This is a genomic window from Mesorhizobium loti CJ3sym, from assembly GCF_000472785.1.
GTDB classification, from domain to species: domain Bacteria; phylum Pseudomonadota; class Alphaproteobacteria; order Rhizobiales; family Rhizobiaceae; genus Mesorhizobium; species Mesorhizobium loti_E.
Map to the genome: position 1 here is coordinate 167,972 of NZ_AXAL01000003.1, position 179,393 is coordinate 347,364.

165 protein-coding genes, 1 pseudogene and 1 riboswitch (1 of these 167 cut by a window edge) are annotated in these 179,393 nt (G+C 63.3%); of the genes and pseudogenes, 91 read left to right on the plus strand and 75 right to left on the minus strand.

Translation table 11 applies throughout. From position 1 onward, the window contains the following. On the plus strand, window positions 1-634 hold the 3' portion of the coding sequence (locus tag A3A9_RS0107795) for an ATP-binding cassette domain-containing protein (protein ID WP_027058277.1). 158 nt of this gene lie to the left of the window's left edge; 634 of the gene's 792 nt are visible here — the last part of the coding sequence; its start codon lies off the left edge, out of view; its stop codon occupies window positions 632-634. 148 nt (window positions 635-782) lie between these two features. Continuing rightward, complete coding sequence (locus tag A3A9_RS0107800) at window positions 783-1,805, plus strand: LacI family DNA-binding transcriptional regulator (RefSeq protein ID WP_027058278.1); 1,023 nt, start codon at window positions 783-785, stop codon at window positions 1,803-1,805. 341 nt (window positions 1,806-2,146) lie between these two features. On the opposite strand, the gene A3A9_RS0107805 is transcribed toward A3A9_RS0107800, so the two are convergent. After that, window positions 2,147-2,737, minus strand: coding sequence for a TetR/AcrR family transcriptional regulator (locus A3A9_RS0107805; protein ID WP_027058279.1), 591 nt, complete (start codon window positions 2,735-2,737; stop codon window positions 2,147-2,149). Between the two features lie 244 nt (window positions 2,738-2,981). On the opposite strand from A3A9_RS0107805, the gene A3A9_RS0107815 reads away from it, so the two are divergent. The 3 genes from A3A9_RS0107815 to A3A9_RS0107825 are packed head-to-tail and all read left to right on the plus strand — an operon-like array spanning window position 2,982 to window position 7,576. Further along, entirely contained in the window at window positions 2,982-3,236 is a 255-nt protein-coding gene (locus A3A9_RS0107815; RefSeq protein WP_027058280.1) for a hypothetical protein, read from the plus strand. Beyond that, entirely contained in the window at window positions 3,221-6,406 is a 3,186-nt protein-coding gene (locus A3A9_RS0107820) for an efflux RND transporter permease subunit (protein ID WP_202596358.1), read from the plus strand. Before A3A9_RS0107815 ends, A3A9_RS0107820 begins: the two co-directional genes overlap by 16 nt. Before the next feature lie 15 nt (window positions 6,407-6,421). Then, the gene (locus A3A9_RS0107825; protein ID WP_027058282.1) at window positions 6,422-7,576 is read left to right on the plus strand and encodes an efflux RND transporter periplasmic adaptor subunit; all 1,155 of its coding nucleotides are present in this window, start codon (window positions 6,422-6,424) and stop codon (window positions 7,574-7,576) included. Window positions 7,577-7,619: 43 nt separating this feature from the next. On the opposite strand, the gene A3A9_RS0107830 is transcribed toward A3A9_RS0107825, so the two are convergent. Further along, window positions 7,620-8,528, minus strand: coding sequence for a LysR substrate-binding domain-containing protein (locus tag A3A9_RS0107830; protein WP_033838428.1), 909 nt, complete (start codon window positions 8,526-8,528; stop codon window positions 7,620-7,622). Between the two features lie 101 nt (window positions 8,529-8,629). Here A3A9_RS0107830 and A3A9_RS0107835 point away from each other — a divergent pair, with 101 nt between their 5' ends. From A3A9_RS0107835 to A3A9_RS0107870, 8 genes are all read left to right on the plus strand, one after another. Then, on the plus strand, window positions 8,630-9,418 hold the full coding sequence (locus tag A3A9_RS0107835; RefSeq protein ID WP_027058284.1) for a HalD/BesD family halogenase: 789 nt from the start codon (window positions 8,630-8,632) through the stop codon (window positions 9,416-9,418). 118 nt (window positions 9,419-9,536) lie between these two features. Next, complete coding sequence (locus tag A3A9_RS0107840) at window positions 9,537-10,229, plus strand: GntR family transcriptional regulator (protein ID WP_027058285.1); 693 nt, start codon at window positions 9,537-9,539, stop codon at window positions 10,227-10,229. Window positions 10,230-10,260: 31 nt separating this feature from the next. Further along, entirely contained in the window at window positions 10,261-11,367 is a 1,107-nt protein-coding gene (locus tag A3A9_RS0107845; RefSeq protein WP_027058286.1) for a mandelate racemase/muconate lactonizing enzyme family protein, read from the plus strand. Between the two features lies 1 nt (window position 11,368). Then, complete coding sequence (locus tag A3A9_RS0107850; protein ID WP_027058287.1) at window positions 11,369-12,553, plus strand: mandelate racemase/muconate lactonizing enzyme family protein; 1,185 nt, start codon at window positions 11,369-11,371, stop codon at window positions 12,551-12,553. Window positions 12,554-12,781: 228 nt separating this feature from the next. After that, complete coding sequence (locus A3A9_RS0107855; RefSeq protein ID WP_027058288.1) at window positions 12,782-14,446, plus strand: ABC transporter substrate-binding protein; 1,665 nt, start codon at window positions 12,782-12,784, stop codon at window positions 14,444-14,446. Window positions 14,447-14,517: 71 nt separating this feature from the next. Continuing rightward, window positions 14,518-15,468: an ABC transporter permease gene (locus tag A3A9_RS0107860; RefSeq protein WP_082221946.1), complete on the plus strand. Its 951-nt coding sequence runs from the start codon at window positions 14,518-14,520 to the stop codon at window positions 15,466-15,468. Beyond that, window positions 15,468-16,346, plus strand: a complete 879-nt coding sequence (locus tag A3A9_RS0107865; RefSeq protein ID WP_027058290.1) for an ABC transporter permease — start codon at window positions 15,468-15,470, stop codon at window positions 16,344-16,346. Before A3A9_RS0107860 ends, A3A9_RS0107865 begins: the two co-directional genes overlap by 1 nt. Beyond that, window positions 16,339-18,381 (plus strand): ABC transporter ATP-binding protein, encoded by a 2,043-nt coding sequence (locus tag A3A9_RS0107870; protein WP_027058291.1) that lies wholly within the window; start codon window positions 16,339-16,341, stop codon window positions 18,379-18,381. Before A3A9_RS0107865 ends, A3A9_RS0107870 begins: the two co-directional genes overlap by 8 nt. A gap of 18 nt (window positions 18,382-18,399) precedes the next feature. Here A3A9_RS0107870 and A3A9_RS0107875 read toward each other — a convergent pair whose 3' ends face one another. Continuing rightward, window positions 18,400-19,302, minus strand: a complete 903-nt coding sequence (locus tag A3A9_RS0107875; protein WP_027058292.1) for a LysR family transcriptional regulator — start codon at window positions 19,300-19,302, stop codon at window positions 18,400-18,402. Between the two features lie 115 nt (window positions 19,303-19,417). Between A3A9_RS0107875 and A3A9_RS0107880 the strand changes: the two genes are divergently transcribed. From A3A9_RS0107880 to A3A9_RS41730, 8 genes are all read left to right on the plus strand, one after another. Beyond that, window positions 19,418-21,073: an ABC transporter substrate-binding protein gene (locus tag A3A9_RS0107880; protein ID WP_027058293.1), complete on the plus strand. Its 1,656-nt coding sequence runs from the start codon at window positions 19,418-19,420 to the stop codon at window positions 21,071-21,073. A gap of 92 nt (window positions 21,074-21,165) precedes the next feature. Next, on the plus strand, window positions 21,166-21,963 hold the full coding sequence (locus A3A9_RS0107885; RefSeq protein ID WP_245278992.1) for a DUF427 domain-containing protein: 798 nt from the start codon (window positions 21,166-21,168) through the stop codon (window positions 21,961-21,963). Between the two features lie 96 nt (window positions 21,964-22,059). After that, window positions 22,060-22,647 carry a hypothetical protein gene (locus tag A3A9_RS0107890; RefSeq protein WP_027058295.1) on the plus strand — a complete coding sequence of 196 codons (588 nt, stop codon included), beginning with the start codon at window positions 22,060-22,062 and terminating at the stop codon, window positions 22,645-22,647. A gap of 56 nt (window positions 22,648-22,703) precedes the next feature. Next, a complete protein-coding gene (locus A3A9_RS0107895) occupies window positions 22,704-23,468 on the plus strand; it encodes an SDR family oxidoreductase (protein WP_027058296.1) in 765 nt (254 codons plus the stop codon). Window positions 23,469-23,889: 421 nt separating this feature from the next. Continuing rightward, window positions 23,890-24,864 carry an ABC transporter substrate-binding protein gene (locus tag A3A9_RS0107905; protein WP_027058297.1) on the plus strand — a complete coding sequence of 325 codons (975 nt, stop codon included), beginning with the start codon at window positions 23,890-23,892 and terminating at the stop codon, window positions 24,862-24,864. Window positions 24,865-24,941: 77 nt separating this feature from the next. After that, window positions 24,942-26,015: a quaternary amine ABC transporter ATP-binding protein gene (locus A3A9_RS0107910; RefSeq protein WP_027058298.1), complete on the plus strand. Its 1,074-nt coding sequence runs from the start codon at window positions 24,942-24,944 to the stop codon at window positions 26,013-26,015. After that, window positions 26,012-27,991 carry an ABC transporter permease gene (locus A3A9_RS0107915; RefSeq protein ID WP_027058299.1) on the plus strand — a complete coding sequence of 660 codons (1,980 nt, stop codon included), beginning with the start codon at window positions 26,012-26,014 and terminating at the stop codon, window positions 27,989-27,991. Before A3A9_RS0107910 ends, A3A9_RS0107915 begins: the two co-directional genes overlap by 4 nt. A gap of 13 nt (window positions 27,992-28,004) precedes the next feature. Beyond that, complete coding sequence (locus A3A9_RS41730; protein ID WP_051370806.1) at window positions 28,005-28,805, plus strand: hypothetical protein; 801 nt, start codon at window positions 28,005-28,007, stop codon at window positions 28,803-28,805. 108 nt (window positions 28,806-28,913) lie between these two features. Here the strand turns inward: A3A9_RS41730 and A3A9_RS0107925 are convergent, their stop codons facing one another. Then, a complete protein-coding gene (locus A3A9_RS0107925) occupies window positions 28,914-30,272 on the minus strand; it encodes an NAD(P)-binding domain-containing protein (protein WP_027058300.1) in 1,359 nt (452 codons plus the stop codon). Between the two features lie 261 nt (window positions 30,273-30,533). Here A3A9_RS0107925 and A3A9_RS0107930 point away from each other — a divergent pair, with 261 nt between their 5' ends. After that, window positions 30,534-31,241, plus strand: coding sequence for a helix-turn-helix domain-containing protein (locus tag A3A9_RS0107930; protein ID WP_027058301.1), 708 nt, complete (start codon window positions 30,534-30,536; stop codon window positions 31,239-31,241). Between the two features lie 51 nt (window positions 31,242-31,292). On the opposite strand, the gene A3A9_RS0107935 is transcribed toward A3A9_RS0107930, so the two are convergent. Genes A3A9_RS0107935 through A3A9_RS0107950 form a run of 4 tightly spaced genes read right to left on the minus strand, consistent with a single transcriptional unit; the run spans window position 31,293 to window position 35,077 of the window. Beyond that, on the minus strand, window positions 31,293-32,333 hold the full coding sequence (locus tag A3A9_RS0107935) for a heme-dependent oxidative N-demethylase family protein (protein ID WP_027058302.1): 1,041 nt from the start codon (window positions 32,331-32,333) through the stop codon (window positions 31,293-31,295). Window positions 32,334-32,342: 9 nt separating this feature from the next. Continuing rightward, the gene (locus tag A3A9_RS0107940; RefSeq protein WP_027058303.1) at window positions 32,343-33,308 is read right to left on the minus strand and encodes a PDR/VanB family oxidoreductase; all 966 of its coding nucleotides are present in this window, start codon (window positions 33,306-33,308) and stop codon (window positions 32,343-32,345) included. Next, window positions 33,305-33,901, minus strand: a complete 597-nt coding sequence (locus tag A3A9_RS0107945; RefSeq protein ID WP_027058304.1) for a dimethylamine monooxygenase subunit DmmA family protein — start codon at window positions 33,899-33,901, stop codon at window positions 33,305-33,307. The genes A3A9_RS0107940 and A3A9_RS0107945 overlap by 4 nt, the downstream gene beginning before the upstream one ends. A 42-nt stretch (window positions 33,902-33,943) precedes the next feature. Further along, window positions 33,944-35,077 carry an aminomethyltransferase family protein gene (locus A3A9_RS0107950; RefSeq protein ID WP_027058305.1) on the minus strand — a complete coding sequence of 378 codons (1,134 nt, stop codon included), beginning with the start codon at window positions 35,075-35,077 and terminating at the stop codon, window positions 33,944-33,946. Between the two features lie 286 nt (window positions 35,078-35,363). On the opposite strand from A3A9_RS0107950, the gene A3A9_RS0107955 reads away from it, so the two are divergent. The 16 genes from A3A9_RS0107955 to A3A9_RS0108030 all read left to right on the plus strand — a co-directional run bounded on the left by A3A9_RS0107955 (window position 35,364) and on the right by A3A9_RS0108030 (window position 52,766). Continuing rightward, window positions 35,364-35,651, plus strand: coding sequence for a hypothetical protein (locus A3A9_RS0107955; RefSeq protein ID WP_027058306.1), 288 nt, complete (start codon window positions 35,364-35,366; stop codon window positions 35,649-35,651). A gap of 12 nt (window positions 35,652-35,663) precedes the next feature. Next, window positions 35,664-36,041 (plus strand): hypothetical protein, encoded by a 378-nt coding sequence (locus A3A9_RS0107960; RefSeq protein WP_027058307.1) that lies wholly within the window; start codon window positions 35,664-35,666, stop codon window positions 36,039-36,041. 34 nt (window positions 36,042-36,075) lie between these two features. Further along, window positions 36,076-36,237 (plus strand): hypothetical protein, encoded by a 162-nt coding sequence (locus tag A3A9_RS45125; protein WP_027034108.1) that lies wholly within the window; start codon window positions 36,076-36,078, stop codon window positions 36,235-36,237. Between the two features lie 14 nt (window positions 36,238-36,251). Beyond that, window positions 36,252-37,646, plus strand: coding sequence for an APC family permease (locus tag A3A9_RS0107970; RefSeq protein ID WP_027058308.1), 1,395 nt, complete (start codon window positions 36,252-36,254; stop codon window positions 37,644-37,646). 45 nt (window positions 37,647-37,691) lie between these two features. Next, window positions 37,692-38,381 carry a hypothetical protein gene (locus A3A9_RS0107975; protein WP_027058309.1) on the plus strand — a complete coding sequence of 230 codons (690 nt, stop codon included), beginning with the start codon at window positions 37,692-37,694 and terminating at the stop codon, window positions 38,379-38,381. Next, entirely contained in the window at window positions 38,378-38,707 is a 330-nt protein-coding gene (locus A3A9_RS0107980) for a hypothetical protein (protein ID WP_027058310.1), read from the plus strand. Before A3A9_RS0107975 ends, A3A9_RS0107980 begins: the two co-directional genes overlap by 4 nt. Before the next feature lie 85 nt (window positions 38,708-38,792). Beyond that, window positions 38,793-39,689, plus strand: coding sequence for a class II glutamine amidotransferase (locus A3A9_RS0107985; RefSeq protein WP_027058311.1), 897 nt, complete (start codon window positions 38,793-38,795; stop codon window positions 39,687-39,689). Between the two features lie 4 nt (window positions 39,690-39,693). After that, window positions 39,694-40,422 (plus strand): GXGXG domain-containing protein, encoded by a 729-nt coding sequence (locus A3A9_RS0107990; protein ID WP_027058312.1) that lies wholly within the window; start codon window positions 39,694-39,696, stop codon window positions 40,420-40,422. A gap of 6 nt (window positions 40,423-40,428) precedes the next feature. Continuing rightward, window positions 40,429-41,757 carry an FMN-binding glutamate synthase family protein gene (locus A3A9_RS0107995; RefSeq protein ID WP_027058313.1) on the plus strand — a complete coding sequence of 443 codons (1,329 nt, stop codon included), beginning with the start codon at window positions 40,429-40,431 and terminating at the stop codon, window positions 41,755-41,757. 34 nt (window positions 41,758-41,791) lie between these two features. Further along, window positions 41,792-43,099 (plus strand): type III glutamate--ammonia ligase, encoded by a 1,308-nt coding sequence (gene glnT, locus A3A9_RS0108000; protein WP_027058314.1) that lies wholly within the window; start codon window positions 41,792-41,794, stop codon window positions 43,097-43,099. A gap of 35 nt (window positions 43,100-43,134) precedes the next feature. Next, entirely contained in the window at window positions 43,135-44,388 is a 1,254-nt protein-coding gene (locus A3A9_RS0108005) for a sarcosine oxidase subunit beta family protein (protein WP_027058315.1), read from the plus strand. Between the two features lie 16 nt (window positions 44,389-44,404). Then, a complete protein-coding gene (locus tag A3A9_RS0108010; protein WP_027058316.1) occupies window positions 44,405-44,680 on the plus strand; it encodes a sarcosine oxidase subunit delta in 276 nt (91 codons plus the stop codon). Further along, window positions 44,680-47,661 carry a sarcosine oxidase subunit alpha gene (locus A3A9_RS0108015; protein ID WP_027058317.1) on the plus strand — a complete coding sequence of 994 codons (2,982 nt, stop codon included), beginning with the start codon at window positions 44,680-44,682 and terminating at the stop codon, window positions 47,659-47,661. The genes A3A9_RS0108010 and A3A9_RS0108015 overlap by 1 nt, the downstream gene beginning before the upstream one ends. Next, window positions 47,654-48,277 carry a sarcosine oxidase subunit gamma gene (locus A3A9_RS0108020; protein ID WP_027058318.1) on the plus strand — a complete coding sequence of 208 codons (624 nt, stop codon included), beginning with the start codon at window positions 47,654-47,656 and terminating at the stop codon, window positions 48,275-48,277. The genes A3A9_RS0108015 and A3A9_RS0108020 overlap by 8 nt, the downstream gene beginning before the upstream one ends. A 154-nt stretch (window positions 48,278-48,431) precedes the next feature. Beyond that, window positions 48,432-50,801, plus strand: a complete 2,370-nt coding sequence (locus A3A9_RS0108025) for a DUF1989 domain-containing protein (RefSeq protein WP_027058319.1) — start codon at window positions 48,432-48,434, stop codon at window positions 50,799-50,801. Window positions 50,802-51,056: 255 nt separating this feature from the next. Beyond that, entirely contained in the window at window positions 51,057-52,766 is a 1,710-nt protein-coding gene (locus A3A9_RS0108030) for an APC family permease (RefSeq protein ID WP_027058320.1), read from the plus strand. Window positions 52,767-52,828: 62 nt separating this feature from the next. On the opposite strand, the gene A3A9_RS0108035 is transcribed toward A3A9_RS0108030, so the two are convergent. From A3A9_RS0108035 to A3A9_RS0108060, 5 genes are all read right to left on the minus strand, one after another. Beyond that, window positions 52,829-54,184, minus strand: a complete 1,356-nt coding sequence (locus A3A9_RS0108035) for an LLM class flavin-dependent oxidoreductase (protein ID WP_027058321.1) — start codon at window positions 54,182-54,184, stop codon at window positions 52,829-52,831. Window positions 54,185-54,371: 187 nt separating this feature from the next. Then, the gene (locus tag A3A9_RS0108040; RefSeq protein ID WP_027058322.1) at window positions 54,372-57,512 is read right to left on the minus strand and encodes an efflux RND transporter permease subunit; all 3,141 of its coding nucleotides are present in this window, start codon (window positions 57,510-57,512) and stop codon (window positions 54,372-54,374) included. Window positions 57,513-57,755: 243 nt separating this feature from the next. Further along, complete coding sequence (locus tag A3A9_RS0108050) at window positions 57,756-58,898, minus strand: efflux RND transporter periplasmic adaptor subunit (protein WP_027058323.1); 1,143 nt, start codon at window positions 58,896-58,898, stop codon at window positions 57,756-57,758. A gap of 48 nt (window positions 58,899-58,946) precedes the next feature. Then, window positions 58,947-59,552 (minus strand): TetR family transcriptional regulator, encoded by a 606-nt coding sequence (locus A3A9_RS0108055; RefSeq protein WP_027058324.1) that lies wholly within the window; start codon window positions 59,550-59,552, stop codon window positions 58,947-58,949. A 222-nt stretch (window positions 59,553-59,774) separates the two neighbouring features. After that, a complete protein-coding gene (locus A3A9_RS0108060) occupies window positions 59,775-61,415 on the minus strand; it encodes an acyl-CoA synthetase (RefSeq protein WP_027058325.1) in 1,641 nt (546 codons plus the stop codon). A gap of 195 nt (window positions 61,416-61,610) precedes the next feature. On the opposite strand from A3A9_RS0108060, the gene A3A9_RS0108065 reads away from it, so the two are divergent. The 4 genes from A3A9_RS0108065 to A3A9_RS0108080 all read left to right on the plus strand — a co-directional run bounded on the left by A3A9_RS0108065 (window position 61,611) and on the right by A3A9_RS0108080 (window position 65,381). After that, complete coding sequence (locus tag A3A9_RS0108065; RefSeq protein ID WP_027058326.1) at window positions 61,611-62,576, plus strand: sugar-binding transcriptional regulator; 966 nt, start codon at window positions 61,611-61,613, stop codon at window positions 62,574-62,576. Between the two features lie 86 nt (window positions 62,577-62,662). Continuing rightward, window positions 62,663-64,717 (plus strand): bifunctional aldolase/short-chain dehydrogenase, encoded by a 2,055-nt coding sequence (locus A3A9_RS0108070; protein ID WP_027058327.1) that lies wholly within the window; start codon window positions 62,663-62,665, stop codon window positions 64,715-64,717. 123 nt (window positions 64,718-64,840) lie between these two features. Beyond that, window positions 64,841-65,101, plus strand: a complete 261-nt coding sequence (locus A3A9_RS0108075; RefSeq protein WP_430515878.1) for a ribbon-helix-helix domain-containing protein — start codon at window positions 64,841-64,843, stop codon at window positions 65,099-65,101. Further along, window positions 65,094-65,381, plus strand: coding sequence for a type II toxin-antitoxin system RelE/ParE family toxin (locus A3A9_RS0108080; protein WP_027058329.1), 288 nt, complete (start codon window positions 65,094-65,096; stop codon window positions 65,379-65,381). Before A3A9_RS0108075 ends, A3A9_RS0108080 begins: the two co-directional genes overlap by 8 nt. A gap of 68 nt (window positions 65,382-65,449) precedes the next feature. Here the strand turns inward: A3A9_RS0108080 and A3A9_RS0108085 are convergent, their stop codons facing one another. The 3 genes from A3A9_RS0108085 to A3A9_RS0108095 form a co-directional block, all read right to left on the minus strand. Beyond that, complete coding sequence (locus A3A9_RS0108085; RefSeq protein WP_027058330.1) at window positions 65,450-66,502, minus strand: substrate-binding domain-containing protein; 1,053 nt, start codon at window positions 66,500-66,502, stop codon at window positions 65,450-65,452. Window positions 66,503-66,550: 48 nt separating this feature from the next. Further along, window positions 66,551-67,546, minus strand: coding sequence for an ABC transporter permease (locus A3A9_RS0108090; RefSeq protein ID WP_027058331.1), 996 nt, complete (start codon window positions 67,544-67,546; stop codon window positions 66,551-66,553). 81 nt (window positions 67,547-67,627) lie between these two features. Beyond that, entirely contained in the window at window positions 67,628-69,139 is a 1,512-nt protein-coding gene (locus A3A9_RS0108095; protein WP_027058332.1) for a sugar ABC transporter ATP-binding protein, read from the minus strand. Window positions 69,140-69,275: 136 nt separating this feature from the next. Between A3A9_RS0108095 and mtnK the strand changes: the two genes are divergently transcribed. Further along, window positions 69,276-70,550 carry an S-methyl-5-thioribose kinase gene (gene mtnK / locus A3A9_RS0108100; protein WP_027058333.1) on the plus strand — a complete coding sequence of 425 codons (1,275 nt, stop codon included), beginning with the start codon at window positions 69,276-69,278 and terminating at the stop codon, window positions 70,548-70,550. Then, entirely contained in the window at window positions 70,547-71,641 is a 1,095-nt protein-coding gene (gene mtnA, locus A3A9_RS0108105) for an S-methyl-5-thioribose-1-phosphate isomerase (RefSeq protein ID WP_027058334.1), read from the plus strand. Before mtnK ends, mtnA begins: the two co-directional genes overlap by 4 nt. Window positions 71,642-71,676: 35 nt before the next feature. Here the strand turns inward: mtnA and A3A9_RS0108110 are convergent, their stop codons facing one another. Next, complete coding sequence (locus A3A9_RS0108110; RefSeq protein ID WP_027058335.1) at window positions 71,677-72,216, minus strand: Lrp/AsnC family transcriptional regulator; 540 nt, start codon at window positions 72,214-72,216, stop codon at window positions 71,677-71,679. 48 nt (window positions 72,217-72,264) lie between these two features. On the opposite strand from A3A9_RS0108110, the gene A3A9_RS0108115 reads away from it, so the two are divergent. The 4 genes from A3A9_RS0108115 to dhaL all read left to right on the plus strand — a co-directional run bounded on the left by A3A9_RS0108115 (window position 72,265) and on the right by dhaL (window position 75,967). Then, complete coding sequence (locus A3A9_RS0108115) at window positions 72,265-73,440, plus strand: MFS transporter (protein ID WP_027058336.1); 1,176 nt, start codon at window positions 72,265-72,267, stop codon at window positions 73,438-73,440. 102 nt (window positions 73,441-73,542) lie between these two features. Then, window positions 73,543-73,689: riboswitch (FMN riboswitch) on the plus strand. Between the two features lie 77 nt (window positions 73,690-73,766). Next, window positions 73,767-74,240 carry a 6,7-dimethyl-8-ribityllumazine synthase gene (locus tag A3A9_RS0108120; protein ID WP_027058337.1) on the plus strand — a complete coding sequence of 158 codons (474 nt, stop codon included), beginning with the start codon at window positions 73,767-73,769 and terminating at the stop codon, window positions 74,238-74,240. Window positions 74,241-74,308: 68 nt separating this feature from the next. Further along, window positions 74,309-75,316, plus strand: coding sequence for a dihydroxyacetone kinase subunit DhaK (locus A3A9_RS0108125; RefSeq protein WP_027058338.1), 1,008 nt, complete (start codon window positions 74,309-74,311; stop codon window positions 75,314-75,316). Window positions 75,317-75,331: 15 nt separating this feature from the next. After that, window positions 75,332-75,967, plus strand: coding sequence for a dihydroxyacetone kinase subunit DhaL (gene dhaL / locus A3A9_RS0108130; RefSeq protein ID WP_027058339.1), 636 nt, complete (start codon window positions 75,332-75,334; stop codon window positions 75,965-75,967). On the opposite strand, the gene A3A9_RS0108135 is transcribed toward dhaL, so the two are convergent. Genes A3A9_RS0108135 through A3A9_RS0108145 form a run of 3 tightly spaced genes read right to left on the minus strand, consistent with a single transcriptional unit; the run spans window position 75,964 to window position 77,981 of the window. Beyond that, window positions 75,964-76,404 (minus strand): RpiB/LacA/LacB family sugar-phosphate isomerase, encoded by a 441-nt coding sequence (locus tag A3A9_RS0108135; RefSeq protein WP_027034077.1) that lies wholly within the window; start codon window positions 76,402-76,404, stop codon window positions 75,964-75,966. The two genes, dhaL and A3A9_RS0108135, sit on opposite strands and share 4 nt — an antisense overlap. A gap of 28 nt (window positions 76,405-76,432) precedes the next feature. After that, window positions 76,433-77,191 (minus strand): triose-phosphate isomerase, encoded by a 759-nt coding sequence (locus tag A3A9_RS0108140; RefSeq protein ID WP_027058340.1) that lies wholly within the window; start codon window positions 77,189-77,191, stop codon window positions 76,433-76,435. A gap of 25 nt (window positions 77,192-77,216) precedes the next feature. Beyond that, complete coding sequence (locus tag A3A9_RS0108145) at window positions 77,217-77,981, minus strand: DeoR/GlpR family DNA-binding transcription regulator (RefSeq protein WP_027058341.1); 765 nt, start codon at window positions 77,979-77,981, stop codon at window positions 77,217-77,219. A gap of 271 nt (window positions 77,982-78,252) precedes the next feature. Between A3A9_RS0108145 and fba the strand changes: the two genes are divergently transcribed. Further along, complete coding sequence (fba, locus tag A3A9_RS0108150) at window positions 78,253-79,317, plus strand: class II fructose-bisphosphate aldolase (RefSeq protein WP_027058342.1); 1,065 nt, start codon at window positions 78,253-78,255, stop codon at window positions 79,315-79,317. 65 nt (window positions 79,318-79,382) lie between these two features. On the opposite strand, the gene A3A9_RS0108155 is transcribed toward fba, so the two are convergent. The 18 genes from A3A9_RS0108155 to A3A9_RS0108240 all read right to left on the minus strand — a co-directional run bounded on the left by A3A9_RS0108155 (window position 79,383) and on the right by A3A9_RS0108240 (window position 102,249). Then, window positions 79,383-80,324 (minus strand): sugar phosphate isomerase/epimerase family protein, encoded by a 942-nt coding sequence (locus A3A9_RS0108155; protein ID WP_027058343.1) that lies wholly within the window; start codon window positions 80,322-80,324, stop codon window positions 79,383-79,385. A gap of 42 nt (window positions 80,325-80,366) precedes the next feature. After that, window positions 80,367-81,425 carry a class II aldolase gene (locus A3A9_RS0108160; RefSeq protein WP_033838431.1) on the minus strand — a complete coding sequence of 353 codons (1,059 nt, stop codon included), beginning with the start codon at window positions 81,423-81,425 and terminating at the stop codon, window positions 80,367-80,369. After that, window positions 81,425-82,942 (minus strand): glycerol-3-phosphate dehydrogenase, encoded by a 1,518-nt coding sequence (locus A3A9_RS0108165; RefSeq protein ID WP_027058345.1) that lies wholly within the window; start codon window positions 82,940-82,942, stop codon window positions 81,425-81,427. The genes A3A9_RS0108160 and A3A9_RS0108165 overlap by 1 nt, the downstream gene beginning before the upstream one ends. A gap of 45 nt (window positions 82,943-82,987) precedes the next feature. Next, complete coding sequence (locus tag A3A9_RS0108170; protein ID WP_027058346.1) at window positions 82,988-84,028, minus strand: 2-hydroxyacid dehydrogenase; 1,041 nt, start codon at window positions 84,026-84,028, stop codon at window positions 82,988-82,990. Window positions 84,029-84,038: 10 nt separating this feature from the next. Beyond that, window positions 84,039-85,592 (minus strand): FGGY-family carbohydrate kinase, encoded by a 1,554-nt coding sequence (locus A3A9_RS0108175; protein ID WP_027058347.1) that lies wholly within the window; start codon window positions 85,590-85,592, stop codon window positions 84,039-84,041. After that, on the minus strand, window positions 85,592-86,716 hold the full coding sequence (locus A3A9_RS0108180) for an ABC transporter ATP-binding protein (protein WP_027058348.1): 1,125 nt from the start codon (window positions 86,714-86,716) through the stop codon (window positions 85,592-85,594). The genes A3A9_RS0108175 and A3A9_RS0108180 overlap by 1 nt, the downstream gene beginning before the upstream one ends. Continuing rightward, window positions 86,713-87,831 (minus strand): ABC transporter ATP-binding protein, encoded by a 1,119-nt coding sequence (locus tag A3A9_RS0108185; RefSeq protein ID WP_027058349.1) that lies wholly within the window; start codon window positions 87,829-87,831, stop codon window positions 86,713-86,715. Before A3A9_RS0108185 ends, A3A9_RS0108180 begins: the two co-directional genes overlap by 4 nt. A 2-nt stretch (window positions 87,832-87,833) precedes the next feature. After that, entirely contained in the window at window positions 87,834-88,691 is an 858-nt protein-coding gene (locus A3A9_RS0108190; RefSeq protein WP_027058350.1) for a carbohydrate ABC transporter permease, read from the minus strand. A gap of 9 nt (window positions 88,692-88,700) precedes the next feature. Then, window positions 88,701-89,624: a carbohydrate ABC transporter permease gene (locus A3A9_RS0108195; protein WP_023777019.1), complete on the minus strand. Its 924-nt coding sequence runs from the start codon at window positions 89,622-89,624 to the stop codon at window positions 88,701-88,703. A 159-nt stretch (window positions 89,625-89,783) separates the two neighbouring features. Continuing rightward, window positions 89,784-91,229: an ABC transporter substrate-binding protein gene (locus A3A9_RS0108200; protein ID WP_027058351.1), complete on the minus strand. Its 1,446-nt coding sequence runs from the start codon at window positions 91,227-91,229 to the stop codon at window positions 89,784-89,786. 45 nt (window positions 91,230-91,274) lie between these two features. Further along, entirely contained in the window at window positions 91,275-92,249 is a 975-nt protein-coding gene (locus A3A9_RS0108205; RefSeq protein WP_027058352.1) for a sugar-binding transcriptional regulator, read from the minus strand. Window positions 92,250-92,494: 245 nt separating this feature from the next. After that, a complete protein-coding gene (locus A3A9_RS0108210; RefSeq protein WP_027058353.1) occupies window positions 92,495-93,730 on the minus strand; it encodes a VWA domain-containing protein in 1,236 nt (411 codons plus the stop codon). Beyond that, the gene (locus tag A3A9_RS0108215; RefSeq protein WP_027058354.1) at window positions 93,723-95,972 is read right to left on the minus strand and encodes a DUF5682 family protein; all 2,250 of its coding nucleotides are present in this window, start codon (window positions 95,970-95,972) and stop codon (window positions 93,723-93,725) included. The genes A3A9_RS0108210 and A3A9_RS0108215 overlap by 8 nt, the downstream gene beginning before the upstream one ends. A gap of 4 nt (window positions 95,973-95,976) precedes the next feature. Next, window positions 95,977-97,056, minus strand: a complete 1,080-nt coding sequence (locus tag A3A9_RS0108220; protein ID WP_027058355.1) for an ATP-binding protein — start codon at window positions 97,054-97,056, stop codon at window positions 95,977-95,979. Between the two features lie 31 nt (window positions 97,057-97,087). Then, entirely contained in the window at window positions 97,088-98,515 is a 1,428-nt protein-coding gene (locus A3A9_RS0108225) for a DUF5691 domain-containing protein (RefSeq protein WP_027058356.1), read from the minus strand. Then, a complete protein-coding gene (locus A3A9_RS0108230; RefSeq protein WP_245278993.1) occupies window positions 98,512-99,897 on the minus strand; it encodes an SWIM zinc finger family protein in 1,386 nt (461 codons plus the stop codon). Before A3A9_RS0108230 ends, A3A9_RS0108225 begins: the two co-directional genes overlap by 4 nt. 141 nt (window positions 99,898-100,038) lie before the next feature. After that, window positions 100,039-101,076 carry a cell division protein FtsZ gene (gene ftsZ / locus A3A9_RS0108235; RefSeq protein WP_027058358.1) on the minus strand — a complete coding sequence of 346 codons (1,038 nt, stop codon included), beginning with the start codon at window positions 101,074-101,076 and terminating at the stop codon, window positions 100,039-100,041. Window positions 101,077-101,316: 240 nt separating this feature from the next. Beyond that, on the minus strand, window positions 101,317-102,249 hold the full coding sequence (locus A3A9_RS0108240) for a GntR family transcriptional regulator (RefSeq protein WP_051370808.1): 933 nt from the start codon (window positions 102,247-102,249) through the stop codon (window positions 101,317-101,319). A gap of 137 nt (window positions 102,250-102,386) precedes the next feature. On the opposite strand from A3A9_RS0108240, the gene A3A9_RS0108245 reads away from it, so the two are divergent. The 5 genes from A3A9_RS0108245 (at window position 102,387) to A3A9_RS0108265 (ending at window position 107,482) form a co-directional block, all read left to right on the plus strand. Continuing rightward, the gene (locus A3A9_RS0108245; RefSeq protein ID WP_027058360.1) at window positions 102,387-103,526 is read left to right on the plus strand and encodes a C45 family autoproteolytic acyltransferase/hydolase; all 1,140 of its coding nucleotides are present in this window, start codon (window positions 102,387-102,389) and stop codon (window positions 103,524-103,526) included. A gap of 100 nt (window positions 103,527-103,626) precedes the next feature. Further along, window positions 103,627-104,325, plus strand: coding sequence for a GntR family transcriptional regulator (locus A3A9_RS0108250; protein ID WP_027058361.1), 699 nt, complete (start codon window positions 103,627-103,629; stop codon window positions 104,323-104,325). 220 nt (window positions 104,326-104,545) lie between these two features. Beyond that, window positions 104,546-105,901, plus strand: a complete 1,356-nt coding sequence (locus A3A9_RS0108255) for a glutamine synthetase family protein (RefSeq protein WP_027058362.1) — start codon at window positions 104,546-104,548, stop codon at window positions 105,899-105,901. Next, the gene (locus A3A9_RS0108260; protein ID WP_275451162.1) at window positions 105,858-106,181 is read left to right on the plus strand and encodes an iron chelate uptake ABC transporter family permease subunit; all 324 of its coding nucleotides are present in this window, start codon (window positions 105,858-105,860) and stop codon (window positions 106,179-106,181) included. Before A3A9_RS0108255 ends, A3A9_RS0108260 begins: the two co-directional genes overlap by 44 nt. A 185-nt stretch (window positions 106,182-106,366) precedes the next feature. Beyond that, window positions 106,367-107,482: an anhydro-N-acetylmuramic acid kinase gene (locus A3A9_RS0108265; RefSeq protein ID WP_027058364.1), complete on the plus strand. Its 1,116-nt coding sequence runs from the start codon at window positions 106,367-106,369 to the stop codon at window positions 107,480-107,482. Here A3A9_RS0108265 and A3A9_RS0108270 read toward each other — a convergent pair. The 3 genes from A3A9_RS0108270 to A3A9_RS0108280 are packed head-to-tail and all read right to left on the minus strand — an operon-like array spanning window position 107,479 to window position 111,169. Then, on the minus strand, window positions 107,479-107,907 hold the full coding sequence (locus tag A3A9_RS0108270) for a GNAT family N-acetyltransferase (RefSeq protein WP_027058365.1): 429 nt from the start codon (window positions 107,905-107,907) through the stop codon (window positions 107,479-107,481). The genes A3A9_RS0108265 and A3A9_RS0108270 overlap by 4 nt on opposite strands. A gap of 59 nt (window positions 107,908-107,966) precedes the next feature. After that, window positions 107,967-109,352, minus strand: a complete 1,386-nt coding sequence (locus A3A9_RS0108275) for a sigma-54-dependent transcriptional regulator (RefSeq protein WP_027058366.1) — start codon at window positions 109,350-109,352, stop codon at window positions 107,967-107,969. Continuing rightward, entirely contained in the window at window positions 109,349-111,169 is a 1,821-nt protein-coding gene (locus A3A9_RS0108280) for a sensor histidine kinase (protein WP_027058367.1), read from the minus strand. Before A3A9_RS0108280 ends, A3A9_RS0108275 begins: the two co-directional genes overlap by 4 nt. Before the next feature lie 335 nt (window positions 111,170-111,504). Here A3A9_RS0108280 and A3A9_RS0108285 point away from each other — a divergent pair, with 335 nt between their 5' ends. Further along, window positions 111,505-112,833 carry a dicarboxylate/amino acid:cation symporter gene (locus A3A9_RS0108285; RefSeq protein WP_051370810.1) on the plus strand — a complete coding sequence of 443 codons (1,329 nt, stop codon included), beginning with the start codon at window positions 111,505-111,507 and terminating at the stop codon, window positions 112,831-112,833. Between the two features lie 71 nt (window positions 112,834-112,904). Here the strand turns inward: A3A9_RS0108285 and A3A9_RS0108290 are convergent, their stop codons facing one another. The 12 genes from A3A9_RS0108290 to A3A9_RS0108345 all read right to left on the minus strand — a co-directional run bounded on the left by A3A9_RS0108290 (window position 112,905) and on the right by A3A9_RS0108345 (window position 124,504). Then, entirely contained in the window at window positions 112,905-113,924 is a 1,020-nt protein-coding gene (locus A3A9_RS0108290; RefSeq protein WP_027058369.1) for an ROK family protein, read from the minus strand. Next, window positions 113,921-114,643 carry a ribulose-phosphate 3-epimerase gene (locus A3A9_RS0108295; protein ID WP_027058370.1) on the minus strand — a complete coding sequence of 241 codons (723 nt, stop codon included), beginning with the start codon at window positions 114,641-114,643 and terminating at the stop codon, window positions 113,921-113,923. Before A3A9_RS0108295 ends, A3A9_RS0108290 begins: the two co-directional genes overlap by 4 nt. Beyond that, the gene (locus A3A9_RS0108300; RefSeq protein ID WP_027058371.1) at window positions 114,640-115,473 is read right to left on the minus strand and encodes an alpha/beta fold hydrolase; all 834 of its coding nucleotides are present in this window, start codon (window positions 115,471-115,473) and stop codon (window positions 114,640-114,642) included. The genes A3A9_RS0108295 and A3A9_RS0108300 overlap by 4 nt, the downstream gene beginning before the upstream one ends. Beyond that, window positions 115,473-116,291 (minus strand): sugar phosphate isomerase/epimerase family protein, encoded by an 819-nt coding sequence (locus tag A3A9_RS0108305; RefSeq protein ID WP_027058372.1) that lies wholly within the window; start codon window positions 116,289-116,291, stop codon window positions 115,473-115,475. Before A3A9_RS0108305 ends, A3A9_RS0108300 begins: the two co-directional genes overlap by 1 nt. Then, window positions 116,291-117,367: a Gfo/Idh/MocA family protein gene (locus A3A9_RS0108310; protein ID WP_027058373.1), complete on the minus strand. Its 1,077-nt coding sequence runs from the start codon at window positions 117,365-117,367 to the stop codon at window positions 116,291-116,293. Before A3A9_RS0108310 ends, A3A9_RS0108305 begins: the two co-directional genes overlap by 1 nt. 11 nt (window positions 117,368-117,378) lie before the next feature. Then, window positions 117,379-118,200, minus strand: a complete 822-nt coding sequence (locus A3A9_RS0108315; RefSeq protein WP_027058374.1) for a sugar phosphate isomerase/epimerase family protein — start codon at window positions 118,198-118,200, stop codon at window positions 117,379-117,381. 63 nt (window positions 118,201-118,263) lie between these two features. After that, window positions 118,264-119,106, minus strand: a complete 843-nt coding sequence (locus A3A9_RS0108320; protein ID WP_027058375.1) for a carbohydrate ABC transporter permease — start codon at window positions 119,104-119,106, stop codon at window positions 118,264-118,266. Between the two features lie 5 nt (window positions 119,107-119,111). Beyond that, window positions 119,112-120,008, minus strand: coding sequence for a carbohydrate ABC transporter permease (locus tag A3A9_RS0108325; protein WP_027058376.1), 897 nt, complete (start codon window positions 120,006-120,008; stop codon window positions 119,112-119,114). Window positions 120,009-120,142: 134 nt separating this feature from the next. Beyond that, the gene (locus tag A3A9_RS0108330) at window positions 120,143-121,390 is read right to left on the minus strand and encodes an ABC transporter substrate-binding protein (protein WP_027058377.1); all 1,248 of its coding nucleotides are present in this window, start codon (window positions 121,388-121,390) and stop codon (window positions 120,143-120,145) included. 124 nt (window positions 121,391-121,514) lie between these two features. Continuing rightward, the gene (locus A3A9_RS0108335) at window positions 121,515-122,660 is read right to left on the minus strand and encodes an ABC transporter ATP-binding protein (protein ID WP_027058378.1); all 1,146 of its coding nucleotides are present in this window, start codon (window positions 122,658-122,660) and stop codon (window positions 121,515-121,517) included. A gap of 89 nt (window positions 122,661-122,749) precedes the next feature. Continuing rightward, window positions 122,750-123,700, minus strand: a complete 951-nt coding sequence (locus A3A9_RS0108340) for a PfkB family carbohydrate kinase (protein ID WP_027058379.1) — start codon at window positions 123,698-123,700, stop codon at window positions 122,750-122,752. A 3-nt stretch (window positions 123,701-123,703) separates the two neighbouring features. Then, on the minus strand, window positions 123,704-124,504 hold the full coding sequence (locus A3A9_RS0108345; RefSeq protein ID WP_027034037.1) for a class I fructose-bisphosphate aldolase: 801 nt from the start codon (window positions 124,502-124,504) through the stop codon (window positions 123,704-123,706). Between the two features lie 162 nt (window positions 124,505-124,666). Here A3A9_RS0108345 and A3A9_RS0108350 point away from each other — a divergent pair, with 162 nt between their 5' ends. The 3 genes from A3A9_RS0108350 (at window position 124,667) to A3A9_RS0108360 (ending at window position 127,807) form a co-directional block, all read left to right on the plus strand. Beyond that, window positions 124,667-125,428, plus strand: a complete 762-nt coding sequence (locus A3A9_RS0108350; protein WP_027058380.1) for a DeoR/GlpR family DNA-binding transcription regulator — start codon at window positions 124,667-124,669, stop codon at window positions 125,426-125,428. Window positions 125,429-125,697: 269 nt separating this feature from the next. Beyond that, on the plus strand, window positions 125,698-126,846 hold the full coding sequence (locus tag A3A9_RS0108355) for a Gfo/Idh/MocA family protein (protein WP_027058381.1): 1,149 nt from the start codon (window positions 125,698-125,700) through the stop codon (window positions 126,844-126,846). 10 nt (window positions 126,847-126,856) lie between these two features. Beyond that, complete coding sequence (locus tag A3A9_RS0108360; RefSeq protein ID WP_027058382.1) at window positions 126,857-127,807, plus strand: alpha/beta hydrolase; 951 nt, start codon at window positions 126,857-126,859, stop codon at window positions 127,805-127,807. On the opposite strand, the gene A3A9_RS0108365 is transcribed toward A3A9_RS0108360, so the two are convergent. Next, entirely contained in the window at window positions 127,795-128,829 is a 1,035-nt protein-coding gene (locus tag A3A9_RS0108365) for a LacI family DNA-binding transcriptional regulator (protein ID WP_027058383.1), read from the minus strand. The two genes, A3A9_RS0108360 and A3A9_RS0108365, sit on opposite strands and share 13 nt — an antisense overlap. Before the next feature lie 180 nt (window positions 128,830-129,009). Between A3A9_RS0108365 and A3A9_RS46390 the strand changes: the two are divergent. After that, window positions 129,010-129,117 (plus strand): annotated as a pseudogene (locus A3A9_RS46390) (FadR/GntR family transcriptional regulator); the annotation flags it as partial. A 22-nt stretch (window positions 129,118-129,139) separates the two neighbouring features. On the opposite strand, the gene pobA reads toward A3A9_RS46390, so the two are convergent. The 6 genes from pobA to pcaD are packed head-to-tail and all read right to left on the minus strand — an operon-like array spanning window position 129,140 to window position 133,945. Beyond that, the gene (pobA, locus tag A3A9_RS0108370) at window positions 129,140-130,312 is read right to left on the minus strand and encodes a 4-hydroxybenzoate 3-monooxygenase (protein ID WP_027058384.1); all 1,173 of its coding nucleotides are present in this window, start codon (window positions 130,310-130,312) and stop codon (window positions 129,140-129,142) included. After that, a complete protein-coding gene (locus A3A9_RS0108375) occupies window positions 130,312-131,364 on the minus strand; it encodes a 3-carboxy-cis,cis-muconate cycloisomerase (RefSeq protein ID WP_027058385.1) in 1,053 nt (350 codons plus the stop codon). The genes pobA and A3A9_RS0108375 overlap by 1 nt, the downstream gene beginning before the upstream one ends. Before the next feature lie 12 nt (window positions 131,365-131,376). Further along, complete coding sequence (pcaG, locus tag A3A9_RS0108380) at window positions 131,377-131,991, minus strand: protocatechuate 3,4-dioxygenase subunit alpha (protein WP_027058386.1); 615 nt, start codon at window positions 131,989-131,991, stop codon at window positions 131,377-131,379. Continuing rightward, window positions 131,991-132,746 (minus strand): protocatechuate 3,4-dioxygenase subunit beta, encoded by a 756-nt coding sequence (gene pcaH, locus A3A9_RS0108385; protein WP_027058387.1) that lies wholly within the window; start codon window positions 132,744-132,746, stop codon window positions 131,991-131,993. The genes pcaG and pcaH overlap by 1 nt, the downstream gene beginning before the upstream one ends. Next, complete coding sequence (pcaC, locus tag A3A9_RS0108390; RefSeq protein WP_027058388.1) at window positions 132,736-133,143, minus strand: 4-carboxymuconolactone decarboxylase; 408 nt, start codon at window positions 133,141-133,143, stop codon at window positions 132,736-132,738. Before pcaC ends, pcaH begins: the two co-directional genes overlap by 11 nt. Beyond that, window positions 133,136-133,945, minus strand: a complete 810-nt coding sequence (gene pcaD, locus A3A9_RS0108395) for a 3-oxoadipate enol-lactonase (protein WP_027058389.1) — start codon at window positions 133,943-133,945, stop codon at window positions 133,136-133,138. Before pcaD ends, pcaC begins: the two co-directional genes overlap by 8 nt. A 93-nt stretch (window positions 133,946-134,038) precedes the next feature. Here pcaD and pcaQ point away from each other — a divergent pair, with 93 nt between their 5' ends. The 8 genes from pcaQ to A3A9_RS0108435 all read left to right on the plus strand — a co-directional run bounded on the left by pcaQ (window position 134,039) and on the right by A3A9_RS0108435 (window position 142,131). Beyond that, entirely contained in the window at window positions 134,039-134,956 is a 918-nt protein-coding gene (pcaQ, locus tag A3A9_RS0108400; RefSeq protein ID WP_027058390.1) for a pca operon transcription factor PcaQ, read from the plus strand. A gap of 141 nt (window positions 134,957-135,097) precedes the next feature. Beyond that, window positions 135,098-136,414, plus strand: a complete 1,317-nt coding sequence (locus tag A3A9_RS0108405; protein ID WP_027058391.1) for an ABC transporter substrate-binding protein — start codon at window positions 135,098-135,100, stop codon at window positions 136,412-136,414. A gap of 21 nt (window positions 136,415-136,435) precedes the next feature. Next, window positions 136,436-137,179: an ABC transporter ATP-binding protein gene (locus A3A9_RS0108410; RefSeq protein WP_027058392.1), complete on the plus strand. Its 744-nt coding sequence runs from the start codon at window positions 136,436-136,438 to the stop codon at window positions 137,177-137,179. Next, window positions 137,176-137,904, plus strand: a complete 729-nt coding sequence (locus A3A9_RS0108415; protein WP_027058393.1) for an ABC transporter ATP-binding protein — start codon at window positions 137,176-137,178, stop codon at window positions 137,902-137,904. The genes A3A9_RS0108410 and A3A9_RS0108415 overlap by 4 nt, the downstream gene beginning before the upstream one ends. Continuing rightward, window positions 137,901-138,797, plus strand: coding sequence for a branched-chain amino acid ABC transporter permease (locus A3A9_RS0108420; protein WP_027058394.1), 897 nt, complete (start codon window positions 137,901-137,903; stop codon window positions 138,795-138,797). Before A3A9_RS0108415 ends, A3A9_RS0108420 begins: the two co-directional genes overlap by 4 nt. Then, on the plus strand, window positions 138,794-139,858 hold the full coding sequence (locus A3A9_RS0108425; RefSeq protein ID WP_027058395.1) for a branched-chain amino acid ABC transporter permease: 1,065 nt from the start codon (window positions 138,794-138,796) through the stop codon (window positions 139,856-139,858). The genes A3A9_RS0108420 and A3A9_RS0108425 overlap by 4 nt, the downstream gene beginning before the upstream one ends. Window positions 139,859-139,860: 2 nt before the next feature. Next, the gene (locus A3A9_RS0108430) at window positions 139,861-140,646 is read left to right on the plus strand and encodes a coniferyl-alcohol dehydrogenase (RefSeq protein ID WP_027058396.1); all 786 of its coding nucleotides are present in this window, start codon (window positions 139,861-139,863) and stop codon (window positions 140,644-140,646) included. Window positions 140,647-140,685: 39 nt separating this feature from the next. After that, entirely contained in the window at window positions 140,686-142,131 is a 1,446-nt protein-coding gene (locus A3A9_RS0108435) for an aldehyde dehydrogenase (protein ID WP_027058397.1), read from the plus strand. Window positions 142,132-142,164: 33 nt separating this feature from the next. Here A3A9_RS0108435 and A3A9_RS0108440 read toward each other — a convergent pair whose 3' ends face one another. Continuing rightward, window positions 142,165-143,094: an aldose 1-epimerase gene (locus tag A3A9_RS0108440; RefSeq protein WP_027058398.1), complete on the minus strand. Its 930-nt coding sequence runs from the start codon at window positions 143,092-143,094 to the stop codon at window positions 142,165-142,167. A gap of 61 nt (window positions 143,095-143,155) precedes the next feature. Between A3A9_RS0108440 and A3A9_RS0108445 the strand changes: the two genes are divergently transcribed. The 8 genes from A3A9_RS0108445 to A3A9_RS0108480 all read left to right on the plus strand — a co-directional run bounded on the left by A3A9_RS0108445 (window position 143,156) and on the right by A3A9_RS0108480 (window position 151,412). Next, window positions 143,156-143,947 (plus strand): FadR/GntR family transcriptional regulator, encoded by a 792-nt coding sequence (locus tag A3A9_RS0108445; protein ID WP_027058399.1) that lies wholly within the window; start codon window positions 143,156-143,158, stop codon window positions 143,945-143,947. Next, window positions 143,944-145,671, plus strand: coding sequence for an IlvD/Edd family dehydratase (locus A3A9_RS0108450; protein WP_027058400.1), 1,728 nt, complete (start codon window positions 143,944-143,946; stop codon window positions 145,669-145,671). Before A3A9_RS0108445 ends, A3A9_RS0108450 begins: the two co-directional genes overlap by 4 nt. An 11-nt stretch (window positions 145,672-145,682) precedes the next feature. Then, the gene (locus A3A9_RS0108455; protein ID WP_027058401.1) at window positions 145,683-146,462 is read left to right on the plus strand and encodes an SDR family NAD(P)-dependent oxidoreductase; all 780 of its coding nucleotides are present in this window, start codon (window positions 145,683-145,685) and stop codon (window positions 146,460-146,462) included. Window positions 146,463-146,493: 31 nt separating this feature from the next. Continuing rightward, complete coding sequence (araD1, locus tag A3A9_RS0108460) at window positions 146,494-147,492, plus strand: AraD1 family protein (RefSeq protein ID WP_027058402.1); 999 nt, start codon at window positions 146,494-146,496, stop codon at window positions 147,490-147,492. Between the two features lie 52 nt (window positions 147,493-147,544). Continuing rightward, window positions 147,545-148,570 (plus strand): ABC transporter substrate-binding protein, encoded by a 1,026-nt coding sequence (locus tag A3A9_RS0108465; RefSeq protein ID WP_027058403.1) that lies wholly within the window; start codon window positions 147,545-147,547, stop codon window positions 148,568-148,570. A 75-nt stretch (window positions 148,571-148,645) separates the two neighbouring features. Further along, entirely contained in the window at window positions 148,646-149,746 is a 1,101-nt protein-coding gene (locus A3A9_RS0108470) for an ABC transporter ATP-binding protein (RefSeq protein ID WP_027058404.1), read from the plus strand. Then, window positions 149,743-150,615, plus strand: coding sequence for an ABC transporter permease (locus tag A3A9_RS0108475; protein ID WP_027058405.1), 873 nt, complete (start codon window positions 149,743-149,745; stop codon window positions 150,613-150,615). The genes A3A9_RS0108470 and A3A9_RS0108475 overlap by 4 nt, the downstream gene beginning before the upstream one ends. Then, a complete protein-coding gene (locus A3A9_RS0108480) occupies window positions 150,612-151,412 on the plus strand; it encodes an ABC transporter permease (protein ID WP_027058406.1) in 801 nt (266 codons plus the stop codon). The genes A3A9_RS0108475 and A3A9_RS0108480 overlap by 4 nt, the downstream gene beginning before the upstream one ends. A 15-nt stretch (window positions 151,413-151,427) precedes the next feature. Here the strand turns inward: A3A9_RS0108480 and A3A9_RS0108485 are convergent, their stop codons facing one another. The 7 genes from A3A9_RS0108485 to A3A9_RS0108515 all read right to left on the minus strand — a co-directional run bounded on the left by A3A9_RS0108485 (window position 151,428) and on the right by A3A9_RS0108515 (window position 157,388). Next, the gene (locus A3A9_RS0108485; RefSeq protein ID WP_027058407.1) at window positions 151,428-152,831 is read right to left on the minus strand and encodes an FAD-binding oxidoreductase; all 1,404 of its coding nucleotides are present in this window, start codon (window positions 152,829-152,831) and stop codon (window positions 151,428-151,430) included. A 205-nt stretch (window positions 152,832-153,036) separates the two neighbouring features. After that, a complete protein-coding gene (locus tag A3A9_RS0108490) occupies window positions 153,037-154,296 on the minus strand; it encodes an ABC transporter substrate-binding protein (RefSeq protein ID WP_027058408.1) in 1,260 nt (419 codons plus the stop codon). A gap of 49 nt (window positions 154,297-154,345) precedes the next feature. Continuing rightward, window positions 154,346-154,768 (minus strand): hypothetical protein, encoded by a 423-nt coding sequence (locus A3A9_RS0108495; protein WP_027058409.1) that lies wholly within the window; start codon window positions 154,766-154,768, stop codon window positions 154,346-154,348. Beyond that, entirely contained in the window at window positions 154,765-155,820 is a 1,056-nt protein-coding gene (locus A3A9_RS0108500) for an aldo/keto reductase (RefSeq protein WP_027058410.1), read from the minus strand. Before A3A9_RS0108500 ends, A3A9_RS0108495 begins: the two co-directional genes overlap by 4 nt. Next, complete coding sequence (locus A3A9_RS0108505) at window positions 155,817-156,170, minus strand: TIGR04076 family protein (protein ID WP_027034005.1); 354 nt, start codon at window positions 156,168-156,170, stop codon at window positions 155,817-155,819. Before A3A9_RS0108505 ends, A3A9_RS0108500 begins: the two co-directional genes overlap by 4 nt. Beyond that, the gene (locus A3A9_RS0108510; protein ID WP_027058411.1) at window positions 156,163-156,660 is read right to left on the minus strand and encodes a DUF3830 family protein; all 498 of its coding nucleotides are present in this window, start codon (window positions 156,658-156,660) and stop codon (window positions 156,163-156,165) included. Before A3A9_RS0108510 ends, A3A9_RS0108505 begins: the two co-directional genes overlap by 8 nt. After that, entirely contained in the window at window positions 156,657-157,388 is a 732-nt protein-coding gene (locus A3A9_RS0108515; protein ID WP_027058412.1) for a GntR family transcriptional regulator, read from the minus strand. The genes A3A9_RS0108510 and A3A9_RS0108515 overlap by 4 nt, the downstream gene beginning before the upstream one ends. A 124-nt stretch (window positions 157,389-157,512) precedes the next feature. Here A3A9_RS0108515 and A3A9_RS0108520 point away from each other — a divergent pair, with 124 nt between their 5' ends. The 5 genes from A3A9_RS0108520 to A3A9_RS0108540 are packed head-to-tail and all read left to right on the plus strand — an operon-like array spanning window position 157,513 to window position 162,245. Next, complete coding sequence (locus A3A9_RS0108520) at window positions 157,513-158,313, plus strand: ABC transporter ATP-binding protein (RefSeq protein ID WP_027058413.1); 801 nt, start codon at window positions 157,513-157,515, stop codon at window positions 158,311-158,313. Continuing rightward, window positions 158,310-159,059 carry an ABC transporter ATP-binding protein gene (locus tag A3A9_RS0108525; protein ID WP_027058414.1) on the plus strand — a complete coding sequence of 250 codons (750 nt, stop codon included), beginning with the start codon at window positions 158,310-158,312 and terminating at the stop codon, window positions 159,057-159,059. The genes A3A9_RS0108520 and A3A9_RS0108525 overlap by 4 nt, the downstream gene beginning before the upstream one ends. After that, entirely contained in the window at window positions 159,056-159,964 is a 909-nt protein-coding gene (locus A3A9_RS0108530; protein ID WP_027058415.1) for a branched-chain amino acid ABC transporter permease, read from the plus strand. The genes A3A9_RS0108525 and A3A9_RS0108530 overlap by 4 nt, the downstream gene beginning before the upstream one ends. Beyond that, a complete protein-coding gene (locus A3A9_RS0108535; protein ID WP_027058416.1) occupies window positions 159,961-160,944 on the plus strand; it encodes a branched-chain amino acid ABC transporter permease in 984 nt (327 codons plus the stop codon). The genes A3A9_RS0108530 and A3A9_RS0108535 overlap by 4 nt, the downstream gene beginning before the upstream one ends. Then, window positions 160,941-162,245, plus strand: coding sequence for an NAD(P)/FAD-dependent oxidoreductase (locus A3A9_RS0108540; protein ID WP_027058417.1), 1,305 nt, complete (start codon window positions 160,941-160,943; stop codon window positions 162,243-162,245). Before A3A9_RS0108535 ends, A3A9_RS0108540 begins: the two co-directional genes overlap by 4 nt. A gap of 24 nt (window positions 162,246-162,269) precedes the next feature. On the opposite strand, the gene A3A9_RS0108545 is transcribed toward A3A9_RS0108540, so the two are convergent. Genes A3A9_RS0108545 through A3A9_RS0108560 form a run of 4 tightly spaced genes read right to left on the minus strand, consistent with a single transcriptional unit; the run spans window position 162,270 to window position 166,606 of the window. After that, the gene (locus tag A3A9_RS0108545) at window positions 162,270-162,926 is read right to left on the minus strand and encodes a GntR family transcriptional regulator (protein ID WP_027058418.1); all 657 of its coding nucleotides are present in this window, start codon (window positions 162,924-162,926) and stop codon (window positions 162,270-162,272) included. A 12-nt stretch (window positions 162,927-162,938) separates the two neighbouring features. Then, window positions 162,939-164,249 carry an aspartate aminotransferase family protein gene (locus tag A3A9_RS0108550; protein WP_033838418.1) on the minus strand — a complete coding sequence of 437 codons (1,311 nt, stop codon included), beginning with the start codon at window positions 164,247-164,249 and terminating at the stop codon, window positions 162,939-162,941. After that, entirely contained in the window at window positions 164,250-165,308 is a 1,059-nt protein-coding gene (locus A3A9_RS0108555; RefSeq protein WP_027058420.1) for a phosphotransferase, read from the minus strand. Beyond that, window positions 165,305-166,606, minus strand: a complete 1,302-nt coding sequence (locus A3A9_RS0108560; RefSeq protein ID WP_027058421.1) for an ArgE/DapE family deacylase — start codon at window positions 166,604-166,606, stop codon at window positions 165,305-165,307. The genes A3A9_RS0108555 and A3A9_RS0108560 overlap by 4 nt, the downstream gene beginning before the upstream one ends. Before the next feature lie 175 nt (window positions 166,607-166,781). Here A3A9_RS0108560 and A3A9_RS0108565 point away from each other — a divergent pair, with 175 nt between their 5' ends. The 8 genes from A3A9_RS0108565 (at window position 166,782) to A3A9_RS0108600 (ending at window position 175,843) form a co-directional block, all read left to right on the plus strand. Next, entirely contained in the window at window positions 166,782-167,429 is a 648-nt protein-coding gene (locus A3A9_RS0108565; RefSeq protein ID WP_027058422.1) for a GNAT family N-acetyltransferase, read from the plus strand. Continuing rightward, window positions 167,426-170,143 carry a LuxR C-terminal-related transcriptional regulator gene (locus tag A3A9_RS0108570; protein WP_027058423.1) on the plus strand — a complete coding sequence of 906 codons (2,718 nt, stop codon included), beginning with the start codon at window positions 167,426-167,428 and terminating at the stop codon, window positions 170,141-170,143. Before A3A9_RS0108565 ends, A3A9_RS0108570 begins: the two co-directional genes overlap by 4 nt. Before the next feature lie 79 nt (window positions 170,144-170,222). After that, window positions 170,223-171,344, plus strand: a complete 1,122-nt coding sequence (locus tag A3A9_RS0108575; protein ID WP_027058424.1) for a class II histone deacetylase — start codon at window positions 170,223-170,225, stop codon at window positions 171,342-171,344. 4 nt (window positions 171,345-171,348) lie between these two features. After that, window positions 171,349-172,206: an urea ABC transporter permease subunit UrtB gene (gene urtB / locus A3A9_RS0108580; RefSeq protein WP_027058425.1), complete on the plus strand. Its 858-nt coding sequence runs from the start codon at window positions 171,349-171,351 to the stop codon at window positions 172,204-172,206. Continuing rightward, complete coding sequence (locus A3A9_RS0108585) at window positions 172,203-173,189, plus strand: branched-chain amino acid ABC transporter permease (protein WP_027058426.1); 987 nt, start codon at window positions 172,203-172,205, stop codon at window positions 173,187-173,189. The genes urtB and A3A9_RS0108585 overlap by 4 nt, the downstream gene beginning before the upstream one ends. After that, on the plus strand, window positions 173,186-173,890 hold the full coding sequence (locus tag A3A9_RS0108590; protein ID WP_027058427.1) for an ATP-binding cassette domain-containing protein: 705 nt from the start codon (window positions 173,186-173,188) through the stop codon (window positions 173,888-173,890). The genes A3A9_RS0108585 and A3A9_RS0108590 overlap by 4 nt, the downstream gene beginning before the upstream one ends. A 2-nt stretch (window positions 173,891-173,892) precedes the next feature. Further along, window positions 173,893-174,594, plus strand: a complete 702-nt coding sequence (locus tag A3A9_RS0108595) for an ABC transporter ATP-binding protein (RefSeq protein WP_027058428.1) — start codon at window positions 173,893-173,895, stop codon at window positions 174,592-174,594. 79 nt (window positions 174,595-174,673) lie between these two features. Continuing rightward, a complete protein-coding gene (locus A3A9_RS0108600) occupies window positions 174,674-175,843 on the plus strand; it encodes a substrate-binding protein (RefSeq protein ID WP_027058429.1) in 1,170 nt (389 codons plus the stop codon). Between the two features lie 44 nt (window positions 175,844-175,887). Here the strand turns inward: A3A9_RS0108600 and A3A9_RS0108605 are convergent, their stop codons facing one another. Then, the gene (locus tag A3A9_RS0108605; RefSeq protein WP_027058430.1) at window positions 175,888-177,534 is read right to left on the minus strand and encodes an acetolactate synthase large subunit; all 1,647 of its coding nucleotides are present in this window, start codon (window positions 177,532-177,534) and stop codon (window positions 175,888-175,890) included. Between A3A9_RS0108605 and A3A9_RS0108610 the strand changes: the two genes are divergently transcribed. From A3A9_RS0108610 to A3A9_RS43895, 3 genes are all read left to right on the plus strand, one after another. Then, window positions 177,527-177,811, plus strand: a complete 285-nt coding sequence (locus A3A9_RS0108610; RefSeq protein ID WP_027058431.1) for a hypothetical protein — start codon at window positions 177,527-177,529, stop codon at window positions 177,809-177,811. The genes A3A9_RS0108605 and A3A9_RS0108610 overlap by 8 nt on opposite strands. A 141-nt stretch (window positions 177,812-177,952) precedes the next feature. Next, the gene (locus tag A3A9_RS0108615) at window positions 177,953-178,225 is read left to right on the plus strand and encodes a hypothetical protein (RefSeq protein ID WP_027058432.1); all 273 of its coding nucleotides are present in this window, start codon (window positions 177,953-177,955) and stop codon (window positions 178,223-178,225) included. Between the two features lie 260 nt (window positions 178,226-178,485). Beyond that, a complete protein-coding gene (locus A3A9_RS43895; RefSeq protein ID WP_152536089.1) occupies window positions 178,486-178,578 on the plus strand; it encodes a putative RiPP precursor in 93 nt (30 codons plus the stop codon). A 59-nt stretch (window positions 178,579-178,637) separates the two neighbouring features. Here the strand turns inward: A3A9_RS43895 and A3A9_RS45130 are convergent, their stop codons facing one another. Together A3A9_RS45130 and A3A9_RS0108640 are read right to left on the minus strand one after the other, a co-directional pair. After that, window positions 178,638-178,877 (minus strand): hypothetical protein, encoded by a 240-nt coding sequence (locus A3A9_RS45130; protein ID WP_051370812.1) that lies wholly within the window; start codon window positions 178,875-178,877, stop codon window positions 178,638-178,640. Between the two features lie 321 nt (window positions 178,878-179,198). Then, window positions 179,199-179,393, minus strand: a 195-nt coding sequence (locus A3A9_RS0108640) for a transposase (RefSeq protein ID WP_027058433.1), incomplete at its 5' end; no start/stop codon positions are given.

Here is a 179,393-nt window from a genome sequence, read left to right on the forward strand (position 1 = left end):
CGCCGTGCCGCTGACCAGCGGCGACATCTTCATCCGCGGCAAGAAGGTGAGCCTGCGCAGCACCAGCGACGCCATCGCCCACGGCATCGAGACCATCTACCAGGACTCGGCGCTGGTCACGCAACTGTCGATCGCCCGCAACCTGTTTCTGGGACGCGAGCCGATCAAGCCGCCGCGCTTTCTCAACCGCATGGACCAGGAGGCGATGAACACTGTTGCCCGCGATCTGCTCAAACAGGTCGGCATCTCGAAAAACATTCCGCCGACGACGCCGATCGGCTCGCTGTCCGGCGGCGAGCGCCAGGCTGTGGCAATCGCTCGCGCCATGCATTTCGACAGCGATCTCATCATCCTCGACGAGCCGACCAACAATCTCGGCGTCGCCGAAACGCAAGGCGTGCTGAGCTTCGTGCGCAGCGCGCGCGATTCCGGCCATTCCTGCATCTTCATCGCGCATAACATCCATCACGTCTTCCAGGTGGTCGACCGCATCGTCGTCATGCGCCGGGGCAAGGTGGTCGCCGACGACATCGACCCGAAGAAGACAAATGTGACGGAAGTCGAACGGATCATCACTGGCATGTCGGACAAGGAAATCCGCGACGCCGTCGCCGACGGCACGCCGTCGCACTGACGACGGGCGGATCCATCTTGTCGCAGCAGCCGAATGCGCATCGCGGTGATGGGCGTCGATCAGCCATCCCTCAGACTACATCGTCTGCCCTATCGCTTGTCACATCACCTGTCTGGCGCGCCACAGCATCGGCGCATAGGGTTGCGGCATGAAGGCCACCGTCTCCGATATCGCCAGGAATTGCGGGCTGTCGACCGCGACGGTCGACAGGGTGCTCAACAACAGGCCTGGTGCCAGCGCTGCCAACCGGCAGCGCGTCATGGAGGCCGCCAAGCAGCTAGGCTATCTGCCGGTCGCCGATCAGGTGACGCTGCCATCGAGGCCCGCAAACCTCGAATTCTTCCTGCCGATCGGCCGCAACGCCTTCATGCAGGATCTGGCAAAGCACATCGAAGACTATGCATCGCGCCTGCCGCTGGTGGCGTCCTGCCGGATACACAACCTCGCCGGCATCTCGCCGAATGCGCTGCAGAGCGCCATCGAAAACCTGTCGCTGAAGGCTAACGGCGTCGGCGTCATCGCCGTCGATCATCCACGAACCCGCAACATCCTGCGTGACGTTGTCGAGGCCGGCATCCGCCTGGTGACGCTGGTGTCCGATATTCCAGCCGCTCCCCGCTCGGCCTATGTCGGCATCGACAACCGGGTGGCGGGACGGACGGCTGCACTTTTGATGGGACGTTTCCTCAGCGGCCGCACGGGCCATCTGGCAATGGTCGTCGGCTCACGCTCCTATCGCGGCCATGAGGAACGCGAAATGGGCTTTCGCTCGGTGCTCGGCGAGGAATTTCCCAACCTCACCGTGACCAGCGCCGTCGAGATCAATGACGAGCCGGATGCCAGCTATGCCGAGACCATGAAGGTGCTGCGCAACGAGCCGGAACTGCTCGGCATCTATTGCGTCGGCGCCGGACGCTCCGGCGTGGCAAAGGCCCTCCGGGAAGCGAGGCCCAATCGCAAGCCGGTGTTCATATGCCACGACCTGACAAGGGAAACGCGCGGCTATCTCGTCGACGACCTCGCCGACGTCGTCATCGACCAGAACGCACGGCTGATCGCCGAACAGTCGGTCATCCGCCTGCTCGGCTCCATTGCCTCATCGGCGCCTTATCTGACGCGCAAATTCATCGAGCCGCGTCTGATCTTCAGGGAAAACGTGCCGGTGCAGTGAGGCCGATCGGCCTAGGCAAAGCCGATTACCCGGATTTGTATGATAATTGGATACGGCAAATCTGCACAGCTGCTATGCACAATTCATTGTTGCCGAATCATTGGGCAAATCGTAGCTTCTGGTTGTCGGCCATCTACTCCTCCCAGATGCGATGCCGACGCTGAGTGGGGTGCACCTCCTCCCGCGCCACACTCGAAATCGAGCCCGCTGCCACCTCCTCCCGGCAGCGGGCTTTTTTCATTCAGCCTTCAGGAATAGCGGTATCGCCGGCGCCAAAGCGCCCTAGGCATCGCATTCAATCACACGATAGAATGGCGCGTCATTGACAGCGGCGGATCACTTCAACCGGCGGCAGTGCCCCGGAAGGAAACGATCAACCCTTCGGCCATGCGCACGAACTGCGTGCTGGGCCCTTCGGTGCCTTCGGTCTGCACGCTGACGCGCGCGCCCTCGAACAGCAGCGACAGCGTGTCGGCAAGCAGTTCGGCCTGACCGATGCCGGCATCCCGGCATAACGTCACAAGGCGGTGGCGCTGGGCTTCCTTGAGCTCCTTGATCACAAGCCTCGCCGGATGGTCCGGCTCGGTCAGCTCGGCAGCGGCATTGGCCATGTCGCAGCCGCGGCCGTCAGCGTTAAGCATGGCAGCCGCCTTGCGAACCCAGGCATGCAATTGCGCGAGCTTGTCGCCGGGAAATTCGACTTCGAAAGCCTCCCACATCGCGCCGGCCTTGGCCGCGTTGGCCCGCAGGCATTCGACGATCAGTTCGTCCTTGGATTCGAAGTGACGATAGAGCGTCATCTTGTTCGTGCCGGCAGCTTCGGTGATGGCATCGACACCAACGCCCTTGATGCCATGCTTGTGGAACATGTCACGCGCCGTCTCCAGGATTCGATCCCGGGGACGTGAGCGCTCCACGACGCCGTCTGTCATCATGATCTCCTTTCGTTTCCTAAAAACCACGGCCACCTCTTGACTAGGGTGTTACCGGTCTGTAACTATACAGAATGTTACTTACTGGTAACACCTATGTCGCCCTCCGTCAATAACAAGGCCGTGAACTGGTCCTGCCAGATCGGAAGAGCGAAAAACTGCAGTTCATGCGGCTCCGGCCGGTGAAAAGATGAAAAACGGTTCGCGAGCATGGGCTGCGAATCGACAGACAAGGAGCCGGCCAATGCCACAGCGCCGCGATCTTACCATAGATGAAGCCGTCCGGGATCCGATGATCCGGCTGGTCATGAAGGCAGATGGGGTCGACCCCCGCGCTTTCGAGAAAATGCTCCGCTCGCTTGCCGACGAGCGGCGTCGCGAGGTGCCGTTGCTGCGTTCGCTGGAACAGTCCGGTGACGGGCGCGGCCAAAGGCTGTCCAGGGTCGCCAGCGCCTTCGGGCGGGCGAGAGCAGCCGGAGAGGCATGCGTGTCGTGGTAAATTTTTTCATCCACCGTCCGATCTTCGCCTCGGCGATCGCCATCATCATGGTGCTCGCCGGGACGATTTGTTATTTCCTGCTGCCGGTCTCGCAGTTTCCCGACATCACGCCGCCCCAGGTCGTGGTCAGCGCCCATTATCCGGGCGCCAGCGCGCAAGTCGTGGCCGATACGGTGACGACGCCGCTGGAGCAACAGATCAACGGCGTCGAAGGCATGACCTACATGTCGTCGACGAGCTCCAATGACGGCTCCTCGACCATCACGATCACCTTCGATGTCGGCTATTCCCTGAGCACAGCCGCTGTCGATGTCCAGAACCGCGTCTCGCAAGCCGCCTCGTCGCTGCCGGCGATCGTCAATCAGGGCGGAGTGACGATCAAGAAGCAGAATCCGAACTTCGTCCTCATCGTCAATCTGACCTCGCCCGACAAATCGGTCGACCCGGTGGCACTGAGCAACCTTGCCTATCTGCAGGTCGTCGATCCGCTGAAGCGCCTGCCCGGCGTCGGCGACGTCCAGATCTTCGGCGAGCGGCGTTATTCGATGCGCGTCTGGCTCGACCCGGACAAGCTCGCCAATCTCGGCATCACCGCGGTCGACGTGCAGAATGCCATCTCGGAACAGAACGTCCAGGTCGCGGCCGGCAAGATCGGCCAGTCGCCGGCGCCTGCCGGCACGGCTTTCGAGATGCAGGTCAACGCCGTCGGCCGCCTGAGCGACCCGAAGGAGTTTGGCGACATCGTGGTGCGCGCCAACACCGACACCGGCTCGCTGGTCCGGCTGCGCGACGTCGCCCGCATCGAGCTTGGCGCTTTGCAGTATTCGTCGTCGGCCTTCTTCGGCAAGGACCCTACCGTGGTGCTCGCCGTCTACCAGATGCCCGGTTCCAACGCGCTCGACCTTCAGCAGCGCGTCAAGGACAAGATGCAGGAGCTGTCCGGCCGTTTTCCGAAGGGCGTCTCCTACGCGATGCACTACGACACCACCCGCTTCGTCTCGGCGTCGATGCATGATGTGCTGATCACGCTCGGCGAGGCCCTGGTGCTCGTCGTTGCCGTGGTGTTCGTCTTCCTGCAGAGCTGGCGCACGACGATCATTCCGACCATCGCCATTCCGGTGTCGCTGGTGGCGACGATGGTTGTCATGGAGATGATGGGCTTCTCGCTCAACATGCTCTCGCTGCTTGGCATGGTGCTGGCCATCGGCCTCGTCGTCGACGACGCCATCGTGGTGGTCGAGAATGTCGAACGACAACTTGAGGCCGGGCTGAAACCGCTGGCGGCGACCAGGGCCGCGATGGCCGAAGTCACAGGACCGATCATCGCCACCACCGCGGTGCTGATGGCCGTCTTCGTGCCCGTCGCCTTCATTCCCGGCGTCTCCGGCAAGCTCTACAATCAGTTCGCGCTGACAGTGGCGATCTCCGTCGGCATCTCCGCCTTCAACTCGCTGACGCTCAGCCCGGCGCTGAGCGCTGCGTTCCTGCGCCATCGCGGCGAGACGCAGTTTGCCCCGTTCCGCTGGTTCAACACCGGCTTCGACAAGCTGTCGCATCTCTACGCTCATGGCGTGCGCATCCTCATACGGCTGCGTTGGGTCATGCTTGGCCTGTTCGCGGCCGGACTGGTCGCCACCTACTTCGTCTGGCAGAAGCTGCCCTCGACCTTCCTTCCGGTCGAGGACCAGGGCTACTTCTTCGTCGTCATCCAGCTGCCTGACGGCGCATCGCTGGAACGCACGGATGCGGTGGCGCAGAAGGCGCGCGACATATTGCAGGCGACGCCTGGCGTCGACATTGTCGGTTCGATCAGCGGCCTGAACTTCCTGACCAGTGCCGCACAGTCGAACTCGGCGGTCGAGTTCGCCATCCTGAAGCCCTGGGAAGAACGTGGCCCCGACCAGAACGCATCCAAGCTCGTCGCCGATGTCCGCGGCAAGCTGTTGCAGATGCCTGAAGCCTTCGCGCTGAGCTTCGATCCGCCCTCGATACCTGGCATCGGCACCACGGGCGGCTTCGAATTCGTCGTCGAGGATCTCACTGGTCGCGGCAGCACGGCTCTCAACGACGCGACGCAAGCCGTGATCGCCGAGGCGCGCAAACAGCCTGAGATCAACCCGCAGCAGCTGTTTTCGCCGTTCTCGACCTCGACGCCGCAGTTCAACTACGACCTCGATCGCAGCAAGGCCAAACTGCTCGGCCTCAACCTGCCCGACGTCTTCAACACGCTGCAGATCTATCTCGGCTCGCTCTACGTGAACGACTTCAACCTGTTTGGCCGCACCTTCCGGGTGACCATCCAGGCCGACAAGGATGCACGTGCGGGTGCAGCCGACATTTCCCGGCTCTACGTGCGCAATGCCACGGGCGGCATGGTGCCGCTCTCGACGCTGGGCAAACTGGTGCCGTTCGTCGGCCCGGAAACCGTGCCGCACTACAACAACAATGCCTCGGCCACGATCAATGGCGGCGCTGCTCCCGGCTTCTCGTCGGGCCAGGCGGTGGCCGCAATGGAACGGGCCGCGGCCACCGCGCTGCCCAGGGATTTCGGCTTCGAATGGACCGGCATCACCTTCCAGGAGCTCAAGGCGGGATCGATCGCGTCGGTCGTCTTCGGCCTCGCCATCGTCTTCGTCTTCCTGATCCTGGCGATGCAGTATGAGAGCTGGGCGATGCCGTTCATGGTGCTGCTGGCAGTGCCACTGGCCTTGTTCGGCGCCTTCGTGGCGCTCTGGGTGCGAGGCATGCAGATCGACGTCTATTCGCAGATCGGCTTTGTCATGCTGATCGGCCTGGCGGCGAAGAACGCCATCCTGATCGTCGAGTTCGCAAGGCGGCGGCGCGAGGAAGGCTTGAGCATCGTCGAGGCGGCGATGGAAGCCGCGCGGCTGAGACTGCGGCCGATCCTGATGACGGCCTTCGCCTTCATCCTCGGCGTGCTGCCGCTGATGTTTGCGACAGGCGCTGGTGCTGCAAGCCGGCAGTCGATCGGCACCACCGTGTTTGGCGGCATGGTCGCCGCGACAATCCTGTCGCTGGTGTTCGTGCCGGTCTTCTACGCGGTCATCGAGCAATTGCGGGAGCGCCGTGAAAGCGGCGAACCCACCTCCAAACACACTGAACCAACTGCCGAACCCGCCTTCCCTCCCCTGGCGGAAGCGGCTGAATAAGATTGGAGAATAATCATGCGTAAATGGAAAATCGCTTTGGGAACCGCTGTCGCGCTCGGCGCGATCTCGGTGGCCAGCGTCCACCTGCTCGACATGGGCAACCTGAGGCTGAGCAGCGGCACGGCCGGAGCGGCGACGCCGGCTCCGGCGGCGTTCGTCATGCCGGTGCCGGTGGCGAACGTCGTCAAGAAGACGATCCCGATCTATCTCGACTATGCCGCCCGCATCGAGCCGATCCGCAGCGTCACGCTGCAAGCGCGTGTGCCTGGCTACTTGCAGGAACAGACGGCGCAAGACGGCGCCGATATCAGGCAGGGCGACCTCCTCTACAAGATCTCGCCTGACGACTTCCAGGCAGCGCTCGACCAGGCGAGAGCCCAGGTCCAGCGCGATACGGCAACACTCGATTATGCGCGCTCCAATCTCGGCCGCGGCACCGAGCTGGCCAAGAGCGGCTATCTGGACAAGGACAGCTTCGACCAGCGCACCAGCACCTTGCGCGAAGCGCAGGCGTCGCTGGCACTCAACCAGGCGGCCGTGCGCACGGCCGAACTCAATCTGAGCTACGCTGAAATCCATGCACCCTTCACCGGGCGCCTGGGCCGCAACCAAGCCTCGGTCGGAACGCTGGTCAGCGTGGCCGGCACAGTGCTCAACACGCTGGTGCAGCTCGACCCGATCTATGTCACTTTCAATCCGAGCGAGACGGATCTGGTCGAGATCGAGCAGGCCCGCGCGGCCGGCCCGATCGAGGTCGAGGTCCTGCTTCCGGGTGAGACCGAGACCAGCCAGAAGGGCGAGCTCACCTTCATCGACAACACGGTCGACCATTCGACGGGAACCATCACCGCCCGCGCCACTATCGGCAATGCTAAGTTCACGCTGATGCCTGGCCAGTACGTTCGCGTGCGGCTGCATGTCAGGCAGCAGCCCGATGCGCTGATGGTGCCGCAGACGGCGCTGGGCTCAAGCCAACTCGGCAAATATGTCTACGTCGTCGGCAAGGGCAACACGGTCGACCAGCGGCTGGTCTCGCTCGGCCCGACCAGCGGCGATCTGGTGGCTATCCTGAGCGGCGTTGCCGAAGGCGACCAGGTGATCACAGGCAATCTGCAGAAGATCGGCCCCGGAATGCCGATCTCGCCACTGCCACAGAAACCGGCTACCTGAATCCCCCGCAGGCCCGGTTTCCGCGCGGCGCCCCGACCTTTTCTCAGGTCGCGGGCGCCGTTTTCATGAGCAGACCAGCAAGAGCGGCCACATCGGCGCGGTCGGCCTTGGCCGGCGGCATGAAGGCGCAATAAGGGTGGCCGAGGCGCACTGAAACGGGCGAGAGCGCGATCAGGCGGCCGGCCTCCAGATCGGCCTGCGCCATCACCCGCTGGCCGAGCGCAATTCCCAGACCCAGCCTCGCTGAAGCAATCGCCAGACTGGACAGGCCGACGCGCCGCCCATGCGACAGGTCTGGCGAGCGGCTGCCGCCGCAGGCCGCGAACCAGTCCGCCCAACTCGGGTGCGAAGCATAGTTCGGCCCCCAATTGGTGTGGATGAATTGGCTTTCGTGTAGATCTGTCAGGCTTGCGTCGTCCTTGCCGTGCCGGTGCCAGAATTCCGGCGCGCAGACCGGCAGCACATCGTCATGGACAAGGCGGATCATGCGCAGGGCCGGATAGTGATAGTCGCCATAGGAGATACGCAGATCGATGTTCCAGCGTATCAAGTCGACCGGGTCGTCCTCGACCCGCACGTCGATCGCCATCTGTGGAAAGGTTTCGAGCAGCACAGCCAGTTTCGGCGCCAGCCACAGCTCGGCCAGCGAGAACGGCACGCTGACGACAAGGCGCGTCCGCAAGCCGCCTTCCAGCATGCGCTGGCCAATGGCGGCAATGTCGCCCAGGGCGCGCGCGGTCTGCGGATAGATCGCATGGCCGGCGTCGGTCAGCGTGATGCGGTTGCCCGTGCGCACGAACAGCTGCTTGCCGAACCAGGTTTCGAGATTGCGGATCTGCTGGCTGACCGCCGCCGAGGACACGCCAAGCTCGGTGGCGGCCAGCGTGAAGCTGCCGGCGCGGGCGGCGACCTCGAAGGCCTTGATCGCATTCAGCGGCGGCAGCCGTTCCATGGCGGACTCCATAAGTTTTTCTTAGTCAATCCTAATAATTTTCCGCGTTGAGAGAAAGAATTTTTGCCGTCTTCTGTGTTCAACCTTATGGAGCCTGCGCCATGAAAGACATTCTCGATCTCGACCGCTATCCGCTGGACCGCGAAGGCAGTGCCGAATGGAAGCGTCTCGTCGAACAATCCATTGCCGCGCTCGAAGCCGATGGCATGTTCAATCTCGAGGGCTTTCTGCGGCCCGGCATCGCCGAAAAAGCGGTGCGGGAAATCAAGCCGGCCATGGACGCGCGGTCACACGTCCACAAGCGGATGCACAACATCTACTTCAAGCCCAGCATTCCCGAACTGGCCCCTGACCACCCGGCCCTGCGCAAGGTCGAAACGATCAGCCACACGGTCTGCGCCGACCAGATTCCGCAAAGCACCGTGCTTGCCATCTACGAATACGAACCGCTCGTGCGTTTCCTCGCGGCGACGATGGGCAAGGCAAAACTGCATGTCATGCAGGATCCCCTCGCCCGTACCAATGTCATGGCCTATCGCGCCGGCGAAGCGTTGAACTGGCATTTCGACCGCTCGGAATTCACCACGACGCTGCTGCTGCAGCAGTCGCAACGTGGTGGCGACCTCGAATATCGCACCGATCTCAGGTCGGATGACGATCCGAACTATGAAGGCGTCGCCAGGCTGCTCGAAGGGCATGATCCCGACGCAAAGATCATGCGCATGAAGCCGGGCACGCTGAATGTCTTTCGCGGCAAGAACACAGCCCACCGTGTCACCACGGTCGAAGGCGAGCGCGAACGTATGATCGCGGTGTTCTCCTACTATGAAAAGCCAGGTGTGACGTTCAGTGCCGAGGAACGGCTCGGCTTCTACGGCCGGGCGGCCTGAGCACCCAAACCGCATCCGGATCAAGTTGTCGGGCGACGGTGAAAAAACGAAAATGACATCTTGTTAGATTGTCGACAATCTGATTGTCTTGCCTTCTGTTCTCGCTGGAGTGGGCCGGATGGTGAAGACGGATTTCAGCCCGATTGCCGATACGACGCGCCGCGCCGAAATCGTGGCGTTGCTGCGGCGCGCGATCCTGACCGGCCAGCTCGAACCCGGCCAGAAGCTCAACGAGCTCAGGATCTCCGAACAGATGCGGGTCAGCCGCGCGCCATTGCGCGAGGCGATGCGCGAGCTGGTGCAGGAAGGCATCCTCACCAGCATTCCCTATGCCGGCACCTTCGTCATCGATGTCACCGCCAAGGACATCGATGATGCCTATTCGCTCAACAAGGTGCTGGACGAGTTCGCCATCGAGCGCACCTGGCCACAGCGCGACCTGCGTTTCTTCGATGAACTCGACCGGCGCCATGAAGCGGTGAAACAGGCGACGCGCGACCTCGACACCACGCGCCAGATCGAAACGGCCCTGCAACTGCACGGCCTGATCTACGAATGGGCCGACAATTCGGTGCTGCTCGAAACCTGGCAGCGGCTGACCAGCCGGCTGCAGATGTATTTCGCCTTGCACCAGCAGGCGCGCAAGGAAGCGGTGCCGGCCGAAGACGTCCACGAGACTTATGTGCGGCTACTCAAGGGCACCGACTGCCAAGCCGCCCAGCGCCATGCCCGTGAGCATATCGACCTCGATTTCGAAGAGCTTCTTGCCTACGCGCGCAGCCTCGAACAGCGTCCCTCGAAGGGCGCTTGATCATTTCCTCACCAGTGCAGCGGACAACAACGTGAAGATCAAATCCATCAAGGCCTACCATGTCGTGCAGCCCTTCGTGGACGGTCCCTACCGCATGTCCAAGGGGCGGGTCGCCGACTGCTTCGACGCGGTCATCGTCGCCATCACTTCCGATAGCGGCGTGACCGGCTGGGGTGAGATGGCGCCGCTCGGCAATTTCTATTCGGCGGCGTTTCCGGCGGGAACGCGCGCGGGCGTGCCGGAAATCGCGCCGCATCTTATCGGCCAGGATCCGCGCGGACTCTCCAGCATCGGCCGGCTGATGGACACGGTGTTCAAGGGCCATCCCTACATCAAGTCGGCGCTCGACATGGCCTGTTGGGACTTGGCCGCACGCGCCGCCGACGTGCCGCTGGTGACCATGCTTGGCGGCCGAGAAAGCGACATGGCGGAGATCTACCGGGTCGTCACCCACGGCACGCTCGACCAGATGGCGGCGATGGCAAAAAGGATCATCGCCGAGGGCTGCCGCCGTGTGCAGGTCAAGGTGGGCGGCAATGTGCACGATGACATCGAGCGGGTGACGGCAATGGCCTCGGCCGTGCCGAAAGGTACGGTGATTTTCTGCGACGCCAATGCCGGCTGGACATCCTATCAGGCACGGCAGTTCGCCGATGCCACGCGCGCGATCGACTACACGTTCGAGCAACCCTGCACGACCATCGATGAGAACATGTCGGTGCGCCGCATGCTCGACAAGCCGATGGTGCTCGACGAATCCGTGACGTCGCTGGAAGAGATGCTGGAGATTCATCGCCTGGGCGCCGCCGACGGCCTGACGCTGAAGATCTCGCGGCTGGGGGGAGTAACGAAGACACGCTTGATCCGCGACGTCGCTGTCGACCTTGGTTTCATGATCACTGTCGAGGATACAGGCGGCGCCGAGATCGACACAGCGGCGATGGCACATCTGTCGCTGTCCACGCCGCAAGAGCGGCGATTGCATGCCATTGCCTTCCATGAATGGGTGACGGTGCGCACGGCCTTCAACGCCCCACCGGTCACTGGCAGCCATATGGGCATTCCAGACGGACCCGGCCTCGGCATCGACGTGGACCCAAGCCTGCTCGGCACGCCGTTCTTCGAGATTGGCGGCTGAGATGAAAATCCGCAGCATCAAGGCCACGCCGATCAATCTTCGCCTCGAAGCGCCCTATGGCTGGGTGTTCGGCGAGTTGGACGGGTTTTCGCAGACCATTGTCGAGGTCGAGACCGAGGATGGACTGACCGGCCTCGGCGAGGCGCCGACACCGGCGGCAGCCGCGATCATCAATGGCGTCTTGGCCGAGCGCCTGGTCGGCCGCGATGCCTTCGACATCGCCGGTGCCGAGCATGTCAGCCTGCCCTACTGGACCGGCGTGCAGTCGATCAACGACCGCACCCGCATCATGGCCTTCGGCGCCATCGAGATGGCGTTGTGGGATCTGCGCGGCAAGGCGTGGAACCAGCCGCTCTACCAGCTGCTCGGCGGCGCCGTGCGCAAGGACATCCCGTTCACCGACTATTTTTCGCTGCGCGGCGATGGGCCAAAGGTGAAGGGCGAGACGACGCCGGAAGAAGTCGCCGACTATTGCGTCGAACTGCACGAGACGCATGGAACGACCTTCTTCGAAGGCAAATTCTCGACCGAAGACCCGAAAGTCTCGCTGAAAATGGTCGAGCTGATCCGCGAGAAGCTTGGCGATGAGGCGATGATCCGCATCGATTCCAACCAGGCCTATTCGTTGGCGACGGCCAGGCGATTGGCGCGGCCACTGGAGGATCTCGGCGTGCGCAACTGGGAGGATCCGGTGGCGACGATCGAGGAGATGCGCCAGTTGCGGCAGCATTGCTCGATCCCGTTCTCGACCCACAACATCGACATCGCGCGCGCCATGGACCTCAAGGTTCCGGACGCCTTCGTCGGCAATCCGACGGCGCATGGCGGCATTGGCCGCATGCTGCGTTTCGTCGGCGCCTGCGAGCATGCCGGCATCGACTTCTGGTGCTACAGCGGCGACAGCGGCATCGGCAGTGCCGCCTATCTGCATCTGTGCGCTGCACTTGGCTGGATTCGGGAGCCGAACCAGTCGCTGTTTCGCATGCAGCCCATGGATATCACCGAGGAAGGGCCGTTTTCGCCGAGGAATAATGTCGTGCGCGTGCCGGAAGGTCCCGGTCTCGGCGTCACGTTGTCGCGAAAAAACCTCGACGCCTGTCACCGAGACTTTACCGAGAAAGGACCCTGCAACAAGTATCATGATCCGGCGGAGCCCGGGACCTATCGCCGTTTGCCGCTGAACTAGAGGCGGCCAAGACAGGAGAAGCCAACCACCGCGACTTCGGTCGGGAAGGTCGGACACCGACACGTAAAAGCAGCGTAGTCGAAATCCGACACATCCAGGCCAAGGACTGATGGACCGGACAAAACTGCATGCTAGAGTTCGGTCGACAAAATCCAATTGGCGACCGGGGTACGGAGAACATCCAGGAATTCGTCAACCACAAGAACACAAGGGGAAAGGGTTAAACCCATGAGCAAGAACTACCGCATTCTCGATCTGATCCGGCGCAATCGCTCGCCGCTCGAAAATCACCTCATCGACGGTCTCGTCGACGGCCGCGTCAGCCGCCGCGACTTCATTCGCCACGGCAGCCTGCTCGGCCTGTCGCTGCCGCTTCTGGGCGGCATCACCACGGCCGCCGGCTTCGGCGGCATGCCGTCGCTCGCCCGCGCCGCAGGCGCGGCCGGCGCCACCATCCGCGTCGCCAGCAGCGTGCCGGCGGCAGCCATCGACCCGGTCACCATCGCGGACGCCGGCGGCCTGCTGGTCATGCAGCAGGTTGCAGAGTTCCTCTGCGTCGACGGCCCCGACCTCGTGCTGCAGCCGGCACTGGCCGAGAGCTGGAAGCCGAACGAAAAAGGTACGGTGTGGACCTTCAAGCTGCGCAAGGGCGTGAAATTCCACTCAGGCGGCGAGATGAAGGCCGACGACGTGGTGGCCAGCATCGATCGCCTTGCCGACCCGGCAAACTCCTCCAATGCGCTGTCGGTGTTCACCGGCATCCTGCAGAAGGGCGCCTCGAAGAAGGTTGACGACTATACGGTCGAGTTCCACCTCGATGCGCCGAACGGCAACTTCCCCTACATGCTGTCGTCCGACAACTACAACGCGGTCATCATTCCGGCGAGCTACAAGGGCGATTACGAGAAGAGCTTCGACGGCACGGGGCCGTTCAAGATCGAGAAGTACACGGCTAAGGTCGGCGCCTCCTTCGTCCGCAACGACGATTATTGGGGTCCCAAGGCGCTGCCGGATCGCACCGAGTTCACCTTCTTCACCGATGTGCAGCCGATGATCCTGGCACTGCAAGGCGGCCAGGTTGACATCATCAACCAGATGCCGGTGCTGTCGGGCGTGGCCCTGCTCAACGATCCGAGCGTCGACATCATCAGCCTGAAGTCTTCAGCGCATCAGCAGTTGCACATGCGCTGCGACGATGGCCCGTTGAAGGATGCGCGCGTGCGCCGCGCCATCGCGCTCTGCCTCGATCGCGACAAGCTGGCCGCCGGCCTGATGAAGGGACGCTCGGCGCTCGGCAACGACAGCCCGTTCGCCGCTGTCTACCCGTCGACCGACACCAGCATACCGCAGCGCAAGCAGGACATCGCGCAGGCCAAGCAACTGATGGAAGCAGCCGGTGTCGGCTCGGGCTTCAAGGTGACGCTGACCACAGAGCGCTATCTGGAAATCCCCGAATACGCGCAGCTGATCCAGAACTGGGTCAAGGAGATCGGCGTTGAGCTCGAACTCAACATCCTCGACCAGGGTGGCTACTACGGCGATGCGGTGTTCGGCAAGTCGAACTGGCTGGATTCAGTGATGGGCATCACAGATTACGGTCACCGTGGCGTGCCGAATGTCTATCTCGCCGCACCTCTGAAGAGCGACGGCACCTGGAACGCGGCGCACTTCAAGAACAAGGGCTACGACACTCTGGCCGCCAGCTATATCGGCGCGCTCGACCTCGAGTCTCAGAAGGCCGACGCCGGCAAGATCCAGAAGCTGCTGCTCGAGGAAACGCCGGTCATTTTCGGCTATTTCTACGACTATCTGACGGCAACGGCGAAGGGCGTGGCCGGCGTACAGCCGACCGCCATGTCGCAGCTGTTCCTCGAAAAGGCATCGAAGGCCTAAACGAAAGGGGAAAGCCAATCCTCTAACAGCCAGTTCCCGCATGGGGGCTGGCTCCACAAGGAGTCTCAGCCATTCTCTCCTTCTTTGCACGGCGTGTGTCGCTGTCGCTGGTTACGTTGTTCCTGCTCAGCATCATGGTGTTTCTGGGCGGCCAGGTGCTGCCCGGCAATGTCGGGCGCGCCATCCTTGGGCCGTTCGCCGACCAGCGCGCCGTCGAGGCGCTCAACCACACGCTCGGCGTCGATCGCCCGCTGCTCACCCAGTACGCGACCTGGATCTGGAACTTTGTCCAGGGCGACATGGGCACGTCCTACATTTTCCGCTCGCCGGTGGCACCGTTCGTCATTGGTGCGCTGGGCAATTCGATGAAGCTGGCGGCGGTCGCCTTCGTGCTGGTGGTGCCGATCGGTATCCTCGGCGGCGTCATCGCCGCGCTCAACCTCAACCGGCCGCTCGACCGCATCATCAGCCTTGGGGGCCTGTCGGTGACGGTGCTGCCGGAGTTCGTCACCGGCATCATCCTGATCCTGATCTTCGGCGTCTGGCTGCGCTGGCTGCCGATCTCGGCCGCATGGCCGAAGGACGCCGGCTTCTTCACCCAGCTCTATTACCTGATCCTGCCCTCGCTGCCGCTGTTCCTGGTGCTGTTCGGCTATATCGCCCGCATGGCACGCTCCGGCATGATCGAGGCGCTCGATTCCGACTATACGCGAACGGCGGTGCTCAAAGGCCTGCCCTGGCGCACGGTGATCTGGCGCCATGTGCTGCGCAATGCGCTGCTGCCGACCATCACCGTCATTGCCACCCAGACCGGCTATCTCATCGGCGGCCTGGTGGTGATCGAGACGCTGTTTCGCTACCAGGGCATCGGCTCGCTGATCTTCACCGCCGCGCGCGGCAAGGACTTTCCGATGCTTGAATCGGGCATTCTCACCATCGGCATCGTCTATGCCGTGGCGACATTGATCGCCGATTTCCTCTATTCCGTGCTCAATCCACGCATCCGGCTGGGGTCAGACTAATGAGCGCCGTCCAGACCACCTCTCCGCCACCAGACGACACCCGCCGGCGTAGCCCCATGGCAGAAGTCGTTTTCTCGCTGCTGCGCTCCAAAACGTTTCTTGTCGGTTTTGCCATCGTGCTGTTCTGGGTTGCCTGCGCGCTTTTCGGCGAACATTTCGCGCCGTACGATCCGCTTGCCGACGACATCATCAACGCGCTGGCGCCACCCTCGCGCGAACATTGGTTCGGCACCGACCAGATCGGCCGCGACGTCTTCTCGCGCGTCATCGTCGGCTCGCGCGACATCCTCACCGTCGCACCGTTGGCGACCTTGCTGGCGACGGTCGCCGGCACCGCACTTGGCCTGCTCACCGGCTATTTCCGCGGCATCGTCGACGATGTCGTCAGCCGCATCCTCGAAGCCTTCATGGCAATCCCGGTGGTCATCGTCGCGCTGCTCGCCATCGTCGCGCTCGGCACCTCCAAGACCACCGTCATCGTCGTCATTGGCCTGAGCTTCGCGCCGATCATCGCTCGCACCGTGCGCTCGGCGGTGCTGGCCGAGCGCGAACTCGACTATGTCGCGGCAGCACAGCTCAGACATGAAAGCGCTGTGCATACAATGTTCGTCGAGATCCTGCCCAACGTCATCCCGCCGATCCTGGTCGAGACCACTGTGCGGCTGGGTTATGCCATCTTCGCGGTCGCGACGCTGTCCTTCATGGGTTTTGGGATCCAGCCGCCATCACCCGACTGGGGGCTGTCGATCTCCAGCAATTACGGCATGATCGGCGGCGGCTTCTGGTGGACGGTGCTGTTCGACGCGCTTGCTATCGCCTCGCTGGTGATCGGTGTCAACCTGGCGGCCGACGGCGTTCATGGAGCGCTCAATGACTAACTCCGCAAAAGCCGAAAACGCCCTTGAACTGCACGATCTGTCGGTCGCCTATCGCGTCGCCGGCCGCAACCGCGCTGTGCTGCGCAACCTCAGTCTCAACATCAGGCAAGGCGAGGCCTATGGGCTGGTCGGCGAGTCCGGCTGCGGCAAATCCACGGTGGCGCTGACCGTCGTGCGCTATCTGCCAAGGAACGGTTCGATATCAGGCGGCGCCATCTCGCTCGACGGCCAGGACGTCATGAAGCTCGATGCCGAGGCCCTCAGGCGCGCTCGGGCCGAAAGCGTCTCGATGGTCTATCAGGATCCGGGCAAGGCGCTAAACCCGTCGATCCGTATCGGCCGCCAGTTGACAGAGATCTTCGAGCTTGGCGGCATTACGGGCCAGGCAGCCACCGATCGCGCCATCGCCATGCTGAACCGGGTGCGCATCTCCGATCCCCCAAGCGTCATGCAGCGCTATCCGCACCAACTCTCCGGCGGCATGCAGCAGCGCGTCGCGATCGCCATGGCGCTGGCCAACGATCCCTCGATGCTGATCCTCGACGAGCCGACCACCGGCCTCGATGCGACGGTCGAGGCCGAGGTGCTCGACCTCATCGCGCAGCTGCGGCAGGAACTCTCGGCCTCGATCCTGTTCATCAGCCACAACCTCGCCGTCGTCTCCAACATGTGCGACCGGGTCGGTGTGCTTTATGCCGGCATGCTGGTGGAGGAAGGACCGACGGATGTCGTGTTCAACGATCCGCGCCATCCCTACACGGTTGCCCTGCTGCGCTGCCTGCCGCGTGGCGGCCAGCGCAAGGACCAGGGCCGTCTCGACACCATCCCCGGCTTCCTGCCGGGCATTGGCGCTGACATCAAGGGCTGTGCCTTCGCAGACCGCTGTGCGCTCGCCGACGACCGCTGCCGCAGCGAATTGCCGCCGCTCTATGATCTGAGCGACGAGCGCGGAAAACGTCTGTCGCGCTGCTTCCATCACGATAAGGCGCAAGCCCTGCCGCGCGCCACACCGAGCGATGTTGCGACAGCGCCCAAGCCGACAACCGCACCGGTGCTGCGGGTCGCCGGGCTGAACAAGACCTATGCCAGCCACGGCCATCCCTTGCGCGCCGTCAAGGACGTCTCGCTCGATCTCGGCCCCGGCGAGACGCTGGGGCTGGTCGGCGAATCCGGCTCGGGCAAGACCACCTTCGCCAGGCTGCTGCTCGGCCTTGTCCCGCCCGATGACGGCGGCACCATCGAGCTCGAGGGCAAGGCGCTGGCGCCGAAACTGGAGAACCGTGGCGACGATCAGGTCAAGGCGATGCAGATCGTCTTCCAGAACCCGGACTCGGCACTCAACCGCTCACATTCGATCCGCCACATCCTCGGCCGCGCGTTGAAACGGCTGGCCGGCCTCTCCGGCAAGGCGCAGGAGGCGCGCCTCGACGACCTCGTCCGTTCGGTGCGCCTCACCGACCGGCACCTGGCCGTCAAGCCGCGCCAGCTCTCAGGCGGGCTGAAGCAGCGCGTTGCCATTGCGCGCGCCTTCGCCGGCGATCCGCGCATCGTCGTCTGCGACGAGCCGACCTCGGCGCTCGACGTCTCCGTCCAGGCGGCGATCCTCAACCTGCTCGCCGACCTGCAATCCAAGGAAGACGTCAGCTACATCTTCATCTCGCACGACCTTGGCGTGGTGCGTTACCTCTCCGACAAGATCGCCGTGCTCTATCTCGGCCGCATCATGGAGATCGGGCCATCGGAGGAAGTCTTCTCCGGGCCACATCATCCCTATACCGAAGCGCTGCTGTCGGCCGTGCCCAAGCTCGACCAGACCGAGACGGCGCGCATTCGGCTCGACGGCGAAATCCCTAGCGCCACCAACCCGCCGACGGGCTGCGTCTTCCACACGCGCTGCCCGCGCAAGATCGGCCCAATGTGCGAGCAGCAGGAGCCGCCGCTGGCCGAGGCGCAGCCCGGACATTCCATCCGATGCCATATTCCCTACCCGGAACTTGCCAGGCTGCAGAAGGTCGGCGTGATCGAGGCGGCATAGCAAGGCAGCGCTGGCCGGTTACCCCCTGCCGGCCATGCTGAGGGAACGGTCACCTTCCGAAAACCCCTGACCTTTCGCCCAGTCCCTTGCCAAGGTGCGCAGGCCGGTCAGCGCGACGTCCAGCACATCAGACGAAACCGGGTTGGACGGATAGGCAAGGTAGATCGGCCGCTGGAACACCGGCGCATTGTCGATGCGTCGCATCTCACCGCGCTCGATGTGGCCGCTGACGGCGCTGAGCGGCAGGTAGGCCGAAGCTTGCTGCGACAGCACATGCTGCAGCCCGATGAAGACCAACCCCGCTGAAATGGCCGGCTTGACCATGCCGGCAAAGGCGCGGTCATGCTCGATGCGGAATTCGAGCCCCCAATCCATCAGGATGTAGTTTTCGGTCCACGGCTTCGTCTGCGCGGCGTGCTGGACGAGCACGACCTGATCGACAGCCAGCGTCTCATAGACGATGCCGGGATGCGGTCGCGGCAAATAGAGAATGCAGATGTCGAGCAGGCCTTCCGCCAGCTGGTCGATCGCCAGATCCGGAAAACTGCCTTCGAGCCTTAGCGCCACATTCGGCCGCTCAGTGCGCATCCACTCGACCCATGGCGAGGTGATCAAGTCCCAGAGATAGGCGGGAGCGGTCAGCCGCAGCAGCGTTTCATAGCCATCGGGAACGGCAATATCCTGTCTTGATTGCTCCCAGGTGCGGGTGATGGAAGAGGCGTGCGGCAGGAACTGCCGGCCGGCCGGGGTGAGCGTGACGCCGTCGCGGTCGCGCACGAAAAGCCGGCGCCCCAATTGCTCTTCCAGCCCCCTGATCCGTGCACTGACGGTGGATTGGGCGAGATTGAGGCGGCTGGCAGCGACGGTGAAGCTGCCATGTTCGGCAACCTCCAGGAAGCTGCGCAGGTTTTCTGTATCCATGCTCACCCCTCGCATCGAAAATTTCGATGACCCCTATCAAAAAATATCGCTTTCCGGTGGCCGTCAACAATGACCTAAATGGCCAATCTCCCCAGGGCAAGCGAGGAATGCAGCCATGCCAAGGCATTTCATGACGATTGACAGTGCTCGCAAAAACCTCCCTGCAATCGAAAATTCCGCTGTCGACGAATTGCTGGCCGGTCGGCTAGACCGCCGCGATTTCCTGCGCCATGGCAGCGTTCTTGGCCTCTCCCTGCCGTTCCTGGGCGGCCTTGTCGCGGCTGCCGGCCTTGGTACGCAAAAGGCCCGCGCCGAGGGCAAGCCGGGCGGCACGGTGCGCGCTGGCGTGGCGACGCCGGGCGGCGCCATCGATCCCGTCACCTACTATGACAGCGGCAGCTACCAGCTGGTTTTCCAGACTGCCGAGTTCCTCTGCATCACCCAGCCTGACCTCACCTTGAAGCCGGTGCTGGCGGAAAGCTGGTCGCCGAACGCGGACGGCAGCGTCTGGACCTTCAAGCTGCGCAAGGGCGTGAAATTCCACAATGGCGAGGATTTCAAGGCCGACGACGTGGTGGCGACCTTCGACCGGCTGGCCGACCCCAATGGCGCCTCGAACGCCCTTTCCGTTTTCAAGGGTCTGTTGTCGAAAGGCGGCACGCAGAAGGTGGACGACCACACGGTCGCCTTCCATCTCGATGCGCCGAACGGCAGCTTCCCCTATTCGGTGTCGATCGACAATTACAACGCCGTCATCCTGCCGGCGAGCTACAAGGGTGACTACGAAAAGACCTTTGAAGGTACCGGTCCGTTCCGGCTGGAGAGCTACACGCCGAAGGTCGGCGCGACCTTCGTGCGCAACCCCGACTATTGGGGCGAAAAGGCGCTGCCCGACCGGCTCGAGTTCAAATTTTACGGCGACGTGCAGCCGCGCATCCTGGCGCTGCAGGCCGGCGAGGTCGATATCCTCGACGCGGTACCGCTCGATGTCAGCCATGTGGTGCTGAACAGCCCCGACATCACGGTGTTGCGTGTCGCCTCGACAGCGCACCGCCAGCTGCATATGCGCTGCGACACCGGTCCGTTCACCGACAAGCGCGTGCGCCAGGCGCTGGCGCTCAGCATCGACCGCTCCAAGCTGGTCGATGGGCTGTGCCGCGGCATGGCGGCGACCGGCAATGACAGCCCGTTCGCGCCGGCCTTCCCTTCAACCGACAAGTCTGTGCCGCAGCGTGTCCAGGACATCGCCAAGGCCAAGCAACTGCTCGAGGCGGCGGGCCTGGGCAGCGGTTTCGATATCACGCTGACGACGCTGCGCTATTCCGATATTCCCGGCTATGCGCAGCTGTTCCAGAATTTCGCCAAGGAGATCGGCGCGCGCATCTCGCTCAACATCGAGGACCAGGACAAATATTACGGCAAGGCGGTGTTCGGCCAGTCGGACTGGCTGGACAGCCCGCTGGGGATCACCGACTACGCGCACCGCAGCGTGCCCAATGTGTTCCTCAAGAGCCCGCTGGTCAGCGACGGCCCGTGGAACGCGGCGCATTTCAAGAGCCCGGCCTATGACGGCATGGTCACCAGTTACTTGAAGGCCCTCGACATCGGCGAGCAGCGTGCGGCTGCCTCCGATATCCAGAAGCTGCTGCTCGACGAGACGCCGGTCATTTTCAGCTACTTCCCGGATTTGCTGGTGCCGGTGCGCAAGAATGTCAGCGGCCTGCCGCCGATCGCCGCCGGCCTGCTGCTCGATCGCGTATCCATAGGGTGAGCCCCGTGTCCAACCGCACGGCCACGAAAACAAGCAGACGGGAGACTACCATTCGCAAGCCTCATTTGCGCGGTCGCGGACCGCACTTCCCCTTGCTCGATACTATCGTGCAGTACGAGTTCGAGCCGGGCTATATCGCCTTCACCATGCCGATGCAGAAGCGGCTGCGCGTGCAGGTTGGATCGATGATCGTCGCCGACACGATGAAGGCGCTGGTGCTCTACGAGAGCGACCATCTGCCGGTCTATTATTTCCCGATGAGCGACGTGCGCGAGGAGTTCCTGCTGCCGAGCACGACGACGACCGAGAGCCCGTTCAAGGGCGTCGCCACGCATTATTCGCTGAACACCGGCATCACGCTGGTCGAGGATGCCGCCTGGCGCTATGCCGATCCGATCAAGGGATCGCCTGACCTGTCGGACTACATGTCCTTCTACTGGCCCAAGATGACGCACTGGTATGAGGAGGACGAGGAGATTTTCGTCCACGCCCGCGACCCGTTCCGGCGTGTCGACTGCTTGCCCTCGTCGCGGCGCGTGCAGGTCATCCTTGATGGCGAGCAGGTCGCAGATTCACGCCGTGGCGTCTTCCTGTTCGAAACCGGCCATCCGGTGCGCCATTATCTGCCGATCTCGGACACGCGGCTCGATATGTTTTCGCCTAGCCGCTATATTTCGCGCTGCCCCTACAAGGGCATCTCCAACTATTATCACGTGACGACCAAGGCCAAGCGGCACGAAAACCTTGTCTGGTATTATCCCGAGCCGGTGCACGAGGCCGAGCGCATCAAGGGGCTGGTCTGCTTCCACCACGAACTGGTCGACAAGATTCTGGTCGACGGCGTCGAAATTCCGAAAGAGGCCACCGCCGCTTCAGCCGGCTACTTCTGAACTGTCACTGGCTGACTGCATTCGAAGTCAGCCAGTTTCGAGTTTTCGTTCGCCCGGGCCAGTGCTAGGCTGAGCCTTCGGGGCGGACGATTGCTCATGAAGACAGCATTCCATCATGCGGCCCTTGCCTGCCTCGTCATCCTCGTCGCGGCACTTTTCCCGGCGTTTGCCGAAAATGTGCCGGCGTTCGAGCTCAAGCTCGATATCGACCAGGACGGCAAGACGGATCGGGTTGTTGTCATGCAGGACCTTGGTGCGCCGGCCGATCTCTATATTTACCTGGCAGCCGGCGAGGAGAAGCTCGATCCCTCGCGCCAGCCGGATTTCGTCAGAAAAGGCCTGACCGAAGACCGGGTTACCGACCTTGAAAGCCAGGGCAAGGGATCGCTGGTGATCACGTCCTGCTTCGGCTGCGGCGCCAGCAAGTCGACGGAGGACACGCTGACCATTGTCTATCGCAAGGGCCAATTGCTGGTCGGCGGCTACAGCCGCAGCTGGGACTGGAACCAGCAGACGTCGGATGGCGTCAAGACGACGGTCGGTGGCTGCGACATCAACTATCTCACCGGCAAGGGCACTGTCTCCAAGGACCTTGAGCATGCCAAGCCGATCAAGCGCAAGTTCATGCCGATGCCGCTCAAGGACTGGTCCGCCAGCAAGCGTCCTAAAGCCTGCAACTTCTAAAGAGGTTGATCGAAAGACGGCATTGGCAATAACCTCCTCGAAACGGGGAGGGCTTGATGGATCTTTTCAAACTGGACGGCGACGTCGCACTGGTCACCGGTGCCGGCAGCGGCATCGGCCAGGCGATCGCGATCGGACTGGCAGCGGCAGGCGCCGACGTTGCCTGTTTCGGCCATGCATCGAAAGGCGGGTTGGAGGAAACCGCTCACCGGATCACGGCACTCGGGCGCAAGGCTTTGGTGCTGACCGGCACAGTCACTTCGGAGAGCGACCTCGCAGCGGCAATCGATCGCGTCGAAGCCGAACTCGGCGCGCTGACGGTCGCCGTAAACAATGCCGGTATCGCCGGCTCAGTGCCGGCCGAGACGATGTCGCTTGAGACATGGCAGAAGGTGCACGAGGTCAATGTTGCCGGCGTATTCCTGTCGTGCCAGGCCGAGGCACGCAAGATGCTTTCGCGGCGCAAGGGCTCGATCATCAACATCGCCTCGATGTCGGGCACCATCGTCAACCGCGGACTGACGCAGGCGCACTACAACTCCTCGAAAGCCGCCGTCATCCATATGTCGAAGAGCCTTGCCATGGAGTGGGCGGACCGAGGCCTGCGCGTCAATGTCGTCAGCCCAGGCTACACGCTGACGCCGATGAACAAACGGCCGGAGGTGGCGGAGGAGATAAAAATCTTCAAGCGTGACACACCGATGGGACGCATGGCGGCACCGGAGGAAATGGTCGGGCCGACCGTGTTCCTGGCGAGCCGCGCTTCGAGCTTCGTCACCGGCCTCGACCTGATCGTCGATGGCGGCTACGTCTGCTGGTAGGACCGCATGTGGCAGAACTTTGCCTGCAGTCTGAATTTGTGCATCCGCGAAGGGTTAGTCGTTGCACGACATGAACCTTGGTATATATAATTTCATCCTATGAAACGGCCCGGGCGAGATGGGACTTGCCGGGCCAGCAGCCGAGATCATGGGACCTTGATGGCTTGCACCTTGCAGGGCGCCGCAAGACTGGCAATTAATCCGCGGATGATCGCTCCCGCAGCGATCCATCGGCAGCCATGACGCTGGCCCTCCCGACGGCATCCATCATATCAGAAATTCAGCACAATCCTGTCTGCGCCGGCTTTAACGGCGACGCGGCGGCAACGGCCTTGCGCAACGACCAACCTTTCCACCAAAATCATGAAAAGACGCAAGAAGGGAACCAACAATAACCGCCACAGCTTGAAGGAGAACAAGCATGTTATTTCGCAGCTATATCTCGAAGTTATTGATGAGTGCCGTCGCGCTCGCGACACTTAGTCTGCTGACACCTTCGGCACGGGCCGCGGCGCCGGAATCCAACGACCCGATCAAGATCGCGCTGTTCGACTGGACCAGCGTCAATCTCAACGCCAAGATCCTCGGCGGCATCCTCGAAAAGCTCGGCTATACCGTCGAATATCCAACCGCCGATTACCTCTCCAGCCTGACCACCGGCCTCACCAATGGCGATCTCGATGTCGGCCTGGAATTCTGGGACACGACCGCCGGCGAGGCGATGAAGGCGTCCGACGCCACCGGACAGACCGAACGCCTCGGCAAGCTCGGCCCCAAAGCCAAGGAAGAATGGTGGTTTCCCGAATACATGAAAGCGAAATGCCCGACCTTGCCGGACTGGCATGCGCTGCTCGACCCGACATGCGCGGCGTCGTTCTCGACGGCGGAGACCGCGCCGAAGGGGCGCTATCTCGGCGGCCCGGTGACCTGGGAAGGTTTTGACGACGAGCGTATCGCGGCGCTGAAACTGCCGTTCACCGTCATCCATGCCGGCACCGACGCGGCAATGTTCGCGGAGCTTGATTCCGCCTATCAGCGCAAGGCGCCGATCATGCTGTGGATCTATTCGCCGCACTGGGCACCGGCGAAATACAAGGGCGAGTGGGTGCAGTTCCCCGAATACACGCCCGAATGCTACAACGACCCGAAATGGGGCGTGAATCCCGACGCCAAATATGATTGCGGCAAGCCGCATGGCGAGATCTGGAAATATTCCTGGAACGGCATGAAGGACAAATGGCCGATCGCATACAAGGTGGCCAAGGCCTACACGATCGACACCGACGAGCTCAACAAGATGAGCGGCGAGATCGACCTCGACGGCAAAAAGCCGGAAGACGTAGCCGCCGCCTGGATCGCCGCGCATGAGGCCGACTGGAAAGCCTGGGCGCAGTGATCGTTCCGACTGGAAAAATGAGACCCGGCCGTTGATCGGCCGGGCCTCAAATCTTGATATTCCAGAAGGACGATTGGATGACGACTAAACAAGGGTCGACGCAACCGGGCACGGATGATCGCCCGGTAAAACTTGCCTGCCGCAATGTGTGGAAGCTGTTCGGAGCCAACGCTGCCAACTTCATCCGCGAGCGCGACGGCAAGGCCTGCATGGCGGATGTCGCTGCCGCGGGACTGGTCGGCGCCGTGCGTGCCGTCGATCTCGAAATCCGCCAGGGCGAGATCTTCATCATCATGGGGCTGTCCGGCTCAGGGAAGTCGACGCTGGTGCGCTGCATGTCCAGGCTGGTCGAGCCGACGCATGGCAAGGTCGAGTTCGAAGGCAAGGACCTGCTGAAAATATCCGACGCGGCACTGATCGAACTCAGGCGCCACCGCATGGGCATGGTGTTCCAGAATTTCGCGCTGCTGCCGCATCTCAACGTACTCGACAACATCGCCTTTCCGCTCAGCATTCAGGGGCAGGACCGGTCAACGCGCGAGGCGCGCGCCCGCGAAGTCATCGAACTGGTCGGCCTACGCGGCCGCGAGCATTTCTATCCGCGCGAGCTGTCCGGCGGCCAGCAGCAGCGCGTCGGCATTGCCCGCAGCCTAGCGACCAAGCCGGAGATCTGGTTTCTCGACGAGCCGTTCTCCGCACTCGATCCGCTGATCCGCCGCGAAATGCAGGACGAATTGATGCGGCTGCAGACCATGCTGCACAAGACCATCGTCTTCATCACCCATGATTTCGACGAGGCGATAAGGCTCGCCGACCGCATCGCCATCATGAAGGATGGCGAGGTCATCCAGACCGGCACACCGGAGGAGCTGGTGGTCAATCCGGCAACCGACTATGTCGCCGAGTTCACCCGCGACGTCGACCGCGCCAAGGTGATTTCCGCGCGCAGCCTGATGCGCGCCTGCGATGGGTCAGAGCATGGCGGCGCCGTGGCGCCGGATGCCAAGATCGCCAGTTTCTCGGCCAGCATCGTTTCCGCTGGCAAGCCGTTCGCCGTGGTCAATGGCACCGGCAAGCCGATCGGCGAGGTGACGCCACAAGCGGTGATCGATCTGCTGGCCGGCGTCGACCGTTCCGGAGCCCGCGCATGACGGTGACGGCAAGTGCCAGCGAGCCGAGGCCGCCGCTGCAGCGCTGGCTACTTGTCTGGGCGGTAGCGCTTGCCGCCGTGCTGGTGCTGTTCCTGCTGCAGAGCAGCTTGCCCTGGGCGGTCAACTATCCAGCTGAGGCGGTGGTGCCGGTCGCCGACTGGGTCAGCGCGCTGATGGGCTGGATCAAGTCGAACCTGTCATGGCTGACGCGCTCGATCACCGCGGTGCTCGGCGTGCCGCTCGATTTCGCGCTTAATCTGCTCGCCAAGAACTTCAAGATCGGCCATGGCGCGGACACTGTCGTCCTGCCGCGCCTGTCCTGGGTCGGGGTGTGCGCTGCCGCCTTCCTCGCCGGCCATGCCGTCGGCGGCCGCAAACTCAGCCTGCTGGTCGGCGGCTGCTTCCTCTACATCGCGCTGTTCGGCCAATGGACCAGCGCCATGCTGACGCTGGCGCTGATCTCCATCGCCGTGCCGTTCTGCATCGTCACCGGGCTGTTCGCCGGCATCTGGGCATGGCGCAAGCCATGGGCCGAAAGGCTTGTTGTCTCCCCTGCCCTCGACCTCATGCAGACGATCCCGACCTTTGCCTATCTCATCCCGATGCTGCTCCTGTTCGGCAACAGTCCGGTGTCGGCGATGATCGCGACCGCCATCTTCGCCACGCCGCCGATGGTGCGGGCAACGATGCTCGGCCTGTCGCGAGTGCCCTCCGAGGTCGATGATTTCAGCGAGATGGCCGGCTGCACGGCGCGGCAGAAACTGTGGCGGGTGTTGTTGCCATCGGCACGGCCGACGCTGATGGTCGGCGTCAACCAGGTCATCATGCTGGCGCTCAACATGGTCATCATCGCCTCGATGATCGGCGCCGGCGGCCTCGGCTACGATGTGCTTCTGGCATTGCGCGCGCTGAAGGTCGGCGAGGCTATGGAAGCAGGGCTTGCCATCGTGGCGCTCGCCATCGCGCTCGACCGGCTGAGCCAGGCCATCGCGCACAAACAGGCAAAGGGCCACATCCATCAGGCGGCGAGCCGGAGCTTGTGGCGGCGTTACCCCAACCTAACGCTGGCCATCGCCATCCTTGCCGTCACCACGCTGCTTGGCCTGTTCTTGCCGGCCTTCGCCGCGGTACCTAAGGCGATCACCTTCACCACCGCGCCGCTGTGGAAGGCGGCGGTGAACTGGGTGACGATCAACTTCTTCGACATTATCGAGGCGTTCCGCGTGGCGCTTATCCTCAACGTGCTCAACCCGGTGCGCGCCTTCTGCGAAGGCTTTCCATGGCTGGGCGCGGTGTTCCTGCTCGGCCTTGCCGGCTATCAGCTTTCCGGCCTGCGACTGGCAGCTTTGGTGGCGGCGCTGACCGCGTTCTGCGCCATCACCGGCCTGTGGGAAAAAACCATGGCGACGGTCTATCTCTGCGGTATCTCGGCCTTCATTGCCTGTCTGATCGGCATCCCGATCGGGCTGATGGCGGCGCGCAGCGACCGCTTCGAGAAGATCGTCACCCCCATCATCGATACGCTGCAGGTGCTGCCATCGTTCTGCTTCATCATTCCCGTGGTGATGCTGTTTCGAGTTGGCGACGTCACCGCCATGATCGCCACTGTCGCTTTCGCCGTGGTACCGGCAATCCGCTACACCAATCACGGTATCAGGCAGGTGCCGCCGGCGCTGATCGAAGCGGCCAAGGTTTCCGGCTGCACGCCACGCCAGACATTTTTCCGCGTGCAGCTGCCTTTGGCGCTGCCGGAGATCATGCTGGGCGTCAACCAGACCATCCTGATGGCGCTGGCGATGATCATCATCTGCGCCATGGTCGGTACGCGCGATCTCGGCCAGGAAGTGTTCATTGCACTGTCCAAGGCCGATTCCGGTCGTGGCATCGTCGCCGGCCTGGCCATCGCCTTCATCGGCATCGTAGCCGACCGGCTGTTCAATGCCTGGACAGCAAAGGCCCGGGCGAGGCTCGGGTAGTTGTTGGTGCCGAATGTCTGATCCCGGCGAACCGCCTTTCACCGTTCTCGTCTTCGATATGGCCAGGACCGGTGAACCGGAAGGCGAGCATATGGTTCGCGGATTTGAGACGCTGGATGCGGCAACCTCCTACGCCATTGCACGGGTCCGCGCCTCGGTGGAGGAACTGCGCAAGCCCGGCATTGCTGCTGCCGAGTTGCGCCAGCTCTGGCACATCCATGGCGAAGACTGTTCGGTGCTGAACGCCAATGTGCGCGGCAGCGATCTTCTCGACGACTTTATCGCGACGCCGGCGACTTCAGCCGAATGCAACTGGCAGGTTCTGGCACCAAGGTTGCGCCGCTTCCGCGCCTCGCTGCTCATCTCCAACGACAAGGATGAGTCGGTCTGGGCTGGCGGCTTTTTTCGCTCGACCCACAAATTATCGCGCGATGGCTTGCTCGACCGTTTTCGCGACGACGCCATTGCCGCCTTCAAAGCCAAGAACATCGAGCCGGCGGAGCCGACGAAGCTCATGGTCGCCAATTACTTCGAACTTCCCGACCCGCCCTACCCGCCGCCAGGCGTGACGCTGCGATCCTGGAAGGTCGAGGTCGGTTTCGTCTGCCACGATGTGAAGTTTGGCGGCGACGCCGCCGGCGTCTTCGCCTGGCCGCAAGAGCCGGCCAACTGGGCGCTCCGAACCATGCAGTTCCTGCTGATGGCCGACATGATGGCCATGCGCGGTGATGGCCCGGACTGGGCCAACGACTGCGATGTTCTCTCCTCAGAGGTGACCGAGACGGATGCGGCTCCGGACTATCCGCTGGATTGATGCGCAGCAGTCTCTAGCTGGGCCATGATCTCGGCAAAAACGAAACCGTTTGTCCGAGAAAACCGGTTCCCACTTTTGCTTCGCTGACCTCCGGTTCGGGATAATGGCCTACTCCGCTGCGACGCCCTTCACTTCGAGATAGCTCTCCATGGAATCATCCAGCGCCTGCAGCCACGGCGTGTGGTGCAGAGGTGCCATGGTGCCGGTCATCAACGAGCGATAGGCGTGGTCGCGGAAGCTCATGATGTCTTCCCCCTTGTGGTGTTCCCATTCCATGAAGGTCTGGTTGACCGCCTCGACGTCGAAGCCGGGATAGTCGGTCTGGTCCATCAGTTCCTTGGTATAGTCGCCCTGGAACCAGATCATCTGCTCGGCATCCTCGAGCGTTTCCTCGCGTGCCCGCCATTTGGCGCCATGCTGCGTCATCGCTTCGGCCGACGGCAGCTTGATGCGGCCCAAGATGACGTCGCGGGCGAACCAGGCCTGCGCGTCGAACATGTTGAAGGTGTAGAACTGGTCCTGCATGCCGATGAAAGACAATTTGGGGTTTTTCTCCCAGACGACGCCTTCATAGAGCCCGTCCGGCCACATGCGGTTGGCGGTCTTAAGCTTGAGCTCTTCGGTGAGGAACGGGAAGGAATGGAGATATCCGGTGCACAGGATAATGGCGTCGACATCCTTTGATGTGCCGTCCTTGAAATGCGCGGTCTTGCCGACGACCTTCTGCAGCAGCGGTACCTCTTTCCAATTCTCAGGCCATTTGAAGCCCATCGGTTTCGAGCGATAGCTGGAGGTGATCGATTTGGCGCCGTATTTGTAGCACTGCGAGCCAATGTCCTCGGCCGAATAGGAGCGGCCGATGATCAGGATATCCTTGCCCTTGAACTCCATCGCGTCGCGGAAATCATGGCTGTGCAGGATGCGGCCGTTGAAGGTGGAGAAGCCTTCGAAATAGGGAACGTTGGGCACCGAGAAATGCCCGGAGGCGACGACGACATTGTCGAACTCTTCCGAATAGGTGACGTCGTTGGTGCGGTCATGCGCGGTGACGGTGAATTTCTTGGTCTCGTCCGAGAAGGTGACCATGCGCACCGGGCTGTTGAAGCGCACCCATTTGCGCAGGCCCGATTTTTCGACGCGGCCCTTGATATAATCCCACAGCACGGCGCGCGGCGGATAGGAGCCGATCGGCCGGCCGAAATGCTCCTCGAATGTATAGTCGGCGAATTCCAGGCATTCCTTCGGCCCGTTCGACCAGAGATAACGGTACATGGAGCCGTGCACCGGATCGCCATGCTCGTCGAGGCCGGTGCGCCAAGTGTAGTTCCACAGGCCGCCCCAGTCGGACTGCTTTTCGAAGCAGACGATTTCTGGAATCTCGGCACCCTTGTCGGCAGCCGACTTGAAGGCCCTTAGCTGTGCCAGGCCGGACGGTCCGGCGCCGATGACGGCAACGCGCGTTTTCATTTCCAGGGCCTCCTCTTTTTGATTTCCCCAGCGAAACAAATTTCACTGACAGTGACACTAATTGGCGCTTCGGTGCTGTCAACAGACATCTGCGGGAACTGCATTTACGCGCAACGGATTCCCAGTGAAAAACCTTCGGTGGCAGAATTCATGGGATCGGCAGGTGGAACTTAAGACGGCTTGCCGACACCGCCGCGCTGCTGTATCGCCACGTGACATGTTCACCTTGAGTGAAATAAATCCGCGAAGTCCGGGGGCGAGATGGCGAAAGACAGTTCCAATCCCAAGGCTGGGCTTGCCGGCGCCAAGCCAAAGGTTTCGGCTGACGGCAAGACCATCCGCGCGCCGCTGACGCAGAACCCGCACGCCCTCCGCGACACCCGTGAAAAGGTGCTGGAGGTTGCGATCGGCCGCGAGGTGCGGGCGTTCCGCAAGAAGCTCGGCATCACCGTCGCTGATCTCGCTGTCGCCACCGACATTTCGCTGGGCATGCTGTCGAAGATCGAGAACGGCATCACCTCGCCGTCGCTGACCACCTTGCAGGCGCTGTCGCGGGCGCTCGGCGTTCCCGTCACCGCCTTCTTCCGTCGCTTCGAGGAGGAGCGGAGTGCCGTTTTCGTCAAGGCCGGCCAGGGACTGGATGTCGAGCGCCGCGGCACGCGCGCCGGCCATCAGTACAATCTGCTCGGCCATATCGGCTCGAACACCAGCGGCGTCGTCGTCGAACCCTATCTGATCACGCTGACCGAGGATTCGGATGTGTTTCCGACCTTCCAGCATGAGGGCATGGAGTTCCTCTACATGCTGGAGGGCGAGGTGGTTTACCGGCACGGCAGCAACCTCTATCCGATGAAGCCGGGCGACAGCCTTTTCTTCGACGCCGACGCGCCGCATGGCCCGGAACAACTGACGAAACTGCCGATGCGGTATTTGTCGATTATTTGCTATCCGCAGAATAGCGCGGGGTAAATTGGCCAATCTCCCCCCTTGTGGGGGAGATCGCCAGCTTCGCGGGCAGCCTCAGTCCGGCCCAAACCCCGGTGACGTCACGCTTCCATCATCCAGCTTCGACAGCCATTCCACCAATGTCGGACGAAAGCGCGTTAGCCCCTTGTAGGTGGCAAGCTCTTCCGGCAAATCCCGGATGACCCGGTGCAGGCGCCTTGCCCATTTCGGCTGCGTCACCAGTTCGTCCATCTTGATCAGGTAGCAGCGGATCGGGAAGACGATGCCGTTCGAGCGCGGCAGCCGCCAGAAGCTTTGCAGTTCGACGCGCAGATGCACCTTGTCGCCGACATTTTCGGGCGTCACGGTCGTCCGGTCCGGGCCCCATTTGTGGTAATTTTCGGGGCTGGTGTCGAGGCGCGGATTGATGGTCATCGTCCAGTTCAGGCGCCGCGCCGGTTTTCCCTGCTGGATGTTGGTGAGGAATTTCAGCGCCCTGGTAAAAATCCCCTTCTCATGCGCCAGCGGCACCGGCGCGTGCCATTCGAAGAAGTTCATGCCGATGTCGAAATCGAGCGACCAGTCGGCCTGGGTCGTGACCATGCCGGCATCCATCCACAGATTGCCGTCGCGCTGGTCGAGGATGCAGAAATCGCCTTGGCTCTGGCGAGTGATGTATTCCATCGGCCCGTAAGGCAGGGTCGAGGTGTCGCCGAAGGTGAAGGTGTCATCGATGCCGAGCGGCCGATTGATCCAGCGCCAGCGGTCGCCGTCGCGGGTCAGCGTGAAGTGTTCGGGATAGCCCAGCGCCTGCTGCTCCATCAAAAGCTCAAGCAGGTCCCAGCCGGCCAGCGTCATGTGCGGCAAGGACTGGCAGCGCAGCGGATCCTCGGCCAACACCAAAGCGCGGTCCTGCATCTCGGCGACGTAATGCTCGTCGACGTCGATCAGATTTTCGAGAACGCTGCCCTTCGGCCCGACGACATGCGGCTCGATGTTGACCGCATACATGTAGGCGTCTTCGTGGAACGGGAACGGGAAGCGACTGATGTGCTCCGGGCTGTTCTTGAAGGTGAAATCGTCGCGGAACGTTTCCTTGCGAAAGGTGATGCCCAAGCTCGCCTCCTATCTTTCCAGGACCAACGACTTGCCCTCGAAGCGCGACACGCACGGCATGATCTTCTTGCCGGAACGGTGCTCTTCCTCGCTCAGCCAGTGGTCGTTGTGGATGAACTTGCCGTCATGAGAGATGACGTTGGTCTCGCATTGGCCGCAGACGCCGCCACGGCAGAGATAAGGGGGATCGACGCCGGCCGCCTCGATGGCTTCGAGCAGGCTCTGCTGTTCGCCGACCCGGATCGTCTTGCCGCTGACGGCAAGCGTCACATCGAAAGGCAGGCCGGGCTGGGGTGCGGCGAAATGCTCGAAATGCACGGCCTCCGATGGCCAGCCGAGGCTCGCCGCGCGGTCGCGCACCCAGTTGATCATGCCGGCCGGGCCGCAGACATAAAGATGGGTGCCGAGCGGCTGGGTGGACAGCAGCCGGTCGAGATCGATGCGCTCTTCGCGGTCGTCATGGTAGAGCCGGATCCGCCTGTCATAGCGCTCCCGCAGCACGTCGGCATAGGTGCCCAGCGAAGCGGTGCGGCAGGTGTAGTGCAGTTCGAAATTGCCGCCCTCCCCCGCCAGTTGCGCGGTCTGCGCCATGAAGGGCGTGATGCCGATGCCACCGGCCAGCATCAGGTGTTTCTTGGCGCGCAAATCGAGCGAGAACAGGTTGACGGGGTAGCTGATCACCATTTCCAGGCCAGGCTTGACCGAGCGATGCATGAACAGCGAGCCACCGCGTCCGACATCGTCGCGGCGCACCGAGATGGTGTATTCGCGCGTGTCGAGCGGCGAGCCCATCAGCGAATAGGGATTGAGCCTTGTGCGCTCGCCGTCGCGCATCTCGACCACGACATGGGCGCCACCGGAAAAAGTCGGCAGAAGCTCGCCGTCGCGACGGCGGAAATGGAAGCGGGTGACCAGTTCGTTGACTGGGACGACATCGCTGACGACGACATCGAGTTTGGTGGTGCCGGTGCTCATGGGAAAGCCTCCTCGATTGGAGGAATCTCACTGCGATCCTCGGCATTGATGCAGACGCCCTGAAAAGCGGCGAGCCTACGTGAATAGTGATCGCGCACCAGAAGCAGCAGGCCGCAATGCGAACAGGTGGCGGGCTGCGTCGTGACGTTTTCGGTGATGCCCTTGCAGTGCACGCACTGCATGCGCCGCGCCAGCGAGCCGCGATGCTCTGTCTGCATCGAGGTGTGATCGATGCCGGCTTCGAGTGCGACTTGCATGGCCTGACCGATCAGACCTTCGGTGCCGGCGAGGTAGAGGCGAAGGCCCATATGAGCGTTGGTCAGTGTCTGCTTCAGCCGCGGCAGCAAGCTGGCAAAGGATGGCGCCTGGTGAAACTGCGCCGGCTTCAGCGCTTCAAGGGCGCCGACATGCTTGCCGTCAGGGCCGGGAATGAAGACGATCTCGGCCCCGTCGAAGAAGCCGGCCGGCGCCGTCTTTGCCATATCAACAATCGCCAGCGCGCCGTCGGCATCCGCCAGGAAAAGATGATGCTTGCCGGGCTGCGGAGACAGGGTTCCGTAAATGGGCCGGCTGATGATGGTCTTGGCTGCCATTCTCTACTTCGTGCCTTCAAACCCCTTGCTGCTGATGATGCCTCAACCCTTGGCGGTGCGCTTGGTCTTCTTGGGATCGTCGAACGGCAAGGGCTGCGCCGTCGTCATGATCGATCCGCTCTTGTTGCGGATTTCGAGCTTGGTGTCCTTGACCGCGCAGTCGACGTCGAGGCGGGCAATGCCCATCGATTTCTTGACCAGCGGCGAATACATGGCGCAGGTCACCACGCCGACCTTTTTGCCGTCGCGATAGACCGGCGCGCCTTCATCGGCCGGTTCCTTGCCGTCGAGCAGCACACCAAAAATCTTGAAGCGCTCCTTGCCCTTCAGCCGATAGTGCTCTTCGGCGCCACGGAAGCCGGTCTTCCCGGGGCTGACGGTGAAATCGAGGCCGAGTTCCCACAGCGTATCGCCAGGGCCTTCATTCTCGAACGGATATTTTTGGGAATTGTCGTAGGGGTAGAACAACAGGTAGCTCTCGACGCGCAGCATGTCGAGCGTGGTGAAGCGGCACGGAATGATGCCGGCACTCTGGCCTTCGTCAATGATCCTGTCCCAGATCGTGCCGGCATCCTGGCCACGGCAGAAGATCTCGTAACCGCGCTCGCCGGTGTAGCCGGTGCGCGAGATCATCACGGGCAAGCCGAACAGTTGCGTCTGCATGTGATGGAAATAATTGAGGTCGCGAATGCCAGGCACATGCTTGGCGAGATAGTCGACCGCGGTCGGCCCCTGCAGCGACAGATCGTGCAGATTGTCGTCGAAGCGCAGCGAGACGTCGCGGCCGACGGAAGCGCGCTGCAATTCCTCATGGCCGGTGCCCGAACCATGCACCACCATCCAAGCGTTGGGCCCGGTACGGTAGAGGATGCAGTCGTCGGTGAATTTGCCGGCTTCGTTCAGCATGCAGGCATAGGCTGATTTGCCGGGGTAGATCTTTTCGACGTCGCGCGTGGTGGCGAGATCGATGAGATGCGAGGCGTGCGGGCCGGTGATGTGGACCTTCTTCAGGCCCGACACATCCATCAGCCCGGCCTTGGTGCGGATGGCTGTGTATTCCTCGTCAGCGTCCTTGTCGTAGGTCCAGGCGGTCCCCATGCCGCTCCAGTCTTCGAGCTTCGAACCCAGCGCGCGGTGGCGATCCGCCAGGGTCGAAAATCTCCAGGATGCCGTCATCCGCTCGTCCTCCGTTCAAAATCTGCTGTTCCCTGCTCCTTGGCGCAGAGGCTGGAGCTTTGCGTTGAATATTGATCGCAAACGCGGGAGAGCCGCAATCCCCTGAAAGCAAATAATTTCATTGTCAGGCAAAATTGGCGACGCCTGGCAAACGGTTAACTCGGCGTAAATTCGCCTTGACAATTGTGGAAATCGGCCCGAGTTTATGAAAAAAATTTCACTCTGTTGAAAGAGAACGGCGCACGGTGAGTTCGGAACCGGGCGTCGGAAAAAAGGGGAAAAACCGATGTCAGACCTGCAGCAGCGCATCGAAGCGCTGTACCGCTCCGACGTGCGCGGATCCGTGATCCTGATCGTCTGCCTTTGGGCAACGATCCTCTTCGTTCTCTTCATGACGTGGCCGTACATCCCGGACAGCGGGATCAAGTTCGTGGTCGCGATCGCCGCCGCTGCCGTGCTGATCTTCAACACGGCCGCCATCCTGGCGATGGTCAATCACTACAAGGAAGACAAGGATTTCATCTACGGGCTCGACATCAAGAACGCCGACGCGTTCCGCAACCGCAAGTCCTGAGGGGTACACCACATGTCCCGTTACATTCCGCCGGAGCAGAGCAAAGCCGGGCAAGTCTTCGATATCGTCGTCGTCGTGGTCGCCATTTTCGTGGCGCTGTGGCTGCCGCTAAAGCTCGGCCTTGCCGGCGCCGCGAAATCGATCGACGCACTCGACGCCAAGACCTGGGAAGCGCTTGGCCAGAATCCGACCATGGCCGGGATCTGGGAGAAGCTCGGCTACACGCCGGAAACCGCACACGACATCATCCAGAACCGTTTCCACTATGTCATCGACTGGCCGACGCTGATCATCATGGCGGTCGTCTTGATTGCCTATTTCGTCTTCCTGTTTCGCGCATCCGACCGCGAGTATCGCGACGTCATCAACGAAAAGTTCGACGATAAGTAATAGTTTCGACGACGAGCAGGATGGGGACAAGATCATGTGGGTGGCACTCTCTTACGCTTGCTGGGGCATCTCGATCATCCTCGCGCTGTGGATGCTTTACGACTGGTTCAAGGTCGATACGACTTATTCCGAGGAGGTCCTGACCTCGTCGCGCGAAGGCGAACTTGAAGCCGCTTCCGAAGAACACCGGATCTGAGTGGGGATTGAAAAATGACGACCGCGCTTGAACCGGCAATACACGGCGACAGGGTTTCGCTACTCAGGGTGCTCGGCCCGGCCCATGTCTGGGCGCTCGGCGTCGGCATCGTTCTGGTCGGCGAATTCACCGGCTGGAATTTTTCCGCCGACAAAGGTGGCACACTGGCAGCCCTGATCGTGTGCTGGGTCGTGGGCCTGCTCTACACATCAGTCGCCATGATCGATTCCGAGGTCACGTCGACCGTTGCCGCCGCCGGCGGTCAATACGCCCAGGCCAAGCACATTGTCGGACCACTGATGGCGTTCAACGTCGCACTGTTCCTGGTCTTCGCCTACACCATGCTCGAAGTGTCCGACGCCATCCTGCTTGGCGACACGATCGTCGCCAAGGCAGGCGTCGATGGGCTCACCCACAATTCCTTCATCGCCGCGACAATCGTGGTTCTGGCATGGCTCAACTATCGCGGCGTGCTGATGACGCTCAACGTCAACTTCGTCATCACCGCGATTGCCTATGTCTCCATCGTCATCCTGTTCTTCTCGGTCAGTCCGTGGACGCAAGGAGCGGTGCTGAAGCTGAATGAGCTGGTGACGCCGGGCAATGCCCTGCCCTATGGCTGGATCGGCGTAATCGCCGCCTTCCAATTCGGCATCTGGTACTATCTCGGGATCGAAGGCACCACGCAGGCGGCCGAGGAAGTGCGCTCGCCGGCGCGCTCGCTGCCCTACGGCACGATGGCCGGCATGATCACGCTGCTCATCGCCGCCGCCATGACCTGGTATGTCTGCGCCTCGCTGATGCCATGGGAATATCTCGGCGTCACGCCCTACCCGCTTTGGGACGCAGGCAAGCTCACCGGCAGCCCGCTGCTCGAAAACCTCCTGTTCATCGCGACGCTGCTTGCCGCCATCGCGTCGGCCAATGGCTGCATCAATGACGCGGCACGCGCCTGGTTCTCGCTTGGCCGTGACCGCTATCTGCCGAGCTGGTTCTCGGCGGTGCATCCGAAGTACCGCACACCCTACCGCTCGATCCTGTTCCTGCTGCCGATCGCGCTTGCCTTCGCCTTCATCGCCGACCTCAACCAGGCGATCACCTTCTCGATCCTGTCGGGCGTGCTGCAATACACCTTCATGAGCATCAACATCATGATGTTCCGCAAGAAGTGGCCGCTCGGCACGATCCGTCGCGGCTACACGCATCCGTTCCATCCGCTGCCGGCGATCGTGCTGTTCTGCCTGTGCGTGGTCACCTTCTTCGCCATCTTCCTCGGCTTCGGTTCGCAGCTGAGCGCCATGGTCGCCTTCTATTTCCTGATCTCCGTGTGGTTCCACTTCTATCGTTACAAATTCGTGCGGCGCGGCGACCAGTTCACTATGCCGTGGCCGAAACCGCAGGGCTATTGATGGGAGACGGCCCGTCCGGATGCCGGATGGGCCAGGCATGACAAAATGTCCGAAGTGACATCAGCACTGCTCGCCGGGGCGATTGTCCTGGCTCTCGTCCTTCACCTTGCGTGGCTGGCGCGCCGCAGCCGCAACAGGGCTTTGGCGGCGCTCGCCGCCGACACGGCTGGCATTCGCAGCATCATTGCCGACGCAACTAATGTCTCGGACGGAACAGCCGGCGTCATCACCTGGGAAGGCTCGTGGAATGGCCAGCGTGTCCAGCTGCGGACCATCGTCGATACGCTGGCAACAAGAAAACTGCCGGCCCGCTGGCTCAGCGTTTCAATCACCGAAAAGGTCGCCGTGCCAGCCACCTTCGATATGATGATGCGGCCGGGCTCACCCACGACCTTCTCCAATTTCGACCATCTCCAGCACACGCTGCCAAAGGCGCCGGGATTCCCAGCCGAGGCGGTGCTGCGGACAGACCTCAGGGGCGCGCGCTTCCCGCAGGGCCTCATTGCCGACCATCTCCAACTCTTTTCCGAAGGACGCGCCAAGGAATTGCTGATCACGCAGAACGGCGTGCGCATCGTCTGGCTGCTGGCCGAGGCCGAGCGCGCGCGCTACGGTGTTTTGCGGCAAGCCGCGTTCGGTGACGCGCGGATCGATCCGGCGCTGATACAGCGGCTGCTCGTATCCCTTTCAGCGCTGCGCGAGGCCATCAACCAAAGCGAACGGCAAGCCGCATGACCAGCTCAGGCACCTCCCCGGCGCCGGTGAGCCCTTATCTCGTGCTCGGTGCGGCAATCGTTTTGCCAGCAAGCGGCCATGTCATTCTGGGCGTGCCGGTGCGCGGGCTGCAGTTTCTTTTCTTCATGGTGATCCTGGCCTGGGTCACCGCCAGGATCGCGCCCCCCGACGCCAGCTTCATTGGGCGTCATGCCGGCGGCTTCCTGATCTATGCGCTATCCATTCTGGACGCCTACAAGCTCGCTCGTATCCGCCACGCACGATGGGTTCACAATGCTGCGCAGGGCAGCAATAATTCGCATGGCGGCATCACGCCGCACACGTAACTACAGGAAAATTTTTTTCATGTGATTGAATTCGGGCAACGCATTCGGTACATCATCTCTTAGCTACAAACGTTGGGAGGCTGACATGTGTGGAATTGTCGGACTGTTTTTGAAGGACAAGTCGCTGGAGCCGAAGCTCGGCGCGATGCTGTCGGAGATGCTGGTCTCGCTCAGCGATCGCGGCCCGGACAGTGCCGGCATCGCCATCTATGGTGCGCCCTCCAAGAATGAAGCCAAGATCACCATCCAGTCGGCGAAGCCGGCGCGCGATTTCCCTGGCCTTGAGGCGGAGCTTGCCAAAGCCATCGGCACGCCGGTGACGATCACTGTGAAATCGACCCATGCAGTCGTCAGGACCATGCCCGCCAAGATCGACGAAGCGCGAGAAGCCATCCAGACACTGCGGCCCGACATCCGCATCATGGGTGCCGGCGACGTGGTCGAGATCTACAAGGAGGTCGGCCTGCCCGAGGCTGTCGTCGATCGCTTCGACGTTCGCAAGATGACCGGTACGCATGGCATCGGCCACACCCGCATGGCGACGGAATCGGCTGTCACGACGATGGGCGCGCATCCCTTCTCCACCGGCGCCGACCAGTGCCTGGTGCACAATGGCTCGCTGTCCAACCACAACAATGTTCGTCGCGAACTGATCCGCGAAGGCATGAAATTCGAGACCGAGAACGACACCGAGGTCGCGGCCGCCTATCTCTCCTCGCAGATGGCGCATGGCAAGAACCTCGGCGAAGCGCTGGAGGGCACGCTGTCGGACCTCGACGGCTTCTTCACCTTCGTCGTCGGCACCAAGAATGGTTTTGGCGTGGTGCGCGACCCGATCGCCTGCAAGCCCGCCGTGATGGCCGAGACCGACCAGTATGTCGCCTTCGGCTCGGAATATCGCGCGCTGACCAAACTGCCCGGCATAGACAATGCGAGGGTCTGGGAACCGGAGCCCGCAACCGTCTATTTCTGGGAGCATTGAGTTCATGCCGGCAACCAAACTTTCGAAGGCGGCGCAAGACCACGCCTCCCGGGTCTTCGATCTCGATGTGTCGTCGCTGCGCGAGCTCAACCAGGCGCTGCACAATCTGGCTCCTGGCTCGAATGAAACGGCATGGGAGGTCCTCCATCCGAAGGGCAGCCATTCCGTCGCCGTCGGTGTCGACCAGCCTGTCTCCATCGATGTACGCGGCAGCGTCGGCTACTACTGCGGCGGCATGAATTCCGGCAGCACGATTACCGTGCACGGTTCGGCCGGACCGGGCGTCGGCGAGAACATGATGTCGGGCTCGATCACGATCAAAGGCGACGCCAGCCAGTATGCCGGCGCCACCGGCAAGGGCGGCCTGCTGGTCATCGAGGGCAATGCCTCGTCGCGCTGCGGCATTTCGATGAAAGGCATCGACATCGTCGTGCACGGCAATATCGGCCACATGTCAGCCTTCATGGCACAGTCGGGCAACCTCGTGGTGCTGGGCGATGCCGGCGATGCGCTGGGCGATTCCATCTACGAAGCGCGGTTGTTCGTGCGCGGCAAGGTCGACAGCCTGGGTGCCGACTGCATCGCCAAGGAGATGCGGCCCGAGCATCTGGAGTTGCTGCAAGGCCTGCTCGACCGTGCCGGCGTCACCGGCGTCAAGCCCTCGGAATTCAAGCGCTACGGCTCGGCGCGCACGCTCTACAATTTCAATATCGACAACGCCGACGCGTATTGAGGCAGCATGACCTACAGGAACCCGCCGACGACGCCGCGCAAATCTGCGACCTTCGACGACTACACGCTTTCCGAAATCCGCCGCGCCGCGGCGACCGGCATCTATGATATCCGGGGCGCCGGCGCCAAGCGCAAGCTGCCGCATTTCGACGACCTGCTGTTCCTTGGCGCCTCGATCTCGCGCTATCCGCTGGAAGGTTATCGCGAGCGCTGCGATACATCAGTGGTGCTCGGCTCGCGCCACGCCAAGAAGCCGATCGAGCTGAAGATCCCGATCACCATTGCCGGCATGAGCTTCGGTTCGCTGTCCGGCCCGGCCAAGGAAGCGCTCGGGCGCGGCGCGACGCTGTCGGGCACCTCGACCACGACGGGCGATGGCGGCATGACCGAGGAAGAGCGCGGCCATTCCAAGCAGCTGGTCTATCAATACCTGCCCTCGCGCTACGGCATGAATTTGCGCGACTTGCGCCGCGCCGATGCCATCGAAGTGGTGGTTGGCCAAGGCGCCAAGCCCGGCGGCGGCGGCATGCTGCTTGGCCAGAAGATTTCCGATCGTGTTGCCGAGATGCGCACGCTGCCGAAAGGCATCGACCAGCGCTCGGCCTCACGCCATCCTGACTGGACCGGGCCTGATGATCTCGAGATCAAGATTCTCGAACTGCGCGAGATTACCGACTGGGAAAAGCCAATCTACGTCAAGGTCGGCGGCGCCCGCCCCTATTACGATACAGCCCTTGCCGTGAAAGCTGGGGCCGATGTCGTTGTCGTCGACGGTATGCAGGGCGGCACGGCGGCAACACAGGAAGTGTTCATCGAAAATGTCGGCCAGCCGACACTCGCCTGTATCAGGCCGGCGGTGCAGGCGCTGCAGGATCTCGGCATGCACCGCAAGGTGCAACTGATCATCTCCGGCGGCATCCGCAACGGCGCCGACGTCGCCAAGGCGATGGCGCTTGGCGTCGATGCGGTATCGATCGGCACCGCAGCCCTTGTCGCGCTCGGCGACAATGATCCCCGCTGGGAGGCGGAGTACAATGAGCTCGGCACGACAGCCGGCGCCTATGATGACTGGCACGAGGGCCGCGACCCCGCCGGCATCACCACGCAGGACCCTGAGCTGATGAAGCGGGTCGACCCCGTGGCCGCCGGCCGCCGGCTGGCCAACTACCTCAAGGTGATGACGCTGGAGGCGCAGACGATCGCGCGTGCCTGCGGCAAGAACAGCCTGCACAATCTCGAACCCGAGGACCTCGTTGCGCTAACGATCGAGGCAGCCGCCATGGCCGGCGTCCCGCTGGCCGGCACCAACTGGATACCGGGGAAGAACGGCTTCTAGACAGCATCCAAAATACCATAAGCGAGGAACTATAATGGGGAACGATCTCGCCACTTTCGCCAAAAAGAACGGCGTCAAGTATTTCATGATTTCCTACACTGACCTGTTCAGTGGCCAGCGTGCCAAGCTGGTGCCGGCGCAGGCCATCGCCGACATGCAGAAGGACGGCGCCGGCTTTGCCGGCTTCGCCACTTGGCTCGATCTGACGCCGGCGCATCCCGACATGCTGGCGGTGCCGGATCCGGACTCGGTCATCCAGCTGCCGTGGAAGCCTGAGGTCGCCTGGGTCGCCGCCAACTGCATCATGGACGACAAGGAGGTCGACCAGGCACCACGCAACACGCTGAAGCGGCTGATCGCTGAAGCCGCCAGCGACGGCATGCACGTCAAGACCGGCGTCGAAGCCGAGTTCTTCCTGATCTCGCCGGATGGCAAGACAATCTCCGACGAATACGATACGGCATCAAAACCCTGCTATGACCAGCAAGCGGTGATGCGCCGCTACGATGTCATCGCCGAGATCTGCGACCACATGCTGGCGCTCGGCTGGGGCGCCTACCAGAACGACCATGAGGACGCCAACGGCCAGTTCGAGATGAACTGGGCCTTCGACGATGCGCTGGCGACCGCCGACAAGCACTCCTTCTTCAAGTTCATGGTCAAGTCGATCGCCGAAAAGCACGGCCTGCGCGCGACCTTCATGCCAAAACCCTTCCAGGGCCTGACCGGCAATGGCTGCCACGCGCACATCTCGGTGTGGGACAAGGCTGGGAAGACCAATGTCTTCGCCGACAATGCGATGGAGCTTGGCCTGTCGGCCAAGGGCAGGAATTTCCTCGGCGGCATCATGAAGCACGCCTCGGCGTTGGCGGCGATCACCAACCCGACGGTCAATTCCTACAAGCGCATCAATGCACCGCGCACCATCTCTGGCGCGACCTGGGCGCCCAACACGGTGACCTGGACCGGCAACAACCGCACCCACATGGTGCGCGTGCCAGGCCCCGGCCGCTTCGAACTGCGCCTGCCGGACGGTGCCGCCAACCCCTATCTGCTGCAGGCGGTGATCATCGCGGCCGGCCTCGACGGCATCCGCTCCAAGGCCGATCCCGGCAAGCGCTACGACATCGACATGTACCAGCACGGCCACACGGTGAAGGGTGCGCCAAAACTGCCGCTCAACCTGCTCGACGCTTTACGCGAGTTCGACAAAGACAAATCGCTCAAGGCGGCGCTGGGTGAGGAATTCTCGTCGGCTTATCTAAAGCTGAAGCACCAGGAATGGAATTCCTATGCTTCGCACTTCACGCAATGGGAGCGCGACCACACGTTGGACATCTAACTGTCCAACCATGCGAGCGACCTCGGAATGAACGTATGAAATACTCGATCTTCTCGCTCGCACGCGCGGCCCTTTCCGGCCACAAGAACTGGCAGCGCACCTGGCGCGACGCCACGCCGAAGGATCGCTACGACGTGGTGATCATCGGCGGCGGCGGCCATGGCCTGGCCACCGCCTGGTTTCTCGCCAGCGAATACGGCATCAAGAATGTCGCGGTGCTGGAAAAAGGCTGGATCGGCTCCGGCAATGCCGGCCGCAACACCACCATCATCCGCTCCAATTACGGCCTGCCCGGCAATACCGGCTTCTACGAATTGTCGATGAAGCTGTGGGAGCGGATGGAGCAGGACCTCAACTACAATTCGATGGTCAGCCAGCGCGGCGTCATCAACCTCTACCATTCCGATGCGCAGCGCGACGCCTATGCGCGGCGCGGCAACACCATGCGCATCAACGGCATCGATTCCGAACTGCTCGACCTCGCCGCGGTCAAGAAGATGATGCCGTTCCTGAACTTCGACAACGCCCGCTTCCCGGTACAAGGCGGCCTGTTGCAGCGGCGCGGCGGCACGGCGCGGCACGACGCCGTGGTCTGGGGCTATGCCCATGCGGCAAGCGAACTCGGCGTCGACATCATCCAGAATTGCGAAGTCACCGGCTTTGTCAGGGACGCCAATGGCAAGGTGACCGGTGTCGAAACCTCGCGCGGCAGGATTGGCGCCGGTAAGGTCGGCATGGCTGTCGCTGGCTCCTCGTCGCGCGTCGCCTCGATGGCCGGCCTGCGGCTGCCGATCGAAAGCCATGTGCTGCAGGCCTTTGTGTCGGAAGCGATCAAGCCGCTCATCCCCAATGTCATCACCTTCGGCGCCGGCCATTTCTATGTCAGCCAGTCGGACAAGGGCGGGCTCGTCTTCGGTGGCGACATTGACGGCTACAATTCCTACGCCCAGCGCGGCAACATGCCTGTGATGGAAGACGTCTGCGAGGGCGGTATGGCGCTGATGCCGATGATCGGCCGCGTGCGGCTTTTGCGCCAATGGGGCGGCATCATGGATATGTCGATGGACGGCTCGCCGATCATCGACAAGACGCCGGTCGACGGGCTCTATCTCAACGCCGGCTGGTGCTATGGCGGCTTTAAGGCCACGCCGGGATCGGGCTTTGTCTTTGCCCACCTTTTGGCGCGCGATGAGTCGCATGCCGAAGCCGCGCGGTTCCGTCTCGACCGCTTCCGGTCCGGTGCTGTCATCGATGAAAAGGGCCAGGGCGCCCAACCGAACCTGCACTGAGGACAGTCAGAAACCGATGCGCATTACCTGTCCCTTCTGCGGCGAACGCGAACTCGGCGAGTTCACCTATCTCGGTGACGCCAAGCCGGTGCGGCCGGTTGCCGGCGCTTCGGAAGGCGAGGTCTTCGACTACGTCTACCTGCGCGACAATATCGCCGGCGTGATGAGTGAAAACTGGTATCACGGCGGCGGCTGCCGGGCCTGGCTGAAGGTTACGCGAAATACGCTGACGCACGAGATTTCGGCTGTCGAGCCGGCAGCGGGCGTTGGCGCCGCCAAGGTCGGTGCATAATGGCCGGCAATCAGAAAAACCGGCTCACATCCGGCGGTCTCATCGACCGCTCGGCATCGCTGAATTTCCGCTTCGACGGCAAGAGCTTTTCCGGCTTCCAGGGCGATACGCTGGCATCGGCATTGGTCGCCAGCGGCGTCAAGCTGGTCGGGCGCTCGTTCAAATATCATCGCCCGCGCGGCATCCTGACCGCCAGCTCGGAAGAACCCAACGCACTGGTCGAGTTGCGCACCGGCGCAAGACGTGAGCCAAACACCAAGGCGACCACGGCCGAGCTCTATGAAGGCCTCGAGGCTGCCAGCCAGAATCGCTGGCCGTCGCTGCGCCACGATGTGATGTCGGTGAACCAGCTGTTCGCGCCGATCTTCGTCGCCGGCTTCTACTACAAGACGTTCATGTGGCCGGCCAAGTTCTGGGAGGCGATCTACGAGCCGGCGATCCGCCGCGCCGCCGGTCTCGGCCGTGCCGCCGGCACTGCCGACCCGGATCACTACGACAAGGCGTGGGCACATTGCGATGTGCTGATCGCCGGTTCCGGGCCTGCGGGCCTGGCAGCAGCACTCGGCGCCGGCCGCAGCGGCGCGCGCGTCATTCTGTGCGAAGAGGATTTTACCGCCGGCGGTCGCCTGCTGTCAGATGGCGGCATGATCGACGGCCTGCCGGCCGCCGATTGGCTGTCGCGAACGCTGGCGGAACTGGCGGCAATGCCCGATGTCCGCATCATGACCCGCACGACGCTGTTCGGCGTCTATGACGGCGGCACCTATGGCGCGATCGAGCGCGTCAATGACCACCTGCCGGTGCCGCCCGAACATCAGGTACGGCAGCGGCTGTGGCGCATCGTGGCCAAACGCAGCATAGTCGCCGCCGGCGCCATCGAGCGACCCATCGTCTTTGCCGGCAACGACACGCCCGGCGTGATGATGGCTTCCGCCATGCGGACCTATGTCACGCGCTATGCCGCGACGCCGGCAAAGCGCGTCGCATTGTTCACCAACAATGAGGATGGCTGGCGCACGGTCGAGACGGCACTTGGCGCCGGACTGCAGATCGCCGCGGTGGTCGACGCACGGCCTGATGTATCGCCAGCCCATCGCTCGCTCGCCTCCAAGAATGGCTTTACTGTGCTGCATGGTTCAGTCAGCGGTGTCGACGGTGGCAAAGACGGCGTGCGCAAGATTTCGGTGTCGCTGACCGGCGGCGCGCGTGCCGAGGTCGAGGCCGATGGGCTCGCTATTTCCGGTGGCTGGAATCCGACGGTCGGCCTGACCTCCTACCATCGCGGCCGACCGAAATGGCGCGACGACATCGCCGCCTTCGTGCCCGATGGCGCACCTCCAGGCATGGTGGCCGCAGGTGCGGCCAATGGGGCCTTCGGGCTAGGCGCCTGCCTGCGTGAAGGTTTTGAAGCGGGAACGATGGCCGCGCGTGACACAGGACGCACCGGCAACGCCGGATCGACGCCCGTCGCCGACGACGAGATTTTCTCGCTGGCGCCGCTCTGGCACGTCGCCGGCAAGGGCAAGGCCTTTGTCGACCAGCAGCACGACGTCACCGCCTCCGACATCGAACTGGCGCAGCGCGAAGGCTTTGAGTCGGTCGAGCATCTGAAGCGCTACACGACACTCGGCATGGCGACCGACCAAGGCAAGACCTCCAACGTCGCCGGCCTCGCGATCATGGCTGCTGTCAGCGGCCGCACCATTCCCGAGACCGGCACGACGATCTACCGGCCGCCCTACGTGCCCGTCGCCATCGGCGCCTTCGCCGGCCATCATCGCGACGAGACTTTCCACGCCACAAGGCTGACGCCGTCGCATCACTGGGCCGCCGAACAGGGCGCGATCTTCGTCGACACTGGTCTGTGGAAGCGCGCGCAATGGTATCCGCGAGCGGGCGAGAAAGACTGGCTCGAATCCGTCACCCGCGAGGTCAAGGCGGTGCGGAGCGGCGTCGGCTTCTGCGATGTCTCGACGCTGGGCAAGATCGACGTGCATGGTCCCGATGCCGGTGCCTTCCTCGACCGCGTCTACATCAACACTTTCTCCAGCCTCGCCGTCGGCAAGGCGCGCTACGGGCTGATGCTGCGCGAGGACGGCATCGTCTATGATGACGGCACAACGTCGCGGCTGGCCGAGGACCATTATTTCCTGACCGCGACGACCGCCAAGGCCGGACTGGTGATGCAGCATCTCGAATTCTGCCGGCAGGTGCTGTTTCCCGAGCTCGACGTCCAGTTGACGTCGGTCTCCGACCAGTGGGCGCAATTCTCGATCGCGGGACCGAAGACCCGCGACCTGCTCAAGGAGATCGTCGATCCTGCGGAAGACCTTTCCAACGAGGGTTTCCCGTTCATGGGCGCGCGCGAGGTGGCTTTGCGCGGCGGCATCAGGGCGCGGCTGTTCCGCATTTCTTTCTCCGGCGAAATGGCGTTCGAGATTTCGGTGCCGGCCCGTTACGGCGAGGCGATGGCGCGCAATTTGATGCTGGCCGGCAGACAATTCGGCGTCACACCCTATGGCACCGAGGCGCTCGGCGTCATGCGCATCGAGAAGGGTCACATCGCCGGACCGGAATTGAGCGGCACGACGACGGCCGCCGATCTTGGCCTGGGCAAGATGATGTCGACCAAGAAGGATTTTATTGGCCGCGTCATGGCCGGGCGTGAGGCGCTGGTTGCGCCCGATCGTCAGGTCGTCGTCGGCATCAAGGCGACCGACAAGGCACGCCGGCTGCGCTCCGGCGCGCACATCATCCCGAAAGGGCAGACACCCGGACCGGGCAACGACCAGGGCTACATCACCTCGGTCTGCTTCTCGCCAACTCTAGACCAGTGGATCGGGCTGGCGCTGGTCCAGCGCGGCCGCGAACGCATCGGCGAGATTGTCCATGCGCATGATCCGCTGCGTGGCGAGGATTATGATGTCGAACTCTGCAATCCCGTCTTCTACGATCCGGATGGAGGGCGCCAGCGTGGCTGAGTTTTCCTGGGACGTTCGCAGCCCGCTCGATCGGGCGCTTGTCGCGGGGCAGTATGGCGCGCAAGGCGATGCCGGCGTGTCGCTGACCGAAATCCGCAATTTCGACTTGGTGCAGGTGATAGTGCGGCGCGGCAAGGCGGCGGACACGGCCCAAGCCGCGAAGGCACGCTTCGGTGTCGCGACGCCGGAAACGCCGAAGGCGGTGCAGACCACGGACGCCACGCTGATTTGGTCAGGACCAGACCAGTTCTTCGTGCTGTCGAAGGACGGCAAGCACGGGACTGAAGCACTCGCTCAGCCGTTTGCATCTTCAGCATCGCTGTCGGACCAATCGCATGCACGCGTGCTGATCAGCATCTCCGGCGCCAGGGCGCGGACGATGCTGGCGAAACTGTCGTCGATCGATCTGCATCACGATGCGTTCGCGCTTGGCGCGGCGGCAGCGACTTCAATGGATCACACCAGCGTCACGCTCTGGCGCGGGAATGATCGAGATGGATTGGCCGTGTTCAACGTTTTGGTGTTTGCCACTTTTGCCGAGAGCCTGTGGCATACGATTCTCGATTCCGCTGCTGAGTACGGCGTTGCCATCAGCCATTCCGAGGAACTGGCGTAGCGTTGCGCGCGCCCTTCCCTTCTCCCCTTGTGGGGCCTGAAGGGGAGAAGGAAGAAACAGTGGTCCGCCTTGCCAAACGCGACCGCACTGCTATTCTTGCTGCTAAAATAATTTCACACACAGGCAAACTTGTTTCTCGAACCGTAAGGCTGAAATGAGCCAGTCGCCCTACCCCGCCGTCGCCTCCGGACCGCCCCCGCCGAGCCTGATCCTCAGGCCAGGCCAGATCGCGCTGCCGCCGGGCATGGAGCGCTATGCCATCCCCGGCAATGGCGCAGTGCTGATCGAAGTCGAGGCCGGCGATACGATCACGGTGCGCAATGTCGAGGGTGGCCAAGCCAGTGAACTGTTGGCCTGGGACACCGCAGGCGCCACCGACCCCGGGATCTTCGGTGAAAAATCCAACAGCAATGCCGCCGGCATCAAGGCCCTACTCGCCGAGGGCGACGACAGTATCAGCGCGTTGCGGCGCGGCATCGAGCGACGGCAGGTGCAGCTCGACCAGGCCAAGGCTGTGCGCGTGTTCAGCGTCACCACGCCGGCCGGAACCGAACAGGCTTTCAGCGTTGCGCGCTCCGGCTCGATGATTGTTGCAGCGCCCGGCGGGCCGATGCTCGTCGATGGCCATGACACGGCGACGCCACTCACCATCATCGTCCGGCGCGCCACGGTCCGCCTGAAAACAAAATCGCAGTTGGCCGATCCGCTCGCCGACCCAGTGCTCGACCTGCGCGTCCATTCGGCGACGGCCGAATCCTACTTCGTCAAGGCTGGCGACTATCTGCAGATCATCGATGTCGACGGGCGCCAATGCACCGACTTCCAGTGCTTCTCGGCGCGTAAGCTCGACAAGGGCCTCGACCATCCGCTCGACGTGACGACGACCCGCACGCTGATGGGCGCCAGCTATCCCATGCCCGGCCTGCATTCCAAATACTACGACCAGGACATGGAGCCTCTGGTCGAGGTGGTGCAGGACACATGCGGCCGGCACGACGCCTTCGCGCTGGCATGCGCCGCTAAATATTACGATGACATCGGCTATCCCGGCCACACCAACTGCTCGGAGAATTTCAACGGCGCTCTGGCCGGCAAGGGCGTCAATGCTCGCGCCGGCTGGATGGCGATCAACTTCTTCTTCAACACCGCCATCGACGCGCATGGCGTCATGGTGTCGGACGAGCCATGGTCGCGCGCCGGCGATTATGTGCTGCTCAGAGCGCTGACCGATATCGTCTGCGTATCCTCTGCCTGCCCTGACGACACCACTCCGGCCAATGGCTGGAACCCAACCGACATCCATGTGCGGACCTATTCCGGCCAGCACAAATTCTCGCGAGCGATCGCCAGACGCATGACGCCCTATTCGGAACCGAAAATGACCCGCGAGACCGCTTTTCATTCGAGCTTTGCCAAGCACACCCGCAACTTCGCCGAGTACAGGGGCTACTGGCTGGCCAACTCCTTCCCCAAAGACGGGCCCATCGACGAATACTGGGCCTGCCGGCAGGACGCCGTGATCATGGACCTGTCGCCGCTGCGCAAGTTCGAGGTCACCGGCCCGGATTCCGAAGCGCTGCTGCAATACACGCTGACCCGCGACGTCAAGAAGCTCGGTGTAGGCCAGGTCGTCTATTCCGCCATGTGCTACGAGCATGGCGGCATGATCGACGACGGCACGCTGCTGCGGCTCGGCAAGGACAATTTCCGCTGGGTCGGCGGCGACGATCTGTCCGGCGAGTGGCTGCGCGAGACGGCCAAGAAGGTCGGGCTGAACGTTCTGGTGCGCTCGTCCACCGACCAGATGCACAATGTCGCCGTGCAGGGGCCGAGGAGCCGTGACATCATTAGAGAGGTGATCTGGACCTCGCCGCTGCAGCCGTCGATCGACGAACTCGAATGGTTCCGCTTCGCCGTCGCCCGTATCGGCGGCAGTAACGGCATTCCGGTCGTCGTCTCGCGCACCGGCTATACCGGCGAGCTTGGCTACGAGATCTGGTGTCATCCGCGCGACGCCGAAAAAATGTTCGACGCCATCTGGGAAGCCGGCCAACCGCATGGGCTGAAGCCGATGGGACTGCTAGCGCTCGACATGGTGCGCATCGAGGCAGGACTGATTTTCGCCGGTTACGAATTTTCCGACCAGACCGACCCGTTCGAGGCCGGCATCGGCTTCACCGTGCCGCTGAAGACCAAGACCGACGATTTCATCGGGCGCGAGGCGCTGATCCGGCGCAAGGAGAATCCGCAGAACAAACTGGTCGGACTCGACATCGACAGCAATGTCGCGGTCGGCCATGGCGACTGTGTCCATGTCGGCCGTGCCCAGATCGGCGTGGTTACCTCGGGTATGCGTTCGCCCATATTGAACAAGAACATTGCGCTGGCCAGGCTCGACGTCACCCATGCGGCCATCGGCACGGAGGTCGAGATCGGCAAGCTCGACGGCCATGCCAAGCGGCTGCCGGCACGCGTTGTCGCCTTCGCTCACTACGATCCGCAGAAGACCAAGCCACGCTCCTGAGTGCTGCCTTTCCGGACAGGCCGACCTGCGCGTCGGCAACGCCGCGAGGCGTATCGTTGCGTAGACGCGCAAGCGTGATGTGCACGATTTCACAAAACGCTTGACGTGAAAGCGCGCCGGATCAATCTTCACTCTTAAGAAAAAAATACGACTGAGTGGAAACACCGGAGTCGTTCGGTCATGTGCCGGGGAGCAAGCTTCGCAAAGCCGAGGCATCGCCGGCGGGGAACACTTACAAAAGGGGAAGTCACTGACATGAGCACCATAAGCACGGCCCTGGAGCAGCCTGCCGAGAGCAAGCTGCTCAGGCATATCGACTGGCGCGGCGCCTTCTGGGTGGCAAGCGGCGTCCCGGCACTGGTTCTGTTCTCGATCGGCGGCATCGCCGGCACGACCGGGACGCTGGCCTTCCTGATCTGGACGGTGTCCATGGTCATGGGTTTCCTGCAGTCCTTCACCTATGCCGAGATCGCTGGCCTGTTCCCGAACAAGTCGGGCGGCGCCTCGATCTACGGCGCCACCGCCTGGCTGCGCTACTCCAAATTCATCGCGCCGCTCTCGGTGTGGTGCAACTGGTTCGCTTGGTCGCCGGTCCTGTCGCTCGGCTGCTCGATCGCCGCCGCCTATATCCTCAACGCGCTGGCGCCGGTGCCGCTGTTCACAGCGACTTCGGCGGAAGTCGTTGCCTATATCGCGGCGCATGCCGGAACGGCGCCCGCGGACGCGATCACAGCGGTGACCGCCGCCGCAACGCCGGCGATCCGTAACTGGACGCTTTACAGCCACACGCTGGGTCCGGTTTCCTTCACGTTCAACGCCACCTTCTTCATCGGCGCGGTGCTGATGCTGATCATCTTCTCGATCCAGCATCGCGGCATCCTCGGCACAGCCAATGTGCAGAAATATATCGGCCTGCTGGTCATCATCCCGATGCTGATCGTCGGCGTCGTGCCGATCTTCACCGGGCAGATCAACTGGGCCAACTTCTCGCCGCTGGTGCCGCTGGCCACCGCCTATGCCCCGGACCCCGGCACCTGGAACATCGCCGGCTGGACGCTGGTGCTCGGCGGCATGTTCATCGCCGCCTGGTCGACCTACGGCTTCGAGACGGCGGTCTGCTACACTTCCGAGTTCAAGAACCCGGGCACCGACACCTTCAAGGCGATCTTCTATTCCGGCCTGCTCTGCATGCTGCTGTTCATCCTGGTGCCCTTCACCTTCCAGGGTGTGCTCGGCCTGAACGGCATGCTGGCGACACCGATCGTCGACGGTTCGGGCGTTGCCGACGCGCTGGCCGGCATGGTCGGCGGCGGGGCACTGATCCACAGCCTGCTGGTGATGCTGATGATCCTGGCCCTGGTGTTGTGCATCATGACCGCCATGGCCGGCTCCTCACGCACGCTCTATCAGGGTTCCGTGGACGGCTGGCTGCCGCGCTATCTCAGCCACGTCAATGAACATGGCGCGCCGACGCGGGCCATGTGGACCGATCTCTGCTTCAACCTGGTCGTTCTGGCCATCGCCTCGGCCGACGCGACGAGCTTCTTCTTCATCCTCGCCGTGTCGAACTGCGGCTACATCATCTTCAACTTCCTTAACCTCAATGCCGGCTGGATCCACCGCATCGACAACGGCCATATCGCGCGGCCCTGGAAGGCACCGAGCTGGCTCTTGGGGATCGGGGCGATCTTCGCCTATGTCAACGCGATCTTCATGGGCGCCGGCGCCAAGGTCTGGAACCCGATGGCGCTGTGGGCCGGACTGATCACCGCGGCCTTGATCATCCCGGTGTTCTGCTACCGGCATTACGTCCAGGACAAGGGCAAATTCCCTGATCACATGCTGGCCGATCTCGGCATGACGGGTGCTGACCTCGCGGTCAAGAAAGCAGGGATGCTGCCTTACCTGACACTGGTCGCCGGTGTGGTGGTGATGCTGCTCGCCAACTGGTTCTTCGTCATCTGACGACTTAGGAGCAAAAACAAATGGGCGCGCCTCGGCGCGCCCATTTCTTTTCACGGTGAGCCTCAGCCGGCCTTGCGGATCGTCTCTTTCGCATTGTCGAAGAACCGGTTGGGCGGCCGCTTCAGGCCGAGATTCTCGCGCAAGGTCGTTCCCTCATACTCACGCCGGAAAAGCCCTCGCCGCTGCAGTTCGGGCACGACCTTCTCGGCGAAGTCATCCAGCCCTGCGGGCAGATAAGGGAACATGATGTTGAAGCCGTCGGATCCCTCAGTGACCAGCCATTCCTCCATCTCGTCGGCAATGGTTTGCGGCGTGCCGACGAAGGCGAGACCGGAATAGCCGCCCAGCCTCTGGGCAAGCTGGCGCACGGTCAGGTTTTCATCCCGGGCCAGCTCGATGACGCGCTCGCGGCTGCTCTTCGAGGCATTGGTCTCCGGTATGTCCGGCAAGGCCGCGTCGGGATCAAAGGCCGACGAGTCATGTCCAAGAGCGATCGATAGCGAGGCAATGCCGCTCTCGTAATAGACCAGGCTGTCGAGCTTCGCCCGCTTGGCCCGCGCTTCCTCGACACTGTCGCCAACGATGACGAAGGCACCAGGCAGGATCTTGATGTCGTCGCGCGAGCGGCCGAGTTTTTGTGCCCTGCTTTTGACGTCGGCAAAGAAGCGCTGACCCGAGGCAAGATCACCATGGGCGGCGAAAATAACCTCCGCTGTCTCGGCCGCCAGTTGCCGTCCTGCCTCCGATGCGCCGGCCTGGACAATGACCGGCCAGCCTTGCACGGGGCGCGCTATGTTGAGCGGCCCACGCACCGAGAGATGCTCGCCCTTGTGGTCCAGCACATGCAATTTGGCGGGATCGAAATAGAGCCCGCTTTCGGCATCGCGGATGAAGGCATCGTCGGCAAAACTGTCCCACAGGCCGGTCACGACATCGTAGAATTCCCGCGCCCGGTGATAGCGCTCATCATGTTCGACATGCTCGTCCAGCCCGAAGTTCAGCGCCGCATCCGGATTGGACGTGGTGACGATGTTCCAGCCGGCGCGGCCGCCGCTGATATGGTCGAGCGACGCGAAGCGGCGGGCGATGTGATAGGGCGCATCGAAGGTGGTCGAGGCGGTGGCGACCAGCCCGATGTGATCGGTGACGGCGGCCAGCGCGGACAGCAGCGTGAATGGTTCGAACGAGGTCACCGTGTGGCTGCGCCGCAGCGCCTCGATCGGCATGTTGAGCACGGCCAGATGATCGGCCATGAAGAAGGCGTCGAACTTCGCCGCCTCCAACGTCTGTGCGAAACGCTTCAGATGCGCGAAGTTGAAGTTGGCGTCGGGATAGGCGCCCGGATAGCGCCACGCGCCGGTGTGGAGACTGACCGGGCGCATGAAGGCGCCAAGCCGCAATTGCCGTTTTTCTATCATGGAAGACACCCTGATGTGAACGAGCGTTGCCGCTCCATATAGCGCAGGATGGGACCGCTTTGCGGTCCTGGGAAGGAATTCTGTTTTGCAAAACCGGCGCCGGGGAGCATTTTCATCGGTGTGAAGGCTGGTCCGTCACGCCGCATCATCCGCCATCACCGACGGCGGATGACCCCGCGAAGCCGCACTATTCGGCGGCCAGTGCCAGTTGTGGCCTTTCCGGCTGCTCCGTCGCGGATGTTTCGGAAGCATCGGCGTCACGCTTCTTGGGCTCGCGGCCAAAGAACAGGGCATAGCCTGCCGGCAGCACCAGGATGGTCAGCACGGTGGCGACCATGATGCCGCCCATCATGGCATAGGCGAGCGGCCCCCAGAACACGGCGCGCGAGATCGGGATCAGCGCCAGCACCGCCGTCATCGCCGTCAGCACGATCGGCCGGAAACGGCGTACAGCCGAGCCGATGATGGCCTCCGAGCGTTCCATGCCTCTGGCGATGTCCTGGTCGATCTGGTCGACCAGGATGATCGAGTTGCGCATGATGATGCCGAGCAACGCGATGACGCCGAGGATGGCGACAAAGCCGAACGGGGCGCCGCTGATCAGCAGAGCCGCGGCGGCACCGATGATGCCGAGCGGACCGGTCGCCAGCACCAGCATCGCCTTGCCGAAGTTCTGCAGCTGGATCATCAAGAGCACAACGATGATGGCCAGCATGATCGGCGCCTTGGCGGCGATCGACGCCTGGCTTTCGGCCGAATCCTCGGCACCGCCCTGGATCTCGATCTTGTAGCCGGGCGCCAGGCCATCACGCAGGCCCTGCATGTCCTTGTACATCTTGGTGACGACGTCGTTGGACTGCACGCCGTCGGGCAGCGTTGCCCGCACACTGATGGTCGGCAAGCGGTTGCGGCGCCACTCGATGCCTTGCTCCAGCACCGGGACCACCTTGGCCACCTGCGATAACGGCACGAAGCCGCCGAAATCGGTCGGGATATAGACCGAGTCGACGGAGGACAGCAGGCTGCGGCTCGCATCCGGCTCGCGGGCAACGATGGACACCGTCTCCTCGCCGTCGCGGAAGTCGTCGAGCGGCGCGCCGGACATGGTTGCCTGCAGCATCTGGCGGATGCGCTGCGAGGTGACGCCAAGCGCACGGGCGCGATCCTGGTCGATGACCAGCTTCATCGCCGGCACGGGCTCGAGCCAATCGTCATGGACGGCGCCCAGCAGTGGATCCTCGCGGAACTTCGCCTTCACTTGGTCGGCAATGCGGCGCACTTCCTGGCGATCCGGACCCATGACTCGCATCTGCACCGGCCAGCCAGTCGGCGGTCCGAGGAACAGGCGGTCGACCTTGCCGCGGATCGACGGGAAATCCTCGGCCAGAACCGTGCGCAGCTTGACGATCAGCCGCTCGCGCGCCGGCTCGTCATTGGCCATCACCAGCATCTGGGCGAAGTTCGGGTTGGCGAGCTGCTGGTCGAGCGGCAGGAAGAAGCGCGGCGCGCCCTCGCCGATATAGGTGGCGATGAAGCGCTTGTCCTTGTCGTCCATCATCTTGGCTTCGAGCGCCTTGGCCTGCACCTCGACCTCCTTGATGCTGGTGCCTTCCGGCAGCCAGAGGTCAACGAGGATTTCCGGCCGCGACGATTGCGGGAAGAAGTTCTGCGGGATGAACTGGAATGCCCACAGGCTGGTGCCGAAGGTCACCAGCGTCATCACCAGCACGATGATGCGATGGCGCACGGCCCAGCCGACCGTGGCCCGCAGCCGGCGGTAGAAGCGCGTGTCGAAGGCATCGTGATGGGTGCCGGCATGCTTGCGCTGCTTGAGGATCATGTAGCCCAGCCATGGCGTGAAATAGACCGCGACGAACCACGACACGATTAGCGCGATGCCGACGACATAGAACAGCGTGCGCACATATTCGCCCGCAGTCGAGGCGGCGAAACCGACCGGGATAAAGCCGGCGGTGGTGATCAGCGTGCCGGTCAGCATTGGGAAAGCGGTCGAGGAATAGGCGAAGCTCGCGGCCTCGATCTTGACCAGCCCCTCCTCCAGCTTGCGCTCCATCATTTCGACGACAATCATGGCGTCGTCGACGAGCAGGCCAAGCGCGATGATCAGGGCGCCAAGCGAGATGCGCTGCAGGTCGATGCCAAGCTCGTACATGATGGCAAAGGTGGCGGCCAGAACCAGCGGAATGGCGATGGCGATAACCAGCCCGGAGCGCCAGCCGATCGACAGGAACGAGACGACAAGCACGATCAGCAGCGCTTCGCCCAGCGCATGCATGAATTCGGCCACCGCATCCGTGACGACGCCCGGTTGATCGGAAATCTGATCGACCGACACGCCATAGGGCAGCGCCTCCTCGAAGCGCTTGTAGGTCGCCTCGACATCCTTGCCGACATCGGTGACCTTGAAACCCTTGGCCATGACGACGCCAAGCTGCACGCTTTCATGTCCGTTGAAGCGGTACTTGCGCTGGAAGGGATCTTCGAGCCCCGAGGTCACGGTGGCGATGTCGCCGAGCCGGGTGACCTGGCCGCCGGCGCGCAGGCGCAGTTCCCTGATATCGGCGGCCTTGGTGACGTCGCCTTCGACAGAGATGCGCACCGAATTGACGCCGGTGTCGACGGCACCGGCCGGGTCGACATTGTTCTGGCCCTTGATCGCGTTCTGCAGGTCGGTCAGCGTCAGGCCGCGTTCGGCAAGCGCCTTGGACGAGACGTCGATGTATAGCTTTTCCGGCTGATCGCCGATGATGACCGCCTTCTCGACGCCTGGCGTCGTCAACAGCATGTCGCGCGCCTGGATGGCGAACTTCTTCAGCTCGGGATAGGAAAACCCGTCGCCGCTGATCGAATGCAGCGTGATGAAGGTGTCGCCGAACTCGTCGTTGAAGTATGGGCCAAGCAGGCCCTGCGGCAGGTCGCCGGATATGTCGCTGACCTTCTTGCGCACCTGATAGAAGGCGTCGTTCACCTCGGCGGCATTGGTGTCGCCCTTGATCTGCACGGTGATGATGGCGCTGCCGGCCCGGGTGAAGGAGCGCACGAAATCGAGATGCGGCGTCTCCTGCAGCTTGCGCTCGATCTTATTGACGACCTGGTCTTCCATCTCCTGGATCGAGGAGCCCGGCCAGATCGCCTGCACGACCATGACCCGGAAGGTGAAGTCGGGGTCTTCCTTCTGGCCCATGCGCATCAGGCCGAGCGCACCGGCGATGATGATCAGCCCGAACAGGAAACGCGCGATGGAGGGATGGCCGATGGCCCAACGCGACAGGTTGAAGGGCCGCTTTTCTTCAGTGGAGGTCGTCATCGGTGCTGGTCCACTTTGCTTGGTTGCCGGCGCCCGGTGCTTCGAAGAAGCGCGGCGCGCGAAACGAAATCATTTGCGTTCGAACTGGCTTCCGGGCGGCGTGACTCTTCGAGCAGAGAGACACTCATCGCGGTCGGACGCGCGGATCGATGCGGGGGGACATCGGCCTTGACGTCTCGACCTTCGGGCGCACGCCGCCCGGAAACCTGCGGCCGCGGGAACGCGCGGCCGACCTGTCTGTCGTCAGCGCAACCGGCTGGCGTCTTCGCCCTCGGCGGAAGCGGACTGTTGCGCCACGCCGCCGGCGAGCTTCACCTTCAGATTCTCGGTCATGAACTGCGTGCCGGCGGCGACGACGATATCGCCTGGCTTCAACCCTTCGGCGACGCGCACGCCATCGGCGGCGAACTCGGCGACCTTGACCGGGCGGGCATGAACGGTGTCGGCGCCACGATCGACGGTCCAGACGATCGACTGGCTGTCCTGCTTCGCCAATGCGCTCAGCGGGATCGATACGAGTTGCTTTTCGTTGGCGGCCGAGGCCTCGATATTGGCGGTCATGCCGAGCAGCACGCGCGAATCGTTGGGCAGGCTGACACGGACGGCGAAGGTGCGCGACTGCGTATCGGCGCTGCCGGCAACCTCGCGGACCTTGCCGTCGAGCGCCAGCGTGTTGTCGGACCAGAAACCGGCCTTGACTGATTTGCCCGGCTTGAACTCGGCGATTTCCATTTCAGGCACCGCGATCAGCACTTCCTTTTCGCCGTCGACCGCGACAGTGACCACCGGCGTGCCGGAGCCAACCACCTGGCCGACATCGGCGTTGACAGCCGTGACGATGCCGTCCCTGTCGGCCTTGAGGTCGGTATAGCCGACCTGGTTCTTGGCCTGGTCGAGCGACGAACGGGCGGAGTCTCGGGTGGCGACCGCCTGGTCATAGGTCAGCGTCGCCTGTTCGAGCTGCGATTTCGGCGAAAAATTCTTGGCGAAAAGCTGTTCGGCGCGCTTGCGGGCAAGCTCTGTCGTCTCGACCTGACGCTCGGCAGCATCGAGCGTGGCCTGGGCACTCTTGACCGAGAGGTCATAGTCTGTGGGATCGATGCGGGCGAGCACATCGCCCGGCACGACATGCTGACCGATGTCGACGAGGCGTTCTGTGATCTTGCCATTGACCCGGAAAGCCAGGGCGCTTTCGGTGCGGGCGCGCACCGAACCGGAATAGGAGAGTGTGCGGGTGTCATGCGCCTGGGCGATCTCGACGACCTTGACCGGGCGGATGATATCCTTGACTTCGGCTTTCTCCTGGCTGCAGCCGGCAAGAGCGAGCGCCGCGACGATCAAGCCCGCGACCGGCAACCGGCGGATGATGGAATGGGACAAAGACATCGTGATACTCCTGACTGGAGGCGGACCGTCGACACCGGCGACCGGCGGCTATTTCAAGGCTCTGATGGCGTAGTCGATAAGTTCGTCGGGCATTGCCCGGTTGGTCTTGGCAAGGCACTGTGCGACCATCTGCGGGTGACAGAGGATGACGGTGGCGGCGCCGAAGCAGCGCGAGGCAGCTTCGGGATCCTGCTGCCTGAACTCGCCGGTCTCGACACCCTCGCGGATCACCTCGGCGAACAGGTCGTGGATGCTGTTGACGTGCGCGTCGATGACCGCCCAGTCGCGCTCAAGCGCGACGATGACCATCTCATGGACCTTCTGCTCGTCGAGCATGGTCTCGAGCGTCATCTTGTACTGGGCGTGAATGTAGCGCCGCAGCCGCTCCTCCGCGCTGATCGGCAGATGCATGATTTCGTAAGCCATCTTGTAGCTGGCGCCGAGCATGCGGCCGCAAACGGCCTGGTGGATTTCGACCTTAGAAGCGAAGAAACGGTAGATGTTGGCCGGCGACATGCCGAGTTCGCGGGCAATGTCGGCGACATTGGTCTTGCCGTAGCCATAGTGCCGGAACAGGCGCTCGGCGCAGTCGAGAATGCGTGTCACATTCTCTTGCCTGGCGGCATCGGCCACGATGTTGGCGGCTTCGGACATGGTGCCTTCGTTTGACAAGTGACGAATTTCAATTTTCGTCATTCGTAAATTGAGGAGAGCTGGATGTCAACGCGAAATCGACGTACGCGTATAATTGGTGACAGATGGTGACATGGACTGCGGAGGCGGTGACGCCGGAGGTTTGGCGAATGAAGCTTATCGCTTGGTCATCAAATCTGAGGAATCATGGCGTCTCTGAGCTTAGCGTTTAGGGTGACGACGTTAGGTACCCTTGGCCATTTCCCGTAGCCGGAATTTCTGGATCTTGCCCGTCGACGTCTTCGGTATTTCCGCGAAAATCACGGCTTTCGGCACTTTGAAGCGGGCAAGCAACGCACGGCAGTGCTCGATGATCTCGGCCTCGGTCGCCACCTTGCCGGGCTTCAACTCGACATAGGCAACCGGCACCTCGCCCCATTTGTCGTCCGCGCGGGCAACCACACCGCATGACGCCACAGCCGGGTGTTTGTAGAGCGCATCCTCGACCTCGATCGATGAAATGTTCTCGCCGCCGGAGATGATGATGTCCTTGGAGCGGTCCTTGAGCTGGATGTAGCCGTCAGGATGCATGACGCCTAGATCGCCGGAATGGAACCAGCCACTGGCGAAGGCTTCGTCGCTTGCCTTGCGATTCTTGAGATAGCCCTTCATGACGATGTTGCCGCGGAACATGACCTCGCCGATGGTCTCTCCGTCGGCCGGCGTTTCGATCATTGTCTCGGGGTCCATGATGGTGAGCCCTTCGAGCGCTGCGTAGCGCACGCCTTGTCTTGCCTTCTTGGCGCTGCGCTCGCCTTTTGCGAGGCCGTCCCATTCGCCGTGCCATTCGTTGACCACAGCCGGACCATAGGTCTCGGTCAGGCCATAGAGATGGGTGACGGCGAAGCCGGCATCGGCCATGCCCGACAGCACGGCTTCCGGCGGCGGTGCTGCCGCGGTGTTGAAGGTCACCGTCTGCGCGAACGTTCGCTTGTCCTCGTCCTTCGCGTTGATCAGCACCGACATCACGACCGGCGCACCGCAGAGGTGGGTGACGACATGGTCGGCGATAGCATCGTAGATCGGCTTCGGCCGCACCCAGCGCAGGCAGACATGCGTGCCGGCCTGGACGGCGAGCGTCCAGGGGAAGCACCAGCCATTGCAGTGGAACATCGGCAGCGTCCAGAGATAGACGGCGTGTTTGGCCATGCCGGCATGGATGGTGTTGGTGTAGGCCATCAGGGCGGCACCGCGATGGTGGTAGACGACGCCCTTCGGATTGCCTGTCGTGCCGGAGGTGTAGTTGAGTGAGATCGCGTCCCACTCGTCGTCCGGCATCGACCATGCGAAATCCTCATCGCCGCTGGCAAGAAACGCCTCGTAGTCCAATGCGCCGATGCGCTCGCCCTTCGGATAGGGCGCGTCGGCCGCATAGTCGGGATCGTCGTAGTCGATGACCAGCGGCTTGACCTTGGCCAGTTCCAAGGCCTGCCTGACGACATCAGAGAATTCGCGGTCGACGATCAGCACCTTGGTCTCGGCATGGTCGAGCTGGAACGCGATGACCGCGGCGTCGAGGCGGGTGTTGAGCGAGTGCAGCACGGCTTTGGTCATCGGCACGCCGAAATGCGCTTCCAGCATTGGCGGGGTGTTGGACAGCATGACGGTGACTGTGTCGCCCTTGGCGATGCCGCGCTTTTGTAGTGCCGAGGCAACCTTCAACGAGCGGCGCCAGAAATCGCGATAGGAGATGCGCTGGTGGCCGTGGATGATGGCGATATGGTTGGGATAGGTCCTTGCCGCGCGCTCCAGATAGGTGAGCGGCGTCAGCGGCTGGTGGTTGGCCGCGTTCCTGTCGAGATCCTGTTCGTATGGATTGCCCATCCCGCTTCCCCTTGCTTCCTGGTCGGAGACTTCTAATCACAGGCTCCTGGCCACGTCACCATTCTTCTATGGGAAGCCTGTCGACACCACAGCCGGCTTCACGTTGATCCCGGTCAACAAGTGAGATGTTTTGCTCTCTCCCGCTCAATTTGACTTTTGTCGAGAGCCGTGACTAATGTCAGCCGAGGAGACGGCATGGCGATCCGACCGGCAGAACAAATCATCCACAAGGCCGCGTGGCTCTACTATGCGCACGGCCTGCGGCAGGATCAGGTGGCGAGCCAGCTTAACATTTCCCGTGCCTCGGTGGCCATGTATCTGCGCAAGGCGCGCGAGACCGGCATCGTCAATATCTCGACCTCGACCCAGCTTTTCACCGACGATGTCATGGCGCGCAAGCTCGAGGATGCACTGGGCATCGACGCGGTCTGGATCGCGCCGGAAAACAGCCATGTCCCCGACCCGTCGACGGACATCGCCGTGCTGGCGGCGAGCGTCTTCCTCGAACTGGTCAAGAAGGGCGATCGCATCGGTGTCGCCTGGGGCCGCACCGTCTACACCATCGCCGACATCATGTCCTATGCCGACCTGCAGGATGTCACGGTGGTGCAGCTCTGCGGCAATCTCGGCGCGCCTTATTCCTACCGGCCCGACCAGTGCACGATGGAAATCGCGCGCCGGCTCAACGCCAAGGGCCTCAACTTCTACGCGCCGCTGGTGCTGTCTACGGAAGAGCTGGCACGCGCGCTGCGGGCCGAACCGGTGATCCGTGAACAGCTGTCGGGAATCAAGGACTGCGATCTGGCGCTCTATTCGGTCGGCGCGGTCGACGCCGACAGCCATCTGGTCAAATGCGGCGCGCTGACATCAGGTGAAATGGCGGAGCTGCGCAGTCGAGGTGCCGCAGGCGTCATTGCCGGTCAGATCATCGATTCTGAAGGCAAGGTGCTCGACTGCGGCTACAACAGGCGGGTGATCTCCGCCGAACTTGCCTCGCTGCGCGCCATCGCCAGGCGCCTGATGGTGGTGCAGGAGGACAGCAAGTTCGAACCGCTGCTCGCCGCACTCACTGGGGGACTTTGCACGCATCTGGTGGTCGGCGCGCATATGGCGCAACGGCTGCTCGATCATGCCGGAGCGGCGCCACAAAAAGCATCCTGAAAAGCAACCCTTCGCCGGCGCATTGTCATCAAGGCGTCTCGGCATTCCTGTTTCACCACCCAAGACAGCAACTGGACGAAGCGAACATGAAGAATTTGTGGAACGACGACGCGGCCGAGAAACTCGTTGCCGACTATGCGAAGAAGGGCGTCGGCCGCGACCTAGCGCTGCGCGTCTACACGACGCGGCTGCTGGGTGGCGTGCCGCAGCTGGTTCTGCATGGCGGCGGCAACACCTCCTGCAAGATCAAGGCGACCGACCTCGTCGGTGACGAATGGGACGTACTGTGCGTCAAGGGCAGCGGCTGGGACATGGCTGTCATCGAGCCGCAGGGCCTGCCGGCGGTCAAGATGGGCGCCCTGCTCAAGGCGCGCGCGCTGGACAAGCTCGCCGACGAGGACATGGTTGCGCTGCAACGGGCGAACCTCATCGACCCCTCCTCGCCCAACCCTTCGGTCGAGACGCTGCTGCATGCCTTCCTGCCGCACAAATTCGTCGACCATACCCATTCGACCGCCATCCTGGCCATCGTCGACCAGGAAGACTCGAAGCCGCTGGTGAAAACGGTGTTCGGCAGCAAGATGGGCTACGTGCCCTACATCATGCCGGGTTTCGACCTCGCCAAGGCGGCGGCCGACGTCTTCGATGCCGACCCTGATGTGGAAGGCCTGATCCTCGACAAGCACGGCATCTTCACCTTCGGCGACGATGCCAAACAGGCCTACGACCGGATGATCCACTATGTGAATGTTGCAGAGGACTACATCGCCAAGCACGGCAAGCCGCAAGCGGCCAAGGCGGTGCTGCCGGCAAAAGTCGCAACGCCGGCTTCCATCGCGCCAATGCTGCGCGGCGCCGTCGCGGTGGCGCGCGGCGAAGGCCGCTTCGACCGCATGATCTCCGACTTCCGCACCTCCGACGCGATCGTCGATTTCATCAACTCGTCCAAGATTGCCGACTACGCCGGACGCGGTGTTTCGACGCCTGATCTGTCGATCCGCATCAAGACCGGGCCGATGGCGGTGCCGGCGCCCGATGCCGACAAGGCCGGCGACTACAAGGCTGTGATCAAGAGCCATGTCGATGCCTTCGTCGGGGATTATCGCACCTATTTCGAGACCAATGACGCGCTCGACGACGTCAAGCGCACCATGCTCGACCCGATGCCACGGCTGACACTAGTGCCGGGCCTCGGAATGTTCGGTCACGGCCGCACGCTGAAGGACGCGAAGATCGCTTCCGACGTTGGCGAGATGTGGATCGAGGCGGTGCGGGGCGCTGAGGCGGTCGGCCATTTCCATCCGCTGTCCAAGGCCGACCTCTTCCCACTCGAATACTGGTCGCTGGAACAGGCCAAGCTTGCCTCCAACAAGCCCAAGCCACTGACCGGCCAGGTGGTGCTGATCACCGGCGGCGCCGGCGCGATTGGTGCTGCAACCGCGAAGTTGTTCGCAGACAATGGCGCCCATGCCGTCGTGGTCGATCTCGATGCCGAAAAGGCCGCCGATGCCGCCAAGAAAGCCGGCAACAATTCGATCGGCGTCGGCGCCGACATCACCGATCCCGTGCAGGTACGGGCCGCCTTCGACAAAGCGGTTGCGGTGTTTGGCGGCGTCGACATCCTCGTCTCCAATGCCGGTGCAGCCTGGGAAGGCCGGATCGGCGAGCTCGACGATGCGCTCCTGCGCAAGAGTTTCGAACTCAACTTCTTCGCCCACCAGTCGGTGGCGCAGAACGCCGTTCGCATCATGTTGGAACAGGGCACCGGTGGCGTCTTGTTGTTCAACACCTCCAAGCAAGCCGTCAATCCGGGCCCGAAATTCGGCGCCTACGGCGTGCCGAAGGCGGCGACGTTGTTCCTGTCCAGGCAATACGCGCTCGACTACGGCGCCCACGGCATCCGTTCGAACGCCGTCAATGCCGACCGCATCCGCTCGGGCATTTTGACCGACGCCATGATCGCCAGCCGCTCGGGCGCGCGCGGCGTGTCGGAGAAGGAATACATGTCCGGCAATCTGCTTGGCCAGGAGGTCACGGCGCAGGATGTAGCACAGGCATTCCTGCATCACGCGCTGGCCGAACGGACGACGGCCGATGTGACGACGGTCGACGGCGGCAACATCGCGGCGGCGCTGCGGTAGGCAGAACTTTCCTTGCGATCCCCTACCGCAAGGCAGGGGATCGAGGCATGAGATACAGGAAACCTAACAAATATTGTTAGTTCTTGTGAGGTGTGATACAGGATCGGCATGAAAGCTGAACCGATGCGCACTCTCACTATCTCGCTTACCGCTAAGCAGAGTGCTCGCCTGCAAAGCGCCATCGAAGGTGGTGGCTATGCCTCCAACAGCGAGATTGTCCGCGACGCCTTGCGCCTGTGGGAGCAGCGCGAGGAATTGCGTGCCCTAGAACTCGAGCACCTGAAACACGCCTATGCCGACGGCATGGCCAGCGGCAAGCCGGTGGAAATCGACCCCGCCGAGTTTCTACGCAATCTGAAAGCAGAACGCCGCGCTCGTGGCTAGATATCGGCTCACACCTCGCGCCTCGCAGGATTTGCGGGACATCTGGCACACAATAGCAATCGACAATGAAAAGGCAGCGGACAGGCTGCTGATGCGCATTTTTGAGAAGCTGGACCTCGCGGCACAGCACCCCAAGATGGGCACGGCCCGGCCGGAATTGAGCGCGACAGCCCGCGTGCCCATCGAAGGCCGCTACATCGTCATCTACGAACCGCAACCGGACGGCGTCCTGGTCGTGGCTGTCGTCCACGGGATGCGCGATCCGGAACACCGGCTGTAAAGCGAGAGCCTGCCTCAATATGAAAAGAGCGGCTCATGGCCGCCCTTTTGCGTTTATCAGACCCGCGTCTACTTCGCGTTCGGGTTCGGCATCCAGGCCGGCATGGCGACATCGGCATGGGCGAACTGCGGCAGCTTGGCCGACAGGTCTTCCATGTTCTTGATGTCCTTGTCGATCAGCTCCTTCTGGGTGATGAGCGTCGGCGGCACGATGACGTTGTGGCCGGGGTCTTCACCAGCGAGCAACTGCGCCAGCGCTCGCACCGAGACCTGGCCGACCACGGCCGGATTGGTGGCCGCGGTCGCGGCCCAGGCACTGTCGGGCTCGCGCATCGCGGCAATGTCGGACGTCGAAATATCGGCCGAATAGATCTTGATCTTCTTGTTCAGGCTGGCCTCGTCGACGGCGATCTTCACGCCCTTGGCGAATTCGTCATAGGGGGCGAACATCACATTGATGTCGGGGTGGGCAGTCAACACCGAACGCGCCTGGTTGGCGACGGAGTTGGCGATCGGGTTGTCGAGCGTGCCGAACATCGCCACTTCCTTGATGCCCGCATACTTCTTCTTCACATCAATCCAGGTTTCGTTGCGGCGGTCGAGCGGCGCGATGCCGGCGACATAGACATAGCCGGCGTTCCAGCTTTCGCCATTGTCCTTGACGGCCTGCTCGAGTGCGAGGCGCGCCAGATCCTTGTCCGACTGCTCGATCTGGGGGATCTTCGGGTTTTCGACATTGACGTCGAAAGCCACCACCTTGATGCCGGCGTCGACCGCGCGCTGCGCGGCATCCTTCATCGATTCCGTCAGGCCGTGCTGGATGATGATGCCCTGCACGCCGAGCGCGATGGCCTGGTCGACCATGTCGGACTGAAGGGCGGCATCCTGGCGACTGTCGAGCACACGCAGGTCGATGCCGAGCGCCTTCGACTGTGCCTCGACCCCCGAGAGATAGGCCTGGAAGAAGTCACCGGTCGAGAGATAGCGCACCAGCGCGATCTTGACGCCCGGCTTGTCGAACGGCGCCGGCTTGTCGGCGGCCAATGCCGGAAACTGCATCAGCATGGTCGCGCCGGCCAGCCCAAGCGCGATCTTCCCCAAAACTCTTTTTGTGATGTTCATCTTGTTTTCCTCCACTCTTGTTGAACCCAAAATCCTACCCGGCCGAAACTACCCCCTGCCCCTGCCCGAGAGGGCAAAGGTGAAGACAAGGGCGACGACCAGAACCACGCCCTTGACGAAATCCTGCGTGTAGTAAGGCGCGTTCATCATCGTCAGGCCCTGCAGCAAGATGCCGACGAACAGCGCGCCAATTGCCGTGCCAAAGGCGTTCGGCTTGGCGGCGCCAAGCACCGCGTAGCCGATGAGCGCCGCGGCAACAGCATCGAGCAGCAGATTATTACCCGAGGCGATGTCACCGCGTCCAAGCCGGGCGGCGAGCAAAATGCCGCCGATCGAGGCAAAAACTCCTGAAATAACGTAGGCCCAGATCTTGTATGCCTTGACAGGCGCACCGGCGAGTTCGGCGGCGCGCTCATTGGAGCCAACGGCGTACATCATGCGGCCGAAGCGGGTGTATTCGAGGAAGAACCAAATCACCACGGCCAGCACCAGCAGCACCACCACCGACACCGGAATGAGGTTCGGGATGAAGAAGTCGAAGCGGTGGCGACCGAGCGCCAGGAAGGCGTCTGAGAATTTGCCGTTGGCGACCGAGCCGTCGGGCATGGTCATGCCGGTGGCGATCGATCGGCCTTCGGTCGGGATGCGCTGCAGGCCGACGAGCAGGAACATCATGCCGAGCGTCGCCAGCAGATCGGGCACGCGCATGTAGACAATCAGCCAGCCATTGATCAGGCCGACAATGGCGCCGATGAGCAGACAGGCGACGACCGCGACGACCGCGTTCTGTTCCAGCACCACCATGACATAGGAAGCCGCCATCATGGCCGATGTGGCGACCGAGCCGATCGACAGGTCAAAGCCGCCGACGACCAGCGTGGCGGTGACGCCGAGCGCCAGCACGCCGGTGATGGCGACCGACTGGAAGATGAAGACGGCACTTTGCGGCGAGACGAAACCGTCGGCGGCGATCGCGAAATAGGCGACCAGCCCGAACAACAGGACAATGAAGCCATAGCGGATGGCGTGGTCGCGCAGCGTCATTCCGCGCACCCCGGCGCCGCTGCCCACTTTACCCAACTCGAACCCATGCTCACTCCATTCCAATTCTACCCGCCGCCACGCTCAGGCCGCGCTGTGCAACGGCCCACCAGCAACCTCGGCCAGCAGGCGGTCGAGATCGACATCGGCATTGCGGTGTTCACCGACGATTGTGTGCTCCGACATGACCAGGATGCGGTCGGCCGTCTCCAGCGCCTCGTCGAGTTCGGTGACGAACAGGAGTGTCGCGCGACCATTGGCGCTTGCCCTGAGCTTGGCGGCAATGTCGCGCCTGGCCGAAATGTCGACGCCCTGAAACGGCTCGTCGAGGATGAACAGCGTGGCATCCTGCGCCATCCAGCGGGCGACCATCACCTTCTGCTGGTTGCCGCCGGACAGTGCCGACATTTCGTCCTTCTCGGAGCGGCAGACGATGCTGAGTTCCTCGATCTGCCGGCGCGCGGTGGCGCGCTCGAGGCGGCGCTTGAGCACGCTCAGATTCGACATCCGCTTGAGGAACGGCAAGCTGACATTGCGCTCGATGTTGAAGTCGCCGACGATGCCGCTGGTGGCGCGATCCTTGGCGACGAGGAACACGCCCGCCGCGATCGCATCGCCGGCCGAGCGCGGCATGTAGGGCTTGCCGTTCATCGTCATGGTGCCGGCAAGCGGCTTGCGCACACCAAACAGCGTCTCGGCAAGTGCCGTCTTGCCGACGCCGACGAGGCCGGTGATGGCAACAACCTCGCCATCGCCGAGTGTCAGGGAGATTGGCTTGGCACCCTGCGCGATGCGCAGGCCTTCCACGGTCAGGACCGCCTTGACCGAGTCCCTGGCAACGATCTGGTCAAGATGAATCTTGCGGCCGAGCATGGCATTGACGGCGCCTTCATAGTCGAGCGGCTTGGCGTCGAAGACACCCGAAATGACGCCGTCACGCATCGAGACGATGCGGTCGGCAAGCCGCCTGATGTCGGACATGCGGTGCGAGATGTAGAGGATCGCCACGCTCTGATCGCGCAGCCGGTCGATCAGCGCAAACAGCCGATCGGCCTCGGCGCTGGAGAGCGAGGAGGTCGGCTCATCGAGGATCAGCACTTTCGGCTGGTGCGCCAGCGCCCGCGCGATCGCCACCATCTGGCGATCGGCAAGCGACAGATCGCTGACGCGGGCCTTCAAATCGATCGTCAGCCCCATGCGGTCGGCAACCGCCTTGGCCTCACGGCGCACGCGGGCCGGATTGAACAGGGTCGGCGCGCCCTTACCGCTCAGCCTGTCCAAGGTCAGATTGGTGGCGACATCGAGGTCGGCTACGACCCCGTCATTGATGTTCTGGTGCACGGTGACGACGCCCGCGCGAATCGCTTCCGCCGGCTTTGCCGGGGCAAAATCCTGGCTGGCGAGCGTCATGGTGCCGCCGCCGCGTTCGTAGACGCCGCTGATGATCTTGACGAGGGTGGATTTGCCGGCGCCGTTGGCGCCCATCAGCACGGTCACTTCGCCGGCATGGAGGTCCAGCGAGACGCCCCCAAGCACCTCGTTGCGGCCAAAGGATTTCCTCAGTCCCTCTACGCGGAACACGGCATTGCCGACCATGCATTCCTCCCTGATCGAGACGCTATGGTCAATATCGGCAATTGTCAACACGATTGACAATTGCCAGATCGCTTCCTAGCTTGGCCACGCCGCCATGCCTCCGTTATGTTCGGAGTGCATATGCGAGAGGATGATGATGACTCAGAAATTGCCGTTCGAAGCACTGTCGGTGGAGACGCTTGCAACGCGCCTCTCCACGAATGAGCCGCTGTGCGCCAAGATCGGCCAGGACACGAGCACCTGGAAGGTCCGTGAGGTCGGCGATGGCAATCTCAATCTGGTGTTCATCGTCGAGGGCGCCAGCGGTGCGGCCGTGGTCAAGCAGGCCCTGCCCTATGTCCGACTGGTCGGCGACAGCTGGCCATTGCCGCTGAAGCGCTCCTTCTTCGAATATCACGCGCTGACCAGGCAAGAGGCGCGCGCACCCGGCTCCGTGCCGGCAATCTATTATTTCGATGAAGGCCAGGCGCTGATCATCATGGAGTATCTGGCGCCGCCACACATCATTTTGAGGCGCGCCCTGATCGATGGGCGCCAGTTGCCCAACATCGCCAGGGATATCGGCCTGTTCATGGCCCGCACGCTGTTTCGCGGCTCCGATCTCTCCATGCCGACCAAAGACCGCAAGGCCGACCTGGCGCTGTTCGCCGACAATGTCGACCTCTGCGGCATCACCGAGGACCTGGTGTTTTCCGATCCCTATTTCGACGCCAAGCTGAACCGGCATACCTCGCCGCAGCTCGACGTCCTCGTTGCCGAACTGCGCGCCGATCGCGACCTCAAGGTCGAGGCCCAACGTCTGAAGCACATCTTCGCCGCCAATGCCGAAACGCTGCTGCATGGCGACCTGCATTCCGGCTCGATCATGGTCACAGACACGGAGACCCGGATGATCGATCCGGAGTTCGCCTTCTACGGTCCGATGGCCTTCGACGTCGGCATGCTGCTCGCCAATTTCTGGATGTCCTTCTTCTCACAGCGTGGCCACGAGGGGAGCGGCAAGCGCGACGCCATGCGCGCCTATCTGCTCGAGGTGACGATCGAGACGTGGTCGGTGTTTCGCGCTGAGTTCTCACATCTGTGGCGCAGCGAGCGCACCGGCATGCTCTACCAAAAAAGCCTGTTCGAGGATCAGGGCGACAGCCTGGGCGCCGAACAGGCGCTCGACCATGTGCTGCACCAGATCTGGACCGATCTGCTCGGCTTTGCCGGCATCGAGGTGCACCGGCGCATCCTCGGCCTCGCTCACAATGCCGATTTCGAGACCATTGCCGACGAGGATCTGCGCGCCTCTTGCGAGGCCAAGGCGTTGAAATTCGGCCGTCACATCGCCGTCAACCGGCGCCAGATACACAGCATCGACGAGGTCAACACCCTGGCCACGCTGATCGAACAGGAGAGCAGCATTTGAACGTCGGCGAGCGCCACTATCGTACCATCTGGTTGAGCGACGACGGACGTTCGGTCGAGATCATCGACCAGCGCTGGCTGCCGCATGATTTCCGTATCGAAAGGATCGGCACCGTTTCCGGCATCGCTACCGCCATTCGCGACATGTGGGTGCGCGGCGCGCCGCTGATCGGCGTTACAGCCGCCTATGGCGTCGCCATGCAGATGGCGGATGATGCGTCCGACGCAGCGCTCGATGCCGTGTGGGAGACGCTGCACGAGACACGCCCGACGGCGATCAATCTGCGCTGGGCGCTGGATGAGATGCGCCGCTTCCTTCGCCCGCTGCCACCGGAACAGCGCGCTGCGGCCGCTTATCGGCGCGCCAGTGAGATCGCCGATGAAGATGTCGGGCTGAACCGCGCCATCGGCGAGAACGGACTGGCCATCATCAAGGCGATTGCCGCGCGCAAGCAGCCGGGCGAGCCGGTCAATATTCTTACCCATTGCAATGCCGGCTGGCTGGCGACCGTCGACTACGGCACGGCCACTTCGCCGATCTACCTGGCAGCGGAAGCCGGCATCCCGGTCCACGTCTATGTCGATGAAACACGCCCGCGCAACCAGGGCGCCCAGTTGACCGCCTGGGAGATGGCCGGCCATGGCGTGCCGCACACGCTGATCGTCGACAATGCCGGCGGCCATCTGATGCAGCGCGGTGAAATCGACATGGTGATCGTCGGCACCGACCGCACCACCGCCGATGGCGATGTCTGCAACAAGATCGGCACCTATCTCAAGGCGCTCGCCGCCGCCGACAATGACGTGCCGTTTTATGTCGCCCTGCCCTCGCCCACCATCGACTGGACGGTGCATGACGGGCTGAAGGAGATCCCGATCGAGCAACGTTCGGCCGACGAGGTTTCACTGGTGTGGGGCAAGACCGCCAATGGCGACATCGCCCAGGTGCGCATCTCGCCCGAAGCAACGCCCGCGGCCAACCCGGCCTTCGACGTGACGCCGGCGCGGCTGGTGACCGGCTTGATCACCGAACGCGGCATCGCCAAGGCCTCGCGCGAGGGCCTGAAGGCGATGTTCCCCGAGCGGGCGTAGCGTTAGCACCCGGCTGACTAGGTACAGCGCGGAATCTAGTAAAGAGGCTCGGCCATGTGCTTGGGCGTCGGCCATTTCTCGGTGATGCCAGGCTGCACCGGCCGTTCAAGATAGGTTGAGAGAACCACGTAGCTGCGCGTCGAGGTGACACCTGGCGTCTCGTAGAGACGTGCCAACAGTCCTTCGAGTGCCCTGGTGTCTTCCGTGCGAACCTTCAGCAACATGCAGGTATCGCCGGCCACGGTATGGATTTCCTCGACTTCAGGATACTGCGAAACCGCCATCAACTCCGGGGTCTTGCCCCAGCCCCTGGTGTCGATATGCACGAAAGCAAGCAGCGGCTTCTTCACCGCCTTGGGGTCGATGATAACAGCGGTGCCACGAATGGCGCCGCTGCGCCGAAGCCGTTTGACCCGTTCATGGGCGGCCGGCGGTGAAAGGCCAACCCGATCGCCCAGTTCGGCATAGCTGACCGTGGCGTCATCGACGAGAACGCCTAATATCTTTCGGTCAATTGCATCGACGTCACGGGGCGCCGGCCTGTTCAGCGGAATACCATCTGTTTCTTCATCCATAGCGATAATCCCGATTGCGACAGAATTTAATACGGCCATTATGGCCATATGTCGAATAGCGATCAAGCTACAGTCCTGACAGCCGGCGCCAGGCAGCCGATCCCAGCCCTCGCCTATCTGCTGACCGGCTGTATCGCCGTGATTGGTTCGAATTCGCTGGTCCTGGGGCCGATCGCACCGGCTGTCGCCTCGTCGTTTGGAACCAGCGTGCCGGTCGTCATGATCGCGGCGGCCGCGTTTGGGCTGGGCACCTCGGCAAGCGCCCTGTTCCTGGCCCGCTACATCGACCGGCTCGGCGCACGCCGGATGCTGCAGGGGGCATTGCTGCTGCTTGCCCTGGCGCTTGTTGCAAGTGCGGTGGCGCCCACGGTCATCACGCTGGTCGCCGCACAACTTCTGGCCGGCATTGCTGCCGGCGTCGCCATGCCTGCGATCTATGCCAGCGCGGCCGCTATCGCGCCGCCCGGCCGCGAAAGCGGGACGATCGGCGTCGTGCTGACCGGATGGACGCTCAGCATGGTGGCTGGCGTTTCACTCTCGGCCGTGCTTGCCGATCTGGTGCATTGGCGCGCTGTCTTTGCAGCGGTCGCGGTGCTGGCGGCCCTGGCGTGGGCCGGGCTGACAATGACCTCGCTCAGCGACATCAGGAAGGCCGGGCCGGCACCCGCCCCGCTGGAAGCGCTAGGCATTCCTGGCATTCTACCGCTTCTGGTCGCCTGCGCCGCCTTCATGACCGCCTTCTACGGTGTCTATGGCTATCTCGGCGACCATCTTCATGTCGGGCTGGGTGAGCCGGTCAGCGCCAATGGGCTTGCCGCGCTCGCCTATGGCATCGGCTTCGGCATGGCAGCATTTCTAGACGGCGCCATCGATCGGCTTGGTGCGCGACGCGTCATGCCATTCGCCTATCTGCTTGTGGCTGCCGTCTACGTCGCCATTGCCGCGACCAGCAACAGTTTCGGCCTGACGCTCGCCATGGTGGCGATCTGGGGACTTACCAACCATTTCGGACTGAACGTCCTGGTCACCTGCCTGTCGGCGCTCGATCCCTTACGGCGGGGCACGATCATGGGCCTGAACAGCGCGGTGACCTATCTGGCAGTCTTCATCGGCACCACCGGCTTCGGCCCGATCTATTCGACCTTCGGTTTTGCCATCTGCGCGATGGTTGCGGCGCTACTCATGCTGGTGGCCGCGTCGGCAGCGGCATGGCGCACGCGATAGAGCGCTTCTCTCACCCGATTGCTCCAGTCGACCGAACGTGATTGACCACCAACCTGTCGCACGGTTGACAGTGGCACCTCTGCCCTTCCATACAAAGCCCGTTAATGTTCTCAGGGCGGGGTGAAAGTCCCCACCGGCGGTAAGGGTCTCGACCCAAGCCCGCGAGCGCTTTCCGACACAATCGGAAAGGTCAGCAGATCCGGTGTGATTCCGGAGCCGACGGTATAGTCCGGATGAAAGAGAACGAAACGGCAAACGGACCGCCCTGGCGGGCCGGTTTCCGTATCGTGCGTCCTGATTCTGGTTCGAAACGGAAGGATGGACCCATGAATCAGCATTCCCACAAAGACTATGAAACTGTTCGCATCGCCGTCATCAGAGCGCGCTGGCATGCGGATATTGTCGACCAGTGCGTAAGCGCTTTCGAGGCGGAACTGGCTGCCATCGGCGGCGACCGCTTCGCCGTCGATGTCTTCGATGTGCCCGGCGCCTATGAAATCCCATTGCACGCCAAGACCTTGGCTGAGACCGGCCGCTATGCCGCGATCCTCGGCACGGCGTTCGTCGTCAATGGCGGCATCTACCGGCATGAGTTCGTCGCCAGTGCCGTCATCGACGGCATGATGAATGTGCAGCTGTCGACCGGCGTGCCGGTGCTTTCGGCGGTGCTGACGCCGTTGAATTATCACGACAGCGCCGAGCACCACCGCTTCTTCTTCGAGCACTTCACCGTCAAGGGCAAGGAAGCGGCCAAGGCCTGCGTGGAAATTCTCGCAGCACGGGAAAAGATCGCGGCATGAAATCTTCCCGGCCGGGTGGAAATCGCGATAACACCCGGTAGTATTTGCGAAAGGTTGGGAGGACGCAGGTGCAGACCAAGAAGATCATTAATGATGGCAACCGCGCCGTCGACGAGATGCTCGAAGGGATCCTCGCCGCGCATCCTCGGCACCTCAGGAGCGCGGACGGCAGCCCGCGCTCGATCATCGCCCGTGACGGGCCGCGGCCCGGCAAGGTCGGGCTGGTCATCGGCGGTGGTTCGGGCCATGAGCCGACCTTTCTCGGCTTTGTCGGCAAGGGGCTGGCGGACGCGGCGGCCATCGGCAATGTCTTTGCCTCGCCGCCGCCCGATCCGATCCTCGAATGCGCCAAGGCGGTGAGCCGCGGCGCCGGCGTCCTGTTCATGTATGGCAACTATGCCGGCGACGTGATGAATTTCGACATGGCGGCCGAGATGGCCGCGATGGACGACATAGAGGTGCGCACCGTGCTGACCACCGACGACGTCGCCTCGGCACCGCGCGACCAGCGGCAGAAGCGCCGTGGCGTCGCCGGCAATTTCTTCATCTTCAAGGCGGCCGGTGCAGCCTGCGACCTCATGCTCTCCCTGGATGAGGTCGAGCGCATCGCGCGCAAGGCCAATGACCACACCTTCACCATGGGCGTGGCGCTGTCGCCCTGCTCGCTGCCGCAGACAAGGCGGCCGAATTTCGAGATCGGCGCCGACGAGATGGAGATCGGCATGGGCATCCATGGCGAACCCGGCATCGCGCGCGGCAAGCTCGGGACCGCCGACGTGATCACCGACGAGATGCTGGACAAGATTTTCGCCGAGATGGCGCCGAAGCGCGGCGACAAGGTCGCGGTGCTGGTCAATTCGCTCGGCTCGACGCCGCTGATGGAGCTCTACATCATGAACCGGCGGGTCAGGCAGCGGCTCGACGCACTCGGCGTTTCCGTTCACGCGACCTGGGTCGGCAATTACTGCACGTCGCTCGAAATGGCCGGCGCTTCGGTGACCCTTTTTCATCTCGACGAGAAATTGCAGACCATGCTCGACCACCCCTGCGACTGTGCCATGTTCCGTGCCGGCTGACGAAAGAGCATTCTTGTGACCATCAATGCTGCCGACCTGAAAAGAATGTTCGATACGATCGCGGTGGCGATCGAAGCCGACAGGGACCGGCTCTGCCAACTCGACGGCGTCATTGGCGATGCCGACCATGGCATCGCGATGGAACTCGGCTTCAATGCCGTGCGCGATGCGCTGGCGCCGCTCGACCTTGCGACAATCGAGCCGACGGCGCTGCTCAACATGGCGGCGAAATCGTTCCTCAATGCCGTCGGCGCTTCGTCAGGCCCGCTCTATGCGACGGCCTTCATGCGCGCGGCTTCCGCCGTCAAGGGCAAGGCGACGCTGGCGGACGCGGACTTCATCGCTTTGTTCCAGGCCATGGCACAAGGCATCAAGGATCGCGGCAAGGCGGAACCTGGCGAAAAGACGATGGTCGATGCCTGGCAGCCGGCGGCTGAAGCGGCCGCCGCAGCCAATCTGGCTGGCAAGACCTTGGCCGAGAGTCTTGCGGCGGCCCTTGCCGCCGCCGAGCGCGGTGCGGAAGCGACCAAGGACATGATCGCTGCCAAGGGCCGCTCCTCGCGACTGGGCGAGCGGTCGCTTGGCCATATGGATCCAGGTGCCGCGTCGGCCGTCACCGTCATCGCAGCGATGACAAAGAGCCTGGATTAAACCTTCGCCGCGTCGAGTCTGTCGATCGCCTGGACATTGCCGGCAGACGGCCCCTTCTCATCGAACTCGGAGGCGAGCCAGGTATCGACGATCGCCTTGGCCAGTTCCGGGCCGATGACACGGGCGCCCATGGTGATGATCTGCGCGTTGTTGGATTTCGCCGCCCGCTCGGCCGAATAGGTGTCGTGGGTGAGTGCGGCACGAATGCCCGGCACCTTGTTGGCCGAGATCGAGACGCCGATGCCGGTGCCACAAAACAGGATGCCGCGCTCGTTCTCGCCGTCGATGATGGTCTGGGCGAGTTTTTGCGAAAGGTCGGCATAGTAACCGGCCTGGCTGAGATCGCTGACGGTGAGGCCCGGCTTGGTGGCAAGGTGTGCGGCGATGACATCGAGCAGCGGCTTGCCGGCACTGTCGGCCCCAATGGCAATTTTCATGTTCTTTTCCTTTTCGTGTTTGGACGATTCAGATCGCCGCTGAAGCGCGGCCGAGAATGTCGATGTAGCCATCCGCCTGCCAGGCGGAGCGGCCGATGAAGAGGCCGTCAATATTGGGCTGGCCGATCAGCTCGGCGGCGTTGCCGGGATTGACGCTGCCGCCATAGAGCACCGGCGGCACGGACGGCAGCAGGCCGCCGGCCACCCGCTTGATCAGTGCCTGCTGTTTGTCTGCATAGTCGGAGCTGGCGGGAATGCCCTTGTCGCCGATCGCCCAGACCGGCTCGTAGGCGAACAGGATTTTTGCGCTCTTCGCTTCACCTTCGAGGAGTTGCAGCGCGCCCTCGACTTGGGCGCTCAGCACGGCATCGGCCTGCCCGCTTTCGCGCTCGGCCTGCGTCTCGCCAACGCAGATGAGCGGTATCAATCCGTGCTTCACCGCAGCCGCCGTCTTCAGGCCGACGGTGTCGTCGGTCTCGCCGAAATGCTCGCGACGTTCGCTGTGGCCCAGCTCGACCAGATCGAGCCCGCAATCGCTCAGCATCAGCGGTGAGATTTCGCCGGTCCAGGCGCCGGCATCGGCCCAATGCATGTTCTGGGCACCGACCTTGATGCGCGTCGCCGACAGCGCCTGCTTGACCTCGCGCACCGCCGTGAAAGGCGGGATGACGAACGGCTGGATGCGGTTATCGAAGCCGGGAATGAAGCCGGCCAGGCGCTCCGCGAACGCCAGCGCCTCGGCGAGCGTCTTGTTCATCTTCCAGCTTGTACCAACCCAATACACCACGCGTACTCCTTACTCAGTGCCGAACTCAGTTTGCGACCAGGGCCACCGGGACACCGGCGGCATCCAGCGCCTCGTACAATCCCGGATCGAGCTCACGGCCGGTGAAGACCGTGTCGAACGCCTTGAGATCGGTGAGAAAATGCAACGCCGTGCGGCCGAACTTGCCGTGATCGACCAGCAGATATTTGCGGGTTGCCGCCGCCATCATCAGCCGCTTGGCCTGCACCACCTCCTGGTCCTGATGGAAGGCGGACGCGCCATGGATGGCGGATGAGGACAGGAAAGCGACGTCGGCGCGCAGCGATTTGAGCATGTCCTCGGCGAGCAGGCCGAAGAAACCATGAAACTTCTTGCTGTATTGGCCACCGAGCGCGATCAGGTTGATGCCACCGGCACCGGCCAGCTCCTGGATGACGGCAAGATTGTTGGAGATCACCGTCAGCGGCCGCAGATCAGCGAGATGGCGCGCGATGCCGCCCGCCGTCGAGCCGTCGTCGATGATCACCGTCTGTCCGGGCTCGATCATGGCCACGGCAGCTGCCGCGAGGCGCTGCTTTTCCTCGGTCGCCTGCTTCTGCCGGTAGCGGAAATCGCTTTCGAACAGACTGCTAGGCTGGATCGAGGCGCCGCCGCGCACCTTGCGCAGGAAACCACTTTCCTCGAGTTCGTCGAGGTCGCGGTGCACGGTCATTTTCGAGATACCAAAGCGCAAAGCGAGATCGTCGACGCTGGCCTGACCGGCGTCCATCAGAAAGTCCATGATGCCTTGCCGTCTGATGTCGCTCTTCATTGCCGCCGACCGCCAACGCCGCAGCGTGGTTCCTTGATCAAGCGCAGATATAACAGCTATCGTCGCAAAAGTATCAGAAATTTTGTGATAATGGGACAATTCTTTGGGATATTCCGCTTGCTCTCATCGCGTTGCTGTAACAAGAATTGCGGCCGGGACGGTCTGTCACGGTTGCGGTTGCGCCGAAATCCGGCCAGAAGCATCGGTGGGCTGGACGATGCGCGGACAGTCCGCAACCACAGGTTTGAAACCAGATACGGGAGACTATTCGTTGGCTCGCATCACATTGAGACAATTGCTCGATCACGCTGCTGAATACGGCTATGGCGTGCCGGCCTTCAACATGAACAACATGGAACAGGGCCTCGCCATCATGGAGGCGGCGGAAGAGACCAAATCGCCTGTCATCCTGCAGGCAAGCCGCGGCGCGCGCGCCTATGCCAATGACGTGGTGCTGGCCAAGCTGATCGATGCGCTGGTTGAAATCCACCCCGACATCCCGGTCTGCATGCATCTCGACCATGGCAACAACGAAGCCACCTGCGTCACCGCGATCCAGTACGGCTTCACCTCGGTGATGATGGACGGCTCGCTCAAGGAAGACGGCAAGTCACCGGCCGACTACGCCTACAATTCGGGCATCACCAAGCGCGTCGTCGACATGGCGCATTGGGGTGGCGTCTCGGTCGAAGGCGAAATCGGCGTGCTGGGATCGCTGGAGAGCGGTGGCGGCGAGCAGGAGGACGGCCACGGCGTCGAAGGCGCGATCAGCCACGACCAGTTGTTGACCGATCCGGAACAGGCGGTGCAGTTCGTCAAGGACACGCATGTCGACGCGCTGGCAGTCGCCATGGGCACCAGTCACGGCGCCTACAAATTCTCGCGCAAGCCGGACGGCGCGGTGCTGGCCATGAATGTCATCGAAGAGATCCATCGCCGCCTGCCGAACATGCACCTGGTCATGCATGGTTCGTCCTCGGTGCCTGAGGATCTGCAGCAGATCATCAACAAATATGGCGGCCAGATGAAGCCGACCTGGGGCGTGCCGGTGGAAGAAATCCAGCGCGGTATCAAGCATGGCGTGCGCAAGATCAACATAGACACCGACAACCGCATGGCCCTGACCGGTGCGATCCGCAAGGTGCTGACGGAAAACCCGAGCGAGTTCGATCCGCGCAAATATTTGACGCCTGCGATGGCAGCCATGCGAAAGCTCTGCAAGGAGCGCTTCGAGCAGTTCGGCACCGCCGGCAACGCGCCGAAGATCAAGCCGCTGCCGGTCTCGGAGATGGCCAAGCGCTACAAGTCGGGCAGCCTCGATCCGAAATTCGGCTGAGTTTCTGGCGACTTCAGATCTGCAGAGTTCAACGGGCAGGAGCCGCATCGGCCCCTGCCCGATCTCTATTCGGCCTTTGGCAAAAGGCCGGACCGGCCGGCGTCGATGAAGGGCGCCCAGTAGTCGACGGACTCGCGGATCATGTCGACGACCTGATGGTCGACCGGCTCGCGCTCGCGGAACGACAGTTCGAGGCAGATCTCGTTGTCGGTGCCGCCGCCGCGCCGCACCGTCTCCAGCAGTTTTTCGGGCGTGATGCGGCCATCCCTGTTGTAGGTCGCGGTGAACGGCCAATGGCCGCCCTTGTTCATCGACGACTGCTTGATGTGAATGATCGGCGATTTCCTGGGAAAGGCTTCGGCCCAGGCATAGGGATCGATGTCGGCCGGATTGCTTGATGTGACGTCGCCATGGTCGATGTCGACCATCATCTCCAGCGGAATGGCCATGCCGGCCGCGTCGATCGCATCCTGCAGCACCCGGCAACTCTCGATGGTATGGCCGAACTCGCGACCGACCGACATCGGTTCCCAGAACAGGTAGGTCAGACCGGCCGCACGGGCGTGTTCGGCAACCTCGCACCAGCAGTCCAGCGCGATGTCGAACAGCGGTGCACGGCGCTCGGGGTCGTCAAAATCGCGGTGGGTGAAAATGGCGAATTGCGTGCCCATGCCGCTAGCGCCAAGCTCGGCCGAAATGTCGGCGAAGATCTTGAACCAGTCGACATAGTAGCTGCGCACATCGGCGTCGGGATGGCCGAAATGATTGAGCCGGCCGTAAGGGCCGGTCATGCCCGAGGTGACACGCACACCGGTGCGGGCGAGTGCGCCACGGAACAGGCGGATGAATTTGACGATCGTCGCCGCCGGCCAGCCCGGATTGACGAATTCATGCGTGAGCTGCACGTTCCGGATGCCGATTTCGTAAGCGATCGTGTCGATCAGGTCATCCGGATCGGCAAAGCGGTTGACCAGCGGATTGGTGTTGAGGGAGAGCGTGAACGCCACGATCGCGATCTCCTCAGCGCTGGCGCGGGGTGATGACGGCCGTCATTGCAGCGTCGCCCCCTCGCGGTTGAGTTGCTGGCGGTATTTTTCAGCGTCCCAGTTCAGCAGCTCGGCATTCTCCTTCGGGCTGAGATAGTTGACGCGCGCCGCGCCATCGACGCGCGCGGCAACATCGGCCAGGCAGCGCGCCATCGCTTCGGCGCCGGCATTGGCGTCCCGGCGCATCAGCACGCCCTTGCCGGGAAAGAGAATGGACGTCGGTGCGGTGCCGGCGCGGGCGACGATCGCCGCCGCGTTCTCGGCGGGGCCGGCGATCACCGAACCAACACCAAGGAAGATGACATGATCCGGATAAAGGCTGCCGGAGGCCGCAATGCGGCAACTGGCGAGATCGGTCGCCGCAGCATGCGCAGCGGCCGAGGCCGGCAGCCGGTAGTCGCTGCCGGTGGCGAGCCTCAGCAGCGCGTCGAGATCGGGCAGCGGGGCCTGCCGCGGCCGCCGCGCGAGCAGTCCGGTCACCCGTTGCAGCAGCAAGGCTGCTTCGGCAACGGTATCGGCGGCGACAACCAGCCCGTGATTGCCGAGCACCAGCACGTTGGTCGCAGGCTTCAGCCGCTCGGCGATCGCCTGCGCCAGCGGCAGGCCAGGCCGGCGATAAGGCACGAAAGCCCAGTCGAGGCCGCGCAGGCGCTCCCCCAGCAGAGCTTCGGCGTTGGCCTGCACGGCAATCGAGATCGTCTCGACACAATGGACGTGGACGACGATCTTTTGCGGCAGCAGTGCGTGCACCGTCGTCTCGATGGAGGGCCGCAGCTGGCGAGGGTTGAGGTCCGCCAGCGTGAACTGCCCGGCCGTCTCCGCCGCCGGGCTCCGCTGAGCCACGGCATCGAGCAACGGCGCCAGCGCGACCGGCACCATGATCTCATCGTCGCGCGCGTTCTTCAGCCAGGTGCCGGAGGCTTTGATCCAAAGCACGCCGGCCTGCTTGATGGAAGTGTTGCCGCCTGCCCCCTGCACCAGCAGCGGGTCGGCGCCGACGCTGGCCGACAAGGAGCGCAGCATGCAGAATTCGCTGGAGTGGTTGTCGCCTTTATGGACCATCAGCCCGCCCTCGCCAGCCGGTTCGCGCACCAATGCTCGAAGGTCGCCCTCTCCTCGGCGGACAGATGCAGGCCGTGCTTTGTGCGCCGTTCGAGAATATCGGCTGATGTCACCGCCCATTCCCGGTCGAAGAGATAATTGGCCTCGCGCTCGAAGAAATCCTTGCCGAAGCAGCGCCCCAACCCGGAGAGCGATCCGGCGGTGCCGACCAGAAGACGTGTCCTGGTGCCGTAGAGCCGGCCATAATGCTTGAGCAGCGACGCCGGCATCCACGGATATTCGCGTCCGAGGTCGCCGAGAAACTGTTCGAAATCGGCATTGACGATGTCGCCGCCGGGCAGATGCGCCTTGGCTGTCCAGGGCTTGCCCATGCGGGGGAAAAACGGAGCGATCCTGTCCAGCGCATGCTCGGCCAATTTGCGGAAGGTGGTGATCTTGCCGCCGAAGACGGACAGCAGCGGCGCCTGCGCGTCAGGTGCGTCGAGCTCAAAAATGTAGTCGCGAGTCACCGCGCTGGGGTTGTCGGCATTGTCGTCATAGAGCGGCCGGACGCCGGAGAACGAATAGACGACATCGCTGCGCGCAAGGCCGCGCTTGAAATAGCGATTGACCACCTTGATCAGATAATCGATCTCGCTCTCATCCGCGGCCACGTCCTCAGGCCGGCCCTCATAGGGAATGTCGGTGGTGCCGATCAGAGCGAGATCGTTCTGATAGGGGTTGATGAAGATCACGCGCTTGTCGCTGTTCTGGATGAGATAGGCCTGCCGTCCCTCCCAGAATTTGGGCACGACGATGTGGCTGCCCTTGACCAGGCGCACGTTGCGTCTGGAGTTCTGGCCGGCGACGCGGTTGACGATGTCGTTGACCCACGGGCCGGCGGCATTGATCAGCGCGCGCGCCCGAACCACCGTCCTGATGCCCGTCCTGCCATCCTGCATCTCGACAACCCACACGCCGTTCTCGCGGCGGGCAGCGGTGCAAGCGGTGCGGGTGTAAACCTGCGCGCCCCGCTCGGCAGCGTCGAGCGCGTTGATGACGACGAGGCGGGCGTCATCCACCCAGCAGTCGGAATATTCGAAGCCGCGCTTGAATGCGTCCTTGATCGGCGCGCCCTCTGGCGCGGTGCGGAGGTTGAGCGTGCGGGTCGCCGGCAGCCGCTTGCGGCCGCCGAGATGGTCGTAGAGGAACAGGCCGAGCCGCACCAGCCATGCCGGCCGGTCGTCTGGGCTGTGCGGCAGCACGAAGCGCATCGGCCAGATGATGTGCGGCGCCGATTCCAGCAGCACCTCGCGCTCGATCAGCGCCTCGCGCACCAGGCGAAATTCGTAATATTCGAGATAGCGCAGGCCGCCATGAACGAGCTTGCCCGAGCGTGAGCTTGTGCCTTCGGCGAGATCGTCCTTCTCGCACAGGATGACCGAAAGGCCGCGACCCGCGGCATCGCGCGCGATGCCGGCGCCATTGATGCCGCCGCCGATGACGAAGAGGTCGACGATTTCAGGACCGCCGTTCATGTCGCCGTGGCCTCGATGCCGATGTGATGCGTCATGGCAGCTGCCTCAGCACGGATTGACCGGAGGCAGACCGGCGATGTAGCGGCGCACCTCCTCGGCGGCCTGTTCGGCGGCATAGGTGACGGTGCGCACCGAGGCGCCGGCGATGTGCGGCGTCAGCGTCACGTTGGGAAGCTGGAGCAACGGCCAGTCGGCAGGCACCGGCTCGACGGCAAACGTCTCCAGCATGGCGCTGGCTATCTCGCCTGATACAAGCGCCTCGTAGAGGGCGTCATAGTCGACCAGCGGCCCGCGCGCGGTGTTGACGAAGATCACGCCAGGCTTCATCCGCGCGATGGTGTCCTTGCCGATCAGGCCGCGCGTCTCTTCGGTCACCCGCGAATGCAGCGTGACGACATCGGAGCGGGACAGGAGATCGTCCAGCGCGACGAGCTCGACGCCGGCATTTCGGTCTTCGGCGCTCAGCTGCACATAGGGATCGCTGACCAGGACATGGCAACCGAAGGCGCGCAGCAGGCGCACCACCTTCGTGCCGATATTGCCATAGCCGACGACGCCGACCGTCATTTCGCTGAGTTCGCGGCCGGTGCGGTCGGCGCGGTAGAGATCGCCGCGCCATTCCCCCTTGCGCAAGGCCTCGTGGCCGACCCGGATCAGCCGCGTCTCCGCCAGGATGGCGCCGAGGGTGAACTCGGCCACGGCGGTGGCGTTGCGGCCAGGCACATTGACCACGGTGATGCCGTGCGCCCTGGCAGCAGCCATGTCGATGTTGATCGGGCCGCCGCGCGAAACCGCGACCAGCTTGAGATCAGGCAGGCGCCGCATCATGCCCTCCGACAGGGGAGCCAGTTGGGTGACGAGTATCTCGGCATCGCCGATGAAGTCGACCACCTCGTCGGGGTGGCCGAAATACTCCTTGACCTTGTCGAGGCCGAGCGCCGTATTGCCGAACTCCATCGGTTCGTCGGGCCAGGCCGTCTGCAACGTCCTGATGTCGAGTTCGCCACTCGCAACCTTCTCGATTTTGGCGCGAAACACTTCCGGGAGCATGAAGTTGTCGCCAATGATCGCTATTCTTTTACGCATACTCGACTTCTCAATTTGCCTGCACTGAAGCCATCGCGCGCCAGACCGGCCGCAACGCCTGGTGCGCCAACATGTAGGACGGGGTCATCTTGTCGTAGATCGCGGCGAGGTTGCGGTCACGCGGCTCGGCTTCGCCAAGCAGCGGCGTCACCCATTCGCCGACGCACGCATCCATGGACGGGTATAGGCCGACGCAGACCGCGGCGATCATTGCCGCGCCCGCTGCGCCCGCCTCCTCGCGCGCGCTGGTGCGGATGTCGGCGCCCACCGCCGCACCCAGGATCTTGCGCAGCGCCGGGCTCCTGGCGGCGCCACCGGTCAGGCGAACCTCACGCGGCAGCGGCCCCATGGCGGCGTAGCAATCGCGCGCCGCGAAGGCCAAGCCCTCGAAAACAGCGCGGACGAGGTCGGGATAGCCGTGCCGCGACGAAATACCGACGAACCCGGCTCGGGCATTGGCATCGACGAACGGCCCCCGCTCACCCGCCTCCGAGACATAGGGCTGATAGAGCAGCGAGGCTGGCTGCGCGGCCGCGATCCAGGCGTCGACCAGCGCGATCATCTCACCATTGCTGCGCGAAATGCCTTGCGAGGCGAGAATGCCGGAGGCCAGCCCAAGCACCCAGTCGATGTTGAGCGTCGCCGCCATGTTCGACTGCATTTGCGCGAACACGCCGGGCGCCGGCATTGCCATTGTGTAGCCCGTCGCCGCGTCGTTCAGTTGCACATCGTCGGGGGTCTCGGCCAGCCGCATATGCATGCCGGTGGAGCCGATGATCGAGCAGCCGGGCTTACGCTCACGGTCGAGCAGGCCGGCGCCGAGCGCGGTGCAGACAACGTCGACATAGCCGAGCACAACCGGCGTGCCGGCCAGCATGCCGGTGGCATCAGCCGCCGCCTGCGACAGGCCTGTGCTGTGCCTGGTGCCGTCGATGATCGGCGGCAGCAGATGCCTGAGATCGGCGACGCCAAGCACATCGAGCACCTCATCGCTGTAGTCGCGGGTGTGGAAATCGCCGAAGGTGAAGGTCCCCTCGGACGGATCGGTGGCGCGTTCGCCGGTCAGTCTGAAATAGAGCCAATCCTTGCAGTGGAACGCGGTCGCCGCCTTGCCAAGCATTTCCGGCATGGTGCGTTTCATGAAGACAAATTGCGAACCTTGTTGGCAGGCGGCGAGACCGCTGCCGGTCTTCTCGAAGCGAAGCCGATCCTCGGGCCGCGCGCGAATCTCTTCGACGACGGCGGCGGCGCGCGCGTCGAGCCAGAGCCAGCCCTTGGCCACCGGCTCGCCCTTGCTATCGATCAGCCAGGTGCCGTCGCCTTGCCCGGTCACCGCGATGGCAACAGTACGGCTGGCAAGATTGGGCACCTTGTCGGCGAGCTGGCGCAGGGTTGTGGCGGCATCGCTCCATGTGCGCGCCAAATCCTGTTCGGCGCCGCCGCCCGGCAGCGTTTCATAGTGGTTCGGCAGCGCGGCAGCAGCGATCTGCCGGCCCGCTATGTCGAAGGCGATGGACTTGATGACGGAGGTGCCGGCATCAATGCCGATCAGGACGTCACGCATCACGCAAGCTCCATGCCGTGCGAGATCGCCTCGCCGCTCGCCTGATCGAAGACGTGCAGGTTCTTCGGATCGATGCTGACATTGATCGGCGCACCAAGGTCCAGGCGGGTGCGGTCATGCTCGACGAGAACCAGCGAACCGCCGGCGAAGTCGGCGGCGATATGGGTCTGGTCGCCGAGCCATTGGTTGGCTGAAACCCTGGCCGGAACGCCCTCCTTCGAACGCCGGACCGCGTAGGGCCTGATGCCGATGACGACCCGCTCACGACTGAGCAACTGGTCGCGAACCGGAGCGCTGAAGGCGTCCTTGTCGTAGTCGAGCGAAAGGCCGTCGGGCAGCCGCAGATTGATGCGGCCGGCAGTTGTCCCGACATAGGCCTCGAAGACGTTCATCGGCGGTTCGCCGACAAAGGTGCCGGTGAACAGGTTTGCCGGGCGCTCCTTGATCCGGTCTGGTGTATCGAACTGCTGCAGCACGCCGCCTTCCATCACGGCGATGCGATCGGCAAGCGCATTGGCTTCGGTCTGGTCGTGGGTGACCAGGATCGCGGTCAGGCCGCGCTCCTTGATGAAGTGCTTGATGCGCCCGCGCAGCACGGCGCGCAGCTGTGGTTCGAGCTGCCCCATCGGCTCGTCCAGCAGATGCAGGTCGGCCTCGCGGATCAGCGCGCGGCCGAGGCTGGCGCGCTGCTGCTGGCCGCCGGAGATGGAGCTGGGGTAGCGCTCCAATATGTCCTCGATCTCGAGCAGCTTGGCGATGCTGGCGACCTTGGCGTCGACCTCGCTCTTCGGCAGCCTCGCCGCCTTGAGCGCGAAGGCCATGTTCTCGCGCACGGTGAGCGGCGGATAGAGCGAGTAGCCCTCGAAGGCCATCGCCACGTTGCGCTTGACCGGCGCCAGAGTGTGCACCTTGCGGCCGGCAACAGAAATCGTGCCGCGCGAGACCTCTTCAAAGCCGGCGATCATGCGCAGCGTCGAGGTCTTGCCGCAGCCCGACGAACCCAGCAGCGCCACGATCTCGCCCTTGGCGATTTCCATCGTCAGGTTCTTGACGGCGTGCACGCCCCTGTCGATCGGACCGTAGAACTTGTCGACACCTGAAATGGTGAGTGCGCTCTGGCTCATGCCGCTTCTCCATTGCGCAAAGCAACGACGTTCTTCGAGCCGATGCGGTCGCCGCTGGCGTGGTCGAACAGCAAGGCGCTCTTGCCATCGACGACGATATGGGCCTTGCCCTCGCTTCGCCCCGGCGTTCCGGCTGGGCGCGAGACCAGGATCTCGCGACCGCGCACGGTGCGCACCAGCGTGACGATCTTCTCGTTGAGAGGCGTCTCGGCCTCGACCGTAACGGGAATGGCGCCCGGGATACCCTCCTCGACGAAGCTCAACGCTTCGGGCCGCAACCCGATCACGCAGTCACGGCCGACCGCCGTGTCGTAGGCGCCGGCCAGATGGACCTGGACGTTGGAGAGGCCGACATAGATGCCCCTGGCATCGCGCGCAGGCTTGACGTCGAGCAAGTTGATGGTCGGGTCGCCGAACAGCCGCGCGATCTCGATGTTGGCCGGCTCGCGATAGATCTGCTCGGGCGTGCCGAGCTGCCTGATGACGCCTTGCGACATCACCGCGATGCGGTCGCCGAGCGCCATGGCTTCCTTGTAGTCCTGGGTTACGTAGACGACGGTGGCGCCGCGATCGGCGAGCAGGCGCGGCAGTTCGAGCCGCATCTCGAAGCGCAGCTTGGCGTCAACATTGCGCAAGGGATCGTCGAGCAGCAGAAGCGGCGGCGAACCGACCAGCGCGCGGGCAAGTGCGGTGCGCTGCTTCTGGCCGTTGGAGAGCGCGCGCGGCTTGTGCGAGAGCACATGGGCAATCTTCAACAGCTTGGCGACGCTCTCGACGCCGGCCTTGATCGCACTCTGTGAGGAACGCTTGGCCTGCAGCGGTGTCGCGATGTTGTCGAACGCGGTCATATGCGGAAACAGCGCGAAATTCTGGAACGCCATGCCGATGCCGCGGAACTCCGCATCGACATCGGTCATGTCGTCGTCGCCGATGAAGATCTTGCCCTCGTCCGGGTCGATGACGCCGGCTACGAGCCGCAGCAGCACCGTCTTGCCTGCGCCGGATGGACCGAACAGCACAAGGGTCTCGCCATCGGCCACGGTCAGCGACAGATTGTCGAGGACGGTCTGGCTCTTGTAGCGCTTGACGATGTTTCTAAGTTCGAGGCTGGCCATGTCTATCCTTTCACCGCGCCAAGCGAGAGGCCTTCGACCAGATAGCGCTGTGCATAGAGGGCGAGCGCCAGCGTCGGCGTGATCGAGAGCACGATGGCCGCCGAAATCTGGCCGTACTGTATGCCCGAGGAGGTGATGAAGGCGAGCGCGCCGACCGTCACCGGCTGTTTGTCGGCCGATGCCAGCACCAGCGCGAAGACGAAATTGTTCCAAGCGAAGATGAAGGCGAGCAGGCCGGCGGCAGCGATGCCCGGGCCAGCGAGCGGCAGCGCGATCTTGCGGAAGGTGGCGAACCAGGAATGGCCGCCGATGCGATAGGCATATTCGATATCGGCGGGAATATCCTCGAAATAGCCGCGCACGATCCACAGGATCAGCGGCAGGCAGATCAGCTGGTAGACCCAGATCAGCCCGATATAGGTGTTGGCCAGCCCGAGCTTCTGGAAATAGAGGGTGAGCGGCAACAGCACCAACAGAGCCGGCGCGAACTTGAACGACAGCAGCGTGAAGGCGATGTCTTCCGAGCCACGGAACTTGTGCCGCGCGAAGGCGTAGGCGGCTGGAACCCCGAGCAGCAGCGAGACCGCGACTGAGGTGGTCGACAGGAACACCGAATTCCAGAGGTTGCGCATGAAGGCGATGTCGAGCGTGCCGGCGGCGGTGATCAGCTTGCCGGTGATCAACGCCGTGTAGTTGGCGAGCGTCGGCTCGAAGATGAGCTGCGGGGGAATGCGCAGGATGGTCTCGTTGGTCTGGAACGACATCATGAAGATCCAGACGATCGGGAACATGAAGAAGATCACGACCAGCGTCAGTGCCGCACCGCGCAGGATGCGTTCGAGCAAGGAGGTGTGTTCCATGGCCGCCTCCTATGCCTGGCCGCGGGCGCGTTCGCGCAGCCGCAGCCAGTTCTTGATGAAGATGTTGGAGAGGAAATAGGTGATCGCCCACAGGATGATCATCAACGCCGCCGAACGGCCGACATTGGTCGACTGGAAGAAGTTGAGATAGGCTTCGACCTGGAAGACGGTGAGCGTATCGCCCGGCCCGCCTTGGGTCATGGCGTAGATGATGTCGAACTGCTGGATGGAATCGAGCAGGCGAAACAAAGTCGCCGTCAGTATGTAAGGCGTCAGCATCGGCAGCGTGATGCGGAAGAAGACAAAGCTCCGCGGCACGCCATCGAGGGCGGCTGCCTCAAAAGGCTGCGTCGGCAGGCTGCGCAGGCCGGCAAGCAGCAGGATCATGATGAAGGGCGTGTAGACCCAGATGTCGACGAGCACGACGGTAAACAGCGCCGTCGACGGCGACGAGGCCCAGCGGAAATCCTGCAGGCCGATGAGGCTGGCGAGATAGCTCAGCACACCGAAGCCGGGATTGGTCATCAGCTTCCACATCAGCGCGGCAAGTGCGGGCGCCGTCATCAGCGGCATCAACAGCATGATCGAGATGAAATTGTTCAGCGTCGACCGCTTCTGCAGCAGCAAGGCGATGGCGAGACCGAGAAGCAATTCCAGCACGACGGTGGTGCCGGCATAGAGCAGCGAGACCTTGAGCGTGTTCCAGAATTTCGGGTCGGTGAAGAAGGAGATGTAATTGTCGCCCCAGTTGAACTGTCGCGCCCAGGGCTGGCTCAGCCGGTAGCGCTGGAAGGAATAGACGACCGAGGTAAGGAACGGGATCAGAATGCCTATGCAGACCAGCAAGGCCGGCAGGCTGAGCACATAGGGCAGCACCCGCTTGCTGATCCTGAAGCCGGATGGCTTGGGCCTTTGCGATACCACCGCAGTCATCGAGCTGCTCCGTTGTTGCTGTCGCTTCGCCCTGCCGGCCGCCCAAGGGAGCAAGGCGACCGGTCGGGCGAAATAGCGGCCACCTTCCGGCACCGCATCGCAAACGTCAAAAGGTGTGATGAGGGCCGGTCCGCCCAGCAGGCCGGCCCTCGTTGCGACTTAACCGAGACCGGCTTCCTTGAGCTGGCCGTTGATGCTTTCGGCAAGCTTGTCGAGGCCCTCGTCGACCGGCACTTCCTTGGCCACCATCTTCTGCAGCGTCGCCGCCCATTCTGTGGTGAGGTCGAAGAACAGCGGCTGCGCCGTGAACTTGATCGAGGCACCGGCCGCCGAGGCGTCGAACATCTCGACATAGCCCGGATAGCTCTTGTTCAGCTTTTCGCGGAACATCTCGTCCTTCCAGACCGACTTGCGGACCGGATCGACGAAATCCATTTTCGTGGCGCCAAACAAACCATGCTCCGGTCCCGAGGCCCATTGCAGGAAATACCAAGTCGCATCCTTGTCTTTCGAGAAGTTGGACATCGCCAGCGACCAGATCCAGATGTTGGGCGTCGAGGCCTTGGCCTCAGGGTTGGCGGTGAAGGCGGCATAGGCAAGCTTGCCGGCCATCTTGTTGTCGCCGCCATTCATGAAGTAGCCGAGGCAGTCGGCGTCGAAGATCATGGCCGAGGCGCCGGCGCCGAGATCGGTGCCGACCTGGTACCAGGTGTAGGTCGACCAGTCCTTCGGGCCGCTCTCCTGGATCATCTGCACCCATTTGGCATGGAACGCCTTCGAGCCCGCAGTGTTCATCGCCGCCGCCAGCTTGCCATCGGCGGAAACAGTCAAGTCCTTCTCGTTGAAGTTCGAGTAGGCCGACAGGAAGCCCGGATGGATCGTCGCCCAGGAACGCGAGCCGCGAACGCCGATGCCGTAGACGCCACCGCCAATGTCCGTCTGCAGCTTGGCAGCGGTGGCGATCATCTCGTCCATATTGCCGGGAACGCCGACGCCGGCCTTGTCGAACATACCCTTGTTGTAGGTGATGTTGTTCTGCTCGAAAGCCCACGGAATGCACCACTGCTTGGCATCTTCGGAGCCCAGCGCGCCGCCCGGCTTGCCGTTCCAGGCGCAGGACGATTTCACACCCTGCAGGATGTCGTCCCAGGCATAGTTCGGGTTGGTCTTGGCCGGATCCTTGATCCATTCGTTGAGGTCGGTGATCCAGCCGGCGGGGCCATAGGTCCAGGTCATGTAGGCGCCGGTCATGAAGGCATCGTATTCGGGCGAGCTTGCCGAAAGCGCTGCCGTCACCTTGTCGAAATAGACGTCTTCAGGAAACACGTCGTAGACGACTTCCATGCCAGTTAGTTTCTTGAAGTTCTCGAGGTCGGCAATCATCGCATCGGCATAGGGATGCTTGTTGAGCAGGAGCTTGATGGTCTTGCCCTTATGCGCCTGCCAGTCGAAATCCGCGGCAAGCGCGCGGGTCTGCCCCAGATTGAGCAGCGTGCCGGCGGTGCCGGCGGCAAGGCCCATCGCACCCAGGCCCTTGATCAGCCCGCGACGGTCGACTTGTCCGCGCAGGAAGGCGTTAATGAGGTCTTTCTCTTTCTCATGCATTTCGTCTTCTCCTCCACAGGGTAGTTTCAACTGAACTGTTGCCGGCTACCCGACCGGCGTCTCGTCCACGAGCGATCGCGCCGTCCGCTCATCGGTTATCAGCCCCTTGAGATAGCGCCCTTCCAGCACGGCCTTGATGGCACGAACCTTGATCTTGCCGCCGGCGACGGCGACGATCCGGCGGCTGCTGATGTCCTCGCGCGTCAGCGCCATCGCCCGGTTGGAAACGGTCGTCGCCACCGCCCTGCCGGCCTCGTCGAAGAAATGGCCAAGCAATTCGCCGACGCCGCCATTGCGGCGGATCTCCTCCATCTCGCCCTTCTCGATCATGCCGGTGGCTACCAGCGATGCCTCGCGTTCGGCTGTGCCGATACCGGCGAACAGGAGGTCGGCGGAGCGTGCGAGGTCGAAGACCTCGCGGATGCCCTTCTGCCCGAGCAGAACGGTGCGGTCCTCCGCAGTGTTGGCGAACATCGGCACCGGCATCACATAGGCTTCGGCGCCAGTGCGTTCGGCCAGGCGGTGAATGACATCATGCGGGTTGGCCGAGAATTTGCGCGTCAGGCCGCCAAGCAGCGAGACGAAGCGGATCTTGTCGGTCGAGGTGCGCGGCAGATATTCGACGCAAGCGGCCAGCGTCCGGCCATGGCCGACACCGATCAGCGCCTCTTCGCCGCGCTCGATCTCGCGTTTCAAGAACTGCGCGCCGGCAATGCCGAGCGCCTTGAGCGGCAGATCCTCGGAATCGAAATCCGGGACCACCTCGCAATAATCGAGGCCGTAGCGGCGGGACAGTTCGTCTTCAAGCTCGACGCATTCCGAGACTTCGCCGTCGATATAAACCTTCACCAGCCCTTCCTGGTTTGCCTTGGTGATGAGGCGGTGCGCCTTGAGGCTGGTCAGTCCCAGCCGCTTGGCGACCTCAGACTGGGTCAGGCCACCGGCATAGTGAAGCCACGCGGCACGTGTCGCCATGCTGGTTTCATCGTCGCGCAGGAGGCCGTTGCCGAACCCTACCATTTCCACCCTTTGATATTTTTATCAGTTGCTGCAAAATTTTTCACAAGGCTTGATCAGAGTCAAGCGACCGTTTCGCGCAAATCACGACATGACGGCCGAACGGGCTTCAACCGACCGTCTGGCGACGTTCAGTGAACGGTGATGCGATGGGCTCTTCCCGCGTGCATGTCAGCATCGCCGGGTTTCAGCCTTGCTTTTGGATTACCGCTTTTTGATCACGCCAGACGCGTGAAGGTGAGCGCGCCTTACGCGCCGGCCTCCGGGCTGTCAGCCTCGGCGCGAACAAGCTTGATATCGGCGCCTGCCGCCCACGCACCGACATCTTCCCGTCGCAAGGCCGCCGCCATCATGTCTGGAAACAGATCCGGCGTGCAGGCGAAGACCGGGATGCCGAGTGCCGCCACCGATCCTGCCATCTTCGGGTCATAGCCCGGCCTGCCCTGATCGGTCAGCGCCAGCAGCACCACCACATTGACGCCGGAGCGGACGAGTGCCGCCAGCCGCCGCAGCAATTCCTGGCCGTTGCCGCCTTCATAGAGATCGGTGATCAGCACCATATGCGACTTGGTCGGCCGTTCGATGCGGTCGGCGCAGTAGGCGACGGCCTGGTTGATGTCGGTGCCGCCACCGAGCTGCACACCGAACAGGACCTCGACCGGATCACTCAGCTCCTCGGTCAGGTCGACGACGGCTGTATCGAAGCAGACGAGCTTGGTGCGCACCACCGGCAAGGAGGCCATCACGGCAGCGAAGATCGAAGAGTAGATCACCGAGCTTGCCATCGAGCCCGACTGGTCGACGCACAGCACGACTTCGTCCAGATCGACCAGCCTGCGCTGCTTGCGCATGAAGCCGACCAGTTTTTCCGGGACGATGGTTTTGTGCTCGGGCTGGTAATGGCGAAGATTGGCCGAAATGGTCCGCGGCCAGTCAATGTCACGCTGCCGGGGACGGTTGGTGCGCTGCGACCGGTCGAGTGCACCGCGGATCGCCTCGGCGGTCTTCTGCTCCAGCCGCTGCATCAGCTTGGCAACGATGTCGGCGATGATCGTACGAGCGATATCCTTGGTCTTGGCCGGCATGACCGAGCGCAGCGAGATCAGGTCGGCGACGAGATTGACGTCGGCCTCGATTGCCTTGAGGAATTCCGGCTCCATCAGCATCTGCTTCAAATTGAGCCGTTCGAAGGCATCCTTCTGGACGATCTGCACGATCTGCGAGGGAAAGAACGATCTGATATCGCCCATCCACTGCGCCACCTTCGGCGCCGAGCGACCAAGCCCGCCGCGCCGCTTGCGCGGATCGGCGGCGGCATCGCCGGTTCCGTCGCCGTAAAGTGCATCAAGTGCCGCCGACAGCCGCTTGTCGGTATCGGACAGCGCTGACGAGGTGTCGTCATCGGCGCCGATCGCCAGGCGCCAGCGGCGCTCGCGCCCATCGCCAGCCGGCTCGGTCTCGTTGATGGCGGCCTCGTCATCCATTGCCGTTCTCGCTCATCAGCAAAGGCCGAAGCCGTTCCAGGTGCCGGCGCCAGGCCTCGTCGCCGTTGGGCGTCGGCGTCAACCCGGCCGGCAGGCGCCTGGCGCGGCCAAGGACCGCTTCGATCAGCCGCCGCCGCTCCATCGAATCCAGATGCGAAAACACTCGGCGCAGCAGCGGCAAATGCGCGATGAAAGCGTCTTCGTCGAGCGATTTGAGCCAGGCATCGACCGCGCCGCGCAGACCCTCGTCATAGATCAGCCTTTGGCCGGCGGTGCTGAAGAAACCTTCGAAGAACCCTGCGGCTTCCGTCACCGGCGTGCCCGGCGACAGCCGCCGTTCGATCAGGCCCGCTGCCGCTTCGGCGGACAGATGGCCGGCTTCGTAGAGTAGATGCGCGGCACAGCCGGCCACCAGTGGGGTCGATCGCGATCCGTCCAGCACGGCCGCCAGTCCATTGCGCCAGGCATCCAGAACGTCCTGTTCAGGCTCGACCAGCTTGATCGCCTCATCGGCCTTGCGCATGGCCCCGACCAGCGCCGTCGAAGCCTGGGCGTCGAGATCGCGTGCCGCGTAAGGGAGCGCGATGCCGCCTTCGACGATCAGCCGCTCCAGCAAGCCGGAAAGACGCGCCGTTTCGGTCTTGCGGGCTTCGCCATAGCGGATGATTTCGGCGAGTGGCGGCACCGATGCCAGGATTTCCAGGCATTCGCTGCTGCGCGCCGCGCGTTCCTCCAGCATCGCCAGCCCGGCGGTCGAGGCCTCGGACAGGTTGGCCGTGATGGCGCCCTGGACCAGCGCCGCCAGCGCATCGAGAGAGGTCGCGATGCCGATCATCTGGATCAGCCGGCCATTGGCCGCCTTGTCGATGGTTGGTCCATGGACCAGGTTCTCGACCAGGCGAACGGCATATTCCGGCTCCCACGCCAGCGTCCAGCGCTCTCGAAACGTGCCGCGGCTGCGCCCGCTGTCGGTCAGCCTGCCCCAATGCACGCCAAGCACATTCAGCCGGTGCAGCAAGGTCGAGCGGAACAGTCCGCTTTCGCTGCGCAGATCGACCGACAATTCGCGCTCCAGCGCCTCCGGCTTCAACCGCGCCGCCTTCTGGTTGCGCTGCAGATCCTCGATCAGCGGCGCCAGCGGGGTATCGGGTGGAATTTCACCGACATCGGCGCCCAGAAGCAGTTCGGCTTCTACCAACGCCCACAGCACCGCTTCGCCGTTGAACAGAGCGGCGATCGCGGCATCGCGCAATTCCTCGAAACCGGGCTTTGGCCGCTCGCGGATCACGGCCAGCGTGCGGGCCAGCCGTTCGGCTTCGATCAGCGAGGCGGTCGACACCATGTGCCCCTTCGCCCGCAGCACTGTGGCGATGCGCGCGAGCCACAGGACCGAGGCGTCGCCTAGCCCACGCGTCCGCCACAGATGCTTGCACCAGCCAGGCGCGACGACGCCGGCCCCATAGCCGAGGCCGAGCGCCAGGCGCGGGCCGGTCCACGGCGCCCAGGTCATCGTGCTCTTGCGCCGGGCAGGCCCCTTGAGCAGCGCCTGGTCCTCCTTGAGCGGACGCGTTACCTGCAGCGCCGGCACATGGAAGGCGCCGCAGACGACAGCGATCGGCCCGTCGACTTCCTTGCGCGCGGCGGCGATTTCAAGCCGCATATGGGCTTCGCGCTTAGCCTCGAATTCGGCAAGCAGGCCTTCACCTTCGCGCAGCGTCGTCATTGCATCGGCTATAGCGGCGAAGATCGGGCCGGGCTTAGGGTTCTGCTCAACGACATCGGCCCACCAGCTCTCGCCGTCCTCATAGCCGGCGGCCTGTGCCAGCGTTCCGATCGGATCACGCAGGTGCGGTGCCGTCTCAGCCTCGACGGTGACTTCCGTTCCATCGGCATCGGCTTTTTCCGTGGCCTCAGCCGGTGCGACCCGGGCCGAAGACGGCAGGTCGATGAAGCGCAATGTCGCGCTGTTGGCGACAGCCCACAGCGTCGCCTGATACTCCGGCGAGAATTCGGCGAAGGGCCAGAAGCTCGTCGAGGCCGGATCGTCCTCCGGATAGCACAGCAGCGCCACCGGCGGCTGCATTTCGGGGCGGGCGAGCAATGGCAGCAGCGCCGATGCATCGGCCGGGCCTTCGATCAGCACGGCGACCGGTTTCAACTCCTGCAACGCCTGCACCAGGCTGGCGGCGGAGCCGGGCCCGTGATGGCGTATGCCGAAATAGGAAACGTCGCCAAGTGCCATGGCGTCAGATCGCTGCGTTCAAGGCCGCGTAGTAGCCGGCATAATCGGGCCGCTTCTTGAGCACGGTTTCCAGATATTCCTCCAGCACCAGCTTGTCCTGCACCGGATCTTTCACGATCGCGCCGACAAGGCTGGCAGCCAGACCTTCAGCGCCGAGCTTGCCGCTGTCGAACCAGGCCGCCTGGCTGAGGCCACCGACCATGGTGGCGATGGCTTCAGCCGTGGACAGCGAACCGGACGGCGTCTTCAACGTCACCTTGCCATCTGATGTCGCGCCGGAGCGCAACTCGCGAAAGATAGTCAGAACGCGGGCGATCTCCTCGCCGACATTCTTCGGCACCGGCAGGTCGAGACCGCCGGCCATCTCGCCGACGCGCTTGGAGACGATCGCCACTTCCTCCGCCATGTCTTCAGGCAAGGGCAGCACGACGACATTGAAGCGGCGCTTCAGGGCCGAGGACAGTTCGTTGACGCCCTTGTCACGGTTGTTGGCGGTGGCGATGATATTGAAGCCACGCTGCGCGTAGATCGAGGTGTTGAGTTCAGGGATAGGCATCATCTTTTCGGACAGCACGGTGATCAGCGTGTCCTGCACGTCCGAGCCCATGCGCGTCAGTTCCTCGAGGCGGCAGAGCTTGCCATCCTGCATGGCGCGGAAAAGTGGCGTCGGCATCAGCGCGTCATGGCTGGGGCCTTTGGCCAGAAGCTGCGCGTAGTTCCAGCCATAGCGGATCTGGTTCTCGTCGGTGCCGGCCGTGCACTGCACGATCAGCGTCGAGTCGCCCATGATGGCGGCGGCGAGATGTTCCGACACCCAGGATTTGGCGGTGCCGGGGACACCGAGCAGCAACAGTGCGCGGTCGGTGGCGAGCGTCGCCACGGCGGTCTCCATCAGTCGGCGGCGTCCGACATATTTGGGCGTTATCAGCGTGCCGTCGTCAGCCTTTCCGCCGAGCAGATAGGTCAGCACCGCCTTGGGCGACAGGCTCCAGCCGGCGGGCCTTTGCCGGTCGTCATTGCGCGCGAGCGCCTGCAACTCGGCGGCGTAGGCCTGCTCGACCGGAAGACGGATGGCTGCGTTCATTTGCTGTTCTCCGGATTGATCATGTGTTGGTTCAAGGCCCGGCCAAGGATGCGTTGAGGCGCAGAAGACCGAGCGACGGTGCTGCCGGCGCCATGCCGGCCGCGACGACATCGCCGATCAATTTATCCGCCGCCGCCGCGGTGACGAGAAAGCCCAGCGTTTCTAGAAGCTGGTCGGCGCCGCGCTTCACGGCATCATCGTTTCCCGCGACAGCGGCGCGCAGCGCCGGCAGCGTCTTGCCGTTCGTCAGGTCGGCCCAGTCCAGCCAGCCTGCTTCGATGCCCTCGGCCAGGCTGAGCGCACCGAGATATTGCGTGTCCTTCAGGATCAGCCTGATCAGGACACGTTGCCGGCGACTGTCCAGACGCGGCATCAAATGGAGGACGAAAAGCGCCGGCTTGCCGCCCTCAGCGACAAGCGTATCGGCCATGTGCGTGACCGACGCATCGCTGCCTGACGCGGCGACCATGCGGGCGACAAGGATATCGACATTGTTGTCGGCGCCGAATTGCCACGCGCCGATGAAGTCGGGTTCGGTGACGCCGAAGCGCGCGGCAAGATCAACCAGGTTGCAGGTTTCGAACAGTTCGGCGCGGCGCCGTTCCTGCGCCGGCGATTTTAGGGTTGCCGGCGTGTAGGTGGTGCGGCGGCGGATGAAGCCGGATTTGCCTTCGGTGATGAAGGCGGCGAGTTCGGCCGTGGGATTTTCCTGCCCGCCATCGCCTGGCTGGCCGTGCTGGCCCAACCGCGCAAGCAGCCGGCCGGCCAATTCGCGCACCTTGCCGGAACGATCGGCGGACAGGCTTTTCAGGAAGGGCACGTCATCGGGCCCCAGGCCGAAATGCATGAGTGCGATGAGCGGGAGCCTGATCTCCGCCGGCTCGCTTGATCCCTTGGTCTCGATCAGCTGCCGGGCCACAGCCGGCGCGGTGCGGCGCATATCGGCCAGCGCACTGCGGCGCGCGGCGGGATAGAAATCATCCCAGTTCTGCGCCGTCAGTTGCTCCCGGTCTGTGTGTTTTTCGCCATCCACGCCAGCCTGCCAATCGATCCAGGGTGCATAGACATCCGGGCTGGTCTGATCCGACGCGGCCGGCATCCAGTCCATCGGATGAAGCACGAAGCCGCGACTGGCGACGAGGGCCACCACACGCGACTTGGCTCTTGCGTCGGCGGCGTGTTTCAGCGCAGCCCGCAAAGGTGGACGCAGCCGCTCCGGCAGCATGGGCAAGGCAAGCTCGGGCAGCGGCGGGCGACGCTTCAGCGTCTTTGGTGCTGCCGGCCGCAAGGCAATTTCGAGGGCTTGCGCGGCGATCGCCAGCAGCCGGCGTTCACGCTCCTCGGGGTTGGCACCGGCGGCGATCTCTTTCCACGCGGCCGGAGCGAGGTCAAAGCTGGTTCCGCCGGTGATCCACCTATCGCGCATGGTCGCGAGACCAGTCTGCTCGATCTCGTTCACGACAGATCAAGCCTCCCGAACCCGCTCTGCGCCGCTAGCAAATGAAGTCGGCTGCCGCTCCAAAGGGTCGCCGTTGCCGCGAGGTCCAGCCCAAGCAGCGTTGGGTTGACCGTATCGGCGATCGGCAAGGCGATGCCATGGGGATTGTCTGCGGACTGCCACCAGGCATCGCCACGATCGTCCAGCAGGATCGCGCCGGGCGGAAGCATGATAGGACAGTCGGTGAGCCATGGGGCCGTGTCCTGGTGAGCGACATGGGACGCAAGCGGATCGGCCGCATCAAAGCCGAATGCCGGCCATTGCCCTGACGAGACATCGCCCTTTCGATCCACCACCAGCGCCCGCAATGGCTGGCGTGCCGGATAAAAGACCAGCCGCGCATCGAAGCGATCGCCTGGCGTGAACGCGTTGGACCGGCGTCCGGCAGAGGCCGGGAAATAGTCGAGCAGCAGGGCGAATCGCGGACTGGCGCTGTTCAGATCGAGCAGCCAGGTCGAATGGCTGACAAGACCGTCGCGGCGCGTCTCGATCTTCTCGCCGAGCACCTCCCAGACGCTGTCGACCTGGATCGCGTCGGGATTGGCGAGGACCTGCTCGCGGCTTTCCGAAGTCGATACCAGCCGCCGCAGCTCGGCGTCATCAGGTGTCGATCGCCAGGCCTTGGCCAGCAATACGAGCTTTCCGAGTTCGCGGATCGCGGCGTCCGGGCGCTCTTCGCTGCGCAACCCCATCAGCCGGGATGGAATATCGTCAATGCGGCCGGCAAGCGCTGTCGCTTTCATGTCGACCAGCCGCGCCGCGATGCGGCGGCAACGATCGCTGCTGTTGTCGACAAAACCGGCAAGACCAAGTCTCAGTTGATCAGCGATCCATTGATCGAGTTCATCCAGCGCCGCCGAGACCGAGGAACGCGTATCCTGGGCGCGCTTGCGCTGCGCGGCCTCGCGGCGTTCGATCGCGGCTGCGTCCTCGACGGCAGCGCTTTCGTCGTCGCGCAAGGCCTCGCCAATGCTCTTGCCTCCCGCGGCGGGCACCGGTGCAGCCGGCTGCGACGTCGTCTTCCGACGACGGCCGAGCCAATCATTCACCCATTCCGGCGTCGAGTCGGCTGCAACAAAACTGGCTGGCGTGGTGGCGGCGATCCACATCAGCGCCAAAGTGTGCTTGCAGGGAAATTTTCGTGACGGGCAGGTGCATTTGTAGCCGTGGTCGCCGGTGTCGACGACGACGCGATAGGGGTTCGAGCCGGAGCCCTGGCATTCTCCCCAGATGATCGCCAGCTGTTCGCTCTTTTCGAGCCGGGGCCAGTTCGATTGCTTTGTCAACCTTGAAGCCGCGCTCAACGACGCCTGATCGGGCGCGAGCGCTTCGATGGTCTTCAAGTCAAATTCCAAGCCGCGCCTCTCATCGCTCGAACGATACAGGGTGCCAGTATAGAGGGCCTGATGTGACGGATTCTTGTAGCAGCCGCGGTACAGAGATCGATACAGCGGACCGCGATCGTTGCGCCAGACAATCTGTGGCTACTGGAGCGTCCGCAATGGCGACTGGCCGGCGCGGTCATGCGCGACGGCGGCACCGGCATCCTCCGCGCCAAGCGCGCGGTCGAGGCCTGTCGCCACCACGGAAACCCTGAAGCGGCCTTCCATGCTCTTGTCGAAGATGGCGCCGACGATAATGTCGGCGTCTTCGTAGACCTCCTCGCGGATGCGGGTGGCGGCCTCGTCGACCTCGAACAGGGTCATGTCCCTGCCGCCCGATATCGAGACGAGCACGCCCTTGGCGCCCTTCATCGACATCTCGTCCAGCAACGGGTTGGCGATCGCGGCCTCCGCTGCCTTCATCGCCCGGCCGTCGCCAGACGCCTCGCCGGTTCCCATCATGGCGCGGCCCATGCCGCGCATGATCGATTTGACGTCGGCAAAATCAAGATTGATCAGACCTTCCTTGACGATCAGATCGGTGATGCAGCTGACGCCGGAATAAAGCACCCGGTCCGCAATGACGAAGGCGTCGGCGAAGGTGGTCTTGGCATCGGCGATCCGGAACAGATTCTGGTTCGGGATGACGATCACCGTATCGGCGCTTTCGCGCAGCCGCTCGATGCCCTCTTCGGCCATCTGCATGCGGCGCCGGCCCTCGAAGGTGAAGGGCTTGGTGACGACACCGACCGTCAGGATGCCGGCCTTGCGCGCCGCTTGCGCAATGATCGGGGCGGCGCCGGTCCCAGTGCCGCCGCCCATGCCGGCGGTGACGAAACACATATGCGTGCCGGCCAGATGATCCATGATCTCGTCGAGCGATTCCTCGGCCGCGGCACGGCCGATCTCCGGCAGCGAGCCGGCGCCAAGGCCTTCGGTAACGTGTGCGCCAAGCTGGATCAGCCGCGTCGCCTTCGACATGGTCAGCGCCTGGGCATCCGTGTTGGCGGCAATGAATTCAGTTCCCTGAAGCTGTTCCACGATCATGTTGTTGATGGCATTGCCGCCACCGCCGCCGACGCCGATAACGGTGATCTTGGGTCTCATCTCGGAGATTTCGGGCTTCTTGAACTCGGCCATGCCTGCTTCTCCTTCGCCAAATTGCGCGTGCTTCACGACCCACAAGCAGACTGTCTGCAAGACATTGCAATCGAGCGGCATGACGCGAATCAGTCCGTTCGGATGGGTGCCCCAAAAAGCCAGAGAGCGGCCTGACGTGCAAGTGCGCGCAAGGTCAAGATTTGTGATGGCGATATTGCATACCGCAACGGAGATGCCGCGCACCCGCAAGTCAGACCGAAAAGCAGGGCAATTCCGGCTTCACGGCGAACGTTGCGGCGAGGCGAATTCCGAAGCCTGGCGCAGATGCTGTCGCAGCAGCGCTTCGGCCCACTCGATCTCACCTGCCTCGACCGCGTCGAGGATGGCGAGATGTTCGCGGCATGATTGCTCCAGCCGTTCACCCGGCAGTTGCTCGAAACCCGCCGATTCCTGCAGACGGCGCAGATTGTTCTGCTGGCGCACCGCATCAGCCAGGAAGCGGTTGCCGGAGCAGGCGGCAAGCCCTTCGTGGAAGGAAGCGTTGACCCGGAACCATTCGTCGCCGCTGGCAAGGGTCTTGCCGTCGAGGAGGGTGGACAAGATCCGCTCATGCGCGCGCCGGACCGGCGCCAGGAGCTGGGGATCGGCGCGGAACATCGGCGAGCGCAAGGCAGCACATTCAACGGCGATGCGGAATTCGTAACTTTCCCGATAGGCATCGTCGCCGACCAGCGACTCGGCGAAGCGCCAGCCGTGCCCCGGCAGTCGCTGCACCAACCCCTCGGCAGCGAAGCGCAGCAACAGCTTCCTGATCACGCCGCGTGACACCTGGTAGCGCGGCATCAACTCCGCTTCGGAGACATCCTGAGGCAGTTCACCCTGCGAGCGGTCCTTCATCATCCGGCGGTAGAGGTCCTCGAGAGGCGAACTCGGCAGGACATCCTCCGGGGCAAGTTCGGCAACGTCGCGCGCCAGTTGCAACCCCCTTGTCTCGAAGGCGTTCAGTATGCCTTGCGCCACCAGGAGTTCCAGCGCGGCACTGACGGGAGAGCGCGACACCCCGAAGGTGCGGGCGAGGTCGGGCACGGAAATGCGGGTTCCGACCGCCCAGCCGGAATCGCGGATGCGCTCAAGGATCCGACGCGCCAAGTCTATCTGCAGGGGGCTGGCCGTCCCCGCCAATATCGGCTGATCGATCGTATCCTGGTCCATTCGAACTCCCCCCGACGCTTCGTATTATAGATAGGCCGGGCAGCGGTTCGAAACGGTTATTTTGCCGAAACCTGTGCTTTTCATTTACATAAAATGCACTATTGTCGGACCTGTCAGCAAATTAGAGGCATTTTTCCATGACCGCAGCCGCACCGTTTCCTCTTGTCGAGGTAAGCGGAGCACCTTCCGAGCGTGGCAAGGCCCATGGGGAACAGGCACGCGGCCGCATCCATGCATCCGTGGCTTTGTACGCCGCGCAACTCGAGCGGTTCGGTTTTGGCGACAGCGATGTCGAGCGCTTCGGCGGCATGTTCCTGCCCCGCCTTCGGCAATGGGCGCCTGACCTCGTCGAGGAGATGGAAGGCATTGCGGCCGGCGCCGATGTCGGCCTGCCCTCGATCCTGTTAGTCAATGCCCGCACCGAAATCCTGCAACTGGCCAAGCGCGAGAAGGGTATATCCGACGACCAGCCCGACGGCTGCACTGGCGCGGTGATCCTGCCCGAGGCGACCAGGGCCGGCAGGCTGATCCACGGCCAGAACTGGGACTGGAACGCCGAGTGTGCCGAGACCTCGATCGTGCTGCGCGTGCGGCGCGAAGAAGGCCCGGATCTCATTACCTTCACTGAAGCCGGTGGCTTGGCGCGCAGCGGCTTCAATTCAGCTGGTATCGGCATCACTGCGAACTATCTGGAATCGGATCGCGACTACCGCACCATCGGCATCCCCCTGCCCTTCATCCGCCGCCGCGTGCTGGAGGCAAAGCATTTCGCCCATGCCATCAAGGTGGTGGCGACGACGCCGAAGTCTTGTTCCAACAACATGATGCTCAGCACCGCCGAGGGTTTTGCCGTCGACATCGAATGCGCGCCCGATGAAGTTTTTCCGATCTATCCCGACAAGGAGTTGATCGTGCACGCCAATCACTGGCAGAGCCCGGTCGCGCTGTCGAAGCTACGCGAAACCGGGCTCAGCGACGTGCCGGACAGTCTCTACCGCGACTATCGCGTGCGCCGGCATCTTGCCGCGCGGCATGGCGACATCACCGTCGATGATCTCAAGGAGGCGCTGTTCGACGATTTCGCGGCACCCTTCAGCGTTTGCCGCCCGGCAATCCGCGAGGGAGGCGGCAACCTCTCGGCGACGGTGGCGATGATTGTTTTCGAGCCGGCGAGCAGCATCATGGAAATCGCACCCCTGCCGGCCGAGAACCGCACCTTCACACGCTACGAACTGACAATGGACGAGGCGGTCATCGAGAAAGCGAAAAAGCGATAGCCACGCGGCAAAGAACCTTCTGTAATCCAACGGGATCAGAATCACGGTTTCCCCTCGTATGTCGTCAGCTTAGGTTTCAGAACGAAGCAGCGCACCGCCAATGGCCGACAGAACACAATTCGGGTTGACCGCCGTCGACACCGTTCCCCTGCATGAGAAGGTCTATCTGGAGCTTGTGCGGGCCCTGATGTCCGGCCAGTTCACGCCCGGCCAGAAGCTGACCTCGCGGAAGCTCGCCAAGGAACTCGGCACCAGCGACATGCCGGTACGCAGCGCCTTCATGCGGCTGCAGGCGCTGCGAGCGCTGAGCCCGATGCCGAACGGCAGCGTTGAGGTGCCTGTCATTTCGGCCGACCGGTTTTCGCAATTGACCGCGGTGCGCACGATCCTCGAAGGCTCGGCGACCGAACTGGCGACAAAACGCATCAACGGCAACAATCTGCGGGCGATCCGGCGCCACAGCACCGAATTGACCCTGGCCGCCCGCAAGGGTGATATCGACGACTACCTCAGGAAGAACTACGCCTTCAAATTCTCGATCTATCGCCATTGCGGCAACGAGCAGATGATCTTCCTGATCGAGACCGTCTGGATGCAGGTTGGTCCCTTCCTCAGGAACCTCGCCATGGGCTTCGAGGACGATCTCTCCTCCATCCTCGACATCGACTATCACGAGGAGATCGTCGCGGCGATCGAGGCCCAGGACGGGGCGCGGGCCCGCGCAGCCATCGTGCGCGACATCGACGAAGGCGCCGCACACATCCTGCGGCAGGCCAGATTTCCGGATGCAAGGCCTTAGAAATGCCCCTTGGCTTTCCACTCTCTTGCCTCTATGTTGCGATCGCAGATCGCGCAATTGGTTTTGAAATGCCTCCCGACATCCCAGCTAATGACTTGAAAAAATAAGGAAAAATATCCGGCAGCGGCTGGATAGGCTTCCCGAAAACTCACAAGCATTATTTACCAGGGACAGTGCAGCCGATCCGGCTGAGGCACTTCGAAAACCAGAGGTTTTGAAATTGAGCGATGCAATTGCGGACGTCCTGAGCTGGCTTGAAAGCAGAAACGACATCCAGAGCCTGAGAGCGGCGGTGTGCGACCTCAACGGCGTGATGCGGGGAAAACGCATTCCGGTCGAGCAGGCCCGCAAGGCGCTGGAAGGCAAGCTGCGCATGCCTTACTCGCTGATCGGGCTCGACATCTGGGGCGAGGATATCGAAGGCAACACGCTGGTTTTCTCGACCGGCGATGCCGACGGGCTTTGCCAATGGACCGGACGCGGCATCCTGCCTGTGGAATGGACGGCGCATCCGACGGCGCTCGTCCCGCTCTGGCTTGCCGACGAAAATGGCGCGCCCTATCTCGGCGACCCCCGGCGGGCGCTAGCCTGCATCCTCGACCGCTACAAGGCGCTCGGCCTGACCCCGGTCACGGCGACCGAACTCGAATTCTATCTGGTAGATCCGCAGTCGCAGCGGCCGGTCGGGCCGGTCTCGCCGGTCACCGGACGGCGTCTCGATTCCGATGCGGCATTGTCGATCGACGAGATCGACGATTTCGAATCCTTCATCCATGACGTCTACGAGGCCTGCCGGGCGCAAGGCATTCCCGTCGATACCGCCATTGCCGAAAATGGCGTTGGCCAATTCGAGATCAATCTGAACCATGTCGCCGACGCCTTGCGGGCGGCCGACGACGCTGTGCTGTTCAAGCGCACGGTCAAGGGCATTGCCCGCAAGCACGGCTTTGCCGCCTGTTTCATGGCCAAGCCTTATGGCGACCGCGCCGGCAACGGCTTCCATGTCCATTTCAGCCTCGTCGACGCCGAAGGGCGCAACGTCTTCGACGACGGCACCGATCAGGGTTCCGAAATCATGCGCCACGCGGTCGGCGGACTGCTCGCGGCCATGGCCGAAAGCACGCTGGTGTTCGCACCGCACTTCAACTCGTATCGCCGGCTTCGCCCGCGGTCCTACGCACCGACCGCGGTTGCCTGGGGCTACGAGAACCGCATGGTCGCGATCCGCATTCCCGGCGGTCCGACCGCCGCGCGCCGCATCGAGCATCGGGTGTCGGGGGCGGACGCCAATCCCTATCTGGTGCTCGCCGCCATATTGGGCGCGGCGCTGATCGGCATCGAAAGGCAGATGTCGCCGGGCGATCCGATCGGGAACGATGGCCAAGGCGTCGTGCCGGCCAAGCTGCCGCCGGACTGGGCCTCCGCGATCGCCACCTTTGAAAGCGGAACGCATGTGGCGGAAATCTTCCCGGCGATCCTGCGCGACTCCTTCGTCGCTTGCAAACGCCAGGAACTGAACACCTTCGCGCTCAATGTCAGCGACTTCGAGATCGAGACCTATCTCGAAAGCGTTTAGGCCGCGCCATCGGCTGACCGCGCTGTCCGCCATGGTCGTCGGGCCCTTGAGCTTCGTCGGCCTGATCGCGCCGCATCTTGCCCGGCTCGCCGGATTTTCCCGCGCACGCGTTCATCTCGCCGGCGCTATGCTTCTGGGCGCCCTGCTGATGATCGTCTCGGACTGGCTGTCGCGCATGGCGGCCTTTCCCTACGAACTGCCCGCCGGCCTGTTCGCCTCGCTGCTCGGCGGGACGTATCTCGGCTACTTGCTGGCCAGGGGCGTGCCGCGCCGAGGCTGACAAAGCTGGTGCTGGGTGTCTCCGAGGCTCGGTTGCGACTCGAAAGCCGGCGCGAGACTGTGGATCGAATTCTGCAACAACCGGACGGAGACCTTGCCCGTGAGCCAAATCCGTCCGACACCTCATTGCAACAACGGAATCACCCAGCTCCAGCAGCCGGGCGATCTCATGAATGGAGTTCAACGATGGAACCAATCTGGGCCGTCGGGCTGATGACCGGCACCGTGCTAGACGGGAATATCGACGTCGCGCTGATCAAGACCGATGGCGAGCGGATCGAGGATTTCGGCACCTACCGGCTGATGCCTTATCCCCCGTCGATCCGCTCCCTGCTGGAGGAAACGCTGAAGCAGGCCCGGGCCTGGAATTTTGTCGGACCGGAACCGGCGATCTTCGCTGAGGCCGAGGAAGCGCTGACACGCGCCCAGTCGGCGGCAGTCAGGGAATTGGTCGAGGGCTATGGCATGACGATGGCCGACATCGGCGTCGTCGGCTTCCACGGCCAGACCGTGCTGCATCGCGCGCCGCAACCCGGACGGATTGGCCAGACCCGGCAGCTCGGCGACGGCGAGATGATGCACGCGCTATTGGGCACCAAGGTCGCCTACGACTTCCGCTCCGCCGACGTTCGCGCCGGCGGACAGGGCGCGCCCCTGGCTGCTGTCTATCACACCGCGCTGATGCGCAGCGCCGGCGCCAGCGGCGAGGTGGCCGTGCTCAATCTCGGCGGCGTCGCCAACATCACCTGGTGGGACGGAGCCGACAATGTCGTCGCCTTCGACACCGGGCCCGCCAACGCACCGCTCAACGATTTCATCAAGTCCAAGGGGCTCGGCGAAATGGACCGCGACGGCGCCCTGGGGCGTGCCGGAACCGTTGACGAGGCGCGGCTCGTCAAGCTGTTGCAACATCCCTATCTGACCAAAGCTTACCCTAAATCGCTGGACCGTTTCGATTTTGGTGCTGCCATGGCGGACGGCCTCAGCACCGAGGACGGTGCGGCTTTGCTCACCGCCTTCACCGCCTCAGCCGTCGGCAAGGCGCTCGACCTCTTGCCGCACCGGCCGAAAAAGCTGGTGGTCAGCGGCGGCGGCCGCCACAACCCGACAATGATGGCGATGCTCGCCAGCCGCGCCGGCGTCGAGGTGGTGCTGGCCGAGAGCCTCGGCTGGAGCGGCGATGCTGTCGAGGCCGAGTGTTTTGCATTCCTCGCGGTTCGCGTGCTGCGCGGCCTACCGATCAGTTTCCCAAGCACTACGGGTGCGCCGCAGCCGATGCGTGGCGGAAAGCTGGCCGGTTAGACCAGCGACAGTTTCTTCTGCAGGAAAATGCGGCTGCGGCCGACCGGGAAATCGGCCAGCGCGCCGAAGGGCTGATAGCCCTGGCGCTGGTAGACCTTGGCGGCGTTTGGATTGAAGGTGTCGATCCAGGCGTTTTGGCAGCCGCGCGCCACGGCTTCCTGCTCGGCTGCGTCTAGCATCTTACCGGCCATATGCTGGCCGCGAAACCGCTCATCGACCCATAGCCATTGCACGTAGAGCCAGCCCCACGCCGTGTAACCCGAAATCCCGGCAACGACCGCGCCTTCCTCGTCGCGCACGAACACCGCCAGCACCTTTCTTTCGGACGCGCCGACATCGCCGTCGTTGAACGCCGTCAGTCTTTCGCTGAGAAAGGCGAGGTCTTCCGGCAAGGGGTTTGCCGTTGTTTCGAGTGTCGTGTTCATGGGTCTTTTCCGGAATGCTCGGCTGGATGGGATTGTGGCGTCACGCCCTGACGCAATTTCTAGGTCTGCTCTCGAACAGATGGCGGATCGCCGCCATTGCGAAATTCGGATGCGGCAATGCCGTAGCGCTTGAGCTTGTCGTAAAAAGTCTTGCGCGGCACGCCGAGCGCGTCGATGGCGCCGCGCACGTCTCCGCCATGGTCGCGCAGCGCATCGCGGATGAGCTGTGCCTCGTAGTGACCCACGCGTTCCGGCAGTGAGGGCGCAGGCTCCAGCGATTGCGGGGAAACCACCTTCGTCTCGTCGTCCGGGCCGAGACCAAGCGCGACGCGATCGGCGAAATGGGCAAGCTCGCGCACATTGCCTGGCCAGGCATGCGACTGGAGATGATCGCTGACGGCGGCGTTGACCCTCGCAACCGGCCGGCCGAAACGCTCCGCCGCCTTGCCGAGGAAATGGCCGAACAGCATCGGGATGTCACCGCGCCGCTCACGCAGCGGCGGGATGCGCAGCGTCACCACGTTGAGTCGGAAGTAGAGATCCTCGCGGAAATCGCGGCGCTGGTCCGACCGGCCAAGATCGACCTTGGTTGCCGCCACGACCCGCAAATCGATGCGCCTGATATCATTGGAACCAAGCGGCGTGAGGCTGCGCGTTTCCAGCACCCGCAACAGCTTGACCTGCAGGGCCGGCGGCATGGATTCGATCTCGTCGAGGAACAGCGTGCCGCCGCTGGAATGTTCGATGCGACCGATCCGCCGTCGTTGCGCGCCGGTGAACGCACCGGCCTCATGGCCGAACAGCTCGCTTTCGATGACGGTCTCCGGCAAGGCACCGCAATTCAGCGCCACGAAGGGTTTGGCGCGGCGCCGGCCCCATCGGTGCAAGAGGTCGGCTACCACTTCCTTGCCGGTTCCCGTCTCGCCTTCCACCAGCACGTCGACATCCATGTCGGCGATCTGGCGCAAGGTTTCGCGCAGCCGGTGGATGGCAGGCGCCTCGCCGATCAGCGGCAGACCATCGGCGGCCAGTGCGGCGGCTTCGCGCAGCCGCCGGTTCTCCATGACCAGCCGGCGCTTCTCGGATGCCCGTTTCAGCGCCTCGACAAGGCGGTCGCCGGCATAGGGTTTTGGAATAAAGTCGTAGACGCCGTCCTTGAGCGCGGCCACGGCGAGATCGACATCGCCGTGCCCGGTGACCAGGATCACCGGTATGTCGGGGTCGATCGCCTTGATGCGATCGAACAGCTGCAGCCCGTTCATGCCCGGCATGCGGATGTCGCTGACGACCACGCCATCGAAGTCCCTGTCGACGACGGCAAGGGCGGCCTCCGCGGCATCGCGCGCGACCACGGTAAAGCCGGCAAGTTCGAGCAATTGCGTGGTAGCGTGCAAAAGGTCGGCATCGTCATCGACGAGCGCCACCCGCCCTGATCCCTGCGTCATTCAATTCGCCTCAAATCGATGGTGAAGGACGCGCCTTCGGCACTGTCGGGATCGAGCTGCAAGGTGCCGCCCAATTCCTGGGTGATCTCCTGCGAGATCACCAGCCCGAGGCCGAGCCCCTTCTCCTTGGTGGTCTGGAACGGCATGAACAGATTGCCGGCCGCTTCCTGCCCGAGGCCGGGGCCATTATCGCGCACCGAGATCAGCACCCGGTCGTCGCGCTCGGCGAGTTCGATCTCGATGCGGGGGGCGGACTGGTCCTTCATGGCATCCAGCGCGTTCTGCAACAGGTTGACGAGGATCTGCTCCAGCCGGATGCGGCTCGCCATGACCATCGGCGACGCGTTGCCTTGCGGCTTGACGATGGTGACGCCGGAATCGCGGATACGGCCGGACAACAGCGACAGCGCGCCGTCGATCGCCTCGCGTACCGGTAGTGGCGAAGCGGCCACGCCCGGGCGGCGGGCAAAGGTGCGCAAGGTGTTGGTGATGGCGCCGATGCGCTCGGTCATCGAGACGATCGAGGTCAGATTGCCACTCGCCGGTTCGGTCTTGCCGCCTTCGAGAAATCGCCCCGCATTCTCGGCATAGGTGCGGATCGCGGCGACCGGCTGATTGATCTCATGCGCCACGCCGGCCGCGATCTGGCCGAGGATAGACAGCCGGTTGGCCTGGGCGAGATCGTCGCGCAATCGGCGGACCTTGGCCTCGGCGCTCTCACGCTCGGCGATTTCGCCAGCAAGTGCTGTGTTGGAGCGTGTCAGCTCCGCCGTTCGCGTGCTGACGCGGCTTTCGAGTTCAACGTTCATACGCGCCAGCGCTTCCTGCCGCAGCCGGCGTGTACGGCGGCGGCGGGTGAGTACGTAGGCAAGCAGGCCCGTCAGCAGCAGCCCGAGCAGCGTCGTCAGCCGTGCCGTGTTGGCGGCGGACGAAAGCGTGGCATCCGCAGGCGTCAGCAGCCAAAGACGCCAGCCCGGGACAGCACCGGGCAGGTCCTGCACCACCTCGACGAACTGGCGCGGTTTTCCCGAGCTGTCGATCGTCGCCAGGCCGTCGCCGGCACCGCGTCGTATCGGCAAGGGTTCGAAGGCGGCATCGGTCAATTGCAGCTGCTCATGGGCAGCGGCGGCGTCTTCGGCGGAGAGCGGTGCCAGCACATGAAAGCGCCATTCGGGCTGGCTGGTGGCCAGCACGACGCCGCGTTCGTCGGTGACGAAAACGAGGAAGCCGCTGGAGCGCCAATTGGCTTCGACACCGTCGAGTTCGACCTTCAGCACCGCGACGCCCAGCGGCTTGCCGTTATCGTCGACGCGGCTCGAAAGATAGAGGCCCGGCCGGCCGCTGATCGTGCCGAGGCCGTACTGGCTGGCAGCGCCCTTCGCCATTGCCTCGTTGAAGTAGTGGCGAAAATTGTAGTCGATGCCGACAAAACTCGTCGGCTCACCGGCATTGCTGGCTGATATCGCGATGCCCGCCGTATCGATGACATAGATGGCGGACGCCGAGGCGTCGCCTGCAATCGCCTTGAGCTTGTCGTTGAGGGCTGCTTCCTGCATCGTTCCGGCCCGGCGCAGCGCCCCGCGCACAGCATCGTCGCGGGCCAGCACCAATGGGACCAGGCGCTGCTTCTCGATTTCGCCGGTCAGGGTTCCCGCCGCCAGCGGCAGAGCGGCAAGTGCTGTGTCGCGCAAATCATCGGCCGCCTGGCCGGAGGCGATGCGCCCAGCAATGGCGATGGCGCCAGCCAGGATCGCAAGCGCGATGAGGACGACAAGCCAGCGGCCATCGCGCAGCCGGCCAACCGCCTCGCGCAGCAAGTCACGACCGGACCCGCTATCGGTGCCAGCTTGCGTCGTCTGCCCTCTCCCTTTCTCTGGCGCAATTCCGGGCGGAAAACCTCCCGAAAGCTCACAGCTAGCGGCCTCGCCGCCACTCTAATGCGAAATTCCGCCCAGGCAAATGTTTCGTGTGCGGAAATCCGCACAGGCATTTACCGACGGGCTTCGCAAAAGGGCCGAAATGCGGGGATTCCGGCCCTTCCCCGATCTGGCACAGCGCTTGCAAAACTCCTTGCTAGCGGCGGGCAACCGGAACGCCGCGATGGGAGAAGTCACGCAGGGCGGGTTCCGTCCATCCGGCCAGGGAGAGTTCGATGCAGATCGCAGACCAATCCGGCGCGCCCGGCGCGCAACGCAAGCCTCTTTATGCCCAACTCTACGTGCAGGTTCTGGTGGCGATCACCGTCGGCATCCTGCTCGGCCATTACTATCCGTCTGTCGGCGAAAGCATGAGGCCGCTCGGCGACGCCTTCATCAAGCTGGTCAAGATGATCATCGCCCCGGTCATCTTCCTGACGGTCGCGACCGGCATTGCCGGCATGAGCGACCTGCAGAAGGTCGGCCGCGTGGCGGGCAAGGCAATGCTTTACTTCCTCACCTTCTCGACGCTGGCGCTGATCATCGGCCTCATCGTCGCCAATGTCGTGCAGCCCGGCGCTGGCTTCAACATCGACCCGGCGACGCTCGATGCCTCGACCGTCAACACCTATGCCGCCAAGGCGCATGACCAGTCGGTCACCGGCTTCCTGATGAACATCATCCCCGGCACAATCGTCGGCGCCTTCGCCGATGGCGACATATTGCAGGTGCTGTTCTTCTCGGTGCTGTTCGGCATCGCGCTGGCGCTGGTCGGCGACAGGGGTGCGCCGGTGCTCAACTTCCTGCAGGCGCTGATGGCGCCGATGTTCAAGCTGGTCAGCGTGCTGATGAAGGCAGCCCCCATCGGCGCTTTCGGCGCCATGGCCTTCACCATCGGCAAATACGGCATCGGCTCGGTCATCAACCTCGCCATGCTGGTCGGCACTTTCTACGTGACGTCATTTCTGTTCGTGTTCGTCGTGCTCGGTGCCGTCTGCCGCTACAACGGCTTCTCCATCCTGTCCTTGATCCGCTACATCAAGGAAGAGCTGCTGCTGGTGCTGGGCACCTCCTCGTCGGAAGCAGCCCTGCCCTCGCTGATGGAGAAGATAGAAAAGGCCGGCGCCAAGCGCTCGGTTGTCGGCCTGGTCATCCCGACCGGCTATTCCTTCAATCTTGACGGCACCAACATCTACATGACGCTGGCAGCGCTGTTCATCGCGCAGGCGACGAACATCCATCTGTCGATCGGTGACCAGATCCTGTTGCTGCTGGTGGCGATGCTCTCGTCCAAGGGTGCTGCTGGCATCACCGGTGCGGGCTTCATCACACTCGCCGCGACGCTTTCGGTCGTGCCTTCAGTGCCGGTCGCCGGCATGGCGCTGATCCTCGGTGTCGACCGCTTCATGTCGGAATGCCGGGCGCTGACCAACTTCATCGGCAACGCCGTCGCCACGCTGGTTGTCGCCCGCTGGGAAGGCGAGCTCGACGAGGCGAAGCTGGCGAGAGCCTTGGCTGGAACAGCCGACGACAGCCTGCCGGCGGATGTCGTTCCCGCCGGGTAATCCAGGCGATCGCATAGCAATGCAAATGGCCGGAGGCATCGCTGCCTCCGGCCATTTTTTACCTTGACGTGTCAGCCATTGAAATCCCTGCGCGCTTCAGGGAACGTGCTTGGACCGACCGGCATGCGGGCCGCCAGGCTGCCATCGTCGAACAGGACAAGGCTGGCGGCGCCGACCAGCCCGGCATGGCGGCCGAGCTGAGCCTGGACGACAGGCACGTCGCGATAGGCGCGCATGGCGCGTTGCCGGATGGTCGCCTCGATGACCGGATGCATCAGGTCGAGACCATTGGCGATGCCGCCGCCGACGACCAGCACGTCGGGCGAGTAGAGATGCAGCAAATTGGTGAAGCCGACGCCCAGCCAGCGGGCTTCCTCCTCGAGCAGTGCCATGGCGAGATCGTCCTGCAGCCTTGCGGCCTCGACCACGTGGCGGCCCGTGACCTCGGCATTGGCCGAGAGGCGGCGCAGCGTCGAGCCATCAAAGGCAGATGTCGCGGCATTGGCACGGCGGCCAAGCGCCGTGCCCGAGGCGATGGCCTCGAAACAGCCGACGACGCCGCAGACGCAGCGCTCACCCTCATTGGTAATGGTCATATGGCCGATCTCGGCGGCGAGGCCACGGCGACCGTGCAGGATGCGGCCGTCGGCAACGACGCCGCCGCCAATGCCGGTCGAGACCGTGACGAAGACCAGCGAGCGAGCGCCGTGGCCGGCGCCGAAGCGCCATTCGCCAAGGGCTGCCGCATTGGCGTCGTTCTCCAGCCGCACCGGCAGGCCGAGCCGGCGTTCGAGGATGTCGGCCAACGGCACGTCCTGCCAGCCGGCCAGCGTTGGCGGCCCGACCGCGATGCCAGCCAGCGGATCGAGCGGCCCCGGCGCGCCGACACCGACGCCGACAATGGCGAGCCCCGGTGCCTCGGCATGCACGGTCGCGGCCAGCGCCTCGATCTGGCCGATTACCACGTCGGGCCCAGCCTGCGCCTGCGTCGGCACCGCGGCGAAGGCCAGGATCTTGCCGTCACGGTCGACCAGCGCGGCACGAAGCTCGGTTCCGCCAAGATCGATCGCGAGGGCGACTTCAGTGGTCATGCCGCAACCTTCAGCCCATGCAGCCAGCCGATGCGGCCGGCCAGATCCTTGTCGCCAAAGGCGAGCGAACCCAGCACCACGGTTTCGGCGCCAGCAGCACGCAGCAACGGCACGGTCTCGTGGCGGATGCCGCCGTCGGCAGCAAGAACCACGGCCGACTCGCGGCCGGCCTTTCTCAGGATGGCTCGGGTGGCGCCCAGCCTGTCGCAGGCCTTCTCCGACAGGCTCTGGCCCTTGACGCCGATAGCGGTGCCCAGCAGCGTTACGAAGGCGACCTCGGAGACGAAAGGCGTTACCGCCTCGACCGGTGTTTCCAGCCTGAGCACGACACCCGCTTCGGCGCCGAGTTCGCGGGTCAGCCGCACGGCGCGCAATCCCGCTTCACCGTTTTCAGCATGGACGCTGATCATGTCGGCGCCTGCCTCGATGAACTGGCGCGTCTGTGCCTCGACGATCGCGTCATCGACCATCAGATGGACGTGGATGGGTTTGGCCGTCAGCCCGGCGATGCGGGCGACGAGATCGGGAAAGAACAGGAAGGCCGGGGCGAAGTGGCCGTCCGCCACATCGATGTGATGCAGATCGACATACGGTTCAATGCGCTTCAAGTCGCTCTCGAAATTGGCGAGATCGGCCGACCAGAGCGAGAATTCGGCGATCAAGCGATCGCGCGGCAATGCGGCGATTGCCGCGGGGCCAGACAAAGTTTTGGAAGTCATGGTTGATCCTGGTTGTTGAAATTTCTGTCGAGAAAGCCACCGATGGCGGCGAGGATTTCGGCGAAATGGCGATCCTTGTCGGTGGCTTTCGGCGTCACCTCGGCGAAGGCTGCATGGGGGATGGTCCCGGCAAGCTCGCGCGCGGTCGCCAAGGGATGGACGAGGTCGATGCCGCTGCCGATGACCAGCGTGGGTATTGCGAGACCAGTGGCGTCCGCCCGCGTCACGCCGGGCCCGTCATTGGCGATCGCCTGCATCACCTCGGCAAAGACAACCGCGTTGTCACGCGCGAAGAAACCGAGCAGCGAGGCGAGATTGTCCGGCGCTTCGCTGCGAAAGCGGGCCGATGTCGCGGAGGAGGCGAAGGCGTCGCGGGCTTCAGCCAGAGGAAGCCGGCGGATGAGATCCGCCACTTCGACATAAGGGTGCATGTTCTGTGGGGCTGCATCGAAGGCCCAGGCAGGACGCACCAGCACCAGGCCAAGCACACGGCCCGGGTGGCGGCTTGCCAGGTTCAGCGCGATCGCCGCTCCCATCGAAATGCCGCCGGCGACGAAGCGGTCGAGCCCAGCCGCATCGGCGGCAGCCAGCACATCGTCGGCGAACATAGCGATCGAGAACGGACGCGTGCTGCCGGCACCGGAGCCACCTTGCGCGCGGCATTCGACGGTCAGCCGGTGGCGTGACGAGCTGTCGGGAAAATTCTGCGCCACCTGGGCGGCATCACCGCCGAGGCCATGCTGAAAGACGATAGGGAGCCTGCCCTGCCCGGTATCGAAGACACGAAGGGCGGCATCGTCGCGCAGCAGGATCGTCGGCGCAGTGCCCATCAGAGCAATCCCCGCAGGAAAGCGGCGACGCCAGGGGCTTCGTCGGCGGACAACCCGTGCGTGACGAGCGCGCCGTCGAAGCCCACGGCCTTCAGCCGCGCGACGAAATCCGGGAAATCGACTATGCCTTGTCCAGACGTAGCAAAGCGGCCGTCGCCATACCGGTCCTTCGCGTGGGCCATGGCGATGTAGCTGGCGGCTTCGTCGATCGCGGCGGCGACGATGGCGCGCGCCTCATCCGGCGTCGCGTGCTCGAACAGGTTTGCGGGGTCGAGCACGATCTTGAGACGCTTCGAACCCATGTCGGCGATCAGGCGCGTCGCGTCGCTTGCCGAGGTGACGATGTTGGCTTGCTCGGGCTCGATACCGAGATCGACGCCGGCCTCCTCGGCCAGCGCCAGCGCCTTCTCCATCTCGACGGTCATGTCTGACCAGGCGGCCGGTGTCGCATTGTCGGGATGAAATGCCCATTGATCGCCGGCATTGCGTGAGCCGGTGCAGAGCGTGACCAGCGGGATGTCGAGAGCTGCCGCCGTCTCGATGACGATGGCGAGGCGGCGAAGGCCGTCATCTCGCACCGCCTTGTCGGGATGCGCCATGTTGTAGGTGCCCGACAGAGCGGCGAGCGAAACACCGGACGATCGCGCGGCGGCACGGATGTCCAGAATGGCCGTATCAGGCACGGCATCCGGCATCGACGGCAGGCCGGCGCAAGCGAGATTGAACTGCGTCGTCTCATAGCCCGCCTGCCGCACGGCCGTCAGCACGGTGGCCGGCTCAGTGCCCGAAAAAGTCTTGGCGAAGATGCCCAGACGCATCAGACCGCACCCGAAACCGAGGCGAGTTCGACCCGCTCGCCTGATACAACCGAGCGGGCGATCGCCACCATGGCGCGGATCGAGGCGATACCGTCCTCGACATTGGCGCCGCGCATCGGCGCGCCGTTGAGCACAGTGTCGGCAAGGCCTTCCAACTGGCGGCGGAAGAAATGACCGTCGGCGCCGAGCGGTTTGCGCGAGGTCGCGTCCTTCTCATGGAAAATGTCGACCTCGCTGGCGCGGAAGTACCAGGGGTTGAAGGTTTTGGCGATGACCGAACCGTTCTCGCCATAGAGCTGGAAACCCTCGTGCCAGTCCATCCTAACGGCAACGGTCAAGTCGAGATGGCCAAGCGCGCCGCTGGCGAATTCGGTCTCGACGAACCAGCAATAGGCGCCGAAGCGTTCGTTGAGACGGGCACGGACCGCTGTGATGTCTCCGCACAGGAAACGCGCCGTGTCGACGAGATGCGAGCCGTGCGCCAGCATGAAATATTGCCTGAGATCAGCCTTCGGATTGCCCGACGGTTTCTTCGCGAGTTTGCTGGTGACGGGCAGCGGCTGGATGGCATCGGTGTTGGTGTAGCGGTGGGTGGAATCGCAGTACCAGGCCTTCAGCGCCAGCACCTCGCCCATCTCGTCGCGGACGAAGTCGCGCGCGGCCTCCAGCGCCGGGTCGAAGCGCTTCATGTGGCCGACCTGCAGCACCTTGCCCGAACGCTTCACTGCTGCCGCCAGTGCCTCGCCTTCCTCGACTGAGGTGCCGATCGGCTTTTCGCAGAGAACATGCTTGCCGGCGTCGAGCGCCTTGATCGACATCGGCACGTGATAGGCATCCGACGTGGCGACGATCACGGCTTCCAGCTCGGGATCGGCGAGCATGGCGTCGTAGTCGGCATACATCTTTTGCGGCTCGTAGGTGGCACCCATGCGCGCGAGCAAATCGGGCGCCGCGTCGCAGATGGCATAGAGATCGGCATTGGCGGCCTTCGTGCAGGATTGCAGATGCGCGAACTGCGCGATGGGGCCGCAGCCGAGTACGCCGACTCTCAGGCGTCTGTCTTGTTTCTTGATCATCGTCTCGTTCTTCAGGCGCCGTAGCTGCGCATTGTCTGGCGGTTGATCTTGACCGCGCCGGCGGGGTCGTCGGCGGCGGTGTCGGATTCCTCTTCCAGCACCAGCCAGCCGTTGAAGTGTGGCGCAGTGTTTGCGATCTCGATGACCGCTGATGTGTCGCAGACGCCCTTGCCCAGCATCGACCATGTGCCCTTGGCATCGACGTCCTTCAAATGGATGTAACGGATGCGGTCGCGATAGGTGCGCAGCGTGTCGGACATGTCCTTGTGGCCGCGCAAGATATGGCCGGTATCCGGCACCCAGCCCACCAGATCGGGGTCGAGCAAGGCAAAGATCGCGTCATAGTCGGCGCGGTCGAACAGCAGTGTGTTGTGGTGCGAACTCGGATGCACCGCCACCTGGACGCCGGCCTTGCGGCCGAGCTCGCCGGCCTTGTTGTAAACCTCCGCCGCGATGGCGAACTTGTCGTCGCGCGGCCCGTCGGACACCACGGTTGCCGACCCCATCGACACCAGTGCGCCGGGAAAGGCGGAAGCGAAATCGATCCAGCGCCGCGCCGCCTCGAGGTCAGCACCGATCTCCTCCTTGAGCGTAAAACCACTGTCCGACCCGAAGGCGAAGGAAACGAGTGTCAGGCCGGACGACTTCAGCGCGGCGGCGAACTCCGACGGCCGGTCGGCGTAGCGGCCGATCATGGTGTCGGTGATCTCGATGCCGGAATAGCCGCCATCGGCGATGGCCTTCAACAGATCGTCGGGGCCGCCTGTGAACCGGTCTCCCAGCATTTCCCAGGTGAAGGTCTGGCAGCCGACTTTGAGGTCTTTCACGTTCATCCTTTCAATCCTTGATACCGCTTATTGCTTGATGCCACTCTGCGTCGCCGTGGGAAGGACATCCTATTTAACCGAGCCCGCGGTCATGCCGGCGAGGAAGTACCTCTGGGCAACGAGGTAGATGAACAAGAGCGGTAGCGAGCCGAGCACGCTCATCGCCATCATCTGGTTCCATTCGAAGGCGTGCTGCCCCATCAACAGCTGGATGCCGATCGGGACGGTGCGCATGGACGTTGACTTCGTCAGCGTCAGCGCAAAGAGAAATTCGTTCCAGCACAACAGGAAGGTGTAGACCGACGTCGCCACGATACCGGGCAGTGAAATCGGGACAACCACCCGCCAAAGCGCTGTCCAACTGGTGCCGCCATCGACAGCCACGGCTTCATCGAGATCGCGGGGCAAGGTGTTCAGATATCCCGTCATCAGCAGGATCGCGTAGGGCAGTGTAAATACCAGGTAAGTCAGGATCAGCGCGAGGTAGGTATCGAAGATACCGTATGAGACGACAAGCCCGAAGAAGGGGATCAAAAGTGTGATCGGCGGAATCGTCTGCGTGCTGATGATGAGTGTGTTCAGGCTGCCCTTGCCACGGAAGTTGAAGCGGCTGAACCCGTAGGCCGCCAGCAAGGCGATCAGCACCGTCAGCACCGTCACCGTTCCCGCCACGAAATAGCTGTTGAAGAAGAAGCGCAGCTTGACCGGGTCGCCAAGGATGGCTGCGTAAGCTTCCAGCGTGAAGGCCTTGGGCAAAATGGTTGGCGGCAGGGCAAAGATTTCGGTATTCGATTTGAACGAACTGCTCAGCATCCAGTAGATCGGGAATGCCGCGAAAAAGAGCCCCGCTGCAAGCGCTACATGGAGCGCGACGGTGATCAGCCTGTCCTTCGGTGTATGCCTTTTCCTCATGGTGACTACCGAGCCTTTTGATAGCGGATATAGAACAGCGTCAGGCCGAGAGAGATCAACAAGATGACCACGGCGCTCGCCGAAGCCTGCGACAGGTTGTAGCTCGAAAACGCCAGCTTGTACGTGTAGGTGCTGAGGACCTCGGTCGAGTAGATCGGGCCACCGCCTGTCGTTATCCAGATTAGCGGGAAGACCTGCATGGTCCAGATGAAGTCGAGCAGCGAGATGCTGATGATGATCGGCATCAGCTGCGGAATGGTGATGAAGATCAGCTTTTGGTAGGCTTTTGCCCCGTCGATATCGGCGGCCTCGTAGAAATCCTTGGGAATGCCCTGCAAACCCGCGAGCAGGCTGACCATGAAGAGCGGATAACCCGCCCAGATATTGGCGAAGGTGACGGCGTGCAGCGCGGTCTCAGGCGAAGAAAACCATTCGACCTTGGAACCGATGATGCCCAATTGCAGGAGCATGCTGTTCACGACGCCGTTCGGCTCGAGCAGCAGGCGCCAGATCACGGCGATGATCACCGCGGTGAACAGCCAGGGCAGTATGTAGAGCACACGCAGAATATTGCGCAGCATCGGATTGATGCGGTCGCTGTTCAGCATGAGCGCGAAGATCATGCCGATGGTCATGTGGAAAATGACACTCATGCATGTGAAGTAGAGCGTGTGCCACAGCGAAGCCCAGAACACCGGATCGTTGAAGATCGCCTGGTAGTGTTTCAGTCCGGCAAAGGACGGGTCGCGACGCAGCACCGCGCTGTTCTGGAACGAATAGCCAATCACCGTCACCATCGGCAGCAGCATCAGCAGGCTGATGATCACGAGCGAGGGCGACAGATAGAGGTAGGGTGCGACCGCTCGTTTCAGCTTGTGGTGGGAGCGCTTTTGCCGGGTCATGTGCCAACCTTGGGATACGCCTTCAAGAGAAGGTAAGCTTCTAAAACAGGTCCATCTCAATTTGCCGATCCGTTGGTGCCGGGTGGCCCAAAGTCAGGCCACCCGGTCGAAGATAGCAAACGGGAACAGGCCGATCAGAATTTCGCCATCCAGCCCTTCTGAGCGGCGGCGGCGGCTTGTTCAGGAGACTGCTCGCCGGCGAGCATCTTCTGGGCTTGCACGTCGAACTGGGTCATCAGGTCTTCAGCCACCGGCAGGCCCGTGAACTCATTGGCGAGATAACCGGTCTTGAAGATTTCAAAAGCCTTGGCGAAAGCCTTGTCCGAGGTCACGAAATCGGGCTTGGCGTTGACGTTGCCCGGGAAGGCGTTTGCAAGCGACACGAGCTTGGCGTTCACCTTTTCACTCATCAGATATTGGACTAGTTTCCAGGCCTCTTCCTGATGTTTCGAGGCAGCAGAGATGCCGATGCCCCAGGAGGCATAGGGAAGGCCGCGCTTGCCCGTATAGCCCTCCACGACCGGGACCGGGATGAGGTCGAAGTTCAGCTTGGGATTGCGCTTGCGGATGAGGTTCACATGCGCGAGCGAGTCGATCATCATCCCGACCCGGTCGTTGACGAATTCCTCGACCTTTTCCTGTTCGGTCTTGGTGGCGATGCCGGGCGAGATGGTGCCCGCGTCATTGAGCGATTTAACGAAGGTGAGCATGTCCACCACGGGCTTGCCCTCGAGAGCGGGCTTGCCGTCCGCCATCATCGACTGACCCGATGCCCAGACCCACGACATCATGTCGTTCTGGACGCCGGACGGCGTTTGCAGCGACAGCGGCAGCACCCAGCCATACTGGTTCTTGTCGGCATGGGTCATCTTCTTGGCGGCTTCGAGAAACTCGGCGCGGGTCGACGGCAGCTTGGTCACGCCGGCCTGGGCGGCGAGGTCCAGATTGACGAAGACAGGATAGACGAAGGAAGCGACGGGAAACATCACCGCCTTGCCGTCCACCTTGATGATGTCCGCGACTTGGGCCTTGTCGAACTTGCTCGCATCCATCATCGGGTTCATGTCGGCCAGCGCACCCTGCGCGTTCAGATTGTTCACCCAGGCGCCGTCGAGACCGACGACGTCGCTGAGCGTTCCGGTTGCAGCGCCAACCGAGATCTGGTCTCGCGTGGTCGCATAGGGACCGCTGACCAGCGTCACCTTGATGCCGGGATTCGCGGCCTCGAAATCGTCCATGATTTTCCGCAAGGAGCCTGCGGGCAGTTCAGGCTCCCACCATTGGGTGAATTCCAGCGTCGTGTCCGCCATGGCGGCGGTTGCGCCAAGCAACCAGGCTGCCGCGGCTATTTTCAGCATCGCGGGCTTTATCCGAAACGTCATTTTTTTCTCCTCCTTCTCTAGGATCGACCGCACAATGCAGCCGATCGTCTGCTTCATTCAGAAGTCTTCTTACGTGTACTTTCGCAGGCGCCTCGCTCTCGCCTGCGGGCTCTGCCACAATTCTTCAGATCGCCAGATGCGTCTCGGGATCGAAGAAATGGAGCTTGGTATCATCCAGGGCCAACCGGATTTCCGAACCGGAGCGGACTGTGCTGTCCGGTTCGAATCTCGCCACCGCATTCGACGTCAAGCCGAAATCCTGCACCGCGTCGGGGTCGCCGGAGTCCACCCGGATCGCGTCGATGTTCAGATGGACGATATGTTCAGACCCGAGCTCTTCGATCGAGGTCACCTTCGCCGGTATCGTCTGATACTTGCGGCCGGATTCGAGGCTGCTGTCATAGAGATCCTCCGGTCGGATGCCGAACACGATTTTGCGTCCCGCATACGACTTCAAACCCGGCCTGCGCGCGAAGGCTGCATCCTGCAGCCGGATGGCAAAGGCGCCGGACATCAGTTCGCCGCCCGTCATGGTCGCCTCGAAAAGGTTCATTGAGGGAGAGCCGATAAAGCCGGCAACGAAGGCGTTCACCGGCGATTCGTAGAGCCTCTTGGGTGTGTCGACCTGCTGCAGCACGCCGCCTTTCAGCACCGCGACCCTGTCCCCCATCGTCATCGCTTCGGTCTGGTCGTGGGTCACATAGATGGTCGTCACGCCGAGTTGCTTTTGCAGGCGGGTGATTTCGGCGCGCATTTGCACGCGCAGTTTCGCGTCCAGATTGGAAAGGGGTTCGTCCATGAGAAAGGCGGCCGGCTCGCGCACCATGGCGCGGCCCATGGCAACCCTTTGACGCTGTCCGCCGGAAAGGTTGGCGGGTTTGCTGTCCAGCAAAGACGTCAGTTGAAGGGTCTTGGCTATCTCGTCGACGCGCTTCTTGCGTTCGGCCTTTGGCTTGCCTGCCAGGCGCATCGAAAAGGCGATGTTTTCGAACACCGTCATATGCGGGTAAAGGGCGTAGCTCTGGAAGACCATCGCGATGTCGCGGTCCTTGGGCGGCATGTCGACGACGTCGGTACCGCCGATCCGAAGGCTGCCGCTGGTGATGTCTTCCAATCCTGCGATCATCCGCAACGCGGTGGATTTGCCGCAGCCGGACGGCCCGACGAGAATCAAGAACTCACCGTCCTCGACCGACAGGTTCAATTGGTCGATTGCGTGAAAATTGTTCCCGTATGTCTTGCAGATATTCTCAAGAACGACTTCTGCCATATTCCTCCCTCCACAGTTCTAAGCCACTGATTTTTATTGTCCTTCTTGGCCCTTTCGCCTGTGAAAATGTTTCCTCGGATAGTTTCAGGCTATGTTCCGGTATCGAGTTGCGCATATCTGAGTTCGACTGCCGACGGCGCTTTCGTCGACGCCAGGAGTTCGGTGACCTGGTCGGCGGTCGGGAGCGCCTCGCGCCCGCCACGCCCCGTTATCGAAAAGGCCGCCGCCGCGGCAGCGAATGCCACCCGGCCGGCGGTGTCGGCCCCGCGCGTCAATGCATGGGCGTAGGCGCCATGAAAGCAGTCACCGGCTCCGGTCGAGTCGACGACGAGAACCCGGTGCGGAGGCAGGTGCCAGAGCCCTGTCTCATCGCGTCCGCGATAGTACACGCCCCTGCCGCCATCGGTCAGAACCACGGCGGACCGCGACGGCAACCACAATGCATCGAGCATCTCGGCGGGCGATCGGCACCCCGTGGCAGTCCGCGCAAAGCCGAGTGGCAGAATGAGATGGTCGCAGAGCGTGATCAGCCGCTCGGTGGCTGGGCCGCTGCTCCATTCGATATCGCCGAGGATCGCAAGGCCGAGATCGCGAGCCCGAGTCACGACATCCAGCGACCGGATGGCATAGCTATCGACGATCAGGACGGTCGCACGGCTGAGAACCTCGTCTGGAAAGTCCGGCGCGGTGCCCAGCATCGCTTCGTCGTCATACGCGATGAACCGCTCCCCATCCGAACCGACGGTGATGCGCGAGCGTACCGGGCGCGCATGCGGGTGGCGCGGCGCGAATGCGGTTTCAACACCGCTCTCAACGAGATCGCACAACACGGCGTCGTCGGTGGCACTGCCCAGCCATCCGACGAAGCCGGCGCTACCGCCGAGCCGCGCGACGGCGGCAAGTGCTGTCGCGACATTTCCCCCGAAAGCTCGGGCACTCTGCAGAACCTTCCCCTTGCCCGCCGACAACGGCTGATCGACATAGACGATGTCGTCGATCGCGATAGCTCCGAAGCCGAGGATTGAAGGGACGGTGGGCATCGTTCAGGCACCCGCTCTCGCCAACGCGTCTTGCGCCGAAAGGCCGTCATGGATGACGCCCCGAAAGGCAATCGCTGCCTTTTCCGGATCGCCATGCCCCCAGAGATTGCGGCCCACCACGGCACCGCGCGCGCCGGCACGGATGGCGTCCGCCGTCTGCTGAAGGGCGCCGAGCAGCGTGTCGGTCTTCGGACCACCGGCGATCACAACCGGCACCGGGCAGGTCCGAACGGTCTCTCGAAACGACTCGAAATCGCCCGTGTAACCGATCTTGATCACGTCGACGCCGGACTCGTAGCCGATGCGTGCCGCATAGGCGATCTCGTCGGGGGTGAAGACGATTTTTGCCCCATCAGTGAAATCGCGAGGGTAGATATGCGCCACCACCGGCATGCCGTAGCGGGCCGCCGCATTCACCGAATCGGTCAGCCAGCGTATGTATTTGCCCTCGGTCGCGCCGCGCACCGGAATGGCCACGGCCAACGCATCGGCGCCAGCGCGCACCGCATCCTCGGGCGTTGCAATCAGTTCACTGATGCGATCGTCCGGGGTGAAGCAGCCGGCCTGGATCACCAGGGCAGCCTTGCCCGCGTATTGCGGCCACAGATGGCGCGCGGTGCCGGGCTGGATGCTGACGTAGTCGGGCTTGCCCACCATGACGCGTGCAAGCGCGCCGGGCAGGTCGGCAAGACCTCCTTTGCGTACATCGCCATAGCCGACAAAGTGGTCGACCGCGCCGCCAAAAAGATTTCCCGATGGATGTGAGAAGAGGCGCGCCAGGCGCACCTTGGTTCCGAGGCTCATGAGTCCAAAACTCTCCAATTGATTGACTTCAAAATCCCGGACCCAGTGTTTTCGAAAGAAAGAATAAATGCAACCTTTCGAAATCTTTCGAAATCGCTTATTTTTGGCAGAGTGAACCGAGGCCAGGGCGATCGCTTGGCGGATGGAGGCAAGGACAGGGCAATGTTGTCAGAGCAGAGACGCCAATCGATCCTGGGTGAAGTGCAACGCAGCGGACAGGTTCGCATCAAGGACCTGTCAGACGATTTTGGCGTGTCGGAAGTCACGGTGCGCTCCGACCTCGATATACTCGACCGCAAGGGACTGCTGACCAAGACCCGTGGAGGGGCGGTGACCCGGACCACAGATTCGACCACGGCCGCGTTTGCCCGGCGGATGCAAACGAACCTCGATGCAAAGAAACGCATCGCCCGGGCAGCGGTAGAACTGTTCGAGGACAACCAGTCGGTCATCTTCGATGGCGGCTCGACATTGATGCAGGTTGCCATGCTGTTACCGCCGCTCAGCAATGTCGTGGTCGCGGCCACGGCGATGAATATCGTGCAGCATCTGATGCATCGGCCCGGGCTCGACGTTCACATGATCGGTGGCCGGGTCTATCCAGACACGGTGAGCACGCTGATCACCGATGCCGACACGGCTCTCGGCGGCTTGGTGGCGCATCAGGTCTTTGTTGGAGCGCATGCGATTGACTCGTCACTGGATGTGGTCGACGTGAACGAAGACATGGCGCGAACGAAGCGAAACCTCGTGCGCATGGCCCGGCGCGTTGTCCTCCTTGCGGATTCGAGCAAATGGGGCGTCAGCGGGACCTCCAAGGCATTCTCGCTGTCGAGCGTCGATGTTGTGATCACCGACGATGGCCTGTCTGACCCGATACGCAGCCAGCTTGATAGGACCGGGGCCAAGGTAATCTATGCCTGACCCCGTCTCGGTCCCTGGCCGCGACGGACATATCCAATGCGCGCATGACCCATGCGATTCGTATCGGCGGCCGGCCGCCTTTTCACGTTTGTCATTTTCTCCTCCCAGGGCTGGCAGCCTCCCGAATGTCGCACCAGCATTTTCGCATGTTCTATAAAAATTTTACGCGCGTCAAGATTTAAAATGTTGTATAGCGCTTGGCCAGAATGATCCGTTGCCGGCGCGGCGGATCCGGCAGAGCATGACGAAGTTGGGAGGAACGGCCAGAAATGCAGGGAAAATCAAAGGCGAAGCTCGGAATCGGCGTCATCGGATGCGGCAACATTTCCATGACCTACCTGCGCAATGCCGCCCTCTTCGGAGGCATAGAGCTGCGCGCCTGCGCCGATATTTCGGCCGACATGGCGGCGCTGCGGGCGAAGGAATATGGCATCCAGGCGCTCGGCGTCGATGCGCTGCTGGCCAACCCCGAGATCGATCTCGTGCTCAACCTGACCATTCCCGCGGCCCATTTCGACATTTCGTTCTCAGCGCTTTCGGCGGGCAAGCACGTCTTCACCGAAAAGCCGCTGGCGACTTCGGCCAGCGACGGGCGTCGGCTGGTGGCGGAGGCGGCCCGGCGCGGCCTGCTGCTCGGCTCGGCGCCTGATACCTTCCTCGGCGCTGCCGGCCGCCGGGCGCGCCGCCTGATGGATGAAGGCGCCATCGGCCGCCCGGTCACCGGCACCGCCTTCATGATGGGACGCGGCATGGAGCACTGGCACCCAAACCCGCAATTCTACTACCAGCCGGGCGGCGGCCCGGTGTTCGACATGGGCCCCTATTATCTGACCATGCTGGTCAATCTGCTCGGCCCTATCGCGCGTGTCATGGCAATGGCAACCAAGGGCCAGGAGGAACGGCTGATCACCGCCGAGGGGCCGTTCAAGAACACCACGTTCAAGGTCGGCACGCCGACCAACGTGCTGTCGTTGCTCGAATTCCGCTCCGGCGCGACCGTCACCTTCGGCGCCTCTTGGGACGTCTTCAAGCATTCCAACCATCCGATAGAACTGCATGGCACGGAAGGCTCGTTGCGCCTGCCCGATCCCGACACGTTCGGCGGCACCGTCTCGCTGTCGGAACGCGGCGCGAACTGGAAGGATTTTGCCAGCGAAGGCGAACTCTACGGCGCCCGCAACTGGCCCTATGCCGCGCCCAATCGCGCCAATTACCGCATGCTCGGCGTCGCCGATCTGGTGCGCTCGCTGAAGACGGGCTCCACACCCCGCGCGTCGGGCAATCTGGCGCTGCATGTGCTGGAGATTATGGAAGCGATCCTGCATTCGGGCGAAACGAAGAGCTCGGTCGCCATTACGGGCGATGTCGTCCAGCCGGCATTGCTGACCGAGGACGAAGCCAGCAGCCTGCTCGCCTGAGGATATGACTATGACCCTCGACCCTGAAGCGATGCGGGTCCTCGAAATCGGCCGGGCGGCCGGCGGTGAGCCGTTCGAAAACGGCTCCGTGGCGGCGGCGCGGGCAGCCTACGTCACTTCGTTCCCGACGCAACAGGGCGAGCGCGAGCCGGTGGCGGCGACCTCGCAACAGGAGATCAACGGGCCGAACGGACCGATCACGCTCCGCATCCACCGCGGCATCGGCGCGCCGCGAAGCGGAGCGCGCGCCGTGCTCTATCTGCATGGCGGCGGCTGGGTCATCGGCAATCTGTCGTCGCATGACGAAATCTGCCGCTGGCTGGCCAATCTGGGCAACGCCGTCGTCGTCTGCCCCGATTACCGGCTGGCGCCAGAGCACAAATTCCCGGCAGGGCTCGAGGATTGCGCGGCAGCGCTGCGCTTCATGGCGGAGAATGCCGGGGAACTCGGCATCGACCCTGCCCGCGTCGCCGTTTCCGGCGACAGCGCCGGCGGCAACCTGGCTGCCGTGCTGGCGCTGCTCTCCCGCGATGGACTGGCGCCGCTACTTGCCGCCCAGATCCTGATCTATCCCAACACCGATGCCCGCCAGACGGCGGACAGCTACCGGCGTTTCCGCGACGGCTTCGGGCTCACCGCCGCCACAATGGCCTGGTTCCGCGACCACTATGTGCGAACACCGGACGACATCAAGGACTGGCGGGTCTCGCCACTGCTGGCATCAGGCCTTGCCGGCGCCGCACCGGCGTTCGTCGCGATCGCCGGATACGACATCCTTGCCGACGAAGGCACGGCCTATGCCGAGCGCCTGCGCGCCGAAGGGGTACCGGTGCTTCTGCGGCACTGGCCGGGCCAGATCCACGGCTTCGTCTCGATGGGGCGCCACATCCCGGCCGCGCGGCAAGCGGTGAGCGAGGCGGCGGCTTGGCTCAAACTGCAGACACTCGCTCAGGCTGACTGACGCATCACCAGCGTCGCGCCGAGCTTGACGTTGCGCGCCAGGCCCTGGCCGGGCGGATCGGCCTCGTCCAGCAAGGCCAGCAGAATCTCGACGCTGCGGCCGGCCATAGCGGCGAAATCCTGCGCCATGGTGGTCAGCGCCGGACAGGTGTAGCGGCTCAGCGGATGATCGTCATGGGCGGCGACACGGAAGTCGCAATCGGGTCGGCGGCCGATCTTCAGCCCGCGCGAAAAGGCGGCCGCCATGACGCCGAAGGCGAGACGGTCGTTGGCGCACAGTAACGTGCGCGCCGGCAGGCCGCCTCTGTCGAGCGTCCTGTCCATCCATTCATGGCCGATGCGCTCAAAATCCCACCTATAGTCGCCCGCCGCCGTGAGAACGACGGGTTCCAAGCCGGCGCCCTGCATCGTCTCGATGTAGCTCTGCAGGCGTTCGCCCGAATTGTGGTTGACGTGCGGAATGTCGACATAGACCGGCGGTTCGCCGGACCGGCAGAGATAATCGACGATGGTCGAGGTGCTCTGGTGGTTGTCGTTGCCGACGAAAGGCGTGTCGCCTTCGATGTAGGTGTCGAAATAGACGATCGGAATGTCCTCGCTCATTTGCTCGAAGACGCCGGGTTCGGAGATCGATCCCAAGGGAGCGACGATGGCACCCGCGACCTTCAGCGACATCAGCGTCCGGACCGATTCCGCCTCCAGCTTCGGCGAGCCGTGCGAGGATATGACGATCGGCCAGAAACCTTCGTCGCGACAGCGCAGTTCGATGCGGCTGACCATTTCGGCGTAGAACGGGTCGGTGAGCGCCGGCACGACGATGCCGACATTGCGGGTGCGCTTGCGGTTGAGATTGCGCGCGAAGACGTTGGGCTGATAGTCCGAGGACCGTAGTGCTGCCTCGATGCGTGCCCGTGTCGCCTGCTTCACGCTTGCCGGATCGTCGAAGTACTTCGAAAGGGTCGGCCGCGAGACGCCGGACGCCCTGGCGAAATCATCCATCGTGCGGTGGGTCTTCTCCGCCATCGATCTTTCCAGCCCCTTTTGCTCTCGCCGCCGGCCTTCCGACCAGAATCAGTCTTTGCGGCCGTTGCCGAGTGGCAGCATTGCTTGACCAAATTTGTTCAGTCAAATTTCAGCGTTTCTAGTACAACGCAAAAGGGTTGCGCGCGTCAAATTATTTATTGACGCTCTGAAACCACACGTAGGTGGCAGACCGTTCTCGATGCTCTGCTGCGCCGCGACCCCGAAAGCGCCAGCCAGGCTATGCTGGCGCATCTGAGGACCGTCGAGCGCAATCTGCTAGGGCGGTAGCAGCCGGATTGCTTGCCGCCAGTCAGTAAGGCAACCCGACATAGTTCTCTGCAAGCGCTGTCGATGCGGCCCGCGACTGCACGAGATAGTCGAGCTCGGCTTCCTGGATGCGCTGGCCAAAATCGCCGGTGTCGGGAAAGCGGTGCAATATCGTCGTCATCCACCAGGAAAAGCGCACCGCTTTCCAGACCCGCGCAAGTGCCTTGGCGGAATAGGTGTCGATGCCAGCGTGTGATTTCTCGGCATAGAAATCGCGCAAACCGGCGAAGAGATAGCGTACGTCGCTGGCGGCAAGGTTGAGGCCCTTGGCCCCGGTCGGCGGCACGATGTGGGCGGCGTCGCCAACCAGGAATAGCCGGCCGAAGCGCATCGGCTCGGCAACGAAGGAGCGCAGCGGGGCGATCGACTTTTCGAAGGACGGCCCGGTGGTCACGCTTGCCGCCGTCTGTTCCGGCAAGCGGCGGCGCAACTCGTCCCAGAAGCGATCATCGGACCACGCCTCGACATGGTCGTCCTGCGGGCACTGCACATAGTAGCGGCTTCGGTGCGTCGAGCGCATCGAACACAGCGCAAAGCCCCGCTCGTGATTGGCGTAGACCAGTTCGTGATCGGCCGGCGGCACTTCGGCCAGCACGCCGAGCCAGCCGAACGGATACTGACGCTCGAAGGTTTTCAGCGTACGCTGCGGCACCGATTTGCGGCTGACGCCATGATAGCCGTCGCAGCCGGCGATGAAATCGCAGTCGATGCGATGACTGATGCCTTCCTTGTCGTAGGTGACGAAAGGTGTGGCGCCGTCGAAATCGTGCAGCGCGACATTAGCGGCCTCGTAGACGGTAACGAGCCCTGCCGCCTCGCGCTTGTCCATCAGATCGTGCGTCACTTCGGTCTGGCCGTAGACGGTGACATGCTTGCCTTGGGTGAGTGCCGCGAGATCGATGCGGTGCAGGCGCCCGTCGAAAGCCAGCGAAATGCCGGAATGCGGCAGCCCTTCGGCATGTAGTCTCGCGGCGGCGCCGGCCTCTTCCAGCAATTCCACCGTGCCCTGTTCGAGCACCCCTGCCCGCACGCGGCCAAGCACATGCTCGCGGCTGGAGCGTTCCAGAATGACGGTCTCGACGCCGATGCCGGCCAGAAGCTGCCCGAGCAGCAGGCCGGAGGGTCCGGACCCGATAATGGCGACCTGCGTGCGCATCAGTGGCCGAGGCTTTCGATCTGTGCGGTCAGTTCGGCGGCGAGGCGCAGCGACGCGGCGGTGGCGACGACCATTTGCGGCAGCAGCAGCCATTCCAGCGTCCAGGCAGCACCCGAGCGCTCCTGCTCATGCACCAGCGCCTGGTGCATGCCGGAAAGTAGCGTTGCGTTGAAGCGCGCAAGCGCCACCAACGCCTCGGCCTTCACCGGATTCTGCTTGTGCGGCATGGCAGACGAACCACCGCCGCCGGAAAGGATGATCTCGGTCCCACCTTGCGCCATCAGCGCAATGTCCTGGCCGAACTTGCCAAGACTTCCCGTTACCAGCGACAGCCAGCCGGCAAAGTCGGCGAGCGCGTCGCGCTGGCTTTGCCATTGCGGCGCATCGCCAAGGCCGAGTTTTGCGGCAAGTGCGGCGAGCACCGCCGGTCCCTTGTCGCCAAGCTTTTCCAGCGTGCCGGCAGCACCACCGAACTGCACTACCAGCAGGCGTCTGGACTGCTCCGACAGTCTTTCCTGATGCCGCTGCAGCGGTGCGCGCCATGCCGTCACGCGATCCGCCACCTTGATCGGAATTGCTGGTTGCATGCGTGTCATCCCGGTCAGCGCCCTGCCCCCAAAGCGCTCCTCGAGCGAGATGAGCCTTACGACAGTCTCGGTCAGCAGCAGGCCGAGGTGCTCGACGATCGATTTCAGCCGAAGCATCAGGCCGGTGTCGATGACATCCTGGCTGGTCGCGCCGAAATGCACCTTGTCGCCATGCGGTTCGCCGACGGCAGCCCTGATCTGGCGCACCAGTTCCGGAACCAGGACACCGTCCTTGGCGACCCCTGCCCTAAGCAGGGCGGTGTCTGGCCGGAACGAGGCCAGTGCCGTCACGATCGCTGCCGCGGCATCCTTGCTGATGATCCCATTCTGGGTCTCCGCCTCCGCCAGCGCGCTCTCAAATTCAAGCATGCTCTCAATTTCCGCCTCGACTGAAAAGTGCCTCGATGCCTCCTCATCTCCGAGGAGGGCAGAAAGCAGTGGATGATCGAAGGGCGATACGGTCATGTCACGGATCTCCTAGCTGTCGAAGAAGACCGTTTCCCTCTCCCCCTGGAGATGGACGTCGAAGACGTAGGCGTTGCCCTGGCGTTCGGCGACCAGGGTCGGCACGCGGATGCGGTGCTCGATGCGCGCCAGGATCGGATCCCCGGCATTGGCCTCTTCCTCATCGGAAAAATAGAGGCGTGTATGCAGGCCGAGATTGATGCCGCGCGCGACGATCCAGAGCGTGATGTGCGGCGCCATCAGGCGACCATCCCTGAACGGCACACGACCCGGCTTGATCGTCTCGAAGGCGCAGACGCCTGTTTCCATGTCGGTCGGGCAACGGCCCCAGCCCTGGAAATTCGGATCGGCGGCACCGCGCAATTCGGCCGGCGAATTGTAGAGGCCGTCCGCATCGGCCTGCCAGATCTCGATCAGCGCGTCCTTGAGCGGTGTGCCGGTGCCGTCGAGCACCCGGATTTTGAGACCGATGCGTTCGCCTTTCGTCTTGTCGTTGACCATGGTCGTGCCGAGATCGGTCGCATAGACGCCGCTAATGCTGCAGAAATTCGGCGTCAGCCCGATATGGACATAAGGTCCCGCGGTCTGCGAGGGGCTTTCCCTGAGCCGGTCGAGCGACTGGGCCATCAATTGCCCTCCAGCCTGTTTTCGAACAACGATGAGCGGCGCCCGCGCAGCACGATGTCGAACTTGTAGGCGAGCGCATCCATCGGGATCGTCGCTTGCGTGTCGAGGATGGCCGTCAGCGCCTCGATGGCCGCCTTGTCGGCGATGCCGCGCACGATCGGGCATTTCCAGATCAGCGGGTCACCCTCGAAATACATCTGCGTGATCAGACGCTGGGCAAAGCCGTGGCCGAAGACCGAGAAATGGATGTGCGCCGGGCGCCAGTCATTCGGCCCGTTCGGCCAGGGATAGGGGCCGGGTTTGACGGTGCGGAAGGCGTAGCCGCCATCGTCGCCAGTGATGGTGCGGCCACAGCCGCCGAAGTTCGGGTCGAGCGGAGCGAGATAGCCATCCTTCTTGTGGCGGTAGCGGCCACCGGCATTGGCCTGCCAGAATTCGATGAGCACGCCGGGAACCCCAACACCACGCTCATCGAGCACCCGTCCATGGACGATGATGCGCTCGCCGATGGCGCTCTCGCCCGGCTTGGCGAAATTGTGAATGAGGTCGGCGTCGAGTTCGCCCAGCATGGCGTGGCCGAAGACCGGTCCTGCTATTTCCGACTGCGTGTTGTCGAAGGACAAAAGCGCCTTCTGCGGCGAGCGCAGCACCGAACTCTTGTAGCCCGGGGTCAGCGCCGGCGGATGCCATGTCCGGTCGCGCTGGAAGAAGGCGGCGGTCTCGGGCCTCCGGTTCGAGCCGGACTCAGCTGGCATTGTCGGCTCCGTCCATTTCCGAAAACACGTCCTTGGCTATTCTGAAGGCACGGTTGGCGGCCGGCACGCCGGCATAAATGGCGACATGCAGGAACGCTTCGCAGATATCCTCGCGCGTCGCACCGGTGTTGGCGGTGGCGCGCACATGCAGGGCGACCTCGTCATCATGGCCGAGTGCGGCGAGTAGCGCCAGCGTGACGATCGAGCGCTCGCGCTTGCTAAGACCTGGCCGTGCCCACACCGTTCCCCAGGCAGCCTCGGTGATCAGTTCCTGGAAGGGCTGGTCGAAATCGGTGGCGGTGACCTCGGCCCGATCGACATGCCGATCGCCGAGCACGGAGCGCCGCACGCCGAGGCCGGTGCGATATCTGGCTGCGTTGCCGGGGACTTCATCCATGGGTTTCTGCTCCAGAGGCAAGCGATGCGATAAAGTCGCGGATCAGGGTGACCAGCGCTTCTGGCTGTTCGACGCAAGGAATGTGGCCGGCGTCGCGGATGATCTCGAAACGCGAACCGGGGATCAGGGCAGCCAGCGAGCGGACAAGATCGGGAGAGGTCGAGCCATCCTGGTCGCCGGCGAGGCAAAGCGTCGGCACCGCGATGTGGCGTGCCGCGTCAGCGAAATCGGCGTCGCGGACGGCAGCGCAAGTTCCAACATAGCCGGCGACAGCTTGCCGGGTCATCATGTTCCAGTAGCCGTCCAGCTCGGCCACCCGGTTCGCGTGGAAGGCGGGGGTGAACCACACTTTGAGCACGCCATCGGCAATGGCCTGGATGCCCTTGCTTTTGACCGTCGCGATGCGTGTGTTCCAGCTGTCCGTCGTGCCGATCTTGTGAGCCGTGTCGCACAGAATCATGGCCTCGACGATCCCGGGGCGCCTGGCATAGAGTCCTTGCGCGATCATGCCGCCGACCGACAGGCCGCAGAGCACGACCTTCTCCAACCCGAGATGATCGATGAGCGCCGAGAGATCGTCGACATGATCGTCGATCGACGTGATGTCGCCGATGTCGGACAGCCCGTGGCCGCGCTTGTCGTAGACCAGCACGGGCATCTCGCCATCAAGCGCCCAGACGATGTCGTCCCAGATCCGGAAGTCGGTGCCCAGCGAATTGATGAATATGATCGCGCGCGCATTGCCGGTCGCCTTGATGTGGCGATGATGCAGCGTAATGCCGCCGATGGTGACGAATGGCACGATTTCGATCCTCCACCCCCACATTGCACAAGGCATTTGGTTCGGTAAAATGATATTTTGCGCCGTTTCATTAACTCAGGGGTTATCAAATCCATGTCCGAAAGCCGCATCCGGTTCCGCCATCTACAGGCATTCCTGGAGGTAGCACGGCAGGGCAGCGTGGCCCGCGCCGCCGATTTCCTGCATGTCAGCGCGCCGGCGGTGACCAAGACCCTGCGTGAACTGGAAGAGGCGCTGGGCGTCGCCGTTGTCGAGCGCGACGGGCGCGGCATCCGGGTCACAAGACTTGGCGAGATATTCCTTGGCCACGCCGGCTCGGCGATTACGGCGCTGAAGCGCGGCGTCGATTCCGTTCGCCAGGACGGCGCCATCAACCGCCACCCGATCCGCATCGGTGCGCTGCCGACAGTGTCGGCGAAGGTCATGCCACAGGCCATGAGCCTGTTCCTCAAGGAGAATACCGGCGCGGCGATCAAGATCGTCACCGGCGAGAACGCCGTGCTGCTCGAGCAGTTGCGCACCGGCGCGCTCGATCTCGTCGTCGGTCGGCTGGCGGCACCTGAAAACATGACCGGCTTCTTCTTCGAGCACCTCTACTCCGAACAGGTGCTGTTCGTGGTGCGGGCCGGGCATCCGCTGCTCGAGCCGGGGACGGATATCTTCGCGAGGCTCGACGAATTCCCGGCGCTGATGCCGACCCGGGAATCCGTCATCCGTCCCTTTGTCGATCGCCTGTTCATCACCAACGGCATGACCGCGCCGGCAACCGAGATCGAAACCGTCTCGGATTCCTTTGGCCGCGCTTTCCTGCGGCAGAGCAATGCGGTGTGGATCATTTCGGCTGGCGTGGTCGCCAACGAGATTGCCAGCGGCGCTTTCGTCGCCTTGCCGGTCGACACTGAGGAAACCAAGGGACCGGTCGGCTTGACGATGCGAACCGACACCGCTCCCTCACCGGCCTTTACCATCCTGTTGCAGACCATTCGCGAGGCGGCCCGGCCGGCTGTCTGAGGCGCTGCACCATTTGGACCGGGCTCTGTCTTCGTCGAAAATCTCCTAACCCTGGGGTTAATGAAACACCGCAAAATATCATTTTACCGAACCAAAACGCTGGTGCACTGTGCCGATGGAGGAGCACAGAGGGAGGAACGCATGACCTATTCTATCGGCAGCAAATCCAGCATTCGCGGCATTTCGCGGCGCCAGTTCATCGCCACCTCGATTGCCGGCGGGGCGGCGCTCACGCTTGGCGGCCGCAAGGCCTTCGCCCAGGCCGGCGACACGCTCAAGGTCGGCTTCGTCAGTCCGCGCACCGGGCCGTTGGCCGGCTTTGGCCAGACCGACGGCTATGTGCTCGACCTCGCCCGCAAGACGCTGGCCGGCGGCCTCGAGATCGGCGGCAAGAAATACAGCGTGGAAATCCTCGACCAGGATACGCAGTCCGATCCGTCCCGCGCGGGCCAGCTCGCCAAGGACCTGATCAACAACCAGGCCATCGACCTGATGCTCGCCGTTTCCACACCCGAGGTGATCAATCCTGTGGCTGATGCCTGCGAGGCCGCCGGCGTGCCGTGCCTGTCGACGGTCATGCCGTGGGAGGCCTGGTATTTCGGCCGTGGCGCCAAGCCGGGCGCGCCCTCGCCGTTCAAATGGACCTATCATTTCGGCTTCGGCGTCGGCGAGTTCTTCAAGACCTACATCTCGCAGTGGAACCTGATCGAGACCAACAAGAAGGTCGGTGTCATGTATCCCAACGACGCCGACGGCAACGCCATCCGCGCCAATCTGGCGCCGTTGCTGGCCAAGCAAGGTTTTACGATTGTCGATCCCGGCGCCTATGAAACCGGCACCACCGACTATTCCTCGCAGATCGCTCTGTTCAAGCAGGAAGGTGTCGAGATCTTCAACTCGTTCCCGATCCCGCCTGACTTTGCTGCCTTCTGGCGGCAGGCGGCACAGCAAGGGCTGATCAAGCAGATCAAGATCTGCCAGGTTGCCAAGACCGGCCTGTTTCCGTCCGATATCGAGGCTCTTGGCGATCTCGGCAACAAGATTTCGAGCGCCGCCTACTGGCACAAGGCCTTCCCCTACAAGTCGGCCCTGACCGGTGTTTCGGGCACCGAGCTGGCCGACGGCTACGAAGCCGCCAGCGGCAAGCAGTGGACGCAGCAGCTGGGTGCCTCGATGTCGCTGCTCGACGCCGGCTTCGAAGCCCTGAAGGCCAGCACAGACGCCAAGGACAAGGCAGCGGTGGCCAAGGCGCTAAGCACGCTGAAGACCGAGACCATGATCGGCAAGGTTGATTTCACCAGCGGCCCCGTGGCCAATGTCTCACCCGGTCCGATCATCGGCACGCAATGGGTCGCTGCCAAGGAAGGCAGCAAATTCCCGCTCGATTATGTCGTGACCGAGAACGCCACCGATCCGAAAGTGCCTGTCGAAGCCAAGCTTCTGCCTTACAACGGCTGATGGACCGCTGACGAGGACCGCCTGGTGACCCATCCGCAACAACAGGCCGTTCTCACTGCCGCCGGTATCCACAAGCGCTTCGGTGCGCTTGTGGTGCTGGATGCCGTCGACTTCACCATGGCAGCCGACGAGGCGGTCGGCATTGTCGGCCCGAATGGTGCCGGCAAGACGACGCTGCTCAGCGTTCTTTCCGGTGCCTTCCCGCCAAGTGCGGGCACGGTCCGCTTCAAGGGCGGTGATGTGACGTCATTGCCGGCGACGCAGCGTTGCCGGCTCGGCCTGGTGCGCACGCATCAGGTGCCGAAACCATTCAGCGGCATGACCACCTTCGAGAATGTCTTCGTCGCCGCCTCGCATGGCGCAGGGCTCGGCCGCGACGAGGCCTATGAAGAAGCGCTCGGTTCGCTGAAACTGTGCGGCATGCTGGGTGTCGCCAACCGCCGCGCCGAGACGCTCGGCCTGCTCGATCGCAAGCGGCTGGAGCTGGCACGCGCACTTGCCGCCAGGCCGACGCTGCTGTTGTTGGACGAGATCGGCGGCGGGCTGACCGATGGCGAGGCGAGCGAACTTGTCGGCACGATCAAGGAATTGCGCCAGCGCAAGATCGGCATCGTCTGGATCGAGCATATCGTCCACATCCTCTTGCAGGTGGCCGAGCGGCTGATCTGCATGGATGCGGGAAAAATCATCGCCGATGGCGAGCCGCAAGCGGTTATGGCCGATCCCGAAGTGGTCCGCGCCTATCTCGGCGGAGGCCCGAAATGAGCCTGCTGTCGGTCGAGAACCTGGTTGTCCGGCACGGCCTGCTGCAGGCCGTGCGCGGCGTGAGCTTCTGCATCGAACGCGGCGAGACGCTGGCGCTGGTCGGCGCCAATGGCGCCGGCAAGACGACGCTGCTGCGGGCGATCGCCGGCGCGCACCAGCCGGCGGCCGGGCGCGTGCTGCTGGACGGCGCCGATCTCACCGATGTGCCATCGTACCGACGCGTCGGCATGGGCATCGCGCTGGTGCCGGAGGGCCGAAAACTCTTCGTGCAGATGACGGTCGAAGAAAACCTTCTGCTCGGCAAGACCGCCGGCCGGCCGGGAGACTGGAGCGTCGACAAGGTGCTTGAGATGTTCCCCAATCTGAAGCCGCGCCGCCATGCCAAGACGGGTCATCTCTCAGGCGGCGAACAGCAGGCGACCGCGATCGGCCGCGCGCTGATGAGCAATCCCGAAGTGCTTTTGCTCGACGAGGTTTCGCTTGGTCTGTCGCCGCTGATCGTCGACCGAGTCTACGCGGCCCTTCAGGGACTGATCGCTTCCGGCACGACGATCATCCTCGTCGAACAGGACCTCAACCGGGCGCTCTCGGTATCCGACAGGGTCATCTGCATGCTCGAAGGGCGTGTCGTGCTTGAGGGGCCGAGCAAGCAGGTTTCGCGCGAGGACGTGACAAAAGCCTATTTCGGCCTGCACCGGAAAAGCCCCGGGAGCGTTCCGGCATGAGCAACCAGATCATCCAGGGCATTCTTCTCGGTGGCTATTACGCGCTGATTGCCTGCGGCCTGTCCTTCATGTTTTCGGTGATGCGCATCATCAACCTCGCTCATGGCAGCCTCGCCGTGTTCGCCGCCTACGCGTTGTGGCTGTTGGCCTCAAGGTTCCATGTCTCGCCATTCCTCGGCCTGCTCATCGTGCTGCCTTTGATGGCTATAATCGGCTGGGCGCTGCAGCGCTTCCTGCTCGAACGCAGCGCGCGCGGCGGGGCTCTGCTGCCGATCCTGACCACATTCGGCCTGGCCATCGTCATCGACAACATGCTGTTCGAACAGTTCGGCGCCGATACCCGCTCACTGGCGCCCTATATCGGCAGCCTGTCCTATGATTCCTGGGAATGGCCTGGCAGCATCTATGTCGGCAAGCTCGCGGTGATCATGTTCGCCACCGCCGTGGTCCTTTTGGGCGGGCTGCAGCTTTTCCTGACCCGCACAAGGCTTGGCCGCTCGATCCGCGCTACCTCGGAAGACCCGGATACCGCAGGCCTTGTCGGTGTCGATGCACGCCGCGCCAATGCCATTGCCGCTTCCATCGCCATGGTCACGGTCGGCCTTGCCGGCGCCTTCCTCGGCATGCGCGCCACCTTCGATCCCTATGCCGGCGCGCCGCAATTGCTGTTCGCCTTCGAAGCCGCTGTCATCGGCGGCGCCGGTTCGCTGTGGGGAACGCTGGTCGGCGGCATCGTGCTGGCGCTTGCCCAGACGCTTGGCGCACAAGTGCATCCGCAAGGTTTTCTGATCGGCGGCCATGCCGTGTTCCTCATCGTGCTGTTCGTGCGGCTGTCCACGTCAGGCCTTGGCCTGCGCGGGCTGCTGCGGCTGCCTTCCCGGAGCGCGTCATGAGTGCCGTTTCGTCCTCACCGGTCATCGAGCGCGGTACGGCGACATCGCGGATTGCGGCAGTGGCTGTCGTCATCATCATCGCGCTGCTCGCGGTAGCACCTCAGATCCTGTCGGCCGGAGCGGTCGACCGGATGACGGCGCTGTTCATCTATGTGATCCTGGCGGCGATGTGGAATGCGCTGGCCGGCTTCGGCGGCCTGGTCTCCGTCGGCCAGCAAGTGTTCTTCGGGCTCGGCGCCTATTTCGCCATCCGGCTGGCCGGTGCCGGCTTGAACCCGTTCGCCTCGCTTTTCGTTTCCGCAAGTATCGTCGGCGCGATCTCCTGGCCGCTGTCATTGTTCATGCTGCGGCTGAGGAACGGCGAGTTCGCCATCGGCATGTGGGTGATCGCGGCGCTGACGCATCTGCTGGTCAACCTCGACAGGCTGGTGCAAGGCGAGACCGGAACGTCGCTGATCTCGCTCAATGTCTACGATGCCTCGACAAGGCGGGCTGTTATCTACTGGCTTGCGCTGGCCTCGATGACCGCCCTGCTTGCGATCCTGTTCGCCTTGCTGCGCGGCAGCACAGGTGCTGCCATCCGCGCCATCCGCGACAATGAGGATGCCGCCGCTTCGGTCGGCGTGCGCGTCACCGGCACCAAGCGACTGCTGTTCGTGCTTGCCGCTTTCGGCATCGGCATTGCCGGCGCGCTGTGGCTGGCGACCTCCATCACCTTCCAGCCGAAGACCTACTTCAACGTCCAATGGACCGCCTACATGATCTTCATGGTGCTGGTCGGCGGCATCGGCACGTTCGAGGGCGCCATTTTGGGCGCCTTGGTGTTCTTCCTCATCGAGACATGGTTCGGCGGCACCGGCGTCTGGTACCTGGTCGGCCTCGGCGCCACGGCCGTGCTGTTCTCGCTTTTCCTGCCGCGCGGCCTGTGGGGCACGATCGAGGAGCACTCCGGCCTGCGCCTGCTGCCGGTTGGTTACCGCGTCAGGCTCCCGGCGGACATCGCCGACGGCGGCACCGCGCCTTCGCCGTTGCAAACCACACAGCATCAGGAGAAGGCATGACCATGCTTTTCGGCAAGACCATCCTTATCACCGGTGTCGCCTCCGGCATTGGCGCCCGTACCGCCGAGCTCGCCGGCCAGCTTGGCGCCGATGTGATCGGCGTCGATGTGCGCGAGCCGGCGGCAGCGGTTGGCAGCTTCGTCAAAGCCGACATCTCGTCGAAGGCCGGCGTCGACGACCTCATCGCGCGCCTGCCGCAGCGCATCGACGCGCTCTGCAATGTCGCCGGCCTGTCCGGCAACACCGGCGCGGCGGCGACGCTGGCCGTCAATTTCTTTGGTCTCAGGGCGCTCTCAGAAGGCCTCGTGCCTAAGCTTCGCGAAGGCGGTGCCATCGTCAACGTCGCCTCGATCGCCGGCTATGGCTGGCGCGCCAACCTGAACCGCGCCGCCTCGATGGTCGCCATCGAGGGCTTTCCCGATGTCGCCGACGTGATCTGCACGCACGCGATCCGGAACGAGGAAGGCTATCCCGTCTCGAAGGAACTGCTGCTCTTGTGGACCTTCCGCGCGGCGCACCAGGAGCTGTTCAAACGCCGTGGCATCCGCGTCAACGCGGTCAGCCCCGGCCCGGTCGAGACGCCGATCCTGAAACAGTTCCGCACGGTGCTTGGCGACGCCCGCGTCGACAGCGACATTGCCAGGGTCGGTCGCGCCGGCACCTCAGGCGATATCGCGCCGGTGGTGCTGTTCCTGTGCTCGGACGGCGCGCGCTGGATCAACGGTGCCAACGTGCCGGTTGACGGTGGCCTCGAAGCATCGATCAATGCCGAAATGTTCGGCTTCTAATTCAATGAGCACGCTCCTGACGGAGCGAGGGAGACAGTCATGGATATCGGACTTCTGATCGACGGCGACAAAAGGAACGCGTCCGGCTCGGCCTCCTACGAGCGCATGGACCCATTCACCGGCAAACTGGCGACACGCGCTGCCGCGGCCAGCGTCGCCGACGCCAATGCCGCGGTCGAAGCCGCCGCAGCCGCCTTCACGACCTGGTCTAAGACCGGACCGGGCGAGCGCCGCGCCTTGCTAAGCAAGGCAGCTGACGTGATGGCCTCGAAGGTCGGCGAATTCACCAGGCTGATGATGGAAGAAACCGGCGCCACCGGCCCCTGGGCCGGCTTCAACGTCATGCTGGCCGCCAACATGCTGCGTGAGGCAGCGGCGATGACGACGCAGATCTCCGGCGAGATCATTCCTTCCGACAAGCCGGGCACGCTGGCCATGGCGATCCGCCAGCCAGCCGGTGTCTGCCTCGGCATCGCGCCGTGGAACGCGCCGGTCATCCTCGGCACCCGCGCCATCGCGATGCCGATCGCCTGCGGCAACACGGTGGTGCTGAAGGCATCCGAAATGTGCCCCGGCACGCACCGGCTGATCGGCCAGGCGCTGGTCGAGGCCGGCCTGCCCAAGGGCGTCATCAATGTCGTTACCAACGACCCAAAGGACGCCGCTGCAATCGTCGAAGCGCTGGTCGCGCATCCCTCGGTCAAGCGCGTCAACTTCACCGGCTCGACAAAGGTCGGCAGGATCATCGCCGAGCTCGCCGGCCGGCACCTGAAGCCGGCCCTGCTCGAACTGGGCGGCAAGGCGCCGCTGCTGGTGCTGGACGATGCCGACATCGACGCGGCGGTCAATGCGGCGACCTTCGGCGCCTTCATGCATCAGGGCCAGATCTGCATGTCGACCGAGCGCCTGATCGTCGACGACAAGATTGCCGACGAATTCATTTCCAAGCTGGCGGCCCGCGCCTCGCAGCTGCCGGCCGGCGATCCGCGCGGCCATGTCGTGCTGGGTTCGCTGATCAGCAGCCAGGCCGCCGACAAGATGGAAGAACTCGTTGCCGACGCCGTCGCCAAGGGCGCCAAGCTCGTCGCCGGCGGCAAGCGCACCGGCACCGTGGTCGAGGCGACGCTGCTGGACCATGTCACACCGGCGATGCGCGTCTATTCGGAAGAATCCTTCGGGCCGGTCAAACCGGTGATCCGCGTGAACGGCGAAGACGAGGCGGTGCGCGTCGCCAACGACACCGAGTACGGCCTGTCGTCAGCCGTGTTCAGCCGCGACATCAAGCGTGCCATGGCTGTCGCCGCGCGTATCGAGGCCGGGATCTGCCACATCAACGGCCCGACGGTCGGCGACGAGGCGCAGATGCCGTTCGGCGGCGTCAAGGGCTCGGGTTATGGCCGCTTCGGCGGCAAGGCGTCGATCGCCGAATTCACCGATTTGCGATGGGTGACGATCGAGGATCCGGGCCAGCATTATCCGTTCTGACCCTGCCGTGCTTCGGACGGCTGACAATGAGGGTCAAACCGCCAGTGACGGCGTGAAGCGAACGCTGGCGGACCGCATCTGCCCGGGCGCCAGCACGATGCAGCCGGTGTTGATGTCCTCGTCATCCGCCCGGTTGAAGGCATCGGTGATGTTGCTGACCGGCTCGGCGCAGAAGAACGGCTCGCCAGGCGGCGTGTAGAGTACAAGGAAATCGAGCGGCGATTCCGCCTCGACGTCCATCTGCCGTCCGTGCTCCGGCCAGGTGATCCGGGCGCGGCGCGTCCATCCGGTGAAGACCGTGTCGAAATCCACTTCCGACACGTCGAAGCCGATCGATGGATCGGCCCCCGCCGGCGGCAGGATGTGCCTGATAGGCAGAACCTCAGTATCGGCCTCCCACATGCCTGACACCGGCGCCTGGACATGTGTCCACGGGGTCGACGGGAAATAGGGATGGAGGCCGAAGCCAGCCGGCATCGGCGTGTCCGACAGGTTGCACACCGCCAAGGTCACGCAAAGCCTGCCGTCGACCAAGGTGATTTCTTGCTCGGCTCCATAGCTCCATGGCCAGGAATCGGCGGCGTGGCGGTAGCGCAGGACGATCGTGCTGGCTTCGTGCCTGATGACTGTCCATGGGTGACGCCAGCCATGACCGTGTTCATGATGCGGATCCTCTGGCCGGCTGGGCAGTTGGACGGTGCGCCCCGCGAATTCGAACCGGCCGCCCCTTATCCGATTGGAATAGGGTACAAGCGGGAAGCAGGCCATGGCGCCGGCATCGCGTCGGCTGATCGCCGCCTGATCGGCCGGGCGTAGCCAATCCACGGCGGAGCCATTGTGCCACCAGCGATACGATGCCAGCGCTCCGCCGGCGGCCGGAGCAATGTCGACCGTCGCGATGCCGTCGCTGATCGAGACCAGCTCCGTGTGCGGCGCGGCAACAGCAGCGGAATTCTTTGTCATCGGCACTCCCCTATCCCTTGACTCCGATCACCATCGCGATAAGACATATCATATGAATAGTATGAAGAATAAGAAATTTTTTAGCACGGCGCGCACGTCAAGGGTCGCCGTCGCGGTTTCGAGCGGCTCTACCGCGTTGCATGCAACGGTCGTCGAACAGATCGGCTTGCGCATCGTGCAGGGCGACTTCCTGCCCGGCGAGGCCCTGCCCAACGCCGACGATTCCAGCGAGATGCTGGGGGTCAGCCGCACAGTGCTGCGCGAGGCGATCAAGGTGCTGGCGGGCAAGGGATTGGTCGAATCGCGGCCGAAGACCGGCACACGCGTGCGTCCCCGCGCCGACTGGAATTTCCTCGACCCAGACGTGCTGTCATGGCGCTACGCCGGCGCTGTCAGCGCCGACGATGTGCGAGCGCTGTTCGAATTGCGCCGCGCCATCGAGCCTATGTCGGCTGCACTTGCCGCCCAGCGCGCCACGCCGGCGCAGATCGCCGAGATCAACGCAGCACTTGCCGAGATGGAAGCGGTGGTCGATGACGGCGACCGCTTCGCCAAGCCCGATCTTTTGTTTCACCAGACCATTCTACGCATGACAGGCAATGAGCTGATCGGCTCGCTGGCCGCGCTCGTCGAAACCGCATTGGTGATGAGCTTTCGCCTCTCCAACGACAATCCGGAAGGGCAGCACCATTCCTTGCCGCTGCACCGCGAGGTCGCCGAGAAGATCGCCGCCAGCGACGCGGCCGGCGCACAAAAAGCACTGCTGGTGCTCATCGACAATGCCGAGGATGACGTGCGCCGCAGCGTGGAGAACCGCAACAAACGCCGCCAGGATCGGGAACAGGCATCGTGACCGAGCCCAAACGCAAACTGCGCTCCGAAGCCTGGTTCGGTGGTGAAGGCAAGAACGCCTTCATGCACCGCAGCTGGATGAAAAACCAGGGCATCCCCGCCGATGCTTTCGACGGCCGCCCGGTGATCGGCATCTGCAACACCTGGTCGGAACTGACGCCGTGCAATGCGCATCTGCGTGCCTTGGCCGATCACGTCAAGCGCGGCGTCTATGAAGCCGGCGGCCTGCCGCTGGAATTTCCTGTCATGTCGCTGGGCGAGAGCAACATGCGCCCGACTGCCATGCTGTTTCGCAATTTGGTCAGCATGGATGTCGAAGAGTCGATCCGCGGCAATCCCATCGACGGCGTCATCTTGCTTGTCGGCTGCGACAAGACCACGCCGGCGCTGTTGATGGGGGCCGCCTCATGCAATCTGCCGACCATCACCGTTTCCGGCGGGCCGATGCTCAACGGCAAGTTCCGCGGACAGGATATCGGCTCAGGCACGCATGTCTGGAAATTCGCCGAAGAGGTGAAGGCCGGCCGCATGCCGGTCGCCGACTTCCTTGCCGCCGAGCAGGGCCAGAGCCGGTCGGCCGGCAGTTGCATGACGATGGGCACGGCCTCGACCATGGCCAGCATGGTGGAAGCGCTCGGCATCGGCATGCCGGACAATGCCGCGATCCCGGCCGTGGATTCGCGCCGCGGCGTGCTTGCCCAGATGGCTGGACGCCAGATCGTCGAACTGGTCCGCAGGGACGTGAAAATTTCCGATATTCTTACCAGGCAGGCGTTCGAAAATGCCATCCGCGTCAATGGCGCCATCGGCGGCTCGACCAATGCGGTGCTGCATCTGATCGCCATCGCCAACCGTATCGGTGTCGACCTCAGCCTCGAGGATTGGGACCGCCTTGGCCGCGACGTTCCGACGATTGTCGACCTGATGCCTTCGGGCCGGTTCCTGATGGAAGATTTCTACTATGCCGGGGGGCTAGCTGCGGTCATGGCGTCGCTTGATGAAGTGGGGCTTCTTCATCGCGACGTCATGACCGTCAGCGACAGGACCATCGGGGAATTGATCGACGGCGCGCCGAACTACAACAGCGAGGTCATAAGGCCGATGAGCGCGCCGCTGACCGAGCAGGGCGGCATCTCTATCCTGCGCGGCAATCTGGCGCCCAATGGTGCGGTCATCAAGCCATCGGCGGCAACGCCCGAACTGATGCAGCATCGCGGCAAGGCCGTCGTCTTCGAAAACATCGAGCACTACTATGCCCGCATCGACGATCCGGAACTGGATATCGACGCCTCATCGGTCATGGTGCTGAAGAACTGCGGACCGCGCGGCTATCCAGGGATGGCTGAGGTCGGCAACATGCCGCTGCCGGCCAAGCTGCTCAAGCAAGGTGTTTCCGACATGGTGCGCATTTCGGACGCGCGCATGAGCGGCACCGCTTACGGCACTGTCGTGCTGCATGTGGCACCGGAGGCCGCGGCAGGTGGTGCACTGGCGCTGGTGCGCGATGGCGATCTCATCGAACTCGATGTCGCTGGCCGCCGGCTGGAGCTCTTGGTGTCGGACGAGGAACTGGCGATCCGCCGCCGCGACTGGAAGCCGCCGGCGGCTCCGCAAGGCGGCTACCAGAGCCTCTATGTCGAGCGCGTGCTGCAGGCCGACAAGGGCTGCGATTTCGACTTCCTCGTTGGCCGGCGTGATGCCGGCATCCCTCGGCATTCGCACTAGAGAGGCGCGCGATGACGGATGAAATCGGCAGCTACGCGACCTACCCGAGCCTCAAGGACCGCAGCGTCTTCATCACTGGCGGCGGCAGCGGCATCGGCGAAAGCCTGGTGCGCCATTTCTGCGCGCAAGGCAGCCGCGTCGCCTTCGTCGACATGGCTGAGGAACCCTCGAAGCGTCTGGTCGATGCGATTGCGGCCGATGGACATCGCGCGCCGCTGTTCATTGCCTGCGACCTGCGCAATGTCGAGGAGCTGCAGGCGGCAACCGTGGAGGCCATGCTGCACAACGGTCCGATCCAGGTTCTGTGCAACAACGCCGGCAATGACGACCGCCATCAGACTAAGGATGTAACGGTCGCTTATTGGGACGACCGCATGGCGGTCAATCTGCGCCACCAGTTCTTTGCAGCCCAGGCGGTGCGCCCACAGATGGGCTCGCTGGGCGGCGGGTCGATCATCAATTTCGGCTCCATCACCTGGATGGTCGGCGATCCCGATTGCCCGGCCTATGTGACGGCCAAGGCCGCGGTCTACGGCATGACGCGCGCGCTGGCCCGCGAACTCGGCCCCGAGCGTATCCGTGTCAACTGCATGGTGCCGGGCTGGGTGATGACCGAGCGCCAGATGCGGCTGTGGCTGAACCCGGCCGGCGAGCGCCAGATCGCGGAGAGGCAGTGCCTGCCCGACCGGCTGCAGCCCTCCGATATCGCGCGCATGGCGCTGTTCCTCGCCGCCGACGACAGCCTGATGTGCACGAGCCAGCAGTTCATCGTCGACGCTGGCTGGGTGTGATCCGCACCGCTCCAAGGGAAGAAGGTTTTTCATGCGTCTAGTTCAGTACACAACGATCGATGGCAGCAGGCGGGTTGGCCGCGTCTCCGATGACGGCAATCACTTGCACCCACTCGACAAGACCAGCTCCGTGCTGGAACTCGCCGAAGCAGCGATCGCTCAGGGCACATCCATCGCAGCGCTGGTCGAGAAGCGGACCAGCAAAGCTACGGTCGACTACGACGAGCTGCTGCGCGATGGCCGTGTGCTCGCCCCCGTCGACCATCCGGAGCCGGCGCGTTTCCTGGTCACCGGCACCGGCCTCACCCACACTGGAAGTGCCTCTGCGCGCAACCAGATGCACTTGCTGACACATGGCGAGGAGGCCGAGGAATCGGATTCGCTGAAGATCTTCAAGATGGGCCTGGAAGGCGGCAAGCCCGGCGTCGGCAAGATCGGCATCCAGCCGGAATGGTTTTTCAAGGGCGTCGGCACCTGCGTCGTGCCGCCGGGTGCCGATCTGCCGATGCCGGCATTCGCGAAAGCCGGTGCAGAGGAAGCCGAGATCGTCGGGCTTTATCTCAATGGGCCGGACGGCCATCCCTATCGCATTGGCTACGCGCTCGGAAACGAATATTCTGACCATGTGACGGAGGGCGAGAACTATCTCTATCTCGCCCATTCCAAGCTGCGCTCCTGCTCGATCGGGCCGGAGCTGCTTGTCGGCGACCTGCCCGAGGAAGTGCGCGGCCATTCCCGTATCCTGCGTGACGGTGCCGTTGTCTGGGAGCAGGAATTCCTGTCGGGCGAGACGCACATGTCGCACTCGATCGCCAATCTCGAACATTTCCATTTCCGCTACCCGATGCACCGCAGGGCGGGTGATCTGCATGCCTATTTCTTCGGCGCGGCGGTGATGAGCTACGCCTCCGGCGTCAAGACGGCGCCCGGCGACGAGTATGAAATCCAGGCACAGACATTCGGCAAGCCGCTGCGCAACCAGATGGTGTCGGTGCCGGACGAGGGACTGGTCACCGTCACCCAGCTGTGATGGCAAAAGTCCGGAAATTACGGTCCACCAGAACGAAATGGGAGATTGAAAAATGGGACTGAAGAAAGCCTTTCTAAGACTAGCGACCATCGGGCTCGGCATCGGCCTGATGACGTCGGCGGCACTAGCCGCGAACCTTCGCGTGCTCGCCTGGGACGGCTACGCCGACCCGGACTGGGTCAAGGATTTTACCGCCACCACCGGCATCGGCGTCGATGTTGTCTTCATCGGCAGCGATGACGAGATCTGGGCCAAGATCAAGGGCAGCGAAGGCCAGGACTTCGACGTCTTTGCCGTCAACACCGCCCAGCTGCAGCGCTACATCAAGGCCGATCTGGTATCGCCGATCGACATCACCAAACTGCCCAACCAGAAGGACGTGCTGCCGCGCTTCCGCGATCTGTCGCAGGTCAGCGGCGACACCAAGGACGGCAAGGTCTACGGCATTCCGTTCTGCTTCGATTCCATCGGGCTGATCTACGACACCGACAAGGTCAAGCCGGCGCCGACCTCGATGTCGGTGCTGTGGGATCCGGCCTACAAGGGCAAGATTCTGGCCTACGACAATGGCGAGCATAATTTCTCGTTCACCGCACTGACGCTCGGCTACAAGGACCCGTTCAACCTCAACGCCGAGCAGATGGCGGCGGTGAAGGCCAAGCTGGTCGAGCTCAAGCGCAATGTGCTGAGCTTCTACACCACTGCCGACGAGGCGCAGCAGATCTACCAGAACAATGATGTTGCCCTGATCTGGGCCAATTACGGCCAGCAGCAGGTCAAGGCACTGCAGAAGATCGGCGCCCATGTCGCCTACGTCAATCCAAGCGAAGGCGCGCTGGCCTGGCTCGACAATTGGGTCATTTCCAAGGGTGTCCGCGACAATGCGGCGGCCGAGAAATGGATCGACTTCATGCTGACCAAGAAGGTCAGCGGCGCGCTTTCCGAGCGCACCGGCTTCGGCAACACTGTGGTCGAGTCGAGCAGCGCCGGCGGCAATGACAAGCTGGTCTGGCTCAACAATGTCGAAGACCCGCTCAAGCGTTCGGATCTGTGGAACGAGATCAAGGCGACGCCCTGATCCTTTCCGTATCTGACTCGAAGGACCCGGCGGTCCGGACATTCCGGACCGTCGCAGCGTATGCGAGAATAGTCTATGAACCAGAACACCGACCTGCTGACGCTGCGGTCCGTCTCGAAATCCTACGGCACGGTTCCCGTGCTGCACGACATCGACCTGTCGATCAAGGACGGTGAGTTCCTGACAGTGCTTGGACCGTCGGGCTCCGGCAAGACCACGGTGCTGCGGCTGATCGGCGGGCTGGAGCCGCTGACAGCGGGCGAGATCCGGCTGGACGGCCAGGACATCAGCCGCATGCCGATCAACAAGCGGCCGTTCAACACCGTATTCCAGGACTATGCGCTGTTCCCGCACATGACCGTTTCCGGCAATGTCGGCTACGGACTTTCGGTGCGCCATATGAAGCGCAAGGAGATTACGCGCCGTGTCGCGGAGGCCCTCGAGCTGGTGCAGCTCGGGCGTTTCGCCGACCGCTTCCCGGCACAGCTCTCCGGCGGCCAACGCCAGCGCGTTGCGCTGGCCCGCGCGCTGATCTGCCAGCCGCGCCTCATCCTGCTCGACGAGCCGCTGGCAGCACTCGACCTCGAGCTGCGCCGGCAGATGCAGGAGTTCCTGAAATCCATCCAGCGCGAGATCAAGACCACCTTCCTGTTCGTCACCCACGACCAGGAAGAAGCCATCGGCATGGCCGACCGGATCTGCGTCATGCAGGCCGGCCATATCCGCCAGCTCGGCACGCCGCACGACCTCTACTACAAGCCAAATTGCGAGTTCGTGGCGCGCTTCTTCGGCGAGAACAATCTGGTTCCCGGAAAACTTGGGCCGGCGCAGGGCGAACAGCGATCGATTGAGACCGCACTTGGGCGCCTGGTCTGCTCGATCAGTGACCAGCCGCATCTGAAGGCGGCACCAGACGGCGCCAGCGCCTTCGCGGCGTTCCGTCCCGAGGCCTTGCATATGGCTGACGCAACGGACAGCGGCAACAGCTTTTCCGGCACCATCGCCGATCTTGCCTTTGCCGGTTCCTCGACCGTCGCCACCATCACGACTGGCGGCGATGCCGCGCAACGGCTGCGGCTGCGCATGCCGAGCCGCATCGACGGCAGCGTGCTGAAGTCAGGCGAAACGGTCTCGCTTTGCTTTGCACCGCATGAAGGCCATCTGGTGCTAGCATGAGCGCAGCTGGCTCGATACATCCTAGGGAAAGGCGTTTGTCGCTGCTGGTGACAGTGCTGGCCTTCGCGTTGCCGGTGATCTTCGTCCTCGTGCCGCTGGCGATCTTCCTCGTCTACAGTTTCTTCAGCGTCGACCAGGGCACGATCGTCTACACGCCGACGCTCGGCAACTATGTCAGGTTCTTCACCGATCCGATCTTTCTGCCGGTGTTCTGGAACACCATCGTACTGTGCGTGTCGGTGGCCGTCATCTGCATCCTGCTCGCCTATCCCGCCGCCTATTTCCTGACGACGCTGAAAGGACGGTGGCGCTATGCCTTGCTGATGCTGCTTCTGGTGCCACTGCTGATGAGCTACGTCATCAAGATCTACGCCATCCGCAGCATCCTTGGCCTCAACGGCTTCCTCAACAAGGCACTGGTGGCGCTCGGCATCCTGCAGCAGCCGTCGAACCTTTTCGTGTTCAACATGAACGCCATCCTGTTGACGCTGAGCCTGCTCTTGATCCCCTTCGCCATCCTGCCGATCTTCCTGTCGCTGGAGCGGATCCCGCAGACCTTGCTGCGCGCCTCCGATGATCTTGGCGCCAGCGGCTGGCAGACTTTCCTGCGCATCACCTTGCCGCTCAGCCTGCCCGGCGTCGCCTCGGCCGCGAGCTTCGTCTTCGTGCTGGCGATTGGCGACTTCCTGACGCCGCAAATGGTCGGTGGGATCAGCGGCTTCACCTTCGGCCGCATCCTCTACAGCCAGTTCGGCACAGCCTATAACTGGCCATTCGGCGCCGCACTCTCAGTGGCCCTGGCAATCGTGGTGATCTGCGCCATCCTCGTCGGCGAACGCTTCGGACGCAACCGGGGGACGTCGATATGAACGCCCTGCCCCGGCCCTCGACCATCTTCCTGGCCGCGATCACGGCGCTGGTCGCGGTGCTGCTCTACAGCCCGCTGTTCGTGCCGATCGTGTCGTCGTTCTTCACCATTTCGCATGGCAATGTCGACTGGTCGTCACCGACCCTTGCAACCTATGTGGCGCTGGCCGAGAACCACGACATATTGGCCGCCTTGCGCACCACGCTGATCGTCGGCGTCTGCACCGTTATCCTCTCGGTGGTCAGCGGAACGCTGCTGGCGCTCTATTATCACGGCCGCCGCTCGGGGCGTTCCTTCCTGCAGTTCATCATCTTCCTGCCCTTCTTGATGCCGCCGATCATCAGCGGCCTGGCGCTGCTGATCTTCTTTCGCGAAATCCATCTCGAACGCTCGCTGCTGACGGTGGTCATCGGCCATACCGTGTTCGTGCTGGCGATCGTCTACCGCACGGTGCTGATGCGGCTGCAGTCGATGAGCCGCACGCTGGTCGAGGCGTCCTACGATCTCGGCGCCACCGGCTGGCAGACCTTCTGGCGCATCATCCTGCCGAACCTGTCGAGCGCGATGGTGGGCGGCGCCATCCTGGCCTTCGCGCTGTCGTTCGACGAAACGATGATCACCATCCTGGTCACCGGCACGCAAAGCACGCTGCCGGTCAGGCTGTGGGCGATGATGCGGCTTGGCTTTTCACCCGACATCAATGCGCTGGTGGCGCTGATCCTGATGTTCACCGTGCTGCTGTGCGTGCTCGCCGCCCGTTTCCTGATCCCCAGGCAGATGGCGACGGAACGGACTTGAGCTATCGAACGTCTGTCATCGGGTGGGGGCGGTCGGGTCGAGATCGAAGACCCGTCCCCGGTTAAGGATGTTCTTCGGGTCAAGCGCGGTCTTCAGCAGACGCATCGTGGCGATTTCGGCGTCGCTGCGCACCAGGTGCAGCCACTGCTTCTTGTCGAGGCCGATGCCATGCTCGGCCGAAACGCCGCCGCCCGACGCCGCGACGCCGCGATAGACGATGCCGTAGGCCGCCGCCGGATCCGCGGTCAGCACCTGATAGTGCAGATTGCCGTCGCCGAGATGGCCGAAGACATAGATGTCGGCGCCGGGATCGACAGCATGGATGGCGGCATCCGCGTCCCGCAGGAACGCCCCCATGCGGGCAAGCGGGATGCTGATGTCGACGCCGATCAGGCCCTTGATCGAAAACAGCACGCGGTTGGCGTCCTCGCGCACGTCCCAGAGCGCCCGGAACTCGCGCGGTGACTGCGAGACGACGACATCGTCGACCATGCCGTCCTCGACCGCTTGCATCAGAACTTCGGCGAAGCGTTCGCCGTCGCGCTCGGGCTCGCTTCCCTGGATTTCGGCTAAGACATAGACGGGCGAGCCAGCCGGCAACGGCGCCGGCATGGCCATGCTGCCAACCATGACGTCATAGAGCGGCGCGAAATTGACCTCATAGGCTGACAATAACGGGCCGAGCTTTTGCCGCAGCAGCCCAAGCAGCGCGATCGCCGCGTGGAGCGAAGACAGAGCGCAGAAAGCGTTCACTTCGGATGCCGGCTTCGGATGCAGCCTGAGCGCGGCGCGGGTAACGACGCCAAGCGTCCCTTCCGCGCCGATGAAGAGCTGGCTGAGGTCGTAGCCGGAATTGTCCTTGGGCAGGCCCCTCAGCGAGGACAGCACGCTGCCATCGGCAAGCACCGCTTCCAGCCCCAGCACCTGCGCCCGGTACATGCCATAGCGCAGCACGCGGATGCCGCCGGCATTGGTGGCGATGTTGCCGCCGACCGTCGCCGACCCGCGCGCGCCGATGTCGACACCGAACATCAGCCCGGCGCCGTCGGCTGCCTCCTGCACCGCTTGCAGCGTTGCACCCGCTTCGGCGACGATGCTGGCGGCCTGACTGTCCGGTGCGGCAAGGCCAGTCATGCGCTCCAGCGACAACACGATTTCGCCCGGCTGGACGCGTGCGCCACCGGCCAGCCCGGTGCGTCCGCCGTGGACGACGACCGGCTGGCCGAGCGCGTTGCACCCGGCCAGTGCCGCCGCGACACCAATGGTATCGCGCGGACGCAGCACCACTTCAGGCAGCGCGCCAGGCTTGCCGTCAAGAGCATCGCGATAGCGCTGGTCGACATCGGCGCCGGCGAGCACGCCGCCCGCGCCCAGCCGGTCGCCAAGAGCGGACAAAAGTCGTTGCGTTTCAGGCGACATCGGGCTCAGGCGCCTGCGTGGCGTCTGCGTCCAGCGACCGGATGGCCCGATGGGTATTCCTTTCCAACACGCTCGCCATCCTTCCCATTGCAGCCGGCCGATCCTATTCGGGATCGCCTGCCGTGCAAGCGATATCGGCCTGCCCCAGGCGATGCCGGCATCAATCGCGATGCGACGCGATCGACGCCGGACGCGCTGTGTCAGTCTACTGAAGCTTGGTCTGCAGCGCGTTGACGTCGTCGGTGGTCATCTCACCGTCGGTCGTCACCTTGCCGTCGACGATCTTCCACAGCCGGAACGGACCGGTGATGTCGCCATATTTGTCGAAGGCGACCGGGCCGATGACGCCTTCATAGCGGATCGGCTTGCCGTCCTTGATCAGGCCGAGCGCCTTGGCGAACTCGTCCTTGCCGGCAAAGATCGGCGTGCCGGCCGGATCGACCGCCTTATACATCGCATCCTTGATCTTGGCCGGATCCTCGGAGCCGGCAATGGCGATGGCCAGACCAACAATCGCACCGGCATCATAGGAACGGTCAGCTGCCGGATTGGACGGCTCGATGCCGGAGAATTCCTTGTAGTTCTTCATGAAGTAGTCGGTCGAGGCGGTCGGACTGGTGCCCGACGAGGTGCCGTAGGCTTCTTTCAGATAATCGGCGCCGACGGACTCGATGAAATCAGGGCTGTTCATGCCGTCATTGAGCAGGAATTTCTGCACGCCGCCCTGCGAAATCCAGGTGCGGGCAACGGTTGCGCCGTCGACCGGCGTGCTGACGAGATACAGGCCATCCGGTTCGCCTGCCATCGCCGCCGTGACTTCGGAGGCATAGCTCGACTGCTTTTCATTGTAGGGCGTGTCGGAGACAATGGTGCCGCCGAGCGCTTTATAGGCGCGCGAGAATTCGGCCACCATATTGACGCCGAAATCATTGTTGACGTGAATGATCGACAACTTCTTGAAGCCCTTGTCGATTGCATATTTGGCGGCGGCGACGCCCTGCAGGGCATCGGAGGTGATGGTGCGGAAGAAGATGCCGTTGGTCTTGCCGTCGCGGCCAAGCGCGGTCAGTGTCGGCGACGAAGAGGCCGGCGAGACCTGGACGATTTTGGCCGGGGCGGTGACCGAGGTCAGGATCGGGATCGAGACCGAGGAGATGATGCCGCCGATGATCACCGGCACTTTCTTGACCTGAACCAGCTGGGTCGCGGCATCGACGGCGATGTTGCCCTGGCTCTGGCTGTCGCGCGTATCGGTCGCCAGATCGCAGCCGCGCACGCCGCCAGCGGCGTTGATGTCGCGGAAGGCCATCTCGACCGACTTGGCGCCGGCCTGGCCGTATTCGCCGGCCGGACCGGTCAGTTCCATGACGAGGCCGACGGTGATCTTGCAATCGGCGGCCTGCGCCGCACCGGCCATCGTGACGAGGGCAAGCGCTGTGGTGAGTTGGAGTATCGTCTTTGTCATTGTTGTTCCCCTTTCGTTACTCGACTCTAATTTGATCTCTGGAGCCTGCTCAGCGTTCCGGCATCTGCAGCCAGGTTTCATGCAGATGTCGCCATTCGACGCCGTTGGGCGCCGATGAACTGGTGGTGAAGACAGCACTCGACTGGCGGCGGCTGTGCTTGCCGCCGCGCAGCTGTGCCTCGACGTAGAAGACGACGATCGTGTCGGCGCTTTGCCAACCGGGGCGGATGTCCTCGATCGAGATGGTAAAGCCGTCATCGCAGGAGGCCCGGCTTGTGCGGACATGGTCGACGACTGCGGAGCGATCCAGCACCTGGCCGTCCGGCGTGACCATGCCGAGGCCTTCGCCCATGACATGCTCGAAACGGTCGAAATCCACCGTGTCGGCACGCGCGGGGACAAACCAGTCGACGAAGAAGCGATGCAGGTCGATGACCTCGGCGCTGGCACGCGAAAACAGCTCGCCGCTCATTTCTTCCCCGCGTTGAGGTTGTAATGCATGATCGAGCCGTGGCGGCCATGGCGGTCTCGCTCCAGCGTGTAGACATCGCCCTCGAGCCCGGCGCCTTGCGCGATGACGGCGGCAATGCGCGCGCGGTCGTCAGCGTCGAGTGCGACATCCATGATCTTCGCATTGGCCAGCGCATGGGACTGGTTACGCGCACCGACGATGACGGCGGCCACCCGCGGCTGTTCGAGTACCCAGGCGCTGGCGATGGTGGCGATGTCGGCACCGTGGCGGTCACCAACGGCTTTCAATGCCCTGAGCAGTTCCTGGAACAGGTCCCAGCCGCCGAAATCATCGATGATCAGCTTGTATTTGACCAGCGAGCGGTTTTCGAGCGGCGTGGCAGGTTCGGCCGAGCCAAGCCATTTGTCGCTGAGGAAGCCGCCGGCCACTGAACCATAGCAGAGGAAGCTGACGCCATTCTGCTTTGCGAGCGCGGCAAGGCTGTTTGCGGGCCGCTGGTCGAGCACCGAATATTGCAGCTGCTGACTGACCAGCGGAATGCCGGCGGCGAGGATTTCGGCGAGCCGCGGCGTGTCGAAATTGGTGGTGCCGAGATTGCGCACTTTGCCTTCCTGCCGAAGCTCGTTGAGCCAGCCCATCGCCTCGACATAGCGATGCTGGTCATAATCCCACCAGTGGAACTGCACCAGGTCGATCCGCTCGGTCTTCAGCCGCCGCAGCGACTGGTCGACGATGCCCCTGATATAGTCGCGGCTGATGCCGGCGAGCCGTTCGAGGTCGGGCACCAGCTTGGTGTGCACCTTCATCCTGGCGGCGACATCGAGACCGCGCTCGCTGGCCAGCCGCAGGCGCGCGGCGCCGATCAGTTCCTCGACACCAGTATAGATATCGGCGCAATCATAGGTCCAGATGCCGGCATCGAAGGTGGCGATCAGGTCGGCCACCGCTTGGCCGCGATCGATGGCGCCGTGCCCACCTGCCAGTTGCCAGCCGCCGCGAATGACGCGCGAGATCACATAGCCGGGACCGAGTTCGAAGGTCTTGGCGCTCATGTCTGGTCGTTCTCCTTCGGCAGCGGCACGGCCGTGGTTTCGGCATGGCTGAACCGCCGCTTGGCCAGCCTGACGATGCGGAGCCGGCTGGCGCAATTGGGATCGGGACAGGCGATCTCGGCGTCCGAGGTCATCCAGTCATTGCGGTCGGTCGGGCGCTGCTTTGCCGCGAGAAACGGCAATACGGAGGCCAGCGAATAGATCGAAAAACTCTGCCCCGCCGGCATCGACAGCATCTCGCCCTTGAGTTCGAAATAGTCGCCTGATTTGGCGCCGCAATAGATGGGCTTGCCCTCGGGGATAACCGCCTCGACGCGAAGATCGAAAAGATCGAAACTGTCGTCAGCCATTCGAGGCCTCCACCAGGCTGAAAGTGATGTCGCAGGCGCCGTTGCGGCGGATGATCCCGCATGCGGCGGCGAACTGGTCGCGCTGATCGGCCCGCACCTGCGCCACGACGCTACCGGCCAGCCAACCGATCGGAAACAGCAAGCGCGCCCCCTGCCCGTAATAGAGACCGATATCGAAGATGGCGGTAGGATTGCCGCCCCACATACGCGGCGGCACGTAGGACAGCACGATGTCACCCGGCTGCGGCGTCAATGTCGCGTTCTCCGCCGGCAAGGGCTTGGCATAGGCCTGGCCCTCGAGATCAGCCGATGGAACCGGACAAGAAATTTCCGGGCCTGTCCACATCGCATGAATGCCCGGAACGACGCGTGGCGTGGCGAGATACGCCTGGAGAAACGCCGCGTTTTCCGGCGCCTTCTCGGGCCGCAGCAGGGCTGTCACGGAAAGCTTCGAGCGTGGCTCGGTGATCCTGATGGCTGGCTTGGTCATGTCGGGTCTTTCCCAGCCGATTGCAGCTTGTCGCGCAGGAAAGCAAAGGGCCGGCTGATATCGGCCACCAGCGCTTCGCGCGCCGCTTGCGCATCCTGCTTAGCGAGAGCCGCGACGATGCTGCGGTGATAGTGCGCGGTGTCGACCTCGCCGGCTTCGGAAAAGGCGTAGATGGCGACGCGGATGCAAGGTCCCGATTGCAGCCACAGGCTCTCGATCATCGGGATCAGCACGGCCGACCCGCAGCAGCGGTAGATCTCGAAATGGAAGCTCTGGTTGAGTGTCGCTTCGCGGTCGATATCCTTCTTGTGCTTCAGCGCCCGCATCTCATCCCACTCGCCGAGCATGGCTTCGATCGAAGCGATCTGGCGCGGGCTCATTCGCGTGGCGGCAAGCGCAATCGCTTCGCCTTCGATGAGTGAACGGGCGCGCAAAAGATCGTCGATACGCTCCAGCGTGATCGGCGGCACGCGCACCGAGCGGTTGGGCAGCGCCTCCAGCGCCTTTTCCGTGATCAGCCGGCCGAGTGCTTCGCGCACCGGCATGGTCGAGGTGACCAGCGCATCGGCCAAGCCGCGGATAGTCAGCATCTGGTTCGGCTCGAACAGGCCGCCGATCAGGGCCCGGCGCAATTCGGAATAGACGCGATCCTGTACGGTCTCGCGGCCGACCGGCGTAAGCTGGGCTGCGATCGTTTCGTTGTTCTTTTCGATGGCAGCCTTCTGCATTCCCGGCTTTTGCCCCGTTTTCGGCTTGCGGATGAAATTAAAGCCGAATAGCGTGATCAAAGCAAGTGTGATCACAAATCAAAAATCAGGAGGCGGCGACGACCGTCTTCGGCCAGAGGGTTTGATGAGCGAGGCAGCTGAACGGCAGGGTAAGGAGACCCGTGCGCCGGTTCTGACGGCAAAGAATGTCGTCAGGCGGTTCGGCGGCCTTGTCGCCGTCAATGACGTCTCGTTTGACGTCAAAGCGGGCGAAATCCTCGGCCTGATCGGACCCAATGGCGCCGGCAAGACGACCATGTTCGACCTGCTCGCCGGCAGCATTTTGCCGACCAGTGGCGATATCTTTCTCAACGGCACGCGCGTCTCCGGAGAAGCCGCGCATCTGCGCATCGGTCGCGGCCTTGGCCGCACCTTCCAGATCCCGCGCCCGCTGCCCAATCTGACGCTGATCGAAAACATCATGCTGGCGGCACAGGGCCAGGCCGGCGAAAAATTGCTCGCCAATTTCGTCACGCCGTGGCGGGTGGCGGCGCAGGAAAAAGTGGCCAGGGCAAAGGCGCTCGACCTTCTGGAACTCGTCACCCTCACCCACCTCGCGGAAGAGCCAGCGCGCGTGCTTTCCGGCGGCCAGCGCAAGCTGCTCGAGCTTGCCCGCGTCATGATGGCGGACCCAGCGATCATCCTGCTCGACGAGCCGGCGGCCGGCGTCAACGCGACGCTGCTCGAAGTCATCATCGACCGTATCCGCGACATCAACGCGCGCGGCATCACCTTCCTCTTGATCGAGCACAATATCGACATGGTGACGCGGCTCTGCCACCGCGTTCTCGTCATGGCGAGCGGCCAATTGCTCAGCGAAGGCACGGCGGAAGAGGTCGCCCGCGACCCGCGCGTCATCGAGGCCTATCTCGGAGGCGCTGCATGAGCGAGACCGTCCTCGACGTGCGCGACCTCGAAGCCGGTTATGAGCCTGGCGTGCCGATCGTGCGCGGTGCCTCGATCACGGTCAGCAAGGGCGAGATCGTCGTCGTGCTCGGCCCCAACGGCGCCGGCAAGTCGAGCTTCATCAAGGCGATCGCCGGCCTCGTCCCGATCACCGGTGGCACGGTGTTCCTGGATGGCAAGGACATCACCGCCGCGCCCGCCCACACCATGGTGCGACTTGGGCTCGCCTTCGTGCCGCAGACGGAAAACATCTTTCCGCTGATGTCGGTCGAGGACAATCTCAAGGTTGCCTGCGGCATCCTCGAGCGGCGCGAGATTCCCGCCCGCATCGAGGAAATGTATGCGGCCTTCCCCGACCTCGTGCGCCAGCGCCGCACCGCCGCCGGCAATCTGTCGGGCGGACAACGCCAGATGCTTGCCGTCGCGCGGGCGCTGATCGTTCATCCCAAGGTGCTGGTGCTGGACGAACCGTCGGCCGGCCTGTCGCCGAAATTCGTGTCGATGGTGTTCGAGATGCTGGCCGGCATCCGCAAATCTGGCGTCACCATCCTCCTGGTCGAACAGAACGCCAAGGCGGCACTGGCCATCGGCGACCGCGCCTATGTGCTGGTCGAGGGCAAGGACCGGCACGAGGGTGTCGCTTCCGAACTGTGGAACGATCCGGTGGTCGCCGAACTCTATCTCGGTCAACGCCCTTCCCGCGCCGGCAAAGGAGGTGCGGCATGAGCCTGCAATTTGTCGTCGACGGCCTGCTGACCGGCTCGATGATCGGCCTCGGCGCCATTGGCGTGACACTGACCTACTCGATCCTGCGCTTCTCCAATTTTGCCCATGGCGACTTCATGGCCTGGGGCACCTACGCGACGCTCACCGTGGTCAGCGCCATCGGCGCGGTGTTCGGCAAGGTGGCGCCCATTGGCCCGCTGTCTTTCGGCTGGCCGCTGCTGGTTGCGCTGGTAACCGGCATGGCCTTCACCGCCTTGCTCGCACTGCTGCTCGACAAGGTGCTGTTTTCGCGGCTGCGCTCGCAGGGGCAAGCCATCATCGTGGTGATGGCGAGTTTCGGCGCCTCGATGGCGCTGCGTAGCCTGCTCGAATTCACCTTCACCTCACGGCCGACCTATTTCAGCCGGGCGATCCAGATCGCCATGCCGGTCGGCTTCGGCATTCGCATCACGCCGGACCAGATCGCGCTTCTGCTGCTGACAGCCGTGCTCGTGCTTGGCGTGCATCTGTTGATGACGCGCACGCAGACCGGCCGTTCCATGCAGGCCTTGAGCCAGAACGCGGCACTGGCCCGCATCGCCGGCATCGACGTTGCCTCCGTGATACGCGTCACCTGGATCATCGGCGGGGCACTGGCCTGCGTCGCCGGCGTAATGATCGGCATCCTGGTGCAGATCCGCCCGTTCATGGGCTTCGACATGCTGTTGCCGATGTTTGCCGCCGCCATCCTCGGCGGCATCGGCAGCATACCGGGTGCGGTGCTCGGCGGCCTGATCATTGGCCTCGCCGAAGCTGGCGCGGTGCAGCTGATCGGCGCCGAATGGCGCGCCGCCGTCTCCTTCATCATCCTGATGGCGGTGCTGTTCGTGCGGCCGATGGGCCTTTTTGGTGTGAGGGAACGCTGATGGACCTGCTCGGCTACGGCGCCTTCTTTCTGACCACCGCGCTGATCTTTTCCCTGGTCACGCTTGGGCTCAATCTGCAGTGGGGGCTGACCGGCCTGTTCAATGTCGGCCTCGCCGGCTTCGTCGCCATCGGCGCCTATACATCGGCCCTGCTGACGACACCGGATGATGCCGCCAGACTTGGCGGTTTCGGCCTACCGGTCCTTGTCGGCTGGCTTGGCGCCATGGTCGTCGGCGGCATTGCCGCAGCGCTGACCGGCATGGCCACGCTGCGGCTCAGATCCGACTATCTGGCGATAACCACATTCGGCGTCGCCGTCGTCGTGCAACTGGTCGCGCTCAACGCGCAGAAATTGACCGGCGGACCGTTCGGCATCGGCTTCATCCCGCGCCCCTTCGGCAGCCTGGCCGAGACGCCGCTGCTGTTCAACCTGTCCAACCTTGCCGTCGTCTCGGCTGTCACGCTGATCGCCTATCTCGCTTTGGAGCATCTGTCACGCAGCCCATGGGGCCGCGTCTTGAAAGCATTGCGCGAGGATGAGCGGGCCGCGATCTCGCTCGGCAAGAGCGCGCGTTTCTACCGTGTCCAGGCCTTTGCTGTCGGTGGCGCCATCATGGCGCTGGCCGGCGCGCTGCAAGCGCATTTCACCGGCTTTATCGCACCCGACAATTATCTGCCGATCCTAACCTTTCAGGTCTGGGTGATGCTGATCGTCGGCGGCTCGGGGAGCAATCTCGGTGCCGTCGTCGGCAGCATTCTGGTGTGGGGCATATGGGCCGGATCGGGCACGCTGACCAGTGTGCTGTTTGCGCCCGAGCAGCAGGCGCGCGCCGCCTCGCTGCAGATCGTCGCCATCGGCGTCATGCTCTGCGTCATCTTGCTGATCCGTCCGAACGGGCTGTTCGGCGACAGGCCAAGGCGGCAGCGCCCGGGTAAGCGGACGAAGCCAGTCGCGGCCAAGAGCAGTTCCGGCTCATGACCGCTGAGATCCGGCAGGAGGCGCACGGCGCGTCACTCTGGCATGCCGTCAGCCGCAACCGCCGCAACCGGCCGGCATTGCATGGCCAGCTCGACGCGGACCTTGCGATTGTCGGCGGCGGCTTCTCCGGTCTTTCAACTGCCCTGCACGCTGCCGAGAGAGGGCTTCGCGTCGTCGTTCTCGAAGCGGAAATCATCGCCTGGGGAGCGACCGGCCGGAATGCTGGTTTCGTCGTGCCGAACTTCGCCAAGATGGACCCGGACGGCATCCTTGCGCATCTCGGACCGGAGCGCGGCGAGAGACTGATCGATTTCGCCGCCGGCAGCGCCGATCTGGTCTTCGGCTTGATCAGCCGGCACGGCATCGACTGCGACGCGCTGCAGAATGGATGGATCCAGCCGGCGCATTCGCCTGCCGCATTCGAGAAGGTCAAATCGCGGGCCGGACAATGGGTGCGGCGCGGCCGGCCAGCCGTTGTTTTGGACCGGCAGGAAATCGAAGGGCTGACGGGCGTTCGCGGCTATGTCGGCGGTTGGATGGATCGTTCGGGTGGCGTACTCAATCCGGTCGCCTACGCGCACGGGCTGGCCGATGCGGCGGAGAAGGCTGGCGCTGAGATTTTCGAGCGCACACCGGTCACCTCCGTCGATCGTGTGGCCGATGGCTGGACGCTGAAAACGCCCTCAGGCTCGATGCGTGCCGGCAAGGTGCTGATCGCCACCAACGCCTATAGCGGGTCGCTCAATCCGCTGCTGCAGCGAACCTATATTCCCCTGAAGGTCTTCCAGATCGCGACCGAGCCGCTGCCGCGCGAGATCCGCACGCGGCTGCTCCCCGGCGGGCAAGGCGCCGGCGACACCAGGCGCAATCTCTTCACCTTCCGCTTCGATGCCGACAACCGGCTGATCAGCGGCGGCATGCATATTCTTGGCGCCGGTGCCGATACGCGCGTGCCGCAAACAATCTGGCGACGGCTCGCCCGGCATCTCGACCTGCCTGCCTTGCCGCAGCTTGCTTACAGCTGGTCGGGGATGGCCGCGGTCGAACCAGATTTCCTGCCGCACGTTCTGGACCTTGGGCCTGGACTGATCGCCGGCCGCGCCTGCAATGGGCGCGGCATTGCCATGACGACGGCGATGGGCAAGGTGCTGGGCGACTGGGCTGGAGGGACCGAGGCGCGTGATTTGCCGCTGCCGTTCGGGCTGCCGGCGCCGATCCCCTTCCACGCTTTGCTGCGGCATGCGCCCAACATGCTGCTCGGCTGGAGCATGCTGCGCGACCGGCTGGACGAGGCCAGATAGGGCGGTCGCGTCTCGCCGCGCGGATCAGTCGGCCGTGCGGAGATTTTCAGCGAGAATCGCGGCTGCCACGGCGATGTCCTGTTCAAGGGAGGCCCGGACCGCAGGGCCATTGCGCTGCTCCAGCGCGGCAACAATCCTGCGATGTGCGTCATTCGATTGCGGAATGTAACGGTTGGCCTGCATCAAAAGCTTGAGATAAGGACCGACCCGTCCCCAGAGATCGCGGATCATGTTCAAAACGATCGGTGCGCCGGCATGCTGGTAGATGGCAAAGTGGAAGGCCTCGTTCAGCGTAAGGTAGGCCCGGGCGTCGCCGGCCTCTATGGCGTGCTGCATGCCGACCAGCATCGCCTGGATGTCGACCAGCCCGCTTTCACTCATCCGCGACGCGGCCATCTCACCCGCCAGCCCTTCGACGGCGATGCGGATATGGGTCAGCTCCTCGAAGGCGGCGGCCGACAGCAAAGGCACGATAACAGAGCGGTTGTTCTGCATCTCCAGCAGCCGCTCGGCGACCAGCCTTTGCAGCGCCTCTCGGATCGGCGTCGTCGAGATGCCGAAGGTCTCGGCAAGCTTGCGAATGACCAGTGTCTGGCCCGGGCTGAAACCGCCTGAAATCAATTCCTGCTTGAGCGCGCCATAGGCGCGGTCGTTCAGGGTTTGATGTTCGAGCTTCAGCATGCGCGGTCCCGATCACCAGTTCGACAAAGCGCGATCGAGCGTTTCGGCCAGTTGCTCGGCATTGTCCCTGGCAAAGGGCAGCGGCGGCCTGATCTTGAGGACATTGCCGCGCGGACCGCAGGACGAGATCAGCACGCCATCCTCGCGCATGGCTTCGACAATCGCCGATGTTTTGGTGGCGGCCAAGCCGTCGTTGCCTTCCGCCGTCAGTTCGACGCCGAAATAGAGGCCGTTCTGCCTGACGTCACCGACCATGCCGTGCCGGGTCTTCAGCGCGTCCAAAAGTTCGCCGGTGTAGGCGCCGACATTGCGCGCGTTCTCGATCAGCCCTTCGCCTTCGATCACCTCGAGCACGGCGATGCCGACAGCGGCCGCGACCGGATTGCCGCCGAATGTGTTGAAGTAGCCGGTGTTCGAGCCGAAGGATGAAACGAGTTGCGGCCGCACGAGCACCGCCCCCATCGGATGCCCATCGCCGATCGGCTTGCCCATGGTGACGATGTCGGGCTCGATGCCATAATTGGCAAAACCCCACATGCCCTGGCCAAGCCGGCCGAAACCGGACTGGACCTCGTCGGCGATGACGATGCCGCCGGCCTTCCTGACGTGATCCGCCGCCTCGCGCATCACAGCCGCGTCGGGAAAGAAAATGCCGTCGCTTGAAAAGGCCGAGTCGAGCAAAAGCGCGGCGGGACGGATGTTTTGTGCGCGCATGTCCTCGATGGCGGCGGCGACATTTCCGGCGAAATCATGCGCGGCGCGGCCATGATCGCGGAACGTGTCCGGCGCTGCCACGGTTCGATGATGCGCAGGCACGCCCTTTGCCCCGACCGCGGCCGGCGACAACTGCGCGGTTGCGATCGTGGCGCCGTGATAGGCGAAGTCGGTGATGATGACGCCGGTACCGCCGCTCGAATGCTGGGCGATGCGGATAGCAAGGTCGTTGGCCTCGCTGCCGGTGCAGGTGAACATGGCGTGGCCGAGATGGGCCGGAACGGTGCCGAGCAGTCTTTCCGCGTAATCGAGGATGATCTCGCTCAAGTAGCGCGTGTGCGTGTTGAGCGTGGCGGCTTGCCCCGACAATGCCTCGACGACACGCGGATGGCAGTGCCCCACCGAAGCGACATTGTTGTAGGCGTCGAGGAATCTGCGTCCCTGCGCATCGTAGAGCCAGACACCGCTGCCGCGCACCAGATGGATCGGGTTGCGGTAGAAGGCGCGGTAGGTCGGCCCGAGCAGCCTGGCGCGGCGCTCGAGCAGGGCTTGCTCTGACGTCGTCGAGTGGGCATTTGCAGGATATGGCGAGGACTGGGACACGAGCATCTACTCCGGATTGGAATGGTCGAGAAAATAGCGGCGGGCCTCATCGGACGACAGCCCATCCAGCCGTTCGAGCGACGCCCATACCTCGGTGATGAGGCGCAAGACATAGTCGCGCTTGGCCGGGAACCGTTCCGCCTGCCAGCTGGCGATGTTGGCGATGAGCGCAAGGCGGGCACGGATCAGATCGAAAAGAATGCCGATCTCTTCGGCCTCCAGCGGCTGCACCGATTGATAGCCAGCGACGAAGCGCGCGGCCGATGCCAGTGGATGTCCCTCCGCCGGCCAGCGGTAGACGGCGCCGATGGCGAGATCGCAGATCAGCGGCGAATGGATCATGTCGCCGAAATCGAGGATGCCGGTCACGACCTCCGGCCGCGAGGCGTCCATCACCACATTGTAGGAATTCATGTCGTTGTGGACGATCTGGGCGCGCAGGGTCGGGATGACCGGCGCAGCATGCTGCTCGAAAGCATCCATGACGCGCTCGACCATGGCCCGGTGGCCGGCATCGGCGATATCAGCCAGCATCGGCCGTGTCTTGGCGACCTTGCGGATATCCCAGAGCAGGTCGCTGCCGGCCGCCGGATGGAAGAAGCCGCGCAGTGCCCGGCCAAGCCGGGCGAGAAAGATGCCGAGATTGCGATCCTGTGCTGCTGAGGTCGGAGATCGCGCCAGCAACTGGCCGGGCAGATAGTTGACCAGACGGATGATGCGCGGCGCCGATCCACCGACGCTGACCGCGAATTGCGCTTCGCCTTCCAAGCTCTTGCGCACCGAAGGGACCGGCAAGGTCGGTTCGACGGCGAGGATGTGGTCCAGCGCCTTGTTCTGGAAATCGGTGAAGCCGGCTTCTTCCGCCGGGTGGGAAATTTTGAGGACGAACTCGCCCTCGCCTTCGGCCTGAATGTGGAAATTGTGGTCGCGTTCGCCCGGCAGCGGGCGCGCGCTGCCGGTGAGGCCGTAGTGCCGCCGCAAGATGGCCAAGGCGTCGGCGATCGAAACGTCAGGCGCGTCCTCGGCAAGCGTTTCGCCAAAAGCGTCCGTCACGGCTGTATTCATGAGCTCATCTCCGGATCGATGGGCTCAAGGCCGCACCAGTCGGCGATGAACAGCGCTATGGTCTGCGTGACCTTGCGCACGGAATCGAGATCGACGGCCTCGTCATAGCCATGCGGCATGCGGCAGATCGGGCCGTATACGATGGCCGGCGTGTCGGCATAGAGGCCGAAGAAACGCGCGTCCGTCGTCGCCGAGGTGACGTGTTCCGTCAGCGGCTCCCCCCACACGGCGGTATGGCTGCGCCGCAGCACGGCTTCCATCTCGTCGGCACCCTCCAGCACGTATCCCTCGGCCATGAAGCCGTTGTAGCTCACTTTGGGTGGGCGATTGGCGAGGAACGGATCGGCGCGGGCGGCATCGGCAATGCAAGCTTCAAGCTCGGCCCTGGCATCTTCGAGCTTCTGGCCGGGATAGGTCGCGACCCGCATTTCGAAGACGCAGCGCGCCGGAACGCTCGATGTCCATTCGCCGCCTTCGATCTTGCCGAGGTTGAAGCGGATCGGGTGCGGATGATTGCAGAAATGCTTGTCGTCCACCTTGCGCGCGTTCCAGACGATTTCGAGCTGCTTCAACGCCTGGATGATGACGAAGGCCTTTTCGATGGCATTGGCGCCGGCCGAGAAAGCGCCGGACGCATGCTGCGGATCGCCGTCGACCTCGACCCTGAACCAGATCGGCCCGACCTGTGCCCGCATCAATCGCGGCTCCAGCGGTTCGGGAATGAAGGCGGCGTCGGCGCGATAGCCGCGCTGCAGGCAAGCGAGCGCGCCATTGCCCGTGCATTCCTCCTCGACCACCGACTGGAGGTAAACATTCGCGGCCGGCTGATAGCCGAGGCCGCGCAAGGCAGCCAGCGCGTAAAGACAAGCCGACAGACCGGCCTTCATGTCGCCGGCGCCGCGGCCATGCATCCAGCCATCCTCGATCGCCGGATCGTAGGGATCGCGTACCCAGCGATTGATCGGTCCCGTTGGCACTACGTCGATATGGCCGTTTAGGATCAGCGAGCGGCCGGTCGCGTTTCGCGGCGTGTGGGTGGCGACGACGTTGAAGGCGTCGTCGTAGGAAACCGCCACGGGTGAAAACCCCGGCAGGTCGCGGATCGCATCGACATCGACGCGCCACATGTCGACCGCATAGCCATCAGCCTGATAGGCAGCGGCCATGAAGGATTGCGCGGCGTGTTCCTCGCCGCGCTGGGAGGGAAAGCGCACGAGATCCGCAATGAATGCGACTTGCCGCGCGAAGCCGTCATCGACCGCGTTTAAAATAGCTTCGTCGGCAATTCGCTCAGGCATGATATTCCGCTTCTTCGCGAATGGTGTATCATATCTCATATGCCATTTCCCGGAAATTCAAGAGACAGGCGCCCCAAAATCATGGCCCAACGGGGGAAGCTCTTGGCAGGCGGGCGCAGAGTTGGCATCAGCTTCCACCATGCCGGCGAGGCCGCGCGGCAGAGATCGAGGACAGATGCTGGTCACCGAAGGTACATTGCCGGATGAAGTCACCGATCTCGCGTCCGGTTACCGGCGCGTGCCGGCCGGTAAGATCATCAATGCGGTGACGTGGATGGAAGCGCGTGCGCCGGTGCCTGACCTCGCGCAGCCCCTGACAATGACCCGGATCACCAGGCCCGACAGTGCCGCCTACCGCGCGATCTTCCTCGAGATCGGCGCGCCCTGGCTCTGGGATCGCGCCGCCGAAATGTCGGATGCCGAAATATCAGCGCATTGCGCCGACCCTCGCCAGCATCTCTATTACGGCCATGATGAGAGCGGCGACCATGTCGGGATGGTAGAATTCTCGGTGGCTAACAACAACGAGATCGAGATCACCTATTTTGGCCTCTTCCCCTCCCTGACCGGCCGAGGCCTCGGCAAGCGGCTGATGGCTGGTGCGCTCGATCAGGCATGGCGCCTCGGCCCCGGCCGCATCTGGCTGCACACCAGCAGCTTTGATCATCACAGCGTCATCGGTTTCTACAGAGCTTGCGGGTTTGAACCCTTCGCGGCCGGTTTCGAGATCACCGACGATCCCCGGGTCAAGGGAACCTTGCCACGCGACGCGGCCCCGCAAATCCCGTTGATCGAAACGGAATGGGTGCCCGGCGCCAGATGAGACCGTCATCGCAACCCCCCAGCCAGGCATCGCCCCACCATCGTCGGTGGGTACGGCGCGAGAATATCCTGTCAAGGCTGGAGCGGCATGTCGACACGCGTATCGTGCTGTTTGCGGCTCCCGCCGGCTTCGGCAAGTCGACGACGATGGCGCAGTGGGCCACGGAAGTCGCGCGGCTTGGCCGGCTGACCGCATGGCTGTCTTGCGAAGCGACGGACAATGACGAAGGCGCCTTCCTGTCGCATCTGGTGGGCGCACTGCGCCATCTCGTCCAGAACCCGGCCGAACTCGACCTCGCCTTCCAGTCGAGCCCTATCCCGCAGCTCGATGTGGTGCTCGCGGCACTCGCGGCGGGTCTTGCAGCGCGCGACGCCGACATCACCTTGTTCTTCGACGACTACCACGCCATCGAGGCACCGGCGGTGAAGCGGTTCATGGAGCGCCTGACGCGGCATGCGCCGGCCAACGTCGCCTTCGTCATCGGCTCGCGCAACCTGCCCGACCTGCAGCTCGGCAAGCTCAGGGTGCTTGGCGACGTTTTCGAAATCGGTCCCGACGATCTGCGCTTCGCCTCATCCGAAGCCGAAGCCTTCTTCAACGACAAGCTTGGCTTGAGCGTCAGCAGCGGCACAGTGGAAACGTTGTGTTCGCGGACCGAAGGCTGGGCCGCCGGCCTGCAACTCGCCTCGCTGTCGCTCAGTGCCGCGCACGCACCGGAAACCGTCATCGGCAATTTCACCGGCGCCAACCGCAACGTCGCCGATTTCCTGATGGGCGAAGTGTTTCTGGGGCTGCCGCCGGCCCTGGCGAAATTCCTGCTCCACAGTTCGATCTTCGAGCGGTTCAGCGCCGAAGCCTGCCGGACAGTCTTGCGCGCGGCGGATGCCGAGGCCGATATCACCGACATCGAGACCCGCAACCTGTTCCTGGTGCCGCTCGACGAGGAGCGGCGCTGGTTCCGCTATCATCATCTGTTTCACGACTTCCTCAGCCGCGAAATGGAACGGCGCGAACCTGAGATGATCGCACCGCTGCACCTGGCCGCCGCCGAATGGTTCGGCGAACGCAAGATGCTGACAGAGGCGATCGGCCATGCGCTCGCCGCCGGCGACCAGGCCCGCGCGGCGGTGTTCGTCGAAAACAACGCGCTTGAACTTATAGCCCAGTGCCAGCTGCTTTATGTGCGCCAGTTGCTGGCGTTGCTGCCCCGGAAACTGGTCGACCAGCGCATCCGACTGCAACTGGTCGTGCTGTGGCTGGCGGTGCACTCAAGTCAGCCCGATATTGCCCAGCAGACGCTTGCCAATGCGCGCAAGCTGGTCGAGACGGGGCCGGCCGACGGCAAGGATCCGGGCACGCTGACCGGCACCACGATCGAGGCCGAAATCGCCGTCCTAGATGCCGCCGTTCACAGCACGCTGGAACAGTTCGAGGCCGCACGCGACACCGCATTGGCCGCGCTGCGCATCATCGCGCCCGATGCCTGGTTCATGGAAGGCGCGACGGCCAATGTCATTGGCTACAATCTCTATGCGCTGGGCGACCTCGAAGGGGCGCGTGCGGCGGCGGACGCGGCGCGCAAGGCACATGAGCGAAGCGGCAGCCTGCTCGGCGTCACCATCGCCAATTGCTACATGGCCGTCATCGAGCGCTCGGCAGGCCGCCTGCCCGCCGCCGAACGGCTGTTGCGCAACGCGATCATCGAGGCGCGGACGCGGATCGGCGCGAACTCCTATGCCGAGGCGCTCGCGGGAACGCTGCTGGCCGAACTCGCCTACGAGACCAACGCATCCGGCGAGGCGCTGACGCTGGTCGAGAATCTGGGACCGCTGATCGAGGGCGCCGCAGTCATCGTCTATCCCCTGGCCAGCGTGCCGACCTATGCCCGCGTGCTGCAACTGACCGGTCGCGGCGACGCCGCACTCGACATGCTGGAGCGCGTCTACCAACGTGTGCGCGGCTCCGTCTATCGCCGCCTCGCTTCGGTGCTGGTGCATGACCGCATCCGGCTGCTGCTCGACCAGAACCGCGTCGCCGAGGCACGCGCATTGCTGAGCGAGCATCGCCGCGAAAGCGCTGAGACGGCCCCTACTGTGGCCAACGAATTCGAGTTCTTCGCCGAAGGCCGGCTGCTGACGGCGGAGAAGTCCTATGCAGCGGCGTCGGCGATTTTTGACACGTTGCTGGAGCGAACGAAAAACAGCGGTCGCATGCGCCGCCACATACTGGCGCTGATCCTGCGCGCCAAGACTGCCGGCCATGACCAGCGCGAGGCCGACCGCCATCTCCTCGAAGCGCTGCGTCTTGCCCATCCCTCCGGCTTCATCCGCTCCTTCGTCGACGAGGGCAGGCCTGTTGTCGAAGCGTTGATGCGGCTGCGGGCGGCGCAGGCAAAGACCGACCCCGCCCTGTCGGCCTATGCAACGCGCATCATCGATGCCGCGCAGACCATGCCCGTGGCGACGCGCAAGCCGGCGGCAGCGATAGCCGAGAAGGAACAGCTCACCCAGCGCGAATCGGAACTGCTGCGCTGCTTGTCGGAGGGCATGTCCAACAGGGATATCGCGGTTGCGCTGTCGGTCAGCGAAACGACGGTGAAATGGCATTTGAAGAACATTTTCGGCAAGCTTTCGGTGTCGAACCGCGTCCAGGCCGTGCGCGCCGCGCAGGCCGCCACGAACCTCCGTCCCCCCCAAAAGGAGGGGCATAGATAACTGCACAGCCCTCCTTTCGGGGCGGGCCATAGGATTGTTAGCCTGCTAGCGTCGTCTGGATTTCAGGGGACGCTAGCTTATGGCTACAGGTTACGTTTTTCACGAACAGCTGATGTGGCATGACACCGGCTCCAGCGCCGACATGATGCCTCCCGGCCGTTTCGTGGAACCCGGACGACACCTGGAATCACCTGGATCGAAGCGCCGGCTCAACAACCTCATCCAGGTCAGCGGCTTGTCACGCCATCTGGTGCCAATCATTCCCGAACCGGTGACCGTGGAGGACCTGCTGCGCGTGCACACACAACGCCACGTCGATGATATCCGCATGCTGAGTGAGCGCGGTTCCGGTTTCGCCGGGCCGCAGGCGCCGATCGGGCTCAACAGCTTCGACATCGCGCTGTTGTCCGCCGGCACCACCTATGCGGCGATGCGCGCGGTGCTGACCGGCCGCGTTGACAACGCCTATGCGCTGGCGCGACCACCAGGACACCATGCCGAGCCCGACCAGGCGATGGGCAACTGCCTGTTCTCCAATATTGGCGTGTCGGTGCGCCGGCTGCAGCATGAGGGCTTGCTCGGGCGCGCGGCGATAGTCGACTGGGATGTTCACCACGGCAACGGCACCGAGACGGTGTTTTATTCCGACCCGTCGGTGCTGACCATTTCCCTGCATCAGGACAATCTCTATCCGACCGGACGCGGCGCGCTGGCCGACAATGGCAAGGGCGAAGGCGAAGGCTACAACATCAACATCCCGCTGCCCGCCGGCAGCGGCACGGGCGCCTATGAGGCGACCTTCGACCGCGTCGTCGCGCCGACCCTGCGCGCCTACAGGCCGGACCTCGTCATCGTCGCTTCCGGCTTCGATGCGTCGGGCTTCGATCCGCTCGGCCGCATGATGCTCAACAGCGAATGCTTCCGGCGCCTTGCCGCGCGCATGGTGGCGCTGGCCGCCGAGACGTCGAACGGGCGCCTGATGATGAGCCATGAGGGCGGTTACTCCGAAGGCTATGTGCCGTTCTGCGGCCACGCCGTGATCGAGACGCTGGCCAATCACCGCACCGAAGTGATCGACCCGCTATCGGATCATATCGACGAATGGGCCGGGCAGGATCTGCAGCCGCATCAGGCCGCCGTGATCGACGCGGCCGAAGCCCTGCTCGCCGGCCTGCACCAACGCCTCGCAAGTGCTGCCTGACGCGATGGATTTTCTGATCACCACGCTCCTCAACGCGCTGACGCTGATCAGCATCCTGATGCTGGTCGGGCTCGGGCTGGCGATCAGCTTCGGCCTGATGAACGTGACCAATCTGGCGCATGGCGAATTCGTCACCGTCGGCGCCTTCGCGGTCTATTTCGTCCAGAGTATCGGCGGCTCGTTCTGGCTGGGGCTGGCCGCCGCGCCCATCGCCGGCGCGGTGGTCGGCTGCTTCCTGGAATTCGCCATCATCCGCCATCTCTATTCGCGGCCGGTCTCGACCGTGCTCGCCACCTGGGGCGTCAGCCTGATCCTCCAGCAAGGGCTGGAACTGATCTTCGGCATCGGCGCCAAGCCGGTGACGCCGCCGATCGAGGGCACGTTCGACCTGTTCTTCACCGTCTATCCGGCCTACCGGCTAATTCTCATCGCCATCGCCATGCTGACCTTGCTTGGCGTCGTGCTGCTGATCAGCCGGACATCGTTCGGGCTCGACATCCGCACCGTGATCCAGAACCGTGAGATGGCCGAGGGCGTCGGCATCAACACGCGGCGCACCTACGCCATCGCCTTCACCTTCGGCGCGGCCATCGCCGGGCTTGCCGGCGGGCTGGTCGCGCCGCTGGCGATCGTGCTGCCGCAGATGGGGGTGAACTATCTCGCCAATGCATTCTTCGTCGTCATTGTCGGCGGTGTCGGCTCGATCGGCGGGCTTGTCGCCGGCAGTGTCTTCGTCGGCGGGCTGACCAGCGTTCTCAACTACCAGATCTCGCCATCTCTAGCGCAGGCGATCGTGCTGCTCGCGGCCATCGTTGCTGTCCGTCTGCGGCCCAACGGCCTGTTCAACGGAGCGTCGCGATGATCGCCCGCGACCGCAACTGGCTGCTGATCTTCGCTGTCTGCGCAGCACTCGCGGTTCTCTATCCGCTCTTCGCCGACGGCTACCAACTGACTGTCATTCGCGACGCGCTGATCTTCGGCCTGTTTGCTGCAAGCCTCGACTTCTTCTGGGGCCGCACCGGCATCCTGTGTTTCGGCCACGCCGCCTTCTTCGGCATTGGCGGCTACATCATGGCGCTGATCACGCTCAACGACGCCATCCCCTTCGGCAGCGTTCTCGGCATCATGGGCGCGGTAACGGGTGCGGCTTTCGTCGCGGCCATCATCGGCTACTTCCTGTTCTTCGGCGGCATCCGCGGCAGTTATTTCACCATCGTCACGCTGGCGATGGGCGTCATCTGCCAGCAGGCCGCGGTCTCCTGGAGCTCGGTCACCGGCGGCGACAGCGGCCTGATCGGCATCCCGCCGATCGAATTCGATGTTGGCGAGATACATATTGATCTCAGCCAGGACCTGCCCTCCTACGTCTTCGTGGCGACGATCGTCGCGGTAGTCGTGCTGGCGCTGTGGTCGATCAGCCGTGGTCGCTGGGGCACGGTGCTGACCGCCATCCAGGACAATGAAGTGCGGGCGGCAGCGCTCGGCCACAATGCACCGCTGCGGCTGCTCGTCACCTTCGTTCTGTCGGCGGCCATCGCCGGCCTTGCCGGCGCGCTCTATGTCTGCATGGCCGGGCTGGTCGCGCCCGATCTCTCCGGGCTGCTTCTGTCGACCGAAGTCATCGTCTGGGTGGCGGTCGGCGGGCGCGGCACGCTGCTCGGTCCGGTGCTGGGCGCGATCTTCATCCAGCGTGCGCAGCAGATGATCTCAAGCTTCAACCCGAGCCTGTGGCCGCTGCTGCTCGGCTGCGTCTTCGTCATCATCGTCTTCGTGCTGCCGGACGGCATCCTTTCGATCTATGCGCGGTTGAAGAGCCTGTTCAAAGGCCGGAGGCGCGCGCAATGAGCGATGTGCTGCTCCAGGCTGAAAATGTCGGCATCCGCTTCGGCGGTCTGCAAGCGCTGGAAGGCTTGAACCTGACCGTGCGCGACAAGGAGCTCTGCTGCATCATCGGGCCGAATGGTGCCGGCAAAAGCACCTTCCTCAACGTGTTGACCGGCACGCTTCGCCCGACCAGCGGCAGCGTGCGCTTCCTTGGCCATGACATAGCCGGCCTGCCGCTGCATCGCATCGCCCGGCTTGGCATCGCGCGCAAATTCCAGATCCCATCGGTCTTTCCGAGCCTTTCGGTGGAAGACAATCTGAAGGTGGCGCGATGGGGCGTGCCCTCGCCGGAGCGCCCGCTCAGTGAGTTGCTGGAACTCGTGGCGCTCACCGATCGTGCCGGCACGCTGGCCGGCGAACTCGCGCATGGCCAGAAGCAATGGCTGGAGATCGGGATGGCGCTGGCGATCGAGCCTCGGCTGCTGCTTCTCGACGAGCCGACCGCCGGCATGACCCCGCAGGAGACGCTGGCGACAGCCGAGATGCTGCTGCGGCTCAAGGGCGAGTTCTCGATCGTCGCGGTCGAGCACGACATCCGCTTCGTGCGGGCGCTGAACTGCGAGACGCTGGTGCTGCATCAGGGGCGCCGGCTGCGCAGTGGGCCTTTCCATGAGATCGAGACCGACGAAATGGTCCGCGACGTCTATCTGGGGAGGCGCTGACCATGCTGCGGACGCTTGCGATCTCGGCCGGCTACGGCGTGCTCCCGGTGTTGAACGGTATCGACCTCGGCGTGGCACCAGGCGAAGTCGTCGGCCTGCTCGGCCGCAACGGCGCCGGCAAGACGACGCTGCTGCGCGTCATCGCCGGAGCCTTGAAGGCGAGCGGAGGCGCGGTGGTTCTGGGCGACCAGGACCTGACCAACGCGGCGGCCTTCCGCCGGGCGCGGGCGGGCATCGCGCATGTGCCGCAGGGGCGCGGCATCTTCAACCAGCTGACCGTGCGGCAGAACCTGGAGGTCGGCACGCGTGCCGCCCAGGATCGCCGCGCCGGCGGCATTCCTGACGACATCTTCGGCTATTTCCCGATCCTGCGCGAACGCGAGGCACAAATCGCCGGCACGCTTTCGGGCGGCCAGCAGCAGATGCTGGCGATCGGCCGCGCGCTCTGCGGCTTGCCGTCGGTGCTGCTGCTCGACGAGCCCTCGGAAGGCATCCAGCCGAACATCGTGCAGTCGATCGCCGAGCTGGTGCCGCGCATCGCTCGCGAGCGCGGCATCGCAATCGTTCTGGTCGAGCAGAATCTCGACCTCGTCCTCAAGGCGGCGGACCGCTGCCTGGTGATGGAGAAGGGCAGGATCGTGCACGAAGGCACGCCGGAGGCGTTCGCCGACGAGAGCCTGCTGAAGGACCTGTTGGCCCTATAGAGCGCGCCTAAACGCGCCTGGACCTGTTGACTTTGTAAGGCGTGCATGGGGCGCGCCTGGACTGGAAGGGAACATAACAATGATAAGCAGAAGAACGATTCTGAAATCCGGCGGCGCTGCCGCTGCCTTCGCCATGGTCGGCGCGCCGTCGATCCTGCGCGCCGCCGACACCGTGAAGGTCGGCCTGTCGATCCCGATCACCGGGCTGCAGGCGATCCTCGGCGAGACGCTGCTCAATTGCTACAAGCTCGCCGCCGCCGAGCTCAACGCCGCCAACGGCATTGGCGGCCGCCAGGTAGAACTGTTCATCGAGGACAACCAGACCACGACCAAGGGCGCCATCGACAAGGCGCGCAAGCTCATCAACGAAGACAAGGTCGACGTCGTCATGGGCACGATCATTTCGCCCGAGCGAAGTGCTACGCTTTCGGTGACCTCGAAGGCCAAGAAGCTGTTCTTCTACCCGACCAATTTCGAGGGCGGCGAATGCAACCGCTACTTCGTCGCCACCGGCCCGATCCCGATGCAGCAGGTCGACCCGATGATGCCGTGGGTGGCCGAGAATCTCGGCAAGACCATCTACGTCATGGCCTCCGACTATGCCTGGCCGCAGAAGATGACCGAGGCGATCACCGCGGCCTATGAGAAGGCCGGCGGCAAGATCATCGGCGCCGACTACTATCCGTTCGGCACCACGGATTTCGGCCCGGCCTTCCAGAAGATCAAGTCGCTCAAGCCTGATGTCGTGTGGTCGATGGTGGTCGGCAACGACGCCGTCACCCAGCTCAAGCAGTATCGCTCTTTCGACATCAAGCAGTCCCTGATCGCGCCGCTCGACGAGGTCTTCAACAAGGACGCGCTGCCGCCCGGCGTGGCGGCCGGCACTTACGCGCCGCAGCCTTACTGGATGGCGCTCGACAATCCGGTCAACAAGAAGTTCATTTCGAGCTTCCGCGAAAAATTCGGCCAGGAGAAGATGGTCAACGGCATCGGTGAAGCTGGCTATAACGGCCTGCATCTCTATGCGCTGGCCGCCGAGAAGGCCGGATCGCTGAAGGACGATGACGTGCTTAAGGCACTGCCGACGATCGAGTTCGACGCGCCGCAAGGCAAGATCCGCGTCGATGCCTCCAACAACCACACGCTTTGCCATTCCTATGTCGGCAAGGCAGCGGCGGACGGCATCAGCTACGAGATTGTCAAGGATTTCGGCACCATCGCGCCGGTCACGCCCTACTGCAAGCTGTAGGCCCTCGCACCCAACCAATCCTGACGGCGGCTTTGCCGCTGCCGTCAGGGCGTCCGCGGCGCAGGCAGCCGCTCGCGCAGTTCGTCGACAAGCACCCTGGTGTTTTCGGAATAGTCGATGGGCACGACGACGAGATGCACGCCACCACCGGTGAAGGCCTTTTCCAGCGCCGGTCGCAGGTCGGCAATCTCCGCGACCCTAGTCCCCCTGGCGCCATACGCTTCGGCGTATTTGACGAAATCGGGATTGCCGAAGGTCATGCCGAAATCCGGGAACGCATCGACCGCCTGCTTCCAGCGGATCATACCATAGGCATGGTCTTCCAGCAGCAGCACGACGAGGTTGAGCTTGAGCCGGACGGCGGTTTCCAGTTCCTGGCTGTTCATCATGAAGCCGCCGTCGCCGCAGATGGCCATGACACGGCGATTGGGATAGAGCAGCGCCGCCATCATCGCCGAGGGCAGGCCGGCGCCCATGGTGGCCAGCGCATTGTCCAGCAGCAGCGTGTTTGCCATGCGCGTGCGGTAGTTGCGCGCGAACCAGATCTTGTACATGCCGTTGTCGAGGGCGAGGATCCCGTCCGCCGGCATGATGGCGCGAACGTCATGCACGATGCGCTGTGGCGTGAAGCGGTCTTCGGTGGCGCGCGCTGCGATCCGGCTCAAAATGCTTTCCCTGAGCGGCAGCAAGGCCTGCGCGTTGGGGATCTTGCCCTCGATGCGGTCGGCCAGCAGCGCCAGCGAAGGGCCGAGGTCGCCGACGATCTCGGCCTGCGGGAAATAGACCTGCTCGACGTCAGCCGTTTGGTAACCGACATGGATGACCTTCGGCCCATTGGCACCCATGATGAAGGGCGGTTTCTCGACCGTGTCATGGCCGATGGTGATGATCAGATCGGCCTGCTCGATGGCCTCATGCACATAGTCGCGCTCCGAGAGCGCCGCTGTCCCCATATAGAGCTCGGTGCCGCCGGGCACGGTGCCCTTGCCCATCTGCGTGGTGAAATAGGGAATTTGGGTGCGCAGCACGAACTGCGCGACATCGGGGGTCACGCGCGGCCGCGACGCCGCCGCGCCGAACATCAACAGCGGACGCTTGGCTTCCAGGATCATACGGGCGCCGCGATCAAGCGCGCCCGGGCTGGCCAGCGGCAGGTCGACCGGATGGGTCGGCACTAGCGCTACCGGCTCGCACTCCGCCGCCGCAATGTCTTCCGGCAGTTCGAGGTGCACGGGGCCGGGACGTTCCTCCTGGGCAACGCGGAAGGCTTCGCGCACCAGCGAGGGGATCATCTTGGGCGAGACGATCTGGCGCGACAGCTTGGTCAGCGGCTTCATCGCCGCGACGATATCGACGATCTGGAAGCGCGCCTGCCGCGATGACAGGATGCCCTTCTGGCCAGTGATCATGATCATCGGCATGGCGCCGAGCAGCGCATAGGCCGAGCCAGTGGTCAGATTGAGCGCGCCGGGGCCAAGCGTGGTGATGCACACGCCTGCCTTACCGGTAAGCCTGCCATAGGTGGCGGCCATGAAGGCCGCCGCCTGCTCGTGGCGGGTCAGGATCAGCTGGATCGACGAGCAGCGGATGGATTCGACGATGTCGAGATTTTCCTCGCCCGGAATGCCGAAGATCCGGTCGACCCCCTCGTTTTCGAGGGCCGCCACGAACAGATCCGAACCCTTGGTCATCAACCGTCTCTCCTGCAACGCGCACATTCCGTCAGCCACCTTCATATGGCAAGGGAAGGCGACGCCGCAAAGAGCGCAAGCCTGCTCTGTTGGCGATCATGCCATCAGTTTCGGCAAGGCGGCCGCCAGCGCATCGGCAGGCATCGCCAAAAGCGATATTCTTGTGCAATTGGACGAGATGAGGGGACCCTTGGTTCATTTGCTCGATACCCAGTTTGAGACCGCCGGTAGCAGACTCCCTCCCAATTTGATGCGCTTTATCCGCGGGCGATATTAGCTTAACGAACGCAACCATTTCAGGCGCGAATTTCACTAGCGCTTCGTGGCCATCCGTGGGCACGTCGTACCTACTCGCATGCCTCGACAGAGCCCGCCGCCGTGATACCCTGTCCGATCAATCAAAGCGGAGCCATTCTTGATGAGCCAGAAGCGCTATGTCGTCGTCGCCAAGACCCTCCGTCGAGAGCCAGATGGTGATAGCCAGCAGGACGGCAGGCCGTTGTGGCGCAGCTTCATCGAAGAGCGGTCTTACACGTTCACTGCCGACCAGCCGATCTCTGCGATCTTTGAAAGACTGGACAGATTAGATGACGTGGTTGAGATCAGACTTCTCGATGACGGATCGAACCGTATAGGGCCAGCCCATGAGCCGGATCGGGAGGAAGGCTTTCAGCGCCAGGCGAAGTATTGATGGGGCAAAACAACCCTGCCCCTCAAGCCCTCCGCCACAAACCCACCAATTGCGGAGATAGAATCATTTCATCGTGAAATGAGGCGGCTTATCAACCTCAACTTGACAACGGCCTTCCGCAAGGGCATGCAAGCTGCATCGCATAGGCAAACGGGGCTTCCACATGAAGAAGACATACGAAAAGCCAGTCTTAGTGAAGAAGGATCGTCTTTCGACTGTCGTAGCGGGTCCGTCCGCACCGATTAAGCCCTGAGGCGACTATGAAAAAAATCTATGAGAAGCCGGTTTTGGTGAAGCGCGAGCGCCTGTCGTCCGTCGTGGCGGCGACCACCATATCAAAAGGCGCGGTGTAACACCTCCAAGGCTGCGATGATCACAGGCCTGCTGGCGGATGTCGGCGGGCTTTTTTTTGTTAGCGATCTCCCTTCGCCTTGGCGTACTCGTTGCCCAACCGCCTGGCATCGGCGTGCGCATAATTTGGCGTGTAGATCAGATCGACGTTTCGGCTCTCGCATTCGCCGCACTTCATCCGAGGCAGCAGATCGTCACGCATGGCCGGCGTATCAGGGCCGTGCGTTTCGCCCAGGCGCACGAGGTCAAGCTCCTGCTTGTGACCACAGCTAATGTTCCGGCAATGCGCCGTCACGATCATGCCGCCGTCGATCAGGGAAAAATGGATTTTCGGTACCTATTTCAAAGTTGGCGATAAAGGGACGAGCGACGGTGGCGGCACCGAAGCTGCGCATAAGGGGGAGTTTGAACCGTAGGGAACTCGCCAAACTTCTACGCAGGCACCGGCTTTGGAGCTGATGTTATGCGTGTTCGAATTTTCGGATGCTCCGGGCTAGTAAGCGCGGAGGCAAGTGATGGACTACATCACTTACGGCATCCATATCGCGGCTGACGTGGCCACGGTATTGATGTTCGTTATCGTTCTACTCAGCTAGACATAGCTAGGCTCAGGACTCATTGATCAGAGCCAGAAGATTACGGTTGCAGCGATGCAGATCGCGGACATGAAGGTGTGGGCGCAGCGGTCATAGCGTGTGTGGATGCGCCGCCAGTCCTTGAGCCTGCCAAACATGTTCTCGATCTTATGGCGGCTTTTGTAGAGCAAGGTGTCGTGCGGGATCGGCAGATTGCGGTTGGCTTTGGACGGGATACAGGC

Coding starts and splice junctions, on each gene's coding strand:
- A3A9_RS0107800 (WP_027058278.1), top strand. CDS start 783: ATGAAGGCCACCGTCTCCGATATCGCCAGGAATTGCGGGCTGTCGACC.
- A3A9_RS0107805 (WP_027058279.1), bottom strand. CDS start 2,737: ATGACAGACGGCGTCGTGGAGCGCTCACGTCCCCGGGATCGAATCCTG.
- A3A9_RS0107815 (WP_027058280.1), top strand. CDS start 2,982: ATGCCACAGCGCCGCGATCTTACCATAGATGAAGCCGTCCGGGATCCG.
- A3A9_RS0107820 (WP_202596358.1), top strand. CDS start 3,221: ATGCGTGTCGTGGTAAATTTTTTCATCCACCGTCCGATCTTCGCCTCG.
- A3A9_RS0107825 (WP_027058282.1), top strand. CDS start 6,422: ATGCGTAAATGGAAAATCGCTTTGGGAACCGCTGTCGCGCTCGGCGCG.
- A3A9_RS0107830 (WP_033838428.1), bottom strand. CDS start 8,528: ATGGAACGGCTGCCGCCGCTGAATGCGATCAAGGCCTTCGAGGTCGCC.
- A3A9_RS0107835 (WP_027058284.1), top strand. CDS start 8,630: ATGAAAGACATTCTCGATCTCGACCGCTATCCGCTGGACCGCGAAGGC.
- A3A9_RS0107840 (WP_027058285.1), top strand. CDS start 9,537: ATGGTGAAGACGGATTTCAGCCCGATTGCCGATACGACGCGCCGCGCC.
- A3A9_RS0107850 (WP_027058287.1), top strand. CDS start 11,369: ATGAAAATCCGCAGCATCAAGGCCACGCCGATCAATCTTCGCCTCGAA.
- A3A9_RS0107855 (WP_027058288.1), top strand. CDS start 12,782: ATGAGCAAGAACTACCGCATTCTCGATCTGATCCGGCGCAATCGCTCG.
- A3A9_RS0107865 (WP_027058290.1), top strand. CDS start 15,468: ATGAGCGCCGTCCAGACCACCTCTCCGCCACCAGACGACACCCGCCGG.
- A3A9_RS0107870 (WP_027058291.1), top strand. CDS start 16,339: ATGACTAACTCCGCAAAAGCCGAAAACGCCCTTGAACTGCACGATCTG.
- A3A9_RS0107875 (WP_027058292.1), bottom strand. CDS start 19,302: ATGGATACAGAAAACCTGCGCAGCTTCCTGGAGGTTGCCGAACATGGC.
- A3A9_RS0107880 (WP_027058293.1), top strand. CDS start 19,418: ATGCCAAGGCATTTCATGACGATTGACAGTGCTCGCAAAAACCTCCCT.
- A3A9_RS0107890 (WP_027058295.1), top strand. CDS start 22,060: ATGAAGACAGCATTCCATCATGCGGCCCTTGCCTGCCTCGTCATCCTC.
- A3A9_RS0107895 (WP_027058296.1), top strand. CDS start 22,704: ATGGATCTTTTCAAACTGGACGGCGACGTCGCACTGGTCACCGGTGCC.
- A3A9_RS0107905 (WP_027058297.1), top strand. CDS start 23,890: ATGTTATTTCGCAGCTATATCTCGAAGTTATTGATGAGTGCCGTCGCG.
- A3A9_RS0107910 (WP_027058298.1), top strand. CDS start 24,942: ATGACGACTAAACAAGGGTCGACGCAACCGGGCACGGATGATCGCCCG.
- A3A9_RS0107915 (WP_027058299.1), top strand. CDS start 26,012: ATGACGGTGACGGCAAGTGCCAGCGAGCCGAGGCCGCCGCTGCAGCGC.
- A3A9_RS41730 (WP_051370806.1), top strand. CDS start 28,005: ATGTCTGATCCCGGCGAACCGCCTTTCACCGTTCTCGTCTTCGATATG.
- A3A9_RS0107925 (WP_027058300.1), bottom strand. CDS start 30,272: ATGAAAACGCGCGTTGCCGTCATCGGCGCCGGACCGTCCGGCCTGGCA.
- A3A9_RS0107930 (WP_027058301.1), top strand. CDS start 30,534: ATGGCGAAAGACAGTTCCAATCCCAAGGCTGGGCTTGCCGGCGCCAAG.
- A3A9_RS0107940 (WP_027058303.1), bottom strand. CDS start 33,308: ATGAGCACCGGCACCACCAAACTCGATGTCGTCGTCAGCGATGTCGTC.
- A3A9_RS0107945 (WP_027058304.1), bottom strand. CDS start 33,901: ATGGCAGCCAAGACCATCATCAGCCGGCCCATTTACGGAACCCTGTCT.
- A3A9_RS0107950 (WP_027058305.1), bottom strand. CDS start 35,077: ATGACGGCATCCTGGAGATTTTCGACCCTGGCGGATCGCCACCGCGCG.
- A3A9_RS0107955 (WP_027058306.1), top strand. CDS start 35,364: ATGTCAGACCTGCAGCAGCGCATCGAAGCGCTGTACCGCTCCGACGTG.
- A3A9_RS0107960 (WP_027058307.1), top strand. CDS start 35,664: ATGTCCCGTTACATTCCGCCGGAGCAGAGCAAAGCCGGGCAAGTCTTC.
- A3A9_RS45125 (WP_027034108.1), top strand. CDS start 36,076: ATGTGGGTGGCACTCTCTTACGCTTGCTGGGGCATCTCGATCATCCTC.
- A3A9_RS0107970 (WP_027058308.1), top strand. CDS start 36,252: ATGACGACCGCGCTTGAACCGGCAATACACGGCGACAGGGTTTCGCTA.
- A3A9_RS0107975 (WP_027058309.1), top strand. CDS start 37,692: ATGTCCGAAGTGACATCAGCACTGCTCGCCGGGGCGATTGTCCTGGCT.
- A3A9_RS0107980 (WP_027058310.1), top strand. CDS start 38,378: ATGACCAGCTCAGGCACCTCCCCGGCGCCGGTGAGCCCTTATCTCGTG.
- A3A9_RS0107985 (WP_027058311.1), top strand. CDS start 38,793: ATGTGTGGAATTGTCGGACTGTTTTTGAAGGACAAGTCGCTGGAGCCG.
- A3A9_RS0107990 (WP_027058312.1), top strand. CDS start 39,694: ATGCCGGCAACCAAACTTTCGAAGGCGGCGCAAGACCACGCCTCCCGG.
- A3A9_RS0107995 (WP_027058313.1), top strand. CDS start 40,429: ATGACCTACAGGAACCCGCCGACGACGCCGCGCAAATCTGCGACCTTC.
- glnT (WP_027058314.1), top strand. CDS start 41,792: ATGGGGAACGATCTCGCCACTTTCGCCAAAAAGAACGGCGTCAAGTAT.
- A3A9_RS0108005 (WP_027058315.1), top strand. CDS start 43,135: ATGAAATACTCGATCTTCTCGCTCGCACGCGCGGCCCTTTCCGGCCAC.
- A3A9_RS0108010 (WP_027058316.1), top strand. CDS start 44,405: ATGCGCATTACCTGTCCCTTCTGCGGCGAACGCGAACTCGGCGAGTTC.
- A3A9_RS0108015 (WP_027058317.1), top strand. CDS start 44,680: ATGGCCGGCAATCAGAAAAACCGGCTCACATCCGGCGGTCTCATCGAC.
- A3A9_RS0108025 (WP_027058319.1), top strand. CDS start 48,432: ATGAGCCAGTCGCCCTACCCCGCCGTCGCCTCCGGACCGCCCCCGCCG.
- A3A9_RS0108030 (WP_027058320.1), top strand. CDS start 51,057: ATGAGCACCATAAGCACGGCCCTGGAGCAGCCTGCCGAGAGCAAGCTG.
- A3A9_RS0108035 (WP_027058321.1), bottom strand. CDS start 54,184: ATGATAGAAAAACGGCAATTGCGGCTTGGCGCCTTCATGCGCCCGGTC.
- A3A9_RS0108040 (WP_027058322.1), bottom strand. CDS start 57,512: ATGACGACCTCCACTGAAGAAAAGCGGCCCTTCAACCTGTCGCGTTGG.
- A3A9_RS0108050 (WP_027058323.1), bottom strand. CDS start 58,898: ATGTCTTTGTCCCATTCCATCATCCGCCGGTTGCCGGTCGCGGGCTTG.
- A3A9_RS0108055 (WP_027058324.1), bottom strand. CDS start 59,552: ATGTCCGAAGCCGCCAACATCGTGGCCGATGCCGCCAGGCAAGAGAAT.
- A3A9_RS0108060 (WP_027058325.1), bottom strand. CDS start 61,415: ATGGGCAATCCATACGAACAGGATCTCGACAGGAACGCGGCCAACCAC.
- A3A9_RS0108065 (WP_027058326.1), top strand. CDS start 61,611: ATGGCGATCCGACCGGCAGAACAAATCATCCACAAGGCCGCGTGGCTC.
- A3A9_RS0108070 (WP_027058327.1), top strand. CDS start 62,663: ATGAAGAATTTGTGGAACGACGACGCGGCCGAGAAACTCGTTGCCGAC.
- A3A9_RS0108075 (WP_430515878.1), top strand. CDS start 64,841: ATGCGCACTCTCACTATCTCGCTTACCGCTAAGCAGAGTGCTCGCCTG.
- A3A9_RS0108085 (WP_027058330.1), bottom strand. CDS start 66,502: ATGAACATCACAAAAAGAGTTTTGGGGAAGATCGCGCTTGGGCTGGCC.
- A3A9_RS0108090 (WP_027058331.1), bottom strand. CDS start 67,546: ATGACGCTGCGCGACCACGCCATCCGCTATGGCTTCATTGTCCTGTTG.
- A3A9_RS0108095 (WP_027058332.1), bottom strand. CDS start 69,139: ATGGTCGGCAATGCCGTGTTCCGCGTAGAGGGACTGAGGAAATCCTTT.
- mtnK (WP_027058333.1), top strand. CDS start 69,276: ATGACTCAGAAATTGCCGTTCGAAGCACTGTCGGTGGAGACGCTTGCA.
- A3A9_RS0108110 (WP_027058335.1), bottom strand. CDS start 72,216: ATGGATGAAGAAACAGATGGTATTCCGCTGAACAGGCCGGCGCCCCGT.
- A3A9_RS0108115 (WP_027058336.1), top strand. CDS start 72,265: ATGTCGAATAGCGATCAAGCTACAGTCCTGACAGCCGGCGCCAGGCAG.
- A3A9_RS0108120 (WP_027058337.1), top strand. CDS start 73,767: ATGAATCAGCATTCCCACAAAGACTATGAAACTGTTCGCATCGCCGTC.
- A3A9_RS0108135 (WP_027034077.1), bottom strand. CDS start 76,404: ATGAAAATTGCCATTGGGGCCGACAGTGCCGGCAAGCCGCTGCTCGAT.
- A3A9_RS0108145 (WP_027058341.1), bottom strand. CDS start 77,981: ATGAAGAGCGACATCAGACGGCAAGGCATCATGGACTTTCTGATGGAC.
- A3A9_RS0108160 (WP_033838431.1), bottom strand. CDS start 81,425: ATGGTCCATAAAGGCGACAACCACTCCAGCGAATTCTGCATGCTGCGC.
- A3A9_RS0108165 (WP_027058345.1), bottom strand. CDS start 82,942: ATGAACGGCGGTCCTGAAATCGTCGACCTCTTCGTCATCGGCGGCGGC.
- A3A9_RS0108170 (WP_027058346.1), bottom strand. CDS start 84,028: ATGCGTAAAAGAATAGCGATCATTGGCGACAACTTCATGCTCCCGGAA.
- A3A9_RS0108175 (WP_027058347.1), bottom strand. CDS start 85,592: ATGCGTGACGTCCTGATCGGCATTGATGCCGGCACCTCCGTCATCAAG.
- A3A9_RS0108180 (WP_027058348.1), bottom strand. CDS start 86,716: ATGAGCCAGAGCGCACTCACCATTTCAGGTGTCGACAAGTTCTACGGT.
- A3A9_RS0108185 (WP_027058349.1), bottom strand. CDS start 87,831: ATGGCCAGCCTCGAACTTAGAAACATCGTCAAGCGCTACAAGAGCCAG.
- A3A9_RS0108190 (WP_027058350.1), bottom strand. CDS start 88,691: ATGGAACACACCTCCTTGCTCGAACGCATCCTGCGCGGTGCGGCACTG.
- A3A9_RS0108195 (WP_023777019.1), bottom strand. CDS start 89,624: ATGACTGCGGTGGTATCGCAAAGGCCCAAGCCATCCGGCTTCAGGATC.
- A3A9_RS0108200 (WP_027058351.1), bottom strand. CDS start 91,229: ATGCATGAGAAAGAGAAAGACCTCATTAACGCCTTCCTGCGCGGACAA.
- A3A9_RS0108205 (WP_027058352.1), bottom strand. CDS start 92,249: ATGGTAGGGTTCGGCAACGGCCTCCTGCGCGACGATGAAACCAGCATG.
- A3A9_RS0108210 (WP_027058353.1), bottom strand. CDS start 93,730: ATGGATGACGAGGCCGCCATCAACGAGACCGAGCCGGCTGGCGATGGG.
- A3A9_RS0108215 (WP_027058354.1), bottom strand. CDS start 95,972: ATGGCACTTGGCGACGTTTCCTATTTCGGCATACGCCATCACGGGCCC.
- A3A9_RS0108220 (WP_027058355.1), bottom strand. CDS start 97,056: ATGAACGCAGCCATCCGTCTTCCGGTCGAGCAGGCCTACGCCGCCGAG.
- ftsZ (WP_027058358.1), bottom strand. CDS start 101,076: ATGGCCGAGTTCAAGAAGCCCGAAATCTCCGAGATGAGACCCAAGATC.
- A3A9_RS0108240 (WP_051370808.1), bottom strand. CDS start 102,249: ATGGACCAGGATACGATCGATCAGCCGATATTGGCGGGGACGGCCAGC.
- A3A9_RS0108245 (WP_027058360.1), top strand. CDS start 102,387: ATGACCGCAGCCGCACCGTTTCCTCTTGTCGAGGTAAGCGGAGCACCT.
- A3A9_RS0108250 (WP_027058361.1), top strand. CDS start 103,627: ATGGCCGACAGAACACAATTCGGGTTGACCGCCGTCGACACCGTTCCC.
- A3A9_RS0108260 (WP_275451162.1), top strand. CDS start 105,858: ATGTCAGCGACTTCGAGATCGAGACCTATCTCGAAAGCGTTTAGGCCG.
- A3A9_RS0108265 (WP_027058364.1), top strand. CDS start 106,367: ATGGAACCAATCTGGGCCGTCGGGCTGATGACCGGCACCGTGCTAGAC.
- A3A9_RS0108270 (WP_027058365.1), bottom strand. CDS start 107,907: ATGAACACGACACTCGAAACAACGGCAAACCCCTTGCCGGAAGACCTC.
- A3A9_RS0108275 (WP_027058366.1), bottom strand. CDS start 109,352: ATGACGCAGGGATCAGGGCGGGTGGCGCTCGTCGATGACGATGCCGAC.
- A3A9_RS0108285 (WP_051370810.1), top strand. CDS start 111,505: ATGCAGATCGCAGACCAATCCGGCGCGCCCGGCGCGCAACGCAAGCCT.
- A3A9_RS0108290 (WP_027058369.1), bottom strand. CDS start 113,924: ATGACCACTGAAGTCGCCCTCGCGATCGATCTTGGCGGAACCGAGCTT.
- A3A9_RS0108295 (WP_027058370.1), bottom strand. CDS start 114,643: ATGACTTCCAAAACTTTGTCTGGCCCCGCGGCAATCGCCGCATTGCCG.
- A3A9_RS0108300 (WP_027058371.1), bottom strand. CDS start 115,473: ATGGGCACTGCGCCGACGATCCTGCTGCGCGACGATGCCGCCCTTCGT.
- A3A9_RS0108305 (WP_027058372.1), bottom strand. CDS start 116,291: ATGCGTCTGGGCATCTTCGCCAAGACTTTTTCGGGCACTGAGCCGGCC.
- A3A9_RS0108310 (WP_027058373.1), bottom strand. CDS start 117,367: ATGATCAAGAAACAAGACAGACGCCTGAGAGTCGGCGTACTCGGCTGC.
- A3A9_RS0108315 (WP_027058374.1), bottom strand. CDS start 118,200: ATGAACGTGAAAGACCTCAAAGTCGGCTGCCAGACCTTCACCTGGGAA.
- A3A9_RS0108320 (WP_027058375.1), bottom strand. CDS start 119,106: ATGAGGAAAAGGCATACACCGAAGGACAGGCTGATCACCGTCGCGCTC.
- A3A9_RS0108325 (WP_027058376.1), bottom strand. CDS start 120,008: ATGACCCGGCAAAAGCGCTCCCACCACAAGCTGAAACGAGCGGTCGCA.
- A3A9_RS0108330 (WP_027058377.1), bottom strand. CDS start 121,390: ATGACGTTTCGGATAAAGCCCGCGATGCTGAAAATAGCCGCGGCAGCC.
- A3A9_RS0108335 (WP_027058378.1), bottom strand. CDS start 122,660: ATGGCAGAAGTCGTTCTTGAGAATATCTGCAAGACATACGGGAACAAT.
- A3A9_RS0108340 (WP_027058379.1), bottom strand. CDS start 123,700: ATGCCCACCGTCCCTTCAATCCTCGGCTTCGGAGCTATCGCGATCGAC.
- A3A9_RS0108345 (WP_027034037.1), bottom strand. CDS start 124,504: ATGAGCCTCGGAACCAAGGTGCGCCTGGCGCGCCTCTTCTCACATCCA.
- A3A9_RS0108350 (WP_027058380.1), top strand. CDS start 124,667: ATGTTGTCAGAGCAGAGACGCCAATCGATCCTGGGTGAAGTGCAACGC.
- A3A9_RS0108355 (WP_027058381.1), top strand. CDS start 125,698: ATGCAGGGAAAATCAAAGGCGAAGCTCGGAATCGGCGTCATCGGATGC.
- A3A9_RS0108360 (WP_027058382.1), top strand. CDS start 126,857: ATGACCCTCGACCCTGAAGCGATGCGGGTCCTCGAAATCGGCCGGGCG.
- A3A9_RS0108365 (WP_027058383.1), bottom strand. CDS start 128,829: ATGGCGGAGAAGACCCACCGCACGATGGATGATTTCGCCAGGGCGTCC.
- pobA (WP_027058384.1), bottom strand. CDS start 130,312: ATGCGCACGCAGGTCGCCATTATCGGGTCCGGACCCTCCGGCCTGCTG.
- A3A9_RS0108375 (WP_027058385.1), bottom strand. CDS start 131,364: ATGACCGTATCGCCCTTCGATCATCCACTGCTTTCTGCCCTCCTCGGA.
- pcaG (WP_027058386.1), bottom strand. CDS start 131,991: ATGGCCCAGTCGCTCGACCGGCTCAGGGAAAGCCCCTCGCAGACCGCG.
- pcaH (WP_027058387.1), bottom strand. CDS start 132,746: ATGCCAGCTGAGTCCGGCTCGAACCGGAGGCCCGAGACCGCCGCCTTC.
- pcaC (WP_027058388.1), bottom strand. CDS start 133,143: ATGGATGAAGTCCCCGGCAACGCAGCCAGATATCGCACCGGCCTCGGC.
- pcaQ (WP_027058390.1), top strand. CDS start 134,039: ATGTCCGAAAGCCGCATCCGGTTCCGCCATCTACAGGCATTCCTGGAG.
- A3A9_RS0108405 (WP_027058391.1), top strand. CDS start 135,098: ATGACCTATTCTATCGGCAGCAAATCCAGCATTCGCGGCATTTCGCGG.
- A3A9_RS0108415 (WP_027058393.1), top strand. CDS start 137,176: ATGAGCCTGCTGTCGGTCGAGAACCTGGTTGTCCGGCACGGCCTGCTG.
- A3A9_RS0108420 (WP_027058394.1), top strand. CDS start 137,901: ATGAGCAACCAGATCATCCAGGGCATTCTTCTCGGTGGCTATTACGCG.
- A3A9_RS0108425 (WP_027058395.1), top strand. CDS start 138,794: ATGAGTGCCGTTTCGTCCTCACCGGTCATCGAGCGCGGTACGGCGACA.
- A3A9_RS0108430 (WP_027058396.1), top strand. CDS start 139,861: ATGCTTTTCGGCAAGACCATCCTTATCACCGGTGTCGCCTCCGGCATT.
- A3A9_RS0108435 (WP_027058397.1), top strand. CDS start 140,686: ATGGATATCGGACTTCTGATCGACGGCGACAAAAGGAACGCGTCCGGC.
- A3A9_RS0108440 (WP_027058398.1), bottom strand. CDS start 143,094: ATGACAAAGAATTCCGCTGCTGTTGCCGCGCCGCACACGGAGCTGGTC.
- A3A9_RS0108445 (WP_027058399.1), top strand. CDS start 143,156: ATGAAGAATAAGAAATTTTTTAGCACGGCGCGCACGTCAAGGGTCGCC.
- A3A9_RS0108455 (WP_027058401.1), top strand. CDS start 145,683: ATGACGGATGAAATCGGCAGCTACGCGACCTACCCGAGCCTCAAGGAC.
- araD1 (WP_027058402.1), top strand. CDS start 146,494: ATGCGTCTAGTTCAGTACACAACGATCGATGGCAGCAGGCGGGTTGGC.
- A3A9_RS0108465 (WP_027058403.1), top strand. CDS start 147,545: ATGGGACTGAAGAAAGCCTTTCTAAGACTAGCGACCATCGGGCTCGGC.
- A3A9_RS0108470 (WP_027058404.1), top strand. CDS start 148,646: ATGAACCAGAACACCGACCTGCTGACGCTGCGGTCCGTCTCGAAATCC.
- A3A9_RS0108475 (WP_027058405.1), top strand. CDS start 149,743: ATGAGCGCAGCTGGCTCGATACATCCTAGGGAAAGGCGTTTGTCGCTG.
- A3A9_RS0108480 (WP_027058406.1), top strand. CDS start 150,612: ATGAACGCCCTGCCCCGGCCCTCGACCATCTTCCTGGCCGCGATCACG.
- A3A9_RS0108485 (WP_027058407.1), bottom strand. CDS start 152,831: ATGTCGCCTGAAACGCAACGACTTTTGTCCGCTCTTGGCGACCGGCTG.
- A3A9_RS0108490 (WP_027058408.1), bottom strand. CDS start 154,296: ATGACAAAGACGATACTCCAACTCACCACAGCGCTTGCCCTCGTCACG.
- A3A9_RS0108495 (WP_027058409.1), bottom strand. CDS start 154,768: ATGAGCGGCGAGCTGTTTTCGCGTGCCAGCGCCGAGGTCATCGACCTG.
- A3A9_RS0108500 (WP_027058410.1), bottom strand. CDS start 155,820: ATGAGCGCCAAGACCTTCGAACTCGGTCCCGGCTATGTGATCTCGCGC.
- A3A9_RS0108505 (WP_027034005.1), bottom strand. CDS start 156,170: ATGGCTGACGACAGTTTCGATCTTTTCGATCTTCGCGTCGAGGCGGTT.
- A3A9_RS0108510 (WP_027058411.1), bottom strand. CDS start 156,660: ATGACCAAGCCAGCCATCAGGATCACCGAGCCACGCTCGAAGCTTTCC.
- A3A9_RS0108515 (WP_027058412.1), bottom strand. CDS start 157,388: ATGCAGAAGGCTGCCATCGAAAAGAACAACGAAACGATCGCAGCCCAG.
- A3A9_RS0108520 (WP_027058413.1), top strand. CDS start 157,513: ATGAGCGAGGCAGCTGAACGGCAGGGTAAGGAGACCCGTGCGCCGGTT.
- A3A9_RS0108525 (WP_027058414.1), top strand. CDS start 158,310: ATGAGCGAGACCGTCCTCGACGTGCGCGACCTCGAAGCCGGTTATGAG.
- A3A9_RS0108530 (WP_027058415.1), top strand. CDS start 159,056: ATGAGCCTGCAATTTGTCGTCGACGGCCTGCTGACCGGCTCGATGATC.
- A3A9_RS0108540 (WP_027058417.1), top strand. CDS start 160,941: ATGACCGCTGAGATCCGGCAGGAGGCGCACGGCGCGTCACTCTGGCAT.
- A3A9_RS0108545 (WP_027058418.1), bottom strand. CDS start 162,926: ATGCTGAAGCTCGAACATCAAACCCTGAACGACCGCGCCTATGGCGCG.
- A3A9_RS0108550 (WP_033838418.1), bottom strand. CDS start 164,249: ATGCTCGTGTCCCAGTCCTCGCCATATCCTGCAAATGCCCACTCGACG.
- A3A9_RS0108555 (WP_027058420.1), bottom strand. CDS start 165,308: ATGAATACAGCCGTGACGGACGCTTTTGGCGAAACGCTTGCCGAGGAC.
- A3A9_RS0108560 (WP_027058421.1), bottom strand. CDS start 166,606: ATGCCTGAGCGAATTGCCGACGAAGCTATTTTAAACGCGGTCGATGAC.
- A3A9_RS0108565 (WP_027058422.1), top strand. CDS start 166,782: ATGCTGGTCACCGAAGGTACATTGCCGGATGAAGTCACCGATCTCGCG.
- A3A9_RS0108570 (WP_027058423.1), top strand. CDS start 167,426: ATGAGACCGTCATCGCAACCCCCCAGCCAGGCATCGCCCCACCATCGT.
- A3A9_RS0108575 (WP_027058424.1), top strand. CDS start 170,223: ATGGCTACAGGTTACGTTTTTCACGAACAGCTGATGTGGCATGACACC.
- urtB (WP_027058425.1), top strand. CDS start 171,349: ATGGATTTTCTGATCACCACGCTCCTCAACGCGCTGACGCTGATCAGC.
- A3A9_RS0108585 (WP_027058426.1), top strand. CDS start 172,203: ATGATCGCCCGCGACCGCAACTGGCTGCTGATCTTCGCTGTCTGCGCA.
- A3A9_RS0108590 (WP_027058427.1), top strand. CDS start 173,186: ATGAGCGATGTGCTGCTCCAGGCTGAAAATGTCGGCATCCGCTTCGGC.
- A3A9_RS0108595 (WP_027058428.1), top strand. CDS start 173,893: ATGCTGCGGACGCTTGCGATCTCGGCCGGCTACGGCGTGCTCCCGGTG.
- A3A9_RS0108600 (WP_027058429.1), top strand. CDS start 174,674: ATGATAAGCAGAAGAACGATTCTGAAATCCGGCGGCGCTGCCGCTGCC.
- A3A9_RS0108605 (WP_027058430.1), bottom strand. CDS start 177,534: ATGACCAAGGGTTCGGATCTGTTCGTGGCGGCCCTCGAAAACGAGGGG.
- A3A9_RS0108615 (WP_027058432.1), top strand. CDS start 177,953: ATGAGCCAGAAGCGCTATGTCGTCGTCGCCAAGACCCTCCGTCGAGAG.
- A3A9_RS43895 (WP_152536089.1), top strand. CDS start 178,486: ATGAAAAAAATCTATGAGAAGCCGGTTTTGGTGAAGCGCGAGCGCCTG.
- A3A9_RS45130 (WP_051370812.1), bottom strand. CDS start 178,877: ATGATCGTGACGGCGCATTGCCGGAACATTAGCTGTGGTCACAAGCAG.